Below are 230,686 nucleotides of genomic sequence, written 5' to 3' on the forward strand. Positions count from 1 at the left end.
GCTCGTCGTTGCCCCGCCCCGGCGGTGGCGGCGTGCCGCCCTCGCGCGGGGGCAGCGGGGTGGCCCGCGGCGGCCGCGAAGACGGGCGGCGGGCATTCTTCCAGGGATCATTCACTACGGGACAACTCCAGCTTGCGTTGACGCCAGAAATCGGCGTTCTTGATGCCCAATGCATCGGGGTCGAAGGTCGGATCCAGGCCGAGCTTCTTCTGTCGTTCGTAATCGCGCAGCGCCAGCATCGCCGGCTTCTGCACGATCAGGATGGCGATGATGTTCAACCAGGCCATCAGGCCCACGCCGATGTCGCCCAGTGCCCACGCCAGGGTGGCGTTGTGGAACGCACCGAACACCACCATGCCGATGATGCCCAGGCGCAGCACCAGCACGGTGAGCGGGCGCTTGCGGTTGTGGTTGATGTAGCTGAGGTTGGTTTCGGCCATGTAGTAATAGGCCATGATCGTGGTGAAGGCGAAGAAGAAGATCGCCAGCGACACGAACGAGGCGCCCCAGCCCGGCAACACCGCTTCCACGCCGGCCTGCGCGTAGCCCGCACCTTCCGGGATACCGGCCAGGCCCTGGAAGATCGGGGCGGCACCTTCCACCGGCGAGTACACGTTGTAGGTGCCGCTGGCCAGGATCAGGAAGGCGGTGGCGGTGCACACCATCATGGTGTCGAAATAGATCGCGAAGGCCTGCACGTAGCCCTGCTTGGCCGGGTGCGAGACCTCCGAGGCGGCTGCCGCGTGCGGGCCCGAGCCCTGGCCGGCTTCATTGGCATAGATGCCGCGCTTGATGCCCCACTCCACCGCCAGGCCCATCATCGCGCCGAACGCGGCATGGGTGCCGAAGGCGCTGTCGAAGATGATGCCGAACATTTCCGGCACGCGGTCGTAGTTGATGATCATGATGACGATGGCCATCAGGATGAACGCGGCGGCCATGAACGGCACCACCACTTCGGCGAAGTTGGCGATGCGCTTGACCCCGCCGAAAATGACCACGCCCAGCAGCAGCGCCACCACGATACCGATGCCCAGCTTCAGTGCCTGGACGTCGGCCAGGCCCATGAATTGGCCATCCAGCGGGCCGCACAGGGCGCCGCCACGGCAGGCGTTGATGATGCTGTCGGCGATGGCATTGGCCTGCACGCCCGGCATCAGGAAGCCGGCGGCGATGATGGTGGCCACGGCGAACGCCAAGGCGTACCACTTCATGCCCATGGCTTTTTCGATGTAGTACGCCGGGCCGCCGCGGTAGCGGCCTTCGGCGTCCTTGGTCTTGTAGATCTGCGCCAGGGTGCATTCCACGTACGAGGTGGAGGCGCCGAGGAAGCCCATGACCCACATCCAGAAGATCGCGCCGGGACCGCCGAAGGCGATGGCGGTGGCCACGCCAGCGATATTGCCGATGCCCATGCGGCCGGCCATCGACATGGCCAAGGCCTGGAAGGAGGACACGCCCGCGTCGGACTTCTCGCCCTTGACGGTGAGGCGGCACATCTCGAAGAAGCCGCGGATCTGCATGAACCGGGTGCGGATGCTGAAGAACAGGCCAGCGCCCAGGCACACGGCGATCAGCGCCTTGCTCCAGATGATGCCGTTGACGAAATGTACGGTTGCTTCCACGCGCTCTCTCCAGTCGGCGGAAAAAAAGGACGTCCCGTCGGCTGGAGGGGACCGCGTCGATTCTCCACCATCAGGGCCGCCACGGGTAGCGCCGGGTGCGTGGGGGGGCGGTGGCGTGGGGGCGACGAACGCGTCGCCACGCGCTTGGGCAACGTAGCGCCGGGCTCTGCCCGGCTGCTTCACGCTTGTTGGCCGTTCGGAGAAGAGCAGCCGGGCAGAGCCCGGCTCTACGCGGCTGCCCCGTCACTCTCCAGGCGCGTGGGCAGCAGGGGCGCGGCAGAGCCCAGCTCTACAACGCCGCAGCTACGTATTCATCTGCCCCCCGGTCAGGCGTGCCCGCCCACCGACGGGGTCTCCGCCTCCTGCTTCTCCAGCTCACGGGCCACCGCTTCGGGCGAACGCGTGTACGGGGCCAGCAGCGAGTAGAACGCCGGCACCACGAACAGCGACAGGAAGGTGGACACGGTGACGCCGAAGATCACCACGATGCCGATGGTGCCGCGGCTGGCCGAGCCCGGGCCACCGGCGACCACCAGCGGGATCGCGCCCACCACGGTGGCGATGGAGGTCATCAGGATCGGGCGCAGGCGCACCATCGACGATTCGACGATGGCCCGGTGCACGTCGCGGCCTTCATCGCGCAGCTGGTTGGCGAACTCCACGATCAGGATGCCGTTCTTGGCCGCCAGCCCCACCAGCATCACGATGCCGATCTGGCTGAACAGGTTGATGCTGCCGCCGCTGACATACAGGCCCAGCAGCGCGCCGAGCACGCCCAGCGGCACGGTCAGCATGATCACCAGCGGGTGGATGAAGCTCTCGAACTGCGCGGCCAGCACCAGGTACACCACCAGCAAGGCCATGGCGAAGGTCAGCAGCACGGCGCTGCCGGCGTTCTGGTACTCGCGCGATTCGCCCTTCCAGTCCAGCTGCGCGTGCTGCGGCAGCTCCTCGCGGGCGGTCTGCTGGGCCCATGCGATCGCCTCGCCCAGCGGGTAGCCCGGGGCCAGGCCCGCGGTGATGGTGATCGAGCGCAGCCGGTTGAAGCGGTTGAGGTTGCCCGCTTCGGCCACTTCGCTGAGCGTGACCAGGTTGGACAGCGGCACCAGCTCGCCGCTGCTGGCGCGCACGCGGATGGCGGCCAGGTCGGCCGGGGTGGCGCGGCCGTCGCGCCCGGCCTGGACCAGCACGTCGTATTCCTCGCCGTTGTCGACGAAGGTGGTGACCCGGCGCGAGCCCATCATGGTTTCCAGCGCACTGCCGATTGCGGTGACCGATACGCCCAGGTCGGCGGCGCGCTGGCGGTCGATGTTGACCCGCATCTGCGGCCGGGTTTCCTTGTAGTCCGAATCCGGGCCGACCAGGCCCGGGTTGTCGGCCATGCGCGCCAGCATGCGGTCGCGCCACTGCGCGATTTCCGCGTACTCCGGCCCGCCCAGCACGATCTGGAACGGCTGGCCCTGGCTGCGCACCAGGCCGCCCCCGACCTGGGTGCGCACGCGCACGCCGCGGATGCCGTCCAGGTGCTTCTGCAGGTCGGCGGCCACGTCCGGCGTGGCGGCCTGGCGCTCGCGCCACGGCTGCAGGAACACGCTGATGCGGCCCGTATGCATTTCTTCGCTGGCACCGAAGCCGCCGGGCACGCGCGGGTTGGCGCGCACGATCGGCTTGTCGTCGCCGACGAACCCGGCCACCACCTTTTCCACTTCCTGCACCTGGCCCACGGTGTAGTCGTAGCCGGCGCCTTCCGGGCCATCGATCATGATCTGGAACGAACCGCGGTCTTCGGCCGGGGCCAGTTCAGAGGGCAGCACCTTGAGCAGCAACGCACTGGCCAGCAGCGACAGCACCATCACCACCACGTAGATCCACGTGCGCCCGACGTGCGCGTCGAGCACGCGCCCGTAGGCGGCCGAGACGCGGTCCAGGTTGCGGTTGATCACCCCGTGCAGGCCCTTGGGCGGCTGGCCGCTGTGCGGCTTGAGCAGCTTGGAGGCCATCATCGGGGTCAGCGTGAGCGAGACGAACGCCGACAGCGCCACCGCAGCCGCCAACGCCACGGCCAGCTCGCGGAACAGGCGGCCGGTATTGCCTTCCAGGAAGCCCACCGGCAGGAACACCGCCACCAGCACGGCGGTGGTGGCGATCACCGCGAAGGCTACCTGCGCGGTGCCGCGCTTGGAGGCCACCAGCGGCGGTTCGCCCAGGTCGATGCGGCGTTGCACGTTTTCCACGACCACGATGGCGTCATCGACGACCAGGCCGATACACAGCACCAGCGCCAGCAGGGTCAGCAGGTTGATGGAGAACCCAAACGCGTACAGCGCGATGAACGCCGCCACCAGGCACACCGGCACGGTGACGGCGGGGATCAGCGCGGCGCGGAAACTGCCGAGGAACAGCCAGATCACCGCCAGTACCAGCAGCATGGCTTCCACCAGCGTGGCGTAGACGCGGTCCACGGCGGCTTCGATGAAGGTGGTGTTGTCGAAGGCGACGAAGATGTGGGTGCCTTCGGGCAGGGTCTGCCCGACCCGCTCGGCTTCGGCACGTGCGGTGCGGGCCACGTCCAGCGAGTTGGCGGTGGAGGTCTTGACGATGCCCAGACCGATGCCCGGTTCGCCATTGCTGCGGTAATACGCGCGTCGCTCGGACGAGGCCAGCTCGATTTTGGCCACGTCGCCCATGCGCACCACGTAGCCGTCGGCGCCCTTGCCCAGCGGAATGGTGGCGAAGTCTTCCGGCTTCACGTAGTTGCGCTCCACGCGCAGGGTGAAGTCGCGGTCGGCCGATTCGATGCGGCCGGCCGGCAGCTCGACGTTTTCATTGCGCAGCGCGGTTTCCACGTCGCCCACGGTAAGGCCACGCGCGGCCAGCTGGTCGCGGTCGAGCCAGATGCGCATGGCATAGCGCTGGCGCCCGCCGATGCGGACCTGGGCCACGCCGTCCAGGCTGGAGAAGCGGTCGACCACGTACCGGTCGGCGTAGTCGCTCAGCTCCAGCGTGTCCATGCTGGAGGAGGTCATGTTGAACCAGATGATCGGGTCGGCGTCGCTTTCGACCTTGGCGATTTCCGGCGGCCGCGCCTCTTCGGGCATGCGGTCGGCAACACGGCTGACCGCATCGCGCACATCGTTGGCGGCCGCCTCGATATCGCGGTTGGAGGTGAATTCAATGCTGACCTGGGCGCGGCCGTTGGAGCTGCGCGCGTTGATGGTATCGATGCCTTCGATGCCGGCCAGGGCGTCTTCAAGCACCTGGGTGATGCGGCTTTCGATCACCGCGGCCGAAGCACCGGTGTAATCCACCGATACCGAGACGATCGGCGGGTCGATCGCGGGCAGCTCGCGCAGGGTCAGGCGGGTGAACGACATGACGCCCAGCACGACCAGCAGCAGGCTCATCACCACCGCGAAGACCGGGCGCTGGATGGAAATGTCGGAGAGTTTCATCCTGCCGGGTCCGCAGGCTTGGCGGCGGGTACGGCCGACGCTGGGCGCTCATCAACCTTCAGGCCCGGGCGCAGCTTGCCGGTACCGTCAACCACGATGCGATCGCCGGCCTTCAGGCCGCTGCGGATTTCGACCACGCCGGCACGGCGCGCGCCGCTGGTGATATCGATGCGTTCCACGCTGTGGTCGGCCTTGACCCGGTACACGAACGAATCGCGGCCCACCTGCACCACGGCGATTTCCGGAATGACCAGGGCCTGGCGCTCCGGGCGGAACATGCGGATGTCCAGCAGCATGCCCGGGCGCAGGGCGTGGTCGGCATTGATGAAGTCGGCGCGCACGGTGACCGCGCGGGTACCCGGGTCGACGCGGGTGTCGATGGTGGCCACCACGCCCTCGAAGCTGCGGCCGGGATAGGCGACGCTGGTGGCGGTGACCTTGTCGCCGGTGCCGAGGCTGGCCAGTTCGGCTTCGGGTACCTGGAAATCGACGTGCATGCGCTCGATGTCGTCCAGGGTGGCGATGCTGGTACTGGGGGTGACCAGCGAGCCCGCACTGACCTGGCGGATGCCGAGCACGCCGGCGAACGGTGCGCGCACGCGACGGTCGCCGATGTCCGACTGCATTTCGCGCACGCGCGCCTCGGCGGCATCGCGGATGGCGCGCTGGGTGTCCAGGGTGGCGCTGGCCACCAGCTGCTGGGCCGCCAGTTCGCGCTGGCGCTTGTACAGCTGGTCGGCCTCGGCAAAGGTGGCTTGCGCCTGCAGCAGGGCCGCTTCCTGGGCCTGCCCGCGCAGGGTGACCAACGGGGTGCCGGCGCTGACCTGCTGGCCGCTCTCGAAGTGGACGGTTTCGATGATCTCGCTGACCTTGGCGGTGATGGTCACCGACTCACGGGCCTTGGCGGTACCCAGCGCCTGCAGCGTGTCGTTCCATGCGGAGGTCTGCACCACCTGGGTAGTGACCGGTACGGAGTCTGCCGCCCGGCGCGCGGTGTCGTCCTTGCTGCTGCACCCGGCCAACAGGGCCAGGGTGAGGCCAGCGGCGATGCGCGCGGTGATGCGTCCCAACATGTGAAAAAATCCCGTTAAACCCACGACCGGCGAGTGTACGGGTCGGGGCTGGCCGGGCATATGTGCCAAGCGTTTACCGGGGCCCGGTGGCAGCCGAAATGCCTTTCGTGCTGGGCTGTGCGGGTGTGTAACGGCGTGTATCGGCACGTGTCGAATGGCGTCAACGGCCGGGGGCATCTCGTAGAGCCGGGCTCTGCCCGGCTGCGGGTCCGTGTCGAGCGGGGACGCCTTCAGCCGGGCCCGGCTCTACGTGGCTGCGGGTCCGTGTCGAGCGGGGACGGCTTCAGCCGGGCAGAGCCCGGCTCTACGTGGCTACGGGTCCGTGTCGAGCGGGGACGCCTTCAGCCGGGCAGAGCCCGGCTCTACGTGGCTGCGGGTCCGTGCCGGACGGTGATGCCTGCAGCCAGGCAGAGCCCGGCTTTACGTGGGGGTGGGCATGCAGCCGGGCAACGCACGGCGCCACGTCCCTCAATACCGGTAATTCACCTTCATCCACGCCGTCCGGCCCGGCTCGTTGATCCGCACCGGGTCGGCCGGGAAGCCGAAGTCCGCGCTGCCGGCCAGGTTCAGGTGCTCGCTGTAGGCGCGGTCGAACACGTTGTCGAGACCGGCGCTGAGCAGCAGCGCGTCGTTGATGCGATAGCTGGCATTGAGCGCCACGGTCGCAAAGCCGGCACTCGGGCCCAGGTCACGGGCCACCACGTTGCCCTGGCCATCGGCGACGCGATGCTGGTGGGTCACCGCGCGGGCCAGCGCGCCGACGCTCCAGCGCTCAGCTTCCCAGGTGGCGCTCAGGCGCGCTTCCAGCGGCGGCATCTGCGGCAGCGGCGTGCCATCGCTGCGGTTTTCGCCCCAGGCATAGGCCAGGCTGCCGCCGAGCTTCCACTGCGGGGCAACGGTGATATCGACACCGGCTTCGGCGCCGGCAAGGCGCGCATTCACGTTGTTGGCCTGGGTCATGCTGCCCATCATGCCGCCGTCGTGATAGGTGAACAGGATGTAGTCCTGCACGCGACCGGCGTAGGCTGACACCCAGGCATTCAGGCGCTCGCTGCGGTACTGCAGGCCGAGGTCGAGCTGGGTGGTTTTCTCCGGCTGGATGCCGGCAAACGCATTCGGCGCGCCCATCGGCCCCCTGTCGGGCGAGAACAGTTCCCAGTAGTCGGGCATGCGTTCGCTGTGGCCGATACCAGCGTACCAGGTCAGCGCGGGAGCGAGGTCACGTTCGATGCGCACAAAGCCGCTGCCGAGGTTCTCGCGGCGCTGCTGGCCAGCGGTGGGGTTGGGCATGGCCATCATGCCGCTGGTTCGACGTTCGTCGGTGACCTCGGCGCGGTCGATGCGCAGGCCGCCCACCCAGCGCTGGGCAGTGCCTTCGCCCAGGGTGATTTCACTGAAGGCACCGAGGCTCTCGAAGCGGGCATCGGTGCGCCAGGGCTGCTGCTGATAGGTGTTGCGGCCCATGCCGCTGCGGTCGCGGTGCCGGCTGTCCTGCGCGTCTACGCCGGCGACCACCGCGATGTCCTGCCAGCGCCATTCCGAGGCGATGCGCCCGCCCGTGGTTCGCCGGTCGACATTGGCCGCCATCGGCATCGGCATGCTGCTGTCCGGGTTCGGCGTGCGCAGCGTGTAGTTGTCCATGACGTGGTCGGCGTCGTTGTAGTACACGTTGACCAACAGCTTGTCCCAGGCACCGGGCAGGTTGTCCTTCTCGAAACGGGCGGCATAGCTGGTGCGCTTGAATGCGGCGCCATCCATGCCGCGCCCGGCATAGCGCGCGATGGCGTCGCCGGTGCCGGCTGACAGCTCCACCACAGTGTCGGCATCGGGGGTCCAGCCGACGGCGACGTCGCTGTTCCACTTGCGCCACTTGGAGGGCACGACGTCGCCGTTGCCGTCCTTGTAATCGTCCGCTTCGGAGCGGTTGCCGTTGACCCGTACGTAGCCCTGCGACGCACCGGCGGTCAGGTCGAGCACCTGGTCATTGCGGTTGCGCGAGCCGACCAGCGCGCTGGCGTTGATGTCCACGCCCGGTGCGTCGAAACGCGGGGTGTCGCGCTCAAAACGCACCGTGCCGGCCGACGCGCCAGCGCCCCAGCGCACGCTTTGCGGTCCCTTGATGATGGTCAGCCGGTCGAAGGTTTCCGGCGCGATGTAGGACAGCGGATTGTCCATGCGCGAGGGGCACGCACCGATCAGGTTGCCCTCGTTGCTGACGATGTTCAGGCGCGACCCGAACATGCCACGCAGCACCGGATCGCCGTTGGTGCCGCCGTTGCGGATCGCCGAAAAGCCCGGCACGGTCTTGAGGTAGTCGGCGCCATCGCTGGCCGGCACCGGTTGCCGCGGCAGGCGCGGGTCGGTGACCCAATGCAGTGGCGAGGACGGGGCGGTGGCGGTCACCACCAGCGTGTCCAGGGTCTGCGCGGGCTCACGCTCGGCGGCGTGCAGCGGCAGCATGGCCAAGGCGAGCGACAGGGAAACAGACAGGCGCGTCATTGCGCCCGCACTGCGGGAAGCGAGATTCATGTGGAACTCCAGAAAACGCACAGGCGCGCGCCGCCATCACGGCGTCACGCAGCAGGAAAGGGCATCGGCGGTTTCAGGCGTTCAGCGGCGGGCCGCGTGCGGCATGCGCGGGCCAGCGCAGGCTGCGCGGTGTGGCGACGGCGCGCAGCACCGTCGGGGCGATCACCGGCAGCGCCGGCAGCAACAGAATCAGCACCGCCAGCCACGGCATCAGCCGCGAGGCCATCATGCAGTACTCGCACGCCTCGCCATGACCGGCGTGTTCGTCCAGCGGCGGCGCAGGTGCACTCGGCGACGGGGCGGCGGCGTGCGTGGCCATGTCGTGCATCGGCATGTCGTGCATCGGCATCGATTGGTGCTGGTGCTGGTGCGAGGCCGGCATGCCGTGCCCGGCGTGCGGGTCGGCGGGAGCATCGGCAACCGGCATGGCATGGGCCATGCCCGACGGCATCAGCATCAACGGCGCATCGGCATGCGCCTGTTGCCAACGGCTGACCAGCGGCGCCAGCGCCATCAGCAGCGTCGCCACGAAGGCGAGCTGCAGCAGAACGGCATACGGGCGACGGCGGACATTCACCCGGTCATGGTAGCGCCCGACCGTGGGCCGGGCGGCCCGATGCCCTGCGACCAACCGTCGCAGCGAATGCGGGCGGCATGCGCGGTGTCGGAGGCGATGTGCCGACCAACGGTCGGCACCTACTGGGCCGTGGGTGCGATGTGTGGTTCCAACCGGGCGCGATGTGCCGCGCGTGTCCGGTGATATGTGGCACCCGCGTCCCGTGCCGCGGTAGCGCCCGACCGTTGGTCGAGCAACCTGTCAGACGGTGATGGTCTGCGTCAGCGATTCCCAGGTCGGCGGCAGCGGCCAGTTGGCCTCCTGGTTGCCGTCGATGACGCGGCGCAGGTCGCGGGTGTCGATCTGCGGGGCGAGCACGTGCACCAGCTCCAGCGCGTAGTCGCGCAGCACGCGGTCACGCGGCAGCACCGCCCAGGCGATGCACTCGTCGATCGGGGCCGGGGCCGGCCACGCGCGCAGGTCTTCGTCGCTGGCGTTGACCGCCATCTCCGCCAGCAGGCCCACGCCCAGGCCGGTGCGCACGTAGGTCTTGATCAGATCCGCGTCCAGCGCGGTCAGCGCGATGTCGGGGGTCAGCCCGGCACTGGCAAAGGCACGCTGCAACGAGGAGCTGCCGCGGGTGGAGGATTCATAGCTGATCAACGGCTGGGTGGACAGCGCCTGCAGGTCCGGCGCGGCACCGGGGCGGTCCAGCACATGCCCGCGCGGCACCAGCACCAGACGCCGCCAGCGGTACAGCGGAATGGCGATACCGGCGCTGGGTTCGGCGCCAGCCGTGGAAATGATCGCAATGTCCGCATCGCCTTGGCTGAGCAGGTCCAGCGCATCGCTTTCAGCGGCCTGCTGCAGGTGCACGCTGACCTGCGGGTAGGCCTGCTTGATCTTCGCCACCGCCGGCGGCAGCACGAAGCGCGCCTGGGTGTGGGTGGTGGTGAGGACCAGCTGGCCCTGGCTCTCGCGGCGCTGGTTGGCCGCGTAGGTGCGGATGTTGTTGGCTTCGCCCAGCACGGCGCGCGCGCGGCCGATCACTTCCACGCCGGCCGGCGTGACCGCTTCCAGGCTGCGCCCCTTGCGCACGAACAACAGGAAGCCCAGCTCGTCTTCCAGCTGCTTGAGCTGCTTGGACAAGCCAGGCTGGGTGGCATGCACCCGCGACGCGGCGAGCGTGATGTTGAGCTCGGCGTCGGCGATGGCCACCAGATAACGGAGTTGGGTCAGCGTCATGGGCGTGTGGCACGGCAGGCGAAGGGAGGGCAATCCGACTGTAGGGCAATTGCCGTCACCAGCTTATAACCAAATGTTGTTTAAGAAGGGTATCAGGTCATTTCCCGGGGGCATATGCCGGGGCTACGGTCTGCCGGAGCATCCCCGCCCTGCCCTCCCCCTGCCGCGCCGGGCGCGGTGAACGGACTTCCCTGGAGCATTCCCATGGCCCTGTACAACTCGATCCTGGACACCATCGGCAACACCCCGGTGGTTCGCCTGAACCGCATCGCCCCCGACCACGTCACCGTCTACGCCAAGGTGGAGTCGTTCAACCCCGGCGGCTCGGTAAAGGACCGGCTGGCACTGGCGATCATCCTGGACGCCGAAGCGCGCGGCGTGCTCAAGCCCGGCGACACCATCGTCGAGGCGACCTCGGGCAACACCGGCGTGGCGCTGGCGATGGTGGCGGCCGCCCGGGGCTACAAGTTCGTGGCCACCATGGTGGAAACCTTCTCCATCGAGCGCCGCAAGCTGATGCGCGCCTACGGGGCCAAGGTGATCCTGACCCCGGCGGCCGAGCGCGGCTCGGGCATGGTGCGCCGGGCCAGGGAGCTGGCCGACGAGCACGGCTGGTTCCTGGCCAGCCAGTTCGCCAATCCGGCGAACCCGGCCTACCACCGCAATACCACCGCGCCGGAGATCCTGCGCGACTTCGCCGGCAAGCGCCTGGACTACTTCGTGACCGGCTGGGGCACTGGCGGCACCCTGACCGGCGTGGGCGAGGTACTGAAGGTGGCCCGCCCGGACACCCGCATCATCGCCACCGAACCGACCGGGGCCGCCCTGCTCAAGGGCGAGGAATGGAAGCCGCACAAGATCCAGGGCTGGACCCCGGACTTCGTGCCGGAGGTGCTCAACCGGGGTGTCTACGACGAACTGCTGACGGTTGACGATGCGCGCGCGATCGAGACCTCGCGCCGGCTGGCCGCCGAGGAAGGCATCTTCGTGGGTATCTCCGCCGGGGCCACGGTGGCCAGCGCGCTGGACATCGCCGACCGGGCCGAGAAGGGCAGCGTGATCCTGGCGATGCTGCCCGACACCGGCGAGCGCTACTTCTCCACCCCGCTGTTTGCCGACATCAACGAGGGCTCCGACGACGACTGGCTGGCCGGTCTGCCCTGAGCCCCGCGTTGGTTTGAAGGAGCCCGAGACGCCCACCGCCCGGTGGGCGTCTTCGTATTCAGCTATCGCTATTGCCTTCATCTACGGTGAAGGCAATGGACCGCATCGTGTGAACTGCAGGGCGCCGCACATCGGGTCGCGTCGCCTGAGACGATGATGACGCAGCCTAGATCCCCCGCCCGGTAACGTGCGGGAAAGCAGTCACCCGTTGCATGGACCCGGTTTCAGTATCAAGGAGCGGCACGCATGAAGATCGAAGTGTGGCAGGGCGACATCACGACCCTGGCGGTGGATGCGATCGTCAATGCGGCCAACGAATCCCTGCTGGGCGGTGGCGGTGTGGACGGCGCGATCCATCGCGCGGCCGGTCCCGCGCTGCTGGCCGAATGCCAGGCCCTGCCCGAGATCCGCCCGGGCATGCGTTGCCCCACGGGCGAGGTGCGTGCCACCGCGGCCTACAACCTGCCGGCCCGCCATGTGATCCATACGGTGGGCCCGGTCTGGCAGGACGGCCAGCGCGACGAACCGGCCCTGCTGGCCAACTGCTACTGGAAGTCACTGCAGCTCGCCGAAACGCTGGGCCTGCAGTCGATCGCGTTCCCGGCCATCAGTTGCGGGGTATTCGGCTACCCGATCCACCAGGCGGCACAGGTGGCCGTGACCGAAACCCTGGCGTGGCAACGCAGCCATGCACAGCCCAAGCGGATCGTGCTGGTGGCCTTCAACACGGCCACCGCGAAAGCCTACCTGCAGGCACTGGCATCGGCAGGACAGGCCGCTGACGAGCCTCGCCCGCTGGTGATGCCACCACTGGGCGACGCAGGATTGGCCGCGTCGCATTGAGCGCACGCGCCTGATGCAGGAAAAACGCCGGCATCGCCGGCGTTTTTCACATCGCCTCGATCAAGGGCAGACCTGGGTGATCTGGGCGGTGCAGTTCAGCCCACCGCCTGACGCGGGATACTGACCGCCACACGACAGCGCGACCGTGCCCGGCCCGGAGGAGGTGATCGTCTGGCCCGCCGTCATCGACGCATTCGCGCCCGGCGCCTGGATGCCGCAGGTTGTGCCACCGGTCCCACCCGTAGCGGACACGCACTGGATGGTGGCATTGGCCTTGACGGCCGCCAGCCCGCGATACGAGCTGCCGCCGCTGGCCGATCCGGAAATCGTCTGCGATGCCGTGCACACCGTATCGTCGATCTGCGCGGTGCAGCTCAGGCCGCCGTTGGCGGGGTAGCTGCCGTTGCAGTTGAGGACCACATTGCCGGCGCCCGTGGTGCCGATCGACTTCCCCACTTCCACCACGCCGTTCCAGCCCGGGGCCTGCAGGCTGCAGCGTGGGATGGTGCCCGCCGTTGCCCCGGACGCCTGGGTACAGGTGACGCGGGACGCCGAGGTGGCCGTGGCGCTGCCCGGGGTGGAGCCACCGTTGCGGGTGCTGGCGGTGATGGTCTGGGTGGCCGCGAATGCGGCGCCCGCAAGCAGCCCCCCTGCAACGAGTACGGCCACTACACCGGGAAACAGTTGACGCTTCATATCACTCCTACTCCTGTTGGGAAGAACGTTCCATTCCGATGAAATATGGCGCAGCCGCAACGCCGGACGGCAGCAGACGCATCGCGCGCCCTTCCGCACACGCTCCCCGGCCATCGTAGACCGCGTATGTAGATGCTTGAACCGATAGGCCGCATGCATCTCAATCCAGCGTACTGCGCATGCCGCGAATCGAAACGTGAACTGTGTTCTATTTCCACCTGCGTACCGCCGATAGTGTCTGCGCTGTACCACGCGGTTGTGGCGCAGGGGTTCGGCAGCCAATACGGAGAAGGGGATGCGCAAGGGAAGCACGCGGTGGGGAATCGGCCTGGCGGTGGTCGTGCTGTTGGTCGGTGCCTGGTACGTCCTGCAGCCACGGTCCGTGGCCAACCTGCCCGGCGTGGGCGCGGCAGCGTCAGCCACGTCGGGGACGCGCCCACCGCAGCTGCCCCACAACAGGCATGACGCAGGTGCGCCCGCCGCGCAGCAGGCGTCGCCGTCGATGGCCCATGCGTCCAGCGCAACGCCCTACCTCGCTTTCGAATCGGCGATGCTGCAGGGCTCGGCACTCTCCTTCGACCAGGCCATGCTCGCGCTGCAGGGCGACGCGTTCGATCACTACCTGTCGCTGATCGCCCAGCAGTCCATGCGCGTCCCGGAAGCGGCGGAACTCACCGACGCGTATTCCCGGACAATGCAGGCCGCACTGAAGGACACCCCGGGGCTGTCGATGCAGAATTTTGCCTGCGGGCTGAGCCTGTGTGCGGGCACGATCTCCACGGACAGCCGCACTGATGCGGCGCAGGTGGAGCAGTGGCGGCAGTCGCTGTCGCTGGCCGGCAATACGCCCGCCTATTTAATGATCGATGTGACGGTGGACGGCAAGGACGGCCGCGTCGAGCACCGTTTCATCTTCTCTTCCGATGCCAGCATCAACGGCATCCATGGGCCGTCATTGCCGTAAGGCGGCGGGGGCCTGCCTTGACCTGCGTTTTCAGCGCGCCGTTGTGTCTGCGCTGTACACCCACTGCCGGAAGAACGGCTGCAGCGAGCGCCCGGCGGCCTTTTCCATTGCGTGCTGGAAGTCGAGGGTGGTCACCGAGCGCCCATCGTTGGCCACGGTGTAATCGCGCAGGCCACGCCAGAACGCGTCCTCCCCCAGTTCACCGCGCAGCAGGTGCAGTACATACGCGCCCTTGCGATAGACCACCGCGCGGTCGTCGGCGGTGGGCGCATCCCAGGAGGCATAGACCAGCGCATGGTCGGCGCCTTTGGCGCGCAGCGCATCCAGCCGCGTGCGCCAGCCCTGCACCTGCGCCTGGTAGGCCGCCTCGCCCTGCGCATGCTGCAGGTACGCGGCGGTCATGAAGTTGGCCATGCCTTCGTTGAGCCAGAAGTGTTGCCAGCTGGCGCAGGTCACCCGGTTGCCCCACCACTGGTGGGCGGCCTCGTGCGCCATCAGCGCGGTGTCGTCCGGATCGTCCAGCACGCCCTGCCCGTAGGCCTCGGACATCAGCGACAGCCCGGTCATTTCCTGGCCGATGGTACTTTTCACCAGTGCTTGCTGATAACTCTCACCACGGTAGGGCAGCCCGGCGCGCGCAGCGAAGAAGTCGAGCATGTCGCCGGTGCGGGCAAACAGCGTCTGCAGTTGTGCCGGGGTTCGATCCACCGACAGGAAGCGCAGCGCGATGGCAGCGTGCTGGCGGGTGGCTTCCTGATAGCGCCCGGCCGCAAAGCCATACACGTACGCCGGCAGTGCGCTATCGGACGACCAGCGGTGTTCAATTCGGCCATCAGCCAGCGTGCGCGGTGGTTCTGCACGACCACTGCCGGCGGCCAGCAGACCGGCTGGTAGTGTGAGCGACAGATGCAGGCGGGCCCGCTCATCCGGCGCATCCACCGACGGCATCCATTGGCTGGTGGAGAACACGCTGTACACCTCGTCGCGCTCGGGGGCGAACTCCAGCCCGAAGCGGGGCGCGCCGGAGTATGCAATGCGAACGTTGCCGAAGGCGCCTGAAGGTATCGGCTCGGCCAGCGTGATCCGAAGGCGGCCGTTGGTCTGCTCGAACTGCAGCGCACGCCCGCCCTGGGTGACCGAAGCTATGTCCAGCTCGCCGGCATCCAGGGTCAATGTCTGCACGCGCTGGACCGCGTCGAACCACACCGTCACTTTTCCCTGCAGGCGCTTTTGCTGAATGTCCGGCTCAAGCGCGACTTCGTAGCTGATGACATCAAACGCGCGCGGTGCAGACGCATGTGCACGCACGGCAAACAACAACGGCATCAACAGAAGCGCGTGCAACAACGAACGGCATGCCATCTTCGACTCCCTTCTCGCCCAGGCCTGGCGCATCCTGCCATGCCACGATGGATGCGTGCGGCACGCCATCACACCGGTGGTGGACCTGGAAACAAACCGGCGAGGTTCGATGGAGTCGGCGGGTTGGGCGCTGGGGCCCCATGCCCTTGGAGGCGAAATAAAGGAGGAGGTGGCGGCTGCAGGCCGACGCCGGGGGACATTCGCCGGAAAGGGCATGGGCCCCAGCGCCCAACCCGCCGACGGTTGCGCCTGGGCAGGCCGAAGAACCAAAAAAAATGCCGGCACAAGGCCGGCATTTTTTTCAGGTGCGGTCAGGCCGGTATCAGCCGTTCCACTTGCCCAGTGCCGCCTGGCCGTTTTCCTTGGCGCGGTCGTACACGGTCTGCTGTGCCTTGGCGATGTTGGCCTTGGTGTCCTTGGCCCACAGCTTCAGCGCGGCCTGCTGCATGGCGCGGCCGTAGGAGAAGCTCAGCGGCCACGGCAGGTTGCCCATCTGGTTCATGGCGTTCAGATGCGCGGTGGACTGCTCATCGCTCTGGCCGCCGGACAGGAACACCACGCCCGGCAGGATCGCCGGCACGGTGCTCTTGAGGCACATCACGGTCGATTCGGCCACTTCCTCGACGTCGGCCTGCTCTTCGCAGCCCTTGCCGGAGATGACCATCGAGGCCTTCAGGATGGTGCCTTCCAGCAGCACATTCTGCTGGTACAGCGCGTCGAACAGCGAACGCAGGGTGGCTTCGGTGACTTCGTAGCAGGTCTCGATGTCGTGGTCGCCGTCCATGATCACTTCCGGCTCAACCATCGGCACCAGGCCGCATTCCTGGCACAGCGCCGCATAACGGGCCAGCGCGTGGGCGTTGGACTCGATGCAGGTGCCCGACGGGATGCTTTCGCCGATGTTGATCACCGCGCGCCACTTGGCAAAGCGCGCACCCAGCTTGTAGTACTCCTGCAGGCGCTCGCGCAGGCCGTCCAGGCCTTCGGTCACCAGCTCACCGGGGCAGCCGGCCAGCGCATGGGCGCCCTTGTCGACCTTGATGCCCGGAATGATTCCGTGGTCGGCCATGTACTTGGCGAACGGCACGCCGTCCTTGGTGGACTGGCGGATGGTTTCGTCGTACAGGATCGCGCCGGAGACATGCTCGTTCAGCTTCGGCGTGGTCAGCAGCATTTCGCGGTAGGCGCGACGGTTCTCTTCGGTGTTTTCCAGGCCAACGCTGGCGAAGCGCTTGCCGATGGTGCCGGTGGATTCGTCGATCGCGATGATGCCCTTGCCCGGGGCGACCATGGCCTGGGCGGTTTCGGCCAGCTGTTCGATGCTCATGTATTTCCTGTGGCGGGTGCGGGAAAAACGCAATTATAGCCCCCGCCTCCCGTGAACTGACCGTCCACAGAATCTGGAAACGCTTTCAGGCACCCAACGCATGACGGCGCGACGTTTCCGCCGCGCCGCCGTGTGCTGCACTGCCGGGGTTTGCCCGGCGGTTTCCTTTACAGATCGCCCAGACCGCTGGCGCGCCCGTCTTCACCCACTTCCAGCAGGCGCAGGGTGTTGGTGGCGCCATGGGTTTCCATGTGCTCGCCGCTGGTGAACACCACGCGGTCACCGGCCTGCAGCTGGTTGGCTTCCACCAGCAGGCGGATGCTGCCGCGTGCGGCTTCGCGCGGGGTGAAGCCGCGGCTGTCGAAGTTGATCGGGAACACGTCGCGCATCAGCGCCATCTGGCGACGGGCGCCGTCGTGGCGGGTCACCGCGAACACCGGGGCCGAGGCACGGAAACGCGACAGGTAGCGCGCGGTGCCGCCGGATTCGGTCATCGCCACGATCGCACGCACGCCCACGTGCTGGGACAGGAACATGGTGGCCATGGCGATGGCCTGGTCGGCACGTTCCAGGTTGCGCGGCGAGGCGCCGAAATCGGTTTCGGTCTGGAACTGGCGTTCGGCGCCCAGGCAGATGCGCGCCATCGCTTCGACCGCTTTGACCGGGTACATGCCCGCAGCGGTTTCGGCCGACAGCATCACCGCATCGGTACCGTCGATGACCGAGTTGGCCACGTCCAGCACTTCGGCGCGGGTCGGGATCGGGCTTTCGACCATCGACTGCAGCATCTGCGTGGCGGTGATCACCACCTTGTTCTGTGCCAGCGAGGCCTTGATGATCTTCTTCTGCAGGCCCGGCAGTTCGGCGTCGCCGATTTCCACGCCCAGGTCGCCACGGGCGACCATCACCACATCACTGGCGTCGACGATTTCTTCCAGGTTCTCGATGGCTTCTGTGCGCTCGATCTTGGACACCAGCGCGGCGTAGCAGCCGTGCGATTCGGCAATGGCGCGCGCATCGTTCATGTCCTGCGCGTTGCGGCAGAACGAGACGGCGATGAAGTCCACGCCGATCTTGGCCACGATGCCGATCAGTTCCTTGTCGCGCTCGGTCAGTGCGCCCAGCGACAGGCCACCGCCCTGCTTGTTCAGGCCCTTGCGGTCGGAGAGCACGCCGTCGTTGAGCACGGTGTTGATGATGCGCTCGCCCTGCACTTCCAGGACCTGCAGCTGCATCAGGCCGTCGTCGAGCAGCAGCACGTCGCCGGCCACCACGTCCTGCGGCAGGCCGAGGTAGCTCACGCCCACCTGGGTGGTGTCGCCCGGGGGCGGGTTGGCCGCGGCGACCAGGTCGAAGCGGTCGCCCGCCTTGAGGTGGATCTTGCCTTCGGCGAAGCGCTCGATGCGGATCTTCGGGCCCGGCAGGTCGGCCAGGATGCCCACTTCCACGCCCACGCGCTGCGCGGCAGCGCGCACGTCGGCGGCACGCTTGGCCTGGCCGGACGGGTCACCGTGGCTGAAGTTGAGGCGAACCACGTTCACGCCGGCGCGGAAGAGATCCTCCAGCACGCCCGGCGGGTCGGTTGCCGGTCCGAGGGTGGCAAGGATCTTGGTGCGACGCTGACGCTCAATCATGGTAAATGGGCTCCCGGGAAAGGATCGAAATTAGCACACCCTTCACGTCCCATGAATACGTTTACAGCCTTGGGGCAGCTGGCTCTTGCTGTTGTCCTGCAGACACCGGCGGACCGCCGGGCGGACATCGGCTGACGCCCGAATGCCGACAAGCCCCGACCCAATTGGCTTTGCGCGCGACATGCGGCGGCGTACGGGACGCCGCCGCGTGCCTCAGGCGAGCAGCGTGAGCAGGTCGTCCGGCGTGTTTGCCAGGTGCTGCGCACCGGCCAATTGCAGCTCGTCGGCGCCGCCGAAACCCCACAACACGCCGATATTGCGCATGGCGTGATGACGCGCGCCGGCAATATCCATGCGCCGGTCGCCGATCATCCAGCACTGGTCCGGGGTCAGCGACAGGCGCTGCAGGGCTTCGGCGACCAGCTGCGGTTTCTCGCTGCGGCTGCCGTCGATCGTGGCCCCGATGACGTCCTCGAAGCAGCTGCCAAACGGCAGGTGGTCGATGATGCGGCGCGCGTGCGGCTCGTTCTTGGCGGTGACGATGGCCAGCCGGTGGCCGCGGTCGTGCAGTTCCTGCACGACCTGGCCGATCCTCGGGTACACCTCGTGTTCGCGCCAGCCCACCACGTCGAAGCGTTCGCGGTAGTAGGTAACTGCCTGTTCGATATCGGCCGGGTTGGCAAACAGCGGCGCGAAGCTGGTGCGCAGCGACGGGCCGATCCAGCGCCGCAGTTCGTCCTGCGGCGGGACCGGCTGGTCCATCCGGGTGAGCGCATGCGCCACGCATTGGGTAATGCCGACCGCCGAGTCGATCAGGGTGCCATCGAGGTCGAAGAACAGCGTCGCGCGCGGTACGAAGGCGTGACGACCGAGGGTCATCAGGCGCCCCGTGCTTCCAGCGCGGCGACCGCCGGCAGGGTTTTGCCTTCCAGGAACTCCAGGAACGCGCCGCCGCCGGTGGAGATGTAGCTGACCTGGTCGGCGATGTCGTACTTGTCGACAGCCGCCAAGGTGTCGCCGCCGCCGGCGATGGAGAACGCCGGGGAGGCGGCGATGGCCTGGGCCAGGGCCTGGGTGCCGTGGCTGAAGGCCTCGAATTCGAACACGCCGACGGGGCCGTTCCAGACCACGGTGCCGGCCTTGGCGATCAGCCCGGCGTAGTGCTGGGCGGTGTCCGGGCCGATGTCGAGGATGAGGTCGTCTTCGGCGACGTCAGCCACGGCCTTCACGGTGGCTTCGGCATCGGGGAGGAACTGCTTGGCGACGACGACGTCGGTGGGCAGGGGGATGTCGGCACCGCGGGCCTTGGCATCGGCGACGATCTTCTTGGCCGTGTCGAGCAGGTCCGGTTCGTACAGGGACTTGCCGACCGGGTAGCCGGCCGCCGCGATGAAGGTGTTGGCGATGCCGCCGCCGACGATGAGCTGGTCGACCTTGCCGACGAGGCTGGACAGCAGTTCAAGCTTGGTGCTGACCTTGCTGCCGGCGACGATGGCGAGCAGGGGCTGGGCGGGGGCAAGCAGGGCCTTGGCGAGCGCGTCGAGTTCGGCCATGAGCAGCGGGCCGCCGGCGGCGATGGGGGCGAAGCGGATGACGCCATGGGTGGAGGCCTGGGCGCGGTGCGCGGTGCCGAAGGCGTCCATGACGAAGACGTCGCAGAGGGCGGCATACTTCCTGGCCAGGGTTTCGTCGTCCTTGCCTTCGCCGACGTTCATGCGGCAATTTTCAAGCAGGACGATGGCGCCGGGGGCAACGTCGACGCCGTCGACCCAGTCGCGCACGAGCGGGACCGGGACGCCGAGCAGCTGGGAGAGGCGCAGGGCAACGGGGGCAAGCGATTCGGCTTCGCTCCAGACGCCTTCGGTGGGGCGGCCGAGGTGCGAGGTGACCATGACGGCGGCGCCCTTTTCCAGTGCGAGCTTCAGCGTCGGCAGCGATGCGGTGATGCGCTGTTCGGAGGTGATGCGGCCATTCTCGATCGGTACGTTGAGGTCCTGGCGGATCAGCACGCGCTTGCCGGAGAGATCGAGGTCGGTCATGCGAACGATGGACATGGGCAACTCTTTGGCTGAAAAGGAAAGGGCGCCACGCACGGCGCAGACACCCATTGTCCCGGCTGCGCGGGTGCATCGCAAATTTTCGGGCAGACGCAGAGGCAGAAGCCAAAAGCCAAAAGCCAAAAGCCAAAAGCCAAGTCCAAGGCCAGGTCCAGAGCCCTACGGCCGATGCTCCTGTGCTGTGCGGGCGCCTGTGGGTTCACGGGACACGCTGCAAGTACGTCCCTGTAAGCTCCGTCGCGCCATCCATGGCGCTCAGGGTCCCGTGAACCCACAGGCCCCCACACTCGACAGTTGGTCGGCGCGCATGCAAAAGCCCACCGGTAGTGCCGGGCTCTGCCCGGCAGCTCTCATCCTCACCAATGCGAATGGATGATGAAAAGCACATCCGTAATGCGGCGCAAGGACACGTAGTGCCGGGCTCTGCCCGGCAGCTCTTCCCCACCGTCAACGCGGTGAACCGTCCGGAGGTGGCCGGGTGGCCTTGCCCAGGACCGTGTGTTGCCATGGATGGCAACACCGAGCCCCCAGGGACGGGTTTACGGCGTGTCCTGGGCAAGGCCACCCGGCCACCTCACCGCAGGAACAACCAAAGCGCTGCCTTAGCCGCCAGCAAAAAAACAGCAACAACAATCAACCACCAACATCCCCAGGCTTCTGCCGCAGCACGCTCACCGCAAAGCCACCCACGATCAGCACGCCCAGCACCAGCAGCCCCCACAGCAGCCACTGCTTCCAATCGCGCTGCGGGGCCACGGCGGCGTCGCCGCCCAGCACCTGCGCCTGCCCCTGCAGCGTCGCGGCGGCCGGCTGCCATTGCGCGCCCTGCTGCGCGCGCAGTTGCGCGATCACCGTACCCACCGGCGCATCGCTGCGGCCGGCGCGCACGCTGCCGGCGGCCACGCTGTACGGCGGCTCGCCCTGGCTCAGGAACACCAGCGCCTCGGGCTGGTAGCCCAGTTTCAACGTGGGCGCCTGGTTCGGCTCGGCCTGCGCTGCCACCAGCTTCCAGTAACGGTCACGCGTGGGAACCGGCAATGACTGTGTCTGCGACCGACGACGTTCGGCGGCGTCCTGCACCTGGTAAGCCACCCACGGGCCTGCGCGCACCTGCCACGGCTGCGCCGTGTCATCGCGGCTGAGCAGGGTCCACTGCACCACGCTGTTGTCGGCGGTGCTGATGTCGACCTGGGCAATCGGAAAGCGCCCCTGCAGCTGGTACTCGAACTCGCCCGGCTTGCCGGCCGCGCCTGCCAGCGATTCCCAGCGCCAGTCGATCGCCTCCAGCGCCGGGGCCAGTTCGGCCTGCACGTTGGACAGCACCGGCAGCGCATCGGCGCCGATCGGCAAAATGCGGAAATAGCGCGCCTGGCGGCCGATCTCGATGCGCCGCTGCTGCAGGCGACGCCCATCGTGCTGCAGGTCCACCAACGGCACGTCGTCGGCAATCCGCTGCCACTGGCGAAGATCGTCGCTGGCCTCCACCCGCACCCGCGCCTGCAGCGACGACTGCACCTGCCAGTCCAGACGCAGCGCCTGCACGCCCACTTTCAGCGCACTCGCATCGATCAGCCACCCGGCGGCCTGCGCACTGCCGCCGCCGCTGCGGCCCAGGCGCGCTTCCACCCGGCGCACGCTGCCGTCGGTGTTGCGTTCGGTCAGCAACTGCAGGTCATCGGCACCGGCGCCGGCCATCGCCGGCAGCGGAAACCAGGCCAGGTCCTGCCACTGCGCCGGGCGCGCCAGCGGCTGGTCGGCGCTCAGCAGCGTGGTGGGCAATGCCTGGCCTTGTACGTTGAACACCTGCACATCGGCCAGCCGCGGCGACACCGCGCTGCGGTATACCGCTTCATTTAGCATCACCCGGTATGCCCCGGCCTGTGGCTGGGACAGCTGCAACGGCCATTGCTGGCGGTAGTCCTGGCGCGCATCGGCGGACTGCGCCAGCGACGGCACTGCGGCCAGGGACAACACGGCGATCAAGGTACGCAACGTCATCACGACTGAGGCTCCACGGTAACGTCCGGCGCGCGCGGCGGTGCCGGCGCGAGGTAGCCCACAACCGTGCACAGCAGGCCGTAGGCGATGAAGGAGGAAATGCCAAGCAGGTTGCCCAGGTGCTGGCGATCGATCAGCACCAGTTTGGCCAACACGACGCCCATCAGCACCGCGCCCACCAGCCACAGGGTGCGCTGGCCGCGGCGCGAGCCCCACACCCAGCTGATCACGCCGAGCACGCTCCAGACCAGGGTGAGGCTGGTCTGGGCCAGGGTCGACGACCACAGCGCGTCGTTCCAGGCCACCCCGCCCCAGTGGTGCACGCTGTGCAGGGTGGTGCTGGTGAGCAGGGCGAAGCCGGCGATGGCCAGCACCGGGACGCGCTGACCGCGCAGCCCGGCCGGTGCCGGTGCCGACCACAGCCATCGCGCCGCCAGTGCCAGCACGGCCAGCTGCGCCAGTTCCATCGGATTGAGCAGGGGCAGCCACGGCAGCGGTGCGGGCGAGGCCGGTTGGACCAGCAGGCACAGCCAGCTCACGCCCAGCACACCAAACAGCGTGGCGGTGAGCGCGCTACGCAGGACGTCGAAGCGTGCCCCCAGCGGCATCGCCAACCACGGCCAGCGCAGCAGTGCGGTAGCGGCGACCAGCAGCCACGGCAGCAGGGCCAGCGCCAGCGACCAGCCCTGCGCCAGCGCGAAGCGATCGGCCAGCCACATGCACGCCAGCGACACGACGCTGGGCCACAACAACCACCAGCTGAACTGTGCCGCCAGCGCCACCCGGTCCTGCCCACCGCGCAGGCACCACAGGCTGCGCACGCCCAGCAGCGCGAACACGGCCCAGGCCAGCGCGCCATAGCCGGCGAACGGCTGCTGGTGCACGTCGGCCTGCCACAGCGCCAGCGGGAACGCGGCCAGCAGCATCGCCAGCGTGGTCAGCACCAGTGCGCGGGCCGGTGCGCGGCGATGTACTTCGGCCGCCACCCAGGCGCTGAAGGCCACCGCGATCAGCAGGGCATCCGGGCGGCTGTCGCGGTCGACGAACCGGCCCACCTCGTGGATCACGCCGCCCAGCCACCACAGCAGGCCCCACAGGTAATACACGATGGCGGGCGAATCCTGGCGTGCGCGCCGGTAGCACCACGCCGAAGCGAAGCCGGCCACGGCCAGCAGCAGCCCGCTCATGAAGGTGGGATTGGCGATCGCGGTGGCATCGCTGTGCCAGTAGTCGGCGCCCACCACGAACCCGAACGCCGCGCCCAGCTGCAGCAGCGCGCCGGCGATCTGGGGCAGCCACCGCTTCTGGCGCAGGCCCAGCCAGACCAGCCCGGCGCCTTCCAGCGCGAACACGCTGGCGGTGGCGCGCGCAGACAGGGCCAACGGTACCGCCAGGGTGGCAAAGCCCACGGCCAGCACCGCGTGCGACTGGCCCAATGCGGCGTAACGCGGACGCCGGATCAGCGCCCAGCCGAGCACCGCGTACAACGCCGCCAGGCCCAGGGCACACAGGGACAGTGCAAGCCGGTCGTCATGCAGCATGCCTGCCTGCAGCGAGAAGGCGATCAGCGGCGTACCGAACACCAGGCTGCCGTCGACCAGGTCGCGCGTCTCCGCCGGCTGGCGACGGCCATACAGGATCGGAATCAGCAGGTAGAAGGCGAAGAACAGCAGCAGGAACGGCTCGGTGCTGCTGAACTTGTCGGCGTTGTACTGCAGCACGCCCCACGCGGTGCCGATGCCGAAAGTGAAAGCAAACCCGAGCAGGTTGAGTACGCGCCACGGGCGCCACCAGGCAATGGCCAGGATCGCCGCATTGAGCACGGCGTAGTACGAGAACAGCGCCACGTGGTTGCCGCTGCCGGTGGACAGCCAGATCGGCGCCATGAACCCGGCCAGGATGCCCAGCACCGCCAGCGTGCGCGAGTTCTGCACCACGGCCAGCACGCCCATGCCGGCAATGAGCAGTACGCTCATCGCAAAGGCCGGCAAGGCATCGATCAGGTCGTAGCGCTTGAACGCGGCAAAGATGGTCAGCAGCAGCACGCCGATCGCCCCGCCCTGCAGCGCCAGCGCAAACAGGCGCCGGCGGTCGCGCTGGACCCAGCCGAATACCAGCCCGCCCAGCGCAGCGGCGGCAATGGCCGCCAACCTCAGCTCGATCGGTGCGTTCAACCAGCCCTGGTCACTGGCGTACTTGAGCAGCGCGGCGACACCCGCCAGCAGCACCAGCATGCCGATCTTGACCGGCACATTGCCGTCGGTGAACCAGTGTTTGATGGCCCCCACAATGGGCTCGCCCAGGCCCGGCCCCGAAGGCGACGGCGGCGTGCTGGGGGCCGGCAGCAGCGGTGGCGGCCGGCTGGGGGGCGCGACAGGCGCCGGAGCGGCCGCCTCGACAGGCGCGGTCGACGCCGTGGCTTCTGGCAGGGACGGCCCGGTTGCGTTGGCGGGCGGTCCGGCGGCGGCAGCCACCGGTGCGCGGGCCTGGTAGGGCTGGTCGGCCCAATGCACCGAACGCGCCCCGGGCGCTTCGGCGCGTGCGGGGTCAGCGACATGGGCCGGCCGACCGTCGAACTGCTGCAGTTCCAACGCCGCAACCCGCCGACGCAGGCCGGCGATCATCACCAGCGCCACGATCAGCAGCACCGGGATCAGCAGCAGCACCACCGCCACCAAGGCAATCAACGCTTCCATTCCACGCCATCCTCATAGGGAAGCCCCGGCGGCATCCTGCCAACGCCATGCCGGTGGCACGCGGCCATGCTAATGGATCGGCGGCGGCTGCGGGGCAGGCACCCCCGCGGGCGCCCCGCCTCCTCAAAACGACGAACCCCGGCACGGGGCCGGGGTTCGCAGGTGTTACCGAGGCAGCGCCAGGCTTACTTGGCGGCGACAACCTTGGCCATTTCCAGGCACTTGTTGGAGTAGCCCCATTCGTTGTCGTACCACGACACCAGCTTGACGAAGGTGCTGTCCAGCGCGATGCCGGCATCGGCATCGAACACCGAGGTGTGGGTCTCGCCGCGGAAGTCGGTGGCCACCACCTTGTCTTCGGTGTAGCCCAGGATGCCCTTCAGCGCGCCTTCGCTCTGTGCCTTCACTTCGGCGCAGATCTCGGCGTAGGTGGCTTCCTTTTCCAGCTCGACGGTCAGGTCGACCACCGACACGTCCGAGGTCGGCACGCGGAAGCTCATGCCGGTGAGCTTCTTGTTCAGTTCCGGAATCACCACGCCCACGGCCTTGGCTGCACCGGTGGAGGACGGAATGATGTTCTCCAGGATGCCGCGGCCGCCGCGCCAGTCCTTGTTGGACGGGCCATCGACGGTCTTCTGCGTGGCGGTGGCCGCATGCACGGTGGTCATCAGGCCGCGCTTGATGCCCCACTTGTCATTGATGACCTTTGCCAGCGGGGCCAGGCAGTTGGTGGTGCACGAGGCGTTGGAGATGATGGCCTGGCCGGCGTAGGTGCTGTCGTTCACGCCGAACACGAACATCGGGGTATCGTCCTTGGACGGCGCCGACAGGATCACCTTCTTGGCACCGGCATCGATGTGCTTCTGCGCGGTGTCCTTGGTCAGGAACAGGCCGGTGGACTCGATCACCACGTCCACGCCCACTTCGTCCCACTTCAGGTTGGCCGGGTCGCGCTCCTGGGTCAGGCGGATCTTCTTGCCGTTGACGAGCAGGTCGCTGCCGGACACTTCCACGTCGGCCTTGAAGCGGCCATGCACGGAGTCGTACTTCAGCATGTATGCCAGGTAGTCCGGCTCCAGCAGATCGTTGATGGCGACGATTTCGATGTCATTGCCGAAGTTCAGCACGGCCGAGCGCAGCACGTTGCGCCCGATGCGACCGAAACCGTTGATGCCAACCTTGATTGCCATGTTCACAAGCTCCTGCAGCCGCGACGGTGCGGCGCCGATGGAAAGGGGCGCTCATTCTAGCAGGGCCAGACCGGACCCGGCCCCCGGGAGGCAAATGGGAACCGGTTACATGTGGAAATTCCTGGATTGATCCGGATCAAGGCGCGGTGGGCCCGGGACGGGAAAACTGGCCCCATTCCACCCGCAACGAGACACCCTCATGCGCAACACCTCCCCCCTCCTGCTGTCCGCCCTGGCCGCCGCACTTGCGCTGGCTGCCGCCCCGGCCATGGCCCAGTCCAAGGGCGACTGGACGATCGGTGCCGGCGTGCACCAGGTCGCCCCGAAGTCCAACAACGGCTCGCTGGCCGGCGGCACGCTGAAGGTGGACGTCGACAACGACGTCAAGCCGACCATCACCGGTGAGTACTTCATTGCCGACAATCTGGGCATCGAGATCCTGGCCGCGCTGCCGTTCAAGCACGACATCAACATCGCCGGCCTGGGCAACGTGGGCAGCACCAAGCACCTGCCGCCGGTGGTGTCACTGCAATACCACTTCAACAGCAAGGGCAAGGTGTCCCCGTTCGTGGGCGCCGGCATCAACTACACCACGTTCTTCAGCGAGAAGACCAGCGGCGCGCTGGCCGGCAGCAAGCTGAAGATGGACGACTCCTGGGGCCTGGCGGCGCACGCCGGTCTGGATTTCGCGATCAACGACAAGGGCTCGCTTCGCGTCGATGTGCGTTGGATGGACATCGACAGCAAGGTGAAGCTCGACGGCGAGAAGATCGGCACCGTCAACATCGACCCGCTGGCCTACGGCGTGTCCTACGTGTTCAAGTTCTGATCGGCGGATCGGGACTGACAAGCGCAACACCCCTCGCAGCAAGCGTTTATCCCCGGCCTCGGCCGGGGATTTTTTTTGGCTTTTCTCCCGTTTGCGCAATAGCTACCAGAACCAGAGCGGCGAGTGCATGCCTGTACGTGCGTGGTCAGGTGCGGGTGGAGGGGCGGGACACGCCGCAAGTACGTCCTTGTAGGCTCCGCCACCGCATCCATGCGGTGGAGGGTCCCGCCCCTCCACCCGCACCTGCCCTTGGACACGCTATCGGCATGCAAAGAAGTGCAGAGCCGCTCGTTGGGCGCCCTTGGCTCTCTCCTAGGCCACCAGCCAAGTGTCGAGGGCCGGGGTGCAAGCAGGGTCAGTCTTCTGCCTCTCGCGCATTTGGGAAGGACCTTTTGGGGATCGAAAGGCAGCCACCCATGGGGTGGCTCTACCGCGGTGCAAGAAGATGCCGGGCTGCGGCCTGCGCATGCAGCGCTGCCGTGTCGAACAGCGGCACGGTGGCATCCTCGTCGCCTACCAGCAGCATGATCTCGGTGCAGCCCAGGATGATCGCCTGCGCGCCGCGGTCGACCAGCCGCTGCATCACCGCCCGGTACACCGCGCGCGATGAATCCAGCACTCGCCCCTGCACCAGTTCCTCGTAAATGATCCGGTGCACCTGCGCACGGTCGTCGGCGTCGGGCACCAGGACTTCCAGCCCGTGCCGCTGCGCCAGCCGCACCCGGTAGAAATCCTGCTCCATGGTAAAGGCCGTGCCGAGCAAGCCCACCCGCGCAAGCCCCAGCGCGCCGATCGCCTCCCCCACCGGATCGGCGATGTGCAGCAACGGCACTTCCACGGCTGCCTGCACCTCGTCGGCCATCAGGTGCATCGTGTTGGTGCAGATCACCAGCGCCGTTGCCCCGGCCCCTTGCAGCCGACGCGCAACATCGACCATTGCCGCCGTGGCGGCGGCCCAGTCGCCCGCCCGCTGCATCGCCTCGATATCGGCGAAGTCGAACGACCACAGCAGCATGCGCGCCGAGTGCATGCCACCCAAGGCATCGCGTACCTGCTCATTGATCATCCGGTAGTAGTGCGCCGAACTTTCCCAGCTCATCCCGCCGATCAGGCCCAAGACCTTCTGCACTGCCGCTGCTCCCGTGGTCGTCCAGGCCCCAGCCTATCGCCCGCGCGCGCCGCCAGCCAGATCCGGCCAAGCCGCCCCGCAGGCAGCCCGCTAGAATGAGGCCGATGAAGATCGCCTCCCTGATTCCGGCCACGGCCCTCGCCCTGGCCCTCACCCTTGTTTCCACCGATGCCCTGGCCTGGGGCGCACAAGGCCACCGCCTGGTCGCCCGCGTGGCCGAAACGCGCCTCACGCCGGCGGCCCAGGCCGAAGTGAACCGCCTGCTCGCCAGCGAGCCCGACCCGACCCTGCACGCCATCGCCCCCTGGGCGGACCAGCTGCGCGCCAAGGACCCGGGCCTGGGCAAACGCTCGGCGCGCTGGCATTACGTCAACATCGGCGAAGACAACTGCCATTACGAGGTGCAGAAGCACTGCAAGGGCGGCAACTGCATTGTCGAGGCGTTGAAGGTGCAGACCGCGATCCTCGGCGACCGCAGCAAGAGCGATGCCGAGCGCGCCCAGGCGCTGAAGTTCGTGGTGCATTTCACCGGCGACATCCACCAGCCCATGCATGCCGGTTACGGCCACGACAAGGGCGGCAACGACTTCCAGGTGCAGTTCAACAACCGCGGCACCAACCTGCACTCGCTATGGGACAGCGGCATGCTCAACGAGCTCAAGCTCGATGACGACCAGTACCTCAAACGCCTGATGGCCCTGCCCGCACCCAAGCTGGGCAAGCGCTCGAGCATCAACACCGACGCGGTGCAGTGGGCCGAGGCCAGCTGCCGCATCGCCATTGCACCTGGCGTTTACCCGGGCAAGCGTACGCTTGCGCCGGAGTATGCCGCGACCTACCGCCCGGTTGCGGAACAGGAGCTGCGCCTGGCCGGCGAACGCCTGGCCGTGCTGCTCAACGCCACGCTGGGCAAACGCTGAGGAACCCCCATGTCACTGCACGTCGCCAGTTTCTTCCACCCCGACAGCCACACCTTCAGCTACGTGGTGCATGATCCGGCGACGTTGCAGGCTGCGGTGATCGATCCGGTGCTGGACTACGACCCGGACACCGACGCGCTCGGTTCCGGGCCGCTGCAGCCGCTGCTTGCCCACGTGCAGGACAACGCGCTGCAGGTGCACTGGCTGCTGGAAACCCACGCCCATGCCGACCACGTCAGTGCCGGCCGCTGGCTCAGGCAGCAGTGGCCACAAGCCACGTTGGCGATGGGCGACGGGATCGTGCAGGTGCAGAAGACCTTCGCGCCGCGTTACGCGCTGGACGTGGCGACCGACGGGTCGCAGTTCGACCACCTGTTCGCCGATGGCGAGCATTTCGCACTGGGCGGCATCGATGCCGAGGTGATCGCGGTGCCCGGCCACACCAGCGACAGCGTGGCCTACCGCATCGGCGACGCGCTGTTCACCGGGGACTCGCTGTTCATGCCCGATGGCGGCACCGCCCGCTGCGATTTCCCCGGTGGCGATGCGGCGCAGCTGTACCGGTCGATCCAGCGCCTGCTGGCGCTCCCCGACGCCACCCGCGTGTTCATCTGCCATGACTACGGCCCCGGTGGGCGTGCGGTGGCCAACCAGACCACCATCGGCGAACAGCGCGCGCGCAACATCCACCTGCGCGATGGGGTCAGCGAAGCCGACTTCGTCGCCACCCGACAGGCACGCGACGCGACGCTGGCCGAACCGAAGCTGATGCATCCCTCGGTGAAGGCCAACATCCAGGGCGGCCCACCAAAGTAGAGCGGGGCTCTGCCCCGCTGCCTCATTGCGTCACGTAGAGCGGGGCTCTGCCCCGCTGCCTTCCTCTGCCGCCGCGCAGCCACCCATGGGGTGGCTCTCCCCCCTGTGGGTATCGCGTAGCGTTACCGCCCCTGGCGGTGAACGGTCTGTTTGCCTTTCACGATCTCGAAGGTGAAGGCATACAGCAGGCTCACCGGCACCGGGTCGACGCGTTCGGCGCCGGTGCAGTCGCTACGGTCCCCCGGCACGTGACCCGCAGGGTAGTGGCACACCGCCGCGGGCGAGTAACGCCACTGCGCCACCGCGGCCTGTGCCGCTTCCACCAACGGCGCGTTCTCGGGCATGCCGCCGGCCTTGCATTCGGCCCGGTCAAGCAGCGCCAGGCTGCGCTCCACCCGGCCCTCGGCATCCACCACCACCTGCAGGCAGACCATCGTGGGCGCCAACTCACGGCGGGGATCGCGGTCGCCCAACACCGGGTCGGGGGCGGCGTACAGCTGCGGCATCCGGTACCCCTGGCTGGACTGCAGCTGATACGGCTGCACCGCGCCCGCCCCGCCATCGCCATCACTCCGCAGGCGCTGCAGGTTCACGTTCTCCGTGCGGGTGTCCACCGTGTCTGTCGTGGTCAGCGGCTGATGAGCGGCACAGCCGCTCACCAGCAGTGTGAGCGTCACCGCCCGCAGTCCCTGCTTCACTGTGTCGGGCCCGACGCATTCAATTCAAACGTCATCGGAATCTTCAACGCCGAGGCAACGGCGGTTCCATTCCGACGCGCCGGCGCGAAAGTCCATTCTTTCGCCGCCGCCACCGAGGCCGCGTCGAACACGCCGGCCGGGGTTGAACTGAGGACGCGGACATTGCCCACCTTGCCGCTCGCATCCACCTCCACGCGCAGCACGACCTTGCCGGAAAGCCCCTGGTCAAAGGCCGCTTTGGGATAGGTCGGCGGCGCCGTGGTGAGAGCCTCGGCATCCACGTCGCCCGCGGCGGCATTGGCCAGCGCGGCGGGCTCGGCGCTGGTCGACGGCCCCGCGCCTGCGCCGCCCTGGCTGGCCCACGCCACCGTTCCCATCCCCACGCACAGCCCCATCACCAGCACCTGCCCGGTCATCCACGGCAGTGCGTTCCGCTTGTGTTCCTTCAACATGGCAATTCGCTCCTTCAACATCGGTTGGCTGCGCCAATGGCAGGCCATCGGTGCAACCGGGTGAACCAACTGCGCCTTGAGCAGCGCGTTGGCGTAGAGCCGGCGCAGGGCCGGATGCGGGTCGACCGTGCGTGCGTCGCAGGCCAGCTCCTGGTCACGCAGGAACCGGCGCGCCGCCCACGGCAGCAGCGGATGGAACCAGAACACGCAGCGCAGCAGGGCCAGCACGGCATTGGCCCAGGGATCGCCATGGCGGCGATGGCTGCGTTCGTGCTGCAGAATCAGATGCTGTTCGGCCGGGCTGAAATCCGCCTCGAACGCCGGGCCAACCACGATGCGCGGTGCCCACAGCCCCACCAACGCCGGCAGGCCGGGGTCGGCGCTGGCCTGCCAGGTGCCGTCGGCGCGCGGCCGCAACGTGCCCATGGCCCGCTCGAAGCGGCGTTGCGCGCGCCAGCTTGCACCGCCCATGCCCAGTGCCCCCAGTGCCCACGCCAGCAGCAGCAACCACGGCCACACCGGCGCGGCGGGCACCACGACCGGGGCGGTCCAGGCGACGGCGGCGGCCAGCACCGGCAATGCATCGACCATCGGCCCCATCGGCAACGGCAGGTGCAGCGCCACCAGCAGTACCGGCACGCACCACCAACTGCGATACACCAGCGCCGCCCCACCCAAGGCCAGTAACAGCGGTCGCACCGCGGCCAGCAGCACCACCGTGATCGCCAGCCACACACTGGCCTGCAGGAGTGCGTTGAGCGTCTCAGCCATGGTCCAGCCCCTCGATCAGCGCCTTGAGCTCGGCGATATCCTGCGGACTGAGTGCGCCGCGCTGGCTGAAGTGCGCTACCAGCGGTGCCACGCGCCCGTCGAACAGCTTGTCCAGCATGCCGCTGCTCTGCTCGGCCACCCAGGCCTGGCGCTGCAGCACCGGCGAGTAGAGGTAGCGACGCCCATCGCGGCTGGCGCTGATCGCGCCCTTGGTCAACAACCGGTTGAGCAGGGTCTTGATGGTGGGCTCGGCCCAGTCACGCTCCGCCAGGGCGGCCACCACCTCGTCGGCGCCCAGCGGGTGGCTGCGCCACAACACGTCCATCACCACTGCTTCGGCTTCGCTGATCTGGCTCATCATTTACATCCGTAATCGACGATCCGATTACGCCCGTAATCGACTCGGGTGTCAACCCCTTCAACGACCGGTTCATGCGGCCGCTGCGAGGATCGGCGCATTGCCTGCGGAGCCTGCGATGAAACGCTACCGAAAGCTGGACTACCCGGTGGACGAGGTACGCCGCTTCCTGGAACCCGGTCCGGTGGTGCTGGTCAGTTCGGCGTGGAAGGGCCAGCGCAACGTGATGACGCTGGGCTGGCACATGGTTCTGGCGTTCACGCCATCGCTAGTGGGTACGATGATTTCCAGCGGCAACCACAGTTTTGAGCTGATCCGGCGCAGCCGCCAGTGCGTGATCAACCTGCCCACCGTGGACCTGCTCGACACCGTGGTGGGCATCGGCAACTGCAGCGGTGCCGAGGTCGACAAGTTCGAACGCTTCGGGCTGGATACCTCCCCCGCCCACGACGTGGATGCGCCGCTGCTGGCGCAGTGCCCGGCCAGCTTCGAGTGCCGGCTGCACGATGCCAGCCAGGTGAAGCGACACGGCCTTTTCATCTGGGAGGTGGTCAAGGCGCACGTGGCGAAGGTGCCCAAACGGCCTCGAACCCTGCACTACCGTGGCGATGGGCAGTTCATGCTGTCCGGCACCGACGTGTCGCGTCGCCGTCTGTTCAAACCGGAAATGCTGTAATGGCCCGCATGACTCTGCAGGATGGCGCTGGATGACCGATCACCTTACCGACCTCGACGCGGCCACCGACTGGTTGCTGCAGCGGGTGGACGGCCCGCTGCGCATCGGCGCGCCGCTGGCCCTGGGCAAACCGCATCGGCTGCTCAATGCGTTGTATGCACGCGTGGAGAATGACCCGGCACGGCCGCTGCAGATCTATACCGCGCTGTCGTTGAACCCGCCCAAGCCCGCCGCGGGCGGGTTGGAGGCGCGCTTCATGGCGCCGTTCGCGCAACGCCATTTCGGCGACGATTTCCCGCGCCTGGCCTATGCCGACGCGATGGTCCGCGACCGCCTGCCAGCGCACGTGCAGGTGGAAGAGTTCTACATGCAGTCCGGTGCCCTGCTCGGCTCCTCGCAGGCGCAGCGCAGCTACACCAGCCTCAACTACACTCATGCCGCCGATGCGGTGGCCCAGCGCGCGCCGCATGCGATCGTGCAGAAGGTGGCGATGCGGCCGGACGATCGGCGGCTGTCGCTGTCGTGCAACAACGACATCACCCAGGACACCCTGGATGCGATGGCCGCGCGTGGCCTGCCGCGTCCGCTGATGATCGCCGAAATCGACCCGCAGCTGCCCTACCTGGGCGGTTCGGCGACGGTGGATGTGAGCTTCTTCGACCTGGTGATCACCCCGCCGCCGCCCTACCCCGCTCTGTTCGGGCTGCCGCGCCAACCGGTCACGGATGCCGACTACGCCATCGGCCTATATGCCAGCGCGCTGGTCCGGGATGGCGGCACGCTGCAGATCGGCATTGGCACGCTGGCCGATGCGATCAGCCACGCGCTGGTGCTGCGTCATACCGACAACGCCCGTTACCGGCAGATCCTGCACGCGCTGGATCCGAGCCTGGCCAGCCACCCCACCGTGCTCGAATGCGGTGGCCTGGACCCGTTCGAGATCGGCCTGTATGGCTGCAGCGAGATGCTCAACGAGGGCTTCCGGCGGCTGGTGCAGACCGGCGTGATCCGGCGCAAGGTGCATGACGACCTGGGGCTGATGCAGCGCATCGAGAACGGCAGCACCCTGACCATCGACCACGCGACACTGGAGGCCGAAGGCGAATACCTGCATGGCGCGTTCTACCTGGGCTCGCCGGAGTTCTACCAGTGGCTGCGCGACCTGCCCGACGACGAGCGCGGCGCAATCGGCATGCGCCGGATCAGCGAGATCAACCAGCTGTACGGGGGCAATGAGGCGCTGGAGCGCGTGCAGCGCCGCCATGCCCGTTTCTTCAACTCCTGCATGATCGCCACCGCGCTGGGCGCGGCAGCGTCCGATGCACTGGAAGACGGGCGCGTGGTGTCGGGCGTGGGCGGCCAGTACAACTTCGTGGCGATGGCCCATGCGCTGCCTGAAGCCCGCAGCGCGCTGATGTTCCGCGCGGTGCGTGAGGACAAGGGGAAGGTGCAGTCCAACGTGCGCTGGAACTACGGGCACACCACCATCCCGCGGCACCTGCGCGACATCTACATCAACGAGTACGGCATCGCCGACCTGCGCAACCTGACCGACGAGGACTGTGTGACCGGCATGACCGCGATCACCGATGCGGCGTTCCAGGACACGCTGCTGCAGACCGCCAAGGCCGCAAAGAAGCTGGACGCGGCATTCGTGGCGCCACCGCACTGGCAACAGCGCAATACCGCTGCAGTGGTGAGTGCCGCGCTGGCGCCGTTCCGCCAGTCCGGGCTGCTGCCGGACTATCCACTGGGCAGCGACTTCACCGAGGTCGAACAGCACTTGGTGAAAGCGTTGGGCTGGCTGAAGCAGAACACCCAGACGCGCGGCAGCAAGCTGCGTACGGTGCTGGCCGCCCTGCGCCAGCCGGCCGGCGATGGCGACGCGGTATACCTGCAGCGGATGGGGCTGGATGCACCGAAGACGTTTGGCGAAAAGGTGGAAGCACGCTTGGTGCGCCTTGGGTTGGCGCGCACCGCGTAAGGGTGAACGCGTGGCCGGGCAATGAAGCGGCGCGCATCGCGCAGATCCATCGCCTCCGCACCTAAACGAAAACGGCGCTTCCGTTTCGGGAAGCGCCGTTCGCACTACGTCAGTAGCTGGCCCTTAGTTGGCCAACTGCGCCTTCGCAGCGGCGACCACCGCATCGGTGGTGATGCCAAAGTGCTTGTACAGCGCGTCGGCCGGGGCCGAGGCACCGAAGGTGTCGATACCGATCACCGCACCGTCCAGGCCCACGTACTGGCGCCAGAAACCGGTAACGCCCGCTTCCACCGCCACGCGCTTGCGCACGGCGTTGGGCAGCACGGACTCGCGGTAGGCCGCGTCCTGGCGCTCGAACACGTCGGTGGACGGCATCGACACCACGCGGGTCTTGATCCCGGCAGCATCCAGTTCGGCCTTGGCAGCCACCGCCAGGCCCACTTCCGAACCGGTACCGATCAGGATCACGTCCGGCACGCCGCCCTCGGCGTCGGCCAGCACGTAGCCACCGCGCGCGATCTGGGCGACCTGCTCGGTGCTGCGCGGCTGGTGCGGCAGGTTCTGGCGGCTGAACACCAGGCAGCTCGGGCCGTCGGTGCGGGTGATCGCCGACTTCCAGCTGACCGCCGACTCGACCGCATCGCACGGGCGCCACACATCGTTGTTGGGGATGTAGCGCAGCGAGGCCAGGTGCTCCACCGGCTGGTGGGTCGGGCCGTCTTCGCCCAGGCCGATCGAGTCGTGGGTGTATACGTGGATGGCGTGCGCCGGGATCAACGCGCTCATGCGCACGCCGTTGCGGGCGTAATCGCTGAACACCAGGAAGGTGGCGTCGAACGGAATGAAGCCACCGTGCAGGGCCAGGCCGTTGGCGATGGCGGTCATGCCGAACTCGCGCACGCCGTAGTACACGTAGTTGGCGTTCGGGTCGTCGGTAGCGACCGACTTGCTGGCCTTCCACAGGGTCAGGTTGGAATGGGCCAGATCGGCCGAGCCACCCACCAGTTCCGGCAGCAGCGGCGCGAAAGCTTCAATGGCCAGCTGCGAGGCCTTGCGCGAAGCGATGGTCTGGCCGTCGGCCTGCACCTGGGCGATGTAGGCATCGGCCTTGGCGATGAAGTCGGCCGGCAATTCGCCGTGCGAGCGACGGGTCAGTTCATCGGCTTCGGCCGGGAAATGCGCGGCGTACTTGTCGAACTGCTGTTCCCACTCGGCCTGGCGCAGGGTGCCGGTACCGCCGGCACGCCAGCCGGCGTAGATTTCTTCGGGGATTTCGAACGGACCGTAGTTCCAGCCCAGCTGCTTGCGGGTGGCTTCCAGCTCGTCCTTGCCCAGCGGCGCGCCGTGGCTGGACTCCTTGCCGGCCTTGCCTGGCGAACCGAAGCCGATGGTGGTGCGGCAGCAGATCAGGGTGGGCTTGTCGAACTGCGCCAGGGCGCCGTCGATGGCCGCCTTGATGCTGTCCGGGTCGTGGCCATCGACGCCGCGCACCACGTTCCAGCCATAGGCTTCGAAACGCTCGGGGGTGTTGTCGGTGAACCAGCCTTCGGTATTGCCGTCGATCGAGATGTGGTTGTCATCCCAGAAGCAGACCAGCTTGCCCAGGCCCCACGTGCCGGCCAGCGAGGCGGCTTCGTGGGAAATGCCTTCCATCAGGCAGCCGTCGCCCAGGAACACCCAGGTGCGGTGGTCGACGATCTCGTACTCGGGGCGGTTGTAGCGCTGGGCCAGCAGCTTTTCAGCCAGCGCAAAGCCCACGGCGTTGGCCAGGCCCTGGCCGAGCGGCCCGGTGGTGGTTTCCACGCCCGGGGTTTCATGGTGCTCCGGATGGCCGGCGGTCTTGCTGCCCAACTGACGGAACTGCTTGAGCTGTTCGATCGGCAGGTCGTAGCCGCTCAGGTGCAGCAGCGCGTACTGCAGCATCGAGCCGTGGCCGTTGGACAGCACGAAGCGGTCGCGGTTGAACCACTTCGGGTTGTTGGGGTTGTGACGGAGATAGTCGTTCCAGAGGACCTCGGCGATATCGGCCATGCCCATCGGCATGCCGGGATGCCCGGACTTGGCGGTTTCGACCGCATCAGCGGCAAGGAAGCGGATGGCATTGGCCAACTGGCGGCGGGTAGGCTGCGTCATGGTTCTGAGAGTCGGGAGGCTCCCGCGGAGCTGCGGGCAGCCAATTGTCCCACAGACCTCCGGCGGGGTCAGGCCGGGTGTCGGCTTTCTGAACAAAAACGCCCCGCGCGGGGCGGGGCGTTGGTCATGCGATGCGCGCGGCAGGCCGCGCCGGGCCGGGCGGTCAGTCGCGCTGGACCTGTACCGGCACCGGGCTGTCCTCGGTCTCGCCCTTGGCCACCAGGGTGGTCAGGGCCAGGTCGCCGGTGACGTTCAGGGCGGTGCGGCACATGTCCAGGAAGTGATTCACGCCCAGGATCAGGCCGATGCCCAGCGGGTTGACCCCGACCATGGCGCAGATCATCGCCACCACCGGCAACGAGCCCGACGGCACGCCGGCCGTGCCGATGCCGCCCAGGATGCAGACTGCCATCACCATGATCTGCTGGCCGATGCTCAGGTCCACGCCGAAGAACTGGGCCAGGAAGATCACCGTCACGCCCTCGAACAGCGCGGTACCGTTCTGGTTGGCGGTGGCGCCCACGGTCAGCACGAAGCGCGATACTTTCTGCGGCAGGCCCATCTGGTCGGCCACGCGCAGCGCGGTGGGCAGGGTGGCGTTGCTGGAGGCGGTGGAGAAGGCCATCACCGTGGCCTCCTGGGTGTCGCGGAAGAACGACAGCGGCGAACGCCCGGACAGCCACACCGCCGTGCCGTAGGTCACCACCATGTGCAGGCCCAGTGCCAGGACCACCACGCCCACGTAGGCGCCCAGGCGGATGATCAGGTCGAAGCCGAACAGCGCGGCCAGATTGAACATGAAGCAGGCCACCGCGTACGGGGCCAGCCGGATGACCAGGTTGATCAGCGTCATCGACACTTCGAACACGCCTTCCACGGCGCGACGCAGCGGGGCGACCTTTTCCTCGTCGCTGAGCACCATGCCGATGCCGAACATCAGCGCGAAGAACATCAGCGACAGGATCGCGCCATTGTCCGATGCGGCCTGCAGCACGTTGCTGGGCACGATCGACAGCAGCATATCCATGCCCTTGGGGGTTTCATGGATGCCGGCGACGATTTCCTTGCTGCGCTCGGCATTCTCCGAGAGCATCTGCGCGGCCACGTGCGGGTCCACCCCGGCGCCGGGCTTGAGCACGTTGACCAGCACCAGCCCGATGCCCACCGCGATGCCCGACAGCAGCACTGTGTAGGCCAGGGTCTTCCAGCCGATGCGGCCGAGCGCGCGGATGTCGCCCATCTCCGACACGCCCATGATTAGCGCCGAGAAGATCAGCGGCACGATCAGCATGAAGATCAGGTTGAGGAACAGGCCCGACAGCGGCGTGGTCACCCAGGCCATCACACCCTTGGCGAAGTCGGTCAGGCCAGGCACGCCCGGTCCGGCGGCATGCACGATCAGGCCCAGCACCAGGCCCAGCGCGAAGCCAATGCCCATTTTCCAGTGCAAGGGCAGTTTCTTGCGGGTCGTTGCGGCCTCAGTCATGTAGCAGCTTTCCTGTAAAGAATTGAACGAGCTTAGCAAAGCCGGACGCGCAGGCCCGGCAGCACATCAGGATCCCGAAGGATATAGAGGCGCCAGCCCATTGTTTTCCGCCACCGCGGCGGCCTGCCAGTGCGGTCCGTCATGGAAGGCCCGGCGCAGCGCCTGGCGTGCGGCGGCCACGTCGCCGCCCTGGCCGGACCAGCGCACCCGCTGCATCGCCAGCAACGCCTCGCGCTGGGCCGGGTCGGCCAGCCGCGCCAGCAGGGCCTCCAGGCCCACTACCCCGCCCATGCCTGCCAGCAGCGCGATGATCTCGTCCAGCCCTTGGCTTTCCAGGGCACGGCGCAGTTCCGCCCGCGACACCACGACCGCCGGCGAACCGGGCGGGCCCGGCTGCGGGGCCACGGCGGCATCCCCGCGCTGCACCCGGCGCCAGCCCCACCACAGGGTCAGCAGCCAGAGCAGCGCAAATCCCGCGGCAGCCGCGATCCAGCCCCAGGGACGGGCCGGCGTTGCCGGGTCTGCCAGCGGCAGCGCGTTGGTGGCCGCGGTGGCCTCGCCCGGCAGCGCCGACCGGGTGTCCACCGGCACCGACGGCGCAGCACCGCCCGCGCCCGCGGCGGCGACCTGCAGGGTCAACGCCGGCAGGGTGGCGGTGCGCGCCTCGCCAGCTTTCACGTCCCACCACGGCATGCTCGGCCCGGGCACGCGCAGGGTGCCCGGCATGCGCGGCACGATCGAGTAGCGCCGGGTCAGCTTGAGCTGCGGCGTGTTGCCGCTGAAGGTCTCATCGAACTGGGCCGGTTCGGCGAACACCTGGGCGTCGGGGCCGACGTCCAGCGCCGGCAGTTCCGGGAACTGCGCGCGGGTGGCACCCTGGGCCACGGCTTCCACCACTACCGTGGCCGCTTCCCCGGCACGTGCCTGGGTGGGCGCGGCGGTGTACCGCAGGCGCAGGTCGTGCAGCGGCAGCCACGGCTGCGCTGCGTTGGCAGGTTGCGGCTGCACCTGCAGCGTGCGCGCCGGCGCCGTGGCGCGCAGCCGTCCGTCGCCCCCGAACATGTCATCGAAGAAGCCACCGGCGGCCCGTCCGTTGAACTGGGCCGCCGGCAACTGGAGCGGGCCGCTGCGTTCGGGAATCAGCAGGAAGCGCCGCTCCACCAGGTTGTAGCGGCGACCATTGACCTCGCGCACCAGGCTGCGGTCCTCGCCCACCCGCTGCATCGACGCACCAGCCGGGGTATCCAGCAGCAGTTCGCCCGAGACCAGCTGCGAGGCGTAGTACAGCCGCACCACCACGCCCACGCTCTGCTGGACGTAGGGCGACAGGTCGTCGACCTCGGTTTCCATGAACACCGCCGCATTGCCGGGAACGGCCGCCGGCGCTGCAGTGCTGGCGCCCACCTGTAGCAGCAGCGGCGCGGTGCGGTTGGCCCCCACCTGCAACGCGGGAATCTGCAGTGTGCCGGTGCGGCGCGGCGACAAAGCCACTGCATACAGATTACGCGCGGTGGTGCCGCCCGTGCCCCATTGCATCTGGCGGCTGCTGGTCTGACCGCTGAGCTCGAAATCGGCGCGCAGGGGCGTGTAGTCCGGTGTCCCGCCCGCATCACTCTCGATGTTGAGGGTGACCGTGTCGCCGTCGCTGATCTGCGCGCGGTCGAGCCAGGCACGGGTCTGCGCCTGCGCCCAGCTGCTCGCCGCCAGCAGCAGCCAGCAGCAGCCGCGCATCCAGCGTCGCGTGGTCGAATCGGTGCTCATCGTCCTTCCCGTTTCCTGCGTTCGTTTTCGAGTTGGAACTTGGCGCGCAACAGGCTGCCCGGATCATCCGGCACCCGTCGCATCCACGCTTCCACGGCCTGGCGCTGCTCGCGCTGCTGCGGGGTTTCCGCGGCCTGCCGCTGCGCCGGGGTGTCCTTGCCGTCCTTGCCCTGCCGCTGCAGCGCCTGCTGCATCTGCTGCCGCTGGGCCGCATCGGCCTGGGCCTGCGCGGCGGGGTTGGGCTCGGGGTTGCCGGCGTCCTGTGTGTCCTTGCCCTGCGCCGGCGTGCCCGGCGGCTGGTCAGGGCTCTGCTGCCCGGGCTGCTTCGGCGGCTGGCCGGCATCTTTGCCCGGTTGGCCCTGGCCCTGCGACGGTGGCGAGGTGGGCGGCTGCTTGCCCTGGCCGTCCTTGGGCGGCGCCGACGGCGGCTTGCGCTTGCGGGCGGCATCCACCGCCGCACGGTTGGCGACCGCGTCGGGCATCCCCGGCGTCTTGCGCAACGCCTTGTCGTAGGCGTCAATCGCAGCGTCGTACTGGCCCTGGCGGGCCAGCGCGTTGCCCAGGTTGTACCAGCCGGCGTCGCTGTCGATGCCCTCGAACTGCGCCTGGGCGGCCTTGAAGTCGCCCCGGCGGTAGGCTTCCACCCCCGCACCCAGTGCCTGCTGGTCCACCTGGTCGGCACGCCTCCACCAGGTGCCTTCGGCGGCCTGCGCGGGGGTGGGCAACGCCAGCGGCGCGGCCAGGCAGGCCACCAGCACCACAGCCAGGGCGCGTCGGCGGAACGCCCACAACCCCAGCAGCATCAGCGGGGGCAGCAACCAGAAGCCTTCGTCCCGCCACGCCATGCCATTGCCGTCGCGGCGATCGTCCATGCTTGTCTTGGGCGTCAGCACGCCCAAGGCGCGCAGGTCGCCATCGTCGCTGGCCATCCGCGCGTACTGACCGCCCCCGGCACTGGCCACCGCGCGCAGGGACGCTTCGTCCAGGCGCGCCTGGGCAATCTGTCCGTCGCCACTGCGGTAGGCGGCGCCGGCGGGCGTGCCCACGCCAAGTATCGAGACCGTCACGCCCTGGCGGCGCGCCGCGGTGGCCGCGCTGCTGGCGGCGGCGTCGGCGCGATCGGTGAGCAGCAGGATGTCGCCGCCGCGTGCGCCGGACTGCTGGAGCAGGAGCACGGCCGCATCCAGCGCGCGCTCGGCCCGCTGGCCGTCGCGCGGCATCACGTCCGGGCCCAGCGCATCCAGATAGAGCGCCACGTTGGCGGTATCGGCGGTCAAGGGCGCCACCGTGTACGCATCGTCGGCATACACCAACAAGGCAACCTCACCGCCGTTACGCTCGCGCAGCAGCGCGGCCAGCTTGGCCCGCGCCTGCAGCAGCCGCGATGGAGGAAGGTCGGTAGCGGTGATCCGCGAAGACAGGTCCAGTGCGACGACCAGCGGTGCCGGCGATTGCCACAAGGGCTGCGCTACCTGCCGCCAGCTGGGGCCTGACAACGCCACCACGGCAAGCGTCCACCCCAGCAGCAGCGCCACCAGCCCACCCCAGGCACGCTGCCCGCCGGCCACCAGCAGGTGACGCAGCAGATGCGCATCCACGGCACCGTGCCAGGCACTGCCGCGGCGGCGGCGCCAGTACCAGAGGGCGGCGATCAGCGGCAGCGCCAGCAGCAGCCACAGCGCGTGCGGGCGCACCAGGTGCAGTGCGTTCCAGTCCATGTTCATGCCCACCGCCTCGGCAGCAGCCATGCCAGCCCGGCCAACAGCAGCGACAGCGCCAACGGCCAGGCATACCGTTCGATGCGGGGGCGCACCGCCGGCCCGGCCGACGCCACCGGCTCAAGGCGCTGCAGTTCGGCATAGATCCCCGCCAGTTCGTCGGTATTGCGCGCGCGGAATGCGCGGCCACCGGTGAGCGTGGCAATCTTCTGCAGGGTGGCTTCATCAACAGGGTCTTCGCCCGGTGCGATCTGCACGCCGAACAGGCTGAAGCCGCCGTCGCCGCCGAAGGCCACGGTGTACACGCGTACGCCTTCGGCCTTGGCCAGTTCTGCCGCGCGCAGCGGTTCAAGCACGCCGGCGTTGCTTACGCCGTCGGTAAGCAGGATCAGCACGCGCTGCCCCTGCGGTTGTTCGCGCAGGCGTTTCACCGCCAGCGCGATCGCATCGCCGATGGCGGTTTCGCGCCCGGCCAGGCCTACGACGCTGTCGCCCAGTTGCAGGCGCACGCTGGCCAGGTCACTGGTCAGCGGGGTCAACGTGTAGGCGCGTTCGCCGAAGATCAGCAGACCGACGCGATCACCGGCACGCCGGTCGAGGAAATCCGCCAGCACGGCCTTGGCGGCCGTCAAACGATCCACCACCTGGTGCCCGAGCAGCATGTCTGCTTCGCTCATGCTGCCCGACACATCGACGGCCAGCATCATCTGTCGTCCCTGCTGCGGCGGCGTCACCGCCTCACCCAGTTGTTGCGGGCGCGCGGCAGCCACGCACAGACAGACCCAGGCCAGCCACAACACCAGCCGCCCCAGCCCCAGCGAACGCCCGCCCGCGGCCACGCCCAACGCCTGCAACTGCGCCGCCGCATAGGGCACGCGCAGGGCGGCAGCGGTGGCGCTGCGCTGTGGCCACCAGTGCATCAGCACCGGCAACGGCAGCGCGGCCAGCATCCACGGCCAGGCCAGCGTGTCCAACCATGCCAGCCAGCTGGGCAACCAGGCAGCCCAGTGTTCGGGCATCTGCATCGCGATCATCGGCGACGCCCCGACATCAGCCCGAGGAAGCGCCGGCGCGCCAGCACCCGCAGCCGCGTGGCAGCCTCGGCGTCCACCTGGGGGCGGTAGCCGCCGTCCAACAGCAGCCGGCCGTCGCCATCGGAGAAGGCGCGACTGCCGGGCTCATCGAGGAATTCGAGCCAGGCGTCGCCCTGCAGCAGCTCGGCACCGGGTTGATGGGTCCGCGCGGCACGACGCAGCAGCGCGGCGATGGCAGCCACTTCATCCATCCGGGTGGTCGCCTGCGCCACGCCATCGTCGAACAATCGCATCCACCGTTGTTCACGGCGACGGCGACGCGCACGCCACCACCACAGCAGCGCGACCACACCCAGCAGTGCCGCCAGCACCAGCCACCAGCCCGGGGCCGGTGGCCACCACGGCGGTGACGGCGGCACGTGCACGTCGCGCAGCGGCAGACTGCTGGCCGCGCTCATGCCACCACCGCCGAGGGCATCGGGGTCAACCAGCAGTCGCTGACGTCATCGGTGGCCACCACATGCACCTGGATGCGGCGCGACGACAGCTGCTTCTGCAGTGTCTCCAGCGGGGCCACGAAGCGCGTGCGCCAGTGCTCGCGGACATTCGCGCGGTCCAAGTCGAGCGTCACGCGGCGCCCCTGCGACAGGAACGCCAGCGGTGCCGCCGGAGGGGCCAGCTCAAGCGGATCCACCAGCAGCATCACCACCACTTCGTGGTGCATCGCCAGCGCGGTCCACCGTGCAACGCTGATGGCCGCGGCCTGGCCGGGGTCGGCCAACACCACCACGCGCGCGCCCGGCCGCAGCAGGCGGGCGGCATGTTCCAGTGCACGGTCCAGCCCGGCATCGTCGGAAGGCGGTTCGGCGTACCAGCGGGTCAAGGCATCCAGCACGCGCAGGACGCCCCGGGTGCCACCGGCAGGCGGCACTGGCGCTTCAACCGCACTGCCGCGCAGTGCACCCAGGCGATCGCCCTGGCGCTGCGCCAGCCAGGCGGCAATCGCGCCGACGCGCGCGGCCTGCACCGACTTGAAGCGCACCCGCGTGCCGAAATACAGCACCGGGTCGGTGTCGGCCACCAGCAGGGTCAGGCGCTCGCGCTCGGCCTGGAACAACTTGGTATGGGCGCGCCCGGTGCGGGCGGTGACCCGCCAGTCGATGTGGCGTGCGTCGTCGCCCGCCACGTATTCGCGCGACTCGGCGTATTCCATGCCGCGCCCCCGCATCGGCGCGGGCGCGCTGCCGGCATGGCCAAGCCGACCCCGCCGGGCCGGCGCCAACCGGTGCGCATTGCGCCGCAAGGCGACCAGTTCGGCCAGGCTGGGGCGCAGGCCGTCGCCCATGGTCGTGCCTGCCGCGCTGTCCACGTTGGATTCCATGGGGATCAGGGTGCCGGTACGCGCGCCAGCAGTTCGGCCACCAGGCGGTCGCCGTCCCAGCCTTCGGCGGTGGCTTCGTAGCTGGGCAGCACGCGGTGCCGCAGCACGTCCGGGGCCACGCTGCGCACGTCATCGGGGGTGACGAAGTCGCGGCCGGCAAGCCAGGCACGCGCACGCGCGCAGCGCTCCAGCGCAATCGAGCCACGCGGGCTGGCGCCCCAGGCGATGCGACGGGCCAGCGCCGGGTCGTAACGGGCGGCGTCGCGGGAGGCCAGCACGATTTCGATCAGATAGCGCTCCAATGCCGGCGCCATGTGCAGCGACAGCACCGCCTTGCGGGCGTCGAACACATCCTGCAGCGGCATCCGCGCCGGGGCCGGCGGCGGCGTGCCCAGGGCGTCGCGCGCACGCTCGCGCGCCAGGCGAAGGATCTCCGCTTCGGCATCGGAGTCGGGATAGCCAATGCGCACATGCATCAGGAAACGGTCCAGCTGCGCTTCGGGCAGCGGGAAGGTGCCTTCCTGCTCGATCGGGTTCTGCGTGGCCATCACCAGGAACAACGCCGGCAGCGCGTAGGTGTGCCGGCCGACGGTGACCTGCCGCTCGCCCATCGCCTCCAGCAGCGCCGACTGCACCTTGGCCGGGGCGCGGTTGATTTCGTCGGCCAGCAGGATCGGGTGGAAGATCGGCCCCGGCACGAACTCGAAGCGGCCCTCCTGCGGGCGCCAGATCTCGGTGCCGGTCAGATCGGCCGGCAACAGGTCCGGGGTGAACTGCACGCGTGAGAAGTCCGCCTCCAGGCGCGCGGCCAGCGCGCGGATGGCGGTGGTCTTGGCCAGCCCCGGGGCGCCTTCGACCAGCAGGTGGCCATCGGCCAGCAAGGCGGTCAGGAGCCGATCGACCAGCGCCGCCTGGCCGACGATCTCGCCGGCCAGTGCATCGCGCAGGGCGCGGAAGCCGTCGTGCAGGCGAGAGACCTCGCGTTCGACCGACGGCGTGACGGCCCCGGGGAGCGCATCGGGAAGTGGGGGAATGGAATTCATGGAGACTAGGACCAGCGCCAGGGAAATCGGTTCCCCACTATCATCGCAGCCTGCTGCTGCGCCTGCATCAAGGCGGGATGAACAGGAATCGCGCGCATGCAAGCGCTGCAGGATGCGGCCATCGACGCGCGCTCAGCGGGCGAAGACCTGGGTGGGAGAGCCCCGTTGGGCTCGCCGCCAAACGCAGAAGGGCCGCCCAGGGCGGCCCTTCAACACGCATCAGCGCGGCAGGGAATCAGTCGGCGCGCTTTGCAACCCGCAGTACCTTCGGGGTCACGAAGACCAACAGCTCGGCCTTGTCCTTGTTGCGGCTACGCTTCTTGAACAGGTTGCCCAGGAACGGCACGTCGCCCAGGAACGGCACCTTGTTGATGCTGTTGCGGTCGGTGAACTCGTACACGCCACCGATGACGACGGTCTGGCCGTCCTCCACCAGCACGGCCGTGTTCACTTCACGGCGATTGATCGTCGGCACTTCACCGTACCCCTGCAGACGGATGTAGCTCTCGACTTCATCCTTCTTGACCGACATGTTCAGGAACACGCGGTTGTCGTTGGTGATGGTCGGGGTGACCTTCAACTCCAGCACCACTTCCTTGAACTGCACGTTGGGCGTTGCGGCACCACCGCTGCCGCCACCGGTGATGGTGACGTAGGCGATTTCCTTACCCTGCTTGATCAGTGCTTCGCGCTGGTTGGTGGTCACCACGCGCGGGTTGGAGATCAATTCGCCACGCGACTCCTGCTGCATGGCGGACAACTCCACGTCCAGCAGGTAACCGGCGTTGAGGATCGACAGTGCCAACGAACCCGGGTTGGAGGCGGCCGCGACGGGCAGGTTCCAGTTGAGGTTGCTGCCGCTCAGCGTGTTCGGCGTCCGCACGGGTATTGCGCCCGTGCGGCCACCGGCCTCCCATGCCGCCACGTCGCGGGCGTACTGGGTGGCATTGGTGGAATTGCTGGTGGCGTTGGCGTGGTTCTGTTCAACGTTGCCACCGAAGTACACGTTGTCGCGCGCACCGCTGATACCGAACTTGGCACCCAGCTCCCGGGCAAACGAATCGGTGGCGATGACGATGCGGCTTTCGATCAATACCTGGTCGACCGGGCGGTCGATCACGTTGATCAGCTCGCGCATGCGCGCCAGCTTCTTCGGAATGTCGCTGATCATCAGCGTATTGGTGCGCTCGTCGGCAACGATGCGCCCCCGCGAGGACAGGAAGCCGCTGTCTTCCTGCGAACTGCTGCCGCTGCCACCACCGCTGCCACCGCTGTTGCCGCCGATGCCCTTGGCTTCGGTCAGCGCTTTGAAGATCTGCGCGGCGTTGTGGTAGTTGATCTGGATGTAATCGGTGACCAGGTCTTCGCGGTTCTCGATCGCGATCCGTGCGTCTTCCTTGTCCTGCTCGAACTTGGCCAGTTCCGGCTGCGGGGCGACCCACACCACGCCGCCTTCGCGACGCTTGTCCAGGCCCTTGGCGCGCAGCACGATGTCCAGCGCCTGGTCCCACGGCACGTTGACCAGACGCAGGGTGACGTTGCCTTCAACGCTGTCGGAGGCCACCACGTTCAGGTTGGACTCTTCGGCGATCAACTGCAGCACCGTGCGCACCGGCACGTCCTGGAAGTTGAAGGTCACCGGCTTGCCGCTGTACCCGCGCTGGGCAATGGCGGTGGCCGCCTGGGTCACGGTGGTGGCATTGATCGCGCCGGTGGCCGGGGCCTCCTTGCGCGGGCTGATCTCCACCACATACTCGTTGCCGGTCTGATAGGCCAGCGACTCGAACGCGGTATTGGTGTTGAGCACCAGCTGGGTGCCGCCGCCGTAGGGCTTGGGATCGATGCGCTGCACCGGCGTGGCGAAATCGACCACGTTGATCGACTTCTGCAGGTTCTCCGGCAGGCGTACGTTGCCGACGTCGATCACCACGTTGTTGCCCTGGGTGCGCAGGTCCGGGCTGGCGCCCTTGCCGTCGAACTGCAGGATCAACCGCCCGGCGCCGTCGTCACCGCGCTTGAAATCGATCTTGGATACCGACAGCGAAGCCGGCGCGGTGATCGGCGCGGCGCTGGCGGCAGGCTGCGGAGCCGCTGCGGCGGGCGTGGCCGCCAACAGCGTGCCATTGGCCACCATGAGCGCGACTCCCAGCGCGCACAGGTGGATCAGCTTCGGGCGCCTGTCGGGACGCTGCCGCATGGCATTGGAAAAGGTCATCGTGCTATCCCCGTAATCATTCATTGATCTTCAAGCGCAAGCGATGCAGGCCGTTCCAGCCAGCCGCCCGCGCCATCCGGCACCAGTTCAATCAGTTCGATCCGGTCTTCGAAGACCCCGGTCACCCGGCCGTCGCTCTGCCCCAGATAGACGCCCGGACGCACCCGATAGGTGACCTTGTCCGGCGCCATCACCAGTGCGACCAGCCCGCCGCCCCGGCCGAGCGAACCCACCATGTCCAAGGCATCCAGCGGGAAGGCTTCCAGCGGTTCCTTGCGACGGTTCGGGTCCGGACGCAGCCCCGACCCGCCCTGCGGATTGGTCCAGGCATCGGTGAACGGATCCCGCATCCCCTGCGCGGAATACTCGAACGTTTCGAACTGCTGCATCACCGGCAGTGGCTCAAGCGGGGGCGCCGGGCGCGCACGCACGTCCTCCACCCACTTTTCCAGGTTCGGCGCATCGCCCGGGGTACTGCTTATCCCGCGTGCGCAACCGGCCAGCAGTGCCAGCACCAGCAACCCGCATACCCGTGCGGTCATCCCCAGGCTCATGGCGTGCCTCCGGGCTTGGCGGTCTTGTCGGCGGCAGCCGCCTTTTCCTGCGCTTCCATTTCCAGCTCGTCCAGGTAACGGTAAGTCTTGACCGTGCCGGACAGCTCCAGCGCACCGCTGCGCGCGGTGATGCCGGTCTTGGGATCCTTCGGCTTCAGGTTGATGTCGTGCATGGTCAGGATGACCACGCGCGGCAGCGAGGCCACGCCACTGACGAACGCACCGAACTGGTGGTAGCTGCCCACCATGCGCAGGGCGATCGGCTTTTCGGCGTAGAACTCCTTGGGCTGCTCGGCACCGGGCTGGAACAGCTCATTGACCAGGCCACTGGACAACGCGGTCTGCGAGATGTCGATGATCAGGTCCGGCATTTCGGTCTTGCTGGGCAGCTGGCGCAGCATCTGCTGCAGCACCTGCTCCATCTGGGCCAGCTGCTGCTTGAGCGGCGCCAGGTTGACCGCACGCCCCTGCTCCTTGACGAACTCTTCCCGCAGGCTGCTTTCGGTGTTTTCCAGCGAGGCCAGCTCTTCACGCTTGCCGCTGATCAGGGCGAACCACGCCAGGAACACGATCAACAGCGAGAGCAGCGCGCAGAACACCACTTTGGCCTGTTGCGGCCAGTTGCCGATGTTGTTGAAGTCCAGCTCTTTGAGATTCATCTTCTGGCTCATGCGCCCCCCTTCTGCGGCGTACTGGACGCCGCCGGTTGTGCAGGCGCGGCGGGCGGTGCGATGCGGCTGCCCGACGGCTTGGCCGGCTCGGCGGCCGGCGCCGTGGCAGGCGCAGCAGCGGGCGGGGCCGAGGTCGGCGCGGGACCGGGCGACAGCGGGGCCACCGGCGCGGCGGCCGGGTCAGCCGGGACGGTGGCGGCATCGGCCGGCACCACCACGCTGCCATCGGCATTGATCCCGTTCACCGGCTCGCTCTGGGCCGGCAGGGTGACCTTGACCTCGAACATGTACGGCAAGGCGCTGATGTCACTCAGGGTGGTCGGCCCGTCCTTGCCGGGCTCGGGCTTCTTGGCCTCGATCACCGACAGTTCCGGCTTGCTCATCCAGCCCGAACTTTCCAGGTTGCGCATGTAGGCGCTGACCCGGGCGTTGGACTGGGTGCGCCCTTCCAGGGTGAGGATGTCGCCTTCCTGCTTGAGCGAGGTCAACACCACGCCATCGGGAATGGTGCGCACCAGCGCATCGAACAGGTGGACCATCTGCGAGCGCTTGGCCTGCAGTTCCTCGATCACCTTCTTGCGCGCCAGCAGGCGGTCCTTCTGGCGATCCAGGCGGTCGATCTCCTTGTTCTGCTCCTTGACCTTGGCGATCTCGGTCTGCAGGAAGGCATTGCGCTCGCCCTGCCCGCTGACCTGCCGGTCGTAGTAGAACCAGATCAACAGCGACAGCAGCACGCCGCCGATGGCCGCCACCCCGAGCATGCCGTAGAAGTCACGCTGGCGTTGCTTGCGCCGCTCGGCGCGCCACGGCAATAGATTGATTCTTGCCATCAGTCAAAGCTCCTCAGCGCCAGACCGGTGGCAATCATCAGCGCCGGGGCGTCCTGGGCCAGGGCATGCGCCTGGACCTTGGGACCCAGGGTCATCTGTGCCAGCGGGTTGGCCACCACGGTGGCCACGCCCAGCTGTTCTTCCACCATCTCCGGCAGGCCGGCCAGCGCAGCGCACCCGCCGGCCAGCACGATGTGGTCCACACGGTTGAATTCGCTACCGGCATAGAAGAACTGCAGCAGGCGGCTGATCTGCTGGACCGTGGCCTCCTTGAACGGCTCCAGCACTTCCATCTCGTAGCTTTCCGGCAGCCCGCCCTGGCGCTTGGCCAGCCCGGCTTCCTCGTAGGTGAGGCCGTAGCGGCGCATCACTTCGTCGGTCAGCTGCTTGCCGCCGAACACCTGTTCGCGGCTGTACAGGCTCCGCCCGCCGCGCAGGACGTTCAGGGTGGTCATGGTGGCACCGATGTCCACCAGGGCGACCACGCCATCGCTGGCGATCGGCAGCTCGCTGGCGACCAGGGCAAAGGCGTTCTCGACCGCGAAGGCCTCCACGTCCATGACCCGGGCGGTCAGCCCGCCGAGCTCCAGCGCCGACTGGCGCAGCTCCACGTTCTCCGACCGCGACGCCGCCAACAGCACCTGGACCATTTCCGGGTTGTTGGGAATGGCACCCAGCACCTCGAAGTCGAGGTTCACTTCCTCGATCGGGTACGGGATGTAGTTGACCGCCTCGAGCTCGACCTGGGCTTCCATGTCGTTCTCGTCCAGATCGGCCGGCATCGGGATCAGCTTGGTGATCACCGCCGAGCCGGCGACGGCTGCGGCAGCGTGCCGGGCCTTCGTACCGGAACGGTTCACGGCGCGGCGGATAGCCTCACCCACGGCCTCCACTTCCACGATGTTCTTTTCCACGACCGCATTCGGCGGAAGTGGTTCCACAGCGTAATGTTCCACGCGGAAACGATTGCCACTGCGGGAAAGCTGCAAGAGCTTTACTGCAGTCGAGCTGATGTCGACGCCAATAAGCGGCGACTGGCTTTTTGGGATAAGCCCCACGGTTTCTCCCCTGCCGACGGGCACTTGGACGCATAACCTGCGCCCGCGCATTAATAACGTTTTTTTTGCAAACCGCAACCATCACGCAGTGAAACGTGCAGTACCGCACGTTTCACGGCTCCCCAGACGGTCGTCGATCTGCGCTCCCCGGGAACAACCCCAGCCGTTCCCTTGCGTAATCTATACTCTGCGGCCACGAAATTCGCAATCGGAATCTGTCACTGATGACACGCTTTCGCCGCTGGCTGCGCTGGTTGCTGGTCGCCATCCTGGTCCTGGGCCTGATCGGCGCCGCCGTCGCAGGTGGCCTGTACTACGCCATTTCCTCCAAGCTCCCGGACGTGCAGACCCTGCGCGACATCGAGATGCAGGAGCCCATGTACGTGTATGCCAGCGATGGCAAGCTGATGGCCGTCTTCGGCGAGTCGCGGCGCGTACCGATCACCATGAAGGAGGTCCCGGAACGTCTCAAGCAGGCCTTCCTGGCTACCGAGGACGCCCGCTTCTACGAGCATGGCGGGGTGGACTACAAGGGCATCGGCCGCGCGGTCTGGCTGCTGGCCACCACCAACGACAAGCGCGTGCCGGGGGGGTCCACCATCACCCAGCAGGTGGCCCGGCAGTTCTTCCTGAGCTCGGAGTACAGCTACACCCGCAAGCTGGCCGAGATCCTGCTGGCGCGCAAGATCGAGTCCGAGCTGAGCAAGGACGAGATCTTCGAGCTGTACCTGAACAAGAGTTTCTTCGGCAACCGCGCCTACGGCGTGGCCGCTGCGGCCGAGTTCTACTACGGCAAGAAGCTGGGCGAGCTGGACCTGGACGAGATGGCCTCGCTGGCCGGCATCCCCAAGTTCCCATCTTCGGGCAACCCGATCAGCAACCCCGAGCGGGCCCGCGAGCGCCGCGACTTCTACGTGCTGCAGCGCATGGCCAGCCTGGGCTTCATCAGCCAGGCCGAGGCCGACGCCGCCAAGGCGGTGCCGATGCACGCCAGCGCGCATGAGCCGCCGGTGCAGGTCGAAGCCCCCTACGTGGCCGAGCTGGTCCGCCAGGAAATGATCGCCCGCTTCGGCGGCGACGTGGTCAACAAGGGTTACCACGTGACCACCACGATCAATGCCGAGTTGCAGACGGCGGCCAACATCGCCGTGCGCGATGGCCTGCGCGTGTACGACCACCGGCATGGCTGGCATGGCGTGGAGCAGCACTTCGAGGTGCCGGCCGATGCCGATGCCAAGGCGCTGGCGGCCAAGCTGGCCGGCATTCCGGCCCAGTCCGGGCTGCTGCCGGCGATCGTGGCGTCCACCGCCGCCGATGGCAGCGCCACCGTGGTGCTGGCCAACCGCAGCGAGCTGGTGCTGCCCGTCGCGGCCAGCCGCTGGGTCAACAAGACCCCGGCCAAGCTGCTGACCCGGGGCGACCTGGTGCGGGTGCGCGCCGGCGAGAAGGAAGGCGAGTGGCTGATCGACCAGATCCCGCGCGGCCAGTCCGCGCTGGTCTCGCTGGATGCCGAAAGTGGCGCCCTGAAGGCCCTGGTGGGCGGCTTCAGCTTCTCCGGCAACAAGTTCAACCGCGCCACCCAGGCGCGCCGCCAGCCGGGTTCGAGCTTCAAGCCGTTCATCTATGCGGCCGCGTTCGACAAGGGCTTCAACCCCGCCTCGATCGTGCTGGATGCCCCGGTGGTGTTCCGCGACCGCCGCGGCAAGACCTGGTCGCCGCAGAACGACGGCGGCGGCTTCCGTGGCCCGATGCGGCTGCGTGAGGCGCTGGTGCAGTCGCGCAACCTGGTCTCGGTCCGCCTGCTGGACGGCATGGGCGTGGACTACGCGCGCAAGTACATCAGCGAATTCGGCTTTGCCGAGGCCGAGCTGCCGCCCAACCTGTCGATGTCGCTGGGTACCGCCTCGGTCACCCCGCTGTCGGTGGCGCGCGGCTATGCCGTCTTCGCCAATGGCGGTTCGCGGGTGGACACCTGGGTGATCGACCAGGTGACCGACCGTGACGGGGTGGTGGTGTTCAAGGAAAACCCGGCCATGGCCTGCCGCGACTGCGCGGGCACCAGTGGCGGCGCGCCGGTCAGCCAGGTGGTGGACGGCTTCAACTTTGGCGCACCGGCTGCCCCGGACACCGCTGCGGCGCCCAAGCCGCAGCAGGCGGCCGAACCCGCCAAGCCGGTCAACCCGGACGCCAAGGTCGCCCCGCGCGCCATCGACGCACGCACCGCCTACCAGCTGGTGTCGATGATGCGCGACGTGGTCCAGCGCGGCACCGGCACCGCGGCCAAGGTGCTCGGTCGCGAGGACGTGGGCGGCAAGACCGGCTCCACCAATGACCACCGCGACGCCTGGTTCTCCGGTTTCGGCGGTCCTTACGTCACCACGGTCTGGGTGGGTCGCGATGACTTCCGCTCGCTCGGCTACCGCGAGTACGGCGGCAAGGCTGCACTGCCGATCTGGATCGACTACATGCGCGCCGCGCTGAAGGACACCCCGATCGCGCAGAACGAGCCGCCGTCCGGGATGGTCCAGGCCACCCTCAACGGGGCCACCGAGTGGGTCAAGGTGGAAGACATGGACAAGATCGAGGAGTACAGCTTCGATACCCATGTGCAGCAGGCCGACGACGCCGCGTTCGATATCTTCTGATGCCGACGGCAGGATGACGAGGAAGGCCGGGCATTGCCCGGCCTTTTTCGTTGCCCTCGCCCCCCCGTAGAGCCGGGCTCTGCCCGGCTGCCTGTGCCCCGGCTGCCTGTGCCCCGGCTGCCTGTGCCCCGGCTGCCTGTGCCCGGCTGCCTGTGCCCGGCGGCCTGCAATGTCGGCCAGCCGGGCAGAGCCCGGCTCTACACGCCGACAGCCGGGCAGAGCCCGGCTCTACACGTATGTCACATCGCCGGTGTACATTGCCGTGCAGGTCGCACAGGAGTACCGGTCATGCATCGAGCCCGTCAGCATGCAGCCACCCAGACCCGCGAGCGCCGCCACCGGCTCGCCCATGAGGCCGCCCGGCTGATGGCCGAAGGCGGCATCCGCGACTACCACCAGGCCAAGCTCAAGGCGGCGGCACGGCTGGACATCCACGACGACGCCTCCCTGCCCCGCAACGCCGAAATCGAGGACGCGTTGCGCGAGTACCAGCGCCTGTTCGCCGGCGCCGATCATGGTGCGCACCTGCGCCAGCGCCGCGAAGCGGCCCTGCGTGCGATGGAGTTCCTCGCCCAGTTCGCCCCGCGTTTGTGTGGGCCCGTGCTGGACGGCACTGCCGACGCCAACAGCCCGGTGCAGCTGCAGGTGCACAGCGACGACGCCGATGCGGTGCAGCGCTACTTCGACGAACACGGCATCCCGGCCGAGCTGCGTACCCGCCGCCTGCGGCTGGACCGCGAGCGCGTGCTGGACGTGCCGGTGTGGGTGTTCAGCGCCGAAGACCTGACCTTCGACATTGCGGTGCTGCCGTACGACGCGCTTCGCCAGCCGCCGTTGTCGGCCATCGACGAAAAGCCGATGCGGCGGGCGTCGGTGGCGCAGCTTCGTGAGGTGTTGGCCGAGGCGGAGATGGCCGGCTACCTGGCGGGATAGCCCCGGGCCGTAACCCGCCCGGGTTCCGCACGGCGCTACGTTGCATCCTTCGTCCATCCCAGCAGTTCGCGCTCCGCAGCGCGCAACGGCAGGGCTTGGTAGAAGTGATCCAGGAAATCGTAGCCACTGCTGCGCAAGTTGAAGCGGGTCGCCAGCGTCGCGGCAAACGTCGCGCTTGAAATCAGCCGGTTCAACGTGGCCGCGGGCATCGTGTGCGAGCTTTCGGGCAACCGGTAGCGGACCATGGGTGCGGTCGCATCGCTGTCGTCCTTGGCAAAAACCTCCCTGAGATTCTCGATGCCGGTACCTGTCAGTCGCGGACGACGCGCCACCATCTGCGCGAACATCAATTCGGCGAATATCCACGGTGAGCCGATGTACGCCTCACCCTCCACGTAGTCCTGGACGCGCACCGCGTTGCTGTCCAGGAACAGCAGCAGCTCCGACTGGTCGATCATGCGCTGCAGTGCCACGTTGAGGATCATGTACATGTTGGCGGCATTGCGGGTGGCGCGGGTGTAATCAAACAGGCCCGGCTGGAGTGGCAATTCCGCTCTTGCCTGATCCACCTTGAGCAACAGGGCGTACACATCTCCCCAGACACACGCGTCGACAAACACCTTCAACCCCAACTTCTCCAGCGTCACCGCCAACGCCACTACGGCGTCGTGATCCCGATGCGCATGGGAGAGGAACACATCTGCCTTTTCCACCGCAAACAGACGCGCTGCAATGGCATCGGCGTCCAGCAGGTTGTCCTTACCCGACAGGTAGTCGGTGATGTCATCAAGCTCCGGGGTATTGCGCGCCTTGTAGGCGTCCAACTCGTCCTGGGTGACGCGCAGGCGCAGTTCGTCGAAATCGGTGATCCTTACATCCATAAGCATGCTCTTCTCCTCTTGCCTTGTGCAGCTACGCTGTTCAGATCACGGCATGTCGAATCACAGCCAGCCCAACAGCCGCCTTTCCTGTTCGCTCAACGGCAGCTTTCCGTAAAGGTGATCCAGGAAAACCGGATGGTCGTGAGCGTAGGAGGTTGTCGGGAATCCAGTTGTGTCGGCGATTGCACGCTCCAGCACCTCCCACTCCAGCGCATGCGCAGCTTCAGGGGCGCCGAACGCCACGCCGTCGTCAGCCTCGGATTTCAGAGCCTCCAAGGTCAGCCGGGGGCGGCCACGCCTCGGCAGATGGCGAGCAAACATCAGCTCGGAAAGCACCCACGGTGCCCCCGCATGGCGACCATCCTCCACGCATGTGCGTAGAGGTTCGGCCTCGCCCTCCAGATGCAGGAACAGCTCGCAGCCATCGATCAGCCTCTGCAGGGCGGCATTGAACACCATGTGCAGGCTGGCCGACGTCCGCACCACGCGGTGATAGTGAAAGTGATGCGTGCCGGGTGAGTTCCGGCGCGCCGAGAGTGACTCGTCCAGTTCCTGCTGCACGGTGTAGGCGTTGAGCCACAGGCACGAGTCGACGAACACCGTCAGCCCCAGCTGCTCAAGCATCACCGCCAGCTGCAGTACCTCTTCTCGATCGCCGCGCCCATGCGACAGGAACACGTCGGGCTGGAACGCGGGTGCCACAACCTGCTGCACAGACTCGGCATCCAGCACCGTACCGCTGTCCATCAGGTAGGCGGCAACGGCCCGCCACGTGGCATGACACCGCTCCTGGAGCGCGGCGACGGCCGGCGCATCCGCCTTCAGCCCGGCGCCATTGAAATTGCGTACGCGCAGCTTCAGCAGCATCGTGATGCCTCCCGTACCACCTGGTAGACCAGCACAACGCCGGCCACCAGCGGCAGATGAAAGGCCAACACGGTCGGGCGGCACAGCACCTTCAGCAACGGCTCGCGCACCGCCGCCAACCGGGCCGCGTCGATGCGGTAGGACAGCACCTGGGACAGGGGCGCATCGCTGGCCGCGTTGTACAACTGCACGAAGGCGCGCTCCTGCTGCAGGAAAAACGCATGAAAGCCCATGAACAGCACGCCGGGCAGCACGAACAACGCCCAATGGAAGGACGCCTGCTGGCCTACCGCGCAGGCCAGCAGCCCGGTCAGCACTGCCACGCTGCCCGCCTTCATGGCCGCGGCGCTGTTGGCCAGACGGGCAATGACGCCCTGAAGAATATTCAGATAGCCCAGCCGCCAGGCGATCTGGTTACCGATGGTGTCCATCGCGTTCCCCTTTTCATTGCGCAGTGGGCAGGGCACCTCTACGGTGCCCTGCCCTGCACTGCGCGTTACCAACCGATGCCAACACCCAGGCCAACGCTCTGCTCACCGCTGTTGGTGAACGCGCCGTTGAGGCTGAAGGTGGCCGAGCCCTTCTCGTTGAGCACCCGCTGGTAACCCACGGCCATGGCCGACTCGCCATCGCTGTAGCCTACGCCGGCACCGAGGCGGTTGTAGGTGGCCAGGCCGGCGGTGTTCATCGCCATGGCCGTCTGCGCGCTGCTCATCGCGGCCATGCGGTTGAAGCGCTTGTCCATCTTGTCCAGGCGCTGCTCCACGCCCTTGATGGCACCATCGGTGTACTCATTGGCGCGCGCGAGCATCTTCTCGAGCTCGGCGGTGTCCACCTGCGGGGTCGGTGCGGGCGCGTCATCCTTCTTGGACTTGGGCTGCGGCGTGGGCGGCGACGACGGCGCACTGCCGCTGCCGGCCACGGCCTTGTCACCCTCGTTGGCCGCCGGCGGAGTGGCGGCGGCCGATTCGCTGCTGGTCGGGGTGGGCGTTGGCGCGCCCGCATCGGCCGATGCAGTCGCCATCGCACGGGCCTGCGGCGGACCGTCAACACGCTGCTCTAGCCCGTCCATGCGGCCGTTGAGCTGCTGCTGCACCGCATGCAGCTGGCCACCGTTGACCGCCTCGCGGCTGCCGGCGGCAATCAGGCCGTTGGCCACGTTGGAGATGACCATGCCGTTGGCGCCCGCCAGGGTGAGCTGAGCGGCACCATCGCTGCGGGTGGAGGGGGTTTCCTGGAAGACCGAGCGCAGGTGGGTTTCCACGCGGTCTACGCGGGAGTCGGTGGTAACTACGGCCGCGTCAAGGGTGGTGAGGGCGTCGTTTACTGTGGTGTGGTGCTGGCCCTGGAGGTTGAAGCCGGGTGTGGTGACATTGCCGTTGGCGTCGATGTTGCTACCGAGGGTGGACAAGGCGCCGCGGAGCTGGCCGATGGTGGCTGCGTCGTTGGCGTTGCGGCCGTTGGCTACACCGGTGAGACGGCGCTTTAGCGAGTCATTTCCGAAGGAGACGGTGTTTGCATCATTGGCGATCGATTGCCATCCAATAGCAACAGAATTAATAGCATTAGAACGGACCTCGCTCCCGGCACCGAGAGCGATGCCCCCTCTAGCGGCCACTTGGGTCCTGCCACCTACAGCGAAGCCGTCCTCCGCTTGCTCATGAACGTAGGAAGCGCGCCCTAATGCCACCGAGTTCTTTCCTTGGGCCGTTGCCCATGCACCAACAGCGACACCGCCCTCTGAGCCCAACGACGCACGAGCATTCTTGCCAATAGCTACCGCAGCTGGGCCTGCTTCAGCTGGATACTGCCAATCCTCAGGCATCCAGCCAAACGCGAAGTTGCTGCTCATTTCTTCAATGGAGTTCAGTCGCAGGTTCGTGCTGTAAAGCTGGCTCCCACGCACCACATCCGAACTATCAGCAGAGAGGCGCGCATCGGCAACACCAGTTAGACGCGCGCCGCCGAAATCGATGGGGTTTCCATCTCCGGTCGTAGTCAGCAGATTCCTTTGCTCCGAACTCCAATCGCGCTGTATCGCGTCTAAGTCGCGTCGATTACGCTCGATCTTCTGCTCCGTGGCATACAACTGGTTACCAGTCACTGCATCACGGCTGCCTGCAGCAATGCGCCCATCGGCTAGGTTCGACAGAAGCATGCCCTGTGCACCAGCCAAGTTCAGCTGACCGATACCATCTTCTCGAGCGAAAGGCGACTGCTGGAATGTCGATCGCAGCTGGCTCTCGATGCTTTCTACGCTGCGACCGGACCGGATAACCGCGCCATCGAGTGCGCTCAACGCGTCGCCAACGTTGTTCTGCGCACCGCCCTGTACGTTGTAGACCGGTCCGATGATAGAACCAACTCCGTCCACACTTGCACCACCGCCGAGACCTGAAAGGGATTCAGAAAGCTGAGCTACAGTCGCTGCATCCGTGGCGGCCATGCCTCTAGCCACGTGCACAAGTCGTCGCTGCAAGTTGTCATGTCCGAAGGACACAGTATGTCTCTCAGACGCGACTGAATGACTACCCATTGCAACGCTATCTACAGCTCCGGACATAATGCGGCTCTCGGCGCCGACGGCCAAACCGCCCTCTGACTCAACCAATGACCGTACACCAAGCGCGAAGGCGCCAGATGCCCCAGCTCGAACGGAGGCTGCGCGGCCAATTGCTACCGAATTGGTACCACGTGCGACGGCGTAGCCGCCGACCGCGACACCTCCCTCCCCACCGACAGACGCCTCTGCGGAATCACCAATTGCTACAGAGAATCTGCCTGCTGATGCTGGGTCTTGATCGCCACCGGCACCTACAGATAGAAATTTTCCGGCACCCTCCAGCGCCAGCATCCTCTCATTGGTCGCAAACAACTGCCCACCGTTCACCGCATCAGTGCTACCTGCCGAATTGATGTCACCCGCCGAAACGCCCGATACACGCGCACCATCCATATCCACAAGATGACGATCGGCACTGAACTTCACCACGCCATCCAGATCCGGATCGAAGTTGTCCACGTCCGAGCGCAGCTGTTCGATATCAGTACGATTGGTCGACACGCGCTGGTCCTGCGCTGCCAGGGACTGGGTGTGCGTCGCCAGTTGCTGGCCGTGCAGCACCAGCGACTGGCCCTGGGTGGAGACGGCCTGATTGGTGGCATGAAGCTGCTGCCCGGTCACCACATCGGTGCTGGTGCTGCTCACCACGCCGTTGGCAACGTTGTTCACCCGGCGCTTGGCGCCGTCCTTGTTGGCCACATCCACCACCGTGCCCGTGTTCTCGGCACCCAAACGCACATTGCCAGTGGCGGAGGCTTGGCTTACCAGCCCGCCCAGCACATTGGCCTTGCCCAGCGCAGTGTCGGCGGTGGTCTTGGCGCCGGCCGCGGCCGTCTGTGCGGCAGTAGCAGTGTTCTGCGCCGTGGTCACATTCGCATTGGTGGCGGTGAGCTGCCTACCGGTGACGGCATCGGTGCTGGTGCTGCTCAGGGTGCCGTCACTCAAACCGGTGACCTTACGGCCGGCATCGCTCTTGTTGCGAACATCCAGCACGGTCCCGGTGTTGTCACCGCCAAGGCGTACATTACCTGTGGCCGAGGCTTGGCTGACCAGCCCGCCCAGCACATTGGCCTTGCCCAGCGCGGTGTCGGCGGTGGTCTTGGCGCCCGCTGCCGCCGTCTGTGCAGCCGTGGCGGTGTTCTGCGCCGTGGTCACCTTGGTGTTGGTGGCGGTGAGCTGCTTGCCGGTGACGGCATCGGTGCTGGTGCTGCTCAGAGTGCCGTCACTCAAGCCGGTGATCTTACGGCCGGCATCGCTCTTGTTGCGCACATCCAGCACGGTCCCGGTGTTGTCACCACCGAGGCGCACATTGCCCGTGGCCGAGGCCTGGCTGACCAGGCCGCCCAGCGCAGTGGCCTTGCCCAGCGCGGTGTCGGCAGTGGTCTTGGCGCTGTTGGCCGAACTCTGGGCCGCATCCGCCGCCGTCTGCGCCTTGGTCACGTTGGCATTGGTGGCAAACAACTGCTGGCCGGTCACCGCATCGGTGCTGGTGGCACTCAGCGCGCCGTTGCGAATGCCATTGATGTAGCGGGTGGCGTTGTTCTTGTTGGCAACGCTGACCGCGCTTCCGGTGTTGTCACCGCCCACGCGAACGGTGCCACTGGCCGAGGCCTGACTCAGCAGCCCACCCAGCGCCGTCGCCTTGCCCAGCGCGCTGTCGGCGGTGGTCCTGGCACCGGTCGCCGCTGTCTGTGCAGCGGTGGCGGTGTTCTGCGCCGTGGTGACATTGGCGTTGGTGGCCGTGAGCTGCTTGCCGGTGACTGCCTCGGTGCTGGAGGTGTTCAACGTTGCGTCGGCCAGGCCGCTGATGCGGCGGTTGGCATTGGCCTTGTTGCGCACATCCAGCACGGTGCCGGTGTTCTCGCCCCCCAGGCGTACATTGCCAGTAGCCGAGGCCTGGCTGACCAGGCCGGCCAGGCCATTAGCCTTGGACAGCGCACTGTCGGCGGTGGTCTTGACGCTGTTGGCCGAGCTCTGGGCCGCATCGGCCGCGCTCTGCGCCTTGGTCACGTTGGCGTTGGTGGCAAACAGCTGCTGGCCCGTCACCGCGTCGGTACTGGTGGTGCTCAGCGCGCCGTTGCGAATGCCGTTGAGGTAGCGGGTGGCGTTGTTCTTGTTGGCAAAGCTGACCGTGGTACCGGTATTGTCACCGCCCACGCGTACGGTGCCACTGGCCGATGCCTGGGTGACCACCCGTGAATTGGCCAGCGCCTGGTCGGCCGTGGTCTTGGCTGTTGTCGCGGTGGCTTTGGCGGCATTGATGTCATTTTTTGCCACCTGCAACTGGCGGCCATTCACCGCATCAGTACTGCTGCTGCTGATGGTGCCGTCGGCAACATTGACGATCCGCCGTTTCGTAGAACCGTTGCCCACCGATACGGTGTAGGCCTCGGTGGCCTGCGACCCGCGCCCGAGTGCCACAGAGTTGGCCGCGCTTGAACGCGCTTGGTACCCCAGGGCAATGCTGTCGTGGGACGCAGACGCTTCGCCACCGAGTGCAATGGCCCCCGTCCAGCCCTGCGTGCCCGCACGGGAGTCGGCACCGATGGCGATACCAGAAACGCCCGCCCCGGTTATGACCGTCGCCTTGCTGCCCAGCGCGACCGCGTTTCCGCCATAGGCGTTCGCATCATTGCCAATCGCCGTTGCACCAATTCCCGTGGCGTTGGCAAAAGCACCTACGGCGGTGGCATACCCGCCCGCTACACCAGCGCCATAGCCGAAGGCGGAGTTGCGGTCACCATAGGAGGTGATGCCGTTACCAAACGCAGTCGCATAGTCGCCTTCGAACTTGATGGCATTGCCGGTCAGCAGCACGAAACGCCCATTCCCACTGATCCACTGGTAGTCATGCCCCCATGCCCAGGACGGCACGCATCCTTGGCTGGCGGTGTAGCACGAGGCAAGATTGCGCTCCGCATGGGCGGTGCCGGCCGCACCGAACAACATGAGCAGCGCCGCTGCCGTACTGCGTCGAAGGGGGCGTGTGGAAGCCCCTGACTTACGCTTTGTGGACGCGAGCTCACTGGTGACCACCCAGCACTGCCGGGCAGTGGACCAAAGACGGCGGTAAATCCTGTTCATGAAAACTCCTTAACAAGGGAAACGAAGAAGAAGTGCCGTCGCGGCGCCACTGCGCCACGACGGCCTGTGGGGTTCAGGGAGCCAACGTCTGCACATGCTCGCGATAGCCATCGCGGGTCAGTCGGTAGCGCAGCTGCAGCGTGTGACCGGGCGTGGTGGCAAAAGGCAGCTCCAACGCGCTGCCCGGATACAGGCTGCGCGAGACGTCATGCGCGGTGCAGCGCGGCCCATCGCAGTCGGCGATGCTGGTGATGCCCACGCGCACCGTGCCGGTGTTGCGCAGGCGGTTCCCTTCCACCTGCAGCCGCATCGTGGCCTCGGCCGGCAGCACGTTGACCAGGGCGCCCCACACGAGGCTGACGCCGACGTTGGCCTGGGCACGGTCGCCCTCGCCGCCACGTTCCGTGCTATCGGGGCCGCGAACACCCTCGAAGTACACGCGATAGGCGGTTTCCTTTTCGACCGGCTGCAGCGGAATCACCCGGATCAGGCGATTTCCACCACCGGCCAGTGCGAACTTGCCTGGCGTTACCGCAATGGCGGCATCGCCCGGCTCCACCTCCACTTCCTGCTCGTTTTCACCGGCGGGATCGACGATGCGCTTGATCGATACCTGCACGTACTGGGGCTGGGTGGATTGAGAGTAGATGCGGATCTGCGCGCCCTTCTTCGCGTCCACCGAGGTACGCATGGGGTGCACGGTGAGATTGGCGTGGGCCTGCGCCGCCAACAGCAAGGACAGCGGAAGCAGATAGCGAACGAAGCACTTCATCGGGGACTCCATGTAAGTCAGGGCGTGGCCGTGGGAACGCGCAGTTCCACGTTGAGATCGCCGCTGTAATAGCCAGGGCGCTTGGTACTGACCGACATGCGGGGGGTATCCAGCGTGATCGGCGTGGGCACGCAGAACACCGGTTGCGTCATGCCTGGCAGCATCACCAGGCGCAGCTTTGCGGTGTCGATGCCGTGCAGCAGTTGCTCCACGCCATTACGCAGGGGAATGGTGGTGCCGCTGTGGTCCAGGGTGACCGTGTAGTCCACGCGCTGGGTGGCATCACTGCCGCCATCGGTGTGCCAGACCGAGTAACCGGAAGGTCCCGGCGGTCTTGCGCCACTGTCGCGCACGGTGATGCCCAGGTACTGGCTCTGTGACCCCAGCCCGTCGTACAGGCACATGTCCACCTTGGTGCTGCCGCCGACGGTCTGTGCGATCGGGTCGTACTGCAGGTTCAGGCCGACATGCGGTGTGACCTGGTCGAAGAGCGGGAAGTAGATGGAGACCGCGTTGTGGTCGGTGATGGTGAAGTCGAAAGTAAAGGTATGTGTTGCAAGCTGTTGATGAGCCGGCCTGCGCAACGCGAGCAGTAGTCGGGCCTTCTACCGGCCTGCAACGAGCTTATTCAGCTCTGATGCGGGTATTCGGAATTCCGCCCCTGTCCCCGCCGGCATCAAGAAATTGCACTCTGGTGCACTCGAAGACCACAACGGCCTAGGAGTTGCTGCCCAGTAGTCGGATTCGCACGCTGCAGTTGCAGCAATGCGAAAAAGATCGCCGTGCACCTCGACATCCGTTGTCATGCCGCCCCGTGATTCAGTGAATCGAAGAGCGATAACACTGCTGTTCCCCGACGGGAGTTCGCCGGTGTCAGTTTCAGGACATCTTCCGAGCGCGGAATCGGACTTTGAGAAGCACGTTATGAATAGCTGACCATATGACATGCTCAGCGCCCTCTCATATGCAATTATTGTTCGCCGAGGTAGCAGCTCGATGTCACCTGGCGTCGCAGAGCGATCCCACGACATGTTGTAGTCTTGAGTTATGTCGATGGGATCTTGGTCCAGCGGCCGCTGCGCCTTCGCATGCGGCGCAAGCAACACCAACACGCATACAAGCACCACCCACCTCGGCAACCGCTTCACTTCCCACCTCCCGCGGCCGCGGCCTGCGGCGTAGCCGCAATCAACGCCTGCTCCTGCAGCAGTCGCGTCACCCGGGCCTGATGGCGGATGTCGGCGGGCAACTGCGCCACGGCCAGCGGTTCGCATTGCACCGCGCCTACCAGCATCACCACGCTGCGGCGTTCGCGCACCTGCAGCGGGCAGTGCAGCAGCCGGTCGTCCTGCAGCAGGTACAGGGTTGTTTCGCGTCGCGGGAAGTCGGCCACGAAGCCTCCATTGCTGCCGGTGCCCGGCACCGGTGCGTTGAGAATCCGGGCACCGCGCAGCGGTGCACCGGCGATATCGCGCGCGTTGCCGATGAAGGTGTAGGTCACCTCGATCGGCACGGGCATGCGTACCAGGCGGCCTGGCGAGAGGAACAGCGGGCGCGCACCGCCTACACCGGTCACGCGCACCGCCGCAATGCTGTCCAGAGCGCTGGCGTCCTGTACCTCGGCGCGGTGCGACTGGTAGGCAGAAATCGGCAGCAGGCGGCGTTCGCCCAGCCGCAGGCGCTGCCGGCGCAGGCCGCCGACCTGCAGTTCGGCGGCCACCCCGGTCAGGTCCAGGTCGTCGGTGCCATCGACCTGCACCGCCAGCCCGGCATCAGCACCGATGCCCGCGCCCCAATACAGCCCCCGCGTGCCGAATGCGAGGCCCGAGTTGTGCGTGGCGCTGTACGCCATTTCCCCGCCGCTGCGGTCCTGGTAGCGCGACAGCGTGACGCCGGTCTGGCCAATGCGGTTCTGCAGTTGGCCGCTCACCGTCGCGCTGTAGCGTTCGTTGTTGTTGCCACGCAGTTCGGCCGCAACCTCGCGGTACTGGTCCTCGTACTCCTGGCGCAGGGTCTGCCCAGCGCTGTAGTTGATCTCCGGCCGCGCGTGCTGGGGCTGGCGCACGTCCACGCCGTAGCGCCGCTGCGAGGTGCCGCGGTCGCCGCGCTGCAGGCGGTTGAGGCTGACGTTGAAATAGATGCCGCGGTCGCGCCCATCGCGCAGGCCGCCGCCGCTGGTCTGCTGCCACACGCCGATACGGCTGGACACACTGAACTCGCCCCAGCGCTGGCTGCGGCTGTAGCTGGCCTGCCAGGTGCGGCTGAGCTGGGGCACGCGCGTGGGTTGTGGAATCCACGGCGGCAACAGCGGGTCGAGCCCGGCCAGCGGATCCTCCCCCAGCCCCGGCTGCACGGTGCCTGCGCGCCAGGTCTGGCGGCGCGTATAGGCCACGTAGGCATTGCCGCCGGCCACCGGCAGCGCCATCGAGGCGCTGAGCGAGTCGGCACAGCCAAGCCGGTCGCGCGCATCGTCCTCGAACTGGCAGGCACGGCCGCGCATGCGCTGGTGGTACACATTCCACGAGGCGCGGCGGCGGTAGGACAGCTGGTGCTGCTGGCCCCGGCTGCCATCGCTGCCGTGCATGCCGCTGAAGGTGGCGCGCACGTCCTGGGTGGCAAATACGTGGCGCAGATCCACCCGCAATTCGCCATAGCTGAAACCACCCAGGTCGGCGAGGCCAGCGGTTACCGCCACGTTGCGCGACACCGGCACGCGCACGCCACCCATCGCCGCCCGCTCGTCATCGAAGCGGTCGCTGCGGCGCTCGTTGCGGCGCCCGCCCTGCAGGAACCACTGCACACTGCTGTCGGTCCAGTCGCCGCCCTTGTCGAACGGCGCGTCCTCGCTGCGCACCAGCACGCCGTCTTCATAGATGCGCAGGGTGATGGTGTAGTTGCCCAGCGGAAACCGGCGCGTGTCGAGCTGGTTGACGCCGGCCTGCAGGTAGAAGGTCTGCAGCAGGCGTTCGCCATCAAAGGCATCCACCCGCGCATCGCGCGCCAGCAGCACGGTGAGCGGCGTGGCCTGAACGGCCGCAGCGGAATCCACGTAGGCCTGCGTGGTGCCCACGCGCAGGCCCTCGAAGCGGTCCATCGGCAGCATGCTGAAGCTGAAGGTGCCGCCCTGCGGGCTGCTCAGGTTGCGGCGGTCCATGCGCCCGGCCTGCAGGTAGTGCTGCTGCCCCAGGTCGTGTCGGTAGTAGGCGTTGTCCAGCTGGAACGCGCGGTGCGCGCGGCCGGCCTGGTAACGCTGTTGGCTGAAGGTCCAGTCGGCGGCCAGGTGCCCGCGCTGTAATACGCCCAGGGCCCCCATGCCCTGCGCGGCCAGCGACTGGTAGCCACGGCCACCGCTGACATTGAGGGTGTGCTGGTGCAGGAAGGCATTCTCGGCATTGGCGTCGACCTGGTGGTAACGCTCGACGGCCGGCTCGCCGGCGATCCATTGGCGGGCGATGAACAGGCGCACCGCGCCCTCGCCCTCGTCATACAGCGCGCGCACGGCAGTAGGCTCCTCGGGGGGATCGATGTAACCGCAGCCGGCGCTGGCGCCACCGTAGCGGCAGGCCAGGTGGCTGTTGCGCGGCAACGGCTGTGACAACGCAGGCAGCAGCGCCGCCTGCGCTTCGGCTGACAGTTGCAGCGCCTGCAGCGCTTCAGCCGGCGCTTCCAGCTGCACGTGTTCCAGGGTCACGCGCACCGGCACCAGCCCGGTGGAGCGACCGAACAGGCGTACCTCGAGTTGTTCGGTCTGGCCTTCGACCAGATCCTCGAAGCCGACGGGAACGCCGCGCGCCGCGACCAGGGGCGTGGCCAACGACAGGGCGAGCGCGACCGCCAGCCGGGTGACGGCGGGTGCGGGAGCTTTCATGGCGGTGTGACCGGAAGCGGCCGGCCCGGCAAGCGGGCCGGCGCGGGCGCCTTACGGGCTGGTGGTCTTCTGCTGCATGGCGATGGTGACGATGCCCTCGTAGGTGCCGCCCTTGGCGATCGGCGCCTGCTTGGTCTGCGCGATACGCAGCGGCATCGGGATCGATGCGCCCGGCAGCGCGCCGTCGAACAGGTCGGAGGCGGCGAAGTCCTGCGCGGCCACGGTCAGCGCCTTGCCGTTGAGGCTGACGGTCAGCGGCACCGGGGCGCCACTGCCATCGGTGTTGAGCAGCTGCGGTGCGCTGCCGACACGCACTTCGATGTCCTTGTCTTCATCGTTGGAGTAGATGCGCACCTGCTGCGACCACGGCACCAGGCCGCTGACCGGGTTGTGCACCATGGGGACGACCGAATCCAGCGCGGTGCCATCGGCCTTGAGCAGGGCCAGAGTCGGGTCGACGTTGGCCCAGACCTTGATGTCGGCGTCGAAGGCATTGGCGGACAACGAAACGGCAGCCAGCGCCGAAGCGAGCACGGCCTTCTTGAGAATGGACATGGGGTTCTCTCTCTTTTTTGGGGAAGAATGCTTTCGCAGAAAGCACTGCCAGCACCCGCGTGGGGATCAGTGGCAGCCCGGTCAGGTTAGTCAGCGCACCGTGATATACCCATTCAACCATTCCTAAAAAACAGAGAGCGTGATTCGATTCGCGACCGCCCTCACAGAGTGCAACGGCTGCAGGCTTTACGAACCGTGAGCTGGCATCAGAGTGCGGCGGGCGGATGTCCGCAGAGGAATGCCTCCATCGAGGCCACCAGTGCCAGCGGCGTTTCATTCATCGGGTAGTGGCCCGCATTGCCCATCACCTCCAGCGTGGCCTGCCGGTACCGGCGCAGGTACGTGCGTTCCACCAGGGCTCGGTTGAAGGTTGGATCGTGCGCGCCTACCACCACGTGCAGCGCATGCGTGCCGATGATCTCTTCGCTGAAGTCCGTGTCTGCCCAAGCCGGCAGATATGCGGTGAATGCCCCGGCACACGAATGGGTTACCGAATAGCGCGCCTTCCAGTCGATCCAGGCAGCCGGCAGGCGGTGGCCGGTGCTGCGGTCGATGATGCAGCGCCGCGTGGCAGTGCAGCCGGCGGCGTGCTCCAACAGTTGCCGCGTACTTGCATCGTAGGCAATGCCACCACAAGGCACCGGCGCGATCGCCACCAGCGCGCACACGCGCTCGGGCGCACGCACGGCAATCCGCTCGATCGCCATGCCCCCCATCGAGTGCCCTGCCAGACTGAAACGCGCGTACCCCAGGTGATCCATCAAGGCCAATGCATCGGTGGCGATCTCATCAATGGTGTAAGTGCCACGTACATCGCGCATGCCGCCATACCCGCGGTAGTCCATGAACACGTAGGTGAACATCTCGCCCGACAACCACGGCTCGATCGGTGCAAAGGCATGGGCATCGCCGAACCAGCCGTGCAGGACCAGGACGGGATGGGGACCGGTTCCCACGCGATGGAAGGTGTTGGGCATGGCATGGCCTGGTGAGCTTGATTGGGACCCTGAGCGTAGCCATGCCGGTGCGGGCCCGCCTTCGACAACAGGTCAATGACGATAGAATGCGGGCCATGCGCAATGCCCCGCTCGATGCGTTTGAAAACCTGCCGCGCAGCGTGGTGATGACGGCAAACGACTACGCCGCCGGCGTCACCTACCCGCTGCATGCCCATCGCCGCGGCCAGTTCGCGTTTGCCGCGCGCGGCACGATCAGCGTCACCACACCCGAAGGCCACTGGCTGGTGCCGCCAGGGCGCGCATGCTGGCTGCCCGCGGGCGTTGCCCATGCGATGCACATGCGCGGACCGGTCACCATGCTCAACGCGTTCATTGCCGTGCCCGACGCGGCAACGGCGCCGCTCCCCGGGCGCTGCGCTGTGTATGCGGTATCGGCGTTGCTGCGCCAGTTGCTGGAGGACGCTGTCGACCTGCCTGCGCTGTATGACGAGCGCGGGCGTGCCGGCAAGCTCATGGACCTGTTGGTGGCGGAGATGGCCGCCATGCCGCCGTTGTCGCTGCACGCACCGCTCCCTTCCGACGCGCGGCTGGCAAGGGCCTGCCGCATGCTGGTCGATGCGCCGTCGATCGCTGCCGACCTGGACAGCATGGCCACCTACGCGGGGATGAGCCGGCGCACGTTCACCCGGCTGTTCCGTACGCAGACAGGGGTAAGCTTCGCAGAATGGCGCCAGCAGGTGTGCCTGCTGGCGGCCATCGAGCGACTCGGCGCGGGGCAGTCGGTGACCCGCGTTGCAGTCGACCTGGGCTACGCCAGTCCCAGCGCGTTTTCAGCCGCATTCCGCCGGGTGCTGGGTGTCGCGCCCAGCCGCTATGTCGAGGGGGGGCAGGTGGCATAGCGCCGGTCCAACAGTGCCCCCGACGCCGGTTTGCTCAGCGCGGCGTGACCACCACCACCCGATCCACATCGATATCGGTCGGCTTGATCCGGTGCGTATCCACTTCGCCATGCAGTTCCACCATGGTGCTCGCACCGATGGCCTGCGCCGGCAGATCCTTATCGTCGATCTCCACCTCGATCTCGCCGGTGGCGTCCTTGAAGCGGTAGCGCTCATGCCCAAGCTTGGCCACCAGCGTCCCGCGCAGGACGACCGGCTGATCGTCACGCTGCTGGCGTGCATCGGCAACGGTGGTGGCGGCCGGCGTGGCGCCAGGGCCGGTGTACTGGGCTTGCGCTGGTGCGATGGCCAGGGCAAAGGGAGCGATGATCAGGCTGAGGGCGACGATGGGCTTCATGGAAGGTTTCCTCGTGTGGATGGGATGTCCGCGTGACGCATGCTGCTTGCGCGTCTCACCGGAGGTGGCCCATGCAACATGTACGAAAGCCCGTGAAGGGACCATGGTGTGGCCAGCCGCGGTCAGTCCTCCCCCAACACCGGTTCGTCCAGCAGCATCTCTTGTACGTCCTTCCACATTTTGTCGCGTACCCGCCGTACCAAGGCCGAATCACGTGTGGCCGGCACCGGTACCGGCAGCGAGGCGCGGCCATACAGGGCCAACAGGTCGGCGGCGGCGGCGGCCGATGGCCTGCGCAGCGGATCGGCATCCATCAACTGTGCCACCAACTGCCGGACAGGCACCGGTACGCCCTTGCGCAGCGTGCCCACGGCGGGCCGTTGCTCGGCGCTGGCCTGGGCGGCGGGATCGGCTTCGTCGCGGTGCATCAGCCACGAGGTGAGCAGTTGATGGATGGTGGCGCCCAGCCCGTACAGATCCTCGCGCAGGTGACTGCCGGCGAAGGCGCCACGTTTGGCTTCCGGCGGCATGTAGCTGGGGGTGCCCCACGGCGTGTCGCTGGTGTCGTGCACACCCAGCGCGCCCTCGAAATCGACCGGGCGCAGCCGTCCATCGTGATCCACCAGCAGGTTGGCCGGCTTGAGGTCGCGCCATACCCAGCCGGCCGCGTGCAGCTGCGCGACCAGGCGCGCCACGCCCGCGGCGTAGGCCAGCGCAACGTCCAGCGCGATTTTCTTCTGTGGATCTGCGCAGGCCTGCAGCAGCGGCTCGCCGTCGATGTGTTCCATGACCAGGTAGCGATGTTCGCCGATGCAGAACGCATCGATCACCGCCGGCGGCGCGAAGGGCAGCCCGTCCATGGCGCGCAGGAAGGCCTCTTCGCGTTCCACGAAGGTCCTGCCATCCAGGCCGTGCCAGTTGGTTTCCCCGTGGCGCCGACCTTCCTTGACCACGCATAGCCGCGCGGGCGACGGCTGGATATCCACCGCGCGGTACACCCCACCCTTGCCACGCTGCATGAGAGCTTCGTAGCAGAGAAACCGGGTCTGCAACGGCGTGGGCGGCGCGGCCGTCTCGACGATCGCGGCGAACGGACTCTGGACCCACTCGGGGATGGCCTTGCCCGGCTCACGCATGTCCGGCACCAGCTCCCCGGCGGGGGTGCGCAGCGCACTGACTCGGGTGCCGTCTTCGGTTTCCATTTCTTCATGACCAAACGCACCGTAGCGGAAGTACACCGCACTGCCTGGCCGGTACTGGCGATCGAACGGCACCGTTGGCGCGCCCAGACCGTGCGTGGCCTGGTCGAGCAGTTCGGCCAGCTCGACGGCCTCGTTGGCATCGCGCGGATAGACGGTGATGAACTTGCCGATCTGGCTGAAACCAAAGGGGATGGCACTGTTGAGCCGCCCCAGGATGTTCAGCGTCTTGACCGACTTGAACGCTACGCCGCGCTCCACCAGCAGCGGCGCGCAGCGTTGGAACACGGTGATTGCATTGGGCAGCGTGGCCGATACGTGCAGCTTCCAACCCTGCGCCGGATGCGCCCGTTGCGGTGGCCGGTAGCGCCAGCCGCTGCGCCCTGGCACCACCGGCAGGTACGCATCCACCAGCGCGCGCCATTGCTGTTCATGGCCACTGGCCGGTTTGCCCGGCACATGCTCCAACACGTTCTGCACTGCTGCGGTATCGACATCCTGCACGACACACCTCCCTGGACGTTGGCCATCGGGTCGAGCGTCAGAATGCGCCGGTGCGTCACGCGCACCGGCGCGGCGTAGCGCTTTTTCAACTGCTGGTGGTGGTCGTGGTGGTGGTGCACAGCGGAGTGCTGGTGGTGGTCACGGTACGGCTGTGGCAGGTACACGCGGCCACCGACGCGCTACCGCCGGACAATGCCTGCAGCTCTTCCGGCGACGAGGCAAACTGCGAAAAGTAGGTCTTCCATTCGCTGCTGCCGGCACCGGCATGGATGGCCTGCATTCCCTGCAGGCGCAACTGGTCGGCGAACGCCTTGTCATCCAGCGCCTTCTGCACGATCTCACTGGTCTTCTGCGAAAGTGCCATCTTCGATTCCTCCTGCGAACATGAGCGACGGACGCCGCAGCGGCGACGCCCGAACGGGATGGTGCGACCGTATATGCCGCGCTCAGCCCGACCCGGTGGTGGTGGTGCCGGTGCAGATGGGGCTGGTGGTGGTGGTGACGGTGGTGCTGTTGCAGGTGCAGGCGGCGGCGTTGGCCGAGGCCCCCAGGGCCTGCAGCTTGCCCGGGTCGGTGGCCATCGCGGCGAAGTGTTGCCCGCCGAAATAGGTCTTCCATGCAGGGCTTTGTTGCCCCCCCAGTACCGCGGCCAATGCCTGGCTGCGGAGCTGCTCGGCAAAGGCGGGGTCGGAAAGCAGTTTCTGTACGAACTCGGTCTGGACAGCCATTGATGTGTCTCCATTTCCGTTGGAAGGAACAGCGGCGTCTGCCGGTGGCTGGACACGAGCCCTGCTTCCGACGATGCATCCCGCGCGCCGGCGCAGGGGTGCTCACGCCCCGCGCCCGCCCCGTAGGCGGCCACCTCATCGTCAACCTGTGATCGTCACTCTGTGCATGCGGCCTGCGGCCGACATCCCCTCACTGCAGGCGCTGCAGATGCTGCGTCGGCGTCGTCGCGCCCCCTGTCGTCTGGATGCGCACCGCCATTCCGTGCGCCATGCGCGGCAGCGGAGGCAATGCGAGGCAGAGCGTCTGCCTGACCATTTGTTGCGTCAATGCCCAATCTTCGGGCATGCGCATTCACCTCTCCGTTCTGCGCGCATACGCACAGTTCCGGCCAGCTGCTGTTCTCACATTCACGCCTGCCCTTTCACGCGGGCGAGGGCGATCTGCGCAAAATGGCGCTTCCCCCGGGGCGCGGGGCGGCCTCCGCCTCAGCGCGGCGCCATGACCGCTACGTGGTCCACATCGACATCGGTGGGCTTGAACCGGTGGGTGTCGACCTTGCCATGCAGTTCAACCACGGTGCCCGCGCCGACGCGATACCCGGCGATGTCGTCATCGTCGATCTCGACCTCGATGTCGCCACTGGCGTCCGTGAAGCGATAGCGCTCGTGGCCAAGCTTGGCCGCCAGGGTGCCGCGCAGGATCACAGGCTGGTCGTCACGTTGCTGGCGTGCCTGGGCGGCAGTGGTGACGACCGCGCCGACGCCCGGGCCGCTGTAGCCGGCAAAAGCGTCGCTGGCCTGCAGGGCGAAGGGGGCGATGAGTAATGCAATGAGCAGGGAACGCGTCATGGGAATCTCCTCGGAGGGGCTACTTGATTGACGGAAGTAGCTTGTTCTTCGGAGTTGGATAGGCACATGCAATAAGTACGAAAGCGCCCCGCCCGACCGGGTGTGTCCAGCGGGCATTCATTCGGGTGAAGGATAGGCAAAAAAGCTTCTTTTCCTCTTTGTCGGCGCGGTTGTTGGTAGGTCGTCGCTGGGCGCCGATACCCTTTCCGGCGAGTGTCCTCCGGCGTCGGCCTGCGGCCGCCACCTCCCCCTTGATTTCGCCTCCAAGGGCATCGGCGCCCAGCACCCGACCCACCAACGGCCCCAAAAGAGCACGCCTTCTCGCTTGTACCGCAAGCCGAGCCCCGTAGCTGCCGGTAGGCTCCTGGGCAAAATAAAGGAGGAGGCCGCCACCCGGCCGGGGGACATTTGCGCCAGGGGCCTACCGGCTGCTACGGGGCCCTCACGCGCGCGACCGGCCCGATCGAAGACGCCAGCCGATCCAGACGCCGCCCGCACACCAACCCACCCGGGTAGCGTCGTGCTCCCACTGCGTCGGCCTTGCTCCCCTCACAGGGGAGAAGAAGCCAAAAAAAACGCCCCGCAATGCGGGGCGCTTTCAGCACAAGCTACCGCAGGCGATCAGCCCTGGTAGTCGCGCACGTCGCTGCCGGTGTAGACCTGGCGCGGACGGCCGATCTTCATTTCCGGATCGACCTGCTGTTCCAGCCAATGGGCGACCCAGCCGGAGGTACGGCCCAGGGCGAACATGACGGTGAACATTTCGGTCGGAATCTGCAGCGCCTTGTAGATGATGCCGCTGTAGAAATCGACGTTCGGGTACAGCTTGCGGGCCACGAAGTAATCGTCCTGCAGCGCGGCCTGTTCCAGCTTGACGGCCACGTCCAGCAGCGGATCCTGCACGCCCAGCTGCTTGAGCACCTTGCCGGTCATCTCACCGATGACCTTGGCGCGCGGGTCGAAGTTCTTGTACACGCGGTGACCGAAGCCCATCAGGCGGAAGCCGGAGGTCTTGTCCTTGGCCTTGAGCACGGCCGACTCGACGTTGTCGGCCGAACCGATCTCTTCCAGCATCTTCAGCACGGCTTCGTTGGCACCGCCGTGGGCCGGACCCCACAGCGCGGTGACGCCAGCGGCGACCGACGCATACGGGTTGGCACCGGTCGAACCGACCATACGCACGGTCGAGGTCGAGGCGTTCTGCTCGTGGTCGGCGTGCAGGATGAACAGCAGATCCAGTGCCTTGACCACGTCCTGGTTCAGTTCGTACTGGCCGTCGGCCGATTCGAACGTCTGCTTCAGGAAGCGGCTGACATAGTCCAGCGAGGTGTCCGGCGTGTTGGCCGGCAGGCCCTTGCCGTGGCGGTAGATCAGCGCCGACAGGGTCGGCACCTTGGCGATCAGGCGCACGGCGGCCTGGCGACGCTGTTCGGCGTCGGACAGGTCCAGCGAGGCGTGGTAGATGCCTGACAGCTGCGCGATGGCGGCGGTCAGGATGGCCATCGGATGAGCATCCTGGGCGAAGCTGCCGATCAGGGTGTTGATCGACGCATCGACGTTGGCTTCAGCGGCCAGCTCGTCGGTGAAGGCCTTCAACTGCTCGGCGCTCGGACGCTCGCCATTGATCAGCAGGTAGGCCACTTCGACGTAGCTGGACTTTTCCGAGAGCTGCTCGATCGGATAGCCGCGATACAGCAGCACGCCCTTGTCACCGTCGATATAGGTGATGGCGGACTTGCAGCTGGCGGTGGCGGTGAAGCCGGAGTCGTACGTGAAGAGACCGGTTTCCTTGGTCAGCTTCGAGATATCGACGCAATCGTTGCCGAGCGTAGGTTTGATGACGGGCAAAACAACCGACTTTTCGCCGGCGTTGAGCGTGACCTGATCAAGATCGGACACTGTGTGCGCTCCTCGAGGGAAGGCGCCCACCCAAGCGCATGGGGCAGGCACGTGAAGGAAGTCCACGATCGTTACCGTGGATCCCGCCATTATCGCACAGCAACATTTCTGCCGCCCTAGGACGGAAGTCGTAGACGCGGGTACGGCTATGCGTATGGTGCGCCCTGCCTACAGCGCCAAGGCTCCGCGCGGCATGCGGACAACAACGTCCGGACACAGCGTTCCGCAGGCACTGGTGCGTCGCTTGGCCTGCGTTCAGTTCACAACCCTGGAGCGGACACAAAAAAACAACGGCCGCCAAGGCGACCGTTGTTTTGGTGCAACTGCAGCGACAACTCAGCGCGCGTAGCGCTTCTGGAACTTGTCGATACGGCCGCTGGTGTCGATGACCTTGTGCTTGCCCGTGTAGAACGGGTGCGAAGCCGAGGAGATTTCCACCTTCACGAGCGGGTACTCGTTGCCGTCTTCCCACTTCACGGTTTCTTTCGAAGCCATGGTGGAACGGGTCAGGATCTTGAAATCGGACGTCACGTCGTGGAAGACGACGTCACGGTACGAGGGATGGATATCGTCCTTCATGAGGCACACCGTAAATAGGATAAGGAAAACGCAAGAGCGGCATTATATGCCCGGATGCCGCGAAGGGCAAGCCGGGGACATTTACCGTGCGGAAGAGCCGCCGTGGCGGTCTCAGGAGACGCCGAGCGCCGCCCGGACCTGGGCTTCAAAACGCCCTTGGTCGTAGGCCATGAGCAGCTGGGTGTTATCCGGCTGCCCGGTCTGGCGGTTCCAGTCGACAATGGTAGCACCTCGGCTGTGCACGCCGGCCAGTTCGACGTTCAGGGGACGCGATTCGACCCGCAGGGCGCCTTCGGGCTGCAGCGCCCAGGCCATGGCCAGCGCATCGGCGGCGAACCAGCGCTCGCCGCGGCTGTCTTCGGACCACAGGCGGGTCTGGCGCGAAATCAGCTCATAGAAGCGGGCCTTGTCGGTGTCGGCGGCCAGCCACTTTTCCACATCGGCGTGCAGCAGGCCGTGGGCGACTGTGGCCTCCCAGTCGGCTACTTCGATGTGCGGGAAGCCGGTGAACACCACGTGCGCCGCTTCGGGGTCGAAGGCGATGTTGAACTCGGCCGCCGGGGTAATGTTGCCGTGGCAGGTCACTGCCCCGCCCATCACCAGGAAGCGCTTCACGCGCTGCGGCAGGGTCGGGTCGAGCTTGAGGGCCAGGGCCAGGTTGGTCAGCGGACCCAGGGCGACCAGGAACAGCTCGCCGGCGTACTGGTGCGACAGGCGCAGGATCGCCAGCGCGGCGTGCTCGGCTTCGGCCTGGCGCTTGGCGGCCGGCAGGTTCACATCGCCAAAGCCGTCGGCGCCATGCACGTGGGCCGCGTCAACGGAGGGGTGCAGCAGCGGGTCGGCGGTACCGGCGTAGACCGGCACGTCTTCGCGATCGGCCACTTCACACAGTTTGAGCGCGTTGCGCACGGTGTGCTCGAGGCCGACATTGCCGGCGGCGATGGTCAGGCCGACGATATCGTGGCGCTCATCGGCGAAGGCCATCAACAGGGCCAGGGCGTCATCGACACCCGGATCGGTGTCGATCAACAGCGGAATCTTCTTGGTCATCGTTGCCGTCTTGATAATCGGCAAGGGACTTTCGCACCCTGTCATGACAAATACAAGGCGGGGCGCTCGGGCGCGGGTAGCTACCGACCGCGGGTCGGTACAGGGTTGAATGGCGCCGCTTCGATCTGTCCGCTCCCGACCGGATGGGCCGCTTCGGGGCTGTTCTACGCCGCCGCGTAGCGCACAGCCGTGCCGATCCAGCGGCGCACGACCTTGTCGGCTACGTCCGGCGCTTCGGCGAGCAGGCGCTCGGCCAGGTCGTGCACGCCTGGCAGCAGGTCGGCGTCGCGGGCCAGGTCGGCCATGCGGAATGCGGCCAGGCCGGTCTGGCGGGTGCCGAGCAGTTCGCCGGGACCGCGCAGTTCCAGATCCTTTTCGGCGATCAGGAAACCGTCGTTGGTCTGGCGCATGGTCTCCAGCCGCTGGCGCGCCATGGCCGACAACGGTGCCTGGTACAGCAGCACACAGCGCGACACGGCCGAGCCGCGCCCCACCCGGCCGCGCAGCTGGTGCAGCTGGGCAAGGCCAAGGCGCTCGGCGTTTTCGATGATCATCAGCGAGGCATTGGGAACGTCCACGCCCACTTCGATCACGGTGGTGGCCACCAGCAGGTCGAGCTGACCGGCCTTGAACGCCACCATCGTGGCCAGTTTTTCGCTGGCCTTGAGCCGCCCGTGCACCAGGCCCACGCGCACACCCGGCAACAGCGCCTGCAGCGATTCGAAGGTGGCCTGGGCCGGGGTGGCATCCAGTTCGTCGCTTTCCTCGATCAGGGTGCATACCCAGTACACCTGCTGCCCCTCGGCGCAGGCCACGGCGATGCGCTGGATCAACTCGGGGCGGCGGTCGTTGTTGAACGCCACGGTCTGCACCGGAGTACGCCCCGGCGGCAGTTCGTCGATGGCCGACACGTCCAGGTCGGCATACTCGGACATCGCCAGCGTGCGCGGGATCGGGGTGGCGGTCATCACCAGCTGGTGCGGCACGCTGCGTCCGTCCGCCCCCTTGTCACGCAGCGCCAGGCGCTGGTGCACGCCGAAGCGGTGCTGCTCGTCGACGATGGCCAGCGCGAGGTCCTTGAACACCACGCTGTCCTGCATCAGGGCATGGGTGCCGACCACCACCTGCGCGTCGCCGGAGGCTACGTCGGCCAGCACTTTGCTGCGCGCCTTGCCGGTGACCTTGCCGGCCAGCCAGGCGGTGCGCACGCCCAGCGGCTCCAGCCAGGCACGCAGGTTGTTGAGGTGCTGTTCGGCCAGCAGTTCGGTGGGCGCGGCCAGCGCAACCTGCTTGCCCCGCTCCACTGCCAGCATCGCCGCCAGGGCGGCCACCACGGTCTTGCCCGACCCCACATCCCCCTGCACCAGGCGCAGCATTGGGTGCGCCTTGATGAGGTCCTTGCGGATCTGTTCGAACACGCGCTGCTGCGCCCCGGTGAGCTGGAACGGCAAGCTGTCGCGCAGCTGCCTGACCAGCACGCCCGGCCCGCGCAGCGACGGTGCGTGGTGCGCCTGCAGTGCCATGCGCTGACGGCGCAGGCTGAGGTGGTGGGCCAGCAGTTCTTCGATGGCCAGGCGGCGTTGTGCCGGGTGGCGGCCGGCGGCCAGCGCGGCCAGGTCGGCCGTCGGTGGCGGCCGGTGCACGGTCAGCAGCGCGCTGCGCAGCGACGGCAGGCCCATGCCGGACAACCAGCCCGGCGGCACCAGTTCCAGCGTGGATTCTTCCGGCAACCGGTCCAACGCCAGCCCGATGAACTTGCGCAGGGTGGCCGGGCCGACGCCTTCGATGGCCGGGTAGACCGGGTCGAGGCTGTCGCCAAGATCGTCATCGTCGTTGACGCCCATCACCCGGTAACTGGGGTGGACGATCTCCAGCCCGGTATGGCCGGGCTTGGCGGTGCCATAGCAGCGGATGCGCGCGCCGACGGCGAACTGCGACACCTGCTGCGAGCGGAAATGGAAAAAGCGCAGCACCAGGGTGCCGTAGGAGTCGTCCTCGATGGCGACCTTGAGCACCGGGCGGCCACGGAAGCCGCGTTCGACCGCGCTGACCCGCCCTTCCACCTGCGCGGCCACGCCGGGCTGCAGTTGGGCGATGGTGGTCAGCCGGGTGCGGTCTTCATAACGCAGGGGCAGGTGCAGCCACAGGTCCTGCAACGAGGACAGGCCACGGGCCTCCAGCTTGGTGGCCACCGCCGGGCCGATCCCGGGAAGCATCGACAGCGATGCTTCCCCGGCCGCGGCCAGGGCCGGTGCGGGAGCCCGTGACCGTGCCACGTCAGGCCTGGTCGAGCACCATCACCGCATCAACCTCGAAGTTGGCGCCCTTGGGCAGGCCGGACACTTCGATGGTGGAACGGGCCGGGAACGGGGCCTTGAAGTAATCCTGCATGACCGCGTTGACCTTGGCGAACTCGGCCAGGTCGGTGAGGTACAGGCCGAGGCGGACGATCTGGTCCAGCGAACCACCGGCTTCTTCGGCCACGGCCTTGAGGTTGTCGAACGCGCGGCGGGCCTGGGCTTCGATGTCGCCGGCACCGACGATGTCACCGGTGGCCGGGTCCAGGGGGATCTGGCCGGAGAAGTACACGGTGTTGCCGGCACGCACGGCCTGCGAATACGGACCGATCGCGGCCGGGGCGTTGGCGCTGGTGATGATCTGGCGGGACATGGGAGCTCCGGGGGAACAAAAGTGGGCCCACCATTGTACCGCCGGACCCGCCCTCCCCGGAGATGCATCCGAAGCCGAAATCGAAGCCGAAATCTCTGGTAGAGCCGACCGTTGGTCGGCTGGCCGGAGAATGACGAAGACGATTGGTCGGCTGGCCGGAAAATGACGAAGACGATTGGTCGGCTGGCCGGAAAATGACGAAGACGATTGGTCGGCTGGCCGACCAAATCGATCATTGCCGCGAGATGTACGGCAGCCGACCAACGGTCGGCTCTACCCCCCGGTGGTGCGACCATTGGCCGGCAATGAGGCGTTGGCGCCGATCATCGCCGTCCGGTGCGTGAGCAGCCGACCAACGATCGGCCCTACCCCGGTGGTGCGCCAAGAGCGTCGGCACCCATCATCGCCGCGCGGAACGCGGCTTATTGCCTGCGAACCGATTGCACGACCGACAGCCGCCGCAGCCTGCGCATGACCTCGGCCAGGTGGTTGCGGTCGCGGACCTGGATGTTGAAGGCCAGCACCGCTGCGTTGAAATCGCGGTCGAGGTAGTCCACGCGCTCGATGTTGGAGTGGCTCTGCGCGATCGCCGCGGCCAGCTGGGCCAGCACGCCGGTACCGTTTTCCACCTCCACCACCAGCGAGGTGTCGTAGTCGCCGGACACGGTGGTGTCCCAGCCGATAGGCACCCAGCGCTCTGGAGACTTGCGCAGTTCGGCCAGGTTCGGGCAGTCCATGCGGTGCACCACGATGCCCTTGCCGGCGGTGTGGTAGCCCATGATGTCGTCGCCCGGGATCGGCTGGCAGCAGTTGGCGAAGCTGACCACGCCGCGCTCGCTGCCGTTGATCAGGATCTTTTCCTGCGAATGCTTGGAGTGCGCGCCGCCGCGCAGCTCGGCGTAGGCCATGAGCGCCTGCGCAGCCTGGTTGGGCATCCAGTTGCCCAGCGCCACTTCGGCCAGCAGGGCCTCCAGGCGCGGGTAACGGTGTTCGGCCAGGAACGCGTCCAGGCGCCCCTTGGGCAGGCGTTCGAGCGAGCTGTCCATCGCCTCCAGCGCGCGGTCGAGCATGCGGTGGCCCAGCTGCACCGCGTCTTCGTGCTCCAACTGTTTGAGCTGGTGGCGGATCGCGGTGCGCGCCTTGGAACTGACCACGAACTCCAGCCACTGCGGCTTGGGCGTGGCCGAGCGCGCGGTGATCACTTCCACCGTCTGCCCGCTGACCAGCTTGGTGCGCAGCGGCACCAGCTTCTTGTCCACGCGCGAGGCCACGGCCATGTTGCCCACGTCGGTGTGCACGGCGTAGGCAAAATCGAGCGCGGTGGAATTGCGCGGCAGGGCCAGGATCTTGCCCTTCGGGGTAAACAGGTAGACCTCGTCCGGGAACAGGTCGACCTTGACGTTGTCCAGGAACTCCAGCGACGAACCGGCGGCGCGCTGGGAATCGATCAGTTCCACGATCCAGGCATGCGCGCGGCTCTGCGCGCTGTTGGGCGAGTCGCCGCCGAACTTGTAGGTCCAGTGCGCGGCCACGCCACGCTCGGCGATCAGGTCCATTTCCTCGGTGCGGATCTGCACTTCGATCGGCGACCCGTACGGCCCGAACAGCACCGTGTGCAGCGACTGGTAGCCGTTGGCCTTGGGGATCGCGATGAAATCGCGGAAGCGCCCGTCCAACGGCTTGAAGGTGGCATGCACCGCGCCCAGCGCGTGGTAGGCATTGGGCACGCTGCGCACGACCAGGCGGAAGCCGAAGACGTCCATCACCTGGTCGAAGGATTTGTTCTCGTCGTGCATCTTGTTGTAGATGCTCCACGGGGTCTTGATGCGGCTGACCAGCCGATGCTCCAACCCTTCCTTGGCCAGGCGCTGGGAAAGCTGCACTTCCACCTGTGCCATCGCCTCGCGGCGGACCACCGGCTGGCTGCGGATGTGCTTTTCCAGGATGGCGTGGCGCCACGGATACAGCGCCTTGAAGCCCAGGTTCTGCAGCTCGCTCTTGACCAGGCTCATGCCCAGCCGCTGCGCGATGGGGGCGTAGATCTCCAGCGTTTCACGGGCGATGCGGCCGCGCGCTTCGCGGCTCTGCGCGCCCAGCGTGCGCATGTTGTGCAGGCGGTCGGCCAGCTTGATCATGATCACGCGCAGGTCGCGCGACATCGCCAGCAGCATCTTGCGGAAGCTCTCGGCGGCCGCTTCCTGGCGGTCGCGGAATTTCAGCTTGTCCAGCTTGGTCACGCCGTCGACTAGCTCGGCCACCGCTTCGCCGAACTCGGCGGCCAGTTCCTCGCGCGTGAGCGGGGTGTCTTCGATGGTGTCGTGCAGGATCGCGGCGATCAGCGCTTCCACGTCCAGGCCGAGTTCGGCCAGCACCTGGGCCACGGCCACCGGATGGGTGATGTAGGGCTCACCGGACTTGCGGGTCTGCCCGGCATGCGCGGAGGCACCCACTTCCCAGGCACGGCGCAGCAACGGCAGTTGCTCGGGCGGCAGGTAATGCGCTGCACGTTCGAGCTGGAGGACATAGTCGGGTACGGCCGCGCCGGGGGGCGAGGCGACCTTGGCAGTGGGGCCTGGGTTCATGCTGGAAGACTATTCCAGCGGCGGGATAACGGCAAACATCTGAACAGGGAGCGGAGGGTGGCGCGACGACCAACGGTCGTCGCCTACCGGCGCTGGACGGTGGTGGTGCGATGGCCAACGCTCGTTGTCTGGACCGATCACCCTGCGTCGTTGCGTGCCGGCGTTTCCGGGGCCCATACGCAGAACAGCCCGCCAAGGCGGGCTGTTCGTGCAACCACAACCGGTTCGCGCGAGGCGATCAGTCGTCGTTCTTGGACATGTCTTCGTCGGCGACGACTTCGGCAGCGGCCCATTCCAGTGCTTCACGCTCGGCACGCTCGCGTTCGGCCTTCTCGACTTCGTCGATCAGGGCGTTGTCGATCTTGCGGGCGGCAATTTCGCGCAGCGCCAGCACGGTCGGCTTGTCTTCGGTTTCGCTGTTGTCCAGGGTGGCCTGGACGCCATTGGCCAGCTGACGGGCGCGCTTGGACGCCATCATGACCAGTTCGAAACGGTTGTTCACGACTTCCAGACAATCTTCTACGGTGATGCGGGCCATGCGGGCTCCCGGCAGCCGGTGAGGGCTGCTCAATCGAATGAGGGAAAGGGGACGGATTGTACCGGCGGGGGCTGGACAAAATCAAGCCAACCCGCTAGCACCCCGTTTGGAATCAGTCAGTTGGGGCCACATCCTGGGTCAGCAGGGCCTGGATCAGGCCCGCGTGGCGGACCTTCTGGGCCTCCCGGCGCAACCGGCTGGCCGTGAAGATGGCGCACAGCTCGTCCACCGCGGTCTCGAACACCTCGTTGACGATGACGTAATCGAAGTCGTTGAAATGCAGCATCTCTTCACGCGCGGCGGACAGGCGCTGGGCGATCACCGCCTCGCTGTCCTGGCCGCGCTTGCGCATGCGGTCCTGCAGCGCCTGCTTGGACGGCGGCAGGATGAACACCGTCACCGTGCCCGGCACCAGCTGGCGGACCTGCTGGGCGCCCTGCCAGTCGATCTCGAGCAGGACGTCCTGGCCGGCAGCCAGCTGCGGTTCCACCGACTGCCGTGCGGTGCCCTTCCAGTCACCATGCACCCAGGCATGTTCGAAGAAGTCGCCGGCGGCGATCATCCGCTCGAATTCCTCGGCGCTGACGAAATGGTAGTGCTCGCCGTTGATCTCGCCCGGACGCGTGGCGCGCGAGGTGAACGAGATCGACAGGGCAATCTGCGGGTCGCGTGCCAGCGTGGCGTTGACGATGCTGCTCTTGCCGGCCCCGGAAGGCGCGGCCACGATGTACAGGGTGCCGCGCGCAGGCGCGCCGGCGGGCATGGGCTGGCTGCTCATTCGATGTTCTGCACCTGTTCGCGGATCTGGTCGATCAGCACCTTCAGCTCGACGGCGGCATTGGAGGTGCGGCTGTCCACCGACTTGGAGCCCAGCGTGTTGGCTTCGCGGTTGAACTCCTGCAGCAGGAAGTCCAGGCGACGACCGACCGGCTCGCGCTGGGTGAACACCCGGCGGATTTCGACGATGTGGCTGCCCAGGCGGTCCAGTTCTTCATCCACGTCCAGCTTCTGCAGCCACATCACCAGCTCCTGCTCGGCACGGCCGGGATCGACCGGGTGCGGCAGGTCGGCCAGGCGCGCGGCCAGCTTGGTGCGCTGACCCTCGCGGATCAGCGGAATCAGCGTGGTGACCTCGGCGGCGATGCGCTCCACCCCGTCCACGCGTTCCTGGATGGCGGCGGCCAGCTTGTCGCCTTCACGCTCGCGCGCGGCCACGAAGCCGTCCAGGGTGGCATCCAGCAGCGCCAGCGCCTCGGCATGCAGCGCGGCGGCATCCACCGCCTCGCCCTGCATCACGCCCGGCACCTGCAGCAGTTCGGTGAAGCTCACCTGCAGGCTGGGGAAGCCCGGCGCCAGGCGGCGGGCCAGTTCGCCCAGCTGGGCCAGCAGCACGTCGTTGACCACCAGTGCACCGGTGACCTCCGGCGCGCGCAGGCGCATGACCAGGTCGATCTTGCCGCGGCTGCAGCGGGAAGCGACGCGCTCGCGCAGCTGCGGTTCCAACGCACGCAGCTCGTCGGGCAGGCGCACGCCCACCTCCAGGAACCGGTGGTTGACCGAGCGCAGCTCACAGGCCAGCGTGCCCCAGCGGGTGGCGCGCTCGCCGCCGGCATAGGCGGTCATGCTTCGAATCATGGTGGGTTTCCGATGTTCCCAAAGGGGGAATGGTACCCTAGCGGTCTCATTCGAGCCTCCCTGCCTGCCCCTTCGGGGTGCGGGCATGGTCGCGTTCCCCCAGCTTCCACGGAACCCCAACGCATGTCCGACACCCGTCCCAGCGGCCGCCAGGCCGACCAGCTGCGCGAAGTGCGCATCGAGCGCGCCTTCACCCGTCACGCCGAGGGCTCGGTGCTGGTCAGCTTCGGTGAAACCCGCGTGCTGTGCACCGCCAGCGTGGAAAACCGCGTGCCCGGCTTCCTGCGCGGCAAGGGCGAAGGCTGGGTGACTGCCGAGTACGGCATGCTGCCGCGCTCCACCCACACCCGCAACGACCGCGAAGCGGCGCGTGGCAAGCAGGGTGGCCGCACCCTGGAAATCCAGCGCCTGATCGGCCGCACTCTGCGCGCCTGCATCGACCGCGGCGCCCTGGGCGAGCGCACCATCACCCTGGACTGCGACGTGCTGCAGGCCGATGGCGGCACCCGTACCGCCGCCATCACCGGTGCCTACGTGGCGCTGGTGGATGCAGTCAACTTCCTGCTCAAGCGCGGCGACATCAAGCGCAACCCGATCTTCGGTGCGGTGGCGGCGGTGTCGGTGGGCGTGTACCGCGGCACCCCGGTGCTGGACCTGGATTACGCCGAAGACAGTGACTGCGACACCGACATGAACGTGGTCATGAACGACGGCGGCGGTTTCATCGAACTGCAGGGCACCGCCGAAGGCCACGCGTTCCGCCGCGACGAGCTGGACGCGCTGCTGGTGCTGGCCGAGAAGGGCATCAAGGACCTGTTCGCGGCGCAGCAGGCCGCCCTGGCGTCTGCATGAACCGCCGCATCGCGCTGACCACCCTGGTGGTGGCCGACTACGACGAGGCCATTGCCTGGTACACGGGCATGCTCGGTTTCGCCCTGATCGACGACATCGACCAGGGCGACAAGCGCTGGGTGGTGGTCGGGCCGACTGACGGCAGCGCCGCGGCCCTGCTGCTGGCGCGTGCCAGTACCGATGAGCAGCGCAGCCGGATCGGCAACCAGACTGGCGGCCGTGTCGGCTTCTTCCTGAATACCGACGATTTCTGGCGCGACCACGCCGCGATGACCGCGCGTGGCGTGGAATTCCTGGAAACCCCGCGCGAAGAGGTGTACGCCACCGTGGCAGTGTTCCGCGACCTGTATGGCAACACCTGGGACCTGCTGGAGCCGAAATGAAGACACTGGTACTGGCCAGCGGCAACGCCGGCAAGCTGAAGGAACTGCAGGCCATGCTGGGCGACCTGCCGCTGCAGATCGTGGCGCAGGGCGAGCTGGGCGTCAGTGACGTGCCCGAGACCGGCCTGACCTTCGTCGAGAACGCGCTGATCAAGGCGCGCCACGCCAGTGCCGTCACCGGCCTGCCGGCGCTGGCCGACGATTCGGGCCTGATCGTGGACGCGCTCGACGGCGCGCCCGGCCTGTACAGCGCGCGCTATGCGGGCAGCCCGACCAACGATGCGGCCAACAACGCCAAGCTGCTCGACGCGCTGCGCGAGGTTCCCGCCAACCGCCGCACCGCCCGCTTCTACGCGGTGATCGTGCTGCTGCGCCACGCCAACGACCCGCAGCCGCTGATCTGCGAAGGCAGCTGGGAAGGCGTGATCCTGGACGAAACGCGCGGCAGCAACGGCTTCGGGTACAACCCGGTGTTCCTGGACCCGACGCACGGCCTGACCGCGGCGGAGATGGACCCGGCGCAGAAGAATGCCATCAGTCATCGCGCACTGGCCCTGCAGTTGCTCAAGCAGAAACTGCCCGCGTTGCTGTGATGCCTCCCCTGATGATGTCTGGAGAGCCGGCCAGCGGCCGGCACTACCCGTGAATTCCATGCCTCAGCCCCATGACCATTGCGACCACCTGCCCGGCGAACACTGCGCGGGCGACCACGACCACGCGCCGCGGCTGATTCCGCCGCCGCTGGCGCTGTACGTGCACCTGCCATGGTGCGTGCGCAAATGCCCGTACTGCGATTTCAACTCGCACGCGGCCAAGGGTGAACTGCCGTTCGAGGCGTACATCGATGCCCTGATCCGCGACCTGGACCAGGATCTGCCGCTGGTCTGGGGCCGGGTGGTGAGCAGTGTGTTCTTCGGCGGTGGCACGCCCAGCCTGTTCCCGCCCGAGGCGATCGACCGCTTCCTGCAGGCGGCATCGGCGCGGCTGCGCTTCGCGCCGAACCTGGAAGTGACCCTGGAGACCAACCCGGGCACCGCCGAGCACGGTCGCTTCGACCGCTACCGCGCGGCCGGCGTGAACCGGATCAGCTTCGGCATCCAGACCTTCAACGACGAGGCGCTCAAGCGCCTGGGCCGCATCCACGACAGTGGCGAAGCCGAGCGCGCGGTGAAGCTGGCACAGGATGCGGGCTACGACAATTTCAACATCGACCTGATGTACGCGCTGCCACAGCAGACGCTGGCCCAGGCCGAACATGACCTGGAACGCGCGTTCGCGCTGCAGCCTACGCACATGTCGCACTACCAGCTCACCCTGGAGCCGAACACGGTGTTCTTCGCGCGGCCGCCGCAGGGCATTCCCGACGAAGATTCGGCGTGGGACATCCAGGAGCACTGCCAGGCGCTGCTGGCCGAGGCTGGCTACGCCCAGTACGAGGTGAGCGCCTATGCCAAGCCGGGCCGGCAGAGCGCGCACAACCTGAACTACTGGCGCTTCGGCGACTACCTGGGCATCGGCGCGGGCGCGCACGGCAAGATCAGCAGCGGTGCCGAGCAGCACGTGCTGCGCCGCTGGAAGCACAAGCACCCGCAGACCTTCATGGACGCTGCCGGCACGGCCGCGGCGATCGGCGGCGACGACGTGATCGATGGCGAGCGCCTGCCGTTCGAATACATGCTCAACCTGCTGCGCCTGCATGAAGGGTTCACCCTGAAGGACTTCGAGTCGCGCACCGGGCTGGAGCGCACGCGCATCGCCGTGCCCTTGCAGGCGGCGATCCAGCGCGGCTGGATGACCCTGGACGGCGAGCATGCCCGCCCCACCGAGCTGGGCCGGCGCTTTACCAACGACGTGGTCGAACTGTTCCTCCCCGCGTAGAGCCGACCGCTGGTCGGCTGCTGTTGGTCTGTTGCCGTTGGTCTGTTGCACGCTGCACACGTTTGGGAATCCGCCGAAGGCAGCCGACCAACGGTCGGCTCTACCGCAGGGCGATGCGTGGGGGTAGAGCCGACCGTTGGTCGGCTGCTGTTGGCGACATCCCGGCCGTGCGCGAAGAGCAGCCGACCAACGGTCGGCTCTACCCGCCGGGTGTCGGGGGATCCCTTCTGGCGGGGACATCGCGAAACCGTTAGATTCCTTACTCTCAGGTGAGCCGGAACCACAACGGATGTCTGCGTCCGCACCTTCATCGCTCCAGACCGACCCGGCCCGTTTCGCCCACGTGGCCGCACCGCCGCGCGTGCGCCGCCTGCTGGCGTCACTGCATGGGCTGGCCGCGCAGACCCTGGCCACGCCGCTGAAGCTGACCATCGTGGAACTGGAACGCGAGCTGTTCCGCGATGCCGAGCGCGCGCGAAACAGCCAGATCCAGGCTGACATCTACGCCCAGACCCGGCGGCTGCACGAGGTCAACGCGCAGTTCGCCCCGCTGTTCCTGGAGGCACTGGGGCACGCCCTGGCCCAGCTGCGCGAGCCGCGCGTGCGCCATGTGCCGGCCCCGGCGGCCAGCACCCTCACCGCCAGTACCCTGACCCTGGTCGCCGACACCGATATCGACCGCGACATCGTGCTGGTGGAGATCATCCGCCGCGAGGCGCAACGCTCGGCCAGCGCCCTGCAGCTGCTGGGGCAACGCTTCGCGGTACTCGCCGCCGGTCCGGAGTTCGACGTCGAAGACCTGCCGTTCGGCCCGCATGTGCTGTGCCGGATCGTGCGGGAACTGGGCGAACGCTTCGAGCTCGGGCTGGAGACCCAGCTGGCGCTCTACCGCGTGTTCGACCGCCAGCTGATCGACCGGTTGGGCGAACTGCTGGAGCGCGCCAATATCCTGCTGGGCCACGAAGGCATCCTGCCCGGCTTGGTGTATACCCCTTACCTGGCGCGGTCGGCCACGACCCGGCGTATCGTCACCGGCCCCGAACGCAGCGGCCCCGCGCGTGAAGGCGGCAAGGTCAATCGCCCCCTGACCGGCTGGAGCGGATCGGCCCGCAACAGCGGGTGGGCGGCGATGACCAGCGAAGCGATGGGCGACCTGCCCGCCTCGCTGCGTCCCGGCCCACCCTCGCCTGCCACTGACACAGGTAGCGCGCCCGCATCCGCATCCGCAGCAGCCGCCGCGCCGCAGGATCTGTCGGCGCCGGCGATGTCGGCCCTGCACCAGTTGCTGGACGCCGCGCGGCACGCCAGCGCCAACGGACTGGCCGGGACGGCGGGCAGCGCGGCAGACGAAGCCGTCGGCAGTGCCGCGACCGCAGGCAGCACTTTGCCGTCGCCGGGCGTTCCCGCGGCGGCCACCCCCGGTTCCTCGGCCGGCCCGCCGGTGGCGGTGGCCAGCGAATCGGTGCACGCCACCCTGGCCAAGCTGCAGGCGCAGAGCGCCGGTACCGGCACGGCCCGGCGCAGCATGGCCGACCTGCACAACGCGCTGCTGGCTCAGATGCGCGCCGACCATGGCGCGCAGGCCGCCTTGACCGTCAAGGACAGCGACACCTTCGACCTGCTGGACATGCTGTACGGGCAGATCCAGCGCGAGGTGCGCCCGGACGCCGTCGCCGCCGACCTGCTGGCGCGGCTGCAGGTGCCGGTGGCACGGGCGGCCCTGTCAGACCCCGCGTTCTTCGTGCGCGATCAGCATCCGGCGCGGGAGCTGCTCAATGCGGTGGCCGAGGCAGGTGCCAACTGGCTGGGCGAAGACGACGTGGATCCGCAGCTGGTTCAGAAGCTGGGCCGCGCCGTTGACCAGGTGGTGGACGGCTACCAGGGCGACGCAGCGGTGTTCGAGGCCGCCAACGAAGACATCCAGCAGCACTTCCGCGCGCTGGCGCACAAGGCCGAACTGGCCGAGCGCCGCCATGTGGAAGCCGCGCGCGGCAAGGAACGCCTGGAGTCGGCCAAACAGCAGGCCGGGGCCAGCATCGAACAGCTGTGCGCCCAATCCGACCCGCCGCGCTTCGTGCAGTCGCTGCTGAAGCAGGCGTGGTCGGACGTGCTCACGCTCACCCTGCTCCGGCACGGCGAAGGCTCCGAGCAATGGCAGCAGCGCGAGCAGGAAACCGCCCGGATTGCCGAGGTGACCTGCCAGCCGCCGGGCACCGCGCCCAGCGATGCCGACCTGGGCGGCCAGGTGGAAGCCGCGCTGCTGCAGGTGGGCTACCACCAGGACGAAGCGGCCGCGATTGCGCGGCGCCTGTCCTCTCCGGGCGGCGAAGATGAAGGCAGTTCGCGCACCGAACTGACCGCGCGCATCCGTGCCCGCACCCGTCTGGGCGAACAGGGCGAGGGCCACGAGCCACGCAAGGTCGCGCCGCTGGCACGCAGCCTGGCCGAGGAAGACTGCTATCGCCAGCTGCGCACGCTGCCGTTCGGCACCTGGTTTGAATTCACCACCAACCAGCAGGGCGACCTGCGCCGCCAGCGGCTGTCGTGGTACAGCCTGCTGACCGACAATGCGCTGTTCGTCAATCCGCGCGGCCAGAAGGTGGGCGAGCATTCGCTGGATGCGCTGGCCCGCCTGATGGCGCACGGCCAGGTACGCATCGTCAGCGAAGACAAGAGCCGCCTGATCGACCGTGCCTGGCAGGCCACGCTGCGCACGCTGCGTTCGCTGGCCGGCCCCGGCCCCGCCGCGGAGACCGCACCATGACCGCCGATACCGATACCCGCCGCGCGCCCCGCCGCCAGGTGGCTGAGCTGGTGCCTGTGACCGACATGCTGGCCGAGACGGTGGTCGGACGGCTCGGCAACATTTCCGAGACCGGCATGCTCATGCTCGCCTCGGTGCCGATGCACGACGACGCGCTGTACCAGCTGCAGTTCGCCATTCCCGGCCCGAACGGGCAGTCGCTGGCACTGGACGTGGGCGCGCACCAGCTGTGGAGCGAGCAGACCCATGCCCCCGGCCAGGCCTGGGTGGGCTTCCGTTTCATCACCCTCAGCCGCGAGCACCGCGAATTGCTGCGGGCGTGGATCGCGCAGGAAAGTTCGGCGGTCTGAGTGCCGGTTCCGGCACAGCGCAACGGGCCTGATTGCGGCAGAATCATAGGCTGCACTCCGCACTGCCCAACGAGCCTCCGCGATGAACCAGCCTGACCTCGGCGCCCTGTATTCCCATCACGTCAGCGTGCTGCGCCAGCGTGCCGATGAAGCGCTGGCGCGTGGCGGCTTCGACCACCTGGTCATTCCCAGCGGCACCCAGCATTTCCAGGTTTTCGACGACCGCGACTACCCCTACGCGGTCAACCCGAATTTCAAGGCGTGGCTGCCGCTGACCAAGCTGCCCAACAGCTGGCTGGTGTACACCCCCGGGCAGCGTCCGACGCTGATCTTCTTCCAACCGTTCGACTACTGGCACGTGGTGCCCGACGCCCCCAACGGCTGGTGGGTGGAGCACTTCGACATCGAGATCATCCGCAGCGCCGAGCACGCCCTGGCGCTGCTGCCCAAGGACCCGGCGCGCTGCGCGATCCTGGGCGAGCCGCAGAGCACCCTGGGCGCGTTCGTGCCGAACAATCCCGCGCCGGTGTTGCACTACCTGGACTGGCAGCGCGGCTACAAGACCCCGTATGAAATCGCCCTGATGCGCCAGGCCCAGCGCCTGGGCGTGCGCGGCCACCGCGCCGCCGAGGCCGCGTTCCGTGCCGGCGCCAGCGAGTTCGAGATCCACATGGCCTACTGCAGCGCGGTGGGCCAGGACGCCAATGAACTGCCCTACGGCAACATCATCGGCCTCAACGAACATGCCGCGGTGCTGCACTACACCGACCTGGGCCGCAGCGCACCCAACCCGCTGCGCAGCTTCCTGATCGATGCCGGTGCCAGCGCGCACGGGTACGCCAGCGACATCACCCGCACCTACGCCGCCGCCGGCCATGACGAGTTCCAGGCCATGATCGACGCCGTCGACGCGGCCCAGCAGCAGATGGCCGCCGGCGTGCGTGCCGGGGTGGACTACAAGCAGCTGCACGTGGACGCGCACCTGTCGTTGATGGGCATCCTCAAAGACTTCGGCGTGCTCAAGGTGTCGCCCGAGGCGGCCCTGGCCACCGGCGTCAGCGCGGCATTCTTCCCGCACGGGCTGGGCCATCTGATCGGCCTGCAGGTCCACGACGTGGCCGGGTTCGCCGCCAGCGACCGCGGCGGCCGCATCGAACGCCCGCAGGGCCACCCGTACCTGCGCCTGACCCGCGTGCTGGAGCCGGGCATGGTGGTGACCATCGAGCCGGGCGTGTACTTCATCGACATGCTGCTGGACGAAGTGAAGCAGGCCGGCAACGGCAACAGCATCGACTGGAACCGCGTCGACTTCTTCCGCCCTTACGGCGGCATCCGCATCGAAGACGAAGTGTTGTGCACCGAAGGCGATGCCGACAACCTCACCCGCCCGGCGTTCGCCGCGGCCGATTGACCGCGGTAGAGCCACCTCATGGGTGGCTGCGCGCGGTGCCGGACCGCGCGCAGCTGGGCAGAGCCCGGCGCTACCGGGACGCCATTTCCTCTTCGATCTCATCGGCGCTGCGCGCCAGCGCCGCGGTCAGCACCTGGTGCCCATCCTCGGTGATCAGCACGTCATCCTCGGTGCGGATGCCGATGCCGCGCCAGCGTGCTTCCACGCTGCGGTCATCTGCCGAGACATACAGGCCCGGCTCGATGGTGAACACCATGCCCGGTTCCAGCATGCGTGAGTCGCCGGCCAGCCGGTAATCGCCCACGTCGTGCACGTCCAGCCCGAGCCAATGCCCGGTCTTGTGCCGGTAGAAGCGCTGGTAATGGCCTTCGGCGATGTTCTCTTCCACGCTGCCCTTGAGCAACCCCAGGCGCAGCAGGCCTTCGGTGAGGGTCTCCACCGCCGCCAGATGCCCGGCTTCATACGCATTGCCCGGCCTGGCCTGCGCCAGCGCCGCCGCCTGCGCCGCGCCGACCAGGTCGTGCAACGCACGCTGCTCGGCACTGAAGCGCCCATTCACCGGGAAGGTGCGGGTGATGTCGCTGGCGTAGCCGCGATACTCGGCGCCGGCATCGATCAGCACCAGTTCGCCATCGCGCGACCGCGCGTTGTTGTCGCGGTAGTGCAGGATGCAGCCGTTGGCGCCGGCACCGACGATGCTGGAGTACGCCGCGCACGCATCATTGGCCCGGAACTCGCGCTCCAGGTCGGCCTGCAGTTCGTACTCGTGGATACCCGGGCGCGCCACCCGCATGGCCACCCGGTGGGCCTGCACGCTGATATCGGCGGCGCGCTGCATCAGCGCGATCTCGGCGCTGGACTTGAACAGCCGCTGCTCGTGCAGCAGGTGGCCCAGCTCCAGGAATTCATGCGGCGGCTGCGCGCCATGCCGCACCTGCGAGCGCACCCGGTTGACCCAGCCGATCAGCTTGAGGTCGAACTCCGCGTCGCGGCCGAAGTGGTAGTACACCCGCGAGCGCCCTTCCAGCAGACCGGGCAGGATGTCGTCGAGGTCGTCGATCGGGTACGCATCGTCCATCCCGTACTGCGACACCGCGCCTTCCTGCCCGGCACGCGCGCCGTCCCACGCTTCACGGTCGGCGTCGCGCTCACGGCAGAACAGAATCACCTCACCGTGGCGACGGCCCGGAATCAGCACCAGCACCGCGTCCGGCTCCGGGAAGCCGCTGAGGTACCAGAAGTCCGAGTCCTGGCGGAACGGATAGTGGGTGTCCAGGCTGCGCACCCGCTCGGCGGCGGCCGGCAGCACCAGGATCGCATCGTCGCCGGCCATTTCCATCAACTGGTGGCGGCGACGGGAGTATTCGGCGGCGGAGATGCCGGTCAGCTGCCGGATATCCATCTCAGTTCAGGCGCTGCCGGTGGCGCGCGGCCATCACGCAGTCGCCGTGCAGCAGCAGCACCGCCACGCGGATGAACTCTTCGATCTCGGCCAGCGCGTCTTCGTCATCATCGTTGCCGCTTTCGAAGTCTTCGCTGGAGGCCTGGGCCAGCTTGGCCAGGTCGTTCAGTGCTTCTTCGCCCTCTTCGGACAGCGTCGGGCGACGGCCACCGGAACCCAGCCCGAAGCCGCCCAGGAAGGCGCGCGCCCAGGTGAACAGTGCATCGGCCTGCGCGGCCGTGTCGCTGGCGTCGCTGAGCAGCAGCTCGAATGCAAAGTCGCGGTCTTCCAGCTGCGCCACGCTGGCCTGCAACAACTGCGACAGCGGATCGTCCTCGGCGGGCAACGGCAGGTTGTCATCGGCCAGCACCCGCGCCGGCCATTCGCGCACCGGCGCACCGCCGGCAGACAGCCAGCCGCACAGCCCGCCATGCAGTTCGGCGGCATTGGCGCCCAGGCCCAACGCCTGGCTGGCCTTGTTTACGTCATCGACACTCGGAAGTTCGGTCATCTTGGGGCTCGATCGGAAAAAGGCGCCGGGGCCGCCGGGGGCGGCGCTCTGGCAGCGTGACAGTGTAGCAATCCGCCCGTGGCCGTCGGGTTGCCATCGCATTCCCGGGCAGGCGTTGCGGGGGCAACCCGGCCCCTGCCCAAGCCCCCGTCATTATTCGCTTGACCGCCTCCACTGCCCTTGCCTATCGTGCCGAACATGGAACCCTCCGACGCCATCACCCAATTGCAGGCCTTCGCCGCCCGGGTGGAGGCGTTGCTGGAACGCAACCAGCGCCTGGCCGAGGAGAACCGCAGCCTGCGCCACCAGCAGGAACAGCTGGTCGCCGAGCGCTCGCAGCTGCTGGCCAAGAACGAACAGGCCCGCTCCCGGGTCGAAGCGATGATCACCCGCCTCAAGTCCCTGGAGCAGCACACATGAGCCAGACCGAACCGGTCAGTGTCCGCATCCTGGACCGTGAATACACGGTGGGCGTGGGCCCGGAAGAGAAGGAAATCCTCACCGCCGCCGCCCGGCTGCTGGATGCGAAGATGCGCGAGATCCGCGGCAGCAACCGCATGGCCGCCGTGGACCGGGTGGCCGTGCTGGCCGCCTTGAACCTGGCCCATGAGCTGCAACAGCTGCGCGATGAACACGCGCGCCAGGGCGTGGCGCTGCAGCAGACCCTGGCCGATCTGAACCGGCGGCTGGACCGGGCGATCGACGGGGCGTGAGCCCCTACCGGTAGAGCCGACCGTTGGTCGGCTTTAGCTGAATTGCCAGGCAGCCGACCAACGGTCGGCTCTACCTCCTTCATTATGTAGCCGACCAACGGTCGGCTCTACCTCGTTGGTTATGCAACCGACCAACGGCCGATGTTCCACGGCAGGTTTCATTGCACAAGGCCATCGCATGGCCTTCATCGATCTGAATTCAGCTGCAATCCGACCGACGAACGGCCTACCCCTCGGCGCGCGCTTGGCTATAATGGCGACGCGTTCTCTGCTGTGAACGACGGCGTGTGCAAACATTCGCCTTGTCCCTTAATTACGACCACGGGTGCGCGACGGCGCCGGGAGTGCAAGTCCGCCTTGTAGCGGGAAGCCCGAAGGAACCCCAGCGTACCCACTTGAACCCCGGGTTCAAGGTCGTTTCGCACGCATCGTCACCGCGGAGAATGCAGTATTCCTGCAAGAGCGACGCCCCTACCGGGACGTCGCTCTTGTTTTATCCGCGCCCGCACCACGCCCCGGACCCAGGCATGACCGACCCGCGCTCCGCACTGCGCCAGCAGTTGCGCCAACGCCGCCGAGACATCCCCGCCGCGCAGCGCCTGGCCGCCGCCGAACACCTGGCCGATCGCCTGCTCCAGCTCCCCTTTGCCCCTGCACACGGCTTCGTTGCCGGGTACTGGGCGATGGATGGCGAAATCGCCCTGCACCGCTGGCAGATGCAACTGCCCGACACGCTGCAGTACTGCCTGCCGATCCTCGCCGGCGACACGCTGCGCTTCGCCCCCTGGCGACCCGGCCAGCCACTGACCGCCAACCGCTACGGCATTCCCGAACCGGACATCGCGCTGGAGGCCACGCTGTCGCCGGAGCAGATGGCGCTGGTAGTGGCGCCGCTGGTCGGGTTCGATGCGCAGGGCCGGCGCCTGGGCATGGGAGGCGGCTGGTATGATCGCAGCTTCGCTTTCCGCCACCAGCGCCCCGCACCGCCGTGGCTGGTAGGGGTCGGCTTCTCGGTGCAGCAGGTCGATGACCTGCCGGTACAGCCCTGGGATGTCGCGGTGGATGCGATCTGCACCGACCTCTCCACCCTTGTCTGCGTACCGACCAACGATCGGCACCTACCGTGATCAAAGACTCCGCATGACCGCACGCAAGCGCTACTGGCTGATGAAGTCCGAACCGGACGCCTTTTCCATCGACGATCTGCAGCGCGTGGGCCGTGAGCCCTGGAACGGCGTGCGCAACTACCAGGCGCGCAACTTCATGCGCGACGGCATGAAGGTCGGCGACGGGGTGCTGTTCTACCACTCCAATACCAAGGTGCCCGGCATCGTCGGCATTGCCACGGTGGCCAGCGAAGCTTATCCGGACGACACCCAGTTCAACCCGAAATCCGACTACTACGACCCCAAGGCCACCCGCGAAGAACCGCGCTGGATGCTGGTGGACGTGGCCTTCGAGCGCAAACTGCGCGACACCATTTCGCTGGACGAGATCAAGCTGCACGCCGATGCGCTGGGCGAAGGATTTCCGTTGACCGCGCGCGGCAACCGCCTGTCGATCCTGCCGGTCACGGCTGCGCAGTGGAAGCTGCTGCTGTCGCTTGAAAAACACTGATTCCCCTTTTCCCTCATAGAGTTGCCCGCCATGTCCGAAGCCAAGCGCCTGGCTGCTGAAAAAGCCCTGGAATACGTCGAAGACGGCATGATCGTCGGGGTCGGCACCGGGTCCACCGTTGCCTACTTCATCGACGGCCTGGCCCGCATCAAGCACCGCATCAAGGGCACCGTGTCCAGCTCCGAGCAGAGCACCGCCCAGCTGAAGTCGCACGGCATCGAGGTGATGGAACTCAACCACACCGGCGACCTGTCGCTGTACGTGGACGGTGCCGACGAATGCGACGGCAACAAGTGCCTGATCAAGGGCGGCGGCGCCGCGCTGACCCGCGAAAAGATCATCGCCGAGGCCAGCGAGCGTTTCGTGTGCATCATCGACCCGAGCAAGCAGGTGCCAGTGCTGGGCCGCTTCCCGCTGCCGGTGGAAGTGATCCCGATGGCGCGCAGCCTGATCGCGCGCCGCATCCTGGACATGACCGGCGGCCAGCCGGCCTGGCGCGAAGGCGTGGTCACCGACAACGGCAACGTGATCCTGGACATCCACCACCTGCAGATCACCGACCCGGTCAAGCTCGAGCGCGAGCTCAACCAGCTGCCCGGCGTGGTCAGCGTGGGTCTGTTCGCGCGGCGTCCGGCCGACGTGGTGATCGTCGGCGGCGAGCCGCCGCAGGTATTCTGATTCCGCGGCCGGCCCACGATGGCCGGCCTTCTTCCTGCCGAGGTAGACCCCGATGTCGCTGATCCGCCTGTTGCCGCTGCTGCTTCTGATGACCCTCACCGGCTGCGCCAGCAGCGGCACCCGCCACTGGGTGGAACTGAGCGGTGCCCGCTACCAGGTGGAACTGGCCCGCGATGACGCCAGCCGCGCGCGCGGGTTGATGTTCCGCGACCAGATGGATGCCGACCATGGCATGTTGTTCCTGCACGAGCGCGAGGAACTGCAGGCGTACTGGATGAAGAACACCAAGATCGCGCTGGACATCCTGTACTTCGACGAACAGCGCCGGCTGGTCAGCCAGCAGCGCGATGTGCCGCCGTGCTCGGCCGGCGACCGTTGCCCGCCCTACCCCAGCAGCGGCCCGGCCCGTTACGTGCTGGAGCTCAACGCCGGCCAGGCCGAAAAGCTGGGCTTGAAGGACGGCACCGAGATCACCTTCGGCCCGGGCATCGCCGACCACTGACGCCGCGCCCCCGCCCGGGGTAGAGCCGACCGCTGGTCGGCTGCGCTGGAACGCACGGCCCAGGAGCAGCCGACCAACGGTCGGCTCTACCGGGGCCGGGGTCGGGTGCTGAAACGCTTGAAACCGGCTGCGTTTGTCGCCAGTCTGTAGCCATGCAGGGGCAGATCACATTGCCGACGTGGGACTCACTGGCCGAGCTGGATGACGAGGCCCTGCCGCTGTTGCCCACGGCACTGCTGATCGCCCGCGACGAATACCCCGACCTGGACCCCACCGTGTACGACGCGGTGGTGCAGGCCCATGCCGACCACCTGCGTACCGAGGTGGACACCATCGAGCACTGGCCGCTCAAGATCGCCGCCGTGAACCGCCATCTGTTCGACGAACTGGGCTACGGCGGCGACCACGGCGAGTACTACGACCCGCGCAACAGCTACCTCAACCAGGTGTTCGAACGCCGCCTGGGCAATCCGATCTCGTTGGCCCTGGTGCAGATGGAAGTCGCGCGTCGGCTGGGCATTCCGCTGGACGGGGTGTCCTTCCCGGGGCACTTCCTGGTGCGCCTGCCGGTGGACGACGGGGTACTGGTCATGGACCCCTACAACGGCGGCCGCCCGCTGGACGTGGAAGAACTGCGCGAACGCGCGCGCTCGCACCTGGGCGGCGAAACCCCGGACGACCACGTGCTGGCGCAGATCCTGGATGCCGCCCCGGCGCGCGCGATTTTGATGCGCATGCTGCGCAACCTGCACGGTGTGTACGTGGAGCGCGGCGAATGGGACCGCGCCGCGCGCAGTGCCGACCGCCTGCTCAAACTGGCGCCCGAACAGGACGATGCGCTGCGTGACCGCGGCCTGGCGTACCTGAACCTGGATTACCAGGCCGGGGCGCGCCATGACCTGGCGCTGTACCTGCAACGCAACCGGCAGGCCACCGATGCGCAATGGGTGCGCGAGAAGCTGGTGGAACTGGGCGGACGGGCGCCGCGGTTGCATTGACGACGTGGCGTATCGACCACGGGTCGACGCCTACCCCTGCAAGCAATCGACCGTCGCTCGAGACCGGGCCTCCGGTCAATCGACCTCGACCATCTCGAAATCGTCCTTGGTCACGCCGCAGTCCGGGCAGGTCCAGGTGTCGGGAATGTCTTCCCAGCGAGTGCCCGGCGCGATGCCTTCTTCCGGCAGGCCGTCTTCTTCCCTGTACAGGAACCCGCAGACAACGCACATCCAGGTGCGGAAAGTGGTGGCGGTGGCATCGGTCATTGGATAATCACGGCTGGACAAAACGGGCGACCGCCATTGTCCCACTCCCGTCGTGCTACCGGTAGCCACCGATGAATTCTGCTTCAGCCTCCTCCGTGCGCCCCCGTGGCGTCTACCTGATCACCCCCGACGAGGCCGACACCGCCCGCCTGCTGGCGCGTACCGCGCCGCTGCTGGCCGCCGGCGCCACCTGGCTGCAGTACCGCAACAAGACCGCCGATGCCGCCCTGCACCTGCAGCAGGCCACCGCGCTGCAGGCGCTGTGCGCCCAGCACGGGGTGCCGTTGATCATCAATGACGACCCGGCGCTGGCCCATGCGGTAGGCGCTGCGGGCGTGCACCTGGGCGGCACCGACGGCGACATCGGCGCCGCGCGTGCCCTGCTGGGGCCCGACGCCATCATCGGCGCGTCCTGCTACGACCAGTTGGCCAATGCCGAACGTGCCGTGGCCGAGGGCGCCAGCTACGTGGCGTTCGGCGCGTTCTTCCCCACCACCACCAAGGTCACCTCCAGCCGTGCCACGCCGGACCTGCTGCGGCAAAGCGCCGCACTGGGCGTGCCGCGGGTGGCGATCGGCGGGCTCAGCCCGGACAATGTGGGTCCCATCATCGCGGCCGGCGCCGACCTGGTGGCCGTGGTCAGCGGCATTTTCGCCGCCCCCGACCCGGTTGCCACCCAGCGCGCCTTCCTCGCCCAGTTTCCGTAAGACCCAGGACACCCCATGAACCACGACCAGTCCCACGCCCTGTTCACCCGCGCCCAGACGCTGCTGCCGGGCGGCGTCAACTCGCCGGTGCGCGCGTTCAAGTCGGTCGGCGGCGAGCCGTTCTTCGTGCAGCGCGCCGATGGCCCGTACCTGTACGACGTGGATGGCAACCGCTACATCGACTACGTGGGGTCGTGGGGCCCGATGATCGTCGGCCACAACCACCCGGCCGTGCGCCAGGCGGTCAAGCATGCGATCAACAACGGCCTTTCGTTCGGCGCGCCGTGCGAGGCCGAAGTGGTGATGGCCGAAACCCTCACCCGGCTGATCCCGTCGTGCCAGATGGTGCGCATGGTCAACTCCGGCACCGAAGCCACGCTGTCGGCGATCCGGCTGGCGCGCGGGGCCACCGGGCGCAGCCGCATCGTCAAGTTCGAAGGCTGCTACCACGGTCACGGCGACTCGTTCCTGGTCAAGGCCGGCAGCGGCATGCTGACCCTGGGCGTACCCACCTCGCCGGGCGTACCTGCCGGCCTGAGCGAACTCACCCTGACCCTGCCCTACAACGATTTCGACGCGGCCACCGCGCTGTTCGCCGAACAGGGCGAGCACATCGCCGGGCTGATTATCGAGCCGGTGGTGGGCAACGCCAACTGCATCCCGCCGCGCGACGGCTACCTGCAGCATCTGCGCGCCCTGTGCACCCAGTACGGCGCGCTGTTGATCTTCGATGAGGTGATGACCGGGTTCCGCGTCGCCCTCGGCGGTGCGCAGGCCCTTTACGGCATCACCCCGGACCTGACCACCTTCGGCAAGATCATCGGCGGCGGCATGCCGGTGGGTGCCTACGGCGGCCGGGCCGACCTGATGGCGCAGATCGCCCCGTCCGGCCCGATCTACCAGGCCGGCACGCTCAGCGGCAACCCGGTGGCGATGGCCGCCGGCCTTGCGATGCTGGAACTGGTGCAGGAACCGGGCTTCCATGACCGCCTGGGCGCGGCCAGCGCGCGTCTGTGTGCCGGGCTGGAAGCGGCCGCGGCCGAGGCCGGCGTGGCCGTGACCACCACCCAGGTGGGCGGCATGTTCGGGCTGTTCTTCACCGACCAGAAGGTGGACACCTACGCCCAGGCCACCGCCTGCGACATCACCGCGTTCAACACCTTCTTCCACGCGATGCTGGAACGCGGCGTGTTCCTGGCCCCGTCGGCGTACGAAGCCGGCTTCATGTCCAGCGCGCACGACGACAGCGTGATCGACGCGACCATCGACGCCGCCCGCGAGGCGTTCAAGGTGGTCAAGGGCTGATCGAACGCGGTAGGTGACGACCGTTGGTCGTCACGTCGTCTACCGACCAACGGTCGGTAGCTACCGGCCGTTTTCGGCGCTCAGCCGAACAGAAAACGGCCCTTCATCATCGCGAAGTGCCCCGGGAACGAGCAGAAGAACGTGTAGTCGCCGCCCTTGGCCAGCTTCGCGGTCGAGAAGGTCACGCTGGTGGTCTGCCCACCGCCGATCACCGCGGTATGCGCCAGCACGCGGGCATCGCCCTTGGGCAGGTAGCTGTCGGCCAGGCTCGTGCGCATGCCGGCCATCGCCACCGGCTGATAATCGGGGGTCCGCGTGAGCACCCAGTTGTGGCCCATCGCGGTGGCGGCCAGCTTGCCCGTGTGGCGCAGGGTCAGCTTCACCTGGCTGCAGTCTGCGCCGACCTTGATCTCCTTCTGGCTGAAGCTCATCTGGTCGGTGCTGTCGATGCTGACCGCGCACACGCGGGCATGGGCAGCCGGGGCCAGCATCAGGCCGGCGAGCAACACGGGAACAAGCAGTTTCACGGCGATCTCCATCGAACAGTCCACGCGATTCTAGAGTCCGTGCCCGCGCCCGGCCTGCGACGCGATGTCGCAGCGCGCGCCTCGATTGGGGTACGGTCAGCAGTGGACCTGGACGAGAGTGCGCGATGACCGTTGCGGTGGAATGCCTGCTGCTGGATTTCGATGGTGTGCTGGTGCGTCATGCGCGGCACCTGCGCGTGCGCCACCTGGCGGCCAGCACCGGCTGCAGCGTCGCGCAGGTGCAGGCGGCCTTGTTCGACAGCGGCCTGGAGCAGCAGCACGACGCCGGCCTGGACAGCGCGCTGTACCTGCAGCAGGTGAGCGCTGCGTTGGGCAGCACGCTGAGCATCGCGCAGTGGCAGGCCGCGCGCATCGCCGCCTCCCTGCCGCAGGCCGGGGTGATCGAACGCATCGAACAGGTCGCCCGCCGCCTGCCGATTGCGATCCTGACCAACAACGGCGCGCTGATGGCCGACACCATCCCGCGCATCCTGCCTACCCTGGCCACGGCGTTGCACGGACGCATCCTGTGCAGCGGCGCGCTGGGCGCACGCAAACCGGCCCCGGCCGTCTTCGTGCAGGCGGTGGAGCTGTTGGGCGCACGCGCAGGGCGCACGCTGTTCATCGATGACCTCTTCACCAACGTGCGCGGTGCACGGCAGGCGGGATTGCAGGCGGAAACGGCGACCGACAGCCGCAGCATCGGCAAGGTGTTGAAGCGGTACGGCCTGGCGTAGCGCCGACCGTTGGTCGGCTGCATTCGCCCCAGAGCACCAGCAGCCGACCAACGGTCGGCTCTACCGGGAGGCGATGAACGATTGCACCGCCGCGCGCAGGCGCTTGAGGCCCTCGGCCACTTCCTCGTCGGTGATGTTCAGCGACGGCACGAAGCGCAGCACGTCCGGGCCGGCCTGCAGGGTCAGCAGGCCGTGATCGGCGGCGTGGTCCAGGATGGCACCGGCCTGGCCGGCGAAATCCTTGTCCAGCACCGCGCCCAGCATCAGGCCGCGGCCGCGCACCTGGCTGAACACCTTGAACTCGTCGTTGATCCGGCCCAGGCCATCGCGCAGCGCCTGCGACTGGCGGCCCACGTTGTGCCCGATCTCCGGCGAGGACAGCTTGCGCAGCGCCACGCGCGCCACTGCTGCCGCCAGCGGATTGCCGCCGAAGGTGGTGCCGTGCGCGCCGAACTGCATCACCTCGGCCACCTTCGGCCCGGCCAGCATCGCGCCGATCGGAAAACCGCCGCCCAGGGCCTTGGCCAGAGTCACGATGTCCGGTTTGATGCCTTCCTGCCAATGCGCGAACAGGGTGCCGGTGCGGCCCATGCCCACCTGGATCTCATCGAGCACCAGCAGGGCGTCGTGCTGGTCGCACAGCTCGCGGATGCGCTGCAGGAAGCCCGGCTTGGCCGGCATCACCCCGCCCTCGCCCTGGATCGGCTCGAGCATCACCGCGGCCACGTCGCCGGCGGCCATCGCGGTTTCCAGCTGCACCTCGTCGTTGAAATCGACGTAGCGGAAGCCGCCGGGCAGCGGCTCGTAGCCTTCCTGGTACTTCGGCTGGGCGGTGGCGGTGACCGCGGCCAGGGTGCGGCCGTGGAAGCTGCCGCGGAAGGTCACGATCACCCGCTGGTGGGCCGGGCGGCCCTTCGAGGAGGCCCACTTGCGCACCAGCTTGATCGCCACTTCATTGGCTTCGGCGCCGGAATTGCACAGGAACACACGCTCGGCGAAGCGCGAGCCGGTGACCAGCTCCTCGGCCAGGCGCAGCGGCGGTTCGCTGTAGAACACGTTGCTGGTGTGCCACAGCTTGCCGGCCTGCTCGATCAGCGCGGCGGTCAGGTCCGGGTCGTTGTGGCCCAGCCCGCACACGGCGATGCCGGCGGCCAGGTCGATGAATTCACGCCCCTGGGTGTCCCACACGCGCGCACCCTGGCCGCGCTCAAGCACCACCTGGCGCGGTTTGTACACCGGCAGGTAGTAATGCGACAGGGACAACAGCGGATCGGTGGCAGCGGCGGTCATGGCGGTCAGGGGGTGCGGGAAAGTCCCATTCTCGCGCTTCCGGCCGGTGGGGCACAATGCAGCGCATGCGACCGCTCACCGCCCCCCAGCTCAACCCCGCCACCGAGACCGGCTGGCGCCGGACCTGGTTCGAGATCATCTACCGCCACGACACCCGCCCGTCGCGCAATTTCGACCTGCTGCTGGTGTACGCCATCATCGCCAGCGTGCTGGTGGTGATGTTCGACAGCGTGCAGCGCTTCCACATCGCCCATGCCGACTGGCTGTACGTGCTGGAATGGGGCTTCACGGTCCTGTTCACCGCCGAGTACCTGCTGCGGCTGGTGGTGGTCAAACGGCCCCTGCGCTACGCGTTCAGCATCTGGGGCATCATCGACCTGGCCTCGATCCTGCCCACCTACCTGTCCCTGTTCATCCCCGGCGCCCAAAGCCTGCTGGTGGTGCGCGCCCTGCGCATCCTGCGGGTGTTCCGCATCCTCAAGCTGACCCGCTACATCGAAGAAAGCGGCGTGCTGATGGAATCGCTGTGGCGCAGCCGGCGCAAGGTGCTGCTGTTCCTGTTCACGGTGGTCACCATCACGATCATTGCCGGCACCCTGATGTACGTGATCGAGGGGCCGAACCACGGGTTCACCAGCATCCCCAGCAGCATGTACTGGGCGGTGGTGACCATGGCCACGGTGGGCTTCGGCGACATCGTGCCGCAGACCGTGCTGGGCCGCTTCGTCACCTCGGTGCTCATCCTGATCGGCTACAGCATCATCGCCGTGCCCACCGGCATCTACACCGCCGAACTGGCCAGCACCATGCGCGAGGCCGACCTGGCCGCGCGGCGCGATGCCCGTGGCTGCCCGCACTGCGGGCTGGAAGGCCACGAACCGGACGCCCGGCATTGCCGCCGGTGCGGCGACACGCTGCCCGACGCCTTCAATCAGTAACGGCGTTCCATCCCGGCGCGCCGAACGCACCGGGGTGGAACGCCACGCCGTTTACTGGCGGTTGCTCTGGAACACCAGGCTGTTGTACTCGTTCAACAGGCGCCCCGCCGAGCCCTGCGGGGCATGCGACGGCGAATCGAGCATGCGCTGTTCAAAGTCGGTGTACGGGGTCTTCTCCGCCACGCGCTTGATGCGCTCCTTGCCTTCGCGGCGGAAGTTCTCCGCGGCGGTCTCGAAGCTGTTCCAGTCCATCTTGCCCGGCTCCTGGTCGGCCACCTTGGCGTGCGCTTCGTCGGCGATGGTATTGAAGGCATCCAGTCGGGCACGCCCCTGCACCACGTCGAAGTCATCCTCGGCCATCAGGTCCATCAGCGACTTGGCCTCCATCATGATGGCCAGGCGGTAATACGTGCGGGTGCGGCCTTCCTGCTTCTCCAGCGCCTGCAGCTGCGCCTGCTGGGCACGGTCGTTCTCGGCCTCCAGCGCGGTGCTGAACACGCCGCTGGCCTGCACGAAGGCAGCCAACGCCTCCATCAGCGGCGCATGCATCGCCTTGCCGCGCGCGTAGCCGTCGTCTTCAAAGTCTTCGCGCTTGTAGTAGTCGTACGCCGCGTGGGTGAGCGGCTGCAGGGTGTGCAGGCTGTCCAGGTAGGCCTTGGCCGCCTTGTCCAGCTCCGGCAGCGCCGGCGCGGCGGCGATCGCCGTGGGAATGGCCGCATCGCAGGTCTTGAGGTCGTCGGCGTCCAGGTCCGGCGGACCGATCGGGCGCTCTTCGCGACCGGTCGGGCCGGCCTTGGGGTCCTTCATCCAGCTGGTGTAGTAGCCAATGCCCTGGTGGATGCCCGAATCGATATCGTTGTAGCAGTCGATGTAGCTGTTGAGCTTGCCGGTCAACGCCTGCTCGGCCTCTTCGACGTGGGCGTCGGCCTTGCTGGCGGGCGCGGCGTCCTTGGCAGGCTCGGCGGACTTGTTGCCGCAGGCGGTCAGCGCCAGGGTGATCGACACGGCCAGTACTGCCGTGGAAAGAACGTGTTTCATTGAACGTCTCCGTGTTGTAAACGATTCCAGCACCGCAGTTTACCAACGCGGACCGCGCAGGTCTGCGGTCTGCGTTGGGGGCTGCGTGCAACGCCGTCGCATGGGCGTGCTCGTGTCAGCGGCACCCTGCCGATACGGCCTTCAGCGCGCGCCGCTGAACTGCGTCATCCGGTTGGCCATGTCCACCAGATCGTTGTAGCTGGCCATCACGGCTTCGGCCGAGCCCTGCGGCAGGCTCGCGCGGCCACCGCTCTGCAGCAGCATCTGCTCGCCGCGGGTGAGCGGCGTCTTGGTCTGCACGCGTTCGATGCGGCGGCCGGCGTCACGGGCCAGCGCATCGGCCGAACGCTCGACGTGACCCCACATCGCATCGCCCTGCCCCACCTTGTCGTCCTGCGCCTGCTGCAACAGCGCCTGGAATGCAGCCAGTTCGGTACGCGCCAGCGCCACGTCCGGTGCATCAGCGCTGAGCAGCTGGGTCAGCCGCTTGCCATCGCCCACGATCCTGAGCTGGTAGTACGCCAGCGAGCGGCCTTCGTCGGCTTCGATATCCTTGAGCTGCGCGGCACGTCGTTCGTCCTCGCGCTTCTCCAGCGCGGCATCCAGTGCGGTGCCGGCGGCAAAGAACGCCGCGTAGGCCTGCATCAGCGGCGCGTGCTGGCTGCGCATGCCGGCATGGTCATCGCGCAGATAGTCTTCGCGGCTGTAGTAGCGGTCGGCCTGCTCGATGAGCGCGTACAGATCGACAAAGGTCTTCTGATACGCGCGTGCCGCCGGATCCAGGTCCGGCTCGGCCGGGGTCATGGCCAGTGCCGCCACCATCGGGGCGTTGCACGCATCGACGCGATGGGACAACACCGTGCCGGGGCCGCGCACCTGCGTCTCGGTGCCGGTCGGGCCGGCCTGCGCGTCCTGCATCCACCCGGTGTATTGCAGGAAGCCTTCGTGGATCGGTTCCTCTACCGCATTGAAGCAGTGGATGTAGGCATTCACCTTTTCCACGCCCTGCGCATCGGCAACGGTGGAGGTGCCTTTGCTGCAGGCGCCAAGCAGGCCGGCCACGGCGAGGGCCGCGGCGAGGGAGAGACGGGAAACGCGCTGGGACATGGCAGGGATCTAAAACACGGGGGGTGCGCACCTTAGCAGTTGCGCGTGCAGCCGCTGTCGACAACGTCGCACCAAACCGCCCTGCACCTCAATCCAGGAACAGATCCGGCAGCAGCGGCCGCGACGGGTCCACTGCATAACCGCTGAGATCGGTGATACCGGCTGCGGCCAGCACCTCGTCATCGAGCAGGAACTGTCCGCTGAAGCCTGCCGCGTCGCGGGTCAGCACGGCGTGCGCGGCATCGGCCAGGATCTCCGGCGTGCGGCACCCGGCCACATCCACGCCGGGAATCATGTTGATCGCATCGGTGGCGATGATGGTGCGCGGCCACAGCGCATTGACCGCCACGCCCTGCGGACCGAATTCGGCCGCCAGCCCCAGGGTGACAAAGCTCATGCCCATCTTGGCCAGCGTGTAGCCGGTATGCGGGCCCCACCATTTCGGGTCCAGGCTCGGCGGCGGCGCCAGCGTCAGGATGTGCGGATTGGGCGCCTGCAGCAGGTACGGCAGGCAGGCCTGCGCGCACAGGAAACTGCCGCGTGAATTGACCTGCTGCATCAGGTCGAAGCGCTTCATCGGCGTATCCAGCGTGCCGCGCAGCCAGATCGCGCTGGCGTTGTTGACCAGGATGTCGATGCCGCCGAAGGTGTCCACGGTCGCAGCCACCGCGGCGCGCACCTGGTCCTCTTCGCGGATGTCGCACTTCAGCGCCAGGCCTTGCCCGCCGGCGGCGATGACCGCCTCAACCGCGCTGTGGATGGTGCCGGGCAGCTTCGGGTTGGGCACCGACGACTTGGCCGCGATCGCCACGTTGGCGCCATCACGCGCCGCGCGCAGGGCGATGGCCAGGCCGATGCCGCGCGAGCCACCGGTGATGAAAATGGTCTTGCCTTGCAGACTGGCCACGTCGAATGCTCCTGCGCATGAATGTCTCGCGCCAGTATGCCGCGCCCACAGAATTTTCACCGCGCCTTGACGATAGTGGCCTCCCGGTTACCGCTGCGAGGTACTTGCCATGCGCCGTTCCCGTTGTCTGTTGCCTGCCCTGGGCCTGCTGCTGCTTGCCGCCTGCCAGAAAGACCCGGCCGAACCCGCCGCCCCGACCCCCACCGCCACGCCGAGCGCGCAGAAGATGGCCGCCGATGCCACGTTGCGCTGGAGCAATGCCGTGGTGTGGAGCGGCGATCTGAACAGCTGCCGCCAGGGTGAGGCGGCGGCCACCCGCGAGTGCCTGATCAAGGCGATGCAGGCCGGTGGGGCCAGCGCGGATGCGGTGACGGCGGCCGGGCAACTGTCCAGTGCCGGTGAGCTGGCGTTTGTCAGCGCCTGGCATGACCACGATGGCATCGGCGTGGCCACGGTGGCCTACCCGTTCCGGGCCAACACCAACGAGGGCACGCGGCTGGTGGATGCCGCCGGCAAGCGCATCGATGTGGACGCCGTACAGCTGGACGACACCGTACGTGCCGACCCGGGCGTGCAGACCCTGCTGGCCGCCCACCCACAGGCAACCCCGTTCGCACCGGCGCAGGCGGGCGGCAGTACGCCGCTGGACAATGGCGGCATCCGACTGCTGTACCGCACGCCACTGCGCGACTGCCATGCCTGCGCCGACGTCGGGCAGATTCAAATCGGCTACGACTTTGATGGAACGCGGCATTTCATCGGGCAGCAGGTGGTGCCGGTGACCGCACCCTGACCGCAAAGCGGCCAACGTCAGGCCGCGCCGATGTCACATAGGGTGTTCGACGCATCGATACGCTGCCAGGGACGGCACTACTTCTTGTCGATGGCCTCCAGCCTTGGCATGGGCAGAAGCCCGTGTGAGTAGCCCATGCTGCAGTTTCCGAGCGCATTGCACTCCTCCACAATTTCATCCAGGGACGACATGCGCTGCGCCTGGGCAATGCGATCAAATCGACCGGCAACAACCGCCAACGGTGTTACCCCTTCACCGACAATCATCGGCTCTGAGCGTTCGAAGCGAGCGAGCACACGGTAATAGCCGGGCTGATCCAGCGTTGGTTGCGCCCCCTGCCCACCTGCAGGGTCGTCGTCGGGAACAACAAACCCGGACGACAGATCGTTGCTCTGCGCCGCATCGCGGCTGGCGAACAATACGCGGGCCCCGAAGCCGGGGTAGTAAAGCACCACGACGACGTCCCTGCCCGCCAGCTTCTCCGGCGCGGTCAGCAGCTGGGTCGGCGAGACATAGCACACGCCGCCGCTCATCCGGTAGGCGCATATAACTTCGGCGCTGTTCACGGGAGCCGGCCCCCCTCCTTGGCATCCTGCCAGCGCCAGGGCAATCAGTCCCGATCCTCTGATCCTTCTCATCTCAGCTCCTGTAGCAGGCTACCAAGCCGCATCTTCTTTCCGTCAGCCGTGGACAGGGTGCCGGGGCCGCACCGCAAGGCGAGAGAACGCGGGCTACTCCAGCGCATCGGTTGGTTTCTCCGCGGTTCCGATACGTGGCATTGGCAGGATTCCACCCATGTACTCCATCCTGCAATGCGGGCGTTCCGCGCAGTGTTCACGCATCTGGGTGAGGGTCCTGAGCTGCTCGATTCCGCTCAGATCTGAGAGCGCCCACCTACTACAAAGGGCACCACCACGCCTTCGCCAACCACAACAGGCTGCGAACGCTTGAACGTGCCATGGACTCTGTAGAAACCGGTCGCCCTCAGTTCGTCCTTGACGGGGTAGTCGCCCTCGACCTGCGTGTTGTCGATAAGCAGCGCTGAGGCAAGATCGTTTGCGTCGGCCGCATCGCGGGTCGCAAACAGCGCACGCGCACCATCGCCGGGGTAGAAGATGACCACCGCAATGGCACGGCCTTCAAAAGCCTCAGGCGTTTGCAGCAGCTGCACCAGTGACACGTGACAGGCACCCGCTGCCATACGGTACTCGCAGGGGTTTGACGCGGAATTTGCCGTTGATCCAGTACGTCCGCCGCACCCCATGGTCGAGATCAATGCAGCCGCTGCGAGCATTGACAGAACCGCCCTCATCGAATCCCCTTCGTACGTCGGGGCACAGAGAAGCATTCCATCGCGCGCGCGACAATAAGCACAGGCTGCATCAGCAGGAACAGCCGCCCCGCGAGCCGCAGGGCTTTCAACGGATCTGGCCACGTCGTGCATACGGCTGACGGTGGACACATGCGAAAGAGACCGACCGCAGACACAACGAGACTTCTGTTGACCAAGCCATTCATGCAACGCTTTCCTTCATTCCTTTGCAGCCCACGTCCTTATCAACCTCACAAAGCAAGCGCGCATCTCCGCGCTCCCACTCCCCCTACTCGCGATAGAGCACCGGGGCCATCTCGCCACGGGCAAGCTGTTCTACCTCGGCAAGGCTGTCAACAACCAACACCGAGTACGTCAGCTCGACGCCCGAATCGAGCTTTCTATTGGTCTTGTCCGAGTCAACCTGAACCTCAATCAGCTTTCTGATGCCGGCAAAGCGATAGCTTGCTTTGTTGCCATCAACTTCCAAGTGTCCATCTTCGCTCAGATCTTCGCTCTCCATGGCAAGCTTCTTTGCGTCCAGCAGCGCCTGCTCATCATCCCCCGCCTCAATCAGATAGACATTTTCGTGCAGGAGGAATGATTCCTGCCGTTCGTACTTGAAGTAGAAAACCGCATGAGCGCAGTACCACATGGAACCCCCTGAAAATTCTCTTGCCGCTGGATTTTGGATGGCACTTGATTCGCCGCCGAATAGCTTGACCTACGAACGGCGCGTCCAGCGACAATGACATCATCGCCGGTGCATCCACGGCTCATTGGTCCCCCGGAACCCCATAGCCGCGCACCTGCCGCCGCAACAGATGCGGCACGATCACCCGATGTACCGGCGCCACCGGCAGCATGTACAGCCGCCCGAAGGCATTGTGCGTATGCACCACCGTGGCGATCTCCAGCGCGCCGCCACGCCATTGCAGTGCCAGTTGCACGTGCAGGTGGCGGTCGTCGTCCTCCAGCACGATCGCCTCGCGCGTGCACCACTGCACGGTGAAGATGCCCAGCCGTTGGCCGGGTACGGGGTCGGCCGCGTCCTGCACGGCACGCAGCGACCCCAGGTCCTTCATCCCCAGCAGCCGCATGCCACCGTTGCGCACCGCCATGAGCCCGTCGAACCAGCCTGGCACGGTGGACGCCATGTCCTTGTAGGCCTGCAGCGCCGAGCGACCGCCGCGTGGCACCGTCGCCCGGCACGCGTGCACGAAGTCGGCGCCGGGCAATTGCGCATGCAGCACGTTGCCGGAATCTACCGGGACCCCGCGCACCACCGGCGCACTCACGGCTTGGGCCCCTGCCCTTCGTTGTCTTCCCAGTGCAGGATCTTCCGGGTGACGAAGCGATAGACCGGTTTGCCGGTGCGGAACCACAGATCGCGTACCCACGAGGTGCGCTTCAGCAGCCGCTTCTCCACCGGGGTCAGGTGCTGTCGGCAGTACATGCGCTTGTGCTTGAGCAGGTGGCGCAGGTCTTCGCGGGCCAGCAGGCGCATCCAGCGCGAGCGCGGGTTGCCGATCACCGCCAGCTGGAAGTCGATCAGGGCCGGCGAGCCGTCCTCGCGTACCAGCCAGTTGGCTTCCTTGGCCAGGTCGTTGTGCGCGATGCCATGCCGGTGAACGCGCTGCAGCAGCCGGCGCGCGGCACGGAAATAGGCCAGGTCGCCCTGCGGCGGACGCTGGTACATCGCATCGCCGGCCATGAAGCTGCGGTCCAGCCAGCGCCCGTTCCAAGACAGCAGGGCCGGGGTGTCGGCCATGCCGTCCAGGTGGGCCAGCGCGCGCGCCTCGCGCCGGGCCAGCCACCACGCGGGCAGCCGCAGCCACCACGGGGTGGCGCCCAGGTCGCGGCGGACAAAGCGCTGCCCGTCCTGCTCGATCAACAGAATGCAGCCGAAACTGTCGGCCTTCAGGGCATGCGGAGCGGGATCAGGGGGGCGGTTCATGGCGCCATTCTAGGCGTGCGATCGCGTTCATTCACTGTAGATCACGCACGTTGGCCGCCGCTGGCCGGCAGTCAGTCACCTTCACACCTCTATAATCCGACGATGGACTCGTCATGGATCGATACCACGCTTGCGTGGATCTCAGCTCACCCCGTGCTCGCCGGTGCGGTCATTTTCCTCATTGCCTTCTGCGATGCGGTCATCGTGCTGGGCGCGATCGTGCCCGCGCTGCCGCTGCTGTTCGCCGTGGGCGTGTTCATCGGCCTGGGCCAGATCTCCGGCCCGTACGCGGTGGCATGCGCGGCGGTGGGTGCGTTCGCCGGCGACGGCATCAGTTACTGGGTGGGCCGCCGCTGGGGCGACCGGCTGCGCGGCTTCTGGCCCTTCAGCAAATACCCTCAGCTGCTGGACCGCGGCGAGACGATGTTCCGCCGCAATGCCTTCAAGAGCATCCTGGTCGCGCGCTATGTCGGGGCGATCCGCCCGTTCGTGCCGGCCATTGCCGGCATGATGAAGATGCCGCTGTCGCGCTACTTCCAGGCCAGCGGTATTGCCAGCCTGTCCTGGGCGGTGCTGTTCCTGGCGCCGGGCTGGGTGCTGGGCGAAGCCTATGACGCGGTGGCGGCCGTGGCCGGGCGGCTGGTGATGGTGCTGGGGCTGGTAGCGGTGCTGATGGGCGTGGTGTGGGCGATCGTGCTGTACGGGTACCGCTGGTCGGCCTCGCGCATGGACAGCTGGCTGGCGGCGCTGCTGCGCTGGTCGCAGCGCCATCCCACCCTGGGACGTTACTCGGTGGCCGTGTTCGACCCGCAGCGTCGCGAGTCGGTGCCGCTGGCCATGCTGGCGCTGATGCTGCTGTTGCTGGGCTGGTGCTGGTTCGCGCTGCTGATGGCCGTGGTGGCGCACGGCGAGCCGCTGCGCCTGGACATGGTGGTGCACCAGGCGATGCTGGCCCTGCGCAACCCGCTGGCCGACTACCCGATGGCCGCGCTGGCGTCGCTGGGCGCGTGGCAGGTGCTGCTGCCGGCCACGGCGGCCGGCATGGGCTACCTGGTCTGGCGCCGGCGCTGGATGGCGGCCGCGCATTGGCTGGCCGCGCTGGCCTTCGGGCTGGCGCTGACCAAGCTGCTGGGCGCCACGGTGCACGTGGTGCGCCCGCCGGATGCCAGCAGTGGCTTCGGCTTCCCGTCGGTGTCGGTGACCATGGCCACCATCATCTTCGGCTTCTTCGCCGTGCTGATCGCGCGCGAGCTGCCCGGGCGCACGCGCGTGTGGCCGTACCTGCTGTCGGGCATCGTGGTGAGCCTGATCGGGTTTGCGCGGCTGTACCTGGGCGCGCATTGGCTGAGCGATGTCATCGGCGGCATGCTGTTCGGCATCTTTTGGCTGCTGGTGCTGGGCATCGCCTACCGCCGCCGCTTCAACCGCTCGTTCTGGGTCAAGCCGGTGGCCTGGCTGTTCTACGGCGTGTTCGCCGTGGCCGCGCTCTGGTACGCGCCGCGCAACATTCCGCTCAAGCTGGCGCGGTTCGAGCCGGCCCAGCCGGCCCCGGTGGACATGACGGCTGCGGCGTGGCTGCAGGACGCCTGGCGGGAGCTGCCGGCGCGTCGCAACGAGTTCGATGACGACCAGCGCTGGCCGCTGGACGTGCAGGTGGCCGGCCCGCTGGCGCCGCTGCAGAAGCGCCTGGAGAGCCAGGGCTGGCGCGTGCAGCCGCAGGCCGGGTGGGAACAGGCGCTGCTGATGCTCGACAAGTCCGCCACGCCCGACGAAGTGCCGGTGCTGCCGGCCACGCTGGATACCCAGGTGGAGTCGCTGCTGATGCTGCGCGCGGGCAATGCGCCCAATGAGATCTTCGCGCTGCGCGTGTGGCCGGCGCCGGCGCGGCTGCAGCCGGGCAACCAGCCACTGTGGCTGGGCAGCGCGCAGACGCTGCATTACCAGCAGCATTTCCACCTGATCGGGATGTGGCGGCCGATGCGCGGCATCGACCCGTCGTTGAAGGCGGTGCGCGACGCGCTGGACGGCCTGCCGCAGCAGGTGGACACGCATCCGGAAACGCAGATGCCGGTGCTGCGGGTGCGCACGGACGCGGAGTGACGCAGGAGCCGGTCCACGCATGACGTAGTGCCGGGTTCTACCCGGCAGGTGCGGGTAGGTGCGGATGCATTGTTGCGTCAAGCAGCGGGGCAGCGCCCCGCGCTACGCGGGGGGTGTCAGGTCGGGGATCCAGGCCAGCAGGTGCTGCAGGCGCTGGTGGGGGTCGTCCTGCTGCAGCAGCTGCAGGCGCTGCGGCTCGTCCAGTGGCAGTAGTTCGGCCAGGCGCCAGCCTACCCAGGCAGCCTGCTCCAGCTGGGCCGGATGGGTCGGGGCGAAGGCCGCGCCGGCCTGTTCGACGATGTGCTCCAGCACGGTGGCCAGCAGCGCGTGTTCCGGGCGCAGTTCGTCGTCGTGGTCGGGGGTGCCCATTCCACGTCGGCCAGCACCAGCCCGTTGTCGCGGATGCGCGTGCGCAGCACATGGAAGCGACGCTGGCCGCGCAGGCGCAAGACCAGCACGCCGTCGGCGCCCACGTCGAAATCCTCGACGCGCGCTTCCACGCCATAGGCCGCCGGCACCGCCGGCGACCCCACTTCATCGCCATCCAGAATCAGGCAGACGCCGAACGGGATGTTCTGGCGGCTGCACTCGCGCAGCATGTCCAGGTAGCGACGTTCGAACACGCGCAGGCCCAGCGCGGCGCCAGGCAGCAGCACCACGTGCAGCGGGAACAACGGCAGCGACGCGGTATCGGTCATGGCCTGGGGCGTGCCCGCCTCATCCCTGCTGCAGCTGCGCCAGGAAGCGCCGCGGGGCGCCGTCGAAGCCGCCGTTGGACATGAACACGACATGGTCGCCGGGGGCTGCGATCTCGCCCAACCGCGCGAGCAACGCATCGGTGTCGGGCACGGCGTGGGCCTGCCCCCGCACGGCGGCGACCACACCGGCCGCATCCCACGCCAGTTCCGGGCGGTGCAGGAACACCACCGCATCGGCCAGGTCCAGCGACGGCGCCAGCGCTTGGGCATGCGCGCCCAGCCGCATCGAATTGCTGCGCGGTTCCATCGCCACCACGATGCGCGCGGCACCGACCTTGGCACGCAGCCCTTCCAGCGTGGTGTGGATGGCGGTGGGGTGATGGGCGAAGTCGTCGTAGACGGTGATGTCCTGCGCCTGCCCGATCACTTCCAGGCGGCGTTTGACGCTGCGGAAACGGGCCAGCGCCGGGATCACCGTGCCCAGCTCCACCCCGACCGCGTGCGCGGCGGCCAGTGCCGCCAGCCCGTTGAGCACGTTGTGGCGGCCCAGCAGGGGCCAGCGCACTTCGCCTACGCGCTTGCCACGGTAATGCACCACGAACGCGCTGCCGTCGGCGTTGACCAGTTCGGCATGCCATTCCAGCGACGGATCGAAGCCGAAGCGCTCCACCGGGGTCCAGCAGCCCATCGCCAGCACCTGCGACAGGTAGGCATCCTCGCCATTGACGATCAGGCGGCCGCGCGCGGGCACGGTGCGTACCAGATGGTGGAACTGGCGCTGGATCGCGGCCACGTCCGGGAAGATGTCGGCGTGGTCGTATTCCAGGTTGTTGAGAATGGCCACCAGCGGCCGGTAGTGCACGAACTTGCTGCGCTTGTCGAAGAAGGCCGTGTCGTACTCGTCGGCCTCGACCACGAACTCTCGCCCGCTGCCCAGGCGCGCCGACACGCCGAAGTCTTCGGCCACGCCACCGATCAGGAAGCCCGGCTCGCGCCCGGCCGCCTGCAGCAGCCAGGTCAGGATGGTGGTGGTGGTGGTCTTGCCATGGGTACCGGCCACGGCCAGCGTGTCACGCCCCGGCAAAACCTGTTCGGACAACCACTGTGCACCGGAAATGTAGCGTTGGCCGGCGTCGAGCACCGCTTCCACCGCCGGATTGCCGCGCGACAGCGCATTGCCGACGATCACTTCATCGCAGTCCGCGGCGACACTGTCGGCGCGGTAGCCCGGATCCAGTGCGATGCCGAGCTGTTCCAGCTGGGTCGACATCGGCGGATAGATCGCCTGGTCGCTGCCATGCACCGCATGGCCCAGTTCGCGCGCCAGCGCGGCCACGCCGCCCATGAAGGTGCCGGCGATACCAAGGATATGAATCTTGCTCATGCGGTGGATTGTGACCGATCACCTGCGACTGTGGATATTGTCGTCAGACAATTGCCCAGATGCATGTAGGAAAAATACTCGCGGTGTCGGGGAATCCCCGATAGCGATGTAGTGTGAAGACAGACACAATTCAGGTGGCCAGCCGCAGCACCCCATTGGTCCTACTCCCCAAGAGGCCATCCCCAGGGGAGCTCATGCTGCGGGGCTCTGAGCAAGCCCGTCCGCTGGCACCTTAAACCACACGCCTGGCCCCTTGGGGCCGGGCGTGTGCGTTTACAGGCCCGGCGGGCGCTGCCGGGGCAGCGCCATCGGTTCAGCCGTGGATCGCCGCGCGGATGCGCGCTTCCACGTCGTCCAGCTCACCCACGCCATCCACGCGCGCCAGAGTGCCGCGACCGGCGTAGAAATCGACCACCGGGGCGGTCTGGTCGTTGTAGACCTGCAGGCGCTGGCGCACCGATTCGGGATTGTCGTCGGCGCGGCCCTGTTCGGCGGCGCGGCCGGCAATGCGCTCGACCAGTAGTTCGGTCGGCACGTCCAGCTGCACCACCGCATCCAGCGGCTGACCGATCTTCACCAGCAGGGTGTCCAGCGCGTTGGCCTGGGCCACGTTGCGCGGGTAACCATCAAGGATGAAGCCGTTGGCCACGTCGGCCTGGCCCAGGCGCGATTCGAGCATGCCCAGCAGGATGTCGTCGGACACCAGGTTGCCGGCATCCATCACAGCCTTGGCCTGCTTGCCCAGCTCGGTGCCTGCGGCCACTTCGGCACGCAGCAGGTCGCCTGTGGAAATGTGCGCAATCGACAGATGTTCCTTCAGGCGCGTCGCCTGTGTCCCCTTGCCCGAACCGGGCGGTCCCAACAGAACCAATCGCATCAACCTGACTCCAACTTGGTAAAAAAATGGAAGGGCGCGCGCCCCGGGATTGTCCACAATCACGCTGCACCGCAATACGCGCACTTTACCCCATACCGGTAATGTCTCTGCAATGTCCTTCCCCCACCCCCAGGTGAAATGATGTCCAAAGGTACCCTGCTCTACGCCCAGTCAGGCGGCGTCACCGCCGTGATCAATGCCACCGCCTCGGCGGTGATCAGCACCGCTCGAGCCAAGGGAATCAAGGTCTTGGCCGCGCGCAACGGCATTCTTGGCGCGCTCCGCGAAGACCTGATCGACACCACGAAGGAGTCGGCGGCGGCCATCGCCGCACTGGCCCACACCCCGGGCGGCGCCTTCGGCTCGTGCCGCTACAAGCTCAAGTCGCTCGAGGCCGACCGGGGCAAGTACGAACGCCTGCTGGAGGTCCTGCGCGCCCACGACGTGCGCTGGTTCCTCTACAACGGCGGCAACGACTCGGCCGACACCGCCTGGAAGGTCTCCCAGCTGGCCAAGGCCTTCGATTACGACCTCACCTGCATCGGCGTGCCCAAGACCATCGACAACGACCTGGCGGTCACCGACACCTGCCCGGGCTTCGGCTCGGCGGCAAAGTACACCGCGGTGTCGGTGCGCGAGGCGGCGCTGGACGTGGCGGCCATGGCGGAAACCTCGACCAAGGTGTTCGTCTATGAGGCCATGGGCCGGCATGCCGGCTGGCTGGCGGCGGCGGCCGGCCTGGCCGGGCAAGGCCCCGACGATGCCCCGCACATCATCCTGTTGCCCGAGCGCGCCTACAACGAAGCCGCTTTCCTGGCCAAGGTCAAGCAGGTGGTCGAGCGCGTGGGCCATTGCGTGGTAGTGGCCTCCGAAGGCATCCAGACCGCGGACGGGACGTTCGTGGCCGATGCCGGCGGCGGCAAGGATTCGTTCGGGCATACCCAGCTGGGCGGCGTGGCCTCGCAGCTGGCCGCCCGGGTCAAGGACACGCTGGGCTACAAGGTGCACTGGACGCTGCCCGACTACCTGCAGCGCTCGGCGCGCCACATTGCCTCCAGGACCGACTGGGAGCAGGCGCAGGCGGTCGGCAAGGCGGCGGTGCAGTTTGCGCTGAAGGGCCACAACGCGGTGATGCCGGTGATCGTGCGCAGCAGCGACGCGCCCTACCGCTGGAAGATCGAGGCTGCGCCCCTGCACAAGGTGGCCAACCACGAGAAGAAGATGCCGGCCGGCTTCATCCGCAAGGACGGCTTCGGCATCACCGCCAAGGCCCGGGCCTACCTGTCACCGCTGATCAAGGGCGAGGCGCCCCTGCCCTACGGTGCCGATGGGCTGCCGAAGTACGTGACGCTCAAGAACGTGGGCGTGAAGAAGAAGCTGCCGGCCTGGCAGGAAGGCTGAGCCCCTCCGGCGGGCGGCGCGTCCCTTGGGCGTGCCACCCGCCGGCAATTGCGGCGCGCCGGGACGCCCCATACAATCGCGCCGAGCCGGCAGGACATGCGGGCTTTTGCACCCGCAACCCATTCCGCACCTGCGTGCGATGACAAGGACCGTACTGATGAAGCGCCACACCCTGATTTCCCTGCTGCTGCTCACCGCAGCGGCGCCCGCCTTTGCCGATACCTGCGAAAGCAGCTTCCAGAAGAAGGGCAACCCCCTGTCCGGCACCACCTATACCGCCTCGGTGACCGTGCCTGAGCTGACCGTCAAGAGCGCGATCGGCCAGATGAACGTGATCGCCAAGGGCAACAACATGGACGTGTTGAGCTCGGACGTGGAAAACGGCGCGATGCTGATCGAAGATCCGCAGACGGCGATGCACAAGACCATTCCGATCATCATCAGCGCCACCAGCGAGGGCCGCACCGGCACCGTGGCGATGACGGTCAAGCTCAACCCCGGCGCCTTCGCCAAGGCCGATTCGATCCGCGCCGAGATGTGCAAGATGCTCACCCAGGTAAAGCCCGGCAAGGCCGGCGAGCAGCTCGCCGCGTCCACGCCGAAGGCCTCCACGGTGAACATTTCGGCCAGCGATTTCGGGTTCCAGCTGCGCACGCAGAACAAGGACAACCCCGCCGCGATCGAACCGCGCTACAAGGGCAAGATCTACTCGATCACCGGCCGGGTCAACGGCGTGCTCAAGAGCGGCGGCACCTACAACACCGGCTTCGAGCTGCCCAACGGCTCCGGTGGCATCGACTTCGAAAGCGTGGCCATCACCTGCGCGTTCGCGCCGAGCCAGGCCGCCTTCGCGCTGGCGTTGCGCCCGAAGGAAAAGGTCACCCTGGTCGGCGTGGTCGACCATTACGACCAGATCGGCCGCGTGCTGTGGCTGAAGGACTGCAAGGGCAACTGAGCCCGGCCAGCGTCGCGTGATACCCAAGCCCGGACCGGCCCTGCCGTCCGGGCTTTTTCATGGGCGCGCAGGGTACTGGACGACCTGCGGGGGCTGGCCTCATGCTCCGCACACGATCCGGGTGGGGGTGGTGCCATCGGCACTGCACCGGGTCGCCAGGCGGCGGGCGCACGGGTGCGTCCGCTTCATGCAACCAGGGGAAGAAACCATGCACAGAATGGTGTGGGTTGGCGCGCTGCTGCTCGTTGTCGGGCAGGCGGCAGGCAAGGAAAAGATGATCCCGCTGTCGGCACAGGACGCCGAAGCGCTGCGCGGAAAAACGGTGGCACTGACACAGCACGAACCGCCGTCGTTCATGGCGATGACCGCCGGCAAGGCGTCGTTTGCGCTGTTCGGCGCAGCGGCGATGGCCAGCGCAGGCAACGAGCTGGTGCGGCAGAACGGGGTAGCCGACCCGGCCGGGCTGGTCCGTGACCAGTTGGGGGGCGCGCTGGGCCAGGCATTCGGCGCGCAGCTGCTGCCGCTGGATGCCACGCCGACCAAGGCGGTGAAGCCGGCCGAACTGGCCAGACTGCATGCCGATGCCGACTACGTGCTGGACGTGCGCTCAGGCGGCTGGAACTACGCCTACTTCGCCACACAGTGGGGCCGGTACTGGGTCGGCTACAGCGTGCAGGTGATGCTGGTGGAGACCGCCAACAAGCGGGTCGTGTCGAATCTGGCGTGTTCGGCCAACACCATCAACGACGGTGAACCGCCTACCCGCGAGGCACTGCATGCCGACCAGGCGCGCCTGCTCAAACACGTGACCGCCGCGCTGGGCGCACGTTGCGTGCAGCTGCTGGGGCGGGAACAGTTCCGGCTGACCGCCGCACACATGCCGGTGCTGCCGCCTGCGCTGGCCAATACCCTGCGCCCCGGCACCGCGCCGGCAACGCTGACCGCCGCGACCGACCCCCCTGCTCCCGCTGCCGAACCGCTTACCGACAGCGGCCACGTGGAGGTGGCGACGCCCGCCGTGGCCGCCGATGGCGACACCTCCCAAGCGGTGCAGACCGTCGCGGTGGTGGAACAGGCCCCCGTGCCGGGCGTAGCACAACCGGTTGCCCCGGCACCGGCCGGTCCTGCAGACCCTGCGCCTGCGGCGACGGGGTCCGGCGGCACCAACTGGCGGCAATGGTCGACGCGCGGCGGGCTGTAACTGCACCCGCTACCGGCTCCGGGCGCGCAATCGCCCGGAACCGGCACCGCCCATTACCGGCAGGCGGTGCCTTCCACTTTCAGCTGTGCGGCGAACATCGGGATCTGTGCGATCTTGCCGGCGGCCGCCTGCTTCTTGGCGTCCTCCAGGTAGATACGCGACTGGCCTTGGCCGTCCAGTTCGGCCTTCTGCGCCACCGGCATGCGCCACACACGCACCACCGCCTGCTGCGCCGGACACGCGGCGCTCGGCACGCGGATCACGTCGTTGAGCTTCCAGCCTTTGGCTTCGCTGGGCTGGGCCTTGTCGAAATCGACGAAGCGGGCACGCGGCTGGCACTGCTCGCTGGTGCGTACCACGGCAAATTTGTACGGCTGTGTGGCATCGGCGGTGAACATGCCCTCCAGCCGTGCACAGGCTTCGGGAATCTGGCGCAGCGTATGGGCCGCGCCCACCGCCTGCGGCGCACCGACGGCGCGTTTCAGTTCCGGAGTTTCAGTGGCGCTGGCGGCTACGGCAGGCAGCAGGGCCAGCCAGAGCAGGTAACGGGTGGACATGGCGGAACTCCAGGCGCTGGGGATGGGCCGAGGCTGCCAGTAGGTGGCTGAACGGCGTGGCAAGGCGTGCCATCAACGCCTAGGGGATCCAGACGACTGGAACCAGCCCCCTGAGTCAGGGGGCAGCCGCGAAGCGGCGGGGATTGGATGCTGATGAGGGGGCCCATGGCTTGCGCAGCAAACCATGGGGCGACAGCGCGCATGCGATGGCGCGTACCCGGCAGATCGCGGATGCGGAGGGGTGTGCGTGGTTGCCGGCCAGCGGCCGGCGGTGTGTCGCTTCGGATGGGTGTGCGTGGTTGCCGGCCAGCGGCCGGCACTACCCGGTTGCGGGCGGTTGCCCGCATACTCGGGGCACCAGGGATTGCTGAACACCGCCACACGCTTGAAGACCGGGCACGGTCTGAACGGGTTGGTCCAAGGTTGCAGCCCGTTGTGCCCCCGCGTGGAGAGGTTCATCCGTTCGTCTGGATGCCATTCCATCACCCGGGAGGGGACATGCTGGAACGTTATGGGCTTTCTCTGGCGCTGTTCTGCGCCATTCTCGCGATTCTCTACGGCATCGTGTCGGCACGCTGGATCCTCCGGCAACCGGCTGGCAATGCCCGCATGCAGGAAATCGCCGCCGCCATCCAGGAAGGCGCGCGCGCCTATCTCAACCGTCAATACCTCACCATCGGCATCGCCGGCGTCGTGCTGTTCGTGCTGGTCGGATTCTTCCTCAGCTGGTACACCGCGGTCGGCTTTGCAATCGGCGCGGTGCTGTCCGGCGCCGCCGGCTACATCGGCATGAACGTGTCGGTGCGCGCCAACGTGCGCACCGCCGAAGCCGCCCGCAACGGCCTCAGTGCCGCCATGGACGTGGCGTTCCGCGGCGGTGCGATCACCGGCATGCTGGTGGTCGGGCTGGGCCTGCTGGGCGTGGCCGGGTATTACGCGCTGCTGCTGCGGATGGGGCTGGATACCGCGCAGGCACTGCATGCGCTGGTCGGGCTGGCGTTTGGCTCTTCGCTGATTTCGATCTTCGCGCGGCTGGGCGGCGGCATCTTCACCAAGGGCGCCGACGTCGGCGCGGACCTGGTCGGCAAGGTGGAAGCCGGCATTCCCGAGGATGACCCGCGCAACCCGGCGGTGATCGCCGACAACGTGGGCGACAACGTCGGCGACTGCGCCGGCATGGCCGCCGACCTGTTCGAGACCTACGCGGTGACGGTGATCGCCACCATGCTGCTGGGCAGCCTGATGATCGCCGAAGCCGGACGCAACGCGATCCTGTATCCGCTGGTGCTGGGCGGCGTGTCGATCATCGCCTCGATCATCGGCGCGCTGTTCGTCAAGGTGAAGCCCGGTGGCTCGATCATGGGCGCGCTGTACAAGGGCGTGATCGTGTCGGCGGTCCTGGCGGCGATCGCGTTCTATCCGATCACCCTGCAGCTGATGCCCGACAACAGCCACGGGGCGCTGAACCTGTACTTCTGCGCGTTGATCGGGCTGGTGCTGACCGGGCTGATCGTGTGGATCACCGAGTACTACACCGGCACCCAGTACAAACCGGTGCAGCACGTGGCGCAGGCCTCCACCACCGGGCACGGCACCAACATCATCGCCGGGCTCGGGGTATCGATGAAGTCGACCGCGCTGCCGGTGATCGCGGTGTGCGTGGCGATCTGGCTGGCGCACTATTTCGGCGGCCTGTACGGCATCGCCATCGCCGCCACCGCGATGCTGTCGATGGCCGGCATGATCGTGGCGCTGGATGCCTACGGCCCGATCACCGACAACGCCGGCGGCATCGCCGAAATGGCCGAACTGCCGTCCAGCATCCGCGACATCACCGACCCGCTGGATGCGGTGGGCAACACCACCAAGGCCGTCACCAAGGGTTATGCGATCGGTTCGGCGGCACTGGCGGCGCTGGTGCTGTTCGCCGATTACACGCACAACCTGCAGGCGGCCAACCCAGGCCAGACGTTCGCCTTCGACCTGTCCGACCACACCGTGATCATCGGCCTGCTGATCGGCGGCCTGATCCCTTACCTGTTCGGTGCAATGGCGATGGAAGCGGTAGGCCGCGCGGCCGGTGCGGTTGTGGAGGAAGTACGCCGCCAGTTCCGCGAGATCCCCGGCATCATGGAAGGCACCGGCAAGCCGCAGTACGACCGCGCGGTGGACATGCTGACCCGCTCGGCGATCCGCGAAATGATCGTGCCCTCGCTGTTGCCGGTGGCCGTGCCGGTGGTGGTGGGCCTGCTGCTGGGGCCACGCGCGCTGGGCGGGTTGCTGATCGGCACCATCGTCACCGGCCTGTTCGTGGCGATCTCGATGACCACCGGCGGTGGGGCGTGGGACAACGCCAAGAAGTACATCGAAGATGGCCACTTCGGCGGCAAGGGCAGCGAGGCGCACAAGGCCGCCGTCACCGGCGACACCGTGGGTGATCCGTACAAGGACACGGCGGGCCCGGCGATCAACCCGCTGATCAAGATCATCAACATCGTCGCGCTGTTGCTGGTGCCGTTGCTGTAGGCACGCCGTCGCCCGGCCCATGGCCGGGCGTTACCGGGGTCAGCGCCGGCGGATGAAGAACGCCACCGGCACCATCACCTCCACCGGGTCGCCGCCGAGCTCCGGCGGCGGCGCCGGCACCGGGCTGCCACGGCGCACGGTGTCCAGCGTTTCGGCATCCAGCAACGGATGCCCACTGCTCTGGCCGATGCGGATGTTGCGCGTATTGCCCTGCCGGTCCACCGCAAAGCGCACGTAGGCCACGCCCTGTTGGCGCAGGCGCTCGGCCCCGCGTGGATAGCGCCGGTGCTGCTCCAGATGGCCCAGCAGCAGCCCCTGCCAGGTGACCTGCGCGTCGCTACGCTGGCCGGCCATCGTCTGCGGCGCCGCGTAGCGTTGCGCGGTGGTGGCCTGTACGTCCGGCGGAGCGAGGGTCTGGTCCACGTTGTGGGCGTCCGCGGGCGTCTGCTCGGTGGGCGGTGGCATGCGCTGCGCTACCGCTTCGCCGTCCGGGTGCGGCTGCGGGGGCAGCGCCAGCGCGCGCACCGGCCGCGGTTCCGGCGTGGGGCGGTGCTGTTCCTGTTGCGAGGGCCCCTGCGCGATGTCGGTGGGCGGCACCGGCGGCGCTTCAGCGACCGGAGCCAGCTCCACCATCAGCGCTTCCGGCGGCGCGCTGGCCGGTGCGGGTGGCGCGCGTCCTATCCACCACAGCGTGGCCCCGATGCCGATGGCGTAGGTGGCCAGCACGATACCCAGGCTACCGGCCCAGCGTGCGTGCCCTGCACGGCCTTCGCTCATGGCGCGGGCTGTTCCAGCCCGACCAGCGCCACCTTGAGGTAGCCGACCGCGCGCAGCGCGTTCATGGTCTGCATCAGGTCACCGTAGGCCACCTGGCGGTCGGCGCGCAGGTAGATGCGCTGTTCACGGTCGCCGCCGGTCAGCCGCTGCAGTACCACCGGCAACGCCTCGGCGGAAACGGCGGCATCGTTCACCCGCAGCGACAGGTCGGCCTGCACGGTCAGGAAGACCGGCTCGCTCTCGCGCGGTTGCGGGCGCGCGCTGCTGGCGGGCAGGTCCACGGCGGTGTCCACGGTGGCCAGCGGTGCGGCGACCATGAAGATGATCAGCAACACCAGCATCACGTCGATGAAGGGGGTGACGTTGATCGCGTGGGTTTCTTCCAGCGCGTCGTCGTCGTGGCGTGCGGTACGGAGTGCCATGCGGGAGCCTCAGTGCGCAGCGCGCGCCAGCACCGGGCCGGCATGCACTGCCGCGCGGTCCAGGTCGCGCGACACCAGTTGCTGCACCCCCGCCGACAGGTCGCCGAGCAGCGCGCGCAGGCCGGCCAGCACCCGGGTGAAGTGGTTGTAGATCACCACGGCGGGAATGGCCGCCACCAGCCCCAGCGCGGTGGCCAACAACGCTTCGGCGATGCCGGGCGCCACCACGGCCAGGTTGGTGGTGTTGGACTGGGCGATCCCGACGAAGCTGTTCATGATCCCCCACACGGTGCCGAACAGGCCCACGAACGGCGCGATCGCGCCGATGCTGGCGAGCACGCCGATGCCGCGCCTCGCCTGCCGCGCACAGGCCAGTTCGATGCGCTCCAGGCGCGAGCCGACGCGCTCCTTCACCCCCGCCGGGTCGCCCCCATGCGGCGACAGCCGCAGCTCCGTACGCGCCGCCTCCAGCAACAGGCGCACGGGTTCTTGCTGCAGGCGCGGGTCGATCTGTGGATCGGGCAACTGCACGCTCTCCAGCAGCAGCGCGCGCGCCTGCAGCAGGTGGCGGCGCTCGCGCGCCAGTTCCCAGCCCTTGGCGAGCAGCACCGTCCAGGTGGCCACCGACGCGACAGCCAAGCCGATCATCACCGTTTTGACCACCACGTCGGCGGCCAGGTACATGCCCCACGGCGTCAGTGCGGGCGCGGGGGCGGCGATGGCGAAGGGAAGCAACACAGTCATGGTCAGGCTCATCAGGAAAGGAGGCGCGGCGTTGCTGCTACCAGCGCCGCAAGAAGGGGCAGGCTCAATCCGGTGTGGGCGGCAGGCGCGGTGACGGCCGCGACAGCACATAGGCTGCGCTGGCAATGAAGAACGCGCCCACGCCCAGCAGCAGCCGCCACGACGGATGCGCGCCCCAGCAGAACATCACGAAGCCGAACGCCATGCCGCCGGCGGCAAAGGCCTTGCCCCTGCGGCTCACCGCACCCTGCTCGCGCCACAGGCGCAAGGCCGGGCCGTAACGCGGGTGGTCGAGCAGCCTGCGTTCAAACCGTGGCGAGCTGCGTGCGAAGCAGCCCACCGCCAGGATAAGGAAGATGGTGGTGGGCATCACCGGCAGCAGCGCGCCGATCACGCCCAGCGCCACCATCACCCACCCCAGGCAGAACCACAGCCAGCGCATCAGCGCGCGTCGAACTCGCGTTCAACATGGCCGTGCACGCTGCGGAACGCTGCATCGGCGGCATCGATGACCTGCTGTTCCTGCGCGTCATCCAGCACCACTCCGTCGAGCGCGGCGGTGAACGCGCGCCAATGGCGCGCGGCACCGTCGGGATGCGCGGCGAGGTGGCGTGCACCGAAGTCGGCATCCAGCCCCAGCCTGGCGGCCATCTTGTACAGGATGGTGCCGCCCAGGTTCGAGCCTTCGGCCACGTAGAGCCAGCCCAGCGCGGCCGGCAGCGCCAGGTCCGGGTCCAGCCGCATCGGCACCGGGGCCGGCATGATCTGTTCGAGGTCGGCCAGGTCGCGGGCGATCAGCGGCAACCGGCGGCGTGCCTCCAGATCGGGCAGCAGGGCGTCGAGCGCGGCATTGGCGTAGAGCGCGTCGATATCGCGATGGAAGCAGTACTGCACGCGCAGGAAACGCGCGAACTGGCCGCGGCTGGCGAAGATGTCGCCGGCCATGATGCGCTTGTCCAGCGCGCCGTGGCTGTCGCGGGTGGCGGCCTTCAGGCGCTGGCTGCGGGTGGCTTCAAGGGTATCGATGACGGTCATGGTGCTCGTGCTGGGCAATGGGAATGCAGCCCACGCAGGCCCCGGGAACAGGCCGTGCGCAGGTTTCCCGATTGAGACGTCTGCCGCGACGGCAACCCCAAGCCTGGTTGTACGACCAGTCGCCCCTACCCGATCCGGCGATGCCGGCCTCACGCGGCTGCACCGATAATGGCGGCACATTCTTGAGGAGGACCCGCCATGATGATCACCACCGAACCGCGCATGACCAACCTGTTCCTGCAGCTTGGCCTGGACGCGAGCGACGCGGCGATCGCCCGCTTCATCGTTGACCACCAGCTGCCCGCCGAGGTGGCCCTGGTGGAGGCGCCATTCTGGAATGATGGCCAGCGCCAGTTCCTGGCCGAGCAGCTCAAGTCCGATGCGGACTGGGCGATCATTGTCGATGAACTGGGCGAGGCCCTGCATGCCGACGCGGTCGCCCAGCAGACCGGCGGCTGAAACGAACGCGGGGGCCGGCAGTTGCCGGCCCCCGCGGGGTACATCACCTCACCCTCAGTAGCGCCAGGTCAGCGCCAGCCGCACGATCCGGCCCGGTGCCGGCATCACGCCCAGCGCCAGGGGGTCCAGGTAGTAGCGGTCGGTGAGATTGTCGACGTTGACGTCCACCGCGAACTGCTCGCTGGCCTGCCAGCTGGCGAACAGGTCCACCACGGTGGCCGGGCGGTACAGCTGCTGGATCGCCGACAGGCCGACGTTCCATTCCTTGTCCAGCGTGCTGATCGGACCGGCGTTGTGGATCACCCGGGTACCGAAGCTGAGCCGCTCATCGAACAGGCGTGAACCCAGGGTCAGGTTGACGGTGTAGCGCGGCGGATTCTGCGTGTTGCTGTAGGAGCCCTCAAAGCCGCCATCGACGCAGTCGGGGGTATTGGCCAGCTCCTCGATCCTGCGCTGCACGCCGTAGGCACGGCGCTCGGCGGCGATGTCCGGCGCGCAGGTCTTGGCGTCGAAGTAATAGTGCGCTGACAGGTCGGCGAACACCGTGCCGGCATCGTAGCTGGACTGGAATTCCATGCCCGACACCTTGAAGCGGTCGATGTTGCGGATATAGCCGGCCGACAGCGTGCGGTAGTCGCGGGTGATCAGGTCATCGATGCGGGTGTTGAAGTACGCCAGCTTGAACGCCGCCGTGTCGCCGTCGGTGAACAGCCCCTGCCGGACCGTGCTGGCACCGATTTCCCAGGTACCGGCGCGCTCGGGCTTGAGCTCGCCACCGATCGGCTTGGCGGCGGTGAACAGGCCCAGCGTGCTTTCAAACAGGCTCGGCAGCTTCACGCCTTCGGCGTACTTCACGTAGACCATGCTGTCGTCGTTGAAGTGGTAGGTGACGCTGGCGGTGGGCATGAACGCATGATCGGTGCGGCGGATCGGCTGCGACCAGGTCCAGCTGGTCGGCACGATCAGGTCCTCGGCCTCGGTCATGTCGTGGAAGTTCCAGCCGGTGATGTCGGCCACGGTGCCCTTCTTGTACGGCGATGCCAGCAGCGACGCTTCGGTGAACTGGCCGTTCGCATCGGGGTACCAGTTGAGCATGGCGATGCGCTTGGCACGCCAGGCCGGCAGCGCCGGGTTGCCGTCCAGCAGCTGCGTGTAGCGGTACTGGCCGATCACTTCCTCACCGTCCGGCGTGGCCAGGCGGTTGCGGTCGTGCACGCTGACGCGGTTGAAGCGCCCGCCCAGCAGTACGTCCCAACGGTCGTCGGGCTGCCACTTCATCGAGGCCACCGCGCTGTATTCCTTGCGGTCGGCGTTGCGCAGGAAGCGGTTGTTGATCAGGTCGTCGTGCATGATCGGCGCATTCTTGCCGGGCCCGACGTCCTCGTCGCTGAAGGACAGGCCATAGTCGAAGGTGAACACCCCGGCCGCGTCGGTCACCAGGTGGGCCGTGTTGGACACGTCGAACCCGAGCCGCTGCTGCTGCATGCTGTTGCGGTAGGCGTCCTTGTAACCCGGGTCGGTATTGAAGCTCGGGCCGTCATACCACTCGGTGCGGCGATCGAAGTACCACGGGGTGATGCCGGTCAGGCCGTTGTACATCAGGCTGTCGGCGTCGGTGTACCAGAGGTTGGCCTTCAGATCGACACGGTCGTTGCCCGGGTTGAAGCGGTAGCGCAGGTTGTAGGCATCCATGTCGACACTGCCCGGCTCCCACTGCGGCACGCGGTCGCGGTCCACGCGGATGATCTGCGAGGCCATGATCTCGCCCTGGCGACCGCTGTAATGGCGGTAGCCGGCTTCCAGGGTCTGGGTGTCGTCGATGCGCCAGGTGCCCTTCAACAGCACCGAGTTGGACTTGGACGAGGTGTTGAACACTTCGGTGTTGGGCGGGTTCAACGGGGCCAGCGTGCGCCGGGTCTGCGGGAAGTCGTCGTAGCCGTGCTTGCCGCCGTAGTAGTTGCCGGTGTCACGCCAGGCGTAGGCGGCCACCAGGTCAAACGCACCCCAGTGCTTGCCACCGGCGATGTTGAAGAACTGGCCGCCCAGGCTGTTGCGGTTGCTGCGCGGCGCGGCGCCATACGCCGGCACATCGCGCGCGCTGCCGTTGGACACGCCGCTGCGCACGCGCAGGCCGACGTCCTGGCCGTCGCGCAGTACATCGCCGATCTTCAGCGTGTCCATTTCGACCACGCCGCCGATGCCGCCGGACGCATTGGCGCCCAGGCTGGGGCCCTTGGTCACGGTGAGGCTGGAGATCAGGTCCGGGTCCAGGTAGGTACGCTGCGACTGGCCGGCGTAGCCCCGGTAGGTGTCCATGCTGGACTGGCCGCCGTCGATGATGACCGGGATGCGGCTCTGGCCCTGGATGCCGCGGATGTTGAGGTCCAGCGCGTTGGCGGTACGCGGGTCGCCGGCGGTGACGCCGACCACGCCCTTGACGATATCGGCCGCGGAGGTGCCGCGGAAGCGCTCGATCGTGGCACGCGGCACGTACACGCTGGAACCGGTGGTGCGGTACACATCCAGGGCGCGTGCGGCATCGCTGTCGCCGTCGCCGGACTGCTCGCCGGCCACCCGCAACGCGTCGGTGACGATCACCCCGTCCTCGCGGCTGGCCGTGGCCGCCGCTTCCAGGGTCACCGCATCGGACCCGACGCTGCGCATCACCAGGCCGCTGCCACGCAGCAGCTGCTGCAATGCCCGCTGCGCGTCGAGGTCGCCGCTGACCGCACTGGAGCGCACGCCCTCGGTGAGCGCGGCCGGCCAGGCCACCTGCACGCCGGACTGGCGCATGTAGGTACGCAGTGCCTCGGCCAGCGGCTGAGCGGGAATATCGAAGCGATGCAGGGCGGCAGCGCCGGACGTGCTGGCCTGGGCCATCGCCGGGAATGCAGGCGCGGCCACCAGGCCGGCGGCCAGCAAGGCGATGCAAAGACGGGACGGACGCGGCGAACGGCCCGGGAAGGAGGTGATACGCATGATGGAACCTGTCGAGAAGGCGATATCGCAGAAGCGACGTCCCCGCATACGGTGTGCGGGCGCTGCGAAGTACGTGGCGGCGGCGGGTACGTTCGGGGGGTGAGACGACTGGGGCGGCGACGCCCCCAAGACCAATTCAGTTCGGACAGCACGCGCGGCTATCGACGGGCGTCGACCTGCACGATCGCCACGCCCATCGGCAGGCGGGTGACGCGCAGGCCGGCACTGCCGGCCAGTGCGTCCAGCGCCTGCTCGGGCCGGTCGATGCGGAACGCCGCGTTGACTACCGGCAGCTGCGACAGGTCGCCGCGCACGAAGGTGGGCCCGCGCCGATAGCGCCCGATACGCTGCACCGCATCGGCAACCTCCACTTCATCCAGCAGCAGTTCGCCCTGCCGCCACGCCGCGATCCGATCGGGCGCCTGGTCGGCCAGCCGCTGCACCCGGCCACCGGGCGCGAACGTGGCACGCTGCCCGGCCTGCAGCCAGGTCCAGCCACCGCCCTCGCTGGCCGCCACCCGCACCTGGCCCTGTTCCACGTCGGCCTGCACGCCGGTGGCATCGCTGGAGACCGCAAACGCGGTGGAAACATCCTCGACCACCCCGCCCTGCGCGCGTACTTCAAACCGCTGCGGCTGGCCGGGCGCCACCTGGAACCAGGCACGACCACGCAACAGCGCGATACGGCGCACCTGGCCGTCGAACTGCACGGCGATGGCCGACTCGGCATCCAGCACGGCACGGCTGCCGTCGGGCAACGCCACCTCGGCGATGCCGGTAGTGGTGCGGTGGTCCGATCGCAGCCGCAGCCACGCGTCCGGTGCCATCCAAGCCAGCGCGAGCACCGCCGCAGCGGCCAGCGACCAGCGGCGCACCCGCGCGCGCCGGCGCGTCGGCGCGAGGGTCGCCTGCGGCCGTGGCCCCAGGCTGCGCCAGAGCTGGCGTTCGCGTTCGAACACGCGCCGGTGGCCCGGCGCGGCCAGCCACCGCTCGAAGGCCTGCATGCCGATGTCATCCACCGTGCCGGAGGCCAGCCACGCAATCCACGCCTGCGCCTGCACGGCGACGGGATCGGACGATGTGGACGGCGGCGGAAGCGGATCGATGTGCGGCGGGCTCATGGCTGGCGGGTTGGCGCGGTCGGGCGATGACACCCGCAGGGACGGAAGCGGGGCACGCGACACGCCCCAGTATGATCAAGACGAATGACGGGGGCGGTTCCCCAATGCCCTGACGCGCAGGCGGGGCATCAGCGCCCGTTGCGGGCCCACGCCAGGCGCTGCAGGGCGGCGCGCACGTGATTCTCCACGGTGGTGACCGACACCTTGAGGCGCTTGGCCACGTCGGCCTGGGTCAGGCCCTGCAGGCGGTTGAGCCGGAAGATGGTTCGGGTGGGCTCGGGCAGGTGCGCGGCGGCGGCGAGCACGCGCTGCAGTTCGTCCTGGGCCATCGCCTGTTCTTCGGTCGACAGCACTTCGTCCGGTCCCCACAGGTAATGCTCGGCGAGCAGGCGTGCGCGGCGGGTGCGCTCACGCCCGTGGTCGGTGGCCAGGTTGGTGGCCAGCCGATACAGATAGGCCCGCGGGTTGTCGATGGCCTGGCCGCTGTCCACCCCGCGCGCCTTGAACCAGATCGCCTGGATCACGTCCTCGGCACCGCCATCGTTGCCCAGGATGCGCTGCACCAGGCGCAGCAGCGCAGGGCGTTCGCGGATCAGCATCTCGGTGAGGGCGGAGGCGTTGGTGGTCATGCGACGGACGCGTGGGCCGGGGCGGAAGGCGCGCCATGCTACCCCGCAAATGCGAATGAGTCACGTTTGTGAGGTTCGGCCGCCGAGCCGTCGCCGTGTTCGCGCCGCAGCTCAGAGGCAGGTGGTCAACCCTTCGTACACCGTGGTGCGGGTCCCCGGCAGCGCGGTGTCGATGGCGTCCTGCCCCTGAAGGGTACCCAGCAGCAGCGGCAAGGGGGTGTAAGACGCCAGCGGCAAGCGGCAGGCCCAATCGCGGGCATCCACTGTGACCGCACCGGTGGCGGCGTCGACGTTCATGTTGCTGCCGGCGAATGTCCACCGGCACTCCCCCACCCGGCCACTGGCGGCGTGCACCGAACAGCGCAGGCGCATGGCCTGCAGGTTGTAGTACTCGCCCTCGCAGAAGGTGTCGCCGCATATGTCATCGAAGCCGCGCACCAGCGCCTGTTCCAGCGCACGGAAACGCGCCCCACCCTGGCCCGGGCCGGGATAATCCCGCGCGTCCACGTAGCGGGCCGCCGACACCGCGCGCTCCGGCTGCCGGGTCTGCTGGAGGCAGTCGCCCACCGCCTCGCCGATGGACAGCGCCGCACCGGGCAGCACGACATCCAGCGCGTCGGCGCGTTCCAGAGACGCATGGAAGGCCTCCACCGCCACCCCCGTGCCCAGCGGCAAGGGGCAGTCCCAGCGCCGGTTGTCCGACAGGACCATGCCGGTGTCTGCCGCTATCTGCAATTTGCTGGCAATGAACAGCCAGTTGCAGGCGTGTACCTGCCCGCTGGCCGCGTTGACCGAGCAGCGCAACTGCAGTGCGCGCAGGTTGCTGTAATCACCCTCGCAGAGGGTATCGGCGCAGACCGCGTCGAAGCGGCGCGCCAAGTGGGATTCCAGGGTGTAGAAGCGGTCCCAGTTGGCCTCGTTGCGGGGGAAATCCACCAGGTCGACGAACGGCTGGGCAAGCAGCGGGGCGCTGGGCAGCCAGGCCAGCAGGGCGAACAGGCGCAGCAACGGCCGAAAACGTGGGTACATGGCCAGACTCCAACGGAAGGAGAACCAGCGTGGCCTGGCCCGGAGCACGGGCCCATCCGGCAAGGCCGCGCCGGGCCGTGGGGAAACCCTCCATGGGGCCGTGGTCCCGCCCCCGCTGCACGCGGCCCGGCAAAGGCATAAAATGGGGGGCTATCCGCCTACATCCCCCTCTCGGAGTACACCCATGGGTCTGGAACTCGTCTCGCCCGGCAAGAACCCGCCGGAAGAAATCAACGTCATCATCGAGATCCCGAAGGATTCCGAGCCGGTGAAGTACGAAGTGGACAAGGAAACCGGCGCGATCTTCGTCGACCGCATCCTGTCCACCCCGATGCGCTACCCGTGCAACTACGGCTACGTGCCGAGCACCCTGTGCGGCGACGGCGACCCGGCCGACGTGCTGGTGGTGCTGCCGCTGCCGCTGATCCCCGGTTCGGTGGTGCGTTGCCGTCCGGTCGGCGTGCTCAAGATGAGCGATGAGGCCGGCAGCGACGAGAAGATCCTGGCCGTGCCGATCTCCAAGGTGTTCAGCGGCTACGCCCACGTGGAAGACATCGAGCAGGTGTCCAGCCACTGGCTGGAGCGCATCGGCCACTTCTTCGAGCATTACAAGGACCTGGAAAAGGGCAAGTGGGTCAAGCTTGACGGCTGGGCCGGCGCTGCCGAAGCCAAGCAGATCCTGATCGAAGCGCACCAGCGTTACCTCAGCAACAACGGCTGAGGCTGAACGGCATCGCTTCGGCGCTGGCCGCCGAAGCGATGGACATCACGTTTTTTGACTGCGGCACATCACTATTTGTGCCGGATTGGGTACATTGCGTCTTCACACCGTCCACGGTGCGTTTCACCGTGGTCAGCCAGGGGACTTGTCGTGCGCATTCTGCTTGTTGGGGACCAGGCCAGCCTGTCGGCTGAACTGATGGATTTCATTGCCGATCTTGGGGAAGAGTGGCAGCCGCTGACGGCCTCCGATGGCCAGTCGGCCATGAGCATCGTCGCCGCCGGTCCGGTGGACGCGGTCATCGCCTGCCCTACCCTGCCCGATCTCACGGCCACCACGCTGCTGGGGCAGATCCGCACCCTGCGCCCGGAGACCATCCGGATCGCACTGGTGGATGCCGACCATGGCAACCGCCCGCCGCCGGCGCGCCTGATCGGGGTGGCCCACCGCTTCCTGCCGATGCCGCTGGCCCCGGAAGTTCTGCTGGAAGCGCTGACCAGCCTGGAAGAACTGCGCGAGCTGCTCGATAGCGCGCATCTGCGCAGCGCGATCGGCCGCATCGAAAAGCTGCCCTCGCCGCCGCATCTGTACCTGAGCCTGACCCAGGCGCTGGAACACGACGACGACACCAACACCGCCGACGTCTCCAAGCTGGTATCTGCGGACCCGGCCATTGCGGCCAAGGTGCTGCAGTTGTCCAACTCGGCATTCTTCAACAGCGGCCGCACCATTTCCGACCTGCGCACCGCGGTAACGCGGCTGGGCCTGTCGACCCTGCGCGACCTGGTGCTGGCCAGCGAAGTGTTCTCCGCCTCGGCGTTGTCCGGTGCCGAACGCAATTCGCTGCAGCAGCGCGCGTTGCTGGCCTCGCGGCTGGCGGCCAAGCTGCTGCCCGATTCCAGCGCCGAGCTGGGTGCGACCGCGGCCCTGCTGGCCGACATCGGGCTGCTGCTGCCGGGCGTGCGCAACGAGCGCGTTGCCCCGACCGACGCAGCCGATGAACGCCCCGGCCATGCCGAGGCCGGCGCCTACCTGCTGGGCCTGTGGGGCCTGCCGATGCCGATCATCGAGGCGGTGGCGTTCCACCTGCAGCCGCAGAAGTCCAACACGCGCAGCTTCTGGGTAACCGGTGCGGTGCACGTGGCATTGGCCCTGATCAACGGGGACCCGGTGGATGAGGAGTACCTGCAGCGTGCCGGCGTGCTGCACAAGCTGCCGCAGTGGCGGGACCACGCCAATGGCCTGATGGGTCTGGTGGCTGCAGAAGCCTGAGGCCACCGCCCCACGCCCTGACGCGGGGCAGTAGCGCAACGGAAAAGCCGGCCAGTGGCCGGCTTTTTTGTGGTTCTTCGCCCCTCTGCGGGCAGGCAGAAACGTGCATTGGCGCTTTCCAGGCGCTGTCGGTGGGTCGGGCGCTGGGCCCCATGCCCTTGGAGGCGAAATAAAGGAGGAGGTGGCGGCCGCAGGCCGGCACCGGGGGACATTCGCCGGAAAGGGCATGGGGCCCAGCGCCCGACCCGCCGACAAAGCAAAAAAGCCTGGCTTCCCCTGCTTGCCGCAAGCCGAGCCCCGTAGCAGCCGGTAGGCCCCTGGGCAAAATCAAGGAGGAGGCCGCGCCTGCGGCCGGGGGACATTTGCACCAGGGGCCTACCGGCTGCTACGGGGCCCTCACGCTCGCGACCGCCCCAATCGGAGACGCCAGCCGATCCAAACGGCTTCTGCGCACACACGGCCACCCGCGCACCGTCGTGCTCACGCTGCGACGCCCTTGCAACAAGATGCTTTCCTCAGATGGGAGCAGACCTCTTTGTGGCCGCAGCATCGATACCTGGGAGGGTAGAACGCCCAGGCCCCCGCACAAACAAAAGAGGGCGGACCTTGCGGTCCGCCCTCCTTTTTTACTGCTACAGAGCTTCGATGGATCAGAAGCGCTGGGTGTACTTCATGTACAGGAAGCGACCGATATCGAAACCGCCGTAGTTGGCGAAGCTCGAGTTCGGTGCCGAGTACATCAGCGGACCCTTGTGGTCGAACACGTTGTTCGCACCGACGGCGATGGTGGCATCCCAGGGCGCCTTCCAGTTGATCTGCAGATCGTGGAAGGTGTTGGAGCCGGTGTGACGCAGCGGCGCGCTTTCGCCATTGGCGAAGTGGTCCGGGGCATCGCACCAACGGTCGTCGACGCAGTCTTCCTTCATGCCCGAGTAGTAACGGGCGGTGTAGGTCGCACCGAAGTTGCCCAGTTCCCAGTTCACGCCCACGTTGGAACGCACGCGGAACAGACCTGCCTCGCTGACGCGACCGATGATGATGTTGTCACCATCGGAGTTCTGGCCGGCTTCGTCGTACTTGGACAGGTAGCTGGTCTGCCAGTCGATGCTGAACTGACCGATCGCCAGTTCCGGCAGACGGTACTTGACGCCCAGGTCGTAGCCTTCGGTCTTCATCGAGCCGAGGTTGGCCAGGCCGTAGGTCAGCGCGCTGATGTGACCATCGGCAGCACGGGTCACGCCTTCGCAGCGTGCCGAGTTGCCCAGGACGTAGCAGTCACGCAGGATGCGGTCGACGCTGTCCTCGATGATCATGTCCTTGATCTCGTAGCGGTACCAATCCAGCGAGATGTCCAGACCCTGCACCCAGCGCGGGCTCCACACCAGACCAACGGTCTTGCTGGTGGAGGTTTCCGGCTTCAGCTCAGCGTTGGAGCCGCTGATGAACTGGTCCGGGGTCGCGCACGGCCAGGTCTTGCACGGCTGGCCGCCCTGGGCCTGCTGCACGTAGTCAGCCGGTGCGCCGCCGCTGAGGCAGGCGGCATTGCCGGCAACGCTGCCCGCAACGCCCACGGCGCACGGATCGGTGTAACGCTCGAAGCTGGCGTCGCGGCCGCCGTACAGGTCGCTGATGCTCGGGGCACGGAAGCCTTCAGCATAGGTACCACGGACCAGCAGCTCGTCGATCGGGCGCCACACCAGGCCGAACTTGGAGTTGATGGTGTCGCCGAAGTTGCTGTAGTCCGAGTAACGGCTGGCAACGTTGAAGCTCAGTTCCTTGGCGAAGGCCATATCGGCCAGCACCGGGATGTTCAGCTCGACGTAGAACTCGTTGAGGCTGTAATCACCCGAGGTGGTGGTCGAGGCAAGGCCGGTGCTCTGGCCCGACTGGCGGAAGGCGTCCGGCACGAAGCGGCCGTCTTCCTTGCGGTGCTCGTAGCCCATCGCAATGCCCAGCTCGCCGGCCGGCAGGTCGACTATCGACCCGGACAGGTTGGCGGTGTAGCTGGTGGTCTTGGTGATGCCGGTGTCGGTGAAGGTCGGGAACAGGAAGCTCTGCAGGTCCGGATCCGCCAACGAACCCTGGCCAGCCACGCCGTACGGCAGCAGCGGGTTCCACGGGCGGCAAGCGCTCAGCGGGGTCGGGTTGGCCGCGGTACCACACTGGGCCACACCGTTGCTGTTGATGAACGACGGGCCCAGCGCCTGACGGGACGCGATCAGGCTCATGTCGCCGTGACCGGTCTTGGTGACTTCGTTACGGTTCCACAGGGCGCCAGCGTCCCAGTCCCAGGTCTTGCCGGCCAGCTCGAAGAAGCCGCTGACGGTCGGGGCAAAGCGCAGGGTCTTCATGTCGCTGGTGGTGGTGCGCGGCACTTCCCACAGACGACGACGGAACTGCAGGTCCTGGCCAACCGGGTTGAACGCGCTCGAACCGGACAGCGGGGTGTTGATCGCGGCCGACTGCGACTGATACGGGTAGCCCGCGATCTGCTGGTCGGTGGTGCGCTGGTTGTACAGCAGGTCGGCGTTGAACGTGATCGAATCGGTCAGGTCGTAGTTGCCGTTGACGTAGACCGACTTACGCTCGATGCCGGTCGACGCCATCATCTGCTGGTTGGCGTTGGAGAACTCGCCCGGGGTCAGCTCGTGGTAGTCGTTCGGGTTGTTCGGGTTGCCGCCCGGATTGAGCGTCTGCCAGATCGCATCCTTGCCTTCGCACTTGCCGAACAGCTTCGGGTTGCACCAGGTGCTGTTCTGGCTGATCGGGCTCCACTCTTCAGCGGTCGAGTTCGGGCCACGGCCGCCATCACGGCTGAACCAGCGGTCCTTTGCCCAGACCGGATCCTGCTTGGAGTATTCGGCCGACAGAGTCACGCCGCCGCGCTCGCCTTCCGAGCCCAGGGTCAGCGAATAGGTGGTGCCTTCGCCGTCGCCTTCGCCGTACTGGCCGTAGTAGACGCTGGCTTCAGCGCCGTCGAAGCGCTTGCGGGTGATCACGTTGACCACGCCGGCGATGGCGTCCGAACCGTAGATGGACGAGGCGCCGTCCTTCAGCACTTCGATACGCTCAACGGCCGACATCGGGATCTGGCTCAGATCCTGGTAGCCGCCGGTGGTGGCGCCCAGACGCTTGCCGTTCATCAGCACCAGCGTACGGGTGGCGCCGAGGTTGCGCAGGTCGACGTAGTAGCCGCCGACGTTTTCGCCGGACGACAGGGCGTCCGAACGCGAAATGGCCGGAGCACCGGCCGAGGTCAGGTTCTGCAGGACGTCGGCCACCGAGGTGTAGCCCTGCTTTTCCAGGTTCTCACGGCTCAGCGTCAGGATCGGCTGCTGGGTCTCCATGTTGGCGCCACGAATGCGCGAACCGGTGACTTCAATGCGATCCAGGTCGGTCGCGCCCTTTGCTTCCTGTGCGGAAGCAAAGGTCGGCGACAGCGCGAGCGCAATGCCGGCGGGCAGAAGGCCCAGCCGCACTGCAGGAGTACGAAAATTCATTTATCTCTCCGAGGTACGTTAGTAGCGTGTTAAACCGCCTCGGAAAGTTACGATTGCGTTGCGGTTAATTATTTGCGGGAAGCAACCGATGGCTTTGCCGACTTTGGCGGGAGCATTCCACCGGCCTCGCGAAAGCCTGACGCAGACTGCCCGTAACGTGCCCGAAATGCCCTTGCAAAGCTGCAGCAGTTGTCAAATCCACTCGCAGCGGCGACTTCGCCGATCATCATGTCGGTATCACGCAGCAGGTCGGCCGCGCGTTCCAGCCGCAGGCGTGCCGACAGCGACTGCGGGCTTTCTTCATACAGGCTCTGGAAGGTCTTGGACAAGTACCAGCTGGAGAAGTTGGTCAGCTCGGCCAGTTCGCCGATGCGCACCACGCGGTGGCTGTTGCCTTCCAGGTACAGGCGCGCACGCTGCATGCGACCGAACACCTGGCGCTTGCGCACGCGCGAACGGCCCGGGCAGCGCTGCACGCCGGTGGCCAGCACGCGCTGCAGCGAAGCCAGGTGCAGCAGCACCGGGCGCAATGCCTGCGCCGGCTGGCCACTGGCCAGTGCATCGCGCCACAGGCGCAAGGCCACGCGGACTTCGGCGCGGCTCATGCTGCCGCGGCCGGCATACAGGCTGCAGTCGTCCAGCTCGCCCAATGCGCGCAATGCGTCCGGGGTGAGGCTCAGGCCAATGCACAGGCCATCGCGGCCGGCCTGGATCATCGGCTTGGATTCCTTCTCGAAGGCGATCCACTCGCGCTGGCGCAGGCGGAAGCGACCTTCCTTGGATTCCACCCACGCACTGCCACGCAGCTGCATCCACACGGTGAAGGTGGCGCCGGCGGTCTGCAGGCTGCCGAGCCGGGCCACGCCCAGGCAGGTGGGCAGCGGACCGTCGTCGACGATCTTGTCCAGGGAAAGCGATTGGCCGCGATCGGCCAGGGAAAGCTGACGCATGACTGCACACCGTGTTTGCCGTTGTGGGGCAAACGTTTTGCCAAATCAGGCGGCCCGGGTCAGGAAAGTCCTACGAGATTCATCCGAATTCGACACGAGGCCGATACGAAGGAAGTACGAAGACTATTTTCCCTTCAAAAACAGGGCGTTGGAAACGGCCGAGAAGACCGGCACTGGCGCCTCGGGGAGTGGCATCACGCCGATGTCGGCACCGTCGGCCACCGCCAGCGCCACGTACAGCGCGCTGCCATCGGGGTGCGCACTGAAGCCGTTGCCTGCACTGAGCCGATCCACGTCCAGGCAGTGTTCGGTGCGGGTGGCACCGGCGTTGATGCGCGAAAACAGCGTGGCGCATTCGGCATCGTTGGACAGGTAGTCCACGCTGCCATCGCGGGCCACCGTCCAGGTCCGGTAGCGCCAGCGCGATGGCCGATCGTCGCTGACCTGCTGGATGCTGCCGGTGTTGAGCTGCGCATCCACCGACCACAGCCCACCGGCCGACAACCGGGTGAACAGCACCCGCTGCGCGCTGCGGTCGAAGCGCGCCTGCGACACCCCTTCGATACTGGCCAGCAGCCGCCATGGCGACTGCCGACGATCGAACAGGGACAGCCGCAGCCGCTCGCGCGCGTCGCGATCCACCACCAGCACGTGGTCGCTGTCGCTGCCGTACAGGGCCTGCAACGGCTGGGCGACCGGCACCGGCAATGCCACCACCTGCTCATCGCGCGGTGACACTTCATAGATCACCGGGTTGGCCTGCGCATCGCGTCCGGATACCAGCAGGTGCGTGCTGTCAGGGGACCAGTCCGCCGCCTGCCGCGTTTCCGGCCGCAGCCCCTCCACCGGGCGCAGCGAATCGGGCCGGGTCAGGTCGGCCCACCACAGGCCGTAGTTGCCGGACCGGTCGGAGGTGAACACCAGTTGCCGGCCGTCGGGCGCGAGCATCGGCTGACCATCGCGGCCGTTGGAGGGGAACAGGCGTTGCGGTTGCCCCGGCTGGCCATTCTTGAGCGGCACCCGGAACAGCCCGAACTGCGCCTTACGGTGCACGAAGGCCAGCATCTCGTTGTGCCGCGACACCGCCGGCGACTGCGCATCGTCGATACCGACGTCGCGCAGCGTGCGGTTCTGCGTATCCAGTTCGTACAGGCGTGATTCGCTGTCTACGCGACGGCCGAACACGATGTGGCGGCTGTCGCTGCGCCAGGCCCAGCCGCGGATCTCGGCCGAGTCGGCGGTGAGCTGTTCGGGGACGCCGCCGCCCGCCGGAAGCCGCCACAGGTCGCCGATCTGCGGGTTGCGCACGAACACGATCCAGCGCCCATCGGGCGAGTAGCGCGGCGCGTAATCAAAGCTGTCTTCGGCTACCTGGTAGGCCAGCGGGGTCCAACGGCCACTGGCGATATCCAGCACGCGGATGCCACGGTGGGCATGCGCGCCGGCCAGCGAGCCGAAGACCAGGCCGCGCCCGTCCGGGGTCCAGTCGAAGCTGAGCAGTTCGGTGCCGTCGCAGCGGGTGACGTGGCGCACCGCGCCGCCGGTGGCGCTGGCGATCAGCACCTCGCAGCTGGCGTTCGGACCGAACCGCGCGAACGCGATGTCACGCCCGTTGGGCGACCAGTTGGGGAAGCGGTCGGAATAGCCGTCCGGCGTCTCGGCGAGCAGCCGCGCCGGCGCGTTGCCCGAGGTCTGCACCTTCACCGTGCTGCCTGCGCGGGCGCTGCTGTCGGCCTCGTAGGCGACCTGCGAACCGTCCGGGGACAGCGTGGGATAGGTTTCGAACCCGGCGGTGGCGGTGATCAACCGGTACGGCCGCTGCGGGCTGCCGACCACCCGGCTGCCATCCTCCAGCACGCCGCTGGCAGCCTGCCCGGACGGCGGGCGCTGCAGCAGCATCGCCGCCATCACCAGCAACGCCACCAGCATGGCCAGCCCCACCGCCAACAGTACGTAGCGACGGATGCGCCGCCAGCGGCCGCGCATCGACACCGGTGCCGGGCCTGTTGCAGGGGAAGCCGACGCAGGTGCTACCGCGATGGCGGCGGGCGCCACGCCCGGATCGGCGGGGACCGGCGCAACGGATTCGTCGGCCAGCATGCGCACCGGCACCAGCAGGCGGTAGCCGGTCTTGGCGATGGTTTCGATGTACGCGGTGCCGTCGCCGTCGTCGCTGGCAAACGCCTTGCGCAGCTGGGTGACCGCCTGGGTAAGCACATCATTGGTCGGCAGCGTGTCGGGCCACACCTCAGCGAACAGTTCGTCGCGGGTGACCACTGCACCGGGGGAACGCAGCAACGCTTTCAGTACACCCAGCGCCTTCGGGGTAAGCCGGCGCACGCGACGCGCACCGGGCACCGTGACCTCGCGCGAGGACAACGTGACGGTGCAGCTGCCGATACGCACGACATCGGCCGAAGGAGGCTCACTAATGTTGCTGATCATTCCAGTGGTACGAAGGACTGCAGAACAACAGGAACGCAGCATTCATCGCAACCGACACCGATCGAACGAACCGCCAGATTCCGCACATGCCATCAGCGCAAACCGTAAAACAACTGAAGCGCGCGAATACTAGCCTATGCCGGTTAACCGCGCCTGTGCGTGCGGCCAACATCAGGCTCTCTCTCGCCGACGAATTCACATAAATCGCGTCAACATTCGCGCCTTCGGGCGCGAATTTTTTATCTGCGATTCAGCTTTGTCCACGCTTGAGGATGGTCAGTCCGACCAGTCGCGAGACCACCAAAGCCACGTACATCACGCCTGCAAACTGCTCCAGCATGACGAGTGCGCGGGCCTGCGGATGCACCGGCACCACGTCGCTCAACCCCACCCCGGACAGCAAGCTGAAGCTGAGATAAAGAAGCTCCATCCAGGTGCGCAATTCGCTCTCGCTGGTCGCCAGGAAACTGCCGGGGTACCACTGCTGGCAGACGGAGAAGGCGAACGCGAATGCCCAGGCCAACAGGGTGAACGTTGCCCCGGCCGCGAACAGCTCGTCGCGGGTGACCTTGTGGTCCTGGAGCATGTAGGCGGTCAGGCTGCCGGCGGTATAGAAATACAGCAGGCATTCCAGCAACTGGGCGGTGGTAGTGAGCCCGGGCCGGTCGAGCAGTGCCCCGGCGATGGAGAACACCACCGCCGGGATGGCCAGCAGCAGCGCCAACCACATGCCCAACGGGCTGCGCCGCACCACCCACAGGGCCAGGCCGAGCACGGCAATGCCGAACGCACCGAACACCGCGCGGCTGGCCCCGGCCTCGTCCATCGCCGGGTACAGCAGCACGCCCAGCAACTGCACGGCCAGCAACCACGCCGACGGATGCCGCCGTGCGATGGCCAGCCACTTGGTGGTACGTGCGATTGCCATGCCAGTTCCCTTCCCTGCCCCGTTTCGCCGCCGAGCTTAGCGCGCTTGCCACCCGTGTCGCATGAGCATGCCGGGGCGACGGCGCGCCACCCCGGCGCCGGCCTCATTCCTGCCGGTACACCTGCGCGCCGAGGTCGCGGAACTGCGCCGACTTGTCGGCCATGCCCTCCTTGATCGCATCCTGCTCGGACAGGCCATGCGCGGCCGCGTAGTCGCGCACGTCCTGGGTGATCTTCATCGAGCAGAAATGCGGGCCACACATGGAACAGAAGTGGGCCAGCTTGTGCGCGTCCTTGGGCAGGGTTTCATCGTGGAATTCCTTGGCCTTCTCCGGATCCAGCCCGAGGTGGAACTGGTCTTCCCAGCGGAACTCGAAGCGCGCCTTGCTCAGTGCGTTGTCGCGCACCTGCGCGCCGGGATGGCCTTTGGCCAGGTCCGAAGCATGCGCGGCGATGCGGTAGGCCATGATGCCGTCGCGCACGTCCTGGCGGTTGGGCAGGCCCAGGTGTTCCTTCGGGGTGACGTAGCAGAGCATCGCGGTGCCATACCAGCCGATCATGGCGGCACCGATCGCGCTGGTGATGTGGTCGTAGCCCGGCGCAATGTCGGTGGTGAGCGGCCCCAGCGTGTAGAACGGCGCTTCGCCGCATTCGCGCAGCTGCTTGTCCATGTTCTCCTTGATCAGCTGCATGGGCACGTGGCCCGGGCCTTCGATCATGGTCTGCACGTCGTGCTTCCAGGCGATTTTGGTCAACTCGCCGAGGGTTTCCAGTTCACCGAACTGCGCGGCGTCATTGGCATCGGCGATGCAGCCGGGGCGCAGGCCATCGCCGAGCGAGAAGGTCACGTCATAGGCCTTCATGATCTCGCAGATGTCCTCGAAGTGCGTGTAGAGGAAGTTCTCCTTGTGGTGGGCCAGGCACCACTTGGCCAGGATGCTGCCACCGCGCGAGACGATGCCGGTCACGCGCCTGGCGGTCAGCGGCACGTAGCGCAGCAGCACGCCGGCGTGGATGGTGAAGTAGTCCACGCCCTGCTCGGCCTGTTCGATCAGGGTGTCGCGGAAGATCTCCCAGGTGAGTTCCTCGGCGCGGCCATCCACCTTCTCTAGCGCCTGGTAGATCGGCACGGTGCCAATTGCCACCGGCGAGTTGCGCAGGATCCACTCGCGGGTTTCGTGGATGTGCTTGCCGGTGGAGAGGTCCATTACCGTGTCGCCGCCCCAGCGGATCGCCCACACCAGTTTTTCCACTTCCTCGGCGATGCCCGAGGACACCGCGCTGTTGCCGATGTTGGCGTTGATCTTGGTCAGGAAGTTGCGGCCGATGATCATCGGCTCGCTTTCCGGGTGGTTGATGTTGTTGGGCAGTACCGCGCGGCCGCGGGCGATCTCGTCGCGCACGAATTCCGGCGTGATCCGCGCCGGGATGGACGCGCCGAAGGATTGGCCGGGATGCTGCCTGAGCAGCGCGGCATCGCCGATGGCCTCGATGCGCTGGTTCTCGCGGATGGCCACGAATTCCATTTCCGGAGTGATGATGCCGCGCCGTGCGTAGTGCATCTGGGTGACGTTGGCGCCGGCCACCGCACGTCGTGGCTGCAGCCGCGACGGAAAACGCACCGCGTCCAGGCGCGCGTCGGTTTCGCGCGCCCGCCCGAAGCTGGAGCTCAGGCCGTGCAGCAGTTCGGTGTCGCCCCGCTCGGCCACCCAGCCGGCCCGCAACGGCGGCAGGCCGCAGGAGAGGTCGATGCGCGCATCCGGGTCGGTATACGGGCCGGAGGTGTCGTACACGGTGACCGGCGCGTTCTCTTCCCCACCAAACAGGGTCGGCGTGCGGGTCAGCACGATCTCGCGCATGGGCACTTGCAGGTCGCTGCGCGAGCCGGGCACGTGGATCTTGCGCGAACCGGGAATCGGTCGGGTAACCGAGTCGGACAATTGCTGGGCCTGCTGCTGCAGGGAGGAAAGCGCTGCGTTCATGACTTCGTCCTGGATCGGGTTCCGCCCAGGAATAGGCGGAACGGACGAAGCGGCGGCGCACGCCGGACGCAACACGGGCGGTCTTCGGGCGGGGCAGCCCTACGGCGCAGTGCGTCAGCATTGCGAAGCATCCCTACGCCGGTATCAACCGGATCAGGTTCGAAGGGACTGTCTCAACCGTGGCCACTGGGCCGCGGTACCCCCGCTTCGGGGCGAATTAGACCACAACCCGGACGTGATTGCCGCGCCCGTCGATGGAGCGCCGCAGAGGGCGGCCTGCACGTGAAAAAAGCGCTGATCTGCCATCCGATAGAATGCTGCGGCGCGGAACGACCGCCTTGCCGGACCGCCGTGGCGTTCCGCAACGGCATCGACCGGCTTGAATCGCCCCAGCCGCCGCCCTGGCAGCGCGGGAAACGGCAGGCACTCGCTCGCCCCCTTTGTACGGAGAAACTCCTCCATGGTGTTTCGCATATCCATCGCACTGATCGTCGCATTGGTGCTGATCGCCGGCCTCGCGCCCGGCCCCTTCAACGACGTGATCCAGAGTGGCCTGGCCCACATCATCCGCAGCACCGGCTGGCTGTACCTGCTGGTGGTGTTCATCACGCTGTCGTTCCTGATGTACCTGGCGTTCGGGCGACTGGGCTCGCTGCGCATCGGCGGTGAAGATGCCGAGCCGGATTTTTCCAACGCCAGCTGGATGTCGATGCTGTTCGCTGCCGGCATGGGCATCGGCCTGGTGTTCTGGGGCGCGGCCGAGCCGATCTCGCATTTCGTCAAGCCACCGGAAGGGCTGGCGCCGCAGAGCATGGAAGCGGCCCGTGCGTCGATGCGCTACGCGTTCTTCCACTGGGGCCTGCATCCGTGGGCCATCTATGCGCTGATCGGGCTGGCGATGGCGTGGTTCCAGTTCAACCGCAACGGCCGCGGGCTCATCAGCGACCTGCTGCAGCCGGTGATCGGTGCGCATCACCGTGGCTGGATGGGCACGGTGGTGAACGTGGCGGCGGTGGTGGCCACCGCGATCGGCGTGGCCACCACGCTGGGCTTCGGTACGATCCAGATCGCGGCGGGCCTGCATCGCGTGTTCGGCATCCGTGATTCGATTCCGGTGCAGCTGACCATCATCGCGGTGGCGTTCGTGCTGTACATGGCGTCGACCGCCAGTGGGGTGAACCGCGGCATCAAGTGGCTGTCCAACTTCAACCTGGCGCTGGCGGCGGTACTGCTGGCGCTGGTGATGGTGCTGGGGCCGACCGGTTTCATCTTCGATACGTTCACCACCACCATCGGGTCCTACCTCAATTCGCTGGTGACGATGAGCCTGCGCATGTCGCCGTTCTCGGGCAGTACGTGGGTGGCCGACTGGACGATCTTCTACTGGGCGTGGTGGATCGCGTGGGCGCCGTTCGTGGGTTCGTTCATTGCGCGGGTGTCGCGCGGGCGCAGCATCCGCGAGTTCGTGCTGGGCGTGGTGATCGCACCGAGCGTGCTGGGCTTCCTGTGGTTCTCGGTGTTCGGCGGCACGGCGCTGTGGTCGCAGATCTTCGGCCACGTGGATCTGGCCCAGGCGCTGGGCAATGGCTATGAGACGGTGCTGTTCACGATGTTCGACAGCCTGCCGATGCCGATGGTGTTGTCGGTGATCGCGCTGGTGCTGTTGACGATCTTCTTCGTGACCTCGGCCGACTCGGCGGTGCTGGTGTTGGCTACGATGTCCACCGAGGAGGCGGGCGATCCGCCGCTGGCACGGCGCATGGTGTGGGGCGTGGCGATCGCGCTGATTGCCGGCGTGTTGCTGCTGGCCGGTGGGCTGACCGCGCTGCAGGGCATGATCACGATTGCAGCCTTGCCGTTCGCGCTGTTGATGCTGCTGGTGATGTGGTCGCTGTACCGGGTGCTGGACATGGAGTACGCATTGCAGCGCCGGCGGACGCAGCGGGCTCGCCGGATGATGGACGCGTGGATCGAGCGGGAGATCGCCGCGCAGGAAGAGACGCGGGATGAGGCGGCGCGGGCGCCGTAGTTTGCCTCTGCCATGATGCCCCGGTTGGGTCGGGGTGGATGGGCGTGCGGGACACGCCGTAAACCCCGCTTCGCGGTCCGGCCCAGCCGCTGGCGGCTGTGCGTTCGACCGCATGCGAGGCAGTGCCTCGCAAGCAATGCGCTCTCACCCCTGGGGGCTCGTGGGCGCCATCCATGGCGCCCAACGGTCCCGCACGCCCATCCACCCCGCCCCTGGACACATGGCGGGCGGTGTGGGGAGAGCAGCCGACCAACGGTCGGCTCTACCGTTGGTCCGCCAATTGCATAGCGGGGCGGCGTTGTCGCCGATCATTGCCGCGCGTTGCGCGGCCAGCCGACCAACGGTCGGCTCCACCCCGGGTTAATAGCCTGCGGCCTGGCCGTCTTTGCGGCTCTCCGAGGCGCCGTAGTACACACCGGTGTCCGGGTCGCGCAGGATGGCCTGGTAGCCGCCGTAGGGACCGTCGGCGAAGGTGACGCGGTGGCCCTTGCGCATCAGCGCGCGCACCGTTTCGTACGGGAAGCCGGTTTCCAGGTTGACCTCGCCACCGTCGCTCATCGCCGTGGCCTGCCCGGTCGGCTCGGTCGAGCCTTCGTGCTGGATGCGCGGCGCATCGCCGGCTTCCTGCAGGTTCATGCCGAAGTCGACCATGTTCATCACGATCTGCGCGTGGCCCTGCGGCTGCATCGCCCCGCCCATTACCCCGAAGCTCATCCAGGGCTTGCCGTCCTTGGTCACGAAGCCGGGAATGATGGTCTGGAACGGGCGCTTGCCCGGCGCGTAGCCGTTCGGGTGGTCCTTCTGCAGGACGAACATCTCGCCGCGGTCCTGCAGGATGAAGCCCAGCCCCGGGGGGGCCATGCCACTGCCCATGCCGCGGTAGTTGGACTGGATCAGCGACACCATCATCCCGTCCGCGTCGGCCACGGTCATGTAGATCGTGTCGCCTTCCTGCAGCTGTCTGGGGGTGCCCGGCTGCACTTCGCGCAGGGCCTTGTCCATCGAGATCAACGCGCGCCGCTGTGCCGCGTAGTCCTTCGAGACCAGCCGGTCCACCGGCGCCGGGTGGAACGCCGGATCGGTGTAGAAACGCGCGCGGTCGGCGAAGGCCAGCTTCTTGGCTTCCACGAACAGGTGCACGTGCTCGGGCGAGCCGAAGGGGATCTTCGAGAAGTCGTACCCCTCCAGCACGTTCAGGATCTGCAGCGCCGCGATGCCCTGGCTGTTGGGCGGCAGCTCCCACACGTCGTAGCCGCGGTAGTTGCTGCTCACCGGCTCCACCCACTCACCGTGGTGGCTGGCCATGTCCTCGTAGCTCAGGTAGCCGCCGTTGGCCTTGAAGTAGCTGCCGATGGTGCGGGCGATGTCGCCCTTGTAGAAGGCATCGCGGCCGCCGCGGCCGATCTGCTCCAGGGTATTGGCCAGGTTCGGGTTCTTCCACATCTCGCCCTTGCGCGGCGCATGCCCGTTGACGGTGAACTGTTCCTTGAAGCCCGGGTACTGCGACAGCTTGGGCACCGAGCGGTCCCAGTAGTAGGCAATGACCTCGGCCACCGGATGGCCCTCGCGGGCGTAGCGGATGGCCGGGGCCAGGTTGTCGGCCATCGGCTTGCGGCCGAAGCGCTCGTGCAGCGCGAACCAGCCGTCCACCGCGCCCGGCACCGAGACCGGCAGCGGGCCGGTGGCCGGGATCTCCTTCAGGCCGCGGCGCTGGAACTCGGCCAGGGTGAGCGACTTGGGCGACCGGCCCGAACCGTTGTAGCCGTAAAGCTTCTGGGTCTTGGGGTCCCACACGATGGCGAACAGGTCGCCGCCGACGCCGTTGCCGGTCGGCTCCATCAGGCCCAGCGCGGCGTTGGCGGCGATCGCCGCGTCCACGGCCGAGCCGCCGCCCTTCATCACATCCAGCGCGATCTGGGTCGCCAGCGGCTGCGAGGTGGCGGCCATCGCGTGCGGGGCGATCACCTCCGAGCGGGTGGCGAAGGGATGGCCGGTGACGCGGTCGGCGGCACTGGCGGCGATGGGAAGGGCACACAGCACGGCGGCGGCAAGCAGGCCGCGGGCAAGACGTCGGGACACGGGGTGGTTCCTGAAGGGTGGTAGCCACACCGATAGTGGCGGCAGAGCGGCCGCGATGGCATCCCACAATGGTCATGCCACGCATGGAATCGGCGACGAAATCCGCGCAGAACGTGCCTGCAAAATAGTGAATTCGGGTTCACCGCAACGCTTTCAACCGCAACCATCCTTGCGTGGCGGGGCTTTGGGCTGGATGCAGGCGAAACTGTTGGAAATATGCCCGCCAGGGTTGACAGCCTTAAAACCGCTGTGGTTTTCTCGATCTCATGTTGCAGCGCACAGCCATCCGCGAATCCATCGAGCACGCCGACACCGGCGGGGCGTCGATCAGTTCGCTTCTTGTCCTCGTACTTATTACCCAACCAACAGGTGCGGGACGGACCGGCGTGTAAGCAAGACTGCCAGGTATCCATCAAAACCCGCACCCACCCAGGTGCGGGTTTTTTCGTTTCAGAGCCCCCTCATTTTCCTCCGCCTTCCCGAGTTGCCCTTCCCGCCATGACCCGCCCGTCTGCCACCACCGTCTTCACGCGCACCGCCCCCACGGCGGATGCGTGCGGTTGTGGCGCTGCGCGTGCCACCGCTTCCCCTGACTGGCCGACGCGTCGCTGACCGTCGGCCATCTTTTTATTTCCGCCAAAGGACCTCCCCCATGAGCACCAACGACCTGCCCCAGATCAAGATCGCTGTTGTCGGCTACGGCAGCCAGGGCCGCGCCCACGCACTGAACCTGCGTGAATCCGGCTTCGACGTTGTCATCGGGCTGCGCCCGGGTGGCCCCACCGAGGTCAAGGCGCAGGCCGATGGCTTCACCGTCAAGGCCCCCGCCGAGGCGGTCAAGGATGCGGATCTGGTAGCCGTGCTGACCCCGGACATGGTGCAGAAGAAACTCTACGAAGACGTACTCGCGCCGAACATGAAGCAGGGCGCGGTGCTGTTGTTCGCGCATGGCCTGAACGTGCATTTCGACATGATCAAACCGCGCGACGACCTGGACGTGGTGCTGGTCGCGCCGAAGGGCCCGGGTGCGCTGGTGCGCCGTGAGTACGAAATCGGCCGGGGCGTGCCGTGCATCTGGGCGGTCTACCAGGACAGGAGCGGCAAGGCCGCCGAGTACGCGCTGGCCTATGCGGCGGGCCTGGGCGGCGCACGCGCCAACCTGATCCAGACCACGTTCAAGGAAGAGACCGAAACCGATCTGTTCGGCGAGCAGGCAGTGCTGTGCGGCGGTGCCTCGGCGCTGGTGCAGGCGGGCTTTGAAACGCTTGTGGAAGCCGGCTACCAGCCGGAAATCGCCTACTACGAAGTCCTGCACGAACTGAAGTTGATCGTGGACCTGTTCTACGAAGGCGGCATCACCCGCATGCTGGAATTCATCTCCGAGACCGCGCAGTACGGCGACTACGTCAGCGGCCCGCGCGTCATCGATGCCGGCACCAAGGCGCGCATGAAGGACGTGCTGACCGACATCCAGAACGGCACCTTCACCAAGAACTGGGTGGCCGAATACGAAGCGGGCCTGCCCAACTACAACAAGTTCAAGCAGGCCGACCTGGAGCACCCGATCGAGAAGGTAGGCAAGGAACTGCGCGCCAAGATGGTCTGGTTGCAAAGTCAAGCCGCGTAACCGCGCGGCTCCCCCACCCGCTTTCGTAAAGGTCACCGCATGAACACCTCCGCACACAGCACCGCGCCCCGCAACGGCGCACGCTGGTTGACGCAGGCCCTGGAAGCCGAGGGCGTGCACACGCTGTTCGGCTACCCCGGCGGCACCATCATGCCGTTCTATGACGCCCTGGTGGATTCGGGACTGAAGCACATCCTGGTCCGCCACGAACAGGGCGCGGCCCTGGCCGCCAACGGCTATGCGCGCGCCAGCGGCCAGGTCGGCGTGTGTGTTGCCACCTCCGGCCCCGGCGCCTCCAACCTGGTCACCGGCATCGCCGATGCGATGCTGGATTCGGTGCCGATGGTCTGCATCACCGGCCAGGTGGCCACCCCGCTGCTGGGCACCGACGCGTTCCAGGAACTGGACGTATTCGGCCTGACCATGCCGATCGTCAAGCACAGCTGGCTGGTGCGCTCGGTGGATGACCTGCCGCGCGTGGTCCGCGAGGCCTTCCGCATCGCCCGCGAGGGTCGCCCCGGGCCGGTGCTGATCGACCTGCCCAAAGATGTGCAGATCGCCGATGCCTCGCATCTGCCGACCCACGTACCGGAGGCGGTGAGCCCGCCGCCGGCACCGCAGGAAGCGGTCGTGGCCGCGGCCATCGCCGCGATCGCCGCCGCCGAGAAGCCGGTGATCTATGCCGGTGGCGGTGTCGCACTGGGCGATGCGGTGGAGGACTTCCGTGCCTTCGTCGAGGCCAGTGCGATCCCCACCGTGCTGACCCTGCGTGGCTTGGGCGCGCTGCCGCCGCAGCATCCCCACTACCTGGGCATGCTGGGCATGCACGGCACCCGCGCGGCCAACATGGCCGTGCAGGAAAGCGACCTGCTGGTGGTGGTCGGCGCGCGCTTTGACGACCGTGCCACCGGCAAGTTGAACGAATTCGCCCCGTTCGCGCGGGTCATCCACATCGACGCCGACGCGTATGAGATCTCCAAGTTGCGCAGTGCCGACATCGCCGTGCCGGGCAACGTGGGCAGCGCGCTGCGTGCGTTGACCGCCGCGGCCACCACGCCGGCCTCGCAGGAGGCCTGGCGCAAGCGGTGCGGCACCCACCGCGAGCGTTTCGCCGCCCGCTACGACGCCCCGGGCAAGCACATCTATGCCCCGGCGCTGCTGAAGCGCCTGAGCGAGCTGGCCCCAAGCGACGCGATCATTGCGTGTGACGTGGGCCAGCACCAGATGTGGGTGGCCCAGCACTGCCGCTTCAACCACCCGCGCAACCACCTGACCAGCGGCGCACTGGGCACCATGGGCTTCGGCCTGCCCGCGGCGATGGGTGCGCAGTTCGCCTGCCCCGACCGCACCGTGGTGCTGGTGTCCGGCGATGGCAGCTTCATGATGAACGTGCAGGAGCTGGCCACCATCGCCCGCTGCCGCCTGCCGGTGAAGATCGTGCTGTTGGACAACAGTTCGCTGGGCATGGTGCGCCAGTGGCAGGAACTGTTCTTTGCCGAGCGTTACAGCGAGATCGACCTGTCCGACAACCCGGACTTCGCCGCGCTGGCCCAGGTGTTCGGCATTCCCGCCACCCGCATCGAGGCCCGCGACGACGTCGAGGGCGGCCTGGCCGCGCTGTTGGCCCAGCCGGGCCCGGCGCTGCTGCACGTGGCCATCGATGCCCGCGCCAACGTGTGGCCGCTGGTGCCGCCCAACAACGCCAACAGCACCATGCTGGAAAGCAACCCTGCCCATCAGTCCCAGGAGTTCCCCAATGCAATACCGGCTTGACCTGGTGCTGGTTCCCGCCGAGGGCGCGCTGCTGCGCGTGATCGGCATGGCCGAACGCCGCGGCTTCGCGCCGCGCGCGATCGCCGGCGCGCCCAATGCGGCCGACAATGGCCGCTGGCACCTGCAGATGGTGGTGGATAGCAGCCGCCCGCCGGAGACCCTGTGCCGCCAGATCGAGAAGATCTACGACTGTGTTTCGGTGCGCATCAGTGCGCTGGAACCCGGCACGGGAGTATCGGTATGAACGCCCGCACCGTTTCCACGGTGCCGGTACGGAGGTCTCTTCTCGCAGCACAGGGAAGTGCAAGTGGTGCGCGTGCAGGATGCATGGCGTCGCACCACGCACGGACGTCGTGGCACCGTGCAGCGCATGCCGGCGATCACCGTGGCCGGGGGCGAAATGCCCACTAGCGGTGCCCCGCAGGAACCGGAAGTAGGCGACGTAAGCGTCGCCGACGTGCTGGCCGCGCAGGCGCGGCTGCGCCGCTACCTGCCGCCTACCCCGCTGCACTACGCCGAGCGCTTCGGCGTGTGGCTGAAGCTGGAGAACCTGCAGCGCACCGGTTCCTACAAGGTGCGCGGCGCATTGAACGCGCTGCTGGCCGGGCGCGAGCGCGGTGATGACCGCCCGGTGATCTGCGCATCGGCCGGCAACCACGCCCAGGGCGTGGCATGGGCGGCCTACCGCCTGAACATCCCGGCGATCACGGTGATGCCGCACGGCGCACCGGCGACCAAGATCGCCGGCGTGGCCCACTGGGGCGCCACCGTGCGCCAGCACGGCACCAGCTACGACGAGGCCTACGCCTTCGCGCGTGCGCTGGCCGACCAGCACGGCTACCGGTTCCTGTCCGCGTTCGACGACCCCGACGTGATCGCCGGGCAAGGCACGCTGGGCATCGAGCTGGCGCCGCATGCGCCGGACGTGGTGATCGTGCCGATCGGCGGCGGTGGCCTGGCCTCCGGCGTGGCGCTGGCGCTGAAATCGCAGGGCGTGCGCATCGTCGGTGCACAGGTCGAAGGCGTGGATTCGATGGCCCGCGCGATCCGCGGTGATGTCCGCGAGATCGCCCCGGTGGCCACGCTGGCCGACGGGGTCAAGGTGAAGATTCCCGGCTTCCTGACCCGCAAGCTGTGCAGCGCGCTGCTGGACGATGTGGTGATCGTGCGCGAAGCCGAGCTGCGCGAGACCCTGGTGCGGCTGGCCCTGGAAGAACATGTCATCGCCGAGGGCGCCGGTGCCCTGGCCCTGGCCGCCGGGCGCCGCGTGGCCGGCAAACGCAAGTGCGCGGTGGTCAGCGGCGGCAACATCGACGCGATGGTGCTGGCCCAGCTGCTGGCCGACATCCGCCCCCGCCCGCCGCGCAAACCCCGCCGGCGCGCCAGCGAGCGAACGCGACTACCGCTGCCCACCGCGCTCGCCCCACCCAAGATTCCCGCTGCTTCCCCTTCCTTTGTGACCCCATCCGACATCGCTGTCGAGGAGACCTCCTGGTGACCACGCCCAACTCCCCCCGCATTAGAATTTTCGACACCACCCTGCGTGACGGCGAGCAATCGCCTGGCTGCAGCATGAGCCCGCAGCAGAAACTGGTGATGGCCCGTGCGCTGGACGAGCTGGGCGTGGATATCATCGAAACCGGTTTCCCGGCCAGCTCGCAGTCCGACCGCGAAGCGATGGCGATGATCGGTCGCGAAGTGCGCCGGCCGACCCTGGCGGTGCTGTCGCGCTGCCTGGCCGCCGATATCGAAACCTCGGCCAAGGCCCTGGAGGCCGCCGCCAACGCACGCCTGCACGTATTCCTGTCCACCAGCCCGCTGCACCGCGAGCACAAGCTGCGCATGAGCCGCGAGCAGGTACTGGAATCGGTGCACAAGCACGTCAGCCTGGCGCGCAGCTACATCGATGACGTGGAGTTCTCCGCAGAGGACGCCACCCGCACCGAGGAAGACTTCCTGATCGAGGTCGCCCGCGTGGCCGTGGCCGCTGGCGCCACCACCATCAACCTGCCCGACACGGTGGGCTTCACCACGCCCGAAGAGATCCGCGGCATGTTCCAACGGGTGATCGCCGGGGTGCCGGACAGCGACCGCATCATCTTCAGTGCGCATTGCCATAACGACCTGGGGCTGGCCGTTGCCAACTCGCTGGCCGCCATCGAAGGCGGCGCACGGCAGGTGGAGTGCACCATCAACGGCATCGGCGAGCGCGCCGGCAACTGCTCGCTGGAAGAGATCGCCATGGTGCTGAAGGTGCGCAACGCCTTCTACGAGGAAGACACCCGCATCAACACCCCGCGCATCGTCTCCACTTCGCAGCTGCTGCAGCGCCTGGTCGGCATGCCGGTCCAGCGCAACAAGGCGATCGTGGGCGCCAACGCATTCGCGCACGAGTCGGGCATTCACCAGCACGGCATGCTGCGCCACCGCGGCACCTACGAAATCATGCGCCCGGAAGACGTTGGCTGGGAATCCTCGCAGATGGTGCTGGGCCGCCACAGTGGCCGCGCCGCGGTCGAACAGCGCCTGCGTGCGCTGGGCTTCTGTCTGTACGAGGAAGAACTGAAGCATGTCTTCGAGCAGTTCAAGGCGCTGTGCGAGCAGCAGCGCGTGGTCACCGACGCCGACCTGCAGGTGTTGATGCAGGGCAGCGCCACCCAGAACGGCTACCGCCTGGCGTCGATGACCATCAGCGACGTGGGCAGCCGCGCCAACGCGCTGGTGGAGCTGTCCGACCCGGACGGCAACCGCGTGGCCGAAACCTCGCAGGGCGACGGCCCGGTGGATGCGTTGTTCGGTGCGCTGTCGGCCGCCACCGGCGTGCAGCTGATGCTGGACAGCTACCACGTGCACAGCGTGGGGATCGGCGCCGATGCACGCGGCGAGGCCAACCTGAGCGTGCGCCACGAGGGCGTGGAGTACGAAGGCACCGGCACCAGCCGCGACATCATCGAAGCGTCCGCACTGGCCTGGCTGGACGTGGCCAACCGCCTGCTGCGCCAGCGCAACGCCACCGCCGAACAACCTGCGGCCAGCGCCGCAGCCTGAGGAATCTGCATGAGCGCCTTCGACAGCCACACCACCCCCGACGCCGGCCAGCAGTGGAACGCGCACGACTACGCCATCGACGCCGGCTTCGTGCCCGTGCTCGGTGGTGCGGTGGCGAGGCTGCTCGATCCGCAGCGCGGTGAACGCATCCTCGACCTGGGCTGCGGCGACGGCGTGTTGAGCTTCGACCTGGCGCTCAGCGGCGCACACATCACCGGCGTGGACGCCTCGCCGGAGCTGGTCGTCGGCGCACGCGCACGCGGCATCGAGGCGCACGTCATGGATGCCCATGCCCTGACCTTCAACCGCCAGTTCGATGCGGTGTTCAGCAACGCCGCCCTGCACTGGATGCGCGGCGCCGACCAGGTGATCGCCGGCGTTGCCCGTGCGCTGAAGCCTGGCGGCCGCTTCGTGGCCGAGATGGGCGGGCACGGCAACGTGGTGGCCATCACCAGCGCGCTGCAGGCCGCCCTGGGCAGCAACGCCCACGCAGTGCCGGCGTTCCCGTGGCACTTCCCCACCGCCGACGACTACGCCGAGCGCCTGCGCGCGCACGGCTTCCAGGTGCGTTACATCGAGATGCAGGCCCGCCCCACCGCACTGCCCACCGGCATGCGCGGCTGGCTGCGCACCTTTGCCTCCCCGTTCCTGGCCGGCCTGGACGCCACGCAGCGCCAGCGCGTCATCGACGACGCGGTCGCGCTGCTCGAGCCGACCCAATGCGACGCGCGCGGCCAGTGGACCGCCGATTACGTGCGGCTGCGCTTCGATGCGCGCCTGCGCACTATTTGACCTATCTTCTACACGTACACAGCAAGGCCATTCCATGACCCCAGCTCCCCGCACCCTGTACGACAAACTGTGGGACGCCCACATCGTCGTGCCCGAATCGGACAGCGCGCCCGCCGTGCTGTACATCGACCTGCACCTGATCCACGAAGTAACCTCGCCGCAGGCCTTCACCGAACTGCGCGAGCGCGGCCTGGCGCCGCGCCGCCCGGACCGGACCAAGGCGACCATGGACCACTCCACCCCGACCCTGCCGGCCGGTGCCGACGGCAAGCTGCCCTACGCCAGCGCTGCCTCCGAAGCGCAGGTGGCAATGCTGGCGCGCAACTGTGCCGAACACGGCATCGAGCTGTTCGACCTGCAGTCGGCCAACCGCGGCATCGTGCACGTGATCGCGCCCGAGCAGGGCTTCACCCAGCCGGGCATGACCATCGTCTGCGGCGACAGCCACACCTCCACCCACGGTGCGTTCGGCGCGCTGGCCTTCGGCATCGGCACCAGCGAAGTGGGCCACGTGCTGGCCACCCAGTGCCTGCTGCAGCGCAAGGCAAAGACCATGGCCATCACCGTCGACGGCGTGCTGCCGGTGGGCGTGGGCGCCAAGGACGTGGTGCTGCACATCATCGGCGTGATCGGCGTCAACGGTGGCACCGGCCACGTGCTGGAGTTCCGCGGCAGCGCCATCGAGGCGATGGACATGGAGCAGCGCATGACGTTGTGCAACATGTCGATCGAGGCGGGTGCACGCGCCGGCATGGTCGCCCCCGACCAGACCACCTTCGACTGGGTCGCCAACACCCCGCGCGGCCCCAAGGGCGCCGACTTCGACGCCGCCGTGGCCGCGTGGTCGCAGCTGCGCAGCGATGCGGGCGCGCGCTTCGACGCGGAGGTCCACATCGATGCCGCCGACATCCGCCCCACCCTGACCTGGGGCACCCACCCCGGCACGGCGATCGCGGTGGACCAGCCGATTCCGGCGGCCAACGATGCCGCCGACCAGAAAGGCCTGGACTACATGCACTTCCACGCCGGGCAGACCCTGGCCGGCACCCCGGTGGATGTGGTCTTCGTCGGTTCGTGCACCAACGGCCGCCTGAGCGACATGCGCGAAGTGGCGCAGGTGCTGCAGGGCCGCCGGGTCGCCGATGGCGTGCGCATGCTGGTGGTGCCCGGTTCGGAGATCGTCAAGCGCCAGGCCGAGGCCGAGGGCATCGACGTGGTGGTGCGCGCGGCCGGTGCCGAATGGCGCGAGCCGGGCTGCTCGATGTGCATCGCCATGAACGGCGATCTGGTCGCCCCGGGCCAGCTGGCGGTGAGCACCAGCAACCGCAACTTCGAGGGCCGCCAGGGCCCCGGCTCGCGCACGCTGCTGGCCTCGCCGATGACCGCGGCCTGGGCCGCGGTGAACGGACGGGTGTCCGACCCGCGTGAACTGTATGCCGCCCAGGAGGTGGCCTGATGAGCGGCTTCCGTACCCTGACCTCGACCAGCGTGGTGTTGCGCGAGACCAATATCGACACCGACCAGATCATCCCGGCGCGGTTCCTGTCCACCACCGAGCGCGCCGGCCTGGGCAAGCATGCCTTCAACGACTGGCGCTGGCAGAGCGAGGGCGTGCCGAACCCGGCATTCGCCTTCAATCAGCCACGCAACGCCGGGCGCAGCATCCTGCTGGCCGGACGCAACTTCGGCTGCGGCTCCTCGCGTGAGCATGCGCCGTGGGCACTGACCGACCTGGGCCTGCGCGCCATCGTCAGCAGCGAGATCGCCGATATCTTCCGCGGCAATTCGCTCAAGAACGGGCTGCTGCCGATCGTGCTGGACGAGGCCGATGTGCAGACGCTGATGCAGCGCCCGGATGACGAATTGACCATCGACGTGGCCGCGCGCGAACTGCGCACGCCCGATGGACGCGTGTATGCCTTCCCGCTGGACGGCTTCTCGCAGACCTGCCTGCTGGAAGGCGTGGACCAATTGGGGTATCTGTTGGGTCGTACCCCTGACATTGAACGTTACGAGAGTGAACATGCACGCTGAGATTGTCGTATTGCCGGGTGACGGCATCGGTCCGGAAGTCGCCGCCGCCGCCGTCGCGGTGCTGGAGGCCGTCGCCACCCGTTTCGGTCACACCTTCGGGTTCCAGGAACACGATATCGGGGGCATCGCCATCGATCGCCACGGCGAGCCGCTGCCGGCCACCACGCTGGAAGCGTGCCGCAAGGCGGACGCCATCCTGCTTGGCGCGGTCGGCGGCCCGAAGTGGTCCGACCCGAATGCCAAGGTCCGCCCGGAGCAGGGCCTGCTGGCGATCCGCAAGGCGCTGGGTCTGTACGCCAACCTGCGCCCGGTGCGCACGCACGCGGCCGCGCTTGGCGCGTCGCCGATCAAGGCCGAACTGCTGGAGGGCGTGGACTTCGTGGTGGTGCGTGAGCTGACCGGCGGCATCTACTTCGGTGAGAAGACCCGCACCGCCGACACCGCCAGCGACCTGTGCAGCTACAGCGTGGGCGAGATCGAGCGCGTGCTGCGTACCGCGTTCCGCCTGGCCCAGACCCGGCGCGGCAAGGTCACCTCGGTGGACAAGGCCAACGTGCTGGAAACCTCGCGTCTGTGGCGCGATGTCGCCGCGCGGATCGGTCGCGAGGAATTCCCGGACGTTGCACTGGAACACCAACTGGTCGATTCGATGGCCATGCACCTGCTGGCCAAGCCGCGCGAATACGACGTGATCGTGACCGAAAACATGTTCGGTGACATCCTCACCGACGAAGCCTCGATGCTGGCCGGCTCGCTCGGTCTGCTGCCATCGGCGTCGCTGGGCGAGCCCGGCGCGGTGGGCATCTACGAGCCGATCCACGGCTCGGCGCCGGACATCGCCGGCAAGGGCATTGCCAATCCGTATGCCACGATCTTCAGCGCCGCGATGCTGCTGCGGCATTCACTGGGGCTGGACGAAGAGGCTGCTAGCGTCGAGGCCGCGGTGTATGCCGTGCTGGATGACGGCGTGTTCACCGCCGATCTCGCCGCCAAGGGTTTTGCGGTGAGTACCGCCGCAGCAACCGACGCGGTCCTTGCCAAGCTGCAATGATCGTCACGAACGCGGCCTGAGGGCCGCGTTCGTGTTTCTACATCCCGCACGGCCTCCCTGTCCCGTCGGCCACGTCGCAGCCAGCGGCCGGCCCCCAACAAGGAAAGCCTTTGAACCCTCGTTCCTCTGCCGACTTTCTCGCCCACGTGGCCCAGCGCGATCCGCATCAGCCAGAGTTCCTGCAGGCCGTCAAAGAAGTGATCCAAAGCCTGTGGCCGTTCCTGGAGCGCAATCCCCGCTACCTGGAACATGGCCTGCTGGAGCGACTGGTGGAGCCCGAGCGGGTAATCCAGTTTCGCGTGGCCTGGGCCGATGATGCCGGCAAGATCCATGTGAATCGCGGCTGGCGGGTGCAGCACAGTTCGGCGATCGGCCCGTTCAAGGGTGGCATGCGCTTTCATCCGTCGGTCAATCAGTCGATCCTGAAGTTCCTCGCGTTCGAGCAGACCCTGAAGAACGCGCTCACCACCCTGCCGATGGGCGGTGGCAAGGGCGGCTCGGACTTCAATCCCAAGGGCCGCAGCGACACCGAAGTGATGCGCTTCTGCCAGGCCTTGATGCTGGAGCTCCATCGCCACCTCGGTGCCGACACCGACGTGCCCGCGGGCGATATCGGCGTGGGCGCGCGCGAGGTCGGCTACATGGCCGGCATGATGAAGAAGCTCACCAACAATGCCGCCTGCGTGTTCACCGGCAAAGGCCTCTCCTATGGTGGCAGCCTGATGCGCCCGGAGGCGACCGGCTTCGGCACGGTCTACTTCGTCGAGCAGATGCTGCACCATGCCCGCCGCGATACCGATGGCGCCAGGGTGTTGATTTCCGGCGCCGGCAACGTGGCCCAGCACGCCGCGATCAAGGCCATCGAACTGGGCGCGAAAGTACTCACGCTTTCCGATTCCAGCGGCACGCTGTACGCCCGTGACGGCTTCGATGAAGCGGCGTTGCAGGAGGTGGTGGAACTGCGCAACGAGCGCCGTGGCTGCCTGTCCGAGCTGGCCGATGACACGCGCTTCGAGTACCTGGACGGCAAGCGTCCCTGGCACATCCCGGCCGAGATCGCCCTGCCCTGCGCCACCCAGAACGAGCTGGACGAAGACGATGCCCGCGCTTTGGTCGACAACGGCGTGCTGTGCGTGGCCGAAGGCGCCAACATGCCCGCCACGCTGGAGGCGGTGGAGGTCTTCCTCAAGGCCGGCATCCTGTACGCCCCGGGCAAGGCCAGCAACGCCGGTGGCGTGGCCACTTCCGGGTTGGAGATGAGCCAGAACGCGCAGCGCCTGTCGTGGCATCACGCCGATGTCGATGAGCGTCTGCACGGGATCATGAAGGATATCCACGCCAACTGCGTGCGCCACGGCAGGCGTGCCGATGGCAGCGTGAACTACGTCGATGGCGCCAATATCGCCGGCTTCGTCAAAGTGGCCGATGCGATGCTGGCGCAGGGCGTTTACTGAAGCCGGGCCGTTGAAGAGGCGCGGCGGTGTTTATCCGCTGCGCCCTGCGGCGTGTCGTACCGCATCGGTCAGTTCGCCGAGCGGACCTCGCTGGTCATACAGCCGGCCAGCACCGCACCGCTGTCGGTGGGTATGACGCTGAACGCCCGCACGCGCGTGTATACGGAGGATGCCTCCGGCGCTGCTTCGCGCATCCAGTACCCCTGTACCTGCCGATCCGCCGCGTCCAGGCCGGCGGCATCGAGCACCGCCTTCAGCGACGCATCGCCCATGTCCGCGGCGAAGTAACCTCCATAGGCGAGGACGAGCGACTGCGCAGGCAGACCCTGCAATGCCACCGGCTGCTCCAGCGTGACGACCATGACGGGCATCTCCTGGCCATCGGCATGGTACTCACGCTCGGCGACCGCGCTGACATTGTCCGGCCATGCCAGCGGCGACAGTTCCGAGACACGCTCCCACAGGTTGGCGATGCGCCGCATGGCAGCGTCGTCCGCCCGACATTCGAGCGCGGCGCCCATATCATCTGCCGTGGCCGTCTCGCGCAATCGGGGTGGAATGCGCGCCTCGCGCATCGGACCTGGGTAGTCACAGCCCACCCGATAGCCCTCACCATCGCTGCTTACCACGATCGCGCCGGGCGATGACGTGGTGATGGCTGCAGCGGGTGCTGACCACACCTGGAACGGCTCACGCAGGTTGCTGGACCGTAGCCGCAGTCCGTTGCCACTGACGATGCGCGTACGCTGCGCGGCATCGATGGGAATCGAAAAGCCCCTGTCATCGGCAAGCAGGCGGTGTGTCGTGATGCCGTGCGCCGTCAACGCGGCCGGCATGTCGATGAAGGTGGTCGTGCCCTCCTCGTCACTACTACGTGTGAAGCCCCAGCCGTGCAGATAGGCCGGACGTTCCTGCGGCGTGCCGTACCGTGCGCCCCGCAGCGCCGTCGTCACCGCCTCCACCGTCGCCGGTGAGGCACGGCATTCCAGGAGCTCGACGAGATCGCGCTGGAAACTGGCGGCAGTGTTCGCCTGCGCTGGCGGCGCGACGGCCATCACCAAGGCGACGGCCGCAGCAGAAACGAACAGAGAGGACAAACGTGGCGACATCATGCGCGACCGAAGAGAATCCGGCTTGCATTGTGCGCTTGCCAGTACCGCGAAGACGACAGGCCATCGCGCCGAAAGGAAAAAGCCGGCCATCGGCCGGCTTCATCGTCCATCAACCTTCGCTGCTCCTGGCCTCGTCCGGCTTCACCCGGAACCACGCCGCATACAGCGCCGGCAGGAACACCAGGGTCAGCACGGTGCCGACGATCAGGCCGCCCATGATCGAGATCGCCATCGAGCCGTAGAACGCGCTGCGCGACAGCGGGATCATCGCCAGCACCGCGGCCAGCGCGGTCAGCACGATCGGGCGGAAGCGACGCACGGTGGCGTCGATGATGGCGTGCCAGCGGTCGTGCCCGGCGTCGATGTCCTGCTGGATCTGGTCGATCAGGATCACCGAGTTGCGCATGATCATGCCGGCCAGCGCGATGGTGCCCAGCAAGGCTACGAAGCCGAACGGTGCGCGGAACAGCAGCAGGAACAGCGTGGCGCCGATGATGCCCAGCGGCGCGGTGACCAGCACCATGGCCGCACGCGAGAAGCTGCGCAGCTGCAGCATCAGCAGCGTGGCCACCACGATAAGGAACAGCGGCATGCCGGCCTTGATCGAGTTCTGACCGCGCGCCGAGTCTTCCACCGTACCGCCGGTTTCCAGCAGGTAGCCCGACGGCAGCTGTGCACGGATGCCGTCCAGGGTGGGCAGGATCTGCTGCACCACGTCCAGCGGCTGCATGCCATCGCCGATATCGGCGCGCACGGTCACCGTGGGCAAGCGGTTGCGGTGCCAGATGATGCCGTCCTCGAAGGCGTACTCCAGGCGCGCCACCTGCGACAGCGTCACCGGGGTACCGCTAGCGGTGGGAATGGCCAGGCTGCCGAGCAGGCCCAGCTGGGCGCGCTCGTTGTCCGGCCCGCGCAGCAGCATCTCGATCTGGCGGTTGCCTTCGCGGTAGGTGCTCACGCTCATGCCCGAGAGCGAACTGCTCAGGAACTGGCTCACCTGCGCGCTGCTCACGCCCAAGGCGCGGGCACGGTCCTGGTCGATCACCAGCCGCACCACCTTGCTCGGCTCGCTCCAGTCCAGGTTGACGTTGATCACGTGCGGGTTCTCGCGCACCTTGGCCTCGACCTGGCGGGCGATGGCCTGCACCTGCGCGATGTGCTCGCCGGAAATGCGCATCTGCACCGGGTAGCCCACCGGCGGGCCGTTCTCCAGGCGGGTCACGCGCATCTGCACGTCGGGGAACTGCTTGATCACGTCCTTCATCAGCCAGTCGCGGGTGGACTCACGGGCCTTGGCGTCGGCCGTGAGCACCACGAACTGGGCGAAGTTGGTGGCCGGCAGCTGCTGGTCCAGCGGCAGGTAGAAGCGCGGCGATCCGGTGCCGACGTAGGCCACGTAGTTGCTGATGCCCTCGCGGCCCTTCAACAGTTTTTCCAGCTTGGCGACCTGGGCCTGGGTGGAGACCAGCGATGCGCCTTCGGCCAGCTCGATGTCGACCATCAGCTCGGGCCGGGTCGAATCGGGGAAGAACTGCTGGGGCACGAAGCGGAAGATCGCCAGCGAGAAGATGAACAACGCAATCGTGGCGCCGATCACCCACCAGCGGTGGCGCAGGCAGGTATCCAGGAAGCTGCGGAAGCGGGTGTAGAACGGCCGCTGGTACGGGTCATGGTCGTGCGCGTGTTCGGTCGGCTTGATCCAGCGTGCGAACGCCGGGTGGCGGTCGGCCCATTGCAGGCGTCGGGCATGCCAGCGCCCGGCCAGGCTGGTCGGCTTGGGCGGCTGCCGGTTGAACAGGTCCGGCAGCATCTTGTCGCCCAAGTACGGAATGAACAGCACCGCGGCAATCCACGACACCACCAGCGCGATGGTCACCACCTGGAACAGCGAGCGGGTGTACTCACCGGTGCTCGACGCCGCGGTGGCGATCGGCAGGAAGCCGGCGGCGGTGATCAGCGTACCGGTGAGCATCGGGAAGGCGGTGGATTCCCAGGCGAAACTGGCCGCGCGCAGGCGGTCGTAACCCTGCTCCATCTTGGTGGCCATCATCTCCACCGCGATGATCGCATCGTCCACCAGCAGGCCAAGCGCCAGCACCAGCGCACCCAGCGAGATCTTGTGCAGGCCGATGCCGAAGTAATGCATGACGAAGAAGGTCATCGCCAGCACCAGCGGGATGGTCACGCCCACCACCAGGCCGGTGCGCAGGCCCAGCGAGAAGAAGCTGACCAGCAGCACGATCACCACCGCTTCGGTGAGCACCTGCACGAACTCGCCCACCGACTCTTCCACCGCGTGCGGCTGGTCGGACACCTTGCGCAGCTGCATGCCGGCCGGCAGGGTTTTCTGCAGGCGCTCGAACTCGGCGTCCAGGGTGGCACCCAGCTTGAGGATGTCGCCGCCGTCCTTCATCGCCACGGCCAGCCCGATGGCGTCTTCGCCCATGAAGCGCATCTTCGGCGAGGCCGGGTCGGCGAAGCCGCGCTTGACCTGCGCGATGTCGCCCAGGTGGAGCGTGCGGTCGCCGGCCTGGATCGGGAACCGGCGGATGTCCTCGATGGAATCGAACTGGCCTGTCACGCGCAGCTGCACGCGGTCGCTGGGGGTTTCGAAGAAACTGGTGGCACTCACCGCATTCTGGTCGGCCAGCGCCTGCTGCACCTGCTGCAGCGATACGCCCAGCGTGGCCAGCTTGGTGTTGGACAGCTCGATCCAGACCTTCTCGTCCTGCAGGCCCACCAGGTCGATCTTGCCCACGTCCGGCACGCGCTGCAGTTCCAGCTGGATGCGGTCGGCGTAGTCGCGCATCACCGCGTAATCGAAGCCCGTGCCGGTGAGCGCGTAGATGTTGCCGAAGGTGTCGCCGAATTCATCGTTGTAGAACGGCCCGACGATCTCGCGCGGCAGCGTGGCGCGGACGTCGCCCACGCGCTTGCGCACCTGGTACCACAGGTCCGGAATCTGCTTGGAGCGCAGGCTGTCGCGCGCCATGAAGATCACCTGCGATTCGCCCGGGCGCGAGTAGGAGCGGATGAACTCGTACTCGCCGGTGTTCATCAGGGCCTTTTCGATCGGCTCGGTGACCTGCCGCGAGACCTGCTCGGCGGTGGCGCCGGGCCACATCGTGCGCACCACCATCGCCTTGAAGGTGAACGGCGGATCCTCGGACTGGCCCAGGTGCTTGTACGACCACGCGCCGATGACCGCGAACGCCAGCATCGCAAACAGCACCAGCGGGCGGTTGCTCAGCGCCCATTCGGAAAGATTGAAACGGCGCACGGCTCAGTGCCCCTTGCCGGCAGCGGCAGGCGCAGCCGCCGGTGCCAGCACCGGGCGGTTCTGGCGGTCCACCGGGGTCACCACCTGGCCCTCGCGCAGCAGGTGGCCACCGGCGGCGACCACCCAGTCGTTATCGGTGACACCGGACAGCACCGGCACCGCGTCGGCACCGTAGGCTCCCACCGTCACCGGGGTGGCCTTGAGCGCACCGTTGGCCGGGTTCACCACCCACACGCTGGCCTTGCCGTCAGCGCCACGCAGCACCGCCGCCAGCGGCAGCTGCAGGGTGCCGCTGCGGCCGGCGCGGGCAAACACGCGCGCGCTCTGGCCCAGTTCCACTTCGCTCAGCGCTTCGGCCGCCAGGCTGACCCGGGTCGCGTAGGTGCGGGCCTGCGCGTCGGCGGCCGGGGCGATCTCGCGGATCGTGCCGGGCAGCAGCTGGCCCGGGCGGTTCCACAGTTCCACCTGCACCGGCTGGCCCACCTGGTAGTCGCGGATGCTGCTTTCCGGCAAGGCGATCAGTACCTCGCGCCCGCCATCGGCCGCCAGGGTGAACACGGTCTGCCCCGCGCTCACCACCTGCCCGGCTTCGGCCTGGCGGCTGGCGATCACGCCGTCGGCGGGGGCGCGCAGCTGCGCGTAATCGGCCTGGTTGCGGGCCACGGCCAGGTTGGCGCGGGCGGCGTTGGCCTGGCCCTGCGCGGCCTTGAATGCGGCGGTCTGCTGGTCCAGCGCGGAGCGGCTCACCAGCTGGTCTTCGGCCAGCTTGGCGTAGCGCTTCTGGTCGTCGCGTGCGCGCACCAGGTCGGCATCGGCGGCGGCCAGCTGGGCCTGCGAGGCGGCGGCCTGGGCGCTGTAGTCGGCCGCGTCCAGCTCGGCCAGCAGCTCGCCCTTGCGTACGCGCTGGCCGGCATCGACCAGGCGCTTGACCATGTTGCCCCCCACCCGGAAGGACAGCTGGCTCTCCTGGCGCGCATGCACCTCACCCGGATAGGCGGCCGCTTCCTGCCCGGCCACGGTGCCCGGATGCACCACCAGTACCGGAATGGCCGCCACCGGCTCGGCATCGTGCTTGCCGCACGCCGCCAGCAGCACCACCAGCAAACCACCGCCCATCCAACGCATGCTTTTCATGAGGTACAGGACCTGAGAAGAAATCCGGGAGAAAACGCGCCGACAACATACTGTTGCAGCACGGCTAATAGTGAACCAGACGGTATAGTATAAATATCGAACCGATTGGTCTAGTATTGTTTGGATGACCGATCCGACCGCCCCCCTTCCCTCTGCAAAGCCTGCCGCCAAGGCCTCCGGGCCGGGGCGCCCGAAGGACCTGGGCAAGCGCGCGGCGATCCTGGAGGCCGCCAAGGCATTGTTCGTGGACCAGGGCTACAACGGGGTGAGCATGGACAGCATCGCCGCCCAGGCGGGCGTGTCGAAACTGACCGTTTACAGCCATTTCGGCGACAAAGAGACACTTTTCACCGAAGCTGTGAAGTCCACCTGTGTCGCCATGCTGCCCGATGCGCTGTTTGTCACTGACGCCGAAGGGCCGTTGCGCGACCAGCTGCTGGGTATTGGCCATGCCTTCTTCAGCATGATCACCTCCGCTGAGGCGGTAGCCGTGCAGCGGGTGATGATGGCCCCGGAAACCGACGACCGCCTGCGCGAGATGTTCTGGGTGGCCGGCCCGCAACGCACCACCGACGCCCTGGCCGAGTTCCTGCGGGCCCGCGTGGCCCGGGGCGAGCTGGAGATCGAGGACTGTGAAACGGCCGCAATGCAGTTGATGACCCTCATCAAAGGCGAGCTGCATACGCATATGATGTGCGGGCTGCGACCGACCCCGGCCGACTGCGACGCCGATGCCCATGTGAGCGCCAGCGTGGCCTTTTTCCTGAGGGCCTACGCGCCGCGCCCCACGGCGTGAGAACAACATGAATGGACCGGAGGTCGCGGTGACTTCCGGCACTGCGACCCCGGCGCGACGGCAGCGATGCTCTCAGCGCGCCGCCGGCTCCCGGCACCGGTAAAATGGCCGGCCCACTGCGCTGGAACTAGAAACCTCATGACGATCGATTACTCCCACGCCCGCGAACTGATGGTCGAACAGCAGATCCGTCCCTGGGACGTGCTGGAGATCCGCGTGCTCGATGTACTGGCACGCCTGCCGCGCGAAGCGTTCGTCGCCGAATCGCACAAGGCCCTGGCGTATGCCGACATGGAACTGCCGCTGGGCTTCGGGCAGAAGATGATGAAGCCGGTCATCGAAGGCCGCACCCTGCAGGCGCTGGATCTGCAGCCGGGCGACGAAGTGCTTGAAATCGGCACCGGCAGCGGCTTCCTGAGCGCCTGCATGGGCGAGCTGGCCCGTGAAGTGCTGAGCCTGGAAATCCAGCCGGAACTGGCCGCCACTGCGCGTGCACAGCTGGACGCCGCCGGGCTGGGCAACAACGTGCGGATCGAAACCGCCGACGCCCTGACCTGGAACACCGAGCGCCGCTTCGACGCCATCTGCGTGACCGCCGCGGTGGACACCGTCCCGTCACGTTTCGCCCAGTGGCTGCGTCCCGGTGGCCGACTGTTCGTCATCCACGGCCGTTCGCCGGTGATGGAAGCGGTGCTGGTCAAGGCCGACGGCAGCACCGAGTCGCTGTTTGAAACCGATATCGATTACCTGCGCGGTGCCGCTCCGGCGCCCCAGTTCCAACTCTGAGTCCAAGGAAGCCGCAATGATCCGCCGATCCCTCGCTATTGCGCTGGCCGCCGCCCTGCTGCCGATGACCGCCTCTGCCGCCGACCTGCTGCAGGTCTACGAAATGGCGCGCAATGGCGACCCGCAGCTGTCCGCGGCTGAATCGACCCGTCTGTACGACAAGGAAGGCGCCGTGCAGGCGCGTGCCGCGCTGCTGCCGCAGCTCAATGGTGAGGCCTCGCTCAACCGCAGCCGCACCGACGACCGCGGTGGTACCGGCGGCACGCCGCCGACTGGCAGTCTCACCAGCAATCGTCGGGTGTACTCCATCAACGGCAGCCAGACCCTGTTCAACTTCACCCAGTTCGCCAACCTGCGGTCGCAGCGCGACCTGAGCAAGGCGGCTGACTTCACCCTCGATTCGGCCAACGACAGCCTGATCGTGCGCACCTCGGCGGCGTATTTCAACGTGCTGGTGGCGATCGAATCGCTGACCGCCGCGCAGACCAACGAAGCGGCGGCCAAGAAGCAGTTCGACTTCGCCGACAAGCGCCTGGAAGTGGGCCTGGCGCCGATCACCGACGTGCATGAAGCGCGCGCCCAGTACGACCAGGCCCGCGCCAACACCATCGTCGCGCAGAACACCCTGGCCGACAGCTACCAGGCCCTGACCGAGTTGACCGGCCAGCCGGTGGCCGACCTGCGCGCCCTGCCGGCCGACTTCCGCCCGGAACTGCCGGCCAAGTACGCCCAGATCGACCAGCTGGTCGGTGAAGCGGTGGCGCAGAACCCGGCGCTGAAGGCGCAGGAACTGAAGGTCAGCGCGGCCGAGTCCGGCGTGTCAGCCGCTCGTGGCGGCCATTACCCGACCCTGTCGCTGGGCGGTAGCTGGGGCAAGACAGCCACGTGGGGCGACAACGGGATTGGTGCTGGCAATTCGTACAACCCGGATCTGCGCACCAACAGCGTCGGCCTGACCCTGAGCGTGCCGATATTCTCCGGCGGTGCCACCCAGTCAGGCGTGCGCCAGGCACTGGCCCAGCGCGACATCGCGCAGGACGGTTACGAGCAGCAGAAGCGCGCCCTCGACCGCAACACCCGCAATGCCTACCAGACCCTGGTGGCCGGCATCAGCGAAGTGGAAGCGCGCCGCCTGGCCGTGGTCTCGGCACAGAGCGCCTACGACGCCTCGCAGGTGGGCCTGGAAGTGGGTACCCGCACCGTGCTGGACGTGATCCAGAACCAGCGCATCCTGTTCTCGGCGCAGCTGGACTACGCCAACGCACGCTACACCTTCCTGCAGAACCGCCTGCAGCTGGGCCAGGCCGTGGGCACGCTGGACATCGCCGAACTGCAGGACATCAACCGCCTGCTGACCCAGGCGGCCGCCACGCCGAGCACTCAGGTCAACTGATCTGCGGCAACGGCGTTGGAAGAAAAACCACCCGCATGCGGGTGGTTTTTTTATGTCTTGACGCAAGTCCAAGAATGGGCGAAGCCAGCTTCCAAGAACGCGACGTGGCTAAAAGCAGAAAAATCGATCATCTGCCACAGACGGCATGGTTGACGCTCCTTAGCAATTTTGAGGAATGCGGCAGAGCGACTCACTTTCCTCTCCTGTGCGCGCCTCATCAGCCAGACGCGCATACCGTATAGACTTCCACGATCACGTCTGCATTGGTGAAGCCAAATGTGCGCCACCCATTTCCATTCGGATGGCTCCCGACCAATGCAAAGCGTGGGGTTACCGCCCAGTGATTGGGTATATTCGTCTTCATGGGGTAGTTAAGTGTGTACTCGCTAGACGGGTCACTCGGCCGCCACCCACCAGCTATTGGCGCGAATCCTGCGGGGCACTGCGGAGTCAGATCAATAACACTATTTGCACTGCCCGTGGCTGTCTGACTGACCGTCTGAAAAGCAACGGCCATCGCATTCGGTGAAGCAACTATCAATGCTACAGCAACTGAAAGAGCGAATCTCATCTTGCTCATTTGTGACTCCATTTTCGCCAGCCAATTGCGGCTTTAGAAGGATGCGCGAAGCAACAGAGTCGCGAAGTAGGAATACTCCCCATTCAATGGTGGGAAAATTACTTACTACGTATGAATGTCCAGTTTGGTCACCGCATCAGTTAGTCGGCTTCAGCCGTTTGGTGGTTTATCGCCATCGGGCAGAGAAACGCATCGAATAGCCATAGGCGATGGGAGAGCGGCGTTTCAGCCATTTGGAGCACGTGCTATCACCCGCGCCAACCCAGCCAATTGCGTCATACGCGACACACGCACGCGCGCTCCACCTCCTCCATCAAACCCGCGTTTTCCACGTTTCCGGGCGTGCACCGGCATAGCGCCGCGATACCTTGGTATAGATCGCCGAAATGCGCTTGACCGTGTCATCGCCACGCTCTAACGTCCGCCCCGCACCACCCTTCCCTTCGCCCAGAGACCCCTCCTTGGACAGTCATAGTCGACCTCGTTGCTGCTCCTGAGCCGACGGACCCGCTGACCCCAAGGTTGGCTCCGTCCGCACAGGACGGGGCTTGCCCGCGCATCGCTTGATGCGCCCGCCTCGCATCACCTGCATCGCCGTTTCCAACGACCCCGACGAGGGTGCCGCTGGCGTTTCCGATTGCCTGGAGATTGCCCATGCACCATGGCCGTGTGCTGGTCCCGCTGTTGTTGAGCGCGACCATGCTTCCCTTCGATACACATGCCGCCGCCAGCCTGCTGGTGGACGACGCCGGCATCAGCGATGCGCACCACTGCCAGCTGGAAAGCTGGGTGCGGCATACCCGCGACGGCCAGGAATGGACCGCGGTACCGGCCTGCACCGTGGCCGATACCGAATGGTCGCTCGGCCTCACCCGCCTGCCGGGCCAGCCCGCCACGCAGTGGGCCGTGGGCGCCAAGCGCGTGCTGGTGGAGCGGCAGCAGCGACGCTGGGGCCTGGCCGCCAGCGCCGGCCTGGGCGGCACCACGCACCGTCCGCGCGGCGATGACTGGACCCTCACGGTTCCGCTGACCGTCGCGCTGGATGCGCAGGACCGGGTGCAGCTGCACCTCAACCTGGGCTGGGCCCACCACGCCCACGTGCAGGGCCGCACCAGCGGCGTCGGCCTCGAGGTCGCGCTGCACCGCCACTGGTCACTGCTGGCCGAAAGCGCGCGCGATGCAGACCGCCAGCGCAGCAGCCAGATCGGCCTGCGCCGGGTGCTGTGGCCCGGTGCCAGCGTGGACCTGCTCGCCGGGCAGGTGCATCACCAACGCAACACACAGTGGCTGACGCTGGGCTTCAATCTCGCCGCCCTGCCGTGAGTCGCGGTTGCGTGCGTCGTCTGTCACACCGCGTCCCATCGTGCCCCCTCTGCCCTGCCGCGCCAGCGTCGTTCCCGACGCCCGCTGCGACCTGCGCCACCGTTACTTGTTGGAGAATTCCATGAACCGCGAAGACCTTCTGTTCTCGATCCGCACCCTGATCCGCTCGCGCGATGCCGCTGCCTTTGCCAGCATCGCCAGCACCACGCATGCACTGGATCTGGTCGAAGCGCTCGACCTGTTCGGCACCGATGCCACCCTGGGCCTGCTGATGCTGTTGCCACCGCCCGCACGTGCCGAGCTGTTCGCCCACTTTCCCGACGGTGCGCAGGACGCACTGCTCACCGCGATGCCGCGCGACGCCGTGGTAACGCTGTTCGAGCACTTGCCGTCCGACGACCGTGCCGACCTCTACCACCGCCTCGATGAGGCGGCGCGCCAGCACCTGCTGCCCGCGCTGGCCAAGGTCGAGCGCGACGACCTGCTGCGCATGGCGGCCTACCCCGAAGGCACCGTGGGTGCGGTGACGACCTCAGACTACGCCTGCCTGGCCCCGCAGATGGCGGTGGCCGACGCCATCGCCCACCTGCGCCATACCGCGCTGGACAAGGAAACCATCGACATCATTTTCGTGCTCGACCACGACCAGCGCCTGCGCGGCAGCGTCTCGCTGCGCGACCTGGTGCTGGCCGACGGCCACGCGCTGATCGAGTCGATCATGCGCAGCCCGCCCACCACTGCCGATGCCTACTGGCCGCAGCTGCAGGCTGCCGAACTGATCCGCCGCTACGACCTGCTGGCGCTGCCGGTCACCCATGCCGACGGGCGCATGATCGGCATCGTTACCGTCGACGATGCGATGGACATCGAGAAGCAGCAGGAGGCCTCGCAGCTGGCGCGCTTCGGCGGCACGGTGAGCGCGCAGGGCAACGACCTGGATGTACGCAGCACGCCACTGACGCAGATGTTCCGCGTGCGCGTGTTCTGGCTGGCGATCCTGACCGGCTTCGGCATCCTCACCAGCACCTTCGTGGCCGCGCAGGAGGAACTGCTGTCGCAGGTGATCGTGCTGGCGGCGTTCATCGCCCCGATCGTGGACATGGGCGGCAACACCGGCAGCCAGTCGGCGACGCTGGTGATCCGCAGCATGGCGCTGGGCGAAGTGAAGCTGAGCTGGCGCGACGTGTGGTTCGTCGTGCGGCGCGAGCTGCCGGTGGCCGCCGGCCTGGGCGTCACCATCGCCCTGCTGGAAGCGATCCTGGCGTACTTCAGCAAGGGCGTGGGCATGAACGTGCTGCTGGTGGTCGGCTCCAGCATGCTGGTGTGCACCGCGCTGGGCGGCATCATCGGCGCGCTGCTGCCGTTCGCGGCCCGCCGTATCGGCACCGACCCGGCCACGCTGTCGTCGCCGATGATCACCTCGATCATGGATCTGATCGGCGTGTTCATCTACTTCGGCTTCGCCTACCTGTTCCTGGGCGACCTGCTGGTGGCCGCGGCATAAGCGACCTGCCGCCGCCGGACCTCACTCCACCGGTGGCGGCAGGTGCGGGGCGATCAGCGCCACGGTGCGGTCGAGCGCGCCGCGCCCATTGCTGACCAGCATGCAGCCGGCGCGTGCCATGTCTTCGCGGGCCTGTGGATCGCGCAGCAGGGTCAGCAGCGCATCGCCCACGCCCTGTGCATCGTCGGCGATCACCACCGCACCGGCCTCGCGCATGCGCCGGGAAATCTCGGCGAAGTTGTGCAGGTGCGGGCCGGTTACCGAGGCGGTGCCCATGGCCGCCGGTTCCAACAGGTTGTGGCCGCCGATGGCCTGCAGGCTGCCGCCAACGAAGGCGACCTGCGCGCAGCCGTAGAAGGACATCAGCTCGCCCAGCGTGTCGATGACGAATACGTCGGTGTCGGCCTGCGGCCACTGCTGCTGGCGGCGCGTGGCCACCTTCCAGCCCTGCTCGCGGGCCAGCGCCTCCACCCGCGGGAAGCGCTCGGGATGCCGCGGCGCCCACAACAGCAGCAGGCCCGGCAGTGCCTCGCGCAGGCGGCGGTGCAGGTCGATGGTGGCCTGCTCTTCGCCTTCATGGGTGCTGGCGGCGATCCACACCGGGCGATCGGCCGGTACCAGCGCATGGAAGCGGGCCACGAAGTCCTGCACGTTGGGGGCGGCGATATCGAACTTCAGGTTGCCCAGCGCCTGCACCTGCTCGGGGCGTGCACCCAGCTGGATGAAACGTTCCGCATCGTCCTGCGACTGCGCCGCCACGCAGGTGACCGTGCGCAGCGCGCGCCCGATCAATGCCCTCAGCAGGCGATACCCGCGCAGCGAGCGTGCCGACAGCCGCGCATTGAGGATGTACACCGGAATGCCCCGGTCCCGGCAGCCGAACAGCATGTTCGGCCACAGCTCGGTTTCCAGGATCAGCGCCAGGCTGGGCTTGAAATGGCCGAGGAAGCGGCCAACGCTGCCCGGCACGTCATAGGGCAGATAGACATGGTCCAAGGCGTCACCCCACAGCGCGCGTACGCGCTCCGAACCGGTCGGGGTGATGGTGGTGATCACCCAGCGGATATCCGGGCGCAACCTGCGCAGGGCATTGACCAGCGGCGCGGCGGCGTTGACCTCGCCCACCGACACCGCGTGCAGCCACACCCGCGGCTGCCCGCTGGGGTGCGGGTAGGAGGCGTAACGCTCGTCCCAGCGGCGGAAGTACTCGCGCACCCGGAACCCGCGCCAGACCAGGTGGTACACGGTGATCGGCAGCAACAGGTACAACACGGCCGAGTACAGGCCGCGCAGGATCCATTCGACAGGGCTTTTGCGCATGCGCAGAGGATACGGGAGCAGCGCGGGGAAGGCATCCCGCACCGCCGTGATGGGCCTGCCGGGATGCATCCATTAGAATCGAGGGCATGTCAGATAACGCTTCCACCGCTACCCGCCCGTCCCTGCGCGATCCCCGCCACTGGCCGATGTTCGCCGTCATGTTCGCCGCCTTCGGGATCGCCCGGCTGCCGTGGATGCTGCAGCGTGCGCTGGGCCGCGGCGTGGGCACCGTGGCCTACCGCCTGGCCGGCAGCCGCCGGCGCGCGGCCGAGGTCAACCTGCGCCTGTGTTTCCCGGAGAAGGACGACGCCTGGCGTCAGCGGCTGCTGCGCGACAGCTTTGACGCCCTGGGCGTGGGCATCTTCGAATTCGCCCGGGCCTGGTGGGGCAGCATCGACAGCATCCGCCCGCAGGTCCAGATCGAAGGCCTGGAACACCTGCAGCGCATGCAGGCCGAAGGCCGCGGCGTGCTGCTGGTCTCGGGCCACTTCATGACCCTGGAGATGTGCGGGCGCCTGTTGTGCGACCACGTCGATCTGTCAGGCATGTACCGCAAGCACCGCAACCCGGTCTACGAATGGGCGGTGAAGTTCGGCCGGCTGCGCTATGCCAAGGCGATGTATGCCAACGAGGACATCCGCGCCACGGTACGCCACCTGAAGAAGGGCGGGTTCCTGTGGTACGCCCCGGACCAGGACATGCGCGGCAAAGACACCGTGTTCGTGCCGTTCTTCGGGCACACCGCCGCCACCATCACCGCCACCCACCAGTTGGCGCGCATGACCGGTTGCGCGGTGGTGCCGTACTTCCATCGCCGCGAAGGCGGCCGATACTTCCTCAAGATCGGCGCACCGCTGGAGAATTTCCCCAGCGAGAACGTGGAAGCCGATACCGCACGCGTCAACCAGGCCATCGAGGCGATGGTGCGCGAGGCACCGGACCAGTACCTGTGGATCCACCGCCGCTTCAAGCGCCAGCCGGGCGGGCGCAGCGATTATTACCGGTAAGACCGGGGGGTGTTTTCAGTGCGTGCGTCGTGACCGGGATGACGCACGACCGGGAATGCCGCACGACCAACGGTCGTGCGCTACCGGGTGGGGCACGGCATCCTCGGTAGGTACCGACCGTTGGTCGGTACTTCGCCGGCCGATCACGCGTCCGGGTGGGCGTCGTCCCGCGCCAACAGGCTGCCGGCGTACAGCGCGGCCAGCAGCAGGGTGAGCCCGCCCCAGAAGGTGGAATAGAACGCCAGGTGGGTGTTGAGCGGGAACACGGTGACCGCCAGCGCCAGCATGGCCGGGCGGGCGCGTTCGCGGGCCGGCAGCGGTGCGAAGCGCCACGCGCGCCAGGCCTGGGCGGCAGCGGCCAGCCACAGCAGCAGGCCCAGTACGCCGGTTTCAGCAAGGATTTCCAGCACGATCTGGTGCGCGTGCAGCGCCGGGCCGTCGCCCCATACTTCCTGCGCCTGCGGTGTGGGATTGCAGCCGGGATACGCATCGCGGAAACCGCGCGCGCCCACGCCGTTGACCGGATGGCCGGCAATCATGCAGCCGGCCGCTGCCCAGATCTGCGCGCGTCCGGACAACGCCTGGTTGACGCCTTCGCCATCGCCCTCCCACGCCATCGCCGTGCGCGCCACGCGCTCACGCACCTGGCTGGAACCAACCCCGATCGCGACCGCGGCCACCAGACCTATCGCCAGGCAGCCGATCAGCGCGCGCGGGCCGAGCAGGCGCCAGCCGGAGTACGCCACGACCAGCGCATAGGTGAGCCACGCAGCACGCGAACCCGCCAGCACCAGCACCACGCCCACCGCGGCAGCGGCCACGCCCCACCCCCACAATCCGGCGCGTCGCGCGGCGGCAAACAGCAGGAACGGCGAGAGGCTGGCCAGCACCTGGCCAAACTTCAGGTTGCACGGCCCCAGTACACCGCTGAGCCGATCCGCGGCGGCCACCTCGACGGCGTTGCACAGGCCATGCCCGCTCACCAGCTGCTTGAGCTGGTCCAGCGACCAGAACAACGCACTGCTGCCGAAGGCAGCCTGGGCCAGCGCATCGGCAGTCCAGACCGCCGTGATCAGCGCGATGCCACCCAGCGTCAGGCGCCGCCGCTGCGGGGTGGCCACGGCAATCGCCACCAGCCACATGAAGGGCAGATAGCGAAGACCGGCCGCGGCCTTGCGCCAGGCCGTCGCCGGGTCAATCGCATCGAACGCGGAAAACGCCTGCGGCAGCCAATAACCCAGGAACAGGATGCTGGTCAGCGCCCATGCCGGGCTGCTCAGCAGGTGCTGTTTGCCCTGCATGCGCAGCTGCACCATGCGCACGGCGGCGTACAGCGCGCCAAGCACCAGCACGCTTTCGGCGATGCCGGGCAACGGCCACAGCGCCACGAAGGCCAGTACCCACCACGGCGCCCAACGACCGGCGCGGGACGCCGGGGAGCCGGGCACAAGCACCGGCTCAGCCGGCAAGGGAGGTGTAGAGCTTGAGGGTGTCACGCTGCATCGCCTGCAAGGTGAAAGGAATCCGGGCAGACAGGCTGGGCGGTTGCTGCAGCAGCTGCAGCGCGCGCGACAGCAGCGCCGCCCCGTCGTGCAAGGCTACCGCACCGGAGGGTTGCAGCTGCGTCAGCAGTTCACCCACGCCGCCGTGATTCCAGCCCAGCACCGGGCGCCCTACCGACAGCGCTTCCACCACGGTGCGGCCGAATGCTTCGGCCTTGTCCGACACCTGCAGTACCAGGTCGCTGGCCGCGTAAGCCTGGGCGATGCGCGTGGTGGGCGCGGTCATCAGTACCGCCTCGGCGATGCCCAGGGTGCGGGCCTGTGCTTCAAGTTCGGCCACGTAGGCCTCGCGGCCCGGCTCGCGGGTGCCCGGCATCCACAACGTGGCGGGCACACCGGCCGCGTGCAGGCCGGCCAGCAGCTGCAGCGCATGCCGGTGGCCCTTCAGCCGGGTGCCACGGCCTGGCAGCAGCAGCAGCGGCGCATCGCCGGCCAGCACCGGGTGCTGCGCAGCCACCGCCAGGCGGGCGCGGCGATCGGTGCGCGCCACGCGCGGGAACTGGGCCACGTCCACGCCGCGCGGAATCACCTGCAGGCGCTCGGCGGGCACGCTGGGGTAGTGCGTCTGCACGAAGCTGCGCACCGTGTTGGACACACAGATCACCCGCTCGCCACTGGTCATCACCGCGCTGTAGCGCCCCGGCGAGTTCAGCCCGTGCACGGTGGTGACCCAGTGCGGGCGCTGGGCCTCGGGAAGGCTGCGCAGCGCGTACAGGCCCAGCCAGGCCGGCAGGCGCGAGCGCGCATGCACGATGTCGGCGCCCACGTCGGCGAACAAGGCGCGCAGGCTGCGCACGTGGCGCAGGGTCAGCAGCGACTTGCGGCCGATGTCCAGGGTGAGGTGTTCGGCGCCGCTGGCCAGCAGCGGCTCGACCAGCCGCCCACCGGCGGACACGACGATGGCCCGGTGGCCGGCGGCAACCAGGGCAGAGGCGATTTCAAGGGTGGAGCGTTCGACCCCGCCGGAGTGCAGCGCCGGCAGCAGCTGCACCACGGTCAGTCGGCGCACGGGAGCAGCGCTGACTTAGTCGGCCAGCACGAACACGGCACCGCAATACGGGCACTTGGCCTCGCCGTTGGGTTCGTCTTCGATCGGCAGGTACACGCGCGGGTGCGAATTCCACAGCGCCATTTCCGGGGTCGGGCAGCTCAGCGGCAGGTCGGCGCGGTGCACGGTGTAGCGCTTCTCGGCGTTGGCGGGCGCAGTGGCGGTATGGCTCATGGCGTGGACACACAAAGGAATTGCGAAGACGGTGATTCTAGCACCCGGGACTGTTGCATCGCCGTCCTCGCGCAGGCGGGCACCTACCGCCCGAGGCGCGCGCCAGCACACAGCACCGTTCTTTTTAAATCGATCCAAAGTGGCTGTCAACCGGAACGACAAGTAGCTGATTCTTCTGGTTTGGATCGAACTAAATGGCACTTGCCAGCATCGCCCCGGCTGTTGCAGCATCGGTCCGGTTCGATTCCTGCCCCGATCGCATGGCCCGTCCCCCGCCGGACCTGCATCGCCCCTGTGTCCGCCCCCGGCGGCCGGGGTGGTGCCTGTCTGCCGAGGTCGCCGATGCGGGCTCTGCCTGCCGCCTGCCCTTTCCGGGAGTTCCCTGCATGACCCTGCCTGCCCCGCGCCCCGCCCGCCACGCCCTGCTGCCGCTTGCCCTCGCCGTGGCGTGCGCCTCGCTTGCCCTGCCCGCCCTGGGCCAGGGCCTGCAGACCTCCTTCGAGCGCGGCGAACCGGCGCCGCTGGCCGGCAAGCAGGCCCTGCAGGTGGAGGTGGGCGGCGGTCCGCGCGCGCCTTATGCGGCCAAGCCGGGGGTCGGTTACAGCGGCCTGCGCGCCCTGCATTACACCGGCAGCGGCGGCACCCAGCAGCGCCGCCTGTTCACTACCGACGTGGCCATCGAGGACGACACCACGCTGAGCTGGCTGGTGCTGCCGGAAATTGTCGGTGCTGACACCGTGGCGTCCACCTACGTGTCGCTGGACCTGCTGCTGGACGACGGCAGCCGGCTGTCGGCCAGCGACGCCCGCGACCAGCATGGCAGTGCGCTGGGCGCGACCGCGCAGGGCGACTCGAAGACGCTGTACCCGCAGCAGTGGGCGCGCAAGGCCGTGCGCCTGGGCGAGGTGCCGGCCCTGCGTGGCCGCCGCGTGGTGGCGGTGGAACTGCAGGTGGCCAGCGCGGCCGGTGCGCCGGTGTCGGGCTGGATCGACGACGTGCAGCTGGGCCCGCAGCCGCGCACCGCGCCGCAGCGTCCCTCGGACTGGGTGCTGACCACGCGCGGCACGCAGGCCAACGGCACCTTCTCGCGCGGCAACAACTTTCCCGCCACGGCGGTGCCGCACGGCTTCAACTTCTGGACCCCGGTCACCGATGCCGGCGCGTTGAACTGGCTGTACCGCTGGAACGAACAGAACGACGCGCGCAACCGCCCGCAGCTGCAGGCACTGGCCCTGAGCCACCAGCCCAGTCCGTGGATGGGCGACCGCCAGACCTTCCAGGTGATGCCGTCCAGCGCCCGCGGCGTGCCCGAAGCCGACCGCGGCAAACGCGCGCTGTCGTTCTCGCGCGACAACGAACGTGCCCGCCCCTACCGTTACGACGTGCGGTTCGACAACGGCATCGCCGTGGCGATCGCACCCACCGACCATGCCGCGCTGTTCCACTTCACCTTCCCCGAGAAGGGCGACGCCAACCTGCTGTTCGACAACGTCGACGCACGCGGTGGGCTGACCCTGGATGCGGCCACTCAGACGCTGTCCGGCTACACCGACACCCGCAGCGGCCTGTCCAACGGCGCCACCCGCATGTATGTGGTGGCCAGCTTCGACGCACCCTGGCGGAGCAGCGGCCAGATCACCACCGGCCGCCCCACCGGCTACATCAAGTTCGATGCCGGCAACACGCGCACGGTCACCATGCGCATCGCCACCTCCCTGATCTCCATCGAGCAGGCCCGTCACAACCTGGCCCTGGAGCTGGCCGCCGATGACACGCTCGACCGCGTGGCGGCACGCGCGCAGGACGCGTGGGACGCGCGGCTGGCCCCGTTCGACATCGGCGATGCCAGCGACGACCAGAAGACCACGCTGTATTCCAGCCTGTACCGGCTGTACCTGTACCCGAACTCCGGCCACGAGAACGTGGGCAGCGCCGCCGCGCCCGAGTGGCGCTACGCCAGCCAGGCCAGCGCCGCCGAGGACAACACCGACGGCAGCGCCACGCGCAGCTTCGCCCCGGTGCGCGACGGCAAGGTGTACGTCAACAACGGCTTCTGGGACACCTTCCGCACCACCTGGCCGGCCTATGCGTTGTTCACCAAGGACGACGCCGGTGCGCTGGTGCAGGGCTTCCTGGAGCAGTACCGCGCCGGCGGCTGGGTGGCGCGCTGGTCCTCGCCCGGCTATGCCGACCTGATGGTGGGCACCAGTTCGGACGTGGCGTTCGCCGATGCCTGGCTGAAGGGCATCGGCGGCTTCGACCCGGAAGAGGCCTATGCGGCCGCGCTGAAGAACGCCACCGTGGTGCCGCCGGACCGCCATGTCGGGCGCAAGGGCATGGACCGCTCCACGTTCCGGGGCTACGCCAGCGCCGACGTGCACGAGGGCATGTCGTGGACGATGGAAGGCGCGCTCAACGACTTCGGCATCGCCAACATGGCCGACGCGCTGGCCAAGCGCGCCGGCAGCGCCGCCGCACGCGAGCGCTATGCCACCGAAGCCGACTATTTCAGCCATCGCGCCGGCACCTACGCCACGTTGTTCGACCCGGCCGCCGGGTTCTTCCAGGGCCGCACCGCCGACGGGAACTGGCGCCTGGCCGCCAAGGACTACGACCCGCGCGTGTGGGGCCACGACTACACCGAGAGCAATGGCTGGACCTTCGCCTTCACCGCCGCGCATGACGGCGAGGGCCTGGCCGGGCTGTATGGCGGACGCGCGCAGCTGGCCGCCAAGCTCGACGCCTTCTTCGCCACCCCGGAAACCGCCGATCCCGCCTTCGCCGGCTCCTACGGCGGCACCATCCACGAGATGACCGAGGCGCGCGACGTGCGTATGGGCATGTACGCGCACAGCAATCAGCCGGCGCACCACATCCCGTGGATGTACCTGTACGCGGGCCAGCCGTGGAAGACCCAGCAGCACGTGCGCGAGATCCTGGCGCGGCTGTACGTGGGCAGCGAGATCGGCCAGGGCTACCCGGGCGATGAGGACAACGGCGAGACCTCGGCGTGGTACGTGCTGGCATCGCTGGGCCTGTACCCGCTGCGCATGGGCGCGCCCGAATACGCGATCGGTTCGCCGGCGTTCCGCCATGCCCGGGTGGAACTGCAGGGCGGCGCGGTGCTGACGGTGAATGCCGCCAACAACTCGCGCGAGAACGTGTACGTGCAGTCGCTGAAGATCAACGGCAAGCCGTGGTCGAAGACCTGGGTGCCGCACGAGGTGATCGCCAAGGGCGCCACGCTGGACTTCGTGATGGGCCCGCAGCCCTCGACCTGGGGCAGCGGCCCGGACGATGCGCCACGCTCGCTCACCGCACGCGGCCAACGCCCTGCGCTGCTGCATGATCTGCTGGGCAGCGGCGCACGCGCGCAGTTGGCCGACGGCCGCGCAGTGCCGGCCCTGCTGGACGACGATGCCGGCACGACGGTGCCGGTGGGCGCAGGCACGGTGGTGTTCAGCGGGGTGAGCGATGGCGCGCCGTCGATGTACACGCTGACCAGTGGCAACGGCGCGATCCGCGGCGGTGCATGGACGCTGGAAGCCCGCCGCACGGGCGGCCGCTGGGTGACGCTGGACGAGCGCCGCGGCGAGGACTTTGCCTGGGCGCTGCAGACCCGGCCGTTCGCCATCCGGAAGCCCGGGCGTTACGCCGAGTACCGGCTGCGCATCGCCGGGCCGGGGCGGATGCAGTTGGCCGAGGTGGAGTTGCTGGCACCGACGGGGGAGCAGTGAGCATGGGCAGGACCGGTTTTTTGAAGCGGGCTGCGGCCTGGAGTGTGGGGAGCCGGCCAGCGGCCGGCGCTACCGTGCTGCTGGGGGCGTTGATGGTGTTCGATGCTGCCGCGTTCGAGGCCAGCCAGCACCGCGAGGGGGTGACGCTGAGCTACAGCGATCCGGCCGATGCGCTGGCGGCGCCGATGCGCACGCGCATCATCGACACGTTCTTTGCCGCGTATGTGCGCGAGCGCGCCGACTTCCATCCCGGTGCGCCCGCGCAGGTGCGGATCGTGATCGATCCGGGCTACGACGGCATCGCCTTCGTCGGCGAAGGCAAGGGCGCGGCCACCATCACGATCAATCCGGCCTGGCTGGCCAAGCACCCCGACGACGTCGACCTGGTCACCCATGAGGCCATGCACATCGTGCAGGGCTACCCCGAGTATGCCAACGAACGCGTGCCGGGCTGGTTGGTGGAAGGCATTGCCGACTACGCGCGTGATCGTTACGGCCGGGAAAATGCGGCCGCGGGCTGGGCACTGCCGACGACGGTGAAGGACGGGCAGAACTTCGACACCGGCTACCGGGTGACCGGCGCGTTCCTGGCGTGGAGCGAGGGGCAGCATCCGGGGCTGGTCAAGGCGCTGGATGGCGCCTTGCGCGACGGGCGTTACACGCCGGCATTGTGGGAAGCGCGCACCGGCAAGGCATTGCCGGCGCTGTGGGCGGCGTACGTAAAGGCGCGTTGATGCCTGTGTCCCCACCGCCCCGGGTAGAGCCGACCGTTGGTCGGCTGCACTCCGTCCAGTCGTCATGAACACCTGACACGGGGCACGCGTGCGTGCCCCAGCCGACCAACGGTCGGCTCTACCGTGGTGACGGTCAGCGCGCGCCCACCAAGCCGGCATACAACGCGAACAACTGCTGGAAATAGCGTCGGGTCATTCGATGGCGCATGGGACGGCTCCGGACTCTCAGGGGGATCTGGTCGGGCCCAGGGCGGCGGGAGCCGGTAGCCCGCCGCCGCGGCCGGGCCGCGTGGGGGTATTGGGCCCTCGGCAGGTTGCAGGCGGGTGACCGGGGTGCGGCGTGCGTGTGGCAGAGCAGAACGCCTGCCAACCAACGGTCGGTAGCCACCGGTTTCGCGGCCCGAAACCAAAACGCGCCCCGTAGGGCGCGTTTTGGCAACTGCAGGGAAAAGAACCCCTTAGACGTTCTTTTCAGCCTCCAGTTGTTTCCGGATCTGCGCATCCACGGCCGCGATCGCGGTCATGTTGAGCACGCGGCGCGAGGTCGCGCTGGTAGTCAGGATGTGCACCGGCTTGGCCACGCCCATCAGGATCGGGCCGATCGCCACGCCGTCGGTGAACACGCGCACCAGGTTGTAGGCGATGTTGGCCGCTTCCAGATTGGGCAGCACGAACAGGTTGGCGCGGCCCTTCAGCGTGCTGTCGGGCAGCAGCTTCTGGCGCAGTGCCTCGTCCCATGCGGTGTCGCCCTGCATTTCACCGTCCACGTTCAGGCGCGGGTTGCGCTTGAGCAGCAGCGAACGCACGGTGCGCATCTTCAGCGCGTCGCGGGAATCGTGGCTGCCGAAGTTGGAGTGCGACAGCAGCGCCACCTTCGGTTCGATCCCGAACAGCTTCATGCGGTAGGCCGCCTGCAGGGTCGCTTCGCAGATCTGCTCGGCGGTCGGGTCTTCCTGGACGTGGGTGTCCACGAAGAAGAACACGCCCTGCTGGTTGATCACGCCGGTCATCGCCGAGGTCGAGGTCACCTTCGATTCCAGAGGCAACACGCTGCGCACGTAACCCAGCTTCTTGTGGAAGCGGCCGACCACGCCGGTCAGCATGGCGTCGGCTTCGCCGCGCGCCACCATCACCGCAGCGATCAACGTCGGCCGCGAACGCATCAGGTTCTTGGCCGCCGCCACGGTCACGCCGCGACGCCCGGTGAGGTTGTGGTAGTACTGCCAGTAATCGTTGAAGCGCGGGTCGTCGTTGATGTTGGTGATGTCGAAATCGTCACCGGCCTTCATGCGCAGGCCCAGGCGCTCGATGCGCGATTCGATGACGTCCGGGCGGCCGATCAGGATCGGACGGGCCAGCCCTTCATCCACCACGTTCTGCACCGCGCGCAGCACCACTTCTTCTTCGCCTTCGGCGTACACCACGCGCTGCTTGTCGGCGCGCGCACGGTCGTAGACCGGCTTCATCATCAGGCTGGTGCGATAGACGAACTGGGCCAGCTTCTCGCGGTAGGCGCCCATGTCGGCCACCGGACGGGTCGCTACGCCCGAATCCATCGCGGCCTGGGCCACGGCGGCGGACAGCTCCACCAGCAGGCGGCGGTCGAACGGACGCGGAATCAGGTAATCGCGGCCGAAGCTCGGGGTCTCATCGCCATAGGCCGAGCCCAGGTCGCTGGCCTCGCGGCGCGCCATCGCGGCGATCGCGTGCACGCAGGCGATCTTCATTTCTTCGTTGATCGCCGTGGCGCCCACGTCCAGCGCACCGCGGAACAGGTACGGGAAGCACAGCACGTTGTTGATCTGGTTCGGGTAATCCGAACGACCGGTGCCGATCAGCGCGTCCGGGCGCACCGAACGGGCCACTTCCGGCATGATTTCCGGGGTGGGATTGGCCAGCGCGAAGATCACCGGGTCCTTGGCCATGGTCTTGACCATGTCCGCGGTGAGGATGCCCGGGGCCGACAGGCCCAGGAAAATGTCCGCGCCGTCGACGATCTCGGCCAGCGTGCGCTTGTCGGTGTCGCGTGCGTAACGCGCCTTTTCCGGGTCCAGGTCGGTGCGGCCGGTGTGGATCACACCGTCGCGGTCGAAGGCCAGGATGTTCTCTTTCTTCAGGCCCAGCGAGACCAGCATGTTGACGCAGGAGATGCCCGCCGCGCCCATGCCGGTAGTGGCCAGCTTGACGTCTTCGATGCGCTTGCCGGTCACGACCATGGCGTTGAGCACCGCGGCGCCGACGATGATCGCCGTGCCGTGCTGGTCGTCATGGAACACCGGGATGTTCATCCGCTCGCGCAGCTTGCGCTCGACGATGAAGCACTCCGGCGCCTTGATGTCTTCCAGGTTGATGCCGCCGAAGGTCGGCTCCAGCGAGGCGATGATGTCGACCAGCTTGTCCGGATCGTTCTCGTCGATCTCGATGTCGAACACATCGATGCCGGCGAACTTCTGGAACAGCACGCCCTTGCCTTCCATCACCGGCTTGCCGGCCAGCGGGCCGATGTTGCCCAGGCCCAGCACGGCGGTGCCGTTGGAAATGACGGCGACCAGATTGCCGCGGGCGGTCAGTTCGCTGGCCTGCTGCGGGTCGGCCATGATCGCCTCGCAGGCGTGGGCCACGCCCGGCGAGTACGCCAACGACAGATCACGCTGGGTCAGCATCGGCTTGGTCGCTGCGACGCGGATCTTGCCCGGCGGCGACATGCGGTGGTAATCGAGGGCAGCCTGTTTGAAATCTTCGTTGGACATCGCTTTCTGCAGATGAATGGGCGAGAGGAACAGGGGATCATACCCCCGTTGGCGTGGATGGACCTGTCGCTACGCTGTCGCGATCATGCTGCAACCGCACATATTCGCGCCGTCCGGCAGCGTATGCGCCGCGTGGCGCAGTGCGATGACAACCCGCATCACCGACGGGACGTGGACAAAAAATCAGGGCCTGCCATCCGGGGGGCGGGGCAGGCCCTGCAACACACGCAAGCATCAAACGGGTATCAGCGGGCCGGGGCGGTCAGCGGCGACGGCAGGTCGTCGGTGGTCAGCGCCGGCAGTTCGGCCTCGCGGCCATCCAGGGCGAGCGCCAGGCGGTCGCGGTCCAGCGCGCCTTCCCAGCGCGACACCACCACGGTGGCCACGGCATTGCCGATGAAGTTGGTGAGCGAGCGGCATTCGCTCATGAAGCGGTCCACGCCCAGGATCAGTGCCATGCCGGCCACCGGCACTTCCGGCACCACGGCCAGGGTGGCGGCCAGGGTGATGAAGCCGGCACCGGTGACGCCGGCCGCGCCCTTGGAGCTGAGCATGGCGACCAGCAGCAGGGCGATCTGGTGGCCCAGGGTCAGTTCGGTGTTGGTGGCCTGGGCGATGAACAGCGCGGCCAGGGTCATGTAGATGTTGGTGCCGTCCAGGTTGAACGAGTAGCCAGTGGGGACCACCAGGCCGACCACCGACTTGCTGCAGCCGGCGCGCTCCATCTTCTCCATCAGCGACGGCAGCGCCGACTCCGACGAGGAGGTGCCCAGCACCAGCAGCAGTTCGGCCTTCAGGTAACGGGCCAGCTTGAACACCGAGAACCCGCACAGGCGGCAGACCACGCCCAGGATGACCGCCACGAACAGGAAGGCGGTGAGGTAGAACGAGCCCACCAGCCAGGCCAGGTTGACCAGCGAACCCACCCCGTACTTGCCGATGGTGAAGGCGATGGCACCGAAAGCGCCGATCGGAGCCGCCTTCATCAGGATGTGGACCAGGCGGAACACCGGGGCCGTCAGCGCCTCCAGGAAGGTCAGCACCGGGCGGCCCTTGGCACCGGTCAGGGCCAGGGCCACGCCGAACAGCACCGCCACGAACAGCACCTGCAGGATGTTGCCGTCGACGAAGGCGCTGACCAGGGTGGCCGGGATGATGTCCATCGCAAAGCCGGTCAGGGTCAGCTCATGGGACTTTTCCACGTAGCTGTGGACCGCGGTCTGGTCCAGGTCGGCCGGGTTGATGTTCATGCCGGCGCCGGGCTGGACCACATGCGCCACCACCATGCCCACGATCAGGGCCAGGGTGGAGAAGAACAGGAAGTAGGCCATCGACTTGGCAAACACCCGGCCCACCGTGCGCAGGTGGGTCATGCCGGCGATGCCGGTGACGATGGTCAGGAAGATGACCGGGGCGATGATCATCTTCACCAGCTTGATGAAGGCATCGCCCAGCGGCTTCAGCGATTCGGCGAAGGCCGGCTCGAAGTGGCCCAGGATGGCGCCCAGGACGATCGCCACCACCACCTGGAAATACAGTTGGCGGTAAAACGGCAGCGGCTTGGCCGCGACGGGGGCGGCGGTGGGAATGTGCATGGCGGACTCCGGAGGGACGGTATCGGCGCGTCCGGCCTGCAGGGGATGCGGGCCGGTTCCGTGGGCAACACCGCAGCCCGGATCGTGTGTCGGGGGTTGCGGCGGATGGACGCATTTGTACGCGCGAGTCACCGCCAGGCAGATAACCTATTGGTACTAGCCCCCCGGTTCAGGTGGCGTTGGGTGCCTACACTGCGCCCCACACCGCCCTCCCCCACGGCGGCAAGTGACGCGCGCGCGGCCGGCTGGGCAACAGTTTCCGGCGCTGCGGCCGTTGTTGTCCTGTCCCGTCTCAAAGAGAGAGCTGCACGTCCATGCGCCCGACCCCGACCCTGCTGGCCCTGTGCCTGGCTGCTACCCCCGCCCTGGCTTCGGCCGCCGACTTCGACAACTGGCCGACCAAGGTCGCCTTCAGCGATGGCACCGAACTGGCCGCCACCGCCAACATCGCCTACGACCTCAACGATTTTTCCGGCAACAGCGGCATCGAAGACGATGACGCGGTGCGCCGCAAGGAATTCGGCGCCACCCTGAAGAAGAAGGGCGTGTACGACGCGATGGTGTACTACGACTTCCAGGCCGACACTTGGCTGGACGTGTTCGTGCGTTTTGAAAGCAAGGCCTTCTTCGGCAGCGACATCGGCCGCTTCCGCTTCGGCTACATGAAGACCCCGGTGGGTCTGGACGCCAACACCTCCTCGCGGGCCGGCAGCTTCCTGGAAACCGCCCTGCCCGTGCAGGCGTTCTACGAAGGCCGCCGTACCGGTGCCGAATGGGCGCTGGAGCGCCCGCAGTACCTGCTGCAGGCCGGTGCCTACGGCGGCAAGGATCTGCAGGGCGACAACCCCGGCACCACCCAGGCCGTGCGTGCGGTGTGGACCCCGGTCAAGGCCGCCGGCGACGTGCTGCACCTGGGCCTGGCCTACTCGCAGGAAAACCCGCGCGGTTACCGCGATGGCCGCGACGTGCACCACGACGCCAGCGCCCGCCTGCGCGCCCGCCCGGAAGCTGGCCTGACCGACATCCGCCTGGTGGACTCGGGCGCACTGGCCACGGCCGACCAGATCCGCCGTACCGGCCTGGAAGGCATCTGGATCCGTGGCCCGTTCTCGGTGCAGGCCGAAGCGCTGCAGACCACCGTCACCCGTGAAGGCAAGCCGGACTACACCGGCAACGGCCAGTACGCCATGGCCAGCTGGGTGCTCACCGGGGAATCGCGTCCGTACAACGCCGGCGCGGTAGCCAACATCAAGCCGGCCCATGACTACGGCGCGGTGGAACTGGTGGCCCGTTACAGCCGCCTGGATCTGGACGACGCCGATGTCTTCGGCGGCCGCCAGCACGACTGGACCCTGGGCGCCAACTGGTACCTCACCAGCCACTTCAAGTTCCAGGCCAACTACGTCAAGGCCGACGCCAGCCGTCGCGGCGTGCACACCACGCCGGAAATCTTCGAACTGCGCGCCCAGATGCACTTCTGATCGGCGTCGCGGCGGGCGTGTACACCGCGCCCGCCGCACGACCGTAGACTGCCGCCATGTACTGGCTCGGCCGCCACCGCACCCTGTTGCTCACCCTGCTGTTGATGATCGGCGGTACCGTGCTGTGCGCGGCCGCCGCCGGGCACTATGCGTGGCGCCGTGCGCTGGCCACCGAAAGCGCGCAGGTGCAACGCCAGCTGGAACTGTACGGCCAAGGCCTGCAACAACGTATCGACCGCTTCGGCACCCTGCCGCAGGTGCTGGCACTGGACCCGGACCTGCGCCGCGCGCTGCTGCAGGTGCCCGACGCCGCCGCCCGGCAGCGCCTGAACCTGAAGCTGCAGCGCGCCAACCAGGTCACCCGCGCCTCCACCCTGACCCTGGTTGGGCACGACGGCGTGGCCGTCGCCGCCAGCAACTGGGACCAGCGCAGCAGCAACGTGGGCGAGGACTACAGCTACCGCCCCTATTACCGCCAGGCGCTGGCCACCGGCCGCGGCCGCTTCTACGGCATCGGCATGACCACCGGCGTGCCCGGCTACTTCCTGTCCCAGGCCATCGAGGAAGACGGCCGGCGCATCGGCGTGGTGGTGATCAAGATCGAACTGTCGGCACTGGAACAGGAATGGCTGTCCAGCCCGGACGTGGTGCTGGCCAGCGACGAGCACGACGTGGTGTTCCTGGCCAACCGCGATGCCTGGCGGTATCGCCTGCTGCGCCCGCTGGGGCCGGGCGAGCGCCGCGAGATGCTGGAGGCGCGGCAGTACGCCGACCGCTCGCTGCAGCCGCTCCGGGTGCGCACCGAAGACGTGCTTGAGAATGGCGGGCGCATGGTGCGCCTGCTCGACCCGGTGCTGCCCGGGCCGATGCTGTGGCAGGGCCTGGCCTTGCCCGAAGAGCACTGGAACCTGCACCTGCTGCACGATGCCGGCGCGGCCACCAGCGCCGGGCGCAGCGCGGCCATCGGCGGCGGCGCGGCGTGGCTGGCGCTGGGCTTCCTGGTGCTGTTCGTGCAGCAGCGGCGGCGCCTGGATGCACATCGGCAGCGCAGCCGACGCGAGCTGGAAACCGTGCTGGCCCAGCATGCCGAGGAGCTGCGAACCGCGCAGGACGGCGTGCTGCAGGCCGCCCAGCAGGCCGACAGCGGGCTCAGCCGCAGCCTGGCGCACCTGCCGCAGGGCGTAGTGGTGATCGACAACGCGCAGAAGCTGGTGGCGTGGAACGCGCGCTACCTGGAACTGTTCAAGTTCCCAGCCGGCCTGATCCGCGAGGGACGCCCCATCGAGGAGATCTTCCGCTACAACGCGCGCCGCGGCCTGCTGGGGCCAGGGCCGATCGACGAGGCCATCGAGCGCCGCCTGAACCACCTGCGCAGCGGCCGCCCGCACATGCGCGAGAGCGAGAAGGACGACGGCACCGTGCTGGAGATCCGCGGCAATCCGCTGCCCGACGGTGGCTTTGTCACCAGCTACGCCGACATCACCGCCTACAAGAACACCGCACGCGAGCTGCGCTCGCTGGCCGATGCGCTGGAGCACCGCGTGGCCGAGCGCACCCGCGACCTGGACGAAGCGCGCCGTGAGGCCGAGCGCGCCAACCGCTACAAGAGCCGCTTCGTGGCGTCGGCGGTGCACGACCTGCTGCAGCCGTTGAACGCTGCGCGCATGTTCGTCTCGGTGCTGCGCGGCAAGCTGGCCGGCGATGCACGCGCGTTGAGCGAACACGTGGATGCGGCGCTGGCCGCGCAGGATGCGATCCTGACCAGCCTGCTGGATATTTCGCGGCTGGAATCGGGCGCGTTGCAGACCCAGGTGCAGGCCTTCGCGCTGTCGCCGCTGCTGGAAACGCTGGCGCGCGAATTCGGCATTGCCGCCGACAGCCGTGGCCTGCAGCTGCGCTGGGTGGACACCCGCGCGGTGGTGGTCAGCGACGAGGCGTTGCTGCGCCGGATCCTGCAGAATTTCCTGTCCAACGCGCTGCGTTACACCCCAAGGGGGCGCGTGCTGCTGGGCTGCCGGCGCGTGGGCAACCAGCTGCGCATCGAGGTGCACGACCAGGGCCCCGGCATTCCGGAGAGCCTGCAGGGCGAGATCTTCGAAGAATTCCGCCGCCTGGACGACGGCGTCGAACAGGAGCGCGGTGCCGGGCTGGGCCTGGCCATCGTCGAACGCATCGGCCGTCTGCTGGGCCACGGCATCCACCTGCGCTCCACGCTGGGCCGTGGCAGCGTGTTCGCGGTCAGCGTGCCGCTGGGCGATGCGGCGTCGATTCCGGCGCCGACGCCGGTACCGGCCATCGCGAGCGACGTGGGCGATGACAGCCCGCTGCGGCATTGCCGGGTGTGGAGCATCGACGACGACCCGCGCGTGTGCGCCGCCACCCGCGCGCTGCTGGAACGCTGGGGCTGCGCGGTGGAGCTGGCCGACGGCCTGCAGGCGGCGCTGGAGATCGCCTCGGCACTCAACGTGCCGCAGTTGCTGCTGCTGGACGTGCGCATGGGCCAATGGCACGGCCCGGACCTGTACGAAGCGCTGTGTGACCTGTGGCAGGCGCGCCCGCCGGTGATCCTGGTGACCGCCGAACGCGACGATGCGTTGAAGGCGCAGGCGGCAGAGAACGGTTGGGGGTTCCTGTCCAAGCCGGTTCGGCCGCCGGCGTTGCGCGCGTTGATGACGCAGGTGTTGGTAAGGCACAGGGCATGAACCGGCCGCGCATCTCTCCGGCACGGCATGCCGGATAGATAGGGTCGGTTCCGGCAGGCTGCGGGGATGCTGTGCGGCGCATGCCCCACCGATACTCAAGACCGGTAGCGCTTCCTGCGTCGCGACGCCCGTGCTGCTTCGACCGGATCTTCATCATCCGCAGCTGAGAGGTCGAAAGGCCTTCTGCCGAGGCGGATGACAGTGCGGAGCATGCCGAGCCACGCGTCTCCGAAGAGCAGCGAAAGGGCAATCGATGTGTAGACCAGCAGGAAGACAGCCGGGGGCGCGATCATACCGCCGGCCCCGCTCTGGCATGCCGAGAGCTCGATACCCAGGTGCACGGCGATGACCACCTCGGTCGATAGCAGGCAGGCAGCTGCCACGCGGACGCGGGATACGCGGGCCCTGAAGAGTCCCTTCGACAGGATGTCGAACCTTGAATAGACGACCAAGGCCACCAGCGACAGCAGCCATGACCACAAGAAACTGCCCGGGTAGCCCCTCGATGTGCACTGCATCGTGATCATCAAGCTGCCCAACGCGAACAGGAAGTAACCTGTTCCAAACAACAGGGCGATCTTCAGGCACCTTACGAAGATCTCTTCGCCGGATAGCGACATGGGGTGGGCTCGTCCTTGAGGGGGTGATTGGCTGGGCGTCGTCGAAGGCGAGCGTGTGTCGTCGATTCTGGACCATGGACCCATTGCGATGACCGGCGGTATTGGCGGTCGATCGATAGGTGCCCCTACCCGTCCAGCCCCGCCCCGGCATCGCCTTCCGGCTCCAGTGCCTTCACCAGTACCGCGGCCTGGGTGCGGCTGTGGCATTCGAGCTTTTTCAGGATCGCGGTGACGTGCACCTTCACCGTGTTCTCGGCCAGGCCCAGTTCGTAGGCGATCTGTTTGTTGAGCAGGCCGTCGGCCAGGCACAGCAGCACGCGGAACTGCTGCGGGGTGAGCTGGGCCAGGCGTGCGGCGAGCAGCGCGTCGGACTCAGAGCGCTCCGGTGCCATGGCCGGGAACCACACCCCGCCATCGAGCACCGCCGCCACCGCCTGGCCGATGGTTTCGGCAGGGGCGGATTTGGGGATGAAGCCGGCTGCGCCGAACTGCTGCGCGCGGCGGATCACGCGGGGGTGGTCGTTGGAGGAGACGATGACCACCGGGATGTCGGGGTGCGCGCCGCGTACGTGCAGCAGCGAGGAGAAGCCGCGGGCGCCGGGCATGGTCAGGTCCAGCAGCACCAGTTCGATTTCTGGGTGCTCGTCCAGCGCGGCTTCCAGCGTGGTGGCGCTGGCCACTTCGATCACCTGCGCCTGCGGCAGTGACTGGCGCAGGGAATGGACGACGGCCGCGCGCAGCAGCGGGTGGTCGTCGGCGATCAGGACGGTGAGTTCGCTCATGCGGTCCATTGTAGTGCGGTTGCCGGGCAGAGCCCGGCACTACGTGGGGATCGTTGTTATGGGGTTGCCAGGCAGAGCCCGGCACTACGCGGGGATCGTTGTTATGGGGTTGCCGGGCAGAGCCCGGCACTGCGCGGGGATCGTTGTTATGGGGTTGCCGGGCAGAGCCCGGCACTACGCGGGTGGAGGCCGGTGGCCGTCGTTACCGGTCGTCGCGCTGCCGCATGCTGCCGCGCCAGGCGTCGAGGAACTGGCGGCGCTTGAGGCCGTCCAGGTACACGAGCAGGCCCGGGCCCAGCTGGATCGGGCGGTAGCTGCGCGCGGGCGAGCGGCCTCGTTGCTGGCCCTGTGCGGGCAGAATCGGCATCAGGCGGGCTTCGCGCGAGAGGACCTGCTGGCCGCGGGGTGACAGCAGGTAGTCGAGGAAGCGGCGCGCCTCGTCCGGATGCGGGCTGGTGCGGGGGATCACCGCGGTGCGCAGCACCACCAGCGTGTAGTCCTCCGGTTCGACGATGCCCAGCGGTGCGCCAGCCTCGATCCGCGCCTGCGCGTAGGAGCCCAGCACGTTGTAGACCAGCGACAGCTTGCCGCTGCTGACCTGATCGAGCAGCACGCCGGTGCGTTCTTCCAGGTGCACGCCGTTGTCGCCCAGCGCGCCCAGCAGCGCCCCGGCAATGCTGCCGCGCTGGCCGTCCTGGGTGGCCAGCAGGTAGCCCACGCTGCTGCGCTCCACGTCGTAGGTGCCCACCCTTCCCTGCAGCGGTGCGTCCGGGGCGCGCAGCAGTTCCAGCAGTTGCCGGCGCGTGTGCGGGACCCGCGCCGCCGGCAGGGTGCGGGTGTTGTAGACGATGGCCACCGGTTCGTAGCTGATCCCGAAGGCCTCGTGCCGCCATTGCGCCCACGCCGGCAAGGCGTCGGTCTGCACCGAGCGATGCGGCAGCGCGTGGCCGTCGTTGACCAGCTTGGTCTGCAGGTCCATGCCGCTGCTGATCAGCATGTCCGGCGCCTGCGGGCCGCTGCGGTCGCGCAGGTAGCGCACGTAGATGTCCTGGGTGATCACATCCTCGTAGAGGATTTCGGTGCCCGGGTGCAGGCGCTGGTAGTCGGCGATCACCGTGGCAAACACTTCGATGTCGGTCGAGCCATGGATGCGCAGCTGCGCCACCGCCGGACCCTTGGCCGGGAACCGCTGCACATCGCCCGGCGCGGCCAGCACCGGGCCTGCCATCACCAGCAGCAACAACCACGCGTACTTCATGCATGCATCCTCGGCAGGCGGATGGTGGCCACCAGGCCCCCTCCGACGCGGTTGCTCAGGTCGATCTGGCCCCCATGGCTGTCCACCACGCGCTTGACGATGGCCAGCCCCAGTCCGGCGCCGCCGGCGGCGGCCCCTTCGCCACGCGCGAAACGCTCGAACACGCGCTCGGCGTCGGCTGCGGCAATGCCCGGCCCGTGGTCGGCGATGGTCAGCACCCAGTGCTGCGCCTCTTCGGTCAGCGCCACCTGCAGCGCGCCGTCGCCGCCGTACTTGAGGGCGTTGTCGATCAGGTTCTTGATGGCCTCGCGCAGCAGCAGCGCGTCGCCGTGTATCCAGGCCGCCTGTGCGCTCACCGCCAGTTGCACGCGTGGGGCCGGCAGTGCCTGCGGCAGCGCTTCATGCAGCGCCTGGTGCACGGTTTCGGCCAGGTCCACCGGGGCGAAGCGCTGCAGGTTGGCACGGTGGATCACACTGGCATCGCTGAGCAGCTGGTTCAGCAGCCGGCTCATGTGGGTGGCGTTGCGTTCGATGGCGCGCAGGCTGCGCCGCATGTCCTCGGGGTCTTCCTCGTCCAGGGCCAGCTGCGCCTGCGCGCGCAGCGCGGCCAGCGGCGTGCGCATCTGGTGCGCGGCCTCGGCCATGAACGCCCGCAGCGTTTCATTGCTGCCCTGCAGGCGGCCCATGAAGTGGTTCAGCGCGCCCACCATCTTGTCCATCTCGCGCGGCACGCTGGCGTCGAGTGGCTTCAGGTCGGACGGTTCGCGACGGGCCAGCTCGCGCTCCATCCGCACCAGCGGGCGCAGCGCGCGATGTACACCCAGACCGACCAGGGCCAGCGACAACAGCGACAACACCGCGATGGCCAACAACGCACGGGTCACCATGTCCTGCGCCAGCGCTTCGCGGGCGCGCCGGGTCTGGCCCACCTGCACCCGCACCTCGCCCTGCGCCGATGGCGAGGACACCCGCCGCGCCACCACCACGAACCGCACCTGCTCGCCGCTGTAGGGGGCATCGAACAGCTGCGGGCGGTCGCTGGGCGCGTGCGGCGGACGTGGCAGGTCCGCGTATCCGGTCACCGTCTGGTCGCGTGCGTCGGACACGCGGTAGAACACGCGGTCTTCCGGTGCCATCGCCAACAGGTCCAGCGCGGCATACGGCAGATCGACCTGCCATTGCGCCTCCACCAGCGCCACCGAATCGATGATCGACAGCGCCGAGGACACCAGCAGGTGATCGTAGGAGCGGTTGGCGGCGCGTTGCCCGTAGGCGCGCGCGCCGAACAGCAACGCCACCGCGAACAGCGCCAGGAACGCGCCCAGGTACAGCCACAGCGTGTGCCGGATCGAGCCGGAGGTGCGCGGGTCAGTCGTCATCGCCGCCCGCACTGCCGGCATCGTCGCCCAGCGCTTCGAGCAGATAGCCGCTGCCACGCACGGTGACGATCCGCAGCGGCGCGTCGGCCAGCTTGCGACGCAGGCGGCCCACGTAGAGTTCGATCGCGTTGGGACCGGCCTCGTCGTCGAAGCCGAACAGACCGTTGCCGATCTCGTCCTTGGCCACCACCTGGCCCAGCCGGCCCATCAGGATTTCCAGCAGGCGGTATTCGCGGTTGGGCAGCTCGATCGGCTGGCCGTCCAGGCTGACCCGGTGCGAGGCGTTGTCGAACTGGAACGCGCCGATCTGCACCACTTCACTGGCCTGGCCGCGGGTGCGCCGCAGCAGCACCCGGCAGCGCGCCTCGAATTCGCGGAAATCGAACGGTTTGCCCAGGTAGTCGTCCGCGCCCACGTCCAGTGCCTGCACGCGGTCTTCAATGCCGTCGCGCGCGGTCAGCATCAGCACCGGGGTGCTGTCGCCGCGCTCGCGCATGCCCGCCAGCACGCGCAGGCCGTCGAGCTTGGGCAGGCCGATGTCCAGCACCACCAGGTCGAAGCTCTGGTAGCGCAGCACGCTGGCCGCGGCAAGCCCGTCGCTCTGCCAGTCCACCGCGTGGCCACTGCGGCGCATGCGGCGGACGATGGCATCGGCAAGGTCCGGGTTGTCTTCCACCAGCAGCAGGCGCATCGGGTCAATTCGTCGAAGGTGCATGAATGCTAGCGCGAGCGGCTGCTGCCGTGGGCTTCGCTGCACTGCACAAACCCCTGACAGGTGGATGACAGCTTCCCGGCACTAGGCTGCGCCATCGCGTCGCAGTCCCCCTGCCACGCCATTGGCGACATCACCGCATTGACGTACCTGGGAGGGTCCGTGGAACTGAACTCACTGCGCTGGCGCACGCCGGCTGCCTGCACCCTGCTGTTGCTGACCGCGCCGGTCTGGGCGGCCGAGGGCCCCGACGATGAGAGCCCGGTCACCGCCACCGTTGGCGGCCGCCTGCACCTGGATTTCGCCGATTTCAGCAACGACAGCCGCGGCACCCCCAACAAGGACGACACCGAGATCCGCCGTGCCTGGGTGGATGTGTCGGGCAAGTTCTTCGTGGTGGACTACAAGCTGGAAGCCGACGTCTCCGGCGACCGGGTGGAAGCCAAGGACGTGTTCGTCAGCCGCAGCTTCGGCGACGCCGGCAAGCTCACCGTCGGCCAGTTCAAGCAGTTCTTCTCGCTGGACGACCGCACCAGCTCCAATTACGGCACCTTCCTGGAACGCGGCAACGCCGGCACCACCCTGGCCCCGCTGTACCGGCTGGGCGCCTCGTGGCAGGCCGCGCGCGGCGACATGACCTGGGCGGCCAGCGCCTACAGCCTTGAGAGCATCGACGCCTGGCAGGTCAAGGGCCGCGCCGCCGGTGGCCGTGCCACCTGGGCACCGGGCGCCACCGCTGGCGAGGTGCTGCACCTGGGCCTGTCGCTGGCCCACGAGCGCTATGACAATCCCGGCGCCAACGGTGTGCCCGGGTTGAAGATCCGCCCGCGCCCTGCCGGCCACCTGTCCGACAACAGCCGCCTGACCCTGGTCGACTTCTCGGCCGGCCGCGACACCGACGTCAACAAGTGGTCGCTGGAATACGCGCAGGTGCGCGGCCCGCTGTCCTGGCAGGGCGAGTTCAGCGGCGCCACCTTCGACGACGGCAGCCAGCGCGGCAAGGTGCTGGCCGGCTACGGTCTGGTGAGCTGGTTCGTCACCGGCGAATCGCGCGTGTACGACCGCAAGACCGGGCGCTTCGGTCGGGTCAAGGATTTCCAGCACCCCGCCGGCGCCTTTGAAGTGGCGCTGCGCTACGACCAGATGCGCGGCGACCAGCACCTGATCGGCCAGCCGGACCTGCGGGATGCACAGACCGAAGCATGGACGCTGGGCGGCAATTGGTACATGCGCCCGAACCTGCGCTTCATGCTCAACCTGATCGAAAGCCGCAACCGCGACCGCCTGGCGGCGACCACGGTAGACCGTACCCGTGCAGTGACCGGCCGCCTGCAGTTCGATTTCTGATTTCTTCCTTCCGCACTACCTCTCCAGGAGTCTGCAGATGATGCTCAGCATCCTCGGCTTTGGCATGGTCATTACGTTCATGTACTTGATCATGAGCAAACGGCTGTCGCCCCTTGTTGCCCTGATCACCATTCCGATCATCTTCGCGCTGCTGGGCGGTTTCGGCGCCGACATCGACGAAATGATGCTGGAAGGCATCAAGAAGATCGCGCCGACCGGCGTGATGCTGATGTTCGCCATCCTGTACTTCGGGGTGATGATCGACGCGGGCCTGTTCGACCCGCTGGTGCGGATCATCCTGCGCTTCGTCAAGGGCGACCCGATGAAGATCGTGCTGGGCACCGCGATCCTGGCGATGCTGATCTCGCTCGACGGCGACGGGTCGACCACCTACATGATCACCGTGTCGGCGATGCTGCCGCTGTACCAGCGGTTGGGCATGAACGCGTTGAACATGACCTGCGTGACCATTCTCGCCGGCGGCGTGATGAACCTCACCCCGTGGGGCGGGCCGACCGCACGTGCGGCCACCGCGCTGCACGTGGACCCGGCCGATGTGTTCGTGCCGCTGATTCCCTCGATGGTGATCGCCTGTGCGGGCGTGCTGCTGCTGGCCTGGTACCTGGGCCTGAAGGAGCGCCGCCGGCTGGGCGTGGTGAGCCTGCCGCAGGGGGGCAGCTGGATGGACAACAGCGTGTCCGATGACGGCAACGCGCTGCCCACGGTGGAAGATGCTGAGGACACCAAGCGGCCGAAGCTGCTGTGGGTGAACCTGGCGCTCACCCTGGCGCTGATGACCGCGCTGATCATGGGCGTGCTGCCGATGCCGGTGCTGTTCATGGTCGGCTTTGCGATCGCGCTGGTGATCAACTACCCCAACCTGGCCGAGCAGCGCCGCCGCGTGGTCAACCATGCCGGCAACGTGCTGTCGGTGGTGGCGCTGATCTTCGCTGCGGGCATCTTCACCGGCATCCTCAACAACACCGGCATGGTGGAGGCGATGTCCCACAGCTTCCTGGCGATCATCCCCGACAGCTGGGGCCCGTACCTGGCGGTGATCACCGCGATCGCCTCGATGCCGTTCACCTTCTTCATGTCCAACGACGCCTTCTACTTCGGCGTGCTGCCGATCCTGTCCGAGGCCGCCGGCAACTACGGCATCACCCCGGTGGAGATGGCCCGCGCCTCGCTGGCCGGCCAGCCGGTGCACCTGCTCAGCCCGCTGGTGCCCTCGACCTACCTGCTGGTGGGCCTGGCCAAGGTGGAGTTCGCCGACCACCAGAAGTTCACCCTGAAGTGGGCCATCGCCATTTCGATGCTGCTGATGCTCGGCGGCCTGCTGTTCGGCCTGTACCCGCTTGCGTCCTGATCCGCCTACCAAGGAGCGTTCTGCCATGACCCTTCGCATCGCCTACGTCACCAGCGGTATGGGCAGTGTCGGCACTGCCATCTGCCAGAAGCTGGCCCGCAACGGCCACACCGTGGTGGCCGGTTGCGCGCCGAACTCGCCACGCAAGGCCGGCTGGCTCCGCGAACAGCGCGAGTTGGGCTTCGATTTCATCGCCTCCGAGGGCAACGCCGCGGACTGGTCCTCCACCGTGGCCGCCTTCGCCAAGGTCAAGGCCGAGGTCGGCGAGATCGACGTGCTGGTCAACAACGCCGGCGGCAGCCGCGACGTGCTGTTCCGGCAGATGAGCCCGGACGACTGGAACGCGGTGATGGGCTCGAACCTGCACGCGCTGTTCAACATCACCAAGCAGGTCATCGACGGCATGGCCGCACGGGGCTGGGGCCGGATCGTGAACATCGGCTCGGTGAGCGCGCACAAGGGCCAGATCGGCCAGGTCAACTTCGCCACCGCCAAGGCGGCCATGCATGGCTTCAGCCGGGCGCTGGCCAATGAGGTGGCCACGCGCGGGGTGACGGTCAATACGATTTCGCCCGGCTACATCGCCAGCCAGTCGATCAGCAGTTTCCCGCCGGACGTGCTGGACCGGTTGGCCGGCTCGGTGCCGATCCGCCGCCTGGGCAAGCCGGAAGAAGTGGCCAGCCTGTGCGCGTGGCTGGCGTCGGATGATGCGGCGTATGTGACCGGCGCGGATTACGCGGTGAACGGTGGGCTGCACATGTTCTGATGTTTGACGCGTCGAGTTGACGCGTGACCTCCCCCACGAGGTGGCCGCGACGCTGAGAGGCGTTGCGGCTTTTTTTTTCGTCGACGTCCCGCCGGGGTGGGCATCACGTACCGGTAGGTGCCGACCGTTGGTCGGCACACCCGCGCACCCCAACCGCAATGGACGGTTGGCGCTGCCCGCGGTGGTCAGAACTCCGCCGCCACCGTCATGAACACCTGGCGCGGGGCGCTGGCGTGGATCGCGTAGCGGGTACCGGTCGGGTCGGTCGGGGCGAACGCGCTGAGCTGGCCGGCGTAGCGCTTGTTGGTGAGGTTGGTCGCGTTGAGCGACACTTTGACGTCGCGCAGGCCCAGGCCCGGGCCGAACGAATAGCCCACGCCCGCATCGAAGGTGGTCACGCCCGCCACCGACTGGTCGTTGGTGTAAGTGTAATAGCGCTTGCCGGTGTACTTGGCGCGCAGGCTGGCGAAGAAGCCATCGCGGTTCCAGCTGATTTCACTGGACGCCATCCGCTGCGGGGTGTCCACGGTGATCTTGCCGGCCACCGGCACGATCGCCCCGCCGGAGGTGTAGTTGTCCTCGTAGGTGGTCTTGTTCCAGGACAGCGCGTTGTACCACTGCAGGCCATCCACCGGCTTGAGGATGAAGGTCAGCTCGGCACCACGGCTCTTCACCGAGCCCACGTTGATGAAGCGGGTAATGCACTCCGGGCGCGTGCCCACCTCGATGCTGGTGCAGGGATTGAGCGAGAGCAGGCGATTGTCGAACATGACGTGGTACGCCGCGATCGAGGCCTGGTACTTCTCGCCGAAGGTGCGGAAGCCCGCTTCCAGCGTCTTGGACTTTTCCGGCTCCAGCCCGGCGCTGGCCGCGAACGATTCCGGCGACACCTGCAGCGGGCCGCCGCTGCCACCGCCGACGAACGCGGCGATGTTCTCCGAGTACGAGGCGAACAGTTCCTGGTTGGGGCTCAGCTTGAAGCCGATACCGGCCTGCGGCAGCACCGATTCCTTGGCGGTCAGCGTGCCCGAGGCGTAGCTGGCCTCGGTGCCCGGCTTGGCGTTGGCGGTCATGCGGGTGTTGGGGCTCTTGATGCCCACATCGACGGTCAGGCGGTCATCCAGGAAGCGCATGCGGTCCTGCACGTAGAACTGGCGCGTGCGGATGTCGAAGTCCTGGTCGAACAGGCGGCGGTCCGGATGATTGAGGTAGGCGTCATCCAGGAACGGGCCAGTGATGTAGTAGAAGTTGCGCTCCACGTTGTGGTCGTTGCGCTCATACCACAGGCCCGCTTCCAGTTCATGGATGCCCCACTGCCAGCTCAGCGCGGCGGTGATGCCCTGGCGGTTGATGGTGTAGTTGGTGCTGCGGATGGAAATCGGCAGCGCCTGCGGCGTGCCCGGGTAGGAGGGCTGGCCCGGCGCCCACCAGTGGCCCTGGCCGCGGTTTTCATGGTGGTAGCCGAGCAGCTTCAGGCGCGCCGTGTCGCCCAGCGCCAGGTCGGCATCCAACGCGTACAGATTGTCGTCGCGCAGCGCGCGGCTCTGGTAGTAGGCATCGTCGATGCTGTTGACACCCCCGCTGAAGGCGCATTTCTGCGCATCTCGGGTACCGGGTGCGCAATAGGCGGCGGCCACGGCACGATCCCAGTCCGGGGCGTAGATGTTCCAGTCATAGCCCAGGCCGCGCCGCAGCATGTCCTTGGACAGGTAGGCGTAGTTGGCCTGGCTCACCCGCGAGGTGGCGGCGAACGCACCGAAGCGGTGATCGCCCACGTTCCACACGGCCTTCGCATTGAACTGACGCGTGGTCTGGTTCTGGTACGGGGCGGCCCACATGTCCGAATCCTGATGCACGCCGGACACGTAGGCCGAGAAGCCGTTGAGGTCGCCGGTGTCCACGCGCAGGTAGCCACGGCGCTGGTTGTCGTCGCCCACGGTCACGCTGGCACGGCCGCCGAATTCGGTGGACGGGTCCTGCGAGAAGTACTGGATGGTGCCGCCCAGGTTGCTGGTGGACGCCACGCCCAACGAGCCGATGCCCTGCGACAGTTCCGCCCCGGCCAGGTTTTCGGCGATCAGGGCACGCGCGATGCTCAGGCCGTTGTAGTTGCCGTAGCTGTTGTCGCCCAGCGGAATGCCGTCCAGCGTGTAGCCCAGGCGGCTCTTGTCGAAGCCGCGCAGGGTGATGCTCTGCGATTCCTCGTTGGCGCCGAAGGCATCGTTGGACTGCACCGACACGCCCGGCAGGCGGTCGAGGATCTTCTGGCCGCTGGTACCGGGCGGCAGCACCTGCTTGTCCACCGTGCCGATGCGCTGCACCTGGCGGGTTTCGCCCTGGCCGATCACCGACACGGTGTCCAGGGTCTGCGCGCTGAGCGCAACGGTGGCATCGGGGCCTGCGTTGGCGGCTACGTCGGCAGCGTGGGCATTGGCGGCGCACAGCGCAATCGCCACGGCGATCGTCAGGGGTCGGGTAAGCATGGTAGTCCGTTGCATGGGGGGTGATGACCTGCGCACTGCAGGTGCGTGACCATCATGCGAACGCAACATGAAAGGATTCTTACGCCACGGGGTGCGGCATATGAAATGCGACCCAACGCGCGAAACCACACGCGCAAGCTCCCCGCGCGCACCTCACGTACAATGCACCCCTTACCGCAACGGCAGGGACAGCAGGCAATGAACGAACAGGACTACGAAGCCGCCAAGTGGGCGCTGCTGCACGCGCATCTGGTACAGGCCACGCCGGAACAGCGGCACCTCTATGTGGCGCGCTCCAACTACGGTGACAACCAGCGCGCCCTGGCATGGCTGGCCGACCAGCCCGATCTGGACCGCGCCACCGCGCTGATGCTGTTCTGGAGCGTCGGTGCGGGTTCGCATGCGCAGTACGAATCGCTGGACGACGTGCCTGAGTACGATCGCGACACCCACCAGTTCATTGCCTTGGTGCAGCAACGCTTCCTGGACGGTTTCTATGCCGACCACGGTATCGGCTTCGATCCGACGCGGTGGGACGGTGCCGGCCCGAACGAGCATTCGGCCGATGAACTGCAGCGGGTGCCGCCGCAGATGCTGCAGGCCGTGGACGGCGAGCATCACATCGATCCGTTCGATGAGGCCTACGACGAAGACTACGACGACGGCCTGCCGATGGCACTGGTCGAGCAGCTGTACGAGCTGGCCGACGTGCACATCGCCTGGGAAGAAGCGAACCCGCAGGCATAGGTCACCACCGACGGTGGTGACCTACTCGGCGGCCAGCTGATCCATGCGGATGCGGTTGGCGAACAGCGAAAACGCCAGCATGCCGGCCAGGCCGTTGGCGCGGCTGACCCAATGCGGCAGCCAGCGCGGCGGGCGCAGGATGCCTTCTTCGAACAGCGGCGCGAAGGCGATGGCATCCTGCAGCGACATCTTGCCGGCAAACAGCCAGCGGCAGACCTGCAGGCGGTCTTCGGCCAGCATGTGGCGGAAGAAGGTGTGCACCGACACCAGCCCGCGCAGGTACACGGTGTCCTTGGTGAACGCCGCGCCGCCGGTCGGCGGCACGCCGCGGAACACGCGCTGGGCCGAGGCGAAGCTCTCTTCGTTGTTCTGCCCGGCGTCGCAGAAGTAGCGGAACACCTGGATGAAATCGGCGCCTTCGCGCGCCATCGCGATCGCTTCGGTGCGCAGGCTGATGCGCTTGAGGCGTTCGATGTCGATGCTGCCGGTGATCTGTTCGGCAAACGTGGCCAGCCCTTCCTGGGTGGCGGTAACCCGCGGCGAGGACAACGCCAGGCTGGGCAGGTGCGGCTGCTCGCGGCCGTTGAGCGCGGTCAGCGAATGCACCAGCGCTTCGTGGTGGAACAGCTGCGCCCGGTCGTAGGCACTGAAGCGGGCGCTGGTGCGCAGGCGGATGCGGGTGGGACCGGCGGCCGCCTTGGAAATCAGCTCCGGGTCGAGCTGCACGCTGATGATGCGCGATTCGAAGAAGGCATCAAGGTCGCCCTGCAACTGCAGCTGCAGCGCGGTGGCCGAGACCGGCACCTGTTCTTCCGGGGCGAGCAGCTCGTGGTCCAGCTCCTGCGCGATCTGGATGAAGTGACGGGCCGCCTCGCGGGTACTGGGGCCGTTGCCGGGCAGCGGGTGTTCGGGCGCGCCGAACAGTTCCACCGAGTAGTGATCCACCGCGGCGGTGCCCAGGGATTCCAGCAGGCCGGCGGCCAGGTCCCAGCTGTGCGCAGAGCGCTGCACGTAGAGGCCGATGGGGTGCGCGGGATCGCACTGGGCGCTGATCGCGGCCAGGGCGCGGCGCGTGTCGCTGAAGTCCAGTTTCGGATAGCTCACCTGGGGCAGCACCGGGTTGCCGCGCGCCACGCTGGCCAGGAACGGCGCCTGCAGCGCGGCCGGCCAACTGGTCAGCCCGAGCAGCTTGATGCCGCCCACCGCCTCCACCAGCTGCGCATCGAGCGCGGTGTGGTGGGCCACCTCACGATCCACGGTCATCGGTGTGTCCATGGGCGGACAATAGCAGCCCCCCATGGGGTGGCTCTACCCGGCGAGGGTTATCGGCGGCCGCCTTTTCCGCCCGGGCGCCACTGCGCGCCCTTTCCCACGTGCTTGCGCTCGATGGCCTGCTGCGCCTGGCGTACCGCCAGCTTGGCCGCCGCGGCCGCTACTTCTTCCTTCAGCTTGAAGTAGTTCAACAGGCGCTCTTCATCCAGCGTGCCGTCGTCGATGGCCGCACGGATCGCACAGCCCGGCTCACGCTGGTGCGCGCAGTCGCGGAAACGGCATTGCGCCGACAAGGCTTCCACGTCGGAGAAACCGCCTTCGCTCAACGCTTCCTCACCGGTCGGCTTCAGCTCGCGCATGCCGGGCGTGTCGATCAGGCAGGCGCCAGCCGGCAGCGGGATCAACGCACGGTGGGTGGTGGTGTGGCGGCCGCGCGAGTCGTTGACGCGCACGTCGGCGGTCTTCATGCGCTCCTCGCCGAGCAGGGTGTTGGTCAGCGTGGACTTGCCCGCGCCCGACGACCCCACCAGCACCACGGTGCGGCCCGCGCCCAGCCACGGCAGCAGCGCCGACGCGCTGGCCGGGTCGCGGCCGTTGATGGCCAGCAGCGGAATGTCCTGCGCGGCCAGCTCTTCCAGCACGTCCAGCGCATCCTGGCTGTACTCGGTCTGATCGGCCTTGGTCAGCACCACCACCGGCTGCGCGCCGCCACCGCCCACCAGCAGCAGGTAACGCTCGATCCGGCGCGGGTTGAAGTCCGCATCCAGGCCGCACACGATGAACACGGTATCGATGTTGGCCGCGATCACCTGCTGGTGGTAATGCTCGCCGGCCGCCCCGCGTTTGATCGCGGTGCGCCGCGGCAGCAGCGCGATGATCTTGATGCCGTCCAGCAGCACCCAGTCACCCACCGCGGCGCGTTCATGGCTGGGGAAACGCGGCCGCTGCCACTCCGGCGGGGATTCGGTCTTGATGGCCGCGTCCGGCATGTCGGCCACGATGTAGCCGGTGCGGTGCTGCTCGATCACCCGGCCGGGACGGGCCTGCGGGTGTGCATCGAACAAGGCCTGCCAGCTGGGCAGCTCGGGGGCGCCTGCCCAGGGCCAGCCTATGGTCTGCAGGGCGCGGAAATCGATCGGTTCGCTCATCGCCCCATTCTACCCTTCCCCGCCGCCCCGGCCGGGTCGGGCAACTGCCCGCCAACAATGGGGTTTTGGCCCCGGCGGGGCTTGCCCCGCAACGCACCAATTCCGCTACCATGCAGATTCCATGCCCTCCAACGGCCCAGTCATGTCCACGCCCCCGATCAAGCCGCTTGCCACCCGCGAGCGCCTGTCCGAAGTCCGCTACGAGATCCGGGGCGAACTGGCGCGGCGAGCGCGTGAGCTGGAGGCCCAGGGCCGCAAGCTGATCAAGCTGAACATCGGCAACCCGGGCAACTTCGGCTTCCGCGCACCGGAACACCTGCAGCGCGCGATCGCCGACGACATGGGCCGCACCGACCCGTATACCCACCAGCAGGGCCTGCCGGAGGCGCGCGAGGCCATCGCAGCCGCCTACGCCCGGCGTGGCGCGCCCGATGCGCACCCGGACCGGGTGTTCGTGGGCAACGGCGTCAGCGAGCTGATCGACCTGTCGCTGCGCGCCCTGCTCAACCCCGGCGATGAGGTGCTGGTGCCCTCGCCCGACTACCCGCTGTGGTCGGCGGCCACCATCCTAAACGACGGCCGCCCGGTGTATTACCGCTGCGCGCCGGAGAACGGCTTCCAGCCGGACCCGGTGGAGATCGAGACGCTGGTGTCCTCGCGCACCCGCGCCATCGTGCTGATCAACCCGAACAACCCCAGCGGCGCCAGCTACTCGCGCGACCTGCTGGAGCGTATCGTGGCGATCGCGGCGAAGCACAACCTGCTGCTGATGGTCGATGAGATCTACGACCAGATCCTGTACGACGACGCGCAGTTCCACCCGGTGGCCCCGCTGGCCGGCGAGCATCCGTGCATCACCTTCAGCGGGCTGAGCAAGGTCCACCGCGCCTGCGGCTGGCGGGTGGGCTGGGCGATGTTGTCCGGTGCGGCCGAACGGCTGGGCGAGTTCCGCGCGGCGATGGACCTGCTCAGCGCGCTGCGCCTGTGCGCCAACGTGCCGGGCCAGTACGCCATCGATGCGGCCGTCAACGGCCCGGACACCGTCTCGGCGCTGTGCGCGCCGGGCGGCCGGCTGTATGAAACCCGTCGCGCGGTGATCGAGGCCTGCAACGCCAGCGAGCACCTGTCGCTGGTGGCCCCGGCCGGCGCGCTGTACGCCTTCCCGGCCGTGGTCGGGCCGGCGGCCCGCAGCTTCGATGACCACGATTTCGCACTGGAACTGATGAACGAGGAAGGCGTGCTGGTGGTGCCGGGCTCGAGCTTCAACGTGCCCTACCGCCACCACTTCCGGGTCACCCTGCTGCCCGAAGCGGAGGTGATGCGCGATGTCTTCGCCCGCATCGACCGCGCGTTGGCGCGGCGTGCCGAAGCGAACACCAAGGTGGTGCCGCTGAAGCCGCGCAGCGCGGTGGCCTGAGTGGCGCTGTCCTATCTGGCCCTGGGCGACTCCTACACCATCGGCGAAGGGGTTGAACCGGCTGCGCGCTGGCCACTGCAGCTGGTGGCCGGCCTGCGCGACATCAAAGTGGCGGTGGACGACCCGCAGATCATCGCCACCACCGGCTGGACCACCGACGAACTGGAGGCCGGCATCGATGCCGCCGCGCCGCAGGGGCCCTTCGATCTGGTCAGCCTGCTGATCGGGGTGAACGACCAGTACCGCGGCCGCAGCGTGGACGACTACCGCCCGCGCTTCACCGCGCTGCTGCAGCGTGCGCTCGGCTTTGCCGGCGATCGCGCGCAGCGTGTGCTGGTGCTGTCCATTCCCGATTGGGGCGTCACCCCGTATGCGCGCGAGCACAACCGCGACCGCGTGCAGGTCGGACAGGAACTGGATGCCTACAACGCGGCCGCCGCCGCGATCTGCGCCGAGCACGGCGTGTCGTTCATCGACATCACCGACCTCAGCCGGGTCCCCGGCGCCGAAGCGGTGATGCTGGTCGACGATGGCCTGCATCCGTCGGCGGCGATGTACGCGCTGTGGACCGAGCGCGCCTTCCAGGTGGCGCGGGTGCAGTTGGCCGACGAGGTGCCGCGCTGAGCACGGACGCCCTGCCACTGGCCAAGGAACAGGCCCGCCGCATCGCTGACGCCTTCATGCCGGCCCAGCGCTTCGGCAACCGACGCGATTACTACTACAGCCGCGGCAAGCTCGGCAGCGATCCGCTGTACCCGGGCGTGCTGGCCGCACTGGCGCCCGCGCACGGCGCCCTGCTCGACATCGGCTGCGGCCTGGGCCTGCTGGCGCACGTGGTGCGCCAGGCCGGGCACCGGCAGCCATACCTGGGCGTGGACATCGATGCGGACAAGATTGCCCGTGCCCAGCGCGCCGGGGCGCGCGCGGCGCTGGCCGACGTGCGCTTCGACTGCCTGGATGCCAGCGCCACGCTGCCCGCCCACCACGGCAGCGTGGCGCTGCTGGACGTGCTGCAGTACCTGCCCGCGCACGCCCAGACCGGGCTGCTGCAGGCGGCCGCCGCGCGCGTCGCACCGGGCGGGCGGCTGGTGATCCGCACCACCCTGGCCGACAACAGCGGCCGCGACCGCACCACCCGCATCACCGACATGCTGGCGCACCTGGTGGGGTGGATGGGCACCCGCCCGCGCCACTATCCCGATGCCGACAGCGTGCGCGCGCCCCTGGAAGCGGCCGGCCTGCGCCTGCAGATGCGCCCGCTATACGGCAACACCCCGTTCAACAACTGGCTGGTCAGTGCCGAGCGGCCCGCACTTGCCTGAGGGTCGCGCACGGCGCGCCGCACGCGCATACTCGCGCCCCGATACCGGCATGGAGCCCGCATGACCCCGCCCTCGCACCGACATTCCGCCCTGGGCATCGCCGCGCTGGTGATCAGCCTCTGCGGGCTGGTGATGTTCGCGATCAGCGCGCACTACGCGCATACCCCGGCCCATGCGCAGATGCAGACGCTGCCGGTGGTGCTGCTGGTGGTGCTGTGCATCAGCATCGGCCTGGCCCTGCTGGCCATGGTGATGGGCATCGGCAGCCTGCTGCAGCACCGCCGCCGGCGGGTGACCGGGGTGCTGGCGCTGGGGCTGGCGGTCACGCTGTTGCTGGCCCAGATGTCGCTGGCCAGCTGGATGCGCCAGCAATGGCAGCACGCGCACCCGGTGGCGGGCCGCATCCAGCCGTAACGCGGCGCGCCTGGCGCCTACGCCGCGTCGGGCAGGACCGCGCTCAGGCCACGATCCTGCAGGGCCTGCAGCACCGCTTCGATGATCGCCAGGTTGTGCCCGTGGGCCGCGCCCTCATGCAGCAGCACGATGGCGCCCGGCCCCAGGTCGGCCACGATGCGCTCCACCACGGCCGCCGGCTGGCAGTCCACCCCGTCGAACCCACGTGCGCTCCAGCCCACCCGGGTGAGCTGCCACTGCGCCAGGGCCGGGGCCACGAAGGGGTTGGTCATGCCCACGACCGAGCGGTACCAGCGCGGGGGCTGCCCGGCGATGGCGGTCAGCGCCTGCTGGCACTGGGCGATTTCGTCGGCCATCGCCGCCCGCCCCAGCCGCCAGAAGCGGGTCTGCGGGTGGCGGTGGCTGTGGTTGCCCAAGGTGTGGCCGCGGGCCAGCATCTGCCGCACCAGTTCGGGCTGGGCCAGGGCCCGCTCGCCGACCAGGAAGAAGGTGGCCTTGGCCTGGTAGCGGTCCAGCAGGTCCAGTACCGCCGGAGTTTCCGGCGAGGGGCCGTCGTCGATGGTCAGCCACACCCGGGGCGCGCTGCCCGGCAGGCGGCTGAGCACGGGGGCGTAGAAGCGGCTGTTGGGCAGGAACACGGGCACCAGGAACAGCGCGTGCGAGGTCACCATCAGCGCCAGCCCGACGGGCCACCCCAGGCCTACCCACGCCAGCACCACCAGCAGCTGTGACGCCAGGAGCCAGGGCACCCAGCGCCAGGGGCGCAGGGGAATGCGATGCAATGTTTCCGGTACGGTCATGCCCCATGATGCCATGCGGCGTAGAATGACCGGTTCCAAACGCCGGACCCGACCGTCATGTCCCTTGATCCCGCCCTGCGCTCGCGCATCGAATCCATCCTCACCGCCAACCGCGTCGTGCTGTTCATGAAGGGTCAGCCGAGCATGCCGCAGTGCGGTTTCTCCGCCAAGGCGGTGGGCGCGCTGCAGGACCTGGGCGTGGAGTTCGCCCACGTCAACGTGCTGGCCGACGCCGAGATCCGCGAAGGCATCAAGGCCTACGGCGACTGGCCGACCATTCCGCAGCTGTACATCGACAGCGAGCTGGTGGGCGGCAGCGACATCATTCTGCAGATGGCGAGCAGCGGTGAGCTGAGCAGTGTGCTGGGTCTGGCCGCACCGGACCGCACGGCACCGAACATCACGGTGACGCCGGCCGCGGTAGAGATGCTGCGCGGCGCGCTGGCCGATGCACCGGGTGCGTCGCTGCAGCTGGGCATCGATGCAAACTTCCAGCCAAACTTCCAGCTGGCCCCGCACGACGACAACGCGATCGCGGCCGAGTCCAACGGGCTGCGCGTGCAGTTCGATCTGGCCAGCGCGCGTCGCGCCGAGGGCATCACCATTGATTGGGTGGACGATATCCGCGGTAAGGGTCTTGCGATCGACAACCCGAACGCACCGCGTGCGGTGAAGGATCTGGCGGTGCGCGATGCCGACGACCAGCTGCGCGCCGGCCGCCTGACGGTGGTGGACGTGCGCCCGGTCGATGAGCGCGCGATCGCGTCGATCAACGCGGCGTTCGAGACGTTCGACGGTGACAACCGCGCCCGTCTGGAAGCCCTGCCGAAGGACACCGCGCTGGGCTTCCTGTGCCACCACGGCGGCCGCAGCGCGCAGGCCGCCGAGCAGTTCCGCGCCCTGGGCTTCACCAACGTGCACAACATCACCGGCGGCATCGACGCCTGGTCGAACGACGTGGACAACAGCGTGCCGAAGTACTGATCGACGTCAGTTCAACGCTCAAAGAAAAACGCCGGCAATGCCGGCGTTTTTCGTTTTCTGTTCTGAAGCCAAAGCAGCTTGGCTGTGACGTCTCGGGCTGGGCGGGGGTGTGGGGGTTCACGGGACACGCCGTAAATCCATCCCTGGAGGCTCGTGGGCGCCATCCATGGCGCCCAACGGTCCCGCGAACCCCCACACCCCCACCCCTGACAGTTGGCCGGTAGCCATGGCAAAAACACACAGCACAAGCAGCACCCGCTGGTTCAAGGTGTCAGAAGCGTTAGAGGTGTTAGAGGTGTTCGAGCTTTGCCGCTCTTTCGTTGAGCACCCGCACACTGTCAGAGGGTGGGTACGGGTGGGTTGGCGGGACCGTTGGGCGCCATGGATGGCGCCCACGAGCCTCCAGGGGTGAGAGCGCATTGCTTGCGAGGCACTGCCTCGCATGCGCTCGAACGCCCAGCCGCCAGCGGCTGGGCCGGACCGCGGAGCGGGATTCACGGCGTGTCCCGCCAACCCACCCGTACCCGCCAAGCCAGCGCAAGCGCGCACCCGCCGCTGTTGCAGTTGCAGTTAGCCGTTGAAGTTGCAGTTGAGCAGTTGCTCCCGCTCTTCCAACCTCAACCCGCAAACCCACCCTCGGCCAGGTAATCCAGCTCCTCCGGCGTCGGCATCCGGCCCAACACCGCGTTGCGGTGCGGGAAACGGCCGAAGCGGCGGATGATGTCGCGGTGCAGCTCGGCGAACTTCAGGTATTCCTTGTCGCCCAACACATCGAACATCGCCACCGACCGCTCCTGGTCCTGCGGATCCTCCGAATGCTCGAACGGCAGATAGATGAACGCACGCAGCTTCGGCACCAGCTGCAGGTCCAGCCCCTCTTCCACCGCGCGCATCGCGTAGTGCCGGGCCAGACCGTCGGTCGCGTAGGAATGGGCCGTGTCGCGGAAACAGTTGCGCGGAAACTGGTCGAGCAGAATCATCAGCGCCAGCGCACCGTCGGCACTGCCCAGCCAATGCTCGCGCCCACGCCGCGCCGCCGCGAAATGTTCCTCCAGGAACGCCTCGCGGAACCGCGCATCGAACGCGTCATCGCGCGTGAACCATTGTTGTGGACCGGCATCGCGCCAGAATTCCACCACTTGTACCGCCACGTCCATTCACTACCCCTGAGGGCGGCACGTCGCCAGGACGCCCGCCGGTTCCATTGCCATCACTCGTCAAAACGCAGGTGGCGGACCGACTTGCCGTTGCGCCGTATAAGCTTAAGCGCCTCGATACCGATCTGGATATGGTTTTCGACGAACTGCGAACTGACCTTGGCGTCGGACGCCTCGGTTTTCACCCCGTCCGGGATCATCGGCTGGTCGGACACCAGGAGCAGCGCCCCGATCGGGATGTGGTTGGCAAAGCCGGCCGCGAACAGCGTGGCCGTCTCCATATCGATGGCCATGCAGCGCATCAGCCGCAGCTTCTCCTTGAACGCCTCATCGTGCTCCCAGACCCGGCGGTTGGTCGTATAGACCGTGCCCGTCCAGTAATCGTGGCCCAGATCGCGGATGGTGGTGGACACCGCCCGCTGCAGCGCAAACGCCGGCAGCGCCGGCACTTCCGGCGGCAGATAGTCGCCCGAGGTGCCCTCGCCGCGGATCGCCGCGATCGGCAGGATCATGTCGCCCAGCTGGTTCTTGCGCTTCAGACCGCCACATTTGCCCAGGAACAGCACCGCCTTGGGCATCACCGCCGACAGCAGGTCCATCACGATGGCCGCGTTGGGGCTGCCCATCCCGAAGTTGATCAGCGTGATGTCATCGCTGGTGACGCTGGCCATCGGCCGGTCCATACCCTGCACCGGCGCGCCGGTGAGGTGGGAAAAGGTGTGCAGGTAGCCTGCGAAGTTGGTCAGCAGGATGTGCTGGCCGAACTGGTCCAGCGGCACGCCGGTGTAGCGCGGCAGCCAGTTTTCGACGATTTCCTGTTTGTTCTTCATAGTGCGCGTGCGGTCCGGCAAGTGGTTCCAGTGTGCCTATTCTGCGGGTGCGCACCCAACAAGCAAGAAAAAGGCGGCCAATGGCCGCCTTTTTCCGTGTTGCCGTTACCGCTGGATCAGAACTGCACGGACCAGCGTGCGGTGGCGCCGTGGTCACGCGACTCGCTGCCGAACTGGCCGTTGTAGCCCAGTTCCAGCTGGTTGCGCGGGCTCAACCAAGCCGACAGGCCCAGCTCGGCCACCACCGCGTGGTCGGCGATGGCCGCGCCACTGACGGTGTAGCCGCTGCCACCGGCCAGGGCCAGATTGGCCACCTGGTTGCGGTCGCCCGACGCGCGGCGATAGCCCACCCCGCCACGCACGTGCAGCCAGCTTTCCTGCTGCCACGCCGTCTTCAGGCCACGGTCGAAGCGCACACCGGCAGTGCCGATGGTGGTGCGGGTATCGGCCACGTTGCCGTGCAGCGCAGCCGCGCCGCCCTGCTCGTTGACGCCGTCCACGTCCACTTCCACACGCGCCAGCTGCAGGTACGGCTCCAGGCCCGCTTCGGCGCCGCCGATGCGGTAGGCACCTTCCACGAACAGCTGGCGGGTCTTGGCGTCGTAACGCGCGGTCAGTGCGTCCTGGAACCCGGCAAAGGCCAGTTCGCGGCGGCTGTCCACTTCGTGACGGGTGTAGCCCAGACCGGCGCGCAGGCCGAACCCACCCCACTGGTTGCCCACGTAGGCACCCAGGTGGGTGTTGTCGATTTCCGCGCGGGCGCGACGGCCCTGGGCCTGCTTGCTGTCGGTACGCCCGGTACCGATCAGGCCGCCCACCTGCCAGCCGCCGGCGAACTGGTGGTCGGCACCGACCAGCAGCCCACTGGTGTTGCTCTGCGTACGCGCCGCGTTGGCGTCTCCGTCGAGCTTGCCGCTGCCGCCGATGGCCTGCACCCACGCACCGGTGACGGCGGCATCGCCTGCACCCGGTGCACGCGCGCCGACGCTGCGGCTGAGCGCCGCATCGCGCAGGTAACGGCTGCTTTCCACCAACGCCATCGGCGTGGCGGCATGCAGTTCACCGCTCAAGGCATCCAGTGCCGCGCCCACCTGGGCCGGGAACAGCTGGGTCAGCGGCTTGGGCAGGCCCTGGTTGATGCCCAGGCTGTCGGCGCTGGTGGCCACGCCAAGTTGATTGGCGGTTACCGCCGCGCTGGCCAGCGCGTTGCCGCGGGCCACGTCGATCTGCACGCCGTTGGCACCGTAGCCCAGGCTGAAGGCCAGGAACGGCGAGAACGAGGAGAAGTCCACGTTGGCGAAGGTGCCGTTGACGCCGCCGTCGGCCTGCAGGAAGTTGAACTGCTCGCCCAGGTAGTAGATGCCCACTTCCGGCAGTGCCTTCAGGGTGCCGTCCAGGCTGGCGGTGCCGGTCACGTGCAGCTTGTCGCTGCGGCTGCCCGGGGCCAGTTCGGCCAGGTAGGTGCCGCTGGCGGTCTGCACGTAGTCGCCATCGATGGTCAGCGTGCCGATCGAGTTGCCCGGCGCGATGATGCCTTCCACGCGGGTGTCGCCGAGACGACCGATACCCTGCAGCGCGCCCTTGGCGCCGACCACGGTGCTGCCGCCGGTCTGCACGCCGTTGAACGAGACCACGCCGCCGCTGATGGTCAGGTCGGTGTTGTCGAGCACGCCGCTGGCGGTGACGCGGCTGCTGCCGCCGATGCTGTTGAAGCGCATGTCGCGCAACGTGCCATTGAGCAGGAACTGGCCGCCGGTGACGTCCAGCGACGCCGTCAGTGCATTGACACCGTCCAGTTCCAGCACGCCCTCACGCACGATGGCGCCGTTGAAGGTGTTGTCACCGCTCAGACGCAGCCAACCGATACCGGACTTGGTCAGCTTGCCCGGGCCACCGATGTCGTTGGTCCAGTCATCCCATGCATCGCCTTCCCACACCTTCAGGCCACCGGCCTTCTGGTTCATCACCACATCGGTGTCCACGCGCAGCTGGCCGTAGCCTTCGATGGCCTTGGCCAGGTCCATCAGGCCCCAGCCGTAGACGTCGTCCACGCCCTTGGCACCGAGGTCGGTGGCGGTGGTCAGCAGCACATCGCGCACCTGCGCGTTGTCCAGGTACGGGAAGCGTTCGAACAACAGGCCCAGTGCGCCGGTGACGTGCGGAGTCGCCATCGACGTGCCGCTCAGCAGCCCATAGGAATAGGTCGGCAGGCGCTCCAGGACGTCCAGAATCAGGTTGCCGTTGTCGTCGGCGTAGAGATCGGAGTTGACCTGCGAATCACCGCCATACACCGTGGAGTTGATCTCCGTTCCCGGCGCAGCCAGGCACCAGTTGGCAGCAAAACCGCAGCGCATCGACTGATTGCTCAGCACCAGGTCCTGGTTGACGTTGACCACGGCAAGCCAGTACTTCTCGATATCGGGCATCGCACGGGGCAACGAGGCGTACATGCCGGCGATCGGGCTTTCTTCCGGGCTCGGGTTGACGCCACTGTTGCCGGCGGCCCACACCTGGATCATGCCCTTGGCACGCGAACCGTCGGCAATTGCCTGCAGTCGCTCTTCAAATACCGGGTGGGACAGATAGAAGTCCAGGTCCTCTTCCGAGTTCGGCTCGCTTGCCAGGCCCCAGCTATGATTCACCGCACGCACGCCCTGCTCGTTCAGCTGGTTGTACAACTGCGGGAAGATGGAATTGGATGCCCCGATGGACGCCACGTTCTGCACATCGAGGTAGCCATCGGGCGTGGCGGTGTAATAGGAGACGCTGTTGGAGAACAGGCGCGCCACGCTCAGGTCGGCTCCGAAGGCAACGCCATGGGTACCGTTGCCGTCGCGGTTGGCCGCGATCGTGCCGCTGACGTGGGTACCGTGGATGCCATAGCTGCCCCCCTCGAAGTACCCCCAGCTGTTGAGCAGGTCGACGATGCGCTGGTCGAAGGAGGGGTCGAAGATGTTGAACTCGATGGCAACCTGGTCGCCGTCCGTGGCGAAGCACGCGTCCGGCCCGTCCACTGCGGCTGTGTTGGTGCACAGAGTGCCGTCCGGCATCACATCGGCCAGATGGATGCTGCGGTGGTCCTTGCCGGCAAACTCATCGTGGTCCAGGCCGGTGCCACTGTCGAACACGCCCAGGCGGATGCCCTTGCCGGTCAGGCCGCGCGCATAGGCAGCGTCGGCATTGATGGCCTGCAGTCCCCAATCGGCCTTGAACTCGTCGGTGCGCCAGCTTTCGGGATCGCCGGCATTGCCCAGTACCGGGGAGGGAGCCTCGGCGTTCGGACGCACCGATGCGATGGCGCGGGGGGTCACATCGAACCGGGCAGTGTCCAGGTTGTAGGCGGCGCGCTGGACCTGGCGCTGCTGCTGGTAGGCATCCAGTACATCGTTGGCCTGGGCGATGCCCGGCAGTGCGAGGGCGGCCAACAGGGTGCCGGTGATGGCCGACGCCAGCACGCTGCGCGAGGGCTGGCGGGACAAAGCAGAGTAACGGTGTTTCATTGAATTACCTTCCTTGAGTGATGCAAGTGCCGAGAAATTCGAGCAGATTCGCAAATGGCGGGCACGCGGCCCGATCCCGAGCGTAACGCAAAATTCACGATTGGTTCACGGTTTTTAATGATGACGTAACAATTCTTCATAGCCCCCGACTGTGCAGTTCGTCACTTGGCAAACGCCCCCCTGCCCGGCTAGCGTCGGCGGCTGCGTCCATGTGAACCCGGGGAATTCATGCATAAGCTGTTGAGCGTCGGCATCGGCCTGGCGTTGTTTTCGATCGGCCTCGCGCCGGCGCCCGCCGCCTCGCGGTTCGTGCAGGACCCCTACCCCAGCACCTACGCTCCGATCGCCTCGGCACCGGTGCTGATCCGCAACGCCACCGTGCTGACCGGCACCGGCACACGCCTGGACAACGCGGATGTGCTGCTGCAGGACGGCCGCATCCGCGCGGTGGGCAGCGCGCTGGAGGCACCGGCCAACGCGGTGCGGATCGATGCGGCCGGCAAGTGGGTCACGCCCGGCATCATCGACGTGCACTCGCACCTGGGCGTGTACCCCAGCCCTGGCGTAAGCGCGCACAGCGATGGCAACGAGATGACCGCGCCGGTCACCGCCAACGTGTGGGCCGAACATTCGGTGTGGCCGCAGGACCCGGGCTTTGCCGCGGCGCTCGCCGGTGGCGTGACCGCGATGCAGGTGCTGCCCGGCTCGGCCAACCTGGTGGGCGGGCGCGGGGTGACGCTGAAGAACGTACCGGCCACCACCTACCAGGCCATGAAATTCCCGGGCGCGCCATGGGGCCTGAAAATGGCCTGCGGCGAGAACCCCAAGCGCGTGTACGGCGGCGGCAAGGGCGTGGCCCCGGGCACGCGCATGGGCAACGTGGCCGGGTACCGCGCGGCCTTCATCGATGCCAGCGAGTACATCGCCAAGAACGCACCGAAGAAGCAACAGAAGAGGCGCTGGTTCAGCGGCAGCGACAAGGGCGACAGCGCCGGCGATACCGGCGGCAAGCGCGACCTCAAGCTGGATACGCTGGCCGGTGCGATCCAGGGCGACATCCGCGTGCACATCCACTGCTACCGCGCCGATGAAATGGCCACCATGCTCGACCTGTCCAGGGAATTCGGCTTCAAGATCGCCGCCTTCCACCACGCGGTGGAGGCCTACAAGCTGTCCGACCGGCTCGCCGCCGAAGGCGTGTGCGGCGCGCTGTGGGCCGACTGGTGGGGCTTCAAGATGGAAGCGTTCGACGGCATTCAGGACAACATCGCGCTGGTCGACCGCCCGGCCAACAGCTGCGCGATCGTGCACTCCGATTCCCCCGAGGGCATCCAGCGGCTCAACCAGGAAGCGGCCAAGGTGATCGCCAACGCGCGCCGGGCCGGGATCGAGATCGCCCCGGAGCGCGCGATGATGTGGCTGAGCTACAACGCGGCGCGCTCGCTCGGCGTGGAGAAGCAGACCGGCAGCCTGGAGGCGGGCAAGATGGGCGATGTGGTGGTGTGGAACGGCAGCCCCTTCAGTTCCTACGCGCAGGCCGAACAGGTGTTCATCGACGGCCACCAGGTATACGACCGCCGCGATGCACGGCGGCAACCGCTGTCGGACTTCATGCTGGGCCAGGAGGTGGCTCCATGAGCCGGGTTCTGCACCTTTCCGCGCGGTGCCGGGCGTGGCTGGGCACGACCGCGCTGCTGATGCTGGCCACCCTGCCCGTACACGCGCAGGACCTGCTGGTGCGCAACGCCACGGTGCATACCGCCAGCGCGCGCGGCAGCCTGGAACACACCGACGTGCTGGTCCAGGGCGGCATCATCCGCGCGGTGGGTACCGGCCTGGTCGCACCGGCCGGCGTCAGCGTGGTCGAGGCGGCGGGCAAGCCGCTGACGCCGGCCCTGTTCGGTGGCATCACCGACATCGGCATCGAAGAAATCTCGGGTGAGTCGGCCACGGTGGACAGCACGTTGAAGCTGGACGACCAGCCGCTGCGGCCCGAATTCGACGTCAGCCTGGCCTTCAACCCGGCGTCGGTGTTGATTCCGGTGGCACGGTTGGATGGCATCGGCTTCACCGCCTTGGGTGCCAACAGCGGCGGCGGCTTCATCGCCGGACAGGGCGGCGTGATGCGGCTGGACGGCAGCGCCGATCCGATCGGGCCGTTGGCGCTGTACATTCGGCTGGGCGCGGCGGGTGCGGAACTGACCGGCAACTCGCGCGCGGCGCAGTGGATGCTGCTGGAGCAGATGGTCAGCGAAGCGCGCGGGCGCGTGCCCGCCGATTCCCCGCATGCCCTGCTCACCCCCGCCGGGCGCGCCACGCTGGCGCGTTATCTGGCCGGCCAAGGCCGGCTGGTGGTGCAGGTGGACCGTGCCGCCGACATCCGCCAGCTGCTGCGCTGGGCCGCACGCGAGAAGGTGAAGATCGCCATCGCCGGCGGGGCCGAGGCGTGGCGTCTGGCCCCGCAGCTGGCGCAGGCCAGCGTGCCGGTGTTTGTCGATGCGCTGGGCAACCTGCCCAGTACCTTCGACCAGCTGGGCGCCAGCCTGGAAAACGCGGCACGGCTGCAGGCGGCCGGGGTGCAGGTCAGCTTCGCCCAGCGCGACGATGCCTCGCACAACGCACGCAAGATGCGCCAGCTGGCCGGCAACGCCGTGGCCAACGGCCTGCCGTGGCAGGACGGTCTGGCCGGGTTGACCCGCGTGCCGGCGCAGGTGCTGGGCGTGGGCGACCGCATCGGCAGCATCGAGGTCGGCAAGCTGGCCGATCTGGTGCTGTGGGAAGGCGACCCGCTCGACGTGGGCCACTATGCCGAGCAGGTCTGGCTGGGCGGCCGCGCGATGCCGATGCGCTCGCGGCAGACCGAACTGCGCGACCGCTACATGACGCCAGCGTCGGCCGAACCGCGCGCATACTCGCGCTGAGCCCCATCCTGCGGCGGGCATCACGCCCGCCGCATCATCCGCCCGGGAGTGCCCATGGCGCTGCGCTGGTATTTCGATTTCGTCTCGCCCTTCGCCTACCTGCACTGGCAGCAGCTCAAGGCCCTGCCGCAGTTCGAGCGGATCACCCCGGTGCCGGTCGCGCTGGGCGCGGTGCTGCACCACCTGGGCAACCTGGGCCCGGCCGAGATTCCGGCCAAACGCCGCTTCACCTACCGCCAGGTGCTGTGGCAGGCGCAGCAGCAGGGCGTGCCGCTGCGCTTCCCGCCCGGGCACCCGTTCAACCCGCTGGCCGCGCTGCGGCTGTGCCTGGCCGCCGATGCCACCCCGGCATCGGTAGACATCCTGTTCAACTGGATCTGGCGCGACGGCCACGCCGCCGACAGTGCCGCCGCCCTGGCCCTGCCTGGCGCCATGCTGGACGTGGCCCATGTGGCCGAGGCGATCAGCGCGCCCGACGTCAAAGAGCAGCTGCGGCGCAATACCGATGCGGCCATCGCCGCCGGGGTGTTCGGGGTCCCTACCCTGTCCATCGACGGCGAGCTGTACTGGGGCAACGAGGCACACGCACTGATGCAGGCGGTCCTGGCCGATCCCGGCACGGTCCGTGGCGGGGAATGGGACCGGGTGGATACCCTGCCGGTAGCCGTCCAGCGCAGCCGCTGACCCGACGCCGGGCCCCCGGTCAGGCAGCGGCGGCGGATTTGGGATAGCTTTCACACTTCCGAACCTACAACCTGCCCGGAGGGGGGCTCAGGATGCGCATCGGAATCGTCGTCGACTCGGCCTGCGACTTGCCGCAGGACTTCATTGAACAACACAACATCGTGCTGCTGCCGATCACGGTACGCATCGGCGAAGCCGTGCTCGCCGACCACCGCGACGAGCAGGCCACGCTCAGCTTCCTGCACGCCCACGTGGCCGAACACGGCGCCGAGGCGGAGACCATTCCGTTCAGCGTCACCCAGATCCGCGACCTGTTCCTGGGCAAGCTGGTGATCGATTACGACCATGTGTTCTGCATGACGATCACCAAGACCCGCAGCCCAATCCACGACAACGCGATGCAGGCGAGCTTCGCGATCCTCAACGACTACAAGCCGGTGCGCCAGGCGGCGGGCTTCAACTCACCCTTCGCGCTGCGGGTGCTGGATACCCAGAACCTGTTCGCCGCCCAGGGCGTGACTGCGGTGGAAGCGGTGCGCCTGCGCGAGAGCGGGGCCAGCGTGCAGCAGATCCGCGAGCGGCTGGAAATGCTCGCGCAGAACGTGCACGGCTACATGGTCACCCGCGACCTGTACTACATGCGCGCCCGCGCACGCCACAAGGGGGACCGCAGCGTGGGCCTGCTCAGCGCGGCGCTGGGCAGTGCACTGGACATCAAACCGGTACTGCACGGGTACCGCGGGCAGACCGGCCCGGTGGCCAAGATCAAGGGCTTCGACAACGCAGTGCAGAAGCTGTTCGACTTCGTTGGCCAGCGGGTCAAGGCCGGGCTGATGACCCCCACCGTGTGCGTCAGTTATGGCGGCGAGCTGGCCGACCTGCAGGCGCTGCCGGGCTATGCCAGCCTGCGCCAGACCTGCGAGGCGCACGGCGTGCAGATGTTCGAAGCGGTGATGAGCCTGACCGGCATGGTCAACGTGGGCAAGGGGGCGCTTACAGTCGGGTTTGCCGACGGGCCGCATACCTTCAGCGCGTAGTGCCGGGCTCTGCCCGGCAACCACCGCCGGGCTCTGCCCGGCACCAACCGCCGCGATCTGCACGCCAAATCCACCGCGTTTCTGCCAGCCTTGCAGCCTTCAACGGAGATGACCATGTCGCAGTACCACATCAGCCTGCCGGACCCTTCCAAGGCCCGCGGCAACGAGTCCGACCTTTCCTTCCACTCGCAGAGCGCGGCCGGCTTCGCCGAGGAGCTGCAGGACGCCCTGCGCAGCACCGCGCTGTTTGATAAGTGGCGCGCCAAGCAGCCCGACCCCGATGCGGTCGAGTCGCAGTGGGGCGCCACCGACCCCGATGCCACCGTGACCGGCGCACAGGATGACCTGCGCATCAACCTGGTGGTCAGCACCCGCATCGACAGCGATGTGTTCAAGCAGCGCCTGCGCATGCTGGCCGGGCACCACTGGGAACTGCGCGACGTGCGTTGAGGGAGGGTTGCCGGCCAGCGGCCGGCACTACCGTGTGTCGCGCCAGCCGCCGCCCAGCGCGCGGTACAGCTCCACCCGGGCGATGGCGGCCGCAGCCTGGCTGTTGGCCAGCGCCGCCTGGTTGTCCAGCGCGATGCGCTGGGTGGTGAGCACGTCCAGCATGTCCACCACGCCCGCCTGGTACTGGCGCCGCGCCGCGTCCAGCGCGCATTCGCTCTGGTCCACCGCAACCTGCAGCGCGGCACCGCGCTGCTGCTCGGCGGCGTAGCCGTCGATCGCATCATCCACTTCATGCCAGGCCTGCAGCACGGTGCGCTGGAACTGCAGCGCCGCCTGTTGCTGCTGCAGCCGGCTCACGGCGAGGTTGGCCGTGAGCCGGCCGCCCTGGAATATCGGCAAGCTGATCGACGGCCCGATGCTGAAGCGATGCGCGTTCCAGCCGTCCAGTTCATCCAGTTGCTGCGACTGGTAGCCGATGTCGCCGTTGAGGGTGATCCGCGGCAGGAAGCTGGCCTTGGCCACGCCGATCGAGGCAGTAGCCGCATGCAGCGCTGCCTCGGCACGCCGGATGTCCGGGCGGCGCTCGGCCAGTTCGCTGGGCAGTCCGGTGGCCATGGCGGGCAGTGCCGGCCAGTCGCGGCGGATGTCGGCAAGGTCTGCATCCAGCGTTTTCGGGGGGTGGCCGAGCAGCATTGCCAGTGCGTTGCGCAACTGCGCATCGCGATGCCGCAACGGCACCAGGCGGGACTCCAGCGCCGCCACCTGGGCGGCGGCACTGGCCACCTGCAGTGTGCTGGCCACGCCCTGCGTTTGACGGACGCGGGTCAACCGCGCGATGTCGCGCGCGATGCGCAGGTTGTCCTCGGTGATGGCCAGCAGCTGGCGGGTCGCGCGCAGCTGCAGGTAGTCGCGCGCGGTTTCGGCCAGCACCGCGGTCTGCACCGCATGGGCGTCCTCAGCGGCGATATCGATGCGCGCGTCGGCCGCCTCCACCTGGCGCCGCACGCGGCCCCACAGGTCCAGCTCCCAGCTCACACCGATACCGGTCTGGAGCAGACCGTAATCCTCACGCCCGCCATTGCCGGACGGATCGTTGAGGCCCACTTCGCTGTTGCGTGCGCGCACGCCACTGGCGGTGGCGCCCACGCTGGGCACGCGCTCGGCCGCAACGATGCCGCGCGCGGCACGGCTCTGCTGCACGCGGTTGGCGGCCAGCTGGATGTCCAGGTTGGCCTGCAGCGCCTGCGCGGCCAACGCGGCCAGGGTGGGATCCTCGAACCCGGCCCACCACTGTGCATCGCTGGCCAAGCCGTCAGCGCTGATCGCAGCGCCCTGCCACTGGACGGGCAGCTGCGCGGTCGGGCGCACAAAGTCGGGACCCAGCGTGCAGGCCGTCAACGCCGCGCACAGCACACCCAGCGGAAGCGCGCGCCAGGGTGCCTTGCCGGTCATGCGCCCACTCCTTCAAGGTCGCGATGGCTGCTGTCCAGGTCGACGCTGGCCTCCACCGACATGCCCGCACGCAGCTGGCCGAGCAAGGGCTGGTCCTTGTCGAGCACGATCTTGACCGGCACCCGCTGCACCACCTTGGTGAAGTTGCCGGTGGCATTTTCAGGGGCCACTGCCGCGAAGGTGACGCCCGTGGCGGGGGCGATGCTGTCGATGTGGCCATGCAGCGGCTGGCCGGGGAACACATCCACCTGCAGGTCCACCGCCTGCCCCGCGCGCATGCGGGTGAGCTGGGTTTCCTGGAAGTTGGCCACCACGAACGCCTGCTGCAGCGGCACCACCGCCAGCACCGGCGTGCCCGGGGTCAGGTAGGCGCCCACGCGGATCGCGCGACGGCCGACCACGCCGTCGATCGGCGCACGCAGTTCGGTGTGTGACAGGTCCAGTTCGGCCCGCGCCTGCGCCGCTTCGGCGCGTTGCACCGCCGCCTGCGCAGCCTGCACGCCGGCGCTGAGAATGCCGGTGCGCTGGCGTGCGGTAAGCAGCGCCGCCCGGCCCTGGTGCAGGTGCGCGCTGGCCACGGCCTGGCGCGACTGGGCCTGCTGCGCGTTCTGCACGGTGCCGGCACCGTCGCGGGCCAGCGCGCCGTAGCGCTGCTGGTCGGCCTGGGCCAGGGTCAGTTCGGACTGGCTCACATCCAGCGTGGCGCGTGCCTGGTCGATCAGCGAATCCTGCTGGGACAGCGCGGCCTGCGCATTGGCCAGCTGCGCACGCGCATTGGCCAGATCGGCACGCGCGGCGGTCAGGGCCACCTGGTAGTCGCGGTCATCGATGCGGGCCAGCACGTCACCGGCCTTGACCGGTTGATTGTCGGCCACGCGCACTTCGCTGACGAAGCCGGCCACCTTGGGCGCCACCACGGTGAAATCAGCGGTGATGTAGGCATTGTTGGTGCGCTGGTGGCGGCCGTCGCGCAGCAGCAGCCAGCCGCCGACGGCAAGCACCAGCACGCCTGCGGCGATGACGAAGGGAACGTGTTTTCGGGTGTCGGTCATGGAGAAAGTCCTGGCGTTTTTTCAAGCCACGGCGCGTGGCGGGAAGATGCGGGTGGGCAGCCATGGAATCAGCGCGATCAACGCGACAGCGACCACGGCAACCAGCAGGTAGAGATCGGCGGCGGTGAGTGCGACCACCTGCGCATGCAGGCGCGCGCCCAGCGACGGCGACGCGGCGGCGTCCAGCCACGGCGCGTTGCCCAGGCGGTCCACCAGCGCGGTGGAATGCAGGTGATTGCGCGCGGTGGTCACCGCCTCAAGGACACCCCCGGCCAGCACGGCGGCAAAGCCCTTGACCGTGTTGAACCAGGCCGAGGCGAACGGGCCATCGGCCGGCGCCAGGCTGCCGGTGGCCAGCAGCAACAACGGCAGCACCGCCATCGGCTGGGCGAAGATCTGCACCAGTTGCAGCAGCACGAAGTTGTCGCGGTTCCAGTCGGTGCCCAGCTGGCTGCCCAGCCAACAGGCCAGCGCCAGCAGCGCCAACCCGGTGGCCTGCACCCAGCGACAGTCCACCCGGCGCTGGTTGAGCAGCGTGGCCACCAACGGCAGTGCCAGCAGCTGCGGAAGGGCCACCCACAGCATCAACGGCGCGGTCTGCAGCGGGCGGTAGCCCTGCACCTGGGCCAGGAAGCTGGAGGGAATCAGGATCACCGCCAGCAGCACGAACAGCACCCCGCCCAGGGTGATCAGCGCGTAAGTGAGGTTGCGGTTGGCCAGCAGCTGCAGCTTGAAGAACGGCAGCGGGTGCGACCATTCGTTGTAGAGGAACAGCAGCAGCAGGCCGCTGCCGCCGCCCAGCAGCGTGCAGATCAGCGGCGAGGCGAACCAGTCCAGCCGCGGCCCCTGCACCAGGCCCAGCACCAGCATCACCAGCGCCGGCAGGCCCAACGCCAGGCCCAACCCGTTGAACTGTGCAAACCGCTCCAGCCGCAGCGGATCCTGCGGCAGGCCCCAGCCAACCATGGCGATGGCCGCGATGCACCACGGCACGATCTGCCAGAACGCCCAGTGCCAGCCCACGTACTCCACCCACAGCGCCGCCATCGGCGTGCCCAGGCTGGGTCCGAACGTGGCGGTCAGTGCGTAGCCGGCCAGCCCGTACAACTTGATGCCCGGTGGCAGGAAGCGCAGCGCCACGCTCATCAGCAGCGGCGGCAACGCGCCGCCGGCCAAGCCCTGCAGCGCGCGCAGGATCATTAAGGAGGGCAGGTCCGGGGCCAGCGGGCAGAGCACGCCCAGCAGCATGAACGCGCCGATCATGCACATCGCGAAACGCCGCAGCGAGAACGTCACCGCGCACCACGGCGCGAATGCCATCGCACTGACCGACATCGCCGTGTACACCGCCACGATCCAGCTGCCCGCATCGACGCTGAAACCCATCGCACCGCGGATGTCGGCCAGCGCGACCTTGGTGACGTTTTCGTTGATGCCCGAGATCAGCACCGCCAGCAGCACGCCGCACAGGCCCACCGCCAGACGCGGGCTCAGCACGGCCTGCGGCGGCGACGTCGGTGCGGCAGGTGCGGCGGCGACCGGCACCGGTGCGCTCAGCGCATTCATCGCTCACCACCGCTAACGGCACGGTGCACGGCATACAGCAGGAACATGGCGACCACTCCACGACGGGGAGCGGCAGTCTAGGCAGTGCGCATGCTGCGGAAAATGCTGTGCCGGCCAATCCTGGAATGCATCAGGCGCACGCCTCGAGCGTCACCCTGCACGCTCCGCCCGCGTCCCCAACTCAGGCCAGGCCTGACTGTGCGTCACACAGGGCCTTGATGCTGCGGCGCAGCCAACGATGCGCCAGATCGCTGTCCAGGCGCGGGTGCCATGCCTGCACCACAACGGCCGTACTGACCGGAATCGGCAGTTCGAACAGCCGCAGCGGCACGCCCAGCCGTTCCAGCCGGCCCAGCATCACGCTTGGCATCTGCGGCAGGATCAGGTCCGAGTCGGCCGCGGCGAAGATCGCCGAATGGAAGGTGGGCATGATCTGCGCCACCCGGCGCTGCAGGCCCTGCGTGGTCAGGTAATCGTCGATCGGCCCATGTGCGCGCCCGCGCCGCGACACGGCGATGTGGTCGTAGGCGACGAACCGCTGCACGGTGATCTCTTCGGCGAACAGCGGATGGTCCTCGCGCGCGGCCCCGAAGAACGAGGTACTGAACAGGTTCTGCACCTTGGTGTCGGCACCGTGCTTGCCAGCGGTGCTGATGTGCAGGTCGATGCGGCCCTGCTGCATGGCATCGTCATCGCCGTCGCCTTCGGGCACGAAGCGCAAGACCGCGCGCGGTGCCTGGGCCTGGAACAGCTCGCGCATGCGACCGCCGTAGGTGCCCACGAACACATCGTTGGCGCGGATGCTGAAGGTGCGCTCCAGGGTCAGCATGTCGACCTCGCGGCCGGCGTTGAACACCAGGTGCGCCTGTTCGATCACCTCACGCACCTGCTCGCGCAGTTGCAGCGCGCGCGGGGTGGGCGCCAGCCCCCGGCCCGAGCGCACCAGCACCGGGTCGCCCACCGCCTCTCGGATGCGCCCCAGGGTGCGGCTCATCGCCGGCGCGCTCAGGTTCATCCGCCGCGCAGCACCTACTACGCTCCCCTCCTCGATCAGCACATCCAGGGCAAGCAGCAGGTTCAGGTCGGGCATGGCGGCGGCGCGTAGGGAGTATGGCAGTCACTTTACGGCATGCCAATTCGAGGATTCGTGCGTTTGACGCAATCCATGCCTGCGGCGCACGGCATGGGTGTGCGCGGTGCTTTGCGCGAGCATCCCCGTCCCCCCTGCGAGATGCCGCATGTTCACCACCATTCTCGTCGCCATCGACAGCGGCCCCCAGCATGCCCACGTGCTGGCACTGGCCGCGTCACTGGCCACCCCGCACACCCGCCTGCATCTGCTGTGCGTGCTGGACCCCGCCTTTGCGCTGGCCGACGATGCGCCGCCTGCCGACCGCACCGAGTACGTGGCCGCCGACGACCAGCACCATCAGGCCGTGCAGCTGCTGACCACCGCGCTGGACCAGCTGCGCGAGCGCGGCATCGATGGGGTGGCCAGCCACCCGGCCGGGGAACCGGCCCAGGTGCTATGCGATTACGCCCGCCAGCACGACTGCGACCTGATTGTCATCGGCCACCGGCATCTTTCCCGGATGGAGCGGCTGTTCGAGCGTTCCGTCGGTCAATGGACCATCGACCACGCCCCCTGCCCGGTGCTGGTCGAGGTCCGCGACGCCGTTCCCTGACACCTTCGCAGGTCACCCATGCCCCACCGCACCCCCGCCTCCCCCACCCGGGTCAGCTACCAGCCGATCGGCCGGCGCTGCAACGCCGTCGAGCAGCGCCTGCTGTGCGCGCTGCGCCGCGTGGCCGACCCCACGACCCGCGACGACGCCGTCGCCCTGCTGGGCGGCCTTGGCCTGGATGCCGATGGCATCGGCGCCTTCACTACGTTGGTGCCGCTGCTGCGCACCGGCCCCGCGCCGATCGAACTGCTGCAACCGGGCTCACCGTTCATTGGCGCCACCGAACTGGACCTGCTGGCCTGCGTGCGCCGATTGTCGCAATGGCGCCATCCGCGCCCGCGTGCACACCACGACGGCGATGCCACGGTGGCGCTGCGCGACCAGCTGGCGCAGTGTGCCCAGGCGGCACGCCAGGCCGACCTCGGCCTGCGCCTCACCACGCTGTCACCGGTGGGCCTGCGCCTGCTCGATCCGGCGGCATGGGTACGCGGCTGACTGGAACGGGGTGTGCCTCTGACGCTGTCAACGCGGCTCGGGCAGCCGGCCTTCCACCACGCGATTGCGGCCGGCGCGCTTGGCGTCGTACAGCGCGGCATCGGTCGCGGCCAGCAACGTGCCGGGGTCGACCGAGGTGATCAGTGCCACGTGCGCCACCCCGATGCTGATGGTGGCACCCACGCTGCCGACCGGGTCGGTGGTGGCCAGGCGCAACCGCTCCACCGCCAGGCGCATGGTCTCGGCCAGGGCCAGCGCGCCGTCGCGGGTCGTGCCTGACACCACTACCGCAAACTCCTCGCCGCCATAGCGGGCCACCACGTCGGTGCCACGGGTAGCGCATCCGGACAGCGCGGTGGCCACGGCACGCAGGCAGGCGTCGCCCAGCGGGTGGCCGAAGCGGTCGTTGAATGCCTTGAAATGATCGATGTCCACCATCAGCAACGCCATGCCCTGGCCGCTGCGCCGCGCGCGGCTCCACTCGGCCTGCAGCGCCTGATCGAACGCGCGGCGGTTGGCCACCCCGGTCAGCGCATCCACCCGCGTCAGCACGTCCAACTGATCCTGGCGCTCCATCGCGCGCACCTGCATCACCACCCCGCGCAGGCCTGAGCCCAGCGTGGCCAACGCAAAGCCGACCACGGCCAAATGCGGGTGTGCCTTCACCATGACCGCTGATACCACCAGCAAGGCCGCCGGCAGGATCAACGGGCTGCCGGCACGTACGGCCAGGGCCAGGCGGCGCGGCGTGGCATCGCCCCGTTCCGGATCATCGCGCAGCGCCATCACTGCCAGCAGCAGGAACGGCAGGTCGATCAGCAGGTCGCTGGGGCCGCCGTAGCTGGCATCGGTGGCGAAGTGGTTGATGTAGAACGCCATCGCCATGTACAGCCATGCGTAGAGGGTCAACGCGCGGAAGAACACCCGTCGCGGTGCGTCCTCGCTGGCCAGGTAGCGCACCAGCGCGAACACGGCGATGAACAGGTTCTCGATGTCGAACATCATGCGCAGGCTGCCAAGGCCCGGCTCGGGTGCATCGCTCAGCGTGGCGAAAGAAAAGGTATGCACGAAGAACATGTAGCCCAGCAGCAATGCCAGCGCGCCGTCGATGAGGATCAGGTACCACGGCTCGTGCCGGGGATGGGCCATGGCGAAGGTCAACGGCACCCCGTACAGCACGTAAAAGAGCATGCTCGCGCCCGGGGTGGCATCCGGCGTGCCCAGCCCGATTTCCTGGTACATGTTCAGGGCCATGCCCCCTGCCCACAACAGCATGCCCACCACGAGCGCGAACCAGCCTACGCGGGCATCGCTTCTGTGCATGCGCCTCAGGCACGCCAGCGCCGCCAACAGCGGCGCACCGATCAGGAACGAAAACGACACCGCCTGCGCATGGCCCGGCACCAGCACCAGGGCCAATCCGTGGCACACGATGTACAACGCCGCCAACACAGCTGCCATGCCATCCCCGCCCGGATGCGATGTGGACCCACGATACCGCCTTTGCCGTGCACCCGCTGCAGCGGCACGCATCACTTCACAGCCCCTGCACGCACGCTGCCGTGGCGCTGCGCTCAGCTGCGCGTCAGCGTTTTCACGACAGCCGTGCACACCGCTACGGCATGGTGCAGGTGAGCCTGCCCTGGAGTATTCAATGCCGCTGCGCCCCACTGCCCCTGTTTCGCTGCTGGTGCTGGCCCTTGCCAGTGCTACGCCCGCATTTGCCCAGCAACCGGCTGCCCTGCCGGCACCGGTTGCCGAGAGCAGCACACCCGCCACCGGTCCGCGCTCGGACCTGCACGCGCAGGTACTGCTGGATCGTGCGCATTTCTCGCCCGGCCAGATCGATGGCCTGACCGGCTCCAACCAGAAGCGCGCGGTGGCCGGCTTCCAGGCCGCTCGCGGCCTCAAGGTCACCGGCGAGCTTGATGACGCCACCTGGCAGGCGCTGCAGCCGGACGCCACCCCGGTGCTGGCGCGCTACACGCTCACCGCCGAGGACGTGGCCGGCCCGTTCGCGCCAATTCCGAAGAAGCCGGCCGAGCAGGCCAAACTGAAGGCGCTTGGTTACGCATCGGTGGAGGAAGCGCTGGGCGAGCGCTTCCACGCGTCGCCCGAGCTGCTGCGCGCACTCAACCCCGGCGTGGACCTGGCCAAGGCCGGCAGCGAGATCCAGGTGCCCAACATCGCACCGGGCACGTTGCCCAAGGCCACCAAACTGGTGATCGACAAATCCGATTCCACGCTGCGCCTGTACGACGCACAGGGCAAGGTCTACGCACAGTTCCCGGTGTCGTCGGGCAGCAAGCACGACCCGCTGCCGATCGGTAAATGGAAGATCCTCGGCATCTCGCGCGAGCCGACCTTCCACTACAACCCCAAGCTGTTCTGGGATGCCAGCAAGAAGGAAAGCAAGGCGCTGCTGCCGCCGGGTCCGAACAACCCGGTGGGCCGGGTCTGGATCGACATATCCAAGCCGCACTACGGCCTGCACGGCACGCCCGAGCCGGGCCACGTGGGCAAGACCGAATCGCACGGCTGCGTGCGCATGACCAACTGGGACGCGCTGCAGGTGGCCGACGCGGTGGATGCATCGGTACCGGTGGTGATGCAGGAGTAACCGGATGAAACTGACCAAGCTGCTGGCACTGGGACTGGTGGTCGGGATCGCCGGCTGGTGGTGGCTGGGCCCGGTGGTGAACGGCCCGGGCACGGGTGCGGGTGCCGATGCAACGCCCGCGATGCCGGTGCCCGCTCCGGCCGACCCGGCCACGTTGGTGGCCTCCAGCCGGGCCGCGCCGACCGCCATGGCCAGCAGTGCGGCCCCGGCAACGCCGCCGGCCCCCTCACCTGCCCCGACGGTGTCCACCCCGGCAGACGGCAGCGCGCTGTTGCTGCCGGTGCAGGGCATCACCGCCGCCCAGCTGCAGGACACCTTCACCGACGCCCGCAGCGAAGGCCGCGTGCACGATGCCATCGACATTCTGGCGCCGGCCGGCACCCCCGTGCTGGCGGTGGCCGATGGCACCATCGAGAAGCTGTTCAACAGCGATCGCGGCGGGCTGACGGTGTACCAGTTCGAACCCGGTGGGCGGTATTGCTACTACTACGCCCACCTTGAGCGCTATGCCGACGGCCTGGCCGAGAAGCAGACCGTCACCCGCGGCCAGGTCATCGGCTACGTCGGCAGCACCGGCAATGCCAGCCCGGAGGCCCCGCACCTGCATTTCGAGATCCATACCCTGGGCCCGGAAAAGCACTGGTGGGAGGGCGCCTCGCTGAATCCCTACCCGGTGCTGCGCGGCGAGCAGCGGCTGCCCTGAGCCCGCCCCGGGGTGCGGCGGCCCGCTTGAACAGCCGCCGATGGCCGGCCCGCCCCGAAGATGCGAAAATCCCTTCCCCTTTCAGGCCGGCGCATTGGCGCCGGCCGCATACCCGAGATTCCGTGAAGACCCCCCAAGGCTTGCAGGCGCTGATCGACGACGGCGTGATCGATGAAGTGTTGCGCCCGCTCAAGAGCGGCAAGGAAGCGGCCGTGTACGTGGTCCGCAGCGGTGATGACGTGCGCTGTGCCAAGGTCTACAAGGACATGGCCCAACGCAGTTTCCAGCAGCGCGTGCAGTACCAGGAAGGCCGCAAGGTGCGCGGCAGCCGTGAAGCGCGTGCGGTAGGCAAGGCCAGCAAGTACGGTCGCAAGCAGCAGGAAACGGCCTGGAAGAACACCGAGGTGGACGCGCTGTACCAGCTGCGCGACGCCGGCGTGCGCGTGCCCGAACCGCATGGCTACTACCACGGCGTGCTGGTGATGGAGCTGGTAACCGACGCCGACGGCTTTTCCGCCGCGCGCCTGGGCGAAGTGGAGCTGGAGGCTGACCAGGCCCGCGACTTCCACCAGACCCTGGTCCGCCAGGTGGTGCGCATGCTGTGCTGCGGGCTGATCCACGGCGATCTGTCGCCGTACAACGTGCTGGTGGGCCCGGACGGGCCGGTGGTGATCGACTTCCCGCAGGTGGTCAGCGCCGGCGGCAACAACGCCGCGCGCAGCATGCTGCTGCGTGACGTCAACAACCTTACTGCCTACCTCGGGCGTTTCGCGCCGGAGCTGCTGGACAGCTGGTACGGCGAGGAGATGTGGGCGTTGTTCGAGGCCGGCGACCTGCTGCCCGACAGCCCGCTCACTGGCACCTTCGTGCATGACGAAACCACCATCGACCTGGACAGCGTGCGCCACGCCATCAACGATGCGCGCGAAGAAGCGCTGATCCGCCAGCAGGGTCGCGAGGCCGCGGAAGAAGACGAGGATTGATCGGGCCGCGGGTGGAGCCCACCCATGGGGCGGCTCTACCGTCGGTGCGCTGATGCTTGCAGCCGACCAACGGTCGGCTCTACCCCACGATCAGGCGTGCAGCGCCTTGGCGTGGTGCGCGATGTGGTCGCCGATGAACGTGCTGATGAAGTAGTAGCTGTGGTCGTACCCCGGCTGCAGGCGCAGCTGCAGCGGGTGGCCGGCGGCGGTGCAGGCGGCCTGCAGCCACTGCGGCTGCAGCTGGGTGTCCAGGAATTCATCGCCACCGCCCTGGTCCACCAGCAGCAGCAGCTTCTCTTCGGCGGTGGCCACCAGTTCGCTGGCGTCCCACGCCGCCCAGGCGCTGCGGTCTTCGCCCAGGTACGCAGTGAACGCCTTCTGGCCCCACGGCACGCGGGTGGGTGCCACGATCGGCGAGAACGCCGACACGCTGCGGTAGCGGCCGGGGTTCTTCAGCGCGATCACCAGCGCACCGTGGCCGCCCATCGAATGCCCGCTGATGCTGCGCGCACCGCTTGCCGGCAGATGCGCTTCCACCAGCGCCGGCAGTTCGTCCACGATGTAGTCGTACATGCGGTAGTGCGCCGCCCACGGCTGCTCGGTGGCGTTGAGATAGAAGCCTGCGCCCTTGCCCAGGTCGTAGCCCTCGGCGTCGGCCACGTCGTCACCGCGCGGGCTGGTGTCCGGGGCCACCATGATCACCCCGTGCTCGGCCGCGTAGCGTTGCGCGCCCGCCTTGGTGATGAAGTTCTGCTCGGTGCAGGTCAGGCCGCTCAACCAATACAGCACCGGCAGTTTGTGCGTAGCCGCCTGCGGTGGCAGGTACACGGCCACCTTCATCTCGCAACCCAGCACCTGCGAGCGGTGCTGGTACACGTCCTGCCAACCGCCGAAGGCGGCGCGATGTTCGATGCGTTCCATGGTAGTTCCTTCAGAGGCGGTCGCGCGCAGGCGCGACGCCGGTGTTGATGTCATGGTCCAGCTGCGCAAGCAGCTGCAGCAAGGGCTCGCATTCGTCCTGGCCATCCAGGTTCCGCCGCGCCGCCACCGCAACCTGGCTCTGCGGCGGCCATTGTCCGTCGCGGCGTGCTTCCTGCAGCCGCGGCAGGAAGACCTGCACCAGCCACTGTTCGAACGGCATCTCGTCGATGCCGAACGGTGAATCGACGTGGCGCGGTGCGCCGACCGGCCCCTGCAACCAGCCGAGCGCACGCAACGCCTGCTCGATCTGGTCGACCAGCGCATCACGCAGCGGCACGGCCGGCACTGGCGGACGCTTCCAGAAGTCGGTCAGTCCCATGGGCCGCTCAGTAATGCACCACCGAGCGGATCGACTTGCCTTCGTGCATCAGCTCGAAGGCCTCGTTGATCTGCTCCAGGTCCATGGTGTGGGTGACGAACGGCGCCAGTTCGATGTCGCCCTTCATGGCGTCTTCGACCATGCCCGGCAGCTGGCTGCGGCCCTTCACGCCGCCGAAGGCGGTGCCCTTCCACGAGCGGCCGGTGACCAGCTGGAACGGACGGGTCGAGATTTCCTGACCGGAGCCGGCCACGCCGATGATCACCGA

Annotated in this window: 194 protein-coding genes, 1 other RNA gene, 2 pseudogenes and 1 riboswitch (2 of these 198 running past the window's edge); of the genes and pseudogenes, 79 read left to right on the plus strand and 118 right to left on the minus strand. The window is 67.7% G+C overall.

The window, feature by feature from the left end:
- The 7 genes from GQ674_RS15095 to GQ674_RS15125 form a co-directional block, all read right to left on the minus strand.
- Window positions 1-55 carry the 5' end (the start) of a TrmH family RNA methyltransferase gene (locus GQ674_RS15095; RefSeq protein ID WP_236546314.1) on the minus strand. 725 nt of this gene lie to the left of the window's left edge, so the window shows 55 of its 780 coding nt (coding positions 1-55); the start codon lies at window positions 53-55; the stop codon falls past the left edge of the window.
- A gap of 52 nt (window positions 56-107) precedes the next feature.
- A complete protein-coding gene (locus GQ674_RS15100; RefSeq protein WP_159497733.1) occupies window positions 108-1,625 on the minus strand; it encodes an alanine/glycine:cation symporter family protein in 1,518 nt (505 codons plus the stop codon).
- A 326-nt stretch (window positions 1,626-1,951) separates the two neighbouring features.
- Complete coding sequence (locus tag GQ674_RS15105; RefSeq protein WP_159497734.1) at window positions 1,952-5,077, minus strand: efflux RND transporter permease subunit; 3,126 nt, start codon at window positions 5,075-5,077, stop codon at window positions 1,952-1,954.
- A complete protein-coding gene (locus GQ674_RS15110) occupies window positions 5,074-6,150 on the minus strand; it encodes an efflux RND transporter periplasmic adaptor subunit (RefSeq protein WP_159497735.1) in 1,077 nt (358 codons plus the stop codon). Before GQ674_RS15110 ends, GQ674_RS15105 begins: the two co-directional genes overlap by 4 nt.
- A 468-nt stretch (window positions 6,151-6,618) precedes the next feature.
- On the minus strand, window positions 6,619-8,679 hold the full coding sequence (locus GQ674_RS15115; RefSeq protein ID WP_159497736.1) for a TonB-dependent copper receptor: 2,061 nt from the start codon (window positions 8,677-8,679) through the stop codon (window positions 6,619-6,621).
- A gap of 73 nt (window positions 8,680-8,752) precedes the next feature.
- Complete coding sequence (locus GQ674_RS15120) at window positions 8,753-9,256, minus strand: DUF2946 family protein (protein ID WP_236546096.1); 504 nt, start codon at window positions 9,254-9,256, stop codon at window positions 8,753-8,755.
- A 240-nt stretch (window positions 9,257-9,496) separates the two neighbouring features.
- Window positions 9,497-10,480, minus strand: coding sequence for a LysR family transcriptional regulator (locus GQ674_RS15125; protein ID WP_038686579.1), 984 nt, complete (start codon window positions 10,478-10,480; stop codon window positions 9,497-9,499).
- Between the two features lie 204 nt (window positions 10,481-10,684).
- Between GQ674_RS15125 and cysK the strand changes: the two genes are divergently transcribed.
- The gene (cysK, locus tag GQ674_RS15130; protein WP_159497737.1) at window positions 10,685-11,644 is read left to right on the plus strand and encodes a cysteine synthase A; all 960 of its coding nucleotides are present in this window, start codon (window positions 10,685-10,687) and stop codon (window positions 11,642-11,644) included.
- Between the two features lie 246 nt (window positions 11,645-11,890).
- Window positions 11,891-12,487: an O-acetyl-ADP-ribose deacetylase gene (locus GQ674_RS15135; protein WP_128098081.1), complete on the plus strand. Its 597-nt coding sequence runs from the start codon at window positions 11,891-11,893 to the stop codon at window positions 12,485-12,487.
- A gap of 60 nt (window positions 12,488-12,547) precedes the next feature.
- Here GQ674_RS15135 and GQ674_RS15140 read toward each other — a convergent pair whose 3' ends face one another.
- Window positions 12,548-13,183, minus strand: a complete 636-nt coding sequence (locus GQ674_RS15140; protein ID WP_159497738.1) for a hypothetical protein — start codon at window positions 13,181-13,183, stop codon at window positions 12,548-12,550.
- Between the two features lie 295 nt (window positions 13,184-13,478).
- Between GQ674_RS15140 and GQ674_RS15145 the strand changes: the two genes are divergently transcribed.
- Window positions 13,479-14,147: a hypothetical protein gene (locus tag GQ674_RS15145; RefSeq protein WP_159497739.1), complete on the plus strand. Its 669-nt coding sequence runs from the start codon at window positions 13,479-13,481 to the stop codon at window positions 14,145-14,147.
- Between the two features lie 30 nt (window positions 14,148-14,177).
- On the opposite strand, the gene GQ674_RS15150 is transcribed toward GQ674_RS15145, so the two are convergent.
- The 8 genes from GQ674_RS15150 to gap form a co-directional block, all read right to left on the minus strand.
- A complete protein-coding gene (locus GQ674_RS15150; RefSeq protein WP_236546097.1) occupies window positions 14,178-15,509 on the minus strand; it encodes a M1 family metallopeptidase in 1,332 nt (443 codons plus the stop codon).
- A gap of 322 nt (window positions 15,510-15,831) precedes the next feature.
- The gene (locus tag GQ674_RS15155) at window positions 15,832-16,836 is read right to left on the minus strand and encodes a class I fructose-bisphosphate aldolase (protein ID WP_159497740.1); all 1,005 of its coding nucleotides are present in this window, start codon (window positions 16,834-16,836) and stop codon (window positions 15,832-15,834) included.
- A gap of 167 nt (window positions 16,837-17,003) precedes the next feature.
- Window positions 17,004-18,470, minus strand: a complete 1,467-nt coding sequence (pyk, locus tag GQ674_RS15160) for a pyruvate kinase (RefSeq protein WP_128098086.1) — start codon at window positions 18,468-18,470, stop codon at window positions 17,004-17,006.
- A gap of 213 nt (window positions 18,471-18,683) precedes the next feature.
- Window positions 18,684-19,349: an HAD hydrolase-like protein gene (locus GQ674_RS15165; protein WP_159497741.1), complete on the minus strand. Its 666-nt coding sequence runs from the start codon at window positions 19,347-19,349 to the stop codon at window positions 18,684-18,686.
- On the minus strand, window positions 19,349-20,524 hold the full coding sequence (locus GQ674_RS15170; protein ID WP_159497742.1) for a phosphoglycerate kinase: 1,176 nt from the start codon (window positions 20,522-20,524) through the stop codon (window positions 19,349-19,351). The genes GQ674_RS15165 and GQ674_RS15170 overlap by 1 nt, the downstream gene beginning before the upstream one ends.
- Before the next feature lie 636 nt (window positions 20,525-21,160).
- The gene (locus GQ674_RS15175; protein WP_159497743.1) at window positions 21,161-22,525 is read right to left on the minus strand and encodes a DUF3999 domain-containing protein; all 1,365 of its coding nucleotides are present in this window, start codon (window positions 22,523-22,525) and stop codon (window positions 21,161-21,163) included.
- The gene (locus GQ674_RS15180) at window positions 22,525-25,221 is read right to left on the minus strand and encodes a DUF2339 domain-containing protein (protein WP_159497744.1); all 2,697 of its coding nucleotides are present in this window, start codon (window positions 25,219-25,221) and stop codon (window positions 22,525-22,527) included. Before GQ674_RS15180 ends, GQ674_RS15175 begins: the two co-directional genes overlap by 1 nt.
- Window positions 25,222-25,406: 185 nt before the next feature.
- The gene (gene gap / locus GQ674_RS15185) at window positions 25,407-26,411 is read right to left on the minus strand and encodes a type I glyceraldehyde-3-phosphate dehydrogenase (RefSeq protein ID WP_038686561.1); all 1,005 of its coding nucleotides are present in this window, start codon (window positions 26,409-26,411) and stop codon (window positions 25,407-25,409) included.
- Between the two features lie 199 nt (window positions 26,412-26,610).
- Between gap and GQ674_RS15190 the strand changes: the two genes are divergently transcribed.
- Window positions 26,611-27,240 carry an OmpW family outer membrane protein gene (locus GQ674_RS15190; RefSeq protein WP_038686559.1) on the plus strand — a complete coding sequence of 210 codons (630 nt, stop codon included), beginning with the start codon at window positions 26,611-26,613 and terminating at the stop codon, window positions 27,238-27,240.
- A 427-nt stretch (window positions 27,241-27,667) separates the two neighbouring features.
- Here the strand turns inward: GQ674_RS15190 and GQ674_RS15195 are convergent, their stop codons facing one another.
- On the minus strand, window positions 27,668-28,339 hold the full coding sequence (locus GQ674_RS15195; protein ID WP_236546315.1) for an aspartate/glutamate racemase family protein: 672 nt from the start codon (window positions 28,337-28,339) through the stop codon (window positions 27,668-27,670).
- Between the two features lie 134 nt (window positions 28,340-28,473).
- Here GQ674_RS15195 and GQ674_RS15200 point away from each other — a divergent pair, with 134 nt between their 5' ends.
- Together GQ674_RS15200 and GQ674_RS15205 are read left to right on the plus strand one after the other, a co-directional pair.
- The gene (locus GQ674_RS15200) at window positions 28,474-29,289 is read left to right on the plus strand and encodes a S1/P1 nuclease (RefSeq protein ID WP_159497745.1); all 816 of its coding nucleotides are present in this window, start codon (window positions 28,474-28,476) and stop codon (window positions 29,287-29,289) included.
- Between the two features lie 9 nt (window positions 29,290-29,298).
- Window positions 29,299-30,105, plus strand: a complete 807-nt coding sequence (locus GQ674_RS15205) for an MBL fold metallo-hydrolase (protein WP_159497746.1) — start codon at window positions 29,299-29,301, stop codon at window positions 30,103-30,105.
- A gap of 122 nt (window positions 30,106-30,227) precedes the next feature.
- On the opposite strand, the gene GQ674_RS15210 is transcribed toward GQ674_RS15205, so the two are convergent.
- From GQ674_RS15210 to GQ674_RS15220, 3 genes are read right to left on the minus strand one after another with little or no spacing between them, the layout of a single operon-like run.
- A complete protein-coding gene (locus GQ674_RS15210; protein ID WP_236546098.1) occupies window positions 30,228-30,782 on the minus strand; it encodes a hypothetical protein in 555 nt (184 codons plus the stop codon).
- Between the two features lie 17 nt (window positions 30,783-30,799).
- Complete coding sequence (locus GQ674_RS15215) at window positions 30,800-32,026, minus strand: TonB family protein (protein ID WP_159497747.1); 1,227 nt, start codon at window positions 32,024-32,026, stop codon at window positions 30,800-30,802.
- Entirely contained in the window at window positions 32,019-32,384 is a 366-nt protein-coding gene (locus GQ674_RS15220) for a BlaI/MecI/CopY family transcriptional regulator (RefSeq protein WP_137190198.1), read from the minus strand. Before GQ674_RS15220 ends, GQ674_RS15215 begins: the two co-directional genes overlap by 8 nt.
- 118 nt (window positions 32,385-32,502) lie before the next feature.
- Between GQ674_RS15220 and GQ674_RS15225 the strand changes: the two genes are divergently transcribed.
- On the plus strand, window positions 32,503-33,060 hold the full coding sequence (locus GQ674_RS15225; protein ID WP_159497748.1) for a flavin reductase family protein: 558 nt from the start codon (window positions 32,503-32,505) through the stop codon (window positions 33,058-33,060).
- Between the two features lie 31 nt (window positions 33,061-33,091).
- Window positions 33,092-35,044 carry an acetyl-CoA hydrolase/transferase C-terminal domain-containing protein gene (locus GQ674_RS15230; RefSeq protein WP_159497749.1) on the plus strand — a complete coding sequence of 651 codons (1,953 nt, stop codon included), beginning with the start codon at window positions 33,092-33,094 and terminating at the stop codon, window positions 35,042-35,044.
- Between the two features lie 123 nt (window positions 35,045-35,167).
- On the opposite strand, the gene tkt is transcribed toward GQ674_RS15230, so the two are convergent.
- The 13 genes from tkt to GQ674_RS15295 all read right to left on the minus strand — a co-directional run bounded on the left by tkt (window position 35,168) and on the right by GQ674_RS15295 (window position 50,928).
- Window positions 35,168-37,177, minus strand: coding sequence for a transketolase (gene tkt, locus GQ674_RS15235; RefSeq protein WP_159497750.1), 2,010 nt, complete (start codon window positions 37,175-37,177; stop codon window positions 35,168-35,170).
- 163 nt (window positions 37,178-37,340) lie between these two features.
- Window positions 37,341-38,663 (minus strand): dicarboxylate/amino acid:cation symporter, encoded by a 1,323-nt coding sequence (locus tag GQ674_RS15240; RefSeq protein WP_159497751.1) that lies wholly within the window; start codon window positions 38,661-38,663, stop codon window positions 37,341-37,343.
- A gap of 66 nt (window positions 38,664-38,729) precedes the next feature.
- A complete protein-coding gene (locus GQ674_RS15245; protein ID WP_328803886.1) occupies window positions 38,730-40,394 on the minus strand; it encodes a BatD family protein in 1,665 nt (554 codons plus the stop codon).
- A 26-nt stretch (window positions 40,395-40,420) separates the two neighbouring features.
- Window positions 40,421-42,172, minus strand: coding sequence for a VWA domain-containing protein (locus tag GQ674_RS15250; protein WP_236546099.1), 1,752 nt, complete (start codon window positions 42,170-42,172; stop codon window positions 40,421-40,423).
- Entirely contained in the window at window positions 42,145-43,161 is a 1,017-nt protein-coding gene (locus GQ674_RS15255; RefSeq protein ID WP_236546317.1) for a VWA domain-containing protein, read from the minus strand. The genes GQ674_RS15250 and GQ674_RS15255 overlap by 28 nt, the downstream gene beginning before the upstream one ends.
- Before the next feature lie 11 nt (window positions 43,162-43,172).
- Complete coding sequence (locus tag GQ674_RS15260) at window positions 43,173-43,634, minus strand: DUF4381 family protein (protein WP_159497754.1); 462 nt, start codon at window positions 43,632-43,634, stop codon at window positions 43,173-43,175.
- Window positions 43,631-44,557 carry a DUF58 domain-containing protein gene (locus GQ674_RS15265; RefSeq protein ID WP_159497755.1) on the minus strand — a complete coding sequence of 309 codons (927 nt, stop codon included), beginning with the start codon at window positions 44,555-44,557 and terminating at the stop codon, window positions 43,631-43,633. The genes GQ674_RS15260 and GQ674_RS15265 overlap by 4 nt, the downstream gene beginning before the upstream one ends.
- Before the next feature lie 5 nt (window positions 44,558-44,562).
- A complete protein-coding gene (locus GQ674_RS15270) occupies window positions 44,563-45,600 on the minus strand; it encodes a MoxR family ATPase (protein ID WP_236546100.1) in 1,038 nt (345 codons plus the stop codon).
- 235 nt (window positions 45,601-45,835) lie between these two features.
- Window positions 45,836-47,815, minus strand: coding sequence for a type IV pilus secretin PilQ family protein (locus tag GQ674_RS15275; RefSeq protein WP_159497756.1), 1,980 nt, complete (start codon window positions 47,813-47,815; stop codon window positions 45,836-45,838).
- 20 nt (window positions 47,816-47,835) lie between these two features.
- Complete coding sequence (locus GQ674_RS15280) at window positions 47,836-48,369, minus strand: pilus assembly protein PilP (RefSeq protein WP_128097583.1); 534 nt, start codon at window positions 48,367-48,369, stop codon at window positions 47,836-47,838.
- Window positions 48,366-49,040, minus strand: coding sequence for a type 4a pilus biogenesis protein PilO (gene pilO, locus GQ674_RS15285; RefSeq protein ID WP_128097596.1), 675 nt, complete (start codon window positions 49,038-49,040; stop codon window positions 48,366-48,368). The genes GQ674_RS15280 and pilO overlap by 4 nt, the downstream gene beginning before the upstream one ends.
- Entirely contained in the window at window positions 49,037-49,870 is an 834-nt protein-coding gene (locus GQ674_RS15290) for a PilN domain-containing protein (protein WP_159497757.1), read from the minus strand. Before GQ674_RS15290 ends, pilO begins: the two co-directional genes overlap by 4 nt.
- The gene (locus GQ674_RS15295; protein ID WP_038686523.1) at window positions 49,870-50,928 is read right to left on the minus strand and encodes a pilus assembly protein PilM; all 1,059 of its coding nucleotides are present in this window, start codon (window positions 50,926-50,928) and stop codon (window positions 49,870-49,872) included. The genes GQ674_RS15290 and GQ674_RS15295 overlap by 1 nt, the downstream gene beginning before the upstream one ends.
- Before the next feature lie 224 nt (window positions 50,929-51,152).
- Between GQ674_RS15295 and GQ674_RS15300 the strand changes: the two genes are divergently transcribed.
- Together GQ674_RS15300 and GQ674_RS15305 are read left to right on the plus strand one after the other, a co-directional pair.
- The gene (locus GQ674_RS15300; protein WP_159497758.1) at window positions 51,153-53,573 is read left to right on the plus strand and encodes a penicillin-binding protein 1A; all 2,421 of its coding nucleotides are present in this window, start codon (window positions 51,153-51,155) and stop codon (window positions 53,571-53,573) included.
- A 288-nt stretch (window positions 53,574-53,861) separates the two neighbouring features.
- The gene (locus GQ674_RS15305) at window positions 53,862-54,506 is read left to right on the plus strand and encodes a hypothetical protein (RefSeq protein WP_159497759.1); all 645 of its coding nucleotides are present in this window, start codon (window positions 53,862-53,864) and stop codon (window positions 54,504-54,506) included.
- A gap of 35 nt (window positions 54,507-54,541) precedes the next feature.
- Here the strand turns inward: GQ674_RS15305 and GQ674_RS15310 are convergent, their stop codons facing one another.
- The 9 genes and pseudogenes from GQ674_RS15310 to GQ674_RS15350 all read right to left on the minus strand — a co-directional run bounded on the left by GQ674_RS15310 (window position 54,542) and on the right by GQ674_RS15350 (window position 68,073).
- Complete coding sequence (locus GQ674_RS15310) at window positions 54,542-55,393, minus strand: hypothetical protein (RefSeq protein ID WP_159497760.1); 852 nt, start codon at window positions 55,391-55,393, stop codon at window positions 54,542-54,544.
- 54 nt (window positions 55,394-55,447) lie between these two features.
- A complete protein-coding gene (locus tag GQ674_RS15315; protein ID WP_159497761.1) occupies window positions 55,448-56,254 on the minus strand; it encodes a hypothetical protein in 807 nt (268 codons plus the stop codon).
- Complete coding sequence (locus GQ674_RS15320) at window positions 56,245-56,685, minus strand: hypothetical protein (protein ID WP_159497762.1); 441 nt, start codon at window positions 56,683-56,685, stop codon at window positions 56,245-56,247. Before GQ674_RS15320 ends, GQ674_RS15315 begins: the two co-directional genes overlap by 10 nt.
- A gap of 65 nt (window positions 56,686-56,750) precedes the next feature.
- Entirely contained in the window at window positions 56,751-61,901 is a 5,151-nt protein-coding gene (locus GQ674_RS15325) for an ESPR-type extended signal peptide-containing protein (RefSeq protein ID WP_159497763.1), read from the minus strand.
- Window positions 61,902-61,974: 73 nt separating this feature from the next.
- Window positions 61,975-62,673 carry a pilus assembly protein gene (locus GQ674_RS15330; protein ID WP_159497764.1) on the minus strand — a complete coding sequence of 233 codons (699 nt, stop codon included), beginning with the start codon at window positions 62,671-62,673 and terminating at the stop codon, window positions 61,975-61,977.
- 17 nt (window positions 62,674-62,690) lie between these two features.
- Window positions 62,691-63,704: pseudogene (locus GQ674_RS21770) on the minus strand (CfaE/CblD family pilus tip adhesin).
- A gap of 113 nt (window positions 63,705-63,817) precedes the next feature.
- Window positions 63,818-66,541 carry a TcfC E-set like domain-containing protein gene (locus GQ674_RS15340; RefSeq protein ID WP_159497766.1) on the minus strand — a complete coding sequence of 908 codons (2,724 nt, stop codon included), beginning with the start codon at window positions 66,539-66,541 and terminating at the stop codon, window positions 63,818-63,820.
- 51 nt (window positions 66,542-66,592) lie between these two features.
- Entirely contained in the window at window positions 66,593-67,096 is a 504-nt protein-coding gene (locus tag GQ674_RS15345) for a CS1 type fimbrial major subunit (protein WP_159497767.1), read from the minus strand.
- Between the two features lie 206 nt (window positions 67,097-67,302).
- Window positions 67,303-68,073, minus strand: coding sequence for an alpha/beta hydrolase (locus GQ674_RS15350; RefSeq protein ID WP_159497768.1), 771 nt, complete (start codon window positions 68,071-68,073; stop codon window positions 67,303-67,305).
- A gap of 95 nt (window positions 68,074-68,168) precedes the next feature.
- Here GQ674_RS15350 and GQ674_RS15355 point away from each other — a divergent pair, with 95 nt between their 5' ends.
- Window positions 68,169-68,954 (plus strand): helix-turn-helix transcriptional regulator, encoded by a 786-nt coding sequence (locus GQ674_RS15355; protein ID WP_159497769.1) that lies wholly within the window; start codon window positions 68,169-68,171, stop codon window positions 68,952-68,954.
- A gap of 34 nt (window positions 68,955-68,988) precedes the next feature.
- On the opposite strand, the gene GQ674_RS15360 is transcribed toward GQ674_RS15355, so the two are convergent.
- The 15 genes from GQ674_RS15360 to GQ674_RS15430 form a co-directional block, all read right to left on the minus strand.
- Window positions 68,989-69,351 carry a NirD/YgiW/YdeI family stress tolerance protein gene (locus GQ674_RS15360; protein ID WP_159497770.1) on the minus strand — a complete coding sequence of 121 codons (363 nt, stop codon included), beginning with the start codon at window positions 69,349-69,351 and terminating at the stop codon, window positions 68,989-68,991.
- 122 nt (window positions 69,352-69,473) lie between these two features.
- Window positions 69,474-71,054: a protein kinase gene (locus GQ674_RS15365; protein WP_159497771.1), complete on the minus strand. Its 1,581-nt coding sequence runs from the start codon at window positions 71,052-71,054 to the stop codon at window positions 69,474-69,476.
- Between the two features lie 85 nt (window positions 71,055-71,139).
- A complete protein-coding gene (locus GQ674_RS15370; protein WP_159497772.1) occupies window positions 71,140-71,418 on the minus strand; it encodes a hypothetical protein in 279 nt (92 codons plus the stop codon).
- A gap of 82 nt (window positions 71,419-71,500) precedes the next feature.
- Entirely contained in the window at window positions 71,501-71,782 is a 282-nt protein-coding gene (locus GQ674_RS15375; RefSeq protein ID WP_159497773.1) for a hypothetical protein, read from the minus strand.
- Window positions 71,783-71,972: 190 nt separating this feature from the next.
- Window positions 71,973-72,134 (minus strand): hypothetical protein, encoded by a 162-nt coding sequence (locus GQ674_RS15380; RefSeq protein ID WP_159497774.1) that lies wholly within the window; start codon window positions 72,132-72,134, stop codon window positions 71,973-71,975.
- A gap of 134 nt (window positions 72,135-72,268) precedes the next feature.
- Window positions 72,269-72,631, minus strand: a complete 363-nt coding sequence (locus GQ674_RS15385; protein WP_159497775.1) for a NirD/YgiW/YdeI family stress tolerance protein — start codon at window positions 72,629-72,631, stop codon at window positions 72,269-72,271.
- Window positions 72,632-73,252: 621 nt separating this feature from the next.
- Window positions 73,253-74,530 (minus strand): citrate synthase, encoded by a 1,278-nt coding sequence (locus GQ674_RS15390; RefSeq protein WP_159497776.1) that lies wholly within the window; start codon window positions 74,528-74,530, stop codon window positions 73,253-73,255.
- Window positions 74,531-74,866: 336 nt separating this feature from the next.
- Window positions 74,867-75,109 carry a type B 50S ribosomal protein L31 gene (locus tag GQ674_RS15395; RefSeq protein WP_159497777.1) on the minus strand — a complete coding sequence of 81 codons (243 nt, stop codon included), beginning with the start codon at window positions 75,107-75,109 and terminating at the stop codon, window positions 74,867-74,869.
- 111 nt (window positions 75,110-75,220) lie between these two features.
- Window positions 75,221-76,159: a nucleoside hydrolase gene (locus GQ674_RS15400; RefSeq protein WP_159497778.1), complete on the minus strand. Its 939-nt coding sequence runs from the start codon at window positions 76,157-76,159 to the stop codon at window positions 75,221-75,223.
- Between the two features lie 164 nt (window positions 76,160-76,323).
- Entirely contained in the window at window positions 76,324-78,435 is a 2,112-nt protein-coding gene (recG, locus tag GQ674_RS15405; RefSeq protein WP_159497779.1) for an ATP-dependent DNA helicase RecG, read from the minus strand.
- 1 nt (window position 78,436) lies between these two features.
- Window positions 78,437-78,829, minus strand: a complete 393-nt coding sequence (locus tag GQ674_RS15410; protein WP_038686492.1) for a RidA family protein — start codon at window positions 78,827-78,829, stop codon at window positions 78,437-78,439.
- A 422-nt stretch (window positions 78,830-79,251) separates the two neighbouring features.
- Entirely contained in the window at window positions 79,252-81,411 is a 2,160-nt protein-coding gene (locus GQ674_RS15415; RefSeq protein ID WP_128098125.1) for a bifunctional (p)ppGpp synthetase/guanosine-3',5'-bis(diphosphate) 3'-pyrophosphohydrolase, read from the minus strand.
- A gap of 238 nt (window positions 81,412-81,649) precedes the next feature.
- Window positions 81,650-81,949 (minus strand): DNA-directed RNA polymerase subunit omega, encoded by a 300-nt coding sequence (gene rpoZ, locus GQ674_RS15420; RefSeq protein WP_005410877.1) that lies wholly within the window; start codon window positions 81,947-81,949, stop codon window positions 81,650-81,652.
- A gap of 112 nt (window positions 81,950-82,061) precedes the next feature.
- On the minus strand, window positions 82,062-82,727 hold the full coding sequence (gene gmk / locus GQ674_RS15425; RefSeq protein ID WP_159497780.1) for a guanylate kinase: 666 nt from the start codon (window positions 82,725-82,727) through the stop codon (window positions 82,062-82,064).
- A complete protein-coding gene (locus GQ674_RS15430; protein WP_038686490.1) occupies window positions 82,724-83,584 on the minus strand; it encodes a YicC/YloC family endoribonuclease in 861 nt (286 codons plus the stop codon). The genes gmk and GQ674_RS15430 overlap by 4 nt, the downstream gene beginning before the upstream one ends.
- Before the next feature lie 123 nt (window positions 83,585-83,707).
- Here GQ674_RS15430 and rph point away from each other — a divergent pair, with 123 nt between their 5' ends.
- The 7 genes from rph (at window position 83,708) to pepQ (ending at window position 91,222) form a co-directional block, all read left to right on the plus strand.
- The gene (gene rph / locus GQ674_RS15435; protein ID WP_128098123.1) at window positions 83,708-84,436 is read left to right on the plus strand and encodes a ribonuclease PH; all 729 of its coding nucleotides are present in this window, start codon (window positions 83,708-83,710) and stop codon (window positions 84,434-84,436) included.
- Complete coding sequence (locus GQ674_RS15440) at window positions 84,433-84,819, plus strand: VOC family protein (protein WP_159497781.1); 387 nt, start codon at window positions 84,433-84,435, stop codon at window positions 84,817-84,819. Before rph ends, GQ674_RS15440 begins: the two co-directional genes overlap by 4 nt.
- A complete protein-coding gene (gene rdgB, locus GQ674_RS15445; RefSeq protein WP_201290167.1) occupies window positions 84,816-85,412 on the plus strand; it encodes an RdgB/HAM1 family non-canonical purine NTP pyrophosphatase in 597 nt (198 codons plus the stop codon). Before GQ674_RS15440 ends, rdgB begins: the two co-directional genes overlap by 4 nt.
- 58 nt (window positions 85,413-85,470) lie before the next feature.
- The gene (hemW, locus tag GQ674_RS15450) at window positions 85,471-86,697 is read left to right on the plus strand and encodes a radical SAM family heme chaperone HemW (RefSeq protein WP_159497782.1); all 1,227 of its coding nucleotides are present in this window, start codon (window positions 85,471-85,473) and stop codon (window positions 86,695-86,697) included.
- A gap of 289 nt (window positions 86,698-86,986) precedes the next feature.
- Window positions 86,987-89,461: a DUF1631 domain-containing protein gene (locus GQ674_RS15455; RefSeq protein ID WP_159497783.1), complete on the plus strand. Its 2,475-nt coding sequence runs from the start codon at window positions 86,987-86,989 to the stop codon at window positions 89,459-89,461.
- Window positions 89,458-89,811, plus strand: coding sequence for a PilZ domain-containing protein (locus GQ674_RS15460; RefSeq protein WP_128097343.1), 354 nt, complete (start codon window positions 89,458-89,460; stop codon window positions 89,809-89,811). Before GQ674_RS15455 ends, GQ674_RS15460 begins: the two co-directional genes overlap by 4 nt.
- 82 nt (window positions 89,812-89,893) lie before the next feature.
- Complete coding sequence (gene pepQ, locus GQ674_RS15465; RefSeq protein ID WP_159497784.1) at window positions 89,894-91,222, plus strand: Xaa-Pro dipeptidase; 1,329 nt, start codon at window positions 89,894-89,896, stop codon at window positions 91,220-91,222.
- Window positions 91,223-91,292: 70 nt separating this feature from the next.
- On the opposite strand, the gene GQ674_RS15470 is transcribed toward pepQ, so the two are convergent.
- Both GQ674_RS15470 and GQ674_RS15475 read right to left on the minus strand, forming a co-directional pair.
- Window positions 91,293-92,618 carry an aminopeptidase P N-terminal domain-containing protein gene (locus GQ674_RS15470; RefSeq protein WP_159499490.1) on the minus strand — a complete coding sequence of 442 codons (1,326 nt, stop codon included), beginning with the start codon at window positions 92,616-92,618 and terminating at the stop codon, window positions 91,293-91,295.
- 7 nt (window positions 92,619-92,625) lie between these two features.
- A complete protein-coding gene (locus GQ674_RS15475) occupies window positions 92,626-93,174 on the minus strand; it encodes a UPF0149 family protein (protein ID WP_038686483.1) in 549 nt (182 codons plus the stop codon).
- Between the two features lie 198 nt (window positions 93,175-93,372).
- Between GQ674_RS15475 and GQ674_RS15480 the strand changes: the two genes are divergently transcribed.
- The 8 genes from GQ674_RS15480 (at window position 93,373) to GQ674_RS15515 (ending at window position 97,682) form a co-directional block, all read left to right on the plus strand.
- Complete coding sequence (locus GQ674_RS15480; RefSeq protein ID WP_038686482.1) at window positions 93,373-93,594, plus strand: TIGR02449 family protein; 222 nt, start codon at window positions 93,373-93,375, stop codon at window positions 93,592-93,594.
- Window positions 93,591-93,887 carry a cell division protein ZapA gene (locus GQ674_RS15485; protein WP_038686480.1) on the plus strand — a complete coding sequence of 99 codons (297 nt, stop codon included), beginning with the start codon at window positions 93,591-93,593 and terminating at the stop codon, window positions 93,885-93,887. The genes GQ674_RS15480 and GQ674_RS15485 overlap by 4 nt, the downstream gene beginning before the upstream one ends.
- A 262-nt stretch (window positions 93,888-94,149) precedes the next feature.
- Window positions 94,150-94,334, plus strand: a non-coding RNA gene (gene ssrS, locus GQ674_RS15490) — 6S RNA.
- An 80-nt stretch (window positions 94,335-94,414) separates the two neighbouring features.
- Window positions 94,415-95,014 (plus strand): 5-formyltetrahydrofolate cyclo-ligase, encoded by a 600-nt coding sequence (locus GQ674_RS15495; RefSeq protein ID WP_159497785.1) that lies wholly within the window; start codon window positions 94,415-94,417, stop codon window positions 95,012-95,014.
- A 13-nt stretch (window positions 95,015-95,027) separates the two neighbouring features.
- Window positions 95,028-95,504: an EVE domain-containing protein gene (locus GQ674_RS15500; protein ID WP_137190237.1), complete on the plus strand. Its 477-nt coding sequence runs from the start codon at window positions 95,028-95,030 to the stop codon at window positions 95,502-95,504.
- A gap of 30 nt (window positions 95,505-95,534) precedes the next feature.
- Window positions 95,535-96,182 (plus strand): ribose-5-phosphate isomerase RpiA, encoded by a 648-nt coding sequence (rpiA, locus tag GQ674_RS15505; protein WP_159497786.1) that lies wholly within the window; start codon window positions 95,535-95,537, stop codon window positions 96,180-96,182.
- 52 nt (window positions 96,183-96,234) lie between these two features.
- The gene (locus GQ674_RS15510; RefSeq protein ID WP_159497787.1) at window positions 96,235-96,684 is read left to right on the plus strand and encodes a DUF192 domain-containing protein; all 450 of its coding nucleotides are present in this window, start codon (window positions 96,235-96,237) and stop codon (window positions 96,682-96,684) included.
- Window positions 96,685-96,836: 152 nt separating this feature from the next.
- Complete coding sequence (locus GQ674_RS15515) at window positions 96,837-97,682, plus strand: tetratricopeptide repeat protein (protein WP_128097350.1); 846 nt, start codon at window positions 96,837-96,839, stop codon at window positions 97,680-97,682.
- 75 nt (window positions 97,683-97,757) lie between these two features.
- Here GQ674_RS15515 and GQ674_RS15520 read toward each other — a convergent pair whose 3' ends face one another.
- A complete protein-coding gene (locus tag GQ674_RS15520; RefSeq protein ID WP_037553342.1) occupies window positions 97,758-97,949 on the minus strand; it encodes a rubredoxin in 192 nt (63 codons plus the stop codon).
- A gap of 71 nt (window positions 97,950-98,020) precedes the next feature.
- Between GQ674_RS15520 and thiE the strand changes: the two genes are divergently transcribed.
- On the plus strand, window positions 98,021-98,656 hold the full coding sequence (thiE, locus tag GQ674_RS15525) for a thiamine phosphate synthase (protein ID WP_159497788.1): 636 nt from the start codon (window positions 98,021-98,023) through the stop codon (window positions 98,654-98,656).
- Between the two features lie 15 nt (window positions 98,657-98,671).
- On the plus strand, window positions 98,672-99,961 hold the full coding sequence (gene hemL, locus GQ674_RS15530; protein WP_159497789.1) for a glutamate-1-semialdehyde 2,1-aminomutase: 1,290 nt from the start codon (window positions 98,672-98,674) through the stop codon (window positions 99,959-99,961).
- An 80-nt stretch (window positions 99,962-100,041) separates the two neighbouring features.
- Here the strand turns inward: hemL and azu are convergent, their stop codons facing one another.
- Window positions 100,042-100,500 (minus strand): azurin, encoded by a 459-nt coding sequence (gene azu, locus GQ674_RS15535; protein WP_128097353.1) that lies wholly within the window; start codon window positions 100,498-100,500, stop codon window positions 100,042-100,044.
- A gap of 113 nt (window positions 100,501-100,613) precedes the next feature.
- Here azu and GQ674_RS15540 point away from each other — a divergent pair, with 113 nt between their 5' ends.
- Window positions 100,614-101,225, plus strand: coding sequence for an HAD-IA family hydrolase (locus GQ674_RS15540; RefSeq protein ID WP_159497790.1), 612 nt, complete (start codon window positions 100,614-100,616; stop codon window positions 101,223-101,225).
- Between the two features lie 60 nt (window positions 101,226-101,285).
- Here the strand turns inward: GQ674_RS15540 and GQ674_RS15545 are convergent, their stop codons facing one another.
- Window positions 101,286-102,515: an acetylornithine transaminase gene (locus GQ674_RS15545; protein WP_159497791.1), complete on the minus strand. Its 1,230-nt coding sequence runs from the start codon at window positions 102,513-102,515 to the stop codon at window positions 101,286-101,288.
- A gap of 65 nt (window positions 102,516-102,580) precedes the next feature.
- On the opposite strand from GQ674_RS15545, the gene GQ674_RS15550 reads away from it, so the two are divergent.
- Window positions 102,581-103,453 carry an ion transporter gene (locus GQ674_RS15550; protein WP_159499492.1) on the plus strand — a complete coding sequence of 291 codons (873 nt, stop codon included), beginning with the start codon at window positions 102,581-102,583 and terminating at the stop codon, window positions 103,451-103,453.
- Window positions 103,454-103,504: 51 nt separating this feature from the next.
- On the opposite strand, the gene GQ674_RS15555 is transcribed toward GQ674_RS15550, so the two are convergent.
- The 3 genes from GQ674_RS15555 to GQ674_RS15565 form a co-directional block, all read right to left on the minus strand.
- Window positions 103,505-104,491 carry a YiiG family protein gene (locus GQ674_RS15555; protein ID WP_159497792.1) on the minus strand — a complete coding sequence of 329 codons (987 nt, stop codon included), beginning with the start codon at window positions 104,489-104,491 and terminating at the stop codon, window positions 103,505-103,507.
- A 141-nt stretch (window positions 104,492-104,632) separates the two neighbouring features.
- Complete coding sequence (locus tag GQ674_RS15560; protein WP_159497793.1) at window positions 104,633-105,598, minus strand: YiiG family protein; 966 nt, start codon at window positions 105,596-105,598, stop codon at window positions 104,633-104,635.
- A gap of 88 nt (window positions 105,599-105,686) precedes the next feature.
- Entirely contained in the window at window positions 105,687-106,505 is an 819-nt protein-coding gene (locus tag GQ674_RS15565; RefSeq protein WP_159497794.1) for an NAD(P)-dependent oxidoreductase, read from the minus strand.
- 109 nt (window positions 106,506-106,614) lie between these two features.
- Between GQ674_RS15565 and GQ674_RS15570 the strand changes: the two genes are divergently transcribed.
- Entirely contained in the window at window positions 106,615-107,298 is a 684-nt protein-coding gene (locus tag GQ674_RS15570) for a hypothetical protein (RefSeq protein WP_159497795.1), read from the plus strand.
- Between the two features lie 77 nt (window positions 107,299-107,375).
- Here the strand turns inward: GQ674_RS15570 and GQ674_RS15575 are convergent, their stop codons facing one another.
- The 5 genes from GQ674_RS15575 to GQ674_RS15595 form a co-directional block, all read right to left on the minus strand.
- Entirely contained in the window at window positions 107,376-107,864 is a 489-nt protein-coding gene (locus tag GQ674_RS15575; RefSeq protein WP_159497796.1) for a hypothetical protein, read from the minus strand.
- Between the two features lie 308 nt (window positions 107,865-108,172).
- The gene (locus tag GQ674_RS15580) at window positions 108,173-108,478 is read right to left on the minus strand and encodes a hypothetical protein (RefSeq protein ID WP_159497797.1); all 306 of its coding nucleotides are present in this window, start codon (window positions 108,476-108,478) and stop codon (window positions 108,173-108,175) included.
- Between the two features lie 421 nt (window positions 108,479-108,899).
- A complete protein-coding gene (locus GQ674_RS15585; RefSeq protein ID WP_159497798.1) occupies window positions 108,900-109,265 on the minus strand; it encodes a DUF4288 domain-containing protein in 366 nt (121 codons plus the stop codon).
- Between the two features lie 121 nt (window positions 109,266-109,386).
- Window positions 109,387-109,908 carry a DUF2867 domain-containing protein gene (locus GQ674_RS15590; protein ID WP_236546101.1) on the minus strand — a complete coding sequence of 174 codons (522 nt, stop codon included), beginning with the start codon at window positions 109,906-109,908 and terminating at the stop codon, window positions 109,387-109,389.
- On the minus strand, window positions 109,905-110,567 hold the full coding sequence (locus GQ674_RS15595) for a serine/threonine protein kinase (protein WP_159497800.1): 663 nt from the start codon (window positions 110,565-110,567) through the stop codon (window positions 109,905-109,907). The genes GQ674_RS15590 and GQ674_RS15595 overlap by 4 nt, the downstream gene beginning before the upstream one ends.
- Before the next feature lie 102 nt (window positions 110,568-110,669).
- Here GQ674_RS15595 and GQ674_RS15600 point away from each other — a divergent pair, with 102 nt between their 5' ends.
- Window positions 110,670-112,667, plus strand: coding sequence for a bifunctional DedA family/phosphatase PAP2 family protein (locus GQ674_RS15600; RefSeq protein ID WP_159497801.1), 1,998 nt, complete (start codon window positions 110,670-110,672; stop codon window positions 112,665-112,667).
- 102 nt (window positions 112,668-112,769) lie between these two features.
- Here GQ674_RS15600 and GQ674_RS15605 read toward each other — a convergent pair.
- The 3 genes and pseudogenes from GQ674_RS15605 to GQ674_RS15615 form a co-directional block, all read right to left on the minus strand.
- Window positions 112,770-113,365 (minus strand): annotated as a pseudogene (locus tag GQ674_RS15605) (LON peptidase substrate-binding domain-containing protein).
- 19 nt (window positions 113,366-113,384) lie between these two features.
- Window positions 113,385-114,749, minus strand: a complete 1,365-nt coding sequence (gene mpl / locus GQ674_RS15610; RefSeq protein WP_159497802.1) for a UDP-N-acetylmuramate:L-alanyl-gamma-D-glutamyl-meso-diaminopimelate ligase — start codon at window positions 114,747-114,749, stop codon at window positions 113,385-113,387.
- 313 nt (window positions 114,750-115,062) lie between these two features.
- On the minus strand, window positions 115,063-115,626 hold the full coding sequence (locus GQ674_RS15615; RefSeq protein WP_038686440.1) for an adenylate kinase: 564 nt from the start codon (window positions 115,624-115,626) through the stop codon (window positions 115,063-115,065).
- Between the two features lie 141 nt (window positions 115,627-115,767).
- On the opposite strand from GQ674_RS15615, the gene GQ674_RS15620 reads away from it, so the two are divergent.
- From GQ674_RS15620 to GQ674_RS15630, 3 genes are all read left to right on the plus strand, one after another.
- Window positions 115,768-117,027, plus strand: coding sequence for a 6-phosphofructokinase (locus tag GQ674_RS15620; RefSeq protein ID WP_159497803.1), 1,260 nt, complete (start codon window positions 115,768-115,770; stop codon window positions 117,025-117,027).
- A gap of 157 nt (window positions 117,028-117,184) precedes the next feature.
- Window positions 117,185-117,982, plus strand: a complete 798-nt coding sequence (locus tag GQ674_RS15625; protein WP_159497804.1) for a hypothetical protein — start codon at window positions 117,185-117,187, stop codon at window positions 117,980-117,982.
- A gap of 208 nt (window positions 117,983-118,190) precedes the next feature.
- Entirely contained in the window at window positions 118,191-119,183 is a 993-nt protein-coding gene (locus tag GQ674_RS15630; protein ID WP_159497805.1) for a hypothetical protein, read from the plus strand.
- A gap of 53 nt (window positions 119,184-119,236) precedes the next feature.
- Here the strand turns inward: GQ674_RS15630 and GQ674_RS15635 are convergent, their stop codons facing one another.
- Window positions 119,237-119,740: a hypothetical protein gene (locus tag GQ674_RS15635; RefSeq protein WP_159497806.1), complete on the minus strand. Its 504-nt coding sequence runs from the start codon at window positions 119,738-119,740 to the stop codon at window positions 119,237-119,239.
- 498 nt (window positions 119,741-120,238) lie between these two features.
- Between GQ674_RS15635 and GQ674_RS15640 the strand changes: the two genes are divergently transcribed.
- A complete protein-coding gene (locus GQ674_RS15640) occupies window positions 120,239-122,266 on the plus strand; it encodes a sodium-translocating pyrophosphatase (protein ID WP_159497807.1) in 2,028 nt (675 codons plus the stop codon).
- A 39-nt stretch (window positions 122,267-122,305) separates the two neighbouring features.
- Here the strand turns inward: GQ674_RS15640 and GQ674_RS15645 are convergent, their stop codons facing one another.
- The 5 genes from GQ674_RS15645 to GQ674_RS15665 form a co-directional block, all read right to left on the minus strand.
- On the minus strand, window positions 122,306-123,043 hold the full coding sequence (locus tag GQ674_RS15645; protein ID WP_159497808.1) for an energy transducer TonB: 738 nt from the start codon (window positions 123,041-123,043) through the stop codon (window positions 122,306-122,308).
- Window positions 123,040-123,465 (minus strand): TonB system transport protein ExbD, encoded by a 426-nt coding sequence (gene exbD / locus GQ674_RS15650; protein ID WP_159497809.1) that lies wholly within the window; start codon window positions 123,463-123,465, stop codon window positions 123,040-123,042. Before exbD ends, GQ674_RS15645 begins: the two co-directional genes overlap by 4 nt.
- A gap of 9 nt (window positions 123,466-123,474) precedes the next feature.
- Window positions 123,475-124,209 carry a tonB-system energizer ExbB gene (gene exbB, locus GQ674_RS15655; protein ID WP_236546102.1) on the minus strand — a complete coding sequence of 245 codons (735 nt, stop codon included), beginning with the start codon at window positions 124,207-124,209 and terminating at the stop codon, window positions 123,475-123,477.
- 64 nt (window positions 124,210-124,273) lie between these two features.
- Window positions 124,274-124,651 carry a YbaN family protein gene (locus GQ674_RS15660; protein ID WP_159497810.1) on the minus strand — a complete coding sequence of 126 codons (378 nt, stop codon included), beginning with the start codon at window positions 124,649-124,651 and terminating at the stop codon, window positions 124,274-124,276.
- Window positions 124,651-125,244, minus strand: coding sequence for a biliverdin-producing heme oxygenase (locus GQ674_RS15665; protein ID WP_159497811.1), 594 nt, complete (start codon window positions 125,242-125,244; stop codon window positions 124,651-124,653). Before GQ674_RS15665 ends, GQ674_RS15660 begins: the two co-directional genes overlap by 1 nt.
- Window positions 125,245-125,445: 201 nt before the next feature.
- Here GQ674_RS15665 and GQ674_RS15670 point away from each other — a divergent pair, with 201 nt between their 5' ends.
- Window positions 125,446-125,703: a DUF2789 domain-containing protein gene (locus GQ674_RS15670; RefSeq protein ID WP_137190847.1), complete on the plus strand. Its 258-nt coding sequence runs from the start codon at window positions 125,446-125,448 to the stop codon at window positions 125,701-125,703.
- 54 nt (window positions 125,704-125,757) lie between these two features.
- Here GQ674_RS15670 and GQ674_RS15675 read toward each other — a convergent pair whose 3' ends face one another.
- The 4 genes from GQ674_RS15675 to GQ674_RS21650 form a co-directional block, all read right to left on the minus strand.
- Window positions 125,758-128,682, minus strand: coding sequence for a TonB-dependent receptor (locus GQ674_RS15675; protein ID WP_159497812.1), 2,925 nt, complete (start codon window positions 128,680-128,682; stop codon window positions 125,758-125,760).
- Window positions 128,683-128,840: 158 nt separating this feature from the next.
- Complete coding sequence (locus GQ674_RS15680) at window positions 128,841-129,803, minus strand: FecR domain-containing protein (protein ID WP_159497813.1); 963 nt, start codon at window positions 129,801-129,803, stop codon at window positions 128,841-128,843.
- A gap of 128 nt (window positions 129,804-129,931) precedes the next feature.
- Window positions 129,932-130,432, minus strand: coding sequence for an RNA polymerase sigma factor (locus tag GQ674_RS15685; protein WP_159497814.1), 501 nt, complete (start codon window positions 130,430-130,432; stop codon window positions 129,932-129,934).
- 111 nt (window positions 130,433-130,543) lie between these two features.
- Window positions 130,544-131,461, minus strand: a complete 918-nt coding sequence (locus GQ674_RS21650) for a hypothetical protein (RefSeq protein ID WP_236546103.1) — start codon at window positions 131,459-131,461, stop codon at window positions 130,544-130,546.
- Window positions 131,462-131,645: 184 nt separating this feature from the next.
- Here GQ674_RS21650 and ppa point away from each other — a divergent pair, with 184 nt between their 5' ends.
- Both ppa and GQ674_RS15700 read left to right on the plus strand, forming a co-directional pair.
- Complete coding sequence (gene ppa, locus GQ674_RS15695; protein ID WP_137190271.1) at window positions 131,646-132,182, plus strand: inorganic diphosphatase; 537 nt, start codon at window positions 131,646-131,648, stop codon at window positions 132,180-132,182.
- Between the two features lie 150 nt (window positions 132,183-132,332).
- Window positions 132,333-133,454 carry an HDOD domain-containing protein gene (locus GQ674_RS15700; protein ID WP_159497815.1) on the plus strand — a complete coding sequence of 374 codons (1,122 nt, stop codon included), beginning with the start codon at window positions 132,333-132,335 and terminating at the stop codon, window positions 133,452-133,454.
- A 650-nt stretch (window positions 133,455-134,104) separates the two neighbouring features.
- Here GQ674_RS15700 and GQ674_RS15705 read toward each other — a convergent pair.
- The 5 genes from GQ674_RS15705 to thiC all read right to left on the minus strand — a co-directional run bounded on the left by GQ674_RS15705 (window position 134,105) and on the right by thiC (window position 143,258).
- On the minus strand, window positions 134,105-136,954 hold the full coding sequence (locus tag GQ674_RS15705; RefSeq protein WP_159497816.1) for a TonB-dependent receptor: 2,850 nt from the start codon (window positions 136,952-136,954) through the stop codon (window positions 134,105-134,107).
- 68 nt (window positions 136,955-137,022) lie between these two features.
- Window positions 137,023-137,904 carry a helix-turn-helix transcriptional regulator gene (locus tag GQ674_RS15710; protein WP_159497817.1) on the minus strand — a complete coding sequence of 294 codons (882 nt, stop codon included), beginning with the start codon at window positions 137,902-137,904 and terminating at the stop codon, window positions 137,023-137,025.
- 123 nt (window positions 137,905-138,027) lie between these two features.
- The gene (locus GQ674_RS15715) at window positions 138,028-140,349 is read right to left on the minus strand and encodes a winged helix-turn-helix domain-containing protein (protein WP_159497818.1); all 2,322 of its coding nucleotides are present in this window, start codon (window positions 140,347-140,349) and stop codon (window positions 138,028-138,030) included.
- Between the two features lie 250 nt (window positions 140,350-140,599).
- Complete coding sequence (locus GQ674_RS15720; protein WP_159497819.1) at window positions 140,600-141,277, minus strand: ion channel; 678 nt, start codon at window positions 141,275-141,277, stop codon at window positions 140,600-140,602.
- A gap of 103 nt (window positions 141,278-141,380) precedes the next feature.
- Entirely contained in the window at window positions 141,381-143,258 is a 1,878-nt protein-coding gene (thiC, locus tag GQ674_RS15725; RefSeq protein ID WP_159497820.1) for a phosphomethylpyrimidine synthase ThiC, read from the minus strand.
- Window positions 143,259-143,370: 112 nt separating this feature from the next.
- Window positions 143,371-143,472, minus strand: a riboswitch (TPP riboswitch).
- A 246-nt stretch (window positions 143,473-143,718) separates the two neighbouring features.
- Here thiC and GQ674_RS15730 point away from each other — a divergent pair.
- Window positions 143,719-145,287 carry a BCCT family transporter gene (locus tag GQ674_RS15730; protein WP_159497821.1) on the plus strand — a complete coding sequence of 523 codons (1,569 nt, stop codon included), beginning with the start codon at window positions 143,719-143,721 and terminating at the stop codon, window positions 145,285-145,287.
- A 360-nt stretch (window positions 145,288-145,647) separates the two neighbouring features.
- On the opposite strand, the gene ggt is transcribed toward GQ674_RS15730, so the two are convergent.
- The gene (gene ggt, locus GQ674_RS15735; protein WP_159497822.1) at window positions 145,648-147,366 is read right to left on the minus strand and encodes a gamma-glutamyltransferase; all 1,719 of its coding nucleotides are present in this window, start codon (window positions 147,364-147,366) and stop codon (window positions 145,648-145,650) included.
- Between the two features lie 652 nt (window positions 147,367-148,018).
- On the opposite strand from ggt, the gene ilvC reads away from it, so the two are divergent.
- The 10 genes from ilvC to gdhA all read left to right on the plus strand — a co-directional run bounded on the left by ilvC (window position 148,019) and on the right by gdhA (window position 159,145).
- Window positions 148,019-148,993 (plus strand): ketol-acid reductoisomerase, encoded by a 975-nt coding sequence (gene ilvC, locus GQ674_RS15740; RefSeq protein ID WP_038686400.1) that lies wholly within the window; start codon window positions 148,019-148,021, stop codon window positions 148,991-148,993.
- A gap of 39 nt (window positions 148,994-149,032) precedes the next feature.
- A complete protein-coding gene (ilvG, locus tag GQ674_RS15745) occupies window positions 149,033-150,766 on the plus strand; it encodes an acetolactate synthase 2 catalytic subunit (protein ID WP_159497823.1) in 1,734 nt (577 codons plus the stop codon).
- Window positions 150,750-151,010, plus strand: a complete 261-nt coding sequence (locus tag GQ674_RS15750; protein ID WP_128095641.1) for an ACT domain-containing protein — start codon at window positions 150,750-150,752, stop codon at window positions 151,008-151,010. The genes ilvG and GQ674_RS15750 overlap by 17 nt, the downstream gene beginning before the upstream one ends.
- A gap of 156 nt (window positions 151,011-151,166) precedes the next feature.
- Entirely contained in the window at window positions 151,167-152,264 is a 1,098-nt protein-coding gene (locus GQ674_RS15755; protein WP_159499498.1) for a threonine dehydratase, read from the plus strand.
- The gene (locus tag GQ674_RS15760) at window positions 152,258-153,814 is read left to right on the plus strand and encodes a 2-isopropylmalate synthase (RefSeq protein WP_159499496.1); all 1,557 of its coding nucleotides are present in this window, start codon (window positions 152,258-152,260) and stop codon (window positions 153,812-153,814) included. The genes GQ674_RS15755 and GQ674_RS15760 overlap by 7 nt, the downstream gene beginning before the upstream one ends.
- A gap of 9 nt (window positions 153,815-153,823) precedes the next feature.
- A complete protein-coding gene (locus tag GQ674_RS15765) occupies window positions 153,824-154,606 on the plus strand; it encodes a class I SAM-dependent methyltransferase (protein ID WP_159497824.1) in 783 nt (260 codons plus the stop codon).
- Between the two features lie 34 nt (window positions 154,607-154,640).
- Window positions 154,641-156,062: a 3-isopropylmalate dehydratase large subunit gene (gene leuC / locus GQ674_RS15770; protein WP_159497825.1), complete on the plus strand. Its 1,422-nt coding sequence runs from the start codon at window positions 154,641-154,643 to the stop codon at window positions 156,060-156,062.
- A complete protein-coding gene (gene leuD, locus GQ674_RS15775) occupies window positions 156,062-156,640 on the plus strand; it encodes a 3-isopropylmalate dehydratase small subunit (protein ID WP_159497826.1) in 579 nt (192 codons plus the stop codon). Before leuC ends, leuD begins: the two co-directional genes overlap by 1 nt.
- Window positions 156,630-157,691 (plus strand): 3-isopropylmalate dehydrogenase, encoded by a 1,062-nt coding sequence (gene leuB / locus GQ674_RS15780; protein WP_159497827.1) that lies wholly within the window; start codon window positions 156,630-156,632, stop codon window positions 157,689-157,691. Before leuD ends, leuB begins: the two co-directional genes overlap by 11 nt.
- A gap of 110 nt (window positions 157,692-157,801) precedes the next feature.
- On the plus strand, window positions 157,802-159,145 hold the full coding sequence (gene gdhA, locus GQ674_RS15785; RefSeq protein ID WP_159497828.1) for an NADP-specific glutamate dehydrogenase: 1,344 nt from the start codon (window positions 157,802-157,804) through the stop codon (window positions 159,143-159,145).
- A gap of 68 nt (window positions 159,146-159,213) precedes the next feature.
- Here the strand turns inward: gdhA and GQ674_RS15790 are convergent, their stop codons facing one another.
- From GQ674_RS15790 to GQ674_RS15800, 3 genes are read right to left on the minus strand one after another with little or no spacing between them, the layout of a single operon-like run.
- On the minus strand, window positions 159,214-160,347 hold the full coding sequence (locus GQ674_RS15790; RefSeq protein WP_159497829.1) for a hypothetical protein: 1,134 nt from the start codon (window positions 160,345-160,347) through the stop codon (window positions 159,214-159,216).
- 19 nt (window positions 160,348-160,366) lie between these two features.
- On the minus strand, window positions 160,367-163,537 hold the full coding sequence (locus GQ674_RS15795) for an efflux RND transporter permease subunit (RefSeq protein WP_159497830.1): 3,171 nt from the start codon (window positions 163,535-163,537) through the stop codon (window positions 160,367-160,369).
- A gap of 3 nt (window positions 163,538-163,540) precedes the next feature.
- Window positions 163,541-164,671, minus strand: coding sequence for an efflux RND transporter periplasmic adaptor subunit (locus tag GQ674_RS15800; protein ID WP_159497831.1), 1,131 nt, complete (start codon window positions 164,669-164,671; stop codon window positions 163,541-163,543).
- A 124-nt stretch (window positions 164,672-164,795) separates the two neighbouring features.
- Between GQ674_RS15800 and GQ674_RS15805 the strand changes: the two genes are divergently transcribed.
- From GQ674_RS15805 to mgtE, 5 genes are all read left to right on the plus strand, one after another.
- Window positions 164,796-165,467 carry a TetR/AcrR family transcriptional regulator gene (locus GQ674_RS15805; protein WP_159497832.1) on the plus strand — a complete coding sequence of 224 codons (672 nt, stop codon included), beginning with the start codon at window positions 164,796-164,798 and terminating at the stop codon, window positions 165,465-165,467.
- A gap of 138 nt (window positions 165,468-165,605) precedes the next feature.
- Window positions 165,606-166,253, plus strand: coding sequence for a protein-L-isoaspartate O-methyltransferase (locus tag GQ674_RS15810; protein WP_159497833.1), 648 nt, complete (start codon window positions 165,606-165,608; stop codon window positions 166,251-166,253).
- 16 nt (window positions 166,254-166,269) lie between these two features.
- A complete protein-coding gene (locus GQ674_RS15815; RefSeq protein ID WP_159497834.1) occupies window positions 166,270-167,646 on the plus strand; it encodes a TolC family outer membrane protein in 1,377 nt (458 codons plus the stop codon).
- A gap of 1,234 nt (window positions 167,647-168,880) precedes the next feature.
- Window positions 168,881-169,549: a hypothetical protein gene (locus GQ674_RS15820; protein ID WP_159497835.1), complete on the plus strand. Its 669-nt coding sequence runs from the start codon at window positions 168,881-168,883 to the stop codon at window positions 169,547-169,549.
- A gap of 121 nt (window positions 169,550-169,670) precedes the next feature.
- Entirely contained in the window at window positions 169,671-171,053 is a 1,383-nt protein-coding gene (mgtE, locus tag GQ674_RS15825) for a magnesium transporter (protein WP_159497836.1), read from the plus strand.
- A gap of 21 nt (window positions 171,054-171,074) precedes the next feature.
- Here mgtE and waaA read toward each other — a convergent pair whose 3' ends face one another.
- On the minus strand, window positions 171,075-172,373 hold the full coding sequence (gene waaA, locus GQ674_RS15830) for a lipid IV(A) 3-deoxy-D-manno-octulosonic acid transferase (protein WP_159497837.1): 1,299 nt from the start codon (window positions 172,371-172,373) through the stop codon (window positions 171,075-171,077).
- 86 nt (window positions 172,374-172,459) lie between these two features.
- On the opposite strand from waaA, the gene GQ674_RS15835 reads away from it, so the two are divergent.
- Entirely contained in the window at window positions 172,460-173,380 is a 921-nt protein-coding gene (locus GQ674_RS15835) for an LpxL/LpxP family Kdo(2)-lipid IV(A) lauroyl/palmitoleoyl acyltransferase (RefSeq protein ID WP_159497838.1), read from the plus strand.
- A 143-nt stretch (window positions 173,381-173,523) separates the two neighbouring features.
- Here the strand turns inward: GQ674_RS15835 and GQ674_RS15840 are convergent, their stop codons facing one another.
- Genes GQ674_RS15840 through GQ674_RS15850 form a run of 3 tightly spaced genes read right to left on the minus strand, consistent with a single transcriptional unit; the run spans window position 173,524 to window position 176,164 of the window.
- A complete protein-coding gene (locus GQ674_RS15840) occupies window positions 173,524-174,828 on the minus strand; it encodes an O-antigen ligase family protein (protein WP_159499500.1) in 1,305 nt (434 codons plus the stop codon).
- A gap of 10 nt (window positions 174,829-174,838) precedes the next feature.
- Window positions 174,839-175,951 carry a glycosyltransferase gene (locus tag GQ674_RS15845; protein WP_159497839.1) on the minus strand — a complete coding sequence of 371 codons (1,113 nt, stop codon included), beginning with the start codon at window positions 175,949-175,951 and terminating at the stop codon, window positions 174,839-174,841.
- A 15-nt stretch (window positions 175,952-175,966) separates the two neighbouring features.
- On the minus strand, window positions 175,967-176,164 hold the full coding sequence (locus GQ674_RS15850; RefSeq protein WP_128097818.1) for a zinc-finger domain-containing protein: 198 nt from the start codon (window positions 176,162-176,164) through the stop codon (window positions 175,967-175,969).
- Between the two features lie 386 nt (window positions 176,165-176,550).
- On the opposite strand from GQ674_RS15850, the gene GQ674_RS15855 reads away from it, so the two are divergent.
- Together GQ674_RS15855 and GQ674_RS15860 are read left to right on the plus strand one after the other, a co-directional pair.
- Window positions 176,551-179,901, plus strand: a complete 3,351-nt coding sequence (locus GQ674_RS15855) for a GH92 family glycosyl hydrolase (RefSeq protein ID WP_159497840.1) — start codon at window positions 176,551-176,553, stop codon at window positions 179,899-179,901.
- A gap of 92 nt (window positions 179,902-179,993) precedes the next feature.
- Entirely contained in the window at window positions 179,994-180,635 is a 642-nt protein-coding gene (locus GQ674_RS15860; RefSeq protein WP_159499502.1) for a basic secretory protein-like protein, read from the plus strand.
- 458 nt (window positions 180,636-181,093) lie between these two features.
- Here GQ674_RS15860 and GQ674_RS15865 read toward each other — a convergent pair whose 3' ends face one another.
- Complete coding sequence (locus GQ674_RS15865; RefSeq protein WP_159497841.1) at window positions 181,094-183,385, minus strand: NADP-dependent malic enzyme; 2,292 nt, start codon at window positions 183,383-183,385, stop codon at window positions 181,094-181,096.
- 245 nt (window positions 183,386-183,630) lie between these two features.
- Window positions 183,631-184,980 carry a dicarboxylate/amino acid:cation symporter gene (locus GQ674_RS15870; protein WP_159497842.1) on the minus strand — a complete coding sequence of 450 codons (1,350 nt, stop codon included), beginning with the start codon at window positions 184,978-184,980 and terminating at the stop codon, window positions 183,631-183,633.
- A gap of 314 nt (window positions 184,981-185,294) precedes the next feature.
- Here GQ674_RS15870 and GQ674_RS15875 point away from each other — a divergent pair, with 314 nt between their 5' ends.
- Window positions 185,295-186,461 (plus strand): porin, encoded by a 1,167-nt coding sequence (locus GQ674_RS15875; RefSeq protein WP_159497843.1) that lies wholly within the window; start codon window positions 185,295-185,297, stop codon window positions 186,459-186,461.
- Between the two features lie 56 nt (window positions 186,462-186,517).
- On the plus strand, window positions 186,518-189,163 hold the full coding sequence (locus tag GQ674_RS15880) for a PAS-domain containing protein (RefSeq protein WP_159497844.1): 2,646 nt from the start codon (window positions 186,518-186,520) through the stop codon (window positions 189,161-189,163).
- Window positions 189,164-189,258: 95 nt separating this feature from the next.
- Here the strand turns inward: GQ674_RS15880 and GQ674_RS15885 are convergent, their stop codons facing one another.
- The 5 genes from GQ674_RS15885 to GQ674_RS15905 all read right to left on the minus strand — a co-directional run bounded on the left by GQ674_RS15885 (window position 189,259) and on the right by GQ674_RS15905 (window position 193,893).
- Window positions 189,259-189,783, minus strand: coding sequence for a hypothetical protein (locus GQ674_RS15885; RefSeq protein ID WP_159497845.1), 525 nt, complete (start codon window positions 189,781-189,783; stop codon window positions 189,259-189,261).
- Window positions 189,784-189,908: 125 nt separating this feature from the next.
- Window positions 189,909-190,565: a response regulator transcription factor gene (locus tag GQ674_RS15890; protein WP_159497846.1), complete on the minus strand. Its 657-nt coding sequence runs from the start codon at window positions 190,563-190,565 to the stop codon at window positions 189,909-189,911.
- A 202-nt stretch (window positions 190,566-190,767) separates the two neighbouring features.
- Window positions 190,768-191,823: an ABC transporter substrate-binding protein gene (locus tag GQ674_RS15895; RefSeq protein ID WP_159497847.1), complete on the minus strand. Its 1,056-nt coding sequence runs from the start codon at window positions 191,821-191,823 to the stop codon at window positions 190,768-190,770.
- On the minus strand, window positions 191,820-193,223 hold the full coding sequence (locus tag GQ674_RS15900) for a sensor histidine kinase (RefSeq protein ID WP_159497848.1): 1,404 nt from the start codon (window positions 193,221-193,223) through the stop codon (window positions 191,820-191,822). Before GQ674_RS15900 ends, GQ674_RS15895 begins: the two co-directional genes overlap by 4 nt.
- Window positions 193,192-193,893, minus strand: a complete 702-nt coding sequence (locus GQ674_RS15905) for a response regulator transcription factor (protein ID WP_159497849.1) — start codon at window positions 193,891-193,893, stop codon at window positions 193,192-193,194. The genes GQ674_RS15900 and GQ674_RS15905 overlap by 32 nt, the downstream gene beginning before the upstream one ends.
- A 183-nt stretch (window positions 193,894-194,076) precedes the next feature.
- Between GQ674_RS15905 and GQ674_RS15910 the strand changes: the two genes are divergently transcribed.
- The 3 genes from GQ674_RS15910 to phbB are packed head-to-tail and all read left to right on the plus strand — an operon-like array spanning window position 194,077 to window position 197,396.
- A complete protein-coding gene (locus tag GQ674_RS15910; protein ID WP_159497850.1) occupies window positions 194,077-195,261 on the plus strand; it encodes a porin in 1,185 nt (394 codons plus the stop codon).
- A 40-nt stretch (window positions 195,262-195,301) separates the two neighbouring features.
- Window positions 195,302-196,630 carry a CitMHS family transporter gene (locus tag GQ674_RS15915; protein WP_038691835.1) on the plus strand — a complete coding sequence of 443 codons (1,329 nt, stop codon included), beginning with the start codon at window positions 195,302-195,304 and terminating at the stop codon, window positions 196,628-196,630.
- Between the two features lie 25 nt (window positions 196,631-196,655).
- Window positions 196,656-197,396 (plus strand): acetoacetyl-CoA reductase, encoded by a 741-nt coding sequence (gene phbB / locus GQ674_RS15920; RefSeq protein ID WP_128097684.1) that lies wholly within the window; start codon window positions 196,656-196,658, stop codon window positions 197,394-197,396.
- A gap of 185 nt (window positions 197,397-197,581) precedes the next feature.
- On the opposite strand, the gene GQ674_RS15925 is transcribed toward phbB, so the two are convergent.
- A complete protein-coding gene (locus GQ674_RS15925; RefSeq protein WP_159497851.1) occupies window positions 197,582-199,879 on the minus strand; it encodes a TonB-dependent receptor in 2,298 nt (765 codons plus the stop codon).
- A gap of 198 nt (window positions 199,880-200,077) precedes the next feature.
- Here GQ674_RS15925 and GQ674_RS15930 point away from each other — a divergent pair, with 198 nt between their 5' ends.
- Window positions 200,078-200,626: a DUF4274 domain-containing protein gene (locus GQ674_RS15930; RefSeq protein ID WP_159497852.1), complete on the plus strand. Its 549-nt coding sequence runs from the start codon at window positions 200,078-200,080 to the stop codon at window positions 200,624-200,626.
- A gap of 21 nt (window positions 200,627-200,647) precedes the next feature.
- On the opposite strand, the gene GQ674_RS15935 is transcribed toward GQ674_RS15930, so the two are convergent.
- Together GQ674_RS15935 and rsgA are read right to left on the minus strand one after the other, a co-directional pair.
- Window positions 200,648-201,901, minus strand: a complete 1,254-nt coding sequence (locus GQ674_RS15935; RefSeq protein ID WP_201290168.1) for a flavohemoglobin expression-modulating QEGLA motif protein — start codon at window positions 201,899-201,901, stop codon at window positions 200,648-200,650.
- 47 nt (window positions 201,902-201,948) lie between these two features.
- The gene (gene rsgA / locus GQ674_RS15940; RefSeq protein WP_128097010.1) at window positions 201,949-203,046 is read right to left on the minus strand and encodes a ribosome small subunit-dependent GTPase A; all 1,098 of its coding nucleotides are present in this window, start codon (window positions 203,044-203,046) and stop codon (window positions 201,949-201,951) included.
- Between the two features lie 142 nt (window positions 203,047-203,188).
- On the opposite strand from rsgA, the gene GQ674_RS15945 reads away from it, so the two are divergent.
- The 4 genes from GQ674_RS15945 to GQ674_RS15960 are packed head-to-tail and all read left to right on the plus strand — an operon-like array spanning window position 203,189 to window position 206,199.
- Window positions 203,189-204,463 (plus strand): pyridoxal phosphate-dependent aminotransferase, encoded by a 1,275-nt coding sequence (locus GQ674_RS15945; protein ID WP_038686340.1) that lies wholly within the window; start codon window positions 203,189-203,191, stop codon window positions 204,461-204,463.
- Complete coding sequence (locus GQ674_RS15950; protein ID WP_159497854.1) at window positions 204,464-205,087, plus strand: SGNH/GDSL hydrolase family protein; 624 nt, start codon at window positions 204,464-204,466, stop codon at window positions 205,085-205,087.
- Window positions 205,088-205,143: 56 nt separating this feature from the next.
- On the plus strand, window positions 205,144-205,785 hold the full coding sequence (locus tag GQ674_RS15955; RefSeq protein WP_159497855.1) for a methyltransferase domain-containing protein: 642 nt from the start codon (window positions 205,144-205,146) through the stop codon (window positions 205,783-205,785).
- A gap of 60 nt (window positions 205,786-205,845) precedes the next feature.
- Window positions 205,846-206,199, plus strand: coding sequence for a hypothetical protein (locus GQ674_RS15960; RefSeq protein ID WP_159497856.1), 354 nt, complete (start codon window positions 205,846-205,848; stop codon window positions 206,197-206,199).
- Window positions 206,200-206,216: 17 nt separating this feature from the next.
- On the opposite strand, the gene GQ674_RS15965 is transcribed toward GQ674_RS15960, so the two are convergent.
- Window positions 206,217-206,999 carry a polysaccharide deacetylase family protein gene (locus GQ674_RS15965; RefSeq protein WP_159497857.1) on the minus strand — a complete coding sequence of 261 codons (783 nt, stop codon included), beginning with the start codon at window positions 206,997-206,999 and terminating at the stop codon, window positions 206,217-206,219.
- A gap of 57 nt (window positions 207,000-207,056) precedes the next feature.
- Here GQ674_RS15965 and grxD point away from each other — a divergent pair, with 57 nt between their 5' ends.
- Window positions 207,057-207,983, plus strand: coding sequence for a Grx4 family monothiol glutaredoxin (gene grxD, locus GQ674_RS15970; protein WP_159497858.1), 927 nt, complete (start codon window positions 207,057-207,059; stop codon window positions 207,981-207,983).
- Between the two features lie 617 nt (window positions 207,984-208,600).
- On the opposite strand, the gene GQ674_RS15975 is transcribed toward grxD, so the two are convergent.
- The 3 genes from GQ674_RS15975 to GQ674_RS15985 all read right to left on the minus strand — a co-directional run bounded on the left by GQ674_RS15975 (window position 208,601) and on the right by GQ674_RS15985 (window position 213,470).
- The gene (locus GQ674_RS15975; protein WP_159497859.1) at window positions 208,601-209,140 is read right to left on the minus strand and encodes a DUF924 family protein; all 540 of its coding nucleotides are present in this window, start codon (window positions 209,138-209,140) and stop codon (window positions 208,601-208,603) included.
- A 53-nt stretch (window positions 209,141-209,193) separates the two neighbouring features.
- Complete coding sequence (locus GQ674_RS15980) at window positions 209,194-209,970, minus strand: AMP nucleosidase (protein WP_038686330.1); 777 nt, start codon at window positions 209,968-209,970, stop codon at window positions 209,194-209,196.
- 116 nt (window positions 209,971-210,086) lie between these two features.
- Window positions 210,087-213,470, minus strand: coding sequence for an autotransporter serine protease (locus GQ674_RS15985; protein ID WP_159497860.1), 3,384 nt, complete (start codon window positions 213,468-213,470; stop codon window positions 210,087-210,089).
- A gap of 228 nt (window positions 213,471-213,698) precedes the next feature.
- On the opposite strand from GQ674_RS15985, the gene GQ674_RS15990 reads away from it, so the two are divergent.
- The 5 genes from GQ674_RS15990 (at window position 213,699) to GQ674_RS16010 (ending at window position 218,562) form a co-directional block, all read left to right on the plus strand.
- Window positions 213,699-215,108 carry an amidohydrolase gene (locus GQ674_RS15990; RefSeq protein WP_159497861.1) on the plus strand — a complete coding sequence of 470 codons (1,410 nt, stop codon included), beginning with the start codon at window positions 213,699-213,701 and terminating at the stop codon, window positions 215,106-215,108.
- Window positions 215,109-215,167: 59 nt separating this feature from the next.
- The gene (locus GQ674_RS15995) at window positions 215,168-216,391 is read left to right on the plus strand and encodes an amidohydrolase family protein (RefSeq protein WP_236546320.1); all 1,224 of its coding nucleotides are present in this window, start codon (window positions 215,168-215,170) and stop codon (window positions 216,389-216,391) included.
- A gap of 54 nt (window positions 216,392-216,445) precedes the next feature.
- The gene (locus GQ674_RS16000) at window positions 216,446-217,075 is read left to right on the plus strand and encodes a DsbA family protein (RefSeq protein WP_159497863.1); all 630 of its coding nucleotides are present in this window, start codon (window positions 216,446-216,448) and stop codon (window positions 217,073-217,075) included.
- 92 nt (window positions 217,076-217,167) lie between these two features.
- Complete coding sequence (locus GQ674_RS16005; protein ID WP_137190322.1) at window positions 217,168-218,112, plus strand: DegV family protein; 945 nt, start codon at window positions 217,168-217,170, stop codon at window positions 218,110-218,112.
- Between the two features lie 108 nt (window positions 218,113-218,220).
- Window positions 218,221-218,562: a hypothetical protein gene (locus GQ674_RS16010; RefSeq protein WP_159497864.1), complete on the plus strand. Its 342-nt coding sequence runs from the start codon at window positions 218,221-218,223 to the stop codon at window positions 218,560-218,562.
- Window positions 218,563-218,589: 27 nt separating this feature from the next.
- Here the strand turns inward: GQ674_RS16010 and GQ674_RS16015 are convergent, their stop codons facing one another.
- The 4 genes from GQ674_RS16015 to GQ674_RS16030 form a co-directional block, all read right to left on the minus strand.
- On the minus strand, window positions 218,590-220,014 hold the full coding sequence (locus GQ674_RS16015; protein ID WP_159497865.1) for an efflux transporter outer membrane subunit: 1,425 nt from the start codon (window positions 220,012-220,014) through the stop codon (window positions 218,590-218,592).
- The gene (locus GQ674_RS16020; RefSeq protein WP_159497866.1) at window positions 220,011-221,066 is read right to left on the minus strand and encodes an HlyD family secretion protein; all 1,056 of its coding nucleotides are present in this window, start codon (window positions 221,064-221,066) and stop codon (window positions 220,011-220,013) included. Before GQ674_RS16020 ends, GQ674_RS16015 begins: the two co-directional genes overlap by 4 nt.
- Window positions 221,067-221,087: 21 nt before the next feature.
- The gene (locus GQ674_RS16025) at window positions 221,088-222,632 is read right to left on the minus strand and encodes an MFS transporter (protein ID WP_159497867.1); all 1,545 of its coding nucleotides are present in this window, start codon (window positions 222,630-222,632) and stop codon (window positions 221,088-221,090) included.
- A 181-nt stretch (window positions 222,633-222,813) separates the two neighbouring features.
- Window positions 222,814-223,722, minus strand: coding sequence for a LysR family transcriptional regulator (locus GQ674_RS16030; protein ID WP_159497868.1), 909 nt, complete (start codon window positions 223,720-223,722; stop codon window positions 222,814-222,816).
- A gap of 148 nt (window positions 223,723-223,870) precedes the next feature.
- Between GQ674_RS16030 and GQ674_RS16035 the strand changes: the two genes are divergently transcribed.
- Both GQ674_RS16035 and GQ674_RS16040 read left to right on the plus strand, forming a co-directional pair.
- Window positions 223,871-224,317, plus strand: a complete 447-nt coding sequence (locus GQ674_RS16035; protein ID WP_159497869.1) for a universal stress protein — start codon at window positions 223,871-223,873, stop codon at window positions 224,315-224,317.
- Window positions 224,318-224,335: 18 nt separating this feature from the next.
- A complete protein-coding gene (locus tag GQ674_RS16040; RefSeq protein ID WP_159497870.1) occupies window positions 224,336-224,812 on the plus strand; it encodes a hypothetical protein in 477 nt (158 codons plus the stop codon).
- A gap of 27 nt (window positions 224,813-224,839) precedes the next feature.
- On the opposite strand, the gene GQ674_RS16045 is transcribed toward GQ674_RS16040, so the two are convergent.
- On the minus strand, window positions 224,840-226,273 hold the full coding sequence (locus tag GQ674_RS16045; protein WP_159497871.1) for a GGDEF domain-containing protein: 1,434 nt from the start codon (window positions 226,271-226,273) through the stop codon (window positions 224,840-224,842).
- A gap of 193 nt (window positions 226,274-226,466) precedes the next feature.
- On the opposite strand from GQ674_RS16045, the gene GQ674_RS16050 reads away from it, so the two are divergent.
- The 3 genes from GQ674_RS16050 (at window position 226,467) to GQ674_RS16060 (ending at window position 229,118) form a co-directional block, all read left to right on the plus strand.
- Window positions 226,467-227,432, plus strand: coding sequence for a L,D-transpeptidase (locus tag GQ674_RS16050; protein ID WP_159497872.1), 966 nt, complete (start codon window positions 226,467-226,469; stop codon window positions 227,430-227,432).
- 4 nt (window positions 227,433-227,436) lie between these two features.
- The gene (locus GQ674_RS16055; RefSeq protein ID WP_159497873.1) at window positions 227,437-228,135 is read left to right on the plus strand and encodes a M23 family metallopeptidase; all 699 of its coding nucleotides are present in this window, start codon (window positions 227,437-227,439) and stop codon (window positions 228,133-228,135) included.
- A 122-nt stretch (window positions 228,136-228,257) separates the two neighbouring features.
- Entirely contained in the window at window positions 228,258-229,118 is an 861-nt protein-coding gene (locus GQ674_RS16060; protein ID WP_038686301.1) for a PA4780 family RIO1-like protein kinase, read from the plus strand.
- A 90-nt stretch (window positions 229,119-229,208) separates the two neighbouring features.
- Here GQ674_RS16060 and fghA read toward each other — a convergent pair whose 3' ends face one another.
- The 3 genes in view from fghA to GQ674_RS16075 are tightly spaced (at most 10 nt apart) and all read right to left on the minus strand, a layout consistent with a single transcriptional unit that may run on beyond the window.
- A complete protein-coding gene (gene fghA / locus GQ674_RS16065) occupies window positions 229,209-230,039 on the minus strand; it encodes an S-formylglutathione hydrolase (RefSeq protein WP_159497874.1) in 831 nt (276 codons plus the stop codon).
- Window positions 230,040-230,049: 10 nt separating this feature from the next.
- A complete protein-coding gene (locus GQ674_RS16070) occupies window positions 230,050-230,418 on the minus strand; it encodes a YqcC family protein (RefSeq protein WP_159497875.1) in 369 nt (122 codons plus the stop codon).
- A gap of 7 nt (window positions 230,419-230,425) precedes the next feature.
- Window positions 230,426-230,686 carry the final stretch of an S-(hydroxymethyl)glutathione dehydrogenase/class III alcohol dehydrogenase gene (locus tag GQ674_RS16075; RefSeq protein WP_137190334.1) on the minus strand. It continues 849 nt past the right edge of the window, so the window shows 261 of its 1,110 coding nt (coding positions 850-1,110); the start codon falls outside the window, past its right edge — the gene reads right to left on this strand; its stop codon occupies window positions 230,426-230,428.

The organism is Stenotrophomonas sp. 364, assembly GCF_009832905.1.
GTDB classification, from domain to species: domain Bacteria; phylum Pseudomonadota; class Gammaproteobacteria; order Xanthomonadales; family Xanthomonadaceae; genus Stenotrophomonas; species Stenotrophomonas maltophilia_AP.

Excerpts from the sequence above, each read along its gene's own strand:
- GQ674_RS15270 (WP_236546100.1), bottom strand. The coding sequence starts at position 45,600 with ATGAATTCCATTCCCCCACTTCCCGATGCGCTCCCCGGGGCCGTCACG.
- GQ674_RS15855 (WP_159497840.1), top strand. The coding sequence starts at position 176,551 with ATGACCCTGCCTGCCCCGCGCCCCGCCCGCCACGCCCTGCTGCCGCTT.
- exbB (WP_236546102.1), bottom strand. The coding sequence starts at position 124,209 with ATGACTGTGTTGCTTCCCTTCGCCATCGCCGCCCCCGCGCCCGCACTG.
- GQ674_RS15275 (WP_159497756.1), bottom strand. The coding sequence starts at position 47,815 with ATGACCTTTTCCAATGCCATGCGGCAGCGTCCCGACAGGCGCCCGAAG.
- GQ674_RS15905 (WP_159497849.1), bottom strand. The coding sequence starts at position 193,893 with ATGCGCCTGCTGCTGGTGGAAGACAACCCGGACCTTGCCGATGCCATC.
- GQ674_RS15350 (WP_159497768.1), bottom strand. The coding sequence starts at position 68,073 with ATGCCCAACACCTTCCATCGCGTGGGAACCGGTCCCCATCCCGTCCTG.
- GQ674_RS21650 (WP_236546103.1), bottom strand. The coding sequence starts at position 131,461 with ATGTACCCACGTTTTCGGCCGTTGCTGCGCCTGTTCGCCCTGCTGGCC.
- GQ674_RS15265 (WP_159497755.1), bottom strand. The coding sequence starts at position 44,557 with ATGGAATCCAACGTGGACAGCGCGGCAGGCACGACCATGGGCGACGGC.
- GQ674_RS15710 (WP_159497817.1), bottom strand. The coding sequence starts at position 137,904 with ATGCGTCAGCTTTCCCTGGCCGATCGCGGCCAATCGCTTTCCCTGGAC.
- mgtE (WP_159497836.1), top strand. The coding sequence starts at position 169,671 with ATGAACCGCGAAGACCTTCTGTTCTCGATCCGCACCCTGATCCGCTCG.
- GQ674_RS15765 (WP_159497824.1), top strand. The coding sequence starts at position 153,824 with ATGAGCGCCTTCGACAGCCACACCACCCCCGACGCCGGCCAGCAGTGG.
- GQ674_RS15930 (WP_159497852.1), top strand. The coding sequence starts at position 200,078 with ATGAACGAACAGGACTACGAAGCCGCCAAGTGGGCGCTGCTGCACGCG.
- GQ674_RS15280 (WP_128097583.1), bottom strand. The coding sequence starts at position 48,369 with ATGAGCCTGGGGATGACCGCACGGGTATGCGGGTTGCTGGTGCTGGCA.
- GQ674_RS16050 (WP_159497872.1), top strand. The coding sequence starts at position 226,467 with ATGCCGCTGCGCCCCACTGCCCCTGTTTCGCTGCTGGTGCTGGCCCTT.
- tkt (WP_159497750.1), bottom strand. The coding sequence starts at position 37,177 with ATGACGCAGCCTACCCGCCGCCAGTTGGCCAATGCCATCCGCTTCCTT.
- GQ674_RS15645 (WP_159497808.1), bottom strand. The coding sequence starts at position 123,043 with ATGAGCGAAGGCCGTGCAGGGCACGCACGCTGGGCCGGTAGCCTGGGT.
- GQ674_RS15370 (WP_159497772.1), bottom strand. The coding sequence starts at position 71,418 with ATGGCACTTTCGCAGAAGACCAGTGAGATCGTGCAGAAGGCGCTGGAT.
- GQ674_RS15595 (WP_159497800.1), bottom strand. The coding sequence starts at position 110,567 with ATGAACCGCCCCCCTGATCCCGCTCCGCATGCCCTGAAGGCCGACAGT.
- GQ674_RS15105 (WP_159497734.1), bottom strand. The coding sequence starts at position 5,077 with ATGAAACTCTCCGACATTTCCATCCAGCGCCCGGTCTTCGCGGTGGTG.
- GQ674_RS15310 (WP_159497760.1), bottom strand. The coding sequence starts at position 55,393 with ATGCTTATGGATGTAAGGATCACCGATTTCGACGAACTGCGCCTGCGC.
- GQ674_RS15890 (WP_159497846.1), bottom strand. The coding sequence starts at position 190,565 with ATGAGCGAACTCACCGTCCTGATCGCCGACGACCACCCGCTGCTGCGC.
- ilvG (WP_159497823.1), top strand. The coding sequence starts at position 149,033 with ATGAACACCTCCGCACACAGCACCGCGCCCCGCAACGGCGCACGCTGG.
- GQ674_RS16005 (WP_137190322.1), top strand. The coding sequence starts at position 217,168 with ATGCGCATCGGAATCGTCGTCGACTCGGCCTGCGACTTGCCGCAGGAC.
- GQ674_RS16030 (WP_159497868.1), bottom strand. The coding sequence starts at position 223,722 with ATGCCCGACCTGAACCTGCTGCTTGCCCTGGATGTGCTGATCGAGGAG.
- GQ674_RS15625 (WP_159497804.1), top strand. The coding sequence starts at position 117,185 with ATGAAGCGCCACACCCTGATTTCCCTGCTGCTGCTCACCGCAGCGGCG.
- GQ674_RS15720 (WP_159497819.1), bottom strand. The coding sequence starts at position 141,277 with ATGGCAATCGCACGTACCACCAAGTGGCTGGCCATCGCACGGCGGCAT.
- GQ674_RS15620 (WP_159497803.1), top strand. The coding sequence starts at position 115,768 with ATGTCCAAAGGTACCCTGCTCTACGCCCAGTCAGGCGGCGTCACCGCC.
- GQ674_RS15895 (WP_159497847.1), bottom strand. The coding sequence starts at position 191,823 with ATGAAGTACGCGTGGTTGTTGCTGCTGGTGATGGCAGGCCCGGTGCTG.
- gap (WP_038686561.1), bottom strand. The coding sequence starts at position 26,411 with ATGGCAATCAAGGTTGGCATCAACGGTTTCGGTCGCATCGGGCGCAAC.
- GQ674_RS15320 (WP_159497762.1), bottom strand. The coding sequence starts at position 56,685 with ATGGACACCATCGGTAACCAGATCGCCTGGCGGCTGGGCTATCTGAAT.
- GQ674_RS15995 (WP_236546320.1), top strand. The coding sequence starts at position 215,168 with ATGCTGGCCACCCTGCCCGTACACGCGCAGGACCTGCTGGTGCGCAAC.
- GQ674_RS15115 (WP_159497736.1), bottom strand. The coding sequence starts at position 8,679 with ATGAATCTCGCTTCCCGCAGTGCGGGCGCAATGACGCGCCTGTCTGTT.
- GQ674_RS15545 (WP_159497791.1), bottom strand. The coding sequence starts at position 102,515 with ATGACCGCCGCTGCCACCGATCCGCTGTTGTCCCTGTCGCATTACTAC.
- GQ674_RS15500 (WP_137190237.1), top strand. The coding sequence starts at position 95,028 with ATGACCGCACGCAAGCGCTACTGGCTGATGAAGTCCGAACCGGACGCC.
- GQ674_RS15215 (WP_159497747.1), bottom strand. The coding sequence starts at position 32,026 with ATGGCTGAGACGCTCAACGCACTCCTGCAGGCCAGTGTGTGGCTGGCG.
- GQ674_RS15195 (WP_236546315.1), bottom strand. The coding sequence starts at position 28,339 with ATGAGCTGGGAAAGTTCGGCGCACTACTACCGGATGATCAATGAGCAG.
- GQ674_RS15520 (WP_037553342.1), bottom strand. The coding sequence starts at position 97,949 with ATGACCGATGCCACCGCCACCACTTTCCGCACCTGGATGTGCGTTGTC.
- GQ674_RS15340 (WP_159497766.1), bottom strand. The coding sequence starts at position 66,541 with ATGAAAGCTCCCGCACCCGCCGTCACCCGGCTGGCGGTCGCGCTCGCC.
- GQ674_RS15455 (WP_159497783.1), top strand. The coding sequence starts at position 86,987 with ATGTCTGCGTCCGCACCTTCATCGCTCCAGACCGACCCGGCCCGTTTC.
- GQ674_RS15240 (WP_159497751.1), bottom strand. The coding sequence starts at position 38,663 with ATGACTGAGGCCGCAACGACCCGCAAGAAACTGCCCTTGCACTGGAAA.
- GQ674_RS15345 (WP_159497767.1), bottom strand. The coding sequence starts at position 67,096 with ATGTCCATTCTCAAGAAGGCCGTGCTCGCTTCGGCGCTGGCTGCCGTT.
- GQ674_RS15635 (WP_159497806.1), bottom strand. The coding sequence starts at position 119,740 with ATGTCCACCCGTTACCTGCTCTGGCTGGCCCTGCTGCCTGCCGTAGCC.
- GQ674_RS15360 (WP_159497770.1), bottom strand. The coding sequence starts at position 69,351 with ATGAAGCCCATCGTCGCCCTCAGCCTGATCATCGCTCCCTTTGCCCTG.
- GQ674_RS15975 (WP_159497859.1), bottom strand. The coding sequence starts at position 209,140 with ATGGACGTGGCGGTACAAGTGGTGGAATTCTGGCGCGATGCCGGTCCA.
- GQ674_RS15400 (WP_159497778.1), bottom strand. The coding sequence starts at position 76,159 with ATGACCAAGAAGATTCCGCTGTTGATCGACACCGATCCGGGTGTCGAT.
- azu (WP_128097353.1), bottom strand. The coding sequence starts at position 100,500 with ATGGAGATCGCCGTGAAACTGCTTGTTCCCGTGTTGCTCGCCGGCCTG.
- GQ674_RS15110 (WP_159497735.1), bottom strand. The coding sequence starts at position 6,150 with ATGTTGGGACGCATCACCGCGCGCATCGCCGCTGGCCTCACCCTGGCC.
- thiC (WP_159497820.1), bottom strand. The coding sequence starts at position 143,258 with ATGAACGCAGCGCTTTCCTCCCTGCAGCAGCAGGCCCAGCAATTGTCC.
- rpiA (WP_159497786.1), top strand. The coding sequence starts at position 95,535 with ATGTCCGAAGCCAAGCGCCTGGCTGCTGAAAAAGCCCTGGAATACGTC.
- cysK (WP_159497737.1), top strand. The coding sequence starts at position 10,685 with ATGGCCCTGTACAACTCGATCCTGGACACCATCGGCAACACCCCGGTG.
- GQ674_RS15175 (WP_159497743.1), bottom strand. The coding sequence starts at position 22,525 with ATGACGTTGCGTACCTTGATCGCCGTGTTGTCCCTGGCCGCAGTGCCG.
- GQ674_RS15135 (WP_128098081.1), top strand. The coding sequence starts at position 11,891 with ATGAAGATCGAAGTGTGGCAGGGCGACATCACGACCCTGGCGGTGGAT.
- GQ674_RS15715 (WP_159497818.1), bottom strand. The coding sequence starts at position 140,349 with ATGATCAGCAACATTAGTGAGCCTCCTTCGGCCGATGTCGTGCGTATC.
- GQ674_RS15680 (WP_159497813.1), bottom strand. The coding sequence starts at position 129,803 with ATGAGCCCGCCGCACATCGATCCGCTTCCGCCGCCGTCCACATCGTCC.
- fghA (WP_159497874.1), bottom strand. The coding sequence starts at position 230,039 with ATGGAACGCATCGAACATCGCGCCGCCTTCGGCGGTTGGCAGGACGTG.
- GQ674_RS15805 (WP_159497832.1), top strand. The coding sequence starts at position 164,796 with ATGACCGATCCGACCGCCCCCCTTCCCTCTGCAAAGCCTGCCGCCAAG.
- GQ674_RS15245 (WP_328803886.1), bottom strand. The coding sequence starts at position 40,394 with ATGCGCGGCTGCTGCTGGCTGCTGCTGGCGGCGAGCAGCTGGGCGCAG.
- GQ674_RS15250 (WP_236546099.1), bottom strand. The coding sequence starts at position 42,172 with ATGGCTGCTGCCGAGGCGGTGGGCATGAACATGGACTGGAACGCACTG.
- GQ674_RS16045 (WP_159497871.1), bottom strand. The coding sequence starts at position 226,273 with ATGGCAGCTGTGTTGGCGGCGTTGTACATCGTGTGCCACGGATTGGCC.
- GQ674_RS15155 (WP_159497740.1), bottom strand. The coding sequence starts at position 16,836 with ATGAGCATCGAACAGCTGGCCGAAACCGCCCAGGCCATGGTCGCCCCG.
- GQ674_RS15410 (WP_038686492.1), bottom strand. The coding sequence starts at position 78,829 with ATGTCCCGCCAGATCATCACCAGCGCCAACGCCCCGGCCGCGATCGGT.
- leuB (WP_159497827.1), top strand. The coding sequence starts at position 156,630 with ATGCACGCTGAGATTGTCGTATTGCCGGGTGACGGCATCGGTCCGGAA.
- GQ674_RS15150 (WP_236546097.1), bottom strand. The coding sequence starts at position 15,509 with ATGGCATGCCGTTCGTTGTTGCACGCGCTTCTGTTGATGCCGTTGTTG.
- GQ674_RS15675 (WP_159497812.1), bottom strand. The coding sequence starts at position 128,682 with ATGCGTATCACCTCCTTCCCGGGCCGTTCGCCGCGTCCGTCCCGTCTT.
- GQ674_RS15140 (WP_159497738.1), bottom strand. The coding sequence starts at position 13,183 with ATGAAGCGTCAACTGTTTCCCGGTGTAGTGGCCGTACTCGTTGCAGGG.
- GQ674_RS15495 (WP_159497785.1), top strand. The coding sequence starts at position 94,415 with ATGACCGACCCGCGCTCCGCACTGCGCCAGCAGTTGCGCCAACGCCGC.
- rpoZ (WP_005410877.1), bottom strand. The coding sequence starts at position 81,949 with ATGGCCCGCATCACCGTAGAAGATTGTCTGGAAGTCGTGAACAACCGT.
- GQ674_RS15800 (WP_159497831.1), bottom strand. The coding sequence starts at position 164,671 with ATGAAAAGCATGCGTTGGATGGGCGGTGGTTTGCTGGTGGTGCTGCTG.
- GQ674_RS15665 (WP_159497811.1), bottom strand. The coding sequence starts at position 125,244 with ATGACCGTCATCGATACCCTTGAAGCCACCCGCAGCCAGCGCCTGAAG.
- leuC (WP_159497825.1), top strand. The coding sequence starts at position 154,641 with ATGACCCCAGCTCCCCGCACCCTGTACGACAAACTGTGGGACGCCCAC.
- GQ674_RS15600 (WP_159497801.1), top strand. The coding sequence starts at position 110,670 with ATGGACTCGTCATGGATCGATACCACGCTTGCGTGGATCTCAGCTCAC.
- rdgB (WP_201290167.1), top strand. The coding sequence starts at position 84,816 with ATGAAGACACTGGTACTGGCCAGCGGCAACGCCGGCAAGCTGAAGGAA.
- GQ674_RS15965 (WP_159497857.1), bottom strand. The coding sequence starts at position 206,999 with ATGACCGTACCGGAAACATTGCATCGCATTCCCCTGCGCCCCTGGCGC.
- hemL (WP_159497789.1), top strand. The coding sequence starts at position 98,672 with ATGAACCACGACCAGTCCCACGCCCTGTTCACCCGCGCCCAGACGCTG.
- GQ674_RS15980 (WP_038686330.1), bottom strand. The coding sequence starts at position 209,970 with ATGAAGAACAAACAGGAAATCGTCGAAAACTGGCTGCCGCGCTACACC.
- GQ674_RS15670 (WP_137190847.1), top strand. The coding sequence starts at position 125,446 with ATGATCACCACCGAACCGCGCATGACCAACCTGTTCCTGCAGCTTGGC.
- mpl (WP_159497802.1), bottom strand. The coding sequence starts at position 114,749 with ATGAGCAAGATTCATATCCTTGGTATCGCCGGCACCTTCATGGGCGGC.
- GQ674_RS15325 (WP_159497763.1), bottom strand. The coding sequence starts at position 61,901 with ATGAACAGGATTTACCGCCGTCTTTGGTCCACTGCCCGGCAGTGCTGG.
- GQ674_RS15305 (WP_159497759.1), top strand. The coding sequence starts at position 53,862 with ATGCATCGAGCCCGTCAGCATGCAGCCACCCAGACCCGCGAGCGCCGC.
- GQ674_RS15815 (WP_159497834.1), top strand. The coding sequence starts at position 166,270 with ATGATCCGCCGATCCCTCGCTATTGCGCTGGCCGCCGCCCTGCTGCCG.
- GQ674_RS15640 (WP_159497807.1), top strand. The coding sequence starts at position 120,239 with ATGCTGGAACGTTATGGGCTTTCTCTGGCGCTGTTCTGCGCCATTCTC.
- exbD (WP_159497809.1), bottom strand. The coding sequence starts at position 123,465 with ATGGCACTCCGTACCGCACGCCACGACGACGACGCGCTGGAAGAAACC.
- GQ674_RS15835 (WP_159497838.1), top strand. The coding sequence starts at position 172,460 with ATGTCAGATAACGCTTCCACCGCTACCCGCCCGTCCCTGCGCGATCCC.
- GQ674_RS15900 (WP_159497848.1), bottom strand. The coding sequence starts at position 193,223 with ATGCCGGCAGTGCGGGCGGCGATGACGACTGACCCGCGCACCTCCGGC.
- GQ674_RS15330 (WP_159497764.1), bottom strand. The coding sequence starts at position 62,673 with ATGAAGTGCTTCGTTCGCTATCTGCTTCCGCTGTCCTTGCTGTTGGCG.
- GQ674_RS15375 (WP_159497773.1), bottom strand. The coding sequence starts at position 71,782 with ATGGCTGTCCAGACCGAGTTCGTACAGAAACTGCTTTCCGACCCCGCC.
- GQ674_RS15170 (WP_159497742.1), bottom strand. The coding sequence starts at position 20,524 with ATGTCCATCGTTCGCATGACCGACCTCGATCTCTCCGGCAAGCGCGTG.
- GQ674_RS15165 (WP_159497741.1), bottom strand. The coding sequence starts at position 19,349 with ATGACCCTCGGTCGTCACGCCTTCGTACCGCGCGCGACGCTGTTCTTC.
- GQ674_RS15290 (WP_159497757.1), bottom strand. The coding sequence starts at position 49,870 with ATGGCAAGAATCAATCTATTGCCGTGGCGCGCCGAGCGGCGCAAGCAA.
- GQ674_RS15880 (WP_159497844.1), top strand. The coding sequence starts at position 186,518 with ATGTACTGGCTCGGCCGCCACCGCACCCTGTTGCTCACCCTGCTGTTG.
- GQ674_RS15180 (WP_159497744.1), bottom strand. The coding sequence starts at position 25,221 with ATGGAAGCGTTGATTGCCTTGGTGGCGGTGGTGCTGCTGCTGATCCCG.
- GQ674_RS15230 (WP_159497749.1), top strand. The coding sequence starts at position 33,092 with ATGACCGATCACCTTACCGACCTCGACGCGGCCACCGACTGGTTGCTG.
- GQ674_RS15540 (WP_159497790.1), top strand. The coding sequence starts at position 100,614 with ATGACCGTTGCGGTGGAATGCCTGCTGCTGGATTTCGATGGTGTGCTG.
- GQ674_RS15790 (WP_159497829.1), bottom strand. The coding sequence starts at position 160,347 with ATGGCCGGCTTTTTCCTTTCGGCGCGATGGCCTGTCGTCTTCGCGGTA.
- ilvC (WP_038686400.1), top strand. The coding sequence starts at position 148,019 with ATGAGCACCAACGACCTGCCCCAGATCAAGATCGCTGTTGTCGGCTAC.
- GQ674_RS15380 (WP_159497774.1), bottom strand. The coding sequence starts at position 72,134 with ATGCGCATGCCCGAAGATTGGGCATTGACGCAACAAATGGTCAGGCAG.
- pepQ (WP_159497784.1), top strand. The coding sequence starts at position 89,894 with ATGAACCAGCCTGACCTCGGCGCCCTGTATTCCCATCACGTCAGCGTG.
- GQ674_RS15460 (WP_128097343.1), top strand. The coding sequence starts at position 89,458 with ATGACCGCCGATACCGATACCCGCCGCGCGCCCCGCCGCCAGGTGGCT.
- GQ674_RS15220 (WP_137190198.1), bottom strand. The coding sequence starts at position 32,384 with ATGAGCCAGATCAGCGAAGCCGAAGCAGTGGTGATGGACGTGTTGTGG.
- GQ674_RS15395 (WP_159497777.1), bottom strand. The coding sequence starts at position 75,109 with ATGAAGGACGATATCCATCCCTCGTACCGTGACGTCGTCTTCCACGAC.
- GQ674_RS15985 (WP_159497860.1), bottom strand. The coding sequence starts at position 213,470 with ATGAAACACCGTTACTCTGCTTTGTCCCGCCAGCCCTCGCGCAGCGTG.
- leuD (WP_159497826.1), top strand. The coding sequence starts at position 156,062 with ATGAGCGGCTTCCGTACCCTGACCTCGACCAGCGTGGTGTTGCGCGAG.
- GQ674_RS16035 (WP_159497869.1), top strand. The coding sequence starts at position 223,871 with ATGTTCACCACCATTCTCGTCGCCATCGACAGCGGCCCCCAGCATGCC.
- GQ674_RS15875 (WP_159497843.1), top strand. The coding sequence starts at position 185,295 with ATGCGCCCGACCCCGACCCTGCTGGCCCTGTGCCTGGCTGCTACCCCC.
- GQ674_RS15480 (WP_038686482.1), top strand. The coding sequence starts at position 93,373 with ATGGAACCCTCCGACGCCATCACCCAATTGCAGGCCTTCGCCGCCCGG.
- GQ674_RS15585 (WP_159497798.1), bottom strand. The coding sequence starts at position 109,265 with ATGTGGTACTGCGCTCATGCGGTTTTCTACTTCAAGTACGAACGGCAG.
- GQ674_RS15200 (WP_159497745.1), top strand. The coding sequence starts at position 28,474 with ATGAAGATCGCCTCCCTGATTCCGGCCACGGCCCTCGCCCTGGCCCTC.
- GQ674_RS15860 (WP_159499502.1), top strand. The coding sequence starts at position 179,994 with ATGGTGTTCGATGCTGCCGCGTTCGAGGCCAGCCAGCACCGCGAGGGG.
- GQ674_RS15355 (WP_159497769.1), top strand. The coding sequence starts at position 68,169 with ATGCGCAATGCCCCGCTCGATGCGTTTGAAAACCTGCCGCGCAGCGTG.
- GQ674_RS15570 (WP_159497795.1), top strand. The coding sequence starts at position 106,615 with ATGCGCCGTTCCCGTTGTCTGTTGCCTGCCCTGGGCCTGCTGCTGCTT.
- GQ674_RS15885 (WP_159497845.1), bottom strand. The coding sequence starts at position 189,783 with ATGTCGCTATCCGGCGAAGAGATCTTCGTAAGGTGCCTGAAGATCGCC.
- GQ674_RS15510 (WP_159497787.1), top strand. The coding sequence starts at position 96,235 with ATGTCGCTGATCCGCCTGTTGCCGCTGCTGCTTCTGATGACCCTCACC.
- GQ674_RS15560 (WP_159497793.1), bottom strand. The coding sequence starts at position 105,598 with ATGTCCCAGCGCGTTTCCCGTCTCTCCCTCGCCGCGGCCCTCGCCGTG.
- GQ674_RS16020 (WP_159497866.1), bottom strand. The coding sequence starts at position 221,066 with ATGACCGACACCCGAAAACACGTTCCCTTCGTCATCGCCGCAGGCGTG.
- GQ674_RS15850 (WP_128097818.1), bottom strand. The coding sequence starts at position 176,164 with ATGAGCCATACCGCCACTGCGCCCGCCAACGCCGAGAAGCGCTACACC.
- GQ674_RS15865 (WP_159497841.1), bottom strand. The coding sequence starts at position 183,385 with ATGTCCAACGAAGATTTCAAACAGGCTGCCCTCGATTACCACCGCATG.
- pyk (WP_128098086.1), bottom strand. The coding sequence starts at position 18,470 with ATGATTGAGCGTCAGCGTCGCACCAAGATCCTTGCCACCCTCGGACCG.
- GQ674_RS16000 (WP_159497863.1), top strand. The coding sequence starts at position 216,446 with ATGGCGCTGCGCTGGTATTTCGATTTCGTCTCGCCCTTCGCCTACCTG.
- GQ674_RS16070 (WP_159497875.1), bottom strand. The coding sequence starts at position 230,418 with ATGGGACTGACCGACTTCTGGAAGCGTCCGCCAGTGCCGGCCGTGCCG.
- GQ674_RS15125 (WP_038686579.1), bottom strand. The coding sequence starts at position 10,480 with ATGACGCTGACCCAACTCCGTTATCTGGTGGCCATCGCCGACGCCGAG.
- GQ674_RS15555 (WP_159497792.1), bottom strand. The coding sequence starts at position 104,491 with ATGAAACACGTTCTTTCCACGGCAGTACTGGCCGTGTCGATCACCCTG.
- GQ674_RS15990 (WP_159497861.1), top strand. The coding sequence starts at position 213,699 with ATGCATAAGCTGTTGAGCGTCGGCATCGGCCTGGCGTTGTTTTCGATC.
- rph (WP_128098123.1), top strand. The coding sequence starts at position 83,708 with ATGTCCGACACCCGTCCCAGCGGCCGCCAGGCCGACCAGCTGCGCGAA.
- ppa (WP_137190271.1), top strand. The coding sequence starts at position 131,646 with ATGGGTCTGGAACTCGTCTCGCCCGGCAAGAACCCGCCGGAAGAAATC.
- GQ674_RS15630 (WP_159497805.1), top strand. The coding sequence starts at position 118,191 with ATGCACAGAATGGTGTGGGTTGGCGCGCTGCTGCTCGTTGTCGGGCAG.
- GQ674_RS15660 (WP_159497810.1), bottom strand. The coding sequence starts at position 124,651 with ATGCGCTGGCTGTGGTTCTGCCTGGGGTGGGTGATGGTGGCGCTGGGC.
- GQ674_RS15870 (WP_159497842.1), bottom strand. The coding sequence starts at position 184,980 with ATGCACATTCCCACCGCCGCCCCCGTCGCGGCCAAGCCGCTGCCGTTT.
- GQ674_RS16010 (WP_159497864.1), top strand. The coding sequence starts at position 218,221 with ATGACCATGTCGCAGTACCACATCAGCCTGCCGGACCCTTCCAAGGCC.
- GQ674_RS15300 (WP_159497758.1), top strand. The coding sequence starts at position 51,153 with ATGACACGCTTTCGCCGCTGGCTGCGCTGGTTGCTGGTCGCCATCCTG.
- GQ674_RS15440 (WP_159497781.1), top strand. The coding sequence starts at position 84,433 with ATGAACCGCCGCATCGCGCTGACCACCCTGGTGGTGGCCGACTACGAC.
- GQ674_RS15730 (WP_159497821.1), top strand. The coding sequence starts at position 143,719 with ATGGTGTTTCGCATATCCATCGCACTGATCGTCGCATTGGTGCTGATC.
- GQ674_RS15515 (WP_128097350.1), top strand. The coding sequence starts at position 96,837 with ATGCAGGGGCAGATCACATTGCCGACGTGGGACTCACTGGCCGAGCTG.
- GQ674_RS15315 (WP_159497761.1), bottom strand. The coding sequence starts at position 56,254 with ATGCTGCTGAAGCTGCGCGTACGCAATTTCAATGGCGCCGGGCTGAAG.
- GQ674_RS15260 (WP_159497754.1), bottom strand. The coding sequence starts at position 43,634 with ATGAGCGCGGCCAGCAGTCTGCCGCTGCGCGACGTGCACGTGCCGCCG.
- GQ674_RS15820 (WP_159497835.1), top strand. The coding sequence starts at position 168,881 with ATGCACCATGGCCGTGTGCTGGTCCCGCTGTTGTTGAGCGCGACCATG.
- thiE (WP_159497788.1), top strand. The coding sequence starts at position 98,021 with ATGAATTCTGCTTCAGCCTCCTCCGTGCGCCCCCGTGGCGTCTACCTG.
- GQ674_RS15190 (WP_038686559.1), top strand. The coding sequence starts at position 26,611 with ATGCGCAACACCTCCCCCCTCCTGCTGTCCGCCCTGGCCGCCGCACTT.
- GQ674_RS15915 (WP_038691835.1), top strand. The coding sequence starts at position 195,302 with ATGCTCAGCATCCTCGGCTTTGGCATGGTCATTACGTTCATGTACTTG.
- GQ674_RS15750 (WP_128095641.1), top strand. The coding sequence starts at position 150,750 with ATGCAATACCGGCTTGACCTGGTGCTGGTTCCCGCCGAGGGCGCGCTG.
- GQ674_RS15945 (WP_038686340.1), top strand. The coding sequence starts at position 203,189 with ATGTCCACGCCCCCGATCAAGCCGCTTGCCACCCGCGAGCGCCTGTCC.
- GQ674_RS15755 (WP_159499498.1), top strand. The coding sequence starts at position 151,167 with ATGCCCACTAGCGGTGCCCCGCAGGAACCGGAAGTAGGCGACGTAAGC.
- pilO (WP_128097596.1), bottom strand. The coding sequence starts at position 49,040 with ATGAGCCAGAAGATGAATCTCAAAGAGCTGGACTTCAACAACATCGGC.
- grxD (WP_159497858.1), top strand. The coding sequence starts at position 207,057 with ATGTCCCTTGATCCCGCCCTGCGCTCGCGCATCGAATCCATCCTCACC.
- GQ674_RS15925 (WP_159497851.1), bottom strand. The coding sequence starts at position 199,879 with ATGCTTACCCGACCCCTGACGATCGCCGTGGCGATTGCGCTGTGCGCC.
- GQ674_RS15550 (WP_159499492.1), top strand. The coding sequence starts at position 102,581 with ATGCGACCGCTCACCGCCCCCCAGCTCAACCCCGCCACCGAGACCGGC.
- GQ674_RS15415 (WP_128098125.1), bottom strand. The coding sequence starts at position 81,411 with ATGAACCCAGGCCCCACTGCCAAGGTCGCCTCGCCCCCCGGCGCGGCC.
- waaA (WP_159497837.1), bottom strand. The coding sequence starts at position 172,373 with ATGCGCAAAAGCCCTGTCGAATGGATCCTGCGCGGCCTGTACTCGGCC.
- GQ674_RS15225 (WP_159497748.1), top strand. The coding sequence starts at position 32,503 with ATGAAACGCTACCGAAAGCTGGACTACCCGGTGGACGAGGTACGCCGC.
- gmk (WP_159497780.1), bottom strand. The coding sequence starts at position 82,727 with ATGAGCAGCCAGCCCATGCCCGCCGGCGCGCCTGCGCGCGGCACCCTG.
- GQ674_RS15255 (WP_236546317.1), bottom strand. The coding sequence starts at position 43,161 with ATGCCCGAACACTGGGCTGCCTGGTTGCCCAGCTGGCTGGCATGGTTG.
- GQ674_RS15955 (WP_159497855.1), top strand. The coding sequence starts at position 205,144 with ATGCCGGCCCAGCGCTTCGGCAACCGACGCGATTACTACTACAGCCGC.
- GQ674_RS15385 (WP_159497775.1), bottom strand. The coding sequence starts at position 72,631 with ATGACGCGTTCCCTGCTCATTGCATTACTCATCGCCCCCTTCGCCCTG.
- hemW (WP_159497782.1), top strand. The coding sequence starts at position 85,471 with ATGCCTCAGCCCCATGACCATTGCGACCACCTGCCCGGCGAACACTGC.
- GQ674_RS15810 (WP_159497833.1), top strand. The coding sequence starts at position 165,606 with ATGACGATCGATTACTCCCACGCCCGCGAACTGATGGTCGAACAGCAG.
- GQ674_RS16055 (WP_159497873.1), top strand. The coding sequence starts at position 227,437 with ATGAAACTGACCAAGCTGCTGGCACTGGGACTGGTGGTCGGGATCGCC.
- GQ674_RS16015 (WP_159497865.1), bottom strand. The coding sequence starts at position 220,014 with ATGACCGGCAAGGCACCCTGGCGCGCGCTTCCGCTGGGTGTGCTGTGC.
- GQ674_RS15705 (WP_159497816.1), bottom strand. The coding sequence starts at position 136,954 with ATGAATTTTCGTACTCCTGCAGTGCGGCTGGGCCTTCTGCCCGCCGGC.
- GQ674_RS15430 (WP_038686490.1), bottom strand. The coding sequence starts at position 83,584 with ATGATTCGAAGCATGACCGCCTATGCCGGCGGCGAGCGCGCCACCCGC.
- GQ674_RS15615 (WP_038686440.1), bottom strand. The coding sequence starts at position 115,626 with ATGCGATTGGTTCTGTTGGGACCGCCCGGTTCGGGCAAGGGGACACAG.
- GQ674_RS16025 (WP_159497867.1), bottom strand. The coding sequence starts at position 222,632 with ATGAATGCGCTGAGCGCACCGGTGCCGGTCGCCGCCGCACCTGCCGCA.
- GQ674_RS15685 (WP_159497814.1), bottom strand. The coding sequence starts at position 130,432 with ATGACCACCAACGCCTCCGCCCTCACCGAGATGCTGATCCGCGAACGC.
- GQ674_RS15205 (WP_159497746.1), top strand. The coding sequence starts at position 29,299 with ATGTCACTGCACGTCGCCAGTTTCTTCCACCCCGACAGCCACACCTTC.
- GQ674_RS15960 (WP_159497856.1), top strand. The coding sequence starts at position 205,846 with ATGACCCCGCCCTCGCACCGACATTCCGCCCTGGGCATCGCCGCGCTG.
- GQ674_RS15475 (WP_038686483.1), bottom strand. The coding sequence starts at position 93,174 with ATGACCGAACTTCCGAGTGTCGATGACGTAAACAAGGCCAGCCAGGCG.
- phbB (WP_128097684.1), top strand. The coding sequence starts at position 196,656 with ATGACCCTTCGCATCGCCTACGTCACCAGCGGTATGGGCAGTGTCGGC.
- rsgA (WP_128097010.1), bottom strand. The coding sequence starts at position 203,046 with ATGAGCGAACCGATCGATTTCCGCGCCCTGCAGACCATAGGCTGGCCC.
- GQ674_RS16040 (WP_159497870.1), top strand. The coding sequence starts at position 224,336 with ATGCCCCACCGCACCCCCGCCTCCCCCACCCGGGTCAGCTACCAGCCG.
- GQ674_RS15145 (WP_159497739.1), top strand. The coding sequence starts at position 13,479 with ATGCGCAAGGGAAGCACGCGGTGGGGAATCGGCCTGGCGGTGGTCGTG.
- GQ674_RS15935 (WP_201290168.1), bottom strand. The coding sequence starts at position 201,901 with ATGGACACACCGATGACCGTGGATCGTGAGGTGGCCCACCACACCGCG.
- GQ674_RS15485 (WP_038686480.1), top strand. The coding sequence starts at position 93,591 with ATGAGCCAGACCGAACCGGTCAGTGTCCGCATCCTGGACCGTGAATAC.